Source organism: Flavipsychrobacter sp. (genome assembly GCA_041392855.1).
Taxonomy (GTDB): Bacteria; Bacteroidota; Bacteroidia; order Chitinophagales; family Chitinophagaceae; genus UBA5543.
This window is the reverse complement of record JAWKLD010000002.1, coordinates 57672-272383: the sequence shown is the minus strand read 5'-3', so window position 1 is coordinate 272383 and position 214712 is coordinate 57672. Positions and strand designations below refer to the sequence as shown.

Below are 214712 nucleotides of genomic sequence, written 5' to 3'. Positions count from 1 at the left end.
TGGTGTTGTTATTGCTATTGTAGCCTCTATTGAAACTTTGTTGTGTGTAGAAGCTACTGATAAACTTGATCCGCAGAAGAGATATACACCAACAAACAGAGAGTTGAAAGCTCAAGGTGTTGGTAATTTGGTAAGTGGACTTATTGGTGGGCTACCAATGACTTCAGTTATTGTGCGTTCGTCGGCCAATGTTAACGCGGGAGGGCGAACCAAGTTGTCCACTATTATACATGGGTTCTTATTACTGATATGTGTAGGTACTATTCCTGTAATTTTAAATTTAATTCCCAAGGCGTCTTTAGCAGCTATCCTTATCTATACTGGTTATAAGTTGTGTAAGCCATCGATGTTTGTGCGTATATGGAAGAATGGAGGGCTAACACAGTTTATCCCATTGGTAGTGACTACGTTGGCTGTTGTAGGGCTAGACCTGTTGAAAGGTGTGGGTATTGGTATGGCAATAGGTATCTTCTACATTTTAAGACAAAATGCAAGAATCCCATTCTTTTATAAAAGAAAAGTATCTCAGGACGGGGAAGTGATAACAATAACTTTAGCACAAGAGGTGTCTTTTCTGAATAAAGCGAGATTGAAACAAACATTAGAGAAGCTGCCAGCTAATACTAACGTTGTATTGGATGCTAGTAATACAGAGTATATTGACTTCGATGTTTTAGAGTTGATAAGAGAGTTCTATAAAACTCAAGCTGTAGATAGAAATATAAAGATGTCTCTTAATGGTTTTAAAGAAGCCTATAGAGTACCGAAAGCTAGCAGCAAGGAGCTGGATATAGCTGCGGCTGTTAACGATGATGGTACTGTTGTTTCATCAGGAGATTTTGATAGTCTGATGGATGAGCTAGACAAGGAAAAGTAAATAGAAATTATGCTGAAAAAGCGGCTTTAGCAATTGCTAAAGCCGCTTTTGTATCTAAAATAATGTTGGCATCTTTGTAGGAGATATAAGAGCTCAATAATGAAAACAAGTATTAAGAAAATTGGTGTCATGACTTCAGGTGGCGATAGCCCGGGCATGAATGCTGCGGTAAGGGCTGTAGTACGTACGGCCATATACAACAATATTGATGTATACGGCATACGCAGAGGCTATCAAGGAATGATAGAGGGAGATATCTATAAAATGGAGGCAACTAATGTTTCTAATATTATACAAAGAGGTGGTACGATATTGAAAACTGCCCGAAGTGAAGAGTTTAGAACAGAAGAAGGAATGCAGAAGGCCTATGAGCAATTACAGAAGAATGGCATAGAAGCCTTGGTGCTAATAGGAGGTGATGGAACATTTACAGGCGCGGTAAAATTCTTTGAAAAATATACAATACCTGCGGTGGGTATTCCTGGTACAATAGATAAGGATCTAGCAGGTACTGATTATACTATAGGGTATGACACCGCAGTAAATACAGCAGTAGAGGCTATTGATAAAATTAAAGACACCGCCGAAGCTCACGATAGGTTGTTTATCATAGAAGTGATGGGAAGAGATGCAGGATATATAGCACTCAACAGTGGTATAGCCTGTGGGGCAGAGGATATACTTATACCTGAAACAATAACGAATATTGATAATGTGCTGAATAGAATAGGTGAAGATGAACTGCGTAAAAAGACCGTGCATATACTAGTTGTAGCAGAAGGAGATGACTTTGGAGGGGCGGAAGAAGTATATGCAGAAGTTAAAAAACGTTTTCCTAAAAAAGATGCAAGAACATGTGTGCTAGGGCATATACAGCGCGGTGGGGCTCCTACATTTGCTGACAGGGTATTGGCTAGTAGATTGGGGTATGCATCGGTAAACGCACTAATAGCAGGTAAAACACAAGTGATGGCAGGTGTTATAAATGGTGAGGTAGTATATACACCATTGGCTAAAGTGGTTAAAGAAAATACAGCTATAAGAGAAGACATGTTGGAGATGATAAGGGTATTAGCAATATAGTTTTTATGAGTAGGAAAAGTATGAGGTATAGTTTGATATTATTGTCACTAACACTGTTCGTTGGTGGGAGTTGTAAGGCTCAAAAGAAAGAGGTTAAAAAGCCAAAGCAAGTAGCTGTTGCCTTTTACAATGTAGAAAACCTCTTTGATACTAAGGATGATCCTGTAAAGCTTGACGATGATTTTACGCCTTATGGGGCTTACAGGTATAGCGAAAAAATATACAGAGCCAAGTTGAGAAATATTGCAAGGGTATTAGAGAGTATGACTAGTAAGAAATATCCTAATGGACCGGCAATAATAGGATTGGCAGAAGTAGAGAATAAAACTGTTCTAAGAGATTTGACCAACCAGCCATCAATTAAAGATAGAGGCTATCAATACTTATGGTATGATAGTCCAGACCCAAGGGGTATTGATGTAGCTATGTTATATGATCCTAAACAGTTTAGAGTACTAAAGGCTACTGCTGTTCCTATAACTTATAGGGATGAGGGTAGGCTTGCAGCAAGTAGGGATATGCTTTTTGTTAGAGGTATATTGGAAGGGGATACGGTATTTATTATGGTTAACCATTGGCCTTCAAGAAAAGAAGGGCAAAAAGAATCAGAACCGAAAAGAATTGCGGCAGCTACAATTAATAAAGAAAACGTAGAAAAAATTTGGGGAAAGAATATTCATGCCAACATCATCATAATGGGAGACATGAATGATAACCCTAATGACAAAAGCATAGAAAAGACACTAGGTGCCTTTAGTAACAGATATATCAAAAGGCTGGGCTTTTTGTATAATCCTTGGGCAGAGAAACACCAGTCGGGCAAAGGAACTTCTGTTTATATGCGTCAATGGGATCATTTTGACCAGATAATTATATCTGACGGTTTGCTAGATAATAATGGCTGGAAGTATAGTAAGGCGATCATTTACGATAAGGAATTTCTAAAGGATACTTATAAGAATGCAAAGGGGTATCCATATAGATCGTTTAAGGGAACACATTGGATAAAGGGATATAGTGATCATTTTCCTATATTAATAGAATTAGAACAGGAAAAATAAGTCGACAGTAAGAACACTTAGTTTTATTATTTTCACTACCGAAATCTGATAAGATGAAGACAAACGAAGTGCCACAAGAGCCTCGAGATTTTAAAGAAGGTGATAAGGTGAAAAAGTTAATGTATGCTGTAGATGATAAGGGTAAGTATACTGGTGTCAATTCTGCAGGGTGGGAAGCAGAAAACTTTGCCACAAAGCAGGCTTGGGACGCTGTAGATGATTCGCTAGCTGAGACAAAGAAAAAGGTAGAAAACGGTGTGTTGAGTCCTATAGCATACTATATGGAAAAATGTTTGATGGATGTACCGTTACTGGCAAGATATGTTGGCAAATGGCAGTGGCAAGTGAAACGACATTTCAAACCGTCGGTATTCGGGAAAATGAAAGAAGGGTTAATAGCAAAATATGCAGAAGTGTTTGAGATAAGTGTGGATGAATTAAAGAATTTTGGTCAATAGGGTTAACAATGAGTATAATTGATTTTAAGCATTACCAGCACGCTCATTGTGAGAGTGGCGTAACATCAAATTTGTTGAAGTTTGAAGGTATAGATGTAAGTGAACCTATGGTATTTGGTATAGGTTCAGGTATTTTCTTTGCGCATCTGTCCTTTGTAAAAGTGAGTGGTACTCCGGGTTCTACATTTAGAACATTCCCGGGCACAATATTTAAGCAGATAACAAAACGCTTGAATATAGAGATGGAGAAACAGCGTTTTCGCACACCGGAAGCTGCTATGCAAGCTTTAGATGATGTTTTAGCGCAAGGTAAGCCTGTAGGTATGGGTAGTAGTGTCTATTATTTGCCGTATTTACCCGAGGCCTTTCGTTTTCATTTTAATGCGCATAATCTCGTAGTATATGGTAAAGAGGGAGATGAATATTTAGTGAGTGATCCGATACTAGAAGACGTATCAAGAATAAAGGCAGAAGACTTGGCAAAAGCTCGTTTTGCGAAAGGTTTCCCCGAGCCTAAGGGCTTGATGTATTACGTAAAGTCTGCTCCTAAAGAGATGGATTTTCCTAAAGCAATTAAAGCAGGTATTAAGCAAACCTGTTTCTTTATGTTATCTCCTCCATTGCCTTGGTTTGGTAATAAGGGTATATTTCATTTAGCTAATCAAATACAAAAATACCCTAAGAAACTAACTCCTAGAAAGTCAGCATTATACTTAGGAAATGTAATACGTATGCAGGAGGAAATAGGTACAGGAGGTGCAGGTTTTAGATTCTTGTATGCGGCATTTCTGCAAGAGGCAGGGGAAATGCTGCAAAGAGACGACTTAAAAGAACTATCTGAAGAATTGACAGTGATCGGTGATGATTGGCGGAATTTTGCCTATCATTCGGCACGACAAATGAAAAATAGGACATCGGACCTAGTGTCTTACGATGAGCTGGCAGATATGTTGCGTGTGTGCGGAACAAAAGAAAAAGACTTTTTTACGCGCTTGGGCAAGATCAAATGGTAGATTTGCATATGTATATGCTGTTTCCTTAAGGATTTTAGTGTATTTTTACACCCCTATTTTAATATAGTTGCTATCAAGAGTTAGAAATATCGTACTCACAGTTATTGATTTTTTTCATAAGCCTTTTGCAAAGTGGATCAATCAGCAAACTTTTCGTTACATAGCTTGCGGAGGTTCTAATACTGTGCTTGATATCCTCATTTATTTTGTAGCCTACAACTTTATATTAGGGAAGCAGCCAGTTCCTATTGGCAGTATTGCTATTACGCCACATATTGCGGCATTTATCATCTCCTTTAGTATCAGTTTCCCATTAGGTTTTGGTTTGGCCAAATACATAGTTTTTCCTGAGTCTAACCTGAAAGGGAGGGTACAGCTCTTCAGGTATGCATTATTGGTCTGCATGTGTATTTTACTCAACTATGTATTCCTCAAGTTGTTTGTAGAATACTTCCATTGGTACCCAACACCGTCTAAGATTGTCACTACAGCTATAGTAGCTGTGTTTAGCTATATTTCACAACGCAATTTCACCTTCAAAGTGAAAGAGGTAGCTGTGGAATCTTGACAACTTATTTCCACTAACAAATAATACGAAGGGCTTACCTTTACATAGATTATGACGCAGGAACAGCTGAAAGAGATGCGCGAAAAAGTGCAGCATTTATCTCGTTTTCTAAGAATTGATGAAAGGAATGATAAGATCCAAAATGATAGGCAGCTAACATTAGCACCTGGCTTTTGGGATGATAATGAGCGTGCTACAAGTATTCTTAAAGAAATTCAGCTGAATAAGTTTTGGGTAGACCTCTATGAGCAAGTAAGTACTTCAGTAGAAGATTTTGCGGTACTTTTTGAGTTTTGGAAGGCAGGAGAAACAGAGGAGGAAGAGGTTGCGGTAGCCTACAAAAAGGCGATTGCTGATATTGAAGATGCAGAGTTTCGCTCGACATTGAGTGAGCCTGAAGATGAGATGCCAGCGGTAATGGTAATTAACTCTGGCGCAGGAGGTACTGAAAGTCAGGATTGGGCAGAGATGTTGCTTCGTATGTACCGTATGTATGGTGAGAAGCAAGGCTGGAAAATATCAGAGCTTGATCTGCAGTACGGAGACGGTGCCGGTATAAAGCAAGCTACTATGGAGTTCGATGGAGCTTTTGCTTATGGTCTATTGAAGGCAGAAAGTGGCGTGCATAGATTAGTACGTATCTCTCCTTTCGATTCTAATGCCAGAAGACATACTTCTTTTGCCTCTGTATTCGTTTATCCTTTGGTAGATAGTAATATTGATATAGAGGTGAACCCCGCTGATATAGAGTGGGACTTTTTCCGTGCTGGTGGTAAAGGAGGACAGAATGTAAACAAGGTAGAAACCGCAGTTCGTTTAAAACACATACCTTCAGGAATAGTAGTAGAATGCCAACAGTCGCGTACGCAAGGAGAAAATAGAGAGAAGGCTATGACCATGTTAAAGAGCCAACTTTATGAAGAAGAATTGCGTAAAAGAGAGGAGTTAAAGAACGCGACCAACTCTACAAAGAAAAAAATAGAATGGGGGTCGCAAATCCGCTCTTATGTTTTCCACCCCTATAAAATGATAAAAGACCACAGGACAGATTATGAAGTAGGTAATGTAGGCCCTGTGATGGATGGAGAGATAGATGAATTTATCAAAGCGTATTTGATGACCATAAAAGAAGAACAAGACTAAAAGTGACTGAAGAGAAAAACAAAAAGAAGGTATTTAATTTGAAGGTCCTTTTAAGGATTCTCTCTTTTACGAAACCATATAAAAGTACATTGTACTTATCAATAACGCTGTCTATAGTACTGGCAGCACTAGCGCCATTACGTCCTTATTTGATACAGTTGTCTATAGACAAGTATATTAATAATAAACTGCTAGAGGGCTTGATATGGGTAAGTGTGATACAGCTTGGCGTTTTATTGATAGAGAGTTTGATCCGTTTTGTTTTTATGTACCGCATAAACTGGCTAGGACAAACAACCGTCAATGATATGCGTAAGACAGTATTTAAAAAAATACTGAATCAGAATATTGCATACTATGACCGCACTCCTATTGGTACGCTAACGACAAGAACTATTAATGATATAGAGGCTGTTAACGAAGTGTTTGGCCAAGGGGTTATTTCTATTATAGCAGATGTATTGACCATACTTGCCATAATAGGTGTCATGTTGGTGACCGATTGGAAATTAACTTTGATCTGCCTTGCTACTTTTCCTTTTATGATATTGGCTACTTACTACTTTAAAGAAAGTGTAAAGAAGTCTTTTCAAATGGTACGTAATGCCGTATCAGACCTAAACTCTTATGTGCAGGAACATATAGTAGGTATGTACATTGTACAAGCATTTGCTGCTGAGAAAAAAGAGCAAGAGAAGTTTCAAATGATCAATAAGAAACATCGCTCAGCTAATATTAGAGCTATTTTTGCCTATTCAGTTTTCTTTCCTGTTGTAGAAATAATTTTAGCGGTTTCTCTTGGTTTGTTAGTATGGTGGGGGGCAATAAGTATGTTGCATTATGATGTTACACCTGGTGTTGTTATTGCTTTCGTGATGTACCTCAATCTTTTATTTCGTCCTCTTCGCATGCTTGCTGATAAATTTAACGTACTGCAGATGGGGGTGGTGGCTGCTGAGCGTGTGTTTGCAGTATTGGATAGTGAAGAGCATTTAAAGAATGAAGGAGTTTACAAACCTCAACATATTGATGGTAAATTGTCTTTTAAAAATGTACACTTTAGCTATAAAGAAGGTATTCCTGTTCTAAAAGGTATATCGTTTGAATTGGGTGCGGGTAAGACAATGGCCGTGGTAGGACATACAGGTGCAGGTAAAACTTCTATTATAAACCTTATTAACCGCCAGTACGAAATACAAGACGGAAAAATATTAATAGACGGTACTGATATTAAGGAGTATGATATTGACACATTAAGAAGTCATATAGGTATTGTGTTGCAGGATGTCTTCTTATTCTCCGGTACTATTTACGATAATATTACATTGCGTAATTCTGATATCCCATTAGAAGAAGTACAACGCGTTACGCAAATGCTAGGCATTCACGAATTTATAATGACCTTGCCAGGTGGGTACGAATTTGATGTGATGGAAAGAGGTAATAGTTTGTCACAAGGGCAACGCCAGCTAGTTTCTTTTGCTAGAGCTTTATTGTATAACCCTTCAATACTCATATTAGATGAGGCTACCTCATCTGTAGATAGTGAAAGTGAACAGTTGATTCAGAATGCCATAGATACTTTGATAAAAGGCAGAACGTCTATTGTTATAGCGCATAGGCTATCTACAATACGTATGGCCGATAGCATATTGGTAATGGATAAAGGGCAAATAATAGAGCAGGGCAATCATGAAGAGCTTATCACTGCCAAAGGGGAGTATTACAAATTGTACACAGCAGTGGAGCGACAGAAACAAAAAGCAACTTTATAAAAAAAACTTATGCTTTATGAAATGATTTTTGATTTTATCCGTCTCTATATGAGATAGGATATCAGTATGAGATCATTTACTCCTCTTGTTTATCAAGTATACTCTTTTAACCAATATTGCCTCCTTTTCATAAGAGAGGGAGATGGACTATTTCAAATAGATTTTAAGAATTACGGCTATAGCTCCGGTAAAGCCATTTTTCTTTCGCCGGGTCAGTACTTTCAATTGCTATCTGGCCATTTTAGGATAGAAGTTTTAGACTTTCCAGCAAATAGTGTACAGCAAGTGGTAAATTCAAGGCTACTCTTTAAGCATTTAGTTAGTGTAGGGTATGTTAAGGTCAATGATTTTGAACAACTGGAAACAAAACAGTCTTCTGTAGTACTCTTATCAAATGCTATTAACAGATGGGTGGAACAGAATCCATTTTCTGCAACAATGAGTGAAGTAGAATTACTATTTGATTTAAAAGATGTTGTAGATGTGAAATTTAGAGAACCTATAACACTAAAAGATATTGCTGGTTTTCTTAACGAAGCTCCAAATCGCATACAATCATTGTCTAAAGAAAAGTTGTGTTATACAGTATTACAATTAAAGCAAAAAAAGATACTATTAGAAGCACAACGAAAGGTGGTGTTTACAGATATGAGCACTAAGGAAATAGCTTATGAGTTGGGGTTTAAAGATGCAGCATATTTCAATAAATTCTTTAAGCTACATACGAATATGGCACCTCATGAATTTAGATGTGTATATGAAGTGCATGGACGTGATAGTTTTATAACTGATGTGTTAACACTGATAGACAAGTACTATAAGGAAAAACATATGCTTTCGTTCTACGCTAATGAATTGTGCATGACACCAAGGTCGTTTTCCAAGAAGGTAAAGCAAAGAATAGGTGTGGGTATGCATGAGCTGATATCTAAAAAAATAATCCATGAATCCCAAAAAATGTTGCTGCAAGGGTTCAGTACTACTACTATAGCTTATGAATTAGGTTTTAAAGAGTCAAATCATTTCTCTTCATTTTTCAAAAAGCATGTTGGCATTACACCGATGCATTATCGCGCATCGAATTAAAAGTACAGTACTTAGCTACATTTTTGTAGTGATGGATGGTGTCTCTGCTTCTAGTTTTGTATCGTAAATCAAAAACGAATACAAGCTTATGACACAAGATTTAAACCAACTTTTAACGGAAAAAAATGATATGATTAAACAAGGGCTGATCGTTGCAGCTACTGACAAGTTTTTTGCAGATCATGCTACTACTCTTGATTTTGACGGCGCCAAAACAAGTAATAAAACTGAAATGTTGAAAAAGATGGAGGGCTTTGCTGGAGCGATAAAAAACGTTAATGAAATAACGCTCCATCACTCTTCTTTTAGCGAGAATGTATCTTTTGCTGAGTATACTTTTCATTTCGATATGAAGGATGGTAGCACTATACTTTGGCATGAGATCATCAGATCGGTATGGGAAGATAACAAGATCGTTAACGAACAATATTTTAAAAACTAAAAAGAAAAATACTATGAAAAATACATTGTTATTGATTGCAACAGTACTAATGACCACTACTGTATTTGCACAAAATTTAAAGTCGGCCAATAACGTTGACGATAGCAAAGTTGCTTTACAAGGCTATAGTCCTGTTTCTTACCTTGATCTCGGGATAGCACAAAAAGGATCAAAAGAATTTAAGTCTACTTATAATGATCTTGTCTACTATTTCACTAATATGGAACAGCAAAAGAAGTTTGAAGCAAACCCTGCCAGATACCAACCTCAGTACGGTGGTTATTGCGCCTTTGGAGTTTCTGTTGGTGCCAAGTTTAGGACAGATCCAAACAAATTTGTAGTGAAGGGTGGAAAGTACTTTTTGTTTCTTTATAATCTAGAAGTAGATGCACAGCAATTATGGTTAGATGGAGAGCATAATAAGTTAGTTTCAAAAGCGAATTCTAATTGGGTAAAACTCAGTAAGCAGCCCTAATACAAATAGTTTATGAATAAACAGGGTTGACTTATTAGGCCCTGTTTATTTCACGTTTTCGTCCAGCCAATCGGTTATATAATCCAAAACTACAGGTTCAAAGGTTGTTTCAATTTTACCATACTCTTGAGTATTGCAAGTATTACAGCTTTGAAATAGATGATTTAATCCTTTGAATTCTTTTACTTCATAGCTTTTAACCTTGCTCTTTTTTAAGGCCGATTCAATGCCAGCTAAATTTGACTTAGAGATTACCTGGATGTCATTATCTCCGTTTATCGCAAGGACTTTGCAGCGCAGTTTTTTTAGTGCAGGTGTTGGATCGTAGCTAATGAAGTATTTCAGCCATTTACTATCGTACAATTTTAAAAATTGATTGGCAAAAACTTTTTGCGTTGCCTCATCTGATATTCCTGTTGTTATAGCTACAGTTTGCTTGTCCGTTCTAGTTTTCCAGGAGTTGATAGTGTTGTTTATTTTTATCTCAGCAGACTTTTTATTTTCTGCAGTAGTAAGTATAGACATTATGTCTCGATACAGTGGGGTATATGCTTTTGCCATTTCATCGGTTATGCCCATCTTTAGTAATATCTCATAGTTCTGTTCACTCATTAGGTCAATGACAGGTATGCCAGGTCCTGCAGCTAATATGATGAAGTTGACATCCTTAGTTTTATTAGCAACCATTGGAGCGATAAGTCCACCTTCACTATGTCCATACAGGCCTATCTTTTTAGCGTCTATATCGTCTCTACTTTTTAAGTACTCTATTCCCGCTATTATATCTTCTGCAAAGTCAGCAGAAGTAGCATTGGTATTGCCAGTCGTCTCTCCTACACCTCGGTCATCTATTCTTAATACAGCATAGCCATTATTAGTAAGGTGGTTTGCTATTACTGCAAATGGTTTATGCCCTTCTATTTCTTCATCTCTATTTTGTGCTCCCGAACCGGTAATTAGGATTACAGCGGGGTGCTTTTTATCTATTGCAGGTACAGTAATGGTAGCACCATATTGTATAGACTTGTCTTTATTGTGATAGATGAGATTGGTACTGTTGTAACTAAAAGGAGGCTCAGGAGTTTGAGGACGTTTGAGCACGGTCTTTTGTGGTTTTTGCTTTGATAGCTCTACAGGGATATTCATTCCATTCTGTATCCAGTTGCCTTTTATTATTCCATTGTTTAGCGTGCCACTAAATCTGCTTTTGATAAGCTCAATATTTATAATGATCGTGTTCCCTTTTGCTATCACCTCATTGCACGGAATAGCTTTTGCTCCTTGTTTAGGAACGTCCAAAGTAGCTTTAAGTGCCTCGTTGTTTGAGATATGAAAGACGATCTGTAGTTCTTGCCCAACATTTAGACTGCCAAACCAGTCGCCAACAAATTGATCTTGTGCAAGCCCATTTACCGTTATTAGCGCAGCTATTAGTACTAACAAAGTCTTTTTCATACTAGATGTTTTTTGATTTAGACTCGCTCTTAAAAATTGAATAGGAGTAATATACGGCAGCAATACTGATAACCGTAATAATAATGAGCATTACTATACTGGCTACCTGAAATGGAGCTACAAGTGCTACTATCGTAATAGTTAAGCCACCTAGAAAAAATAATTTTCCTCCAAGCTGGTGCGTTTTTTTCCAATTGGTGTCGCTTTCTAATGTCCAAGGTACCCGTATGCCTACAAAGTGATTGGGCTTAATGGTGTACATATAGTTGCCTAAAAACATGAATAAGAAACCTATGCTAGGTAGTACTACCTTATTGGCTATAGAAGATTCTGGATTAGCACCATTAATGATAATAACAAGGTTTATTATTGAGGTGAAGAGTACAATACCACTAGCTATCTTATTGTAAGTATTTACCTGAACAGACTTTGCCCTTTTAGGATCTATTTTATGAATATTGGTCAATAGAATATAGGTTCCTATGCCTATTACTGTAAGCAACAGTGTTACAAAAACCAACTCTAAGCTACTTCCATAACGGTCTACTTCCCCTTTCATGTTATAGTGTATTGCTATTTTTTCAGGAAGGCTATTCCATATTGCTAATAGGTACCCAAAAGGAAGTATAGATATGAGCAGTATGGGAAAATGTTTAAGAAAGTTTTTTGATGCCATGGATATTATATTTTGAAGAAACCTCTGTTTTTTGAAGTTGGATGACCCATTTTAATATCTCGCCTACAACTGTTGTATTGAGTGAATAGTAGATATATTGTCCTTGTTTGTCAGAGGTGACAAGTTCTGCTTGTTTTAGTATGTCAAGGTGGTGAGATATACTAGGTTTAGATATATCGAACTGTTCCGCAATTTCTCCTGCAGTCATATCTTTTTCCTTCAACAATTCAAGGATTTCCCTTCTTGTTTGATCATTTAATGCTTTGAATAATGTATTCACGTTAATTAGGTATTTAGACAAATATCTAATTAACGGATTAGTTTTCCAAAAAAATAAGCCCCGTTAACAAAAACGGGGCTTAAAATATGATAATTAATAACTGTGTTAGTTGATCATTTCTACAGCCTTTTCTACCATGTTTTTAGAGCCTATAAAAATAGGTACACGTTGGTGAAGCTCTGTAGGTTCGATATCCAGTATTCTTTCTTTGCCTGTGGTAGCTACTCCGCCTGCAGCTTCCACTAAAAAGCTCATAGGGTTGCACTCGTATTGTAAGCGTAGTTTACCATTTGGGTTTTTAATGTCCGCTGGATACATAAATATGCCTCCTTTGATAAGCGTGCGGTGAAGGTCTGCAACCATAGACCCTATGTATCTATGAGAGTAAGGACGACCAGTCTCCTTATCTTCTTCCATACAATAGTCTAGATAAGCTTTCATCTTATTATCAAGCTTACAAGTGTTACCTTGGTTGATCGAATATATCTTTCCGTCCTCTTTACATTTTAGGTTTCTGTGAGATAAGCAGAATTCACCAATTGAAGGCTCCAGTGTAAAACCGTTGGCACCAAGTTTAGTAGCGTATACCAGCATAGTACTACTTCCATAGATCACATAACCGGCAGCCATTAGCTTGTTACCTGGTTGCAAAAAGTCCTCTGCAGTACATGGAGCCCCTAGAGGGCTCACACGCTTGTATATAGAGAAAATGGTACCTATAGAGGCATTAACATCAATATTAGAAGAGCCGTCTAATGGGTCGAAAAGAACAACATATTTGCTATTTATAGAATATGGGTCGTCGAATGCGATAAAGTCATCGTTTTCTTCCGAAGCAATACCTGCACAATCAGCACTACCTCTTAGTACATTTATTAATGCCTCATCAGAATAAACATCAAGTTTCATTTGCTCCTCACCTTGCACATTAGTAGAGCCTTGAGCGCCTAATATATCTACAAGACCTGCTTTTAGCACCTGTTGGTTGATGATTTTGCAAGCAATGCCGATATCTCGTAGTATAGCAGATAATTCACCTGTTGCATTAGGAAACTTTCTGGTTTCTTGGATAGTAAACTCATCCAAGGTCATTAATTTTCTTTCCGGATTCATAATATCTTATGTATAAATAATGCAGCAAAAGTAATAAACAGTAGGCTTTTTTACGATTATGTTATATAATGTGGCAAAAATCGAGAAAGGTTTCCATATTAACAGATACCTACTACCTTTGTAAAGCTCAAGATAGCATCAAGAATGGTACAATATTTCAAAAATATCAACCACCAAACATCGGAGATAGAGCATGCTGAAGGTGCTAATTGGATTAATGTCACGCCCCCTTTTCAGGAAAATGAGATTAACCAACTATCAGAAAATCTAAATATTCCTAGAGACCTGCTTACAGATACTCTGGATATAGAGGAGCGTGCACGTTATGAAGAAGAAGATGGGGTGAAGTTGGTGATTTTGAAAACACCTGTAGAAAACAAGTCGTTGAATGAAAGTGATGCGGATTATGTTACCATTCCTATCTCTATAATTAAAACAGAACGGAATCAGGTCATTACAGTTAACTCTTTTGAGAATGTAGCTATACGCAGGTTTCTTAACACCTTTGCCAAGCGCCACCCGGAGCGCCCTAATATGATGGTGCTTAAGATATTCGAGAAGGTAGTAATGGACTTTATGGAGGTGTTGAAAGACATCAATCACCGTCGTAATATTTTGGAGCAAAAACTTTATGATTCTAACAGGAATGAAGAGCTCCTCTACTTAATGCGTGTGCAAAAAAGCCTAGTGTATTTTGTGACTGCACTGCGTAGCAATGAGTTGCTGTTGATGAAGATGGAACGAACCAATTTTTTAAATTGTGACGAAGAAGAGTTAGAATTCTTAGGTGACTTGATCATTGAGTTTTCTCAAGCTTTGGAGATGGCCAACACATATACTAATATCTTGAGTAGTACAATGGATGCTTTTGCCAGCATCATCAATAACAATATGAACATGGTCATGAAACGTTTGACCAGTATTACAATTCTTATTTCTCTACCTACATTGATCGCCAGTTTCTATGGCATGAATGTAGATATCCCTTACGAGAAAGGCATGTACAGTTTTGCGATCCCTGTAGTGCTATCAATAATTGTGTCAGTTGTTATGACACTTTACTTTAACAAAAAACGCTGGTTCTAAACTTATGGCTTTACCCACCCGTTTCAATATAAGAGTGTACGGTATATGGGTACAAGACGGAAGAGTATTGGTGAGTGAAGAAACAATAAGAGGAAATAAATACCTGAAGTTCCCCGGAGGTGGTATGGAACTGGGAGAAGGTGCTATTGACGGTTTGAAGCGAGAATGGAAAGAAGAGCTGAACATAGAGATAGATGTTTTAGAGCATTTTTATACTACCGATTTCTTTCAGCCTTCAGCTTTTGATAGTTCTCAAGTGATCAGTATTTATTATTGGGTAAAAGCAAAAGAACAGGTTAGCTATATCGTCAACAATAATGAAAATGAATATAGTTACTGGTTGAAAATAGCAGACATAACAGAAGATACATTTAGTTTGCCAATAGATAAGATCGTGGCCAAACGTTTATACTCAACGTTTGTAGATAATTAGTATCTTTCTTTCCCCTTATGCAGAAAATTGAATTGAAACCAAGTTACGATGTAGTAGTAATAGGTGCCGGAGTTGGAGGCCTAACAACTGCAGCACTACTGAGTAAGGCGGGATTGTCAGTTTGTGTGCTTGAAAAAGAACCTCATGCAGGGGGGTACCTCGCAGGTTTTAGAAGAAAAGATTTTCGTTTCGATACTGCAATACATTGGTTGAATCAATACGGCCCTGATGGCTTGGTTACAAAAGTGTTTGCAGCTATTGGTAATGACTATCCGAAGGCGGTAGTTCAAAAAAGAATAAAGCTTTACAAAGGGGATAAACATGACTATATTTTAACCGATGATCCAGACCAATGGAGAGATCAGCTAATAGAAGAATATCCTAATAGTAAGGCCGGGATTATTAAGTTTTTTAAAGCTGCAAAGAAGATAGGAAAGTCGTTCAAGAACTTCGGAAATATATTCAGGTCAGAAGAAACAATGTCACCTCTAAAACGGTTGGCCAATAAATTCCGATTATTACAGTTTGCTTTGCCCTTCATTCCCTACATCACATATAAGGGTGACAAAGGGATGCAAAAAGGACTGGACAAGTTTTTCAAAGATGAAGGGTTGCAAAAAATATTTTCATCCGAGGCAGAACTATTAGGTTGTTTAGTGCCTATTGGTTGGGCATATTATAAAGACTTTCAAAGTCCTCCTGAGGGAGGCGGGCAAGCTATACCAGAGTGGTTACAACATGTAATAACTTATTTCGGTAATGATCTATTCTTCAAATGTGATGTAAAAGAAGTCTTGTTAGAAGATAAACAAGCTAAAGGTGTACGGTTTGAATGTAGGGGCAAGGAGTACACCGTATCCAGCAAATATGTAGTGGCAGCTTGCGATGTTGAAACGCTTTATGAAAAGATGTTACCTGCTGATGCGATCCCGCAGAAGTTAAAAGATAGACTGAAAGATGCAGAGCTATATGCTTCATCAGTAACAGTATCTATAGCGTTAGATTGCCCCCCAAGTGCTCTAGGGTTTGGTGAAGAAATGGTGCATATAAGTAGTGAAGCTACTACGAGAGACGATGATGGGGCAGGAGATCCTGAAAAAAGCGAAATTATCATATTGGCGCCTTCTCATAGAGATAAAACTCTTGCTCCCGAAGGTCAGGGAACACTTACCTTATTTATGCCTGCTTTAATGAGTCAGTATAATGAATGGGAGACGGAGAAAGACGAAAAAGGCAATTACATAAGGGGAGAAGCCTACAAGGCCAATAAGTTTAAAATAGCAGAAGCAATAATAAATAGAGTTTCCAAAGAAGTTGCATCTAACTTGAAGGAGCACATCTTGTTTTATGATGTAGCAACACCTGTTACACACTATAGATATACAAGTAATAGAGGTGGTACGATGATGGGGGCAAGGCCAGGTAAGAAAAATATGCAAAGTAAAGTAGCGCATTATAAAACACCTATAAAGCATTTATTGCTAGGTGGGCACTGGGCAGAGCTTGGAGGAGGAGTGCCTATAGCAACAAAAGCAGGAGCTAATGCCGCACTCTTAATCTTTAAAGAAGAAAATAAAGTAGCCTATAAAGCCCTCGGTGGATATATGGAAGGCAAAGTAACCTTAAAAGAAATACTTGATAGTAAAGCATTCAAGCCATACAATAATTCATGGGTAAGAAAACCTACACCTGCCGAAAAACTAGCTGCAAGAAAGGCTAATAGTATGGATAATGCGGGTTCCTCATAACTATAGAAATATCTTACTCGTGTATTGACATCAATATGTCAGAAGCTGTTACCTTTGCTTTTTGCTGATTAGATACCAATGAAATTACTGCTACAATATTTAAGTCGATATAAATGGTTAATTGTGCTTGCCCTTGTACTGGCAGCTATTAATCAAATTTTCTCTTTATTAGACCCTTATATTTTCGGTCAATACATTATTGATCCTTTTGCAAAGCAACCTGATAAGTACACAGAATCAGAGTTTATAAAAGGTGTGGCTTTGGGATTGTCTATGCTTATAGGTACGGCAATGGTGTCGCGTATTGCAAAAGCCTTTCAGGATTATACTGTTAATGTTGTTATTCAAAAGTTTGGGGCTAGGTTATATACAGATGGGTTACAACATGCATTACAGTTGCCATTCCAAGAGTTCGAAGATCAGAGAAGCGGTGAGACCCTTTCGATACTACAAAAGGTACGTTCTGATTGTGAAAGGTTTATTAGTGTATTCGTAAATGTATTGTTCACAACAATTGTAGGTATTGTTTTTGTGATGATCTATGCCTACTCGCTCAACTCATGGTTGGTGGCTATATATTTTGGGGGTGCAGTAGTGTTAAGCTTGTTGATAAATGTATTGAGTAAAAAAATAAAGACAATACAAAAGAGCATATTGTCTGAAACTAATGCGCTTGCCGGTTCTACCACAGAGTCGCTAAGAAATATAGAGTTAGTAAAGAGTTTAGGGTTGACAGGTCAGGAGGTGGAGCGACTAAATAACACAACCATAAAGATTTTAGGTTTAGAGCTTCGTAAAGTCAGAAGCATACGTACCATATCTTTCTTTCAAGGTACGTTCGTGAATTTCTTACGACAAACGATAATGTTTTTCCTTTTGTATTTCATCTTCCATAAGGAGTTGACACTTGGACAGATGGTGACGATGCAATTTTATACCTTCTTTATCTTTGGCCCGTTACAAGAAATAGGAAATGTAATACTCTCATACCGAGAAGCGCAAGCCTCACTAACTAATGTGAAAGAGCTTTTTGCAAAAGATGTAGAAGTAAAACCTGCGAATCCTGTTGTGTTGGGAGATATTAAGAAGCTACGTTTTGAAGGAGTAACTTTTAAGCATAATTCGGCGACAAAGCCTGCTTTGGACAATATTTCTTTCGAAGTGTCAAATGGGGAAACTATAGCCTTTGTAGGGCCGTCAGGCTCTGGTAAAACAACGCTTGTGAAACTATTGGTGGGCTTATATCATCCTAAGGAAGGTAGTGTTTATTATAATGATCATAAGTCTGTCAACATTGATTATGATGAACTGAGACAGCAACTTGGTTTCGTTACGCAAGACACGCAGCTGTTTTCTGGCACTATAAAGGAGAACTTGTTGTTTGTTAATCCGAACGCTTCTGTTGAGGAATTGAATAAAGTATTACACCAAGCAGCATGCGAAAACTTATTGGCAAGAGCTGAAGATGGTATAGATACAAAAATAGGAGAAGGGGGCTTGAAGCTTTCAGGTGGTGAGCGTCAACGTTTATCTATAGCTCGTGCATTATTGCGTAATCCCAAGCTGTTAGTTTTTGATGAAGCTACATCGGCACTAGACTCACTAACAGAAGAAGATATATCTAAAACGATAAGAACAATTTCTGAACAGAAGGAACATATTGCGGTTATGATAGCGCATAGGTTGTCTACTATCATGCATGCCGATAGAATTTATGTTCTGGAAAAAGGACATATCGTAGAAACTGGTACGCACGACTACTTGCTTAATGAAAAAGGCTTGTATTATGCGATGTGGCGCCAACAAATAGGGGAGCGTAAAGACGGTGTAGCTATGGTATAACTAGAGTATTATGTTTTGCAGTAGTTGGCTTTTCTCTGGATAGTCTGTGTTATAATGTAGTCCACGACTTTCTTTCCTGAACTGCGCACTTTTTACAATTAGATAGCCTACAGTAATAGCATTACGTAATTCACTTAGCTGTGGAGATACTGTAGTTGTTCTGTAAAGTTCTTCAGTTTCTTCATGAAGTAGATCCAGTCTGCTTAGTGCTCGCTCAAGACGAATGTTATTTCTTACAATACCCACATAGTCGCTCATTACTTGCTGTAGCTCTTTTATGCTTTGTGTGATCAAAATCATTTCTTTTGGTTCACTTGTGCCTAGGGCGTTCCAGTCTGGTATTGACTCTTGAAAAGATGTCGTATCTATCTTTTTAGCGGCATCTTCAGCGCATCTATGTGCAAAAACAATTGCTTCTAATAGAGAGTTTGAAGCGAGTCGATTGGCACCATGCAAACCGGTACTAGAACATTCGCCACAAGCATAAAGATGTTTTATTGAAGTGTTGCCATTCACATCTGTTTTTATACCGCCGCAACAATAGTGCGCGGCTGGTGCAACAGGTATTAATTGTTTAAAAACGTCAATGCCAATACTATTACACTTAGCTAATATGTTTGGGAAGTGTTGCTTGAACTTTTCCTTATCCATATGGCTACAGTCCAAGTATACATGCTCTGTACCATTCAGCTTCATTTCATTATCAATAGCACGAGCTACTATATCACGAGGCGCAAGATCTTTTCTAGGGTCATATCGTTCCATAAAAGCCTCGCCATGTTTATTCCTCAATATGCCTCCATCTCCGCGTACTGCTTCTGTAATTAGGAAGGAAGGACTGGCTCCCGGTTCGTGCAGTGCTGTAGGGTGGAATTGAATGAATTCCATATTTTCAATTCGCCCTTTAGCCCTGTAAAACATTGCTATGCCATCTCCTGTGGCTATGCGTGGGTTTGTAGTACTACGATACACTTGCCCTACGCCGCCTGCCGCCATCATAGTTATGCCAGCTAGTATTTTTTCTATCTCGTTTGTTTTTAGATTCAGTGCATATACACCATAACATTCAACATTGCTTGTTGACTTGGTAACCAAATGCCCTAAGTGGTGTTGTGTCAGTATATCAACAACAAACCAATGGTTGTGTATCTGTATGTTTTTGTATTGTTGCGCTTCAGCTATTAAAGCGCGTTCTATTTCATAGCCTGTAATGTCTTTGTGGTGCAGTATTCTGGATTCCGAATGTCCACCCTCTTTACCTAAAAGATAATCCCCTTCTTTATCTTTATCAAAATTAACACCCCAGTTAATTATTTCATCCAATCGTTGTGGTCCTTCTTTTATTACAAAGTCTACTACCTCCTTATTGCAAAGTCCATCACCCGATATGAGGGTGTCTTCAATATGCTTATCAAAGCTATCTTGTTCTTTATCATTTACAACTGCGATACCGCCTTGAGCATACTTTGTATTGGTCTCATCGGTATTAACTTTTGTTAGTATTGTGATAGTTTTATCAGGATGTTGTTTCGCAATTTTTACTGCAAAGGTTAACCCTGCGATTCCCGAACCAATGACAAGAAAATCTGTTTTAAGCATAGTTATTCATTAAGAAAAAAGGTTCTCTATACAGAGAACCTTAGCAATTTATAACTTTTAGTAAATACTCATTGTTAGAATGTAGAACTTACACCAAATTTAACACCACTGAATGCAGGCTCATATCTACATACACCACCTGTACAGTTAATACCCTCAACTTGTTTTACGTAAGAAAGTGTAAAACGGTGTGGCCCTGTTGTGTATGCGCCAAATATTTGGTAGTAGTGTTGACCAGGTTCTCCTACTTTTTTTGCCGCACCTTGATCTACAGCTATAGGTCCAGCACTTAGGTTATACATATCTGATATTGATATAGACCAGCGAGGAGCTATATTATATTCTATTAAACCAAAGATCCATGAACCAAAGTCCTGATCTGTCATTTGGTATTCCCACTCTGTACGTATCGATTTTGTCTTGCTGATCTTATAAGTCAACTCAAAAAACGGTGTTGTTGAGAATAGCAATGGAACACTTGGCTTTATTTGATAAAGCTCTTGGTTATATTCCATATACTGAGTACCCACCATTACTATAAAGTTATCCCAACCACGATACTCAGCATCGAAGTACACTTCTCTGTATAGTTTAACTTCGTCTAGTGTGTTAGAGTGCGCATAGTTTAATGTAATGCTTAAATCATCGTTAGGAGAGATAAGAACATCCACACCTCCCGATAACTCCGATAAGTTTTGAGATGGTGGTGAGTAACGCGCTAATAGTCTTTGTGGACGTAGACGAGCAACAATCGGTTGCCAGTTCATTAATCCACGTATAAGCACCTCGTTTGGTGAAGTACGCATCTCATAGTTTTCAGTACGCTTACCAGTTAAGTTTACAGCAAACCCTTTTTTGGCGTAGCTAAGTGTTGAGAACAATACATTACCATCCGTATCTTCCAAAAGCCCATTTTGGTTCACGATTGTCTCATGAGTTTTGTATGAACCTTCAACATACCAGTTGAAGTTCCCCACGCTAAGCGTGTTGTATGCAGTAAACGCATACATGTTATACATAGGAACAAAACGAGTAGCACTATCTTGGCTGTTGATGGTAGATACCACTTGATCCATTGATGTTTGGTCAAGTGTTCTATTTAAAGCACCAATACCTGGTACTATATATACCTGACCTTCTTTACCTAAGGCAAAATTTCCTTCAGCTGCAAAGCCTTTGATGACAGGTTTGTATTGATCGAACAAGAATTTTGATTGACCAGTGAATCCTTTAAGTTCGATATTGTCTGTTAGCTGATACTTTAAATGTAAACCAACAAGTGCGTTATCGATCAATAGACCACGATCTTCATAGGCACGGAACATAATACCACTACCAATTTGATCGTAGATATAACCAGCAGTGATGGTTAAGTCATTAAAGGTTTTACTAAGCTGCCATGCACCTAGTCCCCATCCGTTTAGTGCTTGGGTAGGGTTGTATCTATTTGAATTGTGAAATGCATCGGCTCTTAAAGTGGCAGTAAACCCTTTGTAAGAGTATCGCAACCCGAGCCAACTTTCACCTCCACTTAAGAAGTTGTCGTACAATGGGTTGTTAGCAGCATTAATGGCTGAATCTCTTTGAAAGAAGTTAACATTCATCATTAAGTCTCCAGAAAGCTGACCTTGAGCAAAGGCAAGAGTAGAAGAGATAGAAAATGTTAACAGTAGGATAATTTTTTTCATCAACTTACTGTTGTTTTAACATAAAATTTTCCGAATTTAGAACCTTTACTATAATTTGGCAAGGTTTTAGCCTCTTAATTTTAAAATAGGATTAAAAATTACATAGATATGAAACGGATTATTCTAGCGAGTTTAGCAGTATTATTAACTATCGGAGCATTTGCTCAGAAGAAGGAACTGCCGGATACAGAAATAAAAGACGTAAAAACTAATAAGAAAGTAGCTTTTAATGAAACTGTTACCTCTGGTAAGGTTACATTAGTGAATTTCTGGGCTACATGGTGTGTGCCTTGTAAGAAAGAGATCAAAAATGTACGTAAAATGTTGCCTGAATGGCAAAAAGAAGCGGATTTTGAATATATGACTGTTTCGATCGATGAGGCTAGGTCTGCCGGTTTAGTAAGAGGTTATGCAAAGTCTCAAGGGTGGGATTTTCCTTATTACATTGATACAAATTCTGATTTGAAGCGTTCATTAAACTTTCAAACAGTACCTTTTACTATTATTATCGATAAGAATGGTAAGATAGCATATTCACATCAGGGATATGAAGAGGGTGCAGAACACGAAGTGTTCAAGAAAATAAAAGAATTAAGTAAATAATTATTTATAAATAATAGACATTCAGCGCTCTTGCTTTGCAAGAGCGCTTTTTTTATTTCATTTATCTTGTTGTTTTCCTTATTTTAAGTATAAATACTACACTATGTTAGAAAAATCAATACAAGAAGCATTGAATAAACAAGTAGCTATGGAAGCCGAGTCTTCACAGGCTTATTTGGCAATGGCCTCTTGGGCAGAAATACAGCCAGGGCTAGATGGAGTTACGGAGTTTTTTTATCAACAGGCCGATGAAGAAAGAGTTCATATGTTGAAGCTTATAAGATATATTAACGAGCGTGGAGGTTTTGCAATAGTGCCTGCACTGGCGCAGCCGATCATCACGTTTAAATCACTTAATAATGTCTTTAAGGAGTTTTTAAATCATGAAGTGAAAGTGTCTGAAAGTATAAATGCTCTTGTGGGTCTTGCGTTAACTGAAAAGGATTTTGCTACCCATAATTTCCTACAATGGTATGTTTCAGAACAAATAGAAGAGGAACGCTTGGCTAGAACCTTGAATGATAAGTTGGAACTAGTAGGTGATGAGAAGAGTGGTATTTATTTGTTTGATAGAGATATCATGCAACATAGGTCTACTGTTAACAAAGGGGGCTAAGTTTAATAATGCTATAACAAGACATAAAAAAGCACTGATAATACTATCAGTGCTTTTTTGATTATAAAAGTGTTGTAATTATTTAGTTCAGAGACTTGCCACTCAATGATGGATAGAATGCTTTTTGCAAGTCGAAAATTACTGGAGATGCTTCTATAGAACCATCAATGTCGCGTGACCATTTAAGAGCACCTGAAGTATCAAATGCATACAAGGTTTTGTCAAAGCTTCCAATGTATACAGTACCCTCGTGTGCAAGAGGAGATGATTTGATCAGTCCATTAGTCTTGTAGCGCCATTTAACCTCACCATCTATTACGTTAAGCGCATAAAACGTATGGTCGAAACCTCCTACATATACTACGTTGCCATAGCCATAAGGAGATGATACTACACGCTCTGTAGTAGTGTATATCCAACGTTCTTTTTTAGCAGCACTATCGATACAGTATATTTTATTATCATCACTACCGAATATGATATTACCACCATAAACGATTGGGGAACTCTTGATCGGACCTGTAGTTGCATATTGCCATGCAAGGCTACCGTCTGTTACTTTCAATGTGTAAAGGTTACCATCATTGCTACCAATGTATAAATAAGGAAGTTCAATTGCAGGAGACGCAAAGAAAGTACCTCCGCCAGTTGGTAAAAACTCCCAGACTTTGGTGCCTGATGCTTGGTCTAATGAATAAACAGCATTACTAGACGCAACAAATACTTGACCGTTAGATATGGTAGGAGACGAGTTAACAGCACTTGTCGTGTTAAATGTCCATTTGATAGTATTATCATCAAGATTTACTGCTACTACCTTACTGTCATCTGTACCAATGTACACGATATTGCCTTCACCTGTAGGAGAAGATTGTGTAGATTTTACTTCTGCAATAGTGCTAATAGTGGTGCCTTTTTTAGCATCAATTATCATTAACCCTTTGTCAGTACCTAATATAAGCTTATCTCCAAGTACTAAAGGACTAGAGGTAAGGTTTGTACCTATGTTGATTTCCCATAGCTTATCGCCTGAATTTGGCTTTAAGGCATATAATACTTGATTTTGGCTACTGATGTAAAGAGACGCATAATAGGTTTTCTCCAACGGTTCATCCTTACTAAATTCCTTTTCTGTACATGCAGTAAGGAATACAGTCGCAGCTGTAAAGACAACAATGTTCTTTATCCAACGTTGCACCATGATTCGATAATTAGTCATTAGATATGCAAAATAGGCGTTTTAGGCTTTTATTGCAAGATGATTGAAAAATAAATCCGGCATTTATTATAAAAAGCCGGATTTGTTACATCTAAGATAATATTTTATGTTAAGCTAACATCTTTTCTTTCTGCTTTTTTATACGATTTACCATAGAGTCAAAAGCATGGTCAAAAGACTGTTCAAAGCCTTTAGACTGGTGTTTTACGAAAAAAGAATGCTTAGGTACGTATACTTTGATCTCGGCTACTTTGTCCTTAATGGTGTGGGCTACATTGTCAAGTTTTAAGTATACTTCTACTCCTATAATGTGATCATGGAACGTACTTAACTTTTCTATTTTCTTGTTCACATGTTCCAACAATTTAGAGTCAGCGTCGAAGTGCACGCTTTGGATTTGCACATTCATATTAAAACATTTTTATTGTTATCAATGAAGCGTCATCCCCTAGGATGACGCTCCTTATGTATTTCTTTTAATTTATCAATATTATTATGTGTATATACCTGAGTTGCAGCAAGACTGCTATGCCCAAGTAATTCTTTAATAGCTTGTATATTGGCTCCTTTATTTAATAAATGTGTAGCAAAAGTATGCCTCAGTATGTGAGGGCTCTTTTTAGAAAGCGTGGTTGACATACCTAAGTACTTTTGTACGATCTTGTACACATATCCTGCATATAGCGGCTTGCCACTGGTAAGCACTAATAGCTCTCCATTAGTATCACAGGTTATAGCTTTTTTATCTTCTATATAAAACCGTATAGATCTGCTTAGTTCTTCACTAATAGGGATTAAACGCTCTTTGTTCCCTTTACCTAGCACTCTTATTTGCTTGAGCGACCACTCTATATCCTGCTCTTTTAGGTGTATAAGCTCGCTTCTACGCATACCTGTCTGGTACAAAAGGTCACATATTAACCTATCTGTAGCACCTTTAAATCCTTCGTCAAATTGTATTTCATGTAATAGGAAGTCTGTTTCTTCCTCTTTCATATAGGATGGCAGGCGTTCCTCTTTACGCAAAGCGTGTAATAGTTTCACAGGATTCTGCTCTACTATTGATAAGCGTAGTAAATATTTGTAGAATGAGCTTAAGCTGGATATTTTTCGGTTTATGGTGCTAACCGTGTGTTTATCGTCTTTTAAACTGGCTAACCAGCTCCTTATATGGAAATGCTTAATGGCTTTTGGGTGAGTTATCTCAAACTCTCCGGCTATATATGCAGTAAATTGTTGTAAGTCTTTACTGTAAGCAGTAAGCGTATGAGCAGCGTAGCGCTTCTCAAATTTGAGATATTGTAAAAAGTCCGTTAGCCACTGTTCTATCATAAAAAACTGGTATTGTAAATATAACAATTTACAATACCAGTCACAATAGCTATGCTAGTACAACTATGTTAAAGTTGTGCTTATCTTTTTCTTTCTCTGATACCACACTCTATCTCTTGTAGATAGATAGCCTTTAAGACCTCGTGGCGTCTCTTAACTGATTTCTTTGTAAAGTGCTGACGTGCACGCAATTGATTAAGGGTACGAGATTTCTCATACTTCTTTTTGTACTTCTTCAGCGCCTTATCAATGTTTTCACAATCTTTTGAATCAATAATCAACATAATATTATACCCCCTTTTTGGTTTTTTGAGGACTGCAAAGTTATGCATAATTCATTATTTGTACAAACTTTTTATGTTTATATGTTTTATTCTAGATAATTTTGAGGAATATCTTACGTTAGTGTATTGTATTATAAAGCGATATGAGGAATTGTAAAGGAATAATATTGGTCTTTTTAGTCTTTCTGGCTGCTTGTAGCAAGTCGGATAATGAAGGACCCGATATATCGGATAAGCTGACTAACCCTTATTGTAACGATCCTGAGGCTATTAATTATAATTGGGGGTTCCCAGGTAGGCCTGATAATACTACCTGTTTTTACCCAAAAGATATATTTGTAGGCGTTTATTCATTTTCAGACTCCATTTATAACGCAAACCTTGAGTTGAAAAAGGTAAATGATATTACACTCACTATTTACGCTAACAGCAATAACATATTGAGAGTAACAGGTTTTTGTAGCAATACTGATTCTATTCGTTTGACAGCAGATAGGTTTTATAGATCGTATGCGGACTCTACCATTACAAATGATTCCGTTGTGTTAGATGGGCAAATTGTATGCCGTACAGTAGATACGCTTTCGGGCTATCTAATAAAAGATAAAAATGATAGCACAAAGCTATCGGTTAATATTACAGTAGCTAGTGACACTGGTCTTAATTTTCACTTAGGAACGGCGTATAAAAAATAATCTAAGCATGTTTACCGGCATAATAGAGAATGTAGGTGTAGTACAGGATATACAACCCAATGGTACTAATATAGACTTTTGGGTAAAGTCGTCTATTACTGGCGAACTGAAAATAGATCAGTCTGTAGCACATAATGGTGTATGTCTTACTGTAGTAGCTATTGACGGAGATGCTTATAAAGTGACAGCTGTTGCTGAAACATTGCAAAAAACAAGTCTAGGTGATTGGCAAATAGGTAATAGGTTAAACTTAGAAAGAGCGCTTAAAGTTGGTGATAGGCTAGATGGGCATTTTGTTCAGGGACATGTTGATACTGTAGCAATTTGTACTGAAAAGAAGGAGCTTGAGGGTAGCTGGTTGTTTAGCTTTTCTTTCCCTAAGGAGTTTGCAAAACTAACTATAGAGAAGGGGAGCATTTGTATCAATGGTGTTAGCCTTACGTTGTTTAATGTGGGACATGACACATTCACCGTCACAATAATTCCTTATACCTATGAGCACACCAATTTCTTTGCATTGGAACAAGGTCATAGAGTAAATTTAGAGTTTGATATTTTAGGTAAATATCTTTTACGAAACCAAGAACTAGATATCAACATTAGCCAAAGCGTATAATATTTACTACTTTTCTTGGCAATAGAACGATTATGCGTATTGCTTTCGACGCAAAAAGGGCGTTTCAAAATTTTACAGGTTTAGGGCACTACAGCCGCACATTACTTACTTCTATTTTTGAGGGGTTTGCTGAGCACGAGTATTATCTCATGGCACCTAAAAAAACAGATAGGTTTGATGCATCTCAATACAATAATGTACACATCATTGAGCCTTCAGGTATCTCAAGCAGTCTCCGTTCTATATGGCGTGCCAACTTGATGAAGACCGATCTAAAGAAATTGAAAATAGACCTATATCACGGGTTGAGTAATGAAATACCACTAGGGATACATAAAACGGGTATCAAAACAGTAGTTACTATACATGACCTTATTTTTGAACGCTATGCCCACCACGATGGTGCAATAGATACAGCTATATACAGAAGCAAGTTTAAATATGCATGCAAAAAAGCAGACAAGGTAATAGCTATAAGTAAACAGACACGTGATGATATTGTGGAGTTTTACAACATAGACCCGCAAAAGATCGAAGTATGTTATCAATCTTGCAATGCTATTTTCCAGCTGCTATTAAGAGAGGAAGAAAAAGAAGCGGTGAGAGCAAGGTATGGCCTGCCTAAGGAATACTTCTTGTATGTTGGCTCCGTAGTAGATAGGAAGAATTTGCTGACCATATGCAAAGCAATGAAGCTGCTCCAAAACAAATTGTCAATACCTTTAGTTGTTATCGGTAGCGGAGGGAGTTATTTTCAAAAAGTAAAACAATACATTACTGAAAACCGACTGGAGGAAAGCATTATCTTCTTATCAGAACAGGAGTATGCTGCAAACGAGCCTCGCTATAAAAACTCGCTCGATTTTCCTGCTATTTATCAAATGGCTACAGCCATGATATATCCATCCGTATATGAAGGGTTTGGTCTGCCTGTATTAGAGGCTTTATGGAGTGCTATACCCGTAATTACATCCGACCAGTCGAGCTTGGTAGAGGTAGGGGGAGATGCTGCCTGTTTAATTGATCCTATGGACGAGCAGCTTATGGCTAATGAAATGTATGATATAGCCACTAATGCAGAGCGTCGATCTACGATGATAGAGAAAGGACTACAACATGCACAAAACTTTACACCTGAGAGCTGTGCCGCTAAGGTGATGGAAGTGTATGAGTCTATTCTTTGATTTTTACATTGATATCTGGAGCATCAGTTATTTGTATGGTGCTTGCAGGTAAGAAAATGTCGTCAGCAGTTTTTACTTGCTCCAGAATACGACTATATATCTTGTCCTTTATACTTCTTCTTAGTTTAAAATCTACAACATACCTGAGCGTGAAAACAGCACCTCCATCTATTATCGCCAATGATACTTGTGGTTCTGTTTTTGCATTCTCTATTCTGTATTTTCTGAGCATAGCTTCCCATTCTTTGTTAGCCCCAACGGTGTATTCTCCAACTGCTTCTTTTGCTATAGCTAATAACATGGACCTTGCTTTGTCAAAATTGCTGCTAAACTGTACGGGAAGCTTAAGCTCATCCCAAAGAAATCCAAAATCTCCGGAGTAGTTGAAGACTGGTTCTTTGAAAACAAAACTATTAGCTACTAGTACAATTCTACCATTATATAGGTCACCATCTACCCATTCTCCTGTTTCCATAATGGTTGTACGCAATACTCCTATGTCTATTACATCGCCTTTAATACCTCCTAGTTGTACCCTGTCTCCTGTTTTGTAGAAGTTGCCAAATATAATGGCCATCCATCCCGCAACACTCACGATTACTTCTTGTAGTGCAAAGGCAATACCTGCACCCGCAACGCCTATGGCAACGGTAAGCCCGCCTAGTCTTTCGCTAAATACGATCGTGACGAGTAAAGCAGTAAGGAGAAAACCAATAAATGAAGTGAGTTTTCTGGTTTTATATCTGGCTTCATTGTTCTTGATTCTAGATGCAAGGTTCTTTTGCAACAGTTTTATGATACCCCAAATAATAGCTACACCAACAAAAACAGCCACACCCTTTTGTATCATTGGGTTATACAGGATTTCTCTAATAGCATCGTTTGATTCCATAATAGCAATATACTGAAAAGAAGTACATAGGCAATTGAGAATGGATACAAAAAAGCCTCGCATTTAATGCGAGGCTTAGTGATATTAACTTCAAAGATTACAGTTTCATGTCTGCATCGTTGTTGTCGTCTTGTTGCGGTTGCTCTGGTTTTTGTTCTTTGCTACCATTGTTCTCTGGTCTTGGTCTTTCACGGCGCTCGCCTCTACGGTCGTCACCGCCTCTGCGATTGTCACGACGGTCACCACCTCTTCTATCACCACCACCTCTACGGTCGCCTCTGCGGTCATCACCACCTCTGCGCTCGCGCTTTTCAGGCTCTACATACCCTTCCGGCTTCTCCATTAACACCTTGCGGCTAAGGCGAAGTTTGCCAGACTTAGGATCAGTACCTATTAGTTTGATCTTTACAGTATCACCTTCAGCCATAACACCCTCAAGTGTATCTAAACGAGACCAGCTAACCTCAGAAATGTGTAGTAGCCCTTCTTTACCAGGCATAAACTCAATAAATGCACCAAATGGAACTATTGATTTTACTTTACCCTCATAAGTTTCGCCAATTTCTGGCTCAGCTACGATACCTTTTATCCAAGTAAGTGCTTTGTCAATAGTCTCTTTATTAGAAGAGAATATCTTAACAACACCTTTGTTGTCTACTTCTTCAATATTTACAGTAGCACCTGTCTCACGTTGAATCTCTTGAATGATCTTACCGCCTGGTCCTATTACAGCACCGATAAATTCGCGATCGATGATCAATTGTTCAATTCTTGGAGTTTGTGGTTTAAATTCAGCACGAGGAGAAGGAATGGTCTCATACATAGCATCTAGTATGTGTAGGCGGCCTTCACGAGCTTGTGCTAATGCTTGACCTAATACTTCCATGCTTAAACCATCTACCTTAATATCCATCTGGATACCACAGATACCATCACGAGTACCAGTTACTTTAAAATCCATGTCACCCAAGTGATCTTCATCACCAAGTATATCCGTTAGTATCGCATATTTATCTCCTTCGGCGATCATACCCATTGCCACACCACTTACGTGTTTAGGGTAAGGGATACCTGCATCCATCATTGCTAATGAACCGGCACAAACTGTAGCCATAGAAGAAGAACCATTAGATTCTAATATGTCAGATACTATACGTATAGTGTATGGGAAGTCTTCGTCTTTAGGCAGCATTTGCGCTAGAGAACGTCTTGCCAAAGCACCATGACCTACCTCTCTACGCCCAGGACCACGCATTGGTCTTGTTTCTCCTGTAGAGAATGGAGGGAAGTTGTAGTGCAGTATGAATTTTTGGTAGTCAGATGTAGCTGCTGTTTCAACCAGTAGCTCATCTACACTTGTACCTAGTGTAACTGTTGTTAAAGATTGCGTTTCACCACGGGTAAATAATGCAGAGCCATGTGGTGACGGTAGTGGATCAACTTCAATGGTAAGTGGACGTACTTGGTTTAGCTCACGACCGTCAAGACGCTTGCGTGTATCAAGCACCATGTTACGGATTATTGTCTTCTCCGTTTTGCCAAAGTATTTGCTTACTAGAGCTTGATCTTCTTCGCTCATTTCTTCTTCTGCTATGCTAGCATCAAAGTCGTCACGAATAGCTTTTAAAGCATCGCTACGCTCATGTTTAGGGCTAGCAGCTTTTGCAGCTTCCAATATCCTAGCAGAGGCAAACTCTTCAATACGCTTCTTAAGTTCTTCGTTTTCGTATGGAACAGTCACTTCACGTCTTGAAGTAACACCTACTTTTGCTCTAAGCTCAAGCTGTGCTTTTATTTGCTCGCGTATAGCAGCGTGTGCTATTTCGATAGCTTTGATGACATCTTCTTCCTGACACTCTTTAGACTCGCCCTCTACCATCATGATGTTTTTCTCAGTAGCAGCAATGATGAAGTTCATGTCTGCGCCATCTATTTGAGAAGGCTTAGGGTTAATAACATATTCACCATCTATACGAGCTACTCTTACTTCAGAAATTACTTCTTCAATAGGCACTTCTGATACAGACATTGCTGCAGATGCAGCAAGGCAAGCTAGTGCGTCTGGAGCAACTTCAGGGTCAGATGATATAAGAGATATAAGTACTTGTACATCGCATCTATACTCATTAGGGAATAGAGGACGCAAAGCACGGTCTACAAGACGAGATACTAAAATTTCAGAATCGCTAATACGACCTTCACGTTTAAAGAACGACCCTGGTATACGACCAGCAGAAGCAAATTTTTCTTGATAATCTACACTTAGCGGGAAGAATGATTGTCCGGGTTTAGGTTCTTTTGCTGCAACAACAGTAGCGAGTAACATACAATTGCCCATGCGTACTACTACAGCACCATCGGCTTGGCGGGCCATTCTACCCGTCTCTATGCTAACTTCACGTCCGTCGCCCATTTTGAAGGATACGGAAATGGGGTTGGGAATCATAAGATATTTTTTAAATATGTTTATAAAAGACTATTCCCAACTAAGGAAGTTGGGAATAGCTATAAAAGTAAGTTGTTATTTACGTAATCCAAGCTTTTCAAGAAGCGCACGGTAAGATTCAAGGTTTGTGCGGCTTAGGTACTGTAGTAAGCGCTTACGACGGCCTACCATCTTCATCAACCCACGGTGAGTTGAATAGTCCTTTTTGTTCTGCTTCAAATGTTTAGAAATGTGATTGATACGCTCTGTAAGCATAGCAATTTGACCCTCGATAGAGCCAGTGTTGGTTTCAGAACCACCAAATGTTTTAAAGATATTTGCCTTCTTATCGGCAGCTAAATATGACATCTACATCAAATTTTTATATAACGACACTATTTTTCAGTTCGCAAAGATAGGAAAAAGACTTGAGGAACAATTTTTTTTCTTTAAATATTTCTTTTAACTATTATAACTATATCCTATTACCAGACAGGGGTTTTGTGTAACTTGCAGCTATGGGGCAATATAGCATAGGCGAAGCTATCAATTTATTAATGCAAAAATCGGGCTGGAAGCCCAAAGTAATAGAGTTACGCCTAAAACAGGAATGGGAGACGATAGTGGGGAAAACAATAGCTAAATATACACGTAATATGTATTACGATAATGGCATATTGACCATTTATACTGATGTGGCTCCCCTTAAACAAGAGTTACAGCTTGGTAAACAACAACTTATAAATAATATCAATGAATATCTGGAAGAGACAGCTATTCGCGATATTATAGTGAAATAGTTAGAAAATGGTCAATAGCTCTTTTAAAGAGGTGATCTCATAAGTAGGTTGACTATTATGCTCTATTTGGTGTGGGTTATAATAAACTTGATCCCAACCAGCATTGGCCGCACCTTTTACATCTACTTCAAGTGCGTCTCCTATCATAATACTGTCTTCTTCAGTAGCGCCAGTTGCATTTAGAGCAAATTCATAGATTTCAGGACGAGGTTTCATGCTATTGCTGCCTTCCGAGGATATTATTTCAGAAAAATAACTTGAAATGCCGGAATACTGCAACTTTAGCTTTTGAGTAGCGTGGAAGCCATTAGTGATAATATGTATTTGATATTTGTCTTTGCAATGGTCTAGAACTTCTTTGGCATAAGGCGTTAGCTCTTTTTGTACTGGCAGTATTTCCAAATAAGCAGAGCTCATTTCGTGAGCCAAAGCAGTATCTCCAATTTTGTAGTCTATAAGGGTCAGCCATAGGCGTTTCCATCTCAGCTCATCTCTTTTTATATGTCCTTTTCTAAACTTGTCCCAAAGTTTGTCGTTATGAGCATTGTATTTAGTGAAAAACTCTTCGAAGTCATATATTCCTCTTTGCTCCAGTTCATATTCCTGATATAGTTTTTCAAGCGTATATCTGGAGTTTTTGTCGAAGTCCCAAAGTGTATGGTCTAAATCAAAAAAGAGATGCTTGTATTGTTTCTTCATTATTACAAATATATGATTTCCAAAAGCTTAGGGCATTTTAAAGAGAAAAGCTGCTTCGAATTAACGAAACAGCTTTAATTTATCTTAATAAGAACGTATTATTTCTTACGGTGGTATATTTTATCATCCATAAATTCTGCAGTAGCCAAACGTGCAGGGTTAGCCATACGCTCATATATCTTAGATATCTCTATTTGCTCTTTGTTTTCGTGAATTTCTTCCAAGTTGTCAGCATGGATAGTGAATTCATCAAGCTTGCGGTGCAACTCTTCTTTCATATTCACTGCAATTTGATTTGAGCGTTTAGCTATGATAGCGATAGACTCATATAGGTTGCCAGTTTTTTCCTTAATGGCTGTTACGTCTTGCGTAATTGCCATTGGCTGTACTGCTGCAATTGCTTTCTTATTTGTGCTCATCACGTATTTTTTTTATGTAATTCTCAGCTTGAGTATTATACTCTTCAGCTTCGCGAAGGTATTGAGATTTTGGATATGTATCAACTAATTCTTTATAAGCTTCAATTGCAGTTGCAAAACGCTCTTCTTGTTTGCTCTTTACGCTGGCTTTTGCGTAGTTGAACCAAGACTTAACGATCATATACTGATAGTAGTCTATTTTAGTAGAGCTAAGATAGTTTCTGGTTACCATTTGGTAGGCAACGCCTGATGCTTTGTATTGACCAATGTTGTAATAAAGCTTTGCTGCAGCTGCATCCTTAGTCTCAAGTTTCGTCCTGCAATCAGAAATTATTTTGCTTGCCTCACTTACTTTTTTTGACTGCGGGTGAACATTGATGAACGATTGTAAGGCTTCAACAGCTTTTATTGTATAGGTTTGGTCTAGTGAAGATTTTGGAGACTCTTTATATAAACAGTAGCCATATAAGAATTCGCACTCTTCAGCATCTTTACTACTAGGGAAGAAGTCAAAAAAGTTCTTGAAGTGATAAGACGCTGATAAATAATCTTTTAGGTAGTAGAATGTGTAAGCGTATCTGTAATAAAGTGGCTCGTAGTTACGAGTCTGTTTCATTACGGGTATTAGGCTTTCGTACAATTGGTTGGCTTGTGAGTACTTCTTTTTTTCAAAGTATTCATTAGCTTTTTTAAGCTTATAGTTTACATCATTACTTTTAAGTACTCTCTCGTATCCTGTACAAGAGGCTAACAATAGTAAACTCATGAAAACAACCAAATAATTCTTCACGCGACCTTTATTATAAACAGAGCCCGCAAAGGTACATAAATACTTTATAAATAGATAAATAAGTGCTTAAAACTCTGTTAAACAGCGATATTAACAAGTTTTGCACAGAAATTCACATGATATAAACATGTGTAGTTTCTCATAAGTAGTAAAATCCCCTGTATTGTAATGCTGTATTGGTTTTTGGGGTTCATGTTCTTGTGGATAAATATGTAGGTGTCTTTTTGTGTAGAATTGTGGGAAAGTGTGTTATTTTGTGAGTGTATTGCCTTTCTGTTAAAGGCAGTGTTTCTGATATGAATCTACTAGGAGAATACGAAATAGCATTGGATACCAAAGGGCGCTTTTTGCTTCCTTCGGGTTTCCGTAAGCAGCTCTCGGAAGAGGCGGCTTCGCGTTTCGTTATTAATCGTGGATTTGAAAGTTGTTTAACGTTATATCCTCTTGAGAGTTGGAATAAGTTGGCTGAAAAAGTAAACAAGCTGAATGATTTTAATCCAAAGGTAAGAGAGTTTAAGCGTTTGTTTATGAACGGCGCCACATTTGTGGACGTGGATTCTGCGGGTAGGGTTTTGGTGCCAAAGTCATTACAGGAATATGCAGGTATAAAGAAAGAGATGGTGTTCTCTGCGCAAGGAAGCAAAGTGGAGTTGTGGGATAGAGCAACCTATCATAATTATATAAGTAGTAATGCGGCCAACTTTAGTGACCTGGCAGCAGAAGTGGCAGGTGGTGATTTTGTGAATCCTTTTGACGATTTGTAGTAATGAGTAATTCGGGGTTTTATCATACATCAGTTCTTCTTGAAGAGTCTGTAGATAGTTTGGCAATTAGGCCCGACGGTGTGTATGTGGATGCTACGTTTGGTGGTGGTGGTCATAGTAAGGAGATATTAAAAAGGTTGAATGCCAAAGGTCGCTTGATCGTTTTTGATCATGATGAGGATGCTTGGCAGAATATGCCTGATGATGAGCGTGTGATACAGGTGAGGGAGAATTTTAGATACATCAAGCGTTTTTTGAAGTTGCACGGGTATGAAGAGGTGGATGGGATACTCGCAGATCTTGGGGTGAGTTCTTATCAGTTTGATACGGCAGAGCGTGGTTTTTCGATCCGCTTTGATGGTCCTTTGGATATGAGGATGGACAAGCGATTGGAAATGACAGCGGCGGATATCTTGAAGACGTATAGCGAAGAGCAGTTGCATAAGCTTTTTGAGCGATATGGCGAGGTGAGAAATGCGAAGCAGTTGGCTAAAAGAATAGTAGAAGAAAGGGAAGTGGCAGGCTTGGATAGTACAGATTCTTTCAAGGCTATGATAGCACCTGTGGTACGAGGAAAAGAGAATAGGTATTTGGCGCAAGTGTTTCAGGCGTTAAGAATAGAGGTGAATGATGAAATGGGTGCATTGGAAGATTTTTTAGAGCAGTCGGCTAAGTGTTTGAAAGCGGGGGGTAGGTTGAGTGTTATTACATTTCATTCTATAGAAGACAGAATAGTGAAGTTGTTTATGAAAAGAGGAAGTTGGGAAGAAGAGGAGAAAGATGTGTTCGGGCGAGTGGTGTCGGAAAAATTGTTGAAGCCGCTTAGTAATAAATCTATAGAGTCGACAGAAGAGGAGTTGAAGAATAATTCAAGAGCGCGTAGTGCTCGACTTCGTATAGCAGAGCGTATATAAATGTGGAGGAAAAAGAAAATAGAAAAAGAGCAAGAAGAGTCGTCGTCCTTTAAAGACAAGCTGGATTGGAAAAGGATGATGGGCGGTGCTTATGATTTGATAGTGGATAATGTGCCTTATCTGGCTTTTGTGTCTTTGTTATGTGTGTTGTATATCAGTAATACGCATCGTGCGGTAGAAACAGAAAGAGCTTTAGTAGAGTATAATAAAGAGCTGAAAGAGTTGAGGTGGGAGTATATGGATGCGAAGTCGCAATTGATGAATGTGCAGATAGAGTCTGAAGTAATAAAGAGTGGTAACAAAATTGGCTTATCGCCTTTGAGTTTGCCAGCTTATAGTGTAAAGAAAAAATAGAACTACCAAATAGACGAACAATTGGACGTTAAAAAAGACATACGGTTTAGGGTGTATATCGCATTTACATGTGTATGTCTATTTGGTATCGCCATAATAGTAAAGGCTGCAATGGTTCAAGTGAAAGAGGGGCCTGAATTGATAAAGGCTGCCAAGAACATGCATATGAGAAATGCTACGCTTTTGGCAGAGCGTGGTAATATATATACAGAGCAAGGAGACTTGCTGTGTTCTACCATTCCAAAATTTGATGCCCATGTTGATTTTTCTGTAATAGATGAAGAGTTGTTTCAAGATGAAGTGAAGGGGTTGTCTGATAGCTTGGCAAAATTGTTTGGTGATAGGACATCTAGAGGTTACGAAAAACTGCTACGGTCGGCATACAAGAATAAAAGACAAAATAGATATTGGTTGCTTGCTAAGAGTATGCAGTATCATCAGTATCAGGAGTTGAGGAATTTCCCAATTTTTAATAAGGGGAAGAATAGAGGAGGTTTAATAGTAGAGTCTAAGAGTGTAAGGGTGAACCCTTATGGTATACTGGCATATAGAACTGTGGGTTTGTGGAGGGAGAATGCAAAAACAGTAGGTTTGGAAGCTACATTTGACAGTGTACTTAACGGGGTGTCAGGCAGAAGGTTAGAGCAAAAGATGACTGGTGGTTTGTGGATGCCTATTGAGGGTACGGAGATAGAGCCGGTCAATGGTAGGGATATTGTAACTACGATAGATGTAGGAATACAGGATATAGCAGAGAACTCGCTAAGGAGTATACTGGAAAAATATGAGTGTCTGTATGGTACTTGTGTGGTGATGGAAGTAGCTACAGGCAAGGTGAGAGCATTAGCCAATTTGGGAAGGCAAAAAGATGGTAGTTATTGGGAGGATTATAACTATGCCATGATGCCAACAGAGCCAGGGTCTACATTTAAGTTGATGACCTTGTTGGCATTATTAAATGATAAGCACATACAAATAGAGGATAAAGTAGATGCCGAAGGTGGGGCGATCCGGTTTGGTAATTTGACCATGAAGGATTCCCATCTTGGGCTCGGTTCTTTAACTATTAAAGATGCTTTTGCGCATTCTTCTAACGCGGCAATGGCAAAGTTGGCGCACCAGTACTACAGTAAAGACCCTGAACAATTTATTAGGCATGTGTGCAGTGTGGGTTTAGATAAACCTACAGGTATTGATGTATTAGGAGAAAAGAGAACACTTGTAAAAACACCTGATAGTAAATCTTGGAGTAAAACGACATTGCCTTGGATGGCTACGGGTTATGAAGTGCTGATAACACCTTTGCATACTTGTATGTTATACAATGCCGTGGCAAATAATGGTAAGATGATGAAGCCTTATTTGGTGAGCGAGGTGCGTGAATATGGAAAAACGATCGAGCGTTTCAGTCCAACTGTAGTTGTGCCCGCAATAGGTGATTCGAGTACAGTGGCGCAATTGCAAGCTTGTGTAGAGGAGGTTGGTTTGACGGGTACTGCTAAAGGAATGAAAAGTCCTTTTTATCAAATAGCTGGCAAGACCGGTACTGCTCAAGTGGCCGATAAAGGCATTAAATATAGCGATCGTGTTTATCAGGGATCGTTCGTAGGTTATTTCCCTGCAGATAATCCGAAGTATACTATTGCTGTAGTTGTAAGGACGAAACCTCATTCCAGAGCATATTACGGAGGTACTGTTGCTGCACCTGTGTTTAGGATGATAGCCGATAAGGTCTTTGCGGATAATAAAGATTGGTCGGCACCTGTAGATAGTATGGCGGAAGCTGCTGAAGAAAAAGAACTGATCGCTAAAAAGGCAGATGCTAAGGCGTATAAAGGATTAGTGAATGCTATTGGTTTGAAGGTGCCTGTAGTAGGTGATGGAGGTATGGCGCAATTGACAACGGATAGCAGCAAGGAGGTAAAGATGACAAAGATGGCAGTTGTAGAAAATGTAGTGCCTGATGTGGTGGGGATGAGTTTGAGAGATGCGATCTTTTTGCTAGAACAAAGCGGAATGAAGGTGCAGATAGATGGTAGTGGTGATGTTTTATCACAATCCATAGAAGCGGGAGAAAATATTATTCAAGGGAGAACAATTGTATTGAGATTAGGTTAATGCAAATATTAAAAAACATATTAGAGGATACAGAAGTGCTATCGCACAATGTGTCGTTGTCTGTAGCAGCAAGTGGGTTATGTATAGACTCTCGTGCTGTAAAGGCAGGCGATGTGTTTTTCGCTATCAATGGTGTAACCGTTGATGGTCATCAATATATAGGCAAAGCTATAGCTAGTGGTGCTGTTGCTATTGTGTGCGAGCAAATGCCGGAAGTGCTAGATGGGGATGTGGTTTATGTGTTGGTGAAAGATAGTGCAAAGGCAGCGGGTGAAGTGGCTAATGTTTTTTATGGTCGTCCTTCTTCGAAATTGAAGTTGGTTGGTATAACAGGAACAAATGGAAAAACTACTGTTGCAACTTTATTATATCAACTATTTAAAGGTTTAGAATATAAATGTGGTCTGCTCTCAACCGTTCAGAATTATATTGATGATGAGGTTGAAACGGCTACTCATACTACTCCCGATGCCATTTCCATTCACGCTTTATTAGCAAAAATGATAGCTGCTGGATGCTCGCATACTTTTATGGAAGTGAGTTCTCATGCAATACACCAGCAACGTATTGCAGGTTTAGTTTTCTCAGGAGGCGTTTTCACTAATATAACGCACGATCACTTAGATTATCACAAAACATTTGATGAGTACATCAACGTAAAGAAGAAGTTTTTTGACGACTTGCCTAAAACGGCTTTTGCATTAACTAATGCAGACGATAAAAGAGGCGGCGTGATGTTACAGAATACAAAAGCTAATAAACATGCTTATAGTTTGAGAGTGCCAGCAACTGTGAAGGGTAAAGTGTTGGAAAATAACTTGACAGGATTGGTGATGATGATAGATGGGTATGAGGCATATTTCAGAATGATCGGCTCATTTAACGCCTACAACTTAATGGCGGTGTATGGCGTGGCTATATTATTGGGTGAGGATAAGATGGAAGTATTGGCTAAACTAAGCACCCTGAACGGTGCTCCTGGTAGGTTTGAAACTTTGATGTCTCCAAACGATAAGGTATTGGGAATTATTGATTATGCGCATACACCTGATGCATTGTTGAATGTACTAGCTACAGTTAATCAATTGCGTGGTGGCATGCAGCAAATAATTACCGTAGTAGGGTGTGGAGGTGATAGGGATAAGGCAAAGCGCCCAATAATGGCAGAGGTGGCAACAGAGCATAGTGACAAAGCAATATTGACTTCTGATAATCCTAGAAGTGAAGATCCTGAAGTGATACTAAATGAAATGGAAGCTGGAGTGAGTATTACTAATAGAAGAAAGGTGTTGAGGATTGCTGATAGAAAAGAAGCAATAAAGACAGCATGTTCTTTGGCGCAACCGGAAGATATAGTATTAGTGGCAGGAAAGGGGCATGAGGCCTATCAAGAGATAAAAGGGGTGAGGCATCACTTTGACGATAAAGAAATATTAGAGGAGACATTTAAGATTTTAAATAAATAATAAAAACCAATAGCATAATGCTATACTATCTTTTTACCTATTTAAGAGAACATTTTGGTCTGTTTGGTGCAGGTGTGTTTTATTATATCACCTTCCGTGCTGCCATGGCTATCATTGTGTCTCTTATTATCACTATGATATTTGGTAAAGGACTTATTCGCTACCTGCATAAAAAACAAATAGGAGAAACGGTAAGAGATCTAGGGTTGGCTGGTGAAAAGCAAAAAATGGGAACACCTACAATGGGTGGTTTGATCATAATTGCTGCTATTGTAATCCCAACGCTTCTGTTCGCAAGAGTAAGCAATGTGTATGTTATTCTCTTGCTTGTGTCAACAGTTTGGTTGGGGCTTATTGGTTTCTTGGATGATTATATAAAAGTATTCAAAAAGAATAAGGAGGGTCTCGCTGGTAAGTTTAAAGTGTTAGGGCAAGTAGGGTTAGGGTTGATTGTAGGTTCTACAATGTACTTCAATGATAATGTTGTTACAACTAGAGAGGTAACTAATAGTGCTCCTATTGTTCATAATACAGCAGAGCAAGTTAAGTCGGATGTGTTTACAAGAAAAGATCGTGACGGGAACGAAAGGAAATATGTTCGTGTAAAGTCGGTAACTACTACAATCCCGTTTACTAAAACGCATGAGTTGAGCTATGCAAAAATTGCTTCAATTTTTGGCGAAGATCTAGTGAATGTGTTAACGCCTATCATCTATATATTGTTCGCCATTTTTATAGTTACTGCGGTTTCTAACGGAGCTAATATTACCGACGGTGTTGATGGATTAGCTACAGGTGTGTCGGCTATTATAGGTATATGCCTTGGAGTGTTCGCCTACGTATCGGGCAATTACATTTTTGCCGACTATCTAGGCATTATGCATATTCCGCATTTAGGAGAGTTGTCCATATTTATTGCTGCCTTTATAGGGGCTTGCATTGGTTTTTTATGGTACAATGCTTACCCGGCTCAAGTGTTTATGGGGGATACAGGTAGTCTTGCCTTGGGTGGTATAATAGGTACGCTTGCCTTGGTAATAAGAAAGGAATTGTTGATACCTATTATCTGCGGCATATTCTTAGTAGAAAATTTATCAGTGATAATCCAAGTGTACTATTTCAAATACACTAAAAAGAAACATGGTGAAGGTAGAAGAGTGTTTTTAATGGCACCGCTGCATCATCATTATCAAAAGTTGGGTTATCACGAAAGTAAAATAGTAACAAGGTTTTGGATAGTCGGCATTATGCTGGCAGTGATGAGTATCGTAACACTTAAAATGCAATAGTGAGTACAAACACACAAAAACGACTTGTAGTGCTAGGTGCCGGAGAAAGTGGCATAGGGGCAGCCTTGCTTGGTAAGCAAGAGGGGTGGGATGTGTTTGTAAGTGATGGTGGGCAGTTGAAGGAAAAATATAAAAAGGTATTAGATCAAGCTGCTATAGCTTACGAAGTTGGGGGGCATACTGAGGAGGAAATATTAAAGGCTGATTGTTTGGTGAAGAGCCCTGGTATAAGTGACAAGGTGGCAATAATGCAAAGGGTGAAAGCAAGAGGTATAGAGGTGTGTAGTGAAATTGAGTTTGGCTATAGATATAAGGGAGATAGCAAGGTGATAGCCATAACGGGGACTAATGGAAAAAGTACTGCTACAACATTGACACATCATCTATTGAAAGAGGCTGGTTACGATGCGGCACTTGTAGGTAATATAGGGAAGAGCTTTGCCAAGCAGATCGTAGAAAAGCCTTGTGAATGGTATGTGATGGAGGTGAGTAGTTTTCAGTTGGATGATATAAAATTTTTCCAACCAGATATAGCAGTGCTACTCAATATTACGCCCGACCATATGGAAAGGTATGATAACAAATTAGAAAACTATATAGCGTCAAAATTTAATATAACGAAGAATCAAACAAGGGATAATTACTTAATAACAAATAAGGACGACGAAACGATAACCAATTATTTAACAACCCATTCAATTCAATCACAACTAATCTATTTTTCGATGAGCGACCAAAACCAAATTAACGAGGGAGGATTTATAGAAAATGGAGACATGCACATCCGTGTAGGCAACGACTCTATGGATATGTCTATTCACGACCTATCGTTAAAAGGCAGGCATAATGTATATAATAGCATGGCAGCAGGAATATCAGCACGCGTAGCAGGAATACGCAAGGAGAAGATAAGAGAAAGCTTTTCCACCTTTAATGGTTTAGAGCATAGACTGGAGTTGGTAGCAACGGTAAGAGGTGTTGACTATATCAACGATAGTAAGGCTACGAATGTAAACTCGGTTTGGTATGCTTTAGAGAGTATGGAGAAACCAACGGTTTTGATATTAGGTGGTCAGGATAAAGGCAATGATTACAACGAGCTTATGGAGCTTGTAAGAGAAAAGGTAAAGGCTATAGTATGCATGGGTATAGATAATAGTCCTATCGTAAAAGCTTTTGATGGAGAGGTTGAAACGCTTGTTGAAACAAGTAGCGCAAGTGATGCAGTGAAAGCAGCATATGCATTAGCGGATAAGGGAGATGTGGTGTTGCTTTCACCAGCATGTGCCAGCTTCGATCTTTTTGAAAATTATGAAGATAGAGGAGAGCAATTCAAAGAGGCTGTTCGTAATCTTTAATGTAAATAATAGTAAGTAGTAATGAAACAGTTGATCAAACATGCTAAAGGTGATAAAGTGATATGGGCGGTAGTCCTATTGCTATCGCTAGTGAGTTTGTTAGCTGTTTACAGTTCTACAGGTTCTTTGGCATATAGAAAGGAGTTGAACTCAACTTATTACTTGGTAAAACAGGTATTAGTGCTGGGGTTAGGCTTAGTGATCATTTACTTGGTGCACAAGATTAACTATAAGAAGTTTGCTAAAATTGCTGTGCTCATGTATTTGTTGAGTATACCATTGTTGGCCTACACCTTGTTCTTTGGTACATCGCTTAATGAAGGCTCACGTTGGATAACTATACCTGTAGTCAATATTACGTTCCAAACATCAGCTTTTGCAAAGTTGGCTTTATTCATGTTTTTAGCAAGGGTGTTGAGCACAAAGCAGGCTAATATTAAAGACTTTAAAAAAGGGTTCTTGCCTGTATTGACACCAGTGATGATAACCTGCGCTTTGATTGCTCCGGCCAACTTGTCTACTGCGTTAATGTTAGGTGTTACCTGTTGCATCTTATTCTTTATAGGTAGAATACAAGTGAAACACATTTTAATGCTGGCAGTGGCAGGGCTGATAGGAGTGACAGTATTGTTTACAGTGTCTAAACTAACAGGATGGGGACGGGCTGGTACATGGGAACAAAGGATACAAGATTTTGTTGCAGATGATGAAGAAGGGAAAGAAGATGTATACCAAGTAAGGCAAGCAAAGATAGCTATAGCAAGCGGTGGACTTACAGGTGAGGGGCCTGGTAATAGTAAACAAAGAAACTTTTTGCCACACTCTTACTCAGACTTTATCTATGCTATAATCATAGAGGAGTATGGGTTGATAGGAGGAGCAGGTATGATATTTCTATATCTGTTATTCCTATGGAGGAGTATACTGATATTTAGAAGATGTCCTTATGCCTTTGGTGCATTTTTAGCTGTAGGTCTAAGTATAACATTGGTATTTCAGGCGATGTTGAATATGGCAGTAAATGTGCACTTAGTGCCAGTAACGGGATTGACGCTACCGCTGGTAAGTATGGGGGGTTCTTCTATATGGTTCACCAGTATTGCTATAGGTGTAATACTAAGTGTGAGTAGGTATGTGGATGAAAATGAAGGGAAGCTGAAAGCTTCGAAAGAAAAGAAACAACAAGTGACAGATATAGTTACAGGCGGAAACAAATTAATGCTTGCGTAGTATGAGTAAGCTAAAAGTGATCATAGCAGGTGGAGGAACAGGCGGGCATATATATCCTGCAGTAGCTATTGGGCATGCGTTGAAGCGATTGAATGAAGATACGGAGTTGTTGTTTGTAGGTGCTTTAGGGAAAATGGAAATGGAGAAAGTGCCACAAGAAGGTTTTGAAATTGTAGGGTTGGATATAGCAGGGTTTAATAGGAGTAATATGTTGAAAAATTTATTACTGCCAATCAAGATCATTAAGAGTTATATGAAAGCAAGAAGTATACTAAAATCTTTTCAGCCCGATGCGGTAGTGGGAGTAGGCGGTTATGCCAGCTTCCCTATGCTGAATGCTGCGCAAGGGAAAGGTATACCTACGCTGATACAAGAGCAAAACTCTTATGCGGGAAAGAGTAATAAAATACTATCCAAAAAAGCAGATGCAATATGTGTGGCTTATGATGGTATGGAAAGATTTTTTCCTAAAAGTAAAATTATAAAAACAGGTAATCCTGTAAGAGAAAAAATAACAGCATCTACGGTAAGTAGAGCTGAAGGAATTAAAAAGTTTGAACTAAAAGAAGATAAAAAGACAATACTTGTAGTAGGGGGTAGCTTGGGTGCAAAAGCTATTAATGAGGCAATAGACAGGGGGGTAGAAGGTTTGTTAAGTGATGATGTGCAAATAATATGGCAAACAGGTAAGTTTTATTATGAGCAGGCAAAACAAAGAGTTACAAATAGTAGTGAAAGAGTAAAGGTTTTTGAGTTTATAAAAGACATGGACCTTGCTTACGCAGCTGCAGATGTGGTTGTGTCGCGAGCAGGGGCATTGGCTATATCAGAGTTGTGTATAGTAGCAAAGCCTGTTGTGTTTGTGCCTTTCCCTTTTGCTGCAGAAGATCATCAAACTAGTAATGCAATGTCTTTGGTTGAAAAAGGTGCTGCACTAATGGTGAAAAATGATAAGGCAGAAGAGGAGCTAGTTGAAAGAGTAAAACAGCTTCTTGAAGATACAGAACTGCAAGAAAAAATGATAAAGAATTTAAACGCACTGGCAGTAAAGGATGCCGATGTGCGTATTGCTAACAAAGTGATTGAAATAACCAAGTAAGAATGAATGTTCACGAGTTGAAACGAGTTTATTTTATTGGTATCGGAGGAATCGGTATGAGTGCACTTGCACGCTTCTTCAACCATCATGGTGCGAAGGTGAGTGGTTATGATCGTACGTCAACTGACTTGACTAAGACTTTGGAGGCAGAGGGGATTGATATACACTATGTAGACGATATACAACAGATAGATAAGAATGCTGATCTAGTAGTATATACACCAGCTGTACCTACTTCTCATGACGAGATGAGTTGGTATAGGGATAACGGTTTTACTGTATTGAAACGTAGTGATGTGCTGCAGCTAATAACGGATAGTATGTATGCTGTAACGGTAGCAGGTACACATGGTAAAACTACCACGTCTACTATGGTAGCTTATTTGCTGACGGAAGCTGGTAGCGGTTGCAATGCTTTCTTGGGAGGAGTGTCTGTTAATTATGGTAAAAACTACTGGAGTAGTGATACACAAACAGCGGTAATTGAAGCAGATGAGTATGACAGAAGTTTTTTAAAACTGCATCCAGATGTTGCTATTCTTACTTCTATAGATGCAGACCATTTGGATATATATGGTACGGTCGAAGAAATGGAAAATGCATTCATTGCTTATACGCAGAATATAAAAGAGGGTGGTACGCTATTAGTGAAGCATGGCTTGAAAAGAAGCAGTGATATGAAAGCATCTAATGTGATGACCTATAGTTTGCAAAATGATGCTGCAGATGTGTACGCTACTAATATAATGCAGAAGGATGGAGGTTATTATTTTGATGTTAGCATCAAAGGAGAAAAGATAGAAGGCCTGCATTTAAATATTGGAGGCATGCACAATGTGGAGAATATGGTAGCTGCTATAGCGGTAGCTGATATGCTTGATGTGCCTCATGAAAAGATAAAAGCGATACTGTCAGGGTTTAAGGGCGTAAAGCGCAGATTTGAATATGTAGTGAAGACAGATGATGTTGTTTATATAGATGACTACGCGCATCACCCAGAGGAGTTGAGTTCTTTAATAAAAAGTGCAAAAGGCTTGTTCCCTAATAGGAAATGTGTTGTGGCTTTTCAACCACATTTATATAGTAGAACCAGAGATCTGGCAGAAGGGTTTGCGCAAAGTTTAGATCTGGCAGATGAGGTGATATTGTTAGATATATACCCAGCAAGAGAAGAACCCATAGAAGGAGTGACAAGTGAATTGATAAAAGGGAAAATGGGTAACCCTAATTGTACCATTTTACAAATGGATGGATTGGTCAAATATGCGGAAGCAGCTCCCGTGGAGTTGTTGATAACTGCAGGTGCAGGTGATATAGATAAACTAGTGAAGCCTATTAAAAAGGTGTTAGAAAAGAAGTGACGCAAAAACGCAAAATATCAGCAAGGAAAGTCTTGCAAGCCATAGCAACATTGTTGTTGTTGTGTGGATGTGCTACAGCGGTATTGAGCACAACTAGACTACAAGGCAATAGGGTGATAGCTGGTATTGATGTGACAGTAGTTAACAATGATTGTCGTTTTATAGATAAGAGAACTATAAAGGAAGAGTTGTTAGCTGATGAGCTAAAGATTAGAGCAACGAAATTGAAAGAATTGAATATACATAGAGTAGAGAATTTGCTAGTCAACAACCCATGGGTGGCAAGTGCTGAAGTGTATGTAGATAATGCAAGAGATATAAAGGTGGAAGTGGTGCAAAGAGTGCCAGTAGTAAGATTGTTCAATGTAGAAGGACAAAGCTACTATTTGGATAGTACAGCACATGAGATACCATTGTCTGATAATTATGTTCATTATGCTACAACAGTAATAAATGTACCTGTTTTTGATAACGATACTCAGGCGTTAATGATGAATAAAGATATAGTGAGGTTGAGTCAGTACATCGAACAGGATACTTTTTGGAAAGCGCAAGTGTCGCATGTGACGATAAATAAGGAGCATGAATTTGAGTTGACTCCTGTTTTAGGCAAGCATAAGATAAAGCTTGGGCAGGTGGAAAGACTAGAGGAGAAGTTCGATAATCTATTATCGTTTTATAAAAAGGTGTTGAATAAGGTAGGCTGGGATAAGTATGAAGTGCTTGATGTGAGGTATAAAGGACAGTTGGTAGGTTCTCCATCGGTAAGGTGGAATATCCCCGAAGATAAGGTGCGTAATAGCATTAACTGGATAAGCAGTATTACAGGAGAAGCACCAAGACCAATAGTGAGTGCGCCGTCTGTAGTAAGTGCGACCACGCCGAAAGCTGCTGACGTTACTGCGTCCAAGGAAGTTGCTGTGGAAGATGTAAAAGTAGAGAGTGTGAATGAAGTGGCAGCGGAAGGTGAAAAGAATAAAAGCGTAAATAAAACCTCGACCACTACAAAAGTGGAGGAAGAGAAAGTTAAAAAAGAAAAAAAAGAGCCAAAGTATATATACCAAGGCAATTAGTAATACTATATAAAAGAATAGTCATGAGCAAAAAACAACCGGTAATCGTTGGCTTAGACATAGGAACCACTAAAGTGGTAGCTATCGCTGGTAGAAAAAATGAATATGGCAAACTGGAGGTGCTTGGCTTTGGTAGAGCTGAGTCTGCTGGAGTTAGTCATGGTGTTGTTATGAATATCGAACAGTGCATTAAGTCGATACAGCAGGCTATAGAAAAATGTCTGGAGTCTAATCCGAATCTAGACATAAAAGAAGTATATGTTGGTATTGCCGGACAACATATAAAGAGTTTGCAAACTCGTGGCGATCGCGTTCGTACAAATACTGACGATGAGATCAACAAAGCGGATATTGATCTGTTGGTGCGCGACCAATACAAAACATATATACCTGCAGGAGATCAGATAATTGATATTATTCCTCAGGAATTTATGGTAGATAGCACGCCTAATGTTATTGATCCTGTAGGTATGAGTGGTGTGAAAATAGGAGCAAATTTTCACATCATAACAGGAGATAGAAATGCAATAAGAAATATAAAGCGGTGTGTAGATAAGTCAGAGTTGATTACTCGCGACCTAGTGTTGCAACCATTGGCTTCTGCAGCTGCAGTAATGAACGACGAAGATTTAGAGGCAGGTGTAGCTATTGTTGATATTGGTGGTGGTACTACGGATATGGCAGTGTTCTACGATGGTATTTTAAAACACACCGCAGTTATACCTTATGCTGGTGTGAATATTACTAATGATATCCGAAATGGCTTGGGTGTATTACGTGCACAAGCAGAGCAAATGAAAGTTCAGTTTGGTACTGCATTGGCAGACGAGGCTAATAAGAGTGCTTATATAACTATACCGGGTTTAAGAGGTTTGCCTCCTAAAGAGATATCTGTAAAAAACCTGGCACATATAATACAAGCGCGTACTCAAGAGATATTAGATTATGTAGTGTATCACTTGAAACAAATCAATCTGGACAATAAACTACATGGTGGTATTATATTAACAGGTGGTGGTGCTCAGTTAAAACATATCATACAGCTTACAGAGTATGTAACTGGTATGGGCGCGCGTATTGGTATGCCAAGTGAGCATTTGGCAGGTGGTCATGCAGAGTCATTGATCAATCCAATGTATTCTACTTGTATTGGTTTGATACTTCGTGGTTATCACGATTTCGAAAATGGGAAACTGCGTTTTGTAGGTGATGGTGGTAATTATGTAGCCTTGTCTGAAGAAGAAACGAAGCATGAAGAATTAGAAATAAATGAAGAAGAGATTGTGTCTGACGAGAAGAATACGAAACGTTCAGAAAATTTGAAAAAGCTATTTGACGGATTGAAAGGCAAGTTTATGAGCCTGTTTGAAGAAGTAGAGGACGAGGAAATATAATAAAAGATAAAACCCATTAATTAATAATAAAGAAGGACTATTAAGATTTACTAACCCCAGAAATTTAAGTCGTATGATACATTTTGAAATTCCCAAAAACCAATCTTCTATCATTAAGGTGATAGGTGTTGGTGGTGGCGGTAGTAATGCCGTAAACTACATGCACAGCCTAGGTATAGAAGGTGTTGACTTCGTAGTTTGTAATACAGACTCGCAAGCGTTGGCTTTAAGCCCGATACCTAACAAAATACAATTAGGCCCACATCTTACACAAGGTTTGGGAGCTGGTGCTAATCCTGAAATAGGTAAGCAAGCAGGTGAAGAGAGTATGGAAGATATTACCAAGATACTAAAGGTGAACACGCGCATGGCGTTTATTACTGCAGGTATGGGCGGTGGTACTGGTACGGGTGGCGCTCCTGTAGTTGCTAAAATTTGTAGAGAGTTAGGTATACTAACTGTAGGTATTGTTACTACCCCATTCTCTTACGAGGGGAAGAAACGTATGTCTCAAGCGCAAGCCGGGATTGATAGATTGAGAGAGCATGTAGATACGATACTGATCATCTCTAATGATAAACTACGTCAGCAATTTGGTAACCTGCCATTCACACAGGCATTTGCCAAAGCCGATGATGTGTTGGCAACAGCGGCTAAATGTATCACGGATGTAATAACTACGACAGGCCAAATAAATGTTGACTTTGCTGATGTTTGTACAGTAATGAAGAGCGGCGGTGTTGCTATATTAGGTAGTGCTACTGTAGCTGGTGAAAATCGTGCATTACATGCGGTAGAAGAGGCATTGAGTTCTCCATTGTTAAATGATAATGATATCAGAGGTGCAAAATGGATACTCTTAAATATCACTTCAGCAGCAGGTGATCATGAGCATACAATGGATGAAGCCGAAGCAATACAAGCTTTTGTACAGAAGCAAGCAGGCGAAGGTTGTGATGTAATACTAGGTATGGGACATGATCCTAACCTTGATGATAACATCGCAGTTACTGTTATTGCTACAGGTTTTAATCATAAAGAGATAAGTGGAGATGTGGAATTTCCTATGGAGAAGGAAGATAAGATAGTAATGACACTTGACGGAACTCCTCAAGAAGCAGTAGATAGTAAGCCAGAGGCGACAGAGCAGAGTGATAATGCTACGGTAACAAGTATGTCTCCAGTATTAGTAGAGGCAAAACAAGAGCGTAAACCTCTAGCTATCAATCCAACTCCTGCATTTCCTAAACGACAAGAAGAACACAATGAAGAGGAGCGCATCTCTTTAACATTAAATACTGAGTCTGATGAAGAGGTTGCTAATATCTCTTTACAGCAAAAGCAACAAGAGGAAGAGAAAGAAGAAAAAGATGTTATAGAGCCAGTTGCTGAAGAGAAAAGTAGTACGATAGAGTTATTTATAAAAAACGAAGAAGAGGAAAGACAGTCGGTAGCTAGTAATGAAAGTTACAGTGCAAGAAGAGAACTTACTGAGGCTGAACTAGAAGAAAAAAGAAACTTCGAGGCGCAAAAGAAAGCCTTGGAAGAAAGAGCGGAGCGCTTAAGACGAATGAGCTTTAATATTGATTCAGTAGAATCAAGTGATGATATAGAGGCAGTACCTGCATACGTAAGACGTAATGTAGAAATAGATAATACTGTGGCATCTTCAGAAACCTTTTTAAGTGGGTATAGTGTAAAGGCCGATGATGAGAACGGAAAGGATAAAGGTGATATCGGTACTATTAATACTTTCTTAGATGGTAAGCGACCTGATTAGACGTTTTTTATGCTTCATATTTATAGTTACCCCTGTTTCTACAGGGGTTTTTTGTTTTTATTAACAGAGTGGTCTTAAACCGACGAATGTATTTGTAGTCTTATATACAGAACTAAAATTATAAGATTATGAAGAAGTTAATAGCAGCGATATTACTATCAGGATTATTATTTGGTGCAAATGAAGTGTCAGCACATGGAAAGCATACTAAGCAAAGAGCGAGGACAATAAATCAAAAAGCGCGTATACACAATGGAGTTTGTACAGGGCAGCTGACAGCATACGAAGCAAGGCAGCTTAGAGGGCAGCAAAGAACTATAAAAGCTATGAAGATGGTGGCTAGAGCAGATGGTAGAGTGACTCAAAGAGAACGTATGGTGATTAACCGAGCACAAAGAAATGCTAGTAGAAATATTTACAGGATGAAGAATAATAGAAGAGTGCGATAAATGTTGTCGAGATGTATAGTGTTATGGCCTGCAGAGATGCAGGCTGTTTTTTTGTTACCTAAACGTTACTGTATAGTAAAGTATAGGTTACTTAATTGCTAAGAGTAAGTAACCATTTGGTTCTTGCCTTTTATAGAAATGGAGTTAGGTTTTTCTTTGCGGGAAATACACGTATATGAAAAAAGTTTTACTATTAGCATCTGGTTTTTTAGCTACAGTATTTGTAGCTAATGCGCAGACGCCAAGCGTTAGTTTTGGTACTAAAATGATGACTGCAACTGAAGGAGATAATGTTATTAAAATCCCTGTTATCATTAAAAATAAAAATGTAAATGAGCCGACTACGGTTTTCTTTCAACCATTAGGAGGGCGCAGTACTGCAGGGCAAGGTTTTGGTGCAGATGTACAGTTGACTACACAAAGTCTTACTTTTTTTAAAAATAGTTCTGATACTCTATATGCAGAGTTGTTGATCAATGATGACAATAGGTTGGAGATCACAGAGTATTTTATGCTGCAGATCAGCAATGTGTTAAAAGGTACAATTGGTGCTGACGATGCTGCAACAATATTTATAAAGGACAACGATTATAAAGGACCGATCGCACGAAAGAATTTAGAGCTAGAGTTGTTGAGTAGTTTTACTGTTGGTACTCCAGGTTCTTCAGCAGAGGTTATAGCATACGATACAGCAACTAATAGATTGTATGTTGTTAACTCAGAAAAAAATATTCTTCATATCCTTAACTTCAATAATCCTGCTTCTTTGTCTCAACTTACTCAGCTGGATATGTCTAGTTATGGAGGAGGTATACAATCTGTAGCGGCATATAATGGTCTGATAGCTGTTGCCGTACAAGCCAATTCAAAACAAGATAGTGGCAAGGTTGTTTTCTTTGCTGCAGACGGTAATAAGAAAAAAGAAGTGACAGTAGGTGCACTACCTGATATGGTAACGTACACGCCAAATGGAAGATACCTGTTGGTAGCTAATGAAGGTGAACCTAATAGTAAATATACCAATGACCCAGAAGGTTCAATAGCTATTATTGATCTAGATAATGGTGTTGCTAATGCAACGGTATCATTTGCTACATTTACAAAGTTCAACAGCCAAGCAGCGACATTAAAACAAGCAGGTGTTAGGATATTCGGTGCTAACAACCCAACAGTGGCTCAAGATATAGAGCCAGAATACATTGCTGTAAATGCAACTTCTGACACGGCTTGGGTTTCATTACAAGAAAATAATGCGATAGCTGTTGTATTAATAGCATCAGCTTCAGTTGAGGCGATATATCCATTAGGTACTATAGATCATAACCAACTAGGGAAAGGCTTAGATGCAAGTGATAAATCTGGAGAGCCTCTAATAGCAAACTGGCCAGTAAACGGTATGTTCATGCCAGATGGTATTGCTAGTTATACTGTTAACGGACAGAGTTATGTACTTACTGCAAACGAAGGTGATGCTAGAGAGTATGATCCATTAGAAGAAGAAGAAAAAGTTAGTAAGTTAAAGCTAGACCCTACAGTATTCCCTCATGCAAAAGTTATTCAAGAAGATGAAAACTTAGGCCGCCTAAAAGTGACTAAAACTATGGGTGATATTGATAATGATGGTGATTATGATAAGCTATACTCATTTGGTACTCGTAGCTTCTCTATTTTTAATGCTAACAATTTCAACTTGGTATATGATAGCGGTGATGATTTTGAAAATATCATTAATGCAGATCCTGAGTTGAGAAAGATATTCAATGCGAGTAACAGTAAAAATGATTTAAAAGACAGAAGTGATAATAAGGGACCAGAACCAGAAGCGGTAACGGTTGGTGTGATTAATGATTCAGCATATGCATTTGTAGTATTGGAAAGAATTGGCGGGGTTATGGCGTATGATATTACTAATCCTAATAAGCCTGTATTTGTTGACTATCTTAACACTAGAATAGTAGATAGCTTTGGTGGAGATAACGGTGCAGAGGTAGTGTTGTTTATTCATAGAGATAATAATCTTCATAAAAAACATCTATTGATCACGGCTAACGAGGTAAGTGGTACTGTTGCTGTTTTTGAAGTAAAAGCATATTTGCCACCAAGCACAGTTTCTATAAAGGATATTTATGCAGGCGAAAAGCTAACTGTTTATCCTAATCCTGCGGATAATATACTGAACTTTGGCAAGGCAATTACAGGAATCCTTTATGATAATACAGGGCGAATTGTTAAGAACTTTGTTGATACAAAGTCTTTAAATGTGCAGGATTTAACATCTGGCATGTACTTCTTGCAAGTAGAAGACTATCAAGTAGAGAAGGTAATTATTCAATAAGAGACATAGATTATATAAAAGAGCGCTATAGCAATCAAGCTGTAGTGCTCTTTTGTCATAAAAAAATCATTTATAAGGGATAAGCCCAACATAGGGGCTCAATAGGCCGTCTAAAAGGTTAAAATGGCAATAATAGTATTTGAAAATCTAAAAAAATCTATATATTGCTATTAAGAAAGCACAATAGATTGTGCCAACAAACGTTAATTAACAGTAAACGACTCGACTTATAGCAAAACTTCTACTTTAAAAAAGACTTATTGGATAAGGTTTAAACCTATACCTAGGTAGTAAAATTAGAAGTTATGCAAGCAATCCAACAATACAGCGACGCAGAGTTGATCAATGCCTTTAGAAATGGCAATCAAAGTGCTTTAGAGATCCTCATTAATAGATATAAGGACAAGATATATACAGCCATATTCATGCTGGTGAAGGATGAATTTACAGCTGATGATATATTTCAGGATGCATTTCTTAAAATGATCAAGACCATAAGAAAGGGCAAGTATGCAGAACAAGGTAAATTTCTGCCATGGGCTATGCGTGTCGCTCATAACTTATGTATGGATCATTTCCGAAAAGTAAAGCATAATGTATCTGTTGTTTTGCCTGATGGTACGGATATTACAGATATACTACCCGCGAGTACGTACGGAGCTTCTGATGCTATGGAAAGAAGAGAAGCGCATAGTAGTGTCAGGAAATTAGTAGAAAGCTTGCCGGAAGAACAGCGAGAAGTGGTTGTGCTTAGAATATATGCAGATTTAAGCTTCAAGGATATTTCTGAGCTCACAGGTGTTAGTATTAATACGGCTCTTGGTCGTATGCGTTACGGCTTGATCAATTTGCGTAAAATGATAGAAGAAAAAAACTTGGTATTGCGTTGATAGACCAAGTTTATTTATCTTGCCTTCATGGCAAAGGAATCCCTCTTTTTTCATGATGGCACCTTAGTAGAAGGTGCTGATGTACAACTGACAGATGCAACTAGCAGGCATGTGTTACAAGTGCTTCGTATGCAGGTTGGTGATGGTCTAGAATTAACCAACGGCGATGGCTTGCAAGCTTTTACAACAATAAAGGAGGCAAGTAAGAAAAAATGTATAGTGCATGTTGCTCAAGTGGTCACGCACGATCCCATAGAACCTAAGATTCATTTAGGTATTTCCTTTACCAAGAATACAAGTAGAAATGAATGGCTGTTGGAAAAAGCAACAGAGCTGGGCATTAAAAGCATAATCCCGATACAGAGTACAAGAACAGAACGGGTGAGGGTAAAAGAAGAGCGTTGGAAAGGTATTCTCTCGGCAGCTTTGATCCAGTCGCAACAGTTTTACCTGCCAGTGTTGCAAGAGATAGCTCTGTTTGAAGAAGTGATAGAGCAGTATAAACATGTGGAGCAAAAACTTATAGCACACTGCATGTCTGAGATAGAAAGAATGCCCTTGCAAGAAGCTGCAGAGGTAGGCAAAGAAACGTTAATACTTATAGGCCCGGAAGGGGACTTTACACAAGATGAAGTAGCTTTAAGCATAAAGCATGGCTTTCGATCTATATCTATGGGTAACCAAAGGTTAAGGACGGAAACTGCAGCAATAGCAGCTTGTAGCTTTTTTAATATTATAAACCATGTATAGAGTTTTAAGTACGCTCTTATTGTCTACAATAATTGCAGTTAGCGCTCCCGCTCAAACTATTAAGCTGGGGTTGCTGGTTTATAACGGTGGTGGCGACTGGTATGCTAATCCTACTGCTTTGAAAAACTTAGCACAATACTGTAATCAACAGTTACATACCAATTTTGATGCACAAGAAGCGCAAGTAAGAATAGGTGATGCAGAAATATTTAATTATCCGTTTTTGCACATGACAGGGCATGGTAGATGGGCCATGTCAGAAAGAGAAGCAGATAATTTGCGTAATTACTTAAAGTCGGGTGGTTTTCTACACATAGATGATAACTATGGTATGGATAAGTATGTGCGTCCTGCACTTAAGCAATTATTTCCTGATCTAGAGTTAGTAGAATTACCATTCTCACATCCTATATACCATCAAAAATTTCAGTTTCAGCAAGGCTTACCTAAAATACATGAGCATGATAAAAAGCCGCCTAAAGGTTATGGTTTAATATATGAAGGAAGGCTGGTGTGTTTTTATACAACGGAGACAGACTTGGGTGACGGATGGGAAGACCTAGAGGTACATAATGATACTCGAGAGCATCATGAGACGGCATTGCAAATGGGAGCTAATATAGTTCAGTACGCTTTAACTACTAGCGACTAGTGCTGTTAATTATGCCCAATACCTTTTTGGCAATATTGCCATTGTAGTAGGTTTCATAAAAGCTTTCAGGTGTACTTATATTTTGTGTAACTGCGGTATTAATAGCATCAGCGAAAGCTGCCCAATAATAGTCTTTAGTAATAGAAAGCTTATCTCCGCAAGCTTGTTGGGAAATACCTGCTGCTCCACTTTCTGTACTTATAACTGTATTGTTGTAAGCAAGGGCTTCAACAGCTTTGGTTTTTATGCCGCCGCCTTTTAAGACAGGATTGAGCATTATGTCACAAGCATGAAGAAACATATCAAGATCGTCAACAAAACCTAGGTAATGTATATTGTTATTCTTGCTGATGAGCTGCTGTAGTGCTTCGGGCAGTCCCTTACCTCCTATAAGGATCTGATAACCTTTTTCCTCTATTAAAGGAAGTACTTCGTTTATGATATAACCAACAGCTTCGCTATTAGGGGTGTAATCAAGTGCCCCTAAAAAATATAACCATGGAGAGTTGGGGTCAATGTTTAATTGCTTGCCTAATGTGGCTTTAGCCAGTAAGTTTTGCTTGGGCAAACTTTTTATGTTGGTCCCAAAGGGAATAGTATGGCATTTATCTTGGGCTATTTTAAAGTTGTCAATAGCCCATGTGGCATCTTCTTGAGTGATGAAAAAAATGCCATTTGATCTTTTCATGGCATATTGCTCATAGTGGCGAAGTAGCCACCACCATGGTTTACCTAATGCTCTGAAACGTTCAGACTCTATATTGTGACTTCTGATATACCAAGGTATGCCCATGCGCTTAGCTACATGCATGGCATTGATTGCCATGTAAGGGTGCTCACAAATAATATGTGTGATATTGTTTTCTTTAGCAAGTTTGGTTAACTGCCCAGCCTTATAATAAGGAATGTATTTCGTGGGACTGGATGCATAGATAGGATGTGTTGTAAATGAATAATTGTGTTCAGTATTACTTGTTGCTCCTGCAATATGGTCGGTGCAGAGCCCTCCAAGTGCATGATGTAGGCTAACAATAGCTGCTTGCCCCCCACTTTTTACAGGAATAATATTGTATGGAGCAATACACAGGATATTGCACTTTGATGTACTCATTTGCAAGTAAAAATACTAATTACTTATTTGTTACAGTTGTTAATTGTTAGTGGTATAATAGGGGGAGTGATTTTTACTATTTTTGTTGAGTTTAAATGCAAGGAGTAAGACTTGCACTGGAGTATATGTTAGTATCCATAGTCATTATTAATTACAATACCTTTCAGCTTACCTGCGACTGTATCGCTAGTGTGATAGCGTACACCAAAGAAGTGGACTATGAGATAATACTGGTAGATAATGCGTCAACAAAAGATGATCCTGATGACTTTCTCGTAAAATTCCCTTCCATTAACTTGGTGAAAAGTAAAGAGAACGGAGGTTTTGCTAAAGGGAATAATTTAGGAATTAGCCATGCTAAAGGAGATTTGATTTTACTCCTTAATAGCGATACCTATTTGACTGAAGACTGTATCAGTAAGGCAGCATATAAATATCAAGAAATAGCTCATTTGGGAGCCTTAAGTGTTAAGGTGGTGTATCCTGATGGTAGATATCAGAATATGGCTAGGAGGTTTAGAAGTATTAGGAATGAGCTACTGGATATTATGAGGCCATTATTGCTTTTACTGCCCTATCGTCAAAGAGCCATCTTGATGTTGAATCAATATTTTAAAGGAGATTTTAGTACAGGTTGCGATTGGGTAAGCGGAGCTTTTATGATGATGCCCAAGGATATGATCGGAAAGCTTGAAGGAGGAAGGCTAGATGAGCGTTTCTTCATGTATGGAGAAGATCATTTATGGTGTTATCAATTTACGGAGTTGGGATACACCAACTATTATTATGCTGATGCATTGGTATATCATATAGCCAATGCAAGTACAGAGCCTGCAAAGCAGCTAAAGCTACTCAAAACAATGATGAAGCACGAGCTGGAAATAATGGCTTATAGAAAAGGGAAGGGGGCATATTACATACTCTTCAAATGGATATTTTCTGCAAAAGAATACTTTAGATACTACGTAAAAGTGATGATGTGGAAGCTGCTGAAGCACAAGATGAGATAAGTCTATTCCGCGTTGATAAACACATCTAAAATAGATAGCTTTGTAAGTGTATAGTTTATTATGAAGATACTAATGGTATGCTTGGGCAATATTTGTCGTTCGCCGATAGCCGAAGGGGTAATGGGACAAAAAGCAAAAGCACATGGTTTAGATTGGGAAGTAGCCTCTGCTGGCACAGGTTCTTATCATATAGGTAGTGCTCCACATCAGCACTCGCAAGAAATATGTAAGCTACATGGGGTAGATATTGCAGGGCAAAGGGCACAACAATTCAGTAAGTCTGATCTGGTTACTTATGATAAGATATATGCAATGGATACTAGTGTGTACAGTGACTTAATGCATATAGCAAAGCACACACCTCATGCAGATAAGTTGATGCTTTTTCTTGATGAGCTAGGTGAAGCAAAAGAACAGTCTGTGCCAGACCCTTATTATGGAGGTAAAGAAGGATACACCCATGTATATGAGTTGATAGACCGTACCTGCGATAAAATAATTGATAAATACAATAAATAGAAAGATAGCTTTTATGGCTACAAAACCGTCAATACCACAAGGAACAAGAGATTTCTCACCAATTGTAGTGAGAAGGAGGCAGTATATATTAGGCACATTGAAAACAATATTTGAGCGTTATGGTTTCCAGCCTTTGGAGACACCTGCAATGGAAAATTTAACTACACTGACAGGTAAGTATGGAGAAGAGGGTGACCGTTTGATATTTAAAATATTGAATAATGGGTTGCATGAGAAGAAAGATAAGAAGAGAGAAGAGCTAGATGCAGAGTGGGCGAAAATGTTGGATAAGCCATACACAACACCTGTAGTAACAGAAAGGGCTTTGCGATATGACCTAACGATACCATTTGCTCGTTTTGTTGTAATGAACCAAAATGATTTGGCCTTTCCTTTTCGTAGATACCAGATGCAACCCGTTTGGCGTGCTGATCGTCCACAAAAGGGTAGGTACAGAGAGTTTTGGCAGTGTGATGCAGACGTTGTTGGTAGTACGTCTTTAATTAATGAAGCAGAATTGCTATGTATTTATCAAAGTGCTTTTCATCAATTACAATTACCGCAGATCAGTATAAAGATCAATAGCAGAAAGCTATTGGCAGGCCTGGCTGATATCTGTGGTATGCCCGACAAGATGATGGAGATAACCATTGCTCTTGATAAGCTAGATAAAATAGGCTGGGAAAAAGTAGCTGAGGAGTTAGCCGAAAGAGGTATTAGTGACAAGGGAATTGATACTGTTAAGGAAGTAATAGCAATTACCGGAGATAATGCCGAAAAACTCACAAAGCTAGAAGCATTTATGGCTGATAGTGACATGGGCAAGGAAGGAATACAAGAATTAAAAACCACATTGGAGTATTATAATACTATAAAAGATGAAGAGTGGGGAGGGGAAGTAGTAGTAGATATAAGCTTAGCTCGTGGGCTGAATTACTATACAGGTGTTATAGTAGAGGTTGCTTGCGATGCCGTGAAGATGGGCAGCATAGGTGGCGGTGGACGATATGATGACCTGACAGGACTGTTTGGGCTGAAAAATATGTCGGGAGTAGGTGTGTCTTTTGGTATCGATAGGATGTATGATGTGTTGGAAGAGCTCTCGTTATTCCCTGAAGAGTTAAGCTCTGGTATAGAGGTGATGTTGGTCAACTTTGGAGGAGCTAGCGAGCAGTATTCATTAAATATGCTGAAGCAAATAAGAAAGGCAGGAATCAATGCTGAACTTTATCCTGACGCAGTAAAGTTTGATAAACAAATGAAGTATGCCAATAAGCGTGGGGTGCCTTATGTGATCATAGCAGGAGAAGATGAAATAAAAGCCAATAAAATGAGCTTGAAAAACTTTGTGACGGGTGAACAAGAAGTTGTAGATATAAATAAAGCCATTGCAACTTTAAAAGGATAAGGACAAAATATATCTATATGAAAAAAGCGATTCAAGCTATGCTTGACCGCTTTTTATTATTCATTAAACCTTCTTTGTACTTATTATCTTGTTCTACCGCTTCTTAAGAAAGCAGGGCAGTGTGCTTGCCAGTATTCGTTGGCATTACCAAACGCTCTTAGGTAGATAGTAGCAGTGAATGTACCAAACCAATACCAGTCGTATTGTTTGCTGTCACCACGTTGGTATTTATAGTCAGGGTAGTTACCATCCCAAGTTTTATGTTCATCAGTACGGAATGCATAGTCAACTGCTTGACCGCCTCTGTAAGCCTTAAGAGTGTCAAAGTTTACATAAGATTTACTTACGTCATCAAGATAGTCAGTGTTTGTATAACGGAAACCTATCTCTGTGCTCAACATGAATGTTTCGCCAATGAATGCTTTGATACCACCACCAAATGGGAACGCTACATTCACTAAATTATATTCCTCACGGTCAGGGTATATTGGAATACCTTGTCCTTCTGTGCTAAGAGGTCTTAAGTAGATTTTCTCGTTTTGAGGTCCGTCAGTATATGGGTTGAATTGGAAAATGGCAACACCTCCAAATACATAAGGAGTAAACTTCATTCTATCCTTTTCGATAGGTAGTAAGTTTAATTCAAAACCTCCATGAACTTCAAATAGGTTAGTTGCAAAACGTAGGTTACGCTCTCGCTTTGCTTGAATATCCGAAAGGCTGTCAGCCGCTGTAAGGTTGGTATATGCAACACCAAAACGAACACCCACATGCGGATTCATAAAGTATTTATACATTATACCAGCTACAGGCTTCATTCCATAATCTGGAAACAGCTTATCCTGCAAATCTCCATAGTAGCTGCTTACACCTGCAGACAAACCTATCTCGTGGTGTGCCTGACCCATAGCGAAGATGGGCATCAATAGCGCTAATGATAGTATAATACGTTTCAAGACCTATTTAATTTTAATTGACAGTTGATAGCGAAAGATATAAACATTTTTCGAAAAACAAAAGATACTGTTAAAAGCAAAATTAGTACTCAACAACCTTTTAATCAGTTTTTTAGCTCAAATTCAAGCATTTTCAGCTTTATGCTAGGTAGGAAACCCATAAATCTTATTTTTGCCTCTTCTTGAACCACTTGATACAATGGACTTGATAAAAGATCTAAGAGAAAGAAATTTAGTACAGGATATAATGCCTGGTGTTGAGGAGCAACTACAAAAAGAAGTGACTGCCGGATATGTAGGATTCGACCCTACTGCAGATAGCTTACACGTGGGTAGTTTGCTACAAATAACGCTCTTGATGCGCTTGCAACGTGCTGGTCATAAGCCATTTGCGTTACTTGGCGGTGCTACAGGTATGATCGGAGATCCCTCGGGCAAATCTGCTGAACGCAATTTGCTAGATGCGGATACACTCGCTCATAACATTGCGGGTATACGAGCTCAGTTGGAGAAATTTCTAGATTTTGATGATGCTAAAGAAAATGCAGCGGTTTTAGTAAATAACTACGAGTGGTTGAAGGATTATAGTTTTCTTGAATTTATCAGAGATGTGGGTAAACATATAACAGTTGGTTATATGATGGCAAAGGATTCTGTGAAAAAACGTTTGGAAACTGGTCTTTCATTTACTGAATTCAGTTACCAATTGATACAAGCATACGACTTTTACTATCTGAATAAGCATAATAATGTAAAGCTTCAGTTTGGTGGTGCTGACCAATGGGGTAATATGACCACAGGTACAGAGCTTATCCGTCGTATGGGAGATAATGAGGCTTTTGCATTTACAAGTCCACTTATTACTAAGAGTGACGGTAGTAAATTCGGAAAAACGGAAAGTGGTAATATCTGGTTAGACCCTAAACGTACGTCTCCATATCAGTTCTACCAGTTCTGGTTGAAGCAGTCGGACGAAGAAGCCGAGAAGCTGTCTTATATATTCTCTTTCCGCCCGGTAGAGGAGTTGAAAGCGCTTATAGAACAACATAAGGAAGCACCACACCAACGTGCGTTGCAAAAAGCATTGGCGGAGGAATTAACTATAATGGTGCATAGCGAAGAAGATCTAGCATTTGCGCAGCAAGCCTCGGGTATATTATTCAGCAAAGGGAACGAGGCGGTAGAAATACTGAAGTCGTTCAATGAACAACAGCTATTGGAAGTAATGGATGGTGTGCCGCAAGCTACTGCAGCAAAAAATAGCTTGGAAGGTGAAGGACTTGATGTGGTAAGCTTTTTAGCAGATAGTGGTGTGTTTGCTTCGAAAGGTGAGGCTAAAAAGATGCTAAAGCAAGGTGGTGTAAGCATTAATAAAGAGAAGGTAGGTGATGATTTTATAGTACAAACATCACATTTGCTGAATGGTAAGTATGTGTTAGTGCAAAAAGGTAAATCGAACTATACACTAGCTATTTTCAGCTAGGCTTACTGCAGCTATTGTACTAAATTTGAAAGGCATGTATGCTCGAAGGATAAAAGCTGCCTTGATTGTATTAGTGTTAATAGCACTAACAGTTCCTGCATTTTATTGCAATACCCCAAGTAAACCTGTAGCTACTGGTGATGTACAGCATAGCTCTTCATGGAAGAATGTGTATGATACAAGTGCGCACTACGTAGGTATGGATAAATGTAAGGTTTGCCATGCTGAAGTATACGAGACATTTATGCAAACAGGTATGGGACAATCTTTTGACCGTGCTACAAGGCAGAAATCTGCTGCCGACTTCTCTCCTGCACATGCTTTGGTTTACGATAAGGAATTAGACTTTTATTACAAACCCTATTGGGATGAGGATAGTCTATATATCATGGAATATCGCCTTGAGGGTAAAGACACCATTCATAAAAGGGTACAACAAATACATTATATAGTAGGTTCAGGCCAGCACACAAATTCTCATATCTATAAAGAAAACGGATACTTGTACCAAGCGCCCATAACTTTCTATACCCAAAAGGGGAAATGGGATCTGGCGCCGGGTTTTGAAGATGGAGGTAGTAGTCGTTTTTCAAGAACGATACAGCTGGAGTGTATGAGCTGTCATAATGGATTGCCTGACTTTGTAACCAAGAGTGAGAATAAATATATAAACATCAAGCATGGCATAGATTGCGAACGTTGTCACGGACCGGGTAGTATACATATTGCACAAAAGATGGCCGGTAAAATAGTAGATACTTCAAAGGGGCCAGATTATACTATTGTAAACCCAAGAAGGTTATCAACGGAATTGCAAAACAATATATGCCAGCGATGTCATCTTCAAGGTATTGCAGTGCTTAATGATGGTAAAAGCTTTTTCGATTTTCGACCAGGGATGCATCTGTCAGAAGTGATGAATGTATTCATGCCGCAATATGAGGGCGCGCAAGATAAAATGATCATGGCGTCGCATGTAGAACGCATGAAGAAAAGTAACTGTTATATCAGTTCAGGGAAGATGAGTTGTATCACTTGTCATGACCCCCATGTGAGTGTAAAGTTTACACCGCAGTCACAATATATCAACGCTTGTAACAAATGCCATAGTAGTAAAGAAGATGTCTTATGCTCTGAAGCTCTTGATGTGCGCAACGCAAAAAATGGTAATGATTGTATCAAATGTCATATGCCTAAAAATGGTAGTATAGATATACCGCATGTTGCTGTTACAGATCATCAGATAAGGAAGCAACCACTAACAAAAGAAGAAGCTTCTGAAATAACAGCATTCTTAGGGCTGCAATGTTTTAACAATGATGACGTAGATGGTGTAACACAAGCAAGAGCATTTTTAGAGTTTTATGAACGCTATAACCCTAATAAGGGGTTGATAGACTCTGCCATAAGTTATCTGGATCAAGCAAAGGAGCTGGAAGCTCAAAAACAAAACAAAGATTACATAAGAGCTTATTATTTGTTGAATGATTTTAATAAGGTAATTGACTATGCTAAAAATAGTGACATCGCTAGAATCTCCGATGCATGGACTTGTTATAGAGTAGGAGAGTCTTATTACAAAACACAGCAAAAGCAACAAGCAGTACAATGGTATAAAAAGGCCGTAAGTATCTGGCCTTATGCCCTCGATTTTCAGAATAAATATGGCATAAGCTTGTTGGCTACACAAAATATTACAGAGGCAAAAAAGGTATTTGAATTTATTCTACAAGAGAATAAAAAATATGCACCAGCAAATACAAGCCTTGGTTATATCTACATGCAAGAGGGGAATATGGTCATGGCATATGATTACCTGAAAAAAGCAATAGCGATTGACCCTGATGATGAACAAACGCTTATTAATCTTGCAGTGGTATATCATTTTAAAGGTGAAGATGGCAATGCAAAAAAGAACCTGAAACAACTACTTAAAATAAACCCTGATAATACAAAAGCAAAAGCTATGCTGCTAGATTTGAAGTAGCATAAACTATTTGTTTATTCCCTCATTCTGTTTGATATTGCGACAAATTTTCAACAACTATTATATACCTATTATGAAAAAGACCCTTTTAGCACTACTACTTGTAGTAACAGCGCTTTCTAGCTTTGCGCAATATGGAAGAAGAGGAGGCAGCGAATGCCCCAAAGTATATCTTGGACTAAGTACCGGACTGAATAATACCAATGGCTTATTAGGCATCAACTTGGATGTGCCAATTTCTCCATCATTTTCCTTAGGAGCTGGGGGAGGTTTGAGTACTTGGGGCTGGAAAGCATTTTTTGAAGGACGATATTATTTTGGACAAGAATGTAATAGGGGCTGGGCAATAGGAACAGGCCTGACCTACAATACCGGTTTGAGTGGTTCTCTAGAAGTAGATCAAGATCCCGAAGGGCTTGGTATACCACCTGCACGTGTAACTATTGAGCCCGTGCCAGCTGCATTTCTTTCCATGTATCGTTTTTTCAATATAGGGCAGAGAGGCAATCGTTTTTACTTGCAATTGGGCTGGTCTCAGCGTTTTAACGATAAACCATATAGCTCAAGTCCTTTCCAACCATTGACTTCTGATGGCGAAACTGTGATGCGTATCCTTAGTCCTGGTGGCGTTATTTTTGGTGTAGGGTTTTCCTTTGGAATTGTTAGATAGTATACTATATATAGAATAAAAAAGGCGTCTAATATTTTAGACGCCTTTTTACATTTTTCAAGCTTTATTGAAATGCTTATAGTGCAGCTGCATAGCGTGCGGCTACTGCATCCCAGTTGATAACATTCCATATAGCGCCAAGATAATCAGGGCGTTTGTTTTGATACTTTAGGTAGTATGCGTGCTCCCACACGTCAACACCAAGTATTGGCGTGCCCTTTACCTCTGCGATGTCCATTAAAGGATTGTCTTGGTTAGGAGTAGAACAAACCTCTAGCTTGCCATCTTTAACAATTACCCATGCCCAGCCACTACCAAAACGTGTAGCACCAGCAGCATTTACTTTTTCTTTCATAGCATCTACTGATCCAAATGCGTCATTAATAGCTGCTAGTAGATCTCCTGATGGAGCACCACCGTTAGGTCCTAGTATTTCCCAAAATAGAGTGTGGTTGTAATGCCCGCCACCATTGTTGCGAACACCCGCACTATAGTTAGATATATTAGCCATTAGATCTTCAAGAGAAAGGTTTTCAGCATCGGTGCCTTCTATTGCTTTATTCAAATTAGTAACGTAAGCATTATGATGTCTGTCGTGATGGATTTCCATTGTTTGTGCATCGATATGAGGCTCTAGAGCGTTAAAATCATATCCTAATGCAGGAAGTGAATGTGCCATAATTATATAGTTTTTCGTTGTTTTTAAGTTAGTGCGAATTTACACTTTACCTAAGGCAATACGAAATGAGAACTCTTATATATGGATAAGTAAAAGTTAATATTGCAACTTTTGCACCCTATGTATACAGTACAAAAAAGAGACAACCTTATTGAGGTTGCCTCTTAGACGGGTGTATTGATATTTTTTTGTGCTTACTCTTTTATAAGTTTCGTGTTGGAAAAGCTATTGCCTGTATTGATATGAATGATATAGCTACCAATTGGGAGATCGCCAATATCAAAAGATAAATGCTGATGACCTGCAGCCATACTTTTTCCCTTATTTAATACTTTTAGTAGCCGACCATCTATAGTATAGAGCATAATGTCCACTTTATTAGGGCTGGGTAATCTGTAAGATAGAGTGACAGCATTGGTTGTAGGGTTAGGGTACAACATTGTTTTGATCGTTTGGTGATCCCTTATATTATTAGGAAAGTCGGTAGTATAACGAGCCAGTAAAAAATCAGCATTGTTACTGCCCGCTACAACAATTTTATTGTCTTGTTGCATGATCATCGACTCAATAGCTGAATAACTTTTATCTGCTTTTGTTTTCAGTACACCATTAGTGCCAAAAGTGCTGTTTACACTTCCGTCGCTATTATATCGAGCAATTGCAAATTGAAACAGGCCATTATCATTAATAACCCCACCTGCAAGTATTTTCCCATCAGGCTGCAACAGTACACTTGTTGCATAATTTTGCATAGTGCTATGTCCTATAGTTACAGCACCATTATTCCCAAAGTTGATGTCTGGTTGCCCATTAGCATTAAATCGAGCAACAAGAAAATTGGGAACTGCTGCTGTCGTGCTTCCTGCGGCTACTATTTTTCCATCGGGTTGTATCATTACATCATTAAAGATGCTATTTCCTGAAGTTGAATAGTTAGTTGTCACTATGCCATTTATACCAAATAAGGAGTCTGTATCGCCATTACTCTCTAGGCGAACAAGTGTGGCGTTAGGACCTGATACTCCTACAGCTATAATTTTCCCATTAGGTTGTAGCACTATTTTTCTTAAAAAATCCAAGGCCCCTAACCCTTGACCAGCCGCAATATCTATTATTGAGATGCCTCCATTACCAAAGGTTGCATCTAAACTTCCGTTTGAATTATATCTGGCTAAAATATAGGCATAGCCATCTGGAGGAGTATTTTGATAATGCCCTCCAACTATAATTTTCCCATCAGGTTGTAGTAGAATACTATTGGCTATTGCAGTACTATTTGGATTGTTAGTAAGCACCATTCCTCCATTGCCAAAATTGCCGTCTAAACTTCCATCGGTATTATACCGAGCAATTGCCATTCCTTCAGCATTGCCTGCTACAATTATTTTGCCATTGTCTTGTATCGCAATTGCATTTGCCAGGCTTGAGCCATTACCAGGAAAGGCGGTTGCTACAATCCCGTTATTCCCAAAGCTTTTGTCTATAGAACCGTCTACATTATATCGTATCGTACAAAACTCATTTTTGTTATTCTTTGTGGAATAACCTGTAGCTACAATTTTTCCATCGACCTGTAGCGCAATTGCTTTAGATGCATCGTTTAATTTATTTATATCTGTTGTTACTATCCCATCTCCATCAAAACTGGGGTCTAGTGCTATGGTTTGCGACCATGATGTGGTAATACCCAGCATTAAAAATCCCGATAGTAGAATGCGTAATTTCATAGTTATTAGTCTTTTATGCTTTTAAATCGTTTTGTTATGCCTATTTGATATGACGATTCGTATAACAGTTATGTTAGCACCGAAGGATATTTTTAAATCATGTATATGTGAAAAGAGGCTGAGGGGCTAAGAACAGATTGAAAAAATATTTTGTAAAAAGCGCTAAATGTGGGACTTTCGCGCCTGTTTTTTGGGAGTGGTATACTTTGAAGGTGTCCTCAGAGAGGTATACTGTTCTCCGCATATAGAGTTTTATTGTTTTAAGGGATATGGGGTTAAGGTTGAATTCAATATTCAAGGTGACGGTGTTGTACCTGATATTTGGTGTGCTGTGGATATTTTGCAGTGATAGATTGGTGGCTGCAATAGTATCAGATAATATAATTGCGCTTTCTAAATTTCAAACGTATAAAGGCTTATTTTTTATTGCACTCACTGCAGTGTTGCTCAATTTATTGATAAGATGGTATCATAAAGAATTGACAACTAAGGTGGCTATGCTTGAATTGAGTAAGGCCGCTTTGTCCAAATCGGAGGAGAACTACCGTTTGTTATTTGACTCAAATCCAACACCCATTCTTATTTACTTACCCGATACGGAACGTATTATAGAAGTAAATAAAGCGGCACTCGAATATTACCAATATACTGTGAGCGAGTTTTCTGAAATGTCAATACTGAAGATAGAAGATGATGAAGAGATAGATACTGAAGCTTTAGAAGAGAAGTTGAATATTTCTAAGAGAGAGGATATGTTGCATACAGAAGGTATACATAGACATAGGAGGAAGGACGGACGTCAAATGTTTGTGTATATGCATAGCGGTACCATTACATATAGGGGGCTTAAAGCACAAATTGTGATGATCAATGACATTACACACCAGCTGCAATATATTGACAAGGTGGAGGAGCAAAATAAAAAGCTTAATAAAATAGCATGGCTACAATCTCATGTAGTAAGAGCTCCACTTGCTAGTCTTATGGGACTGGTTAACCTGCTGAAAAATGATCTATGTAATAAAGATGAGATGCAGAAAGTACATGAGGAAATTATGGCATCTGCAAATGAATTGGATAGAATCATAAAAAACATATCAGCAAGTAGTACTATTCAAGGTGCAGAATAAATTGAGCTGAACAACACTTTATTATGTGTTGTTCAGCTCAGGTAGATATAGGTTAAGCTTTTACGCAGGTATCGGTTGGTTCCACACACCTGTAGCAGCAGTTTCCTTTACATAAGTGCTGAAGTCTTTAGGTTTTCTTCCAAGCACCTTTTCTATGTCATTGCTTCTTTCAGATATGCTAGTATCACTTAGTAGTTCTTCAAATAGATAGCCAATTAGCCATATAAAGTCTTTAGGTACACCCTGCTCCTTTAGCATACCTGTATATGCAGTTAGTGTAATTGGTGTGAAAGATATGGTTCGTCCTGTAGCAGCGTTTATCTCATCTACTACTTCTTTGAAGGTTAAAAGTCTTTCCCCTGTTAGTTGATATATCTTGCCGTTATGCTCATCATTCAATAATGCAGCAACAGCTACATCTGCAATGTCATCAGTATCCACATACGGTACTTTAGCTTCAGGTTTAGGAAGGGCAACGTGTCCTGCAAGAATTGGGTCTAGAAAAAAACTTTCGCTAAAGTTTTGGTTGAACCAACTGGCACGTACTATAGTGTAGTTTATACCAGAGTTGATGACAACTTGTTCGCATAGTTCCGCTTCACGTTCTCCTTTTCCTGAAAGAAGCACGAGCTTTTGCAGCCCGCTTTTCTTAGCCAATATGGTTAAAGCTTCTATTTTTTCTAATGCACCGGGAACGGCAAGGTCGGGTTGGAAGGTAATATAAGCTTTGTCCATACCTTCTAGAGCCGCAGGCCATGTGTTAGCATCTTCCCAGTCAAAAGCAGGACTCCCGTTTCTTGATCCTACTCTTACAATTTGGTTTTGTTCTGTCAGACGTGCAACAATTTTTCTTCCTGTTTTTCCATTGCCACCAATTACTAAGATCTTTTCTGTCATTAGTTTACTTTTTTAGATTTTATTGAAAGGTTAATTAATTACTGTTTGTATTTAGAAAGCATGTAAGCAAGCTCAAAGCGAAGGCTACTACAGAGAACACAGTTCTTGCCAAATGCAGTTGATTCCATTTATGCTCATAAGTAGTTCTTGTTTGGTGTAGTGCATTTTGAGTCATGTTGTTTAGGTCTATTTTGTCAAGAGCCTCGTTCATAGGTACGTTGCCCAACATAGTTATACCTATAGTGCCTACCAGATAGCAAACCATTGCTGCTGTTATTATTATAAATGCAGATTTGCTTCCTTCTTGATATTGAGTGTAGGTAGCTGCCAGTAGCAATAGAAAACTGCCAAAAAATATAAGTGCAAAAGCAGGGTTTTGTATTGCTCTGTTTATAGACTGCATAGTGTCTAGATAATTTTTATCAGAGATTAGCTTAGTACCTGGTATCACTGACACTTGCCATGCATAAAACAAGCCTGCCGATAAGCCCGTAAGTAATACGGCGGTATAGAGCGAAATGTTTTTAAATAATTCCATTATGATGCTATTTTATATTTTGAGTAAAAAGCCATGTTTTTAAAATGGCATATTCTTGTTGTGTAAGCGTTATGTCCTTCCCTTTAGGCATGCGTTTTTTGATAAATACTTGCCTGTTGATTTTTGGGGCAAGTGTATTCATGTTGTCTAAGGTGAATACCTTTTTCTTGTTTTGTTTCTTGTGACAAACATTGCATTTTGCACGTAGTACAGTAAGTGCCGCAAGCTTAGGACTGCCTGTAGTTTTGGCCACGTAGTCAGGTGGTGTTGTATACTGACTATTTTCAGTTGCCCTGAAACTGGAGAGTAGAAAAACGCATAGCGTTGCAAAAATTAATCCTTCAATAAATTTGTGTAAATGCCTCATCGTTTATTGTTTCAATAAGTTGATGACGCAAAGGTGCAGCGGCTATCGCCGAGCTCTTGGTTTGAAAAGGATTAAGATTTGTTCGAAAAGGATTATTGCTTTATTTCACTTGGCCTAAAGCCATATTTCTTTGCAAAAGCATTAGAAAAAGAGCTGAGGCTATCATAGCCAACATGCCACGCCGCTTCTTGTATGGTCATGTCTCCTGTTCTTATCAGGTCATGAGCTTTTGTAAGCCTTTCGTTTTGCAGATACTTGAAAACAGGTACACCAAAAAGTTCTTTAAAATTCTTTTTGAGTTTAAAGCTGTTAAGGCCTATTTGTTTGGAGAGCTCTGTAAGAGAAGGTGGCGTTTCCAGGTTGCTAAGTAGTATTTCTTTAGCTTGGTATAGTTTGTCGCGTTCTTCTTGTTTTACGACCTCTTCTTTCATGCCTGAGAGGTAGCCAAAGAAATGAGATAACAATATGGTCATCTGACTTCTAAAGAACATCATTTTTGTTTTGCCTTCATATTTGTTGTTGAACACTTGCTCCAATACAGCATGCATTTCCGGTGTCATAAAAAATAGAGGGCCTTCTACATAATGATCGGTAGGGTTCACGAGTTGATGTAACAGGCTGGCAAATATTTCACCTTCTTGGTTAGGGAGCTTTTCTAAGTTCCTTAATGTAGTGGCTATAACAATGCATTGTAAAGGTTTGTTGGCAGAGACAGTATGTTCAAAAGATACTTGCTCGTCTGCATAGAAGGAGAGTGCCATCCCTTTAGTGTGCTCAAAGTCTTTCTGCTTGTCTGCATACTTGACTGATAGATGTACATTGCCAGCTCCGTAAAAAGCTACTGCTATTACTGGCTCATCAAAAAAGCAAGCATCTACAGCTTCCTCAATGCTGTTTGCTTCTTCTACAAGTATTGTGAAGTCGTTGATGTCTATGATATCCCTGTTCACCTGCTTTGCCTTATGATAAGATAGTGGAAAAACCTGTCTGCCAGTGGCCAAATAATAAATGCTGCAATTGATGATATAGCTAAAAGAATAGCAGTGTTTTTTAGCGATATGTAAAAGTCGTTGCTAATTATTTTGCTAACAAAAGGTGGTAGAAATAGGAATAATACCCTACCAAAACGTGTAGATAGGAACTGTTTCATTATCACTAAGATAGAGAAAATATTATTCCTTGCTTTTAGCACGTGGTATTGCAAAGATAACCACTACTGATATTGCTAAAGAGATAGCTACATAGCGCATGTTAAGCTTAAAGTCGTTTATAATAAGCCATAAAGCAAGCTGTAGTAAAAATATCACAACTATTTCGCCAAGTTTCTTTAGCAGGTTGTTTTTCATGGAGTTGAAGGTACAAAAAAGCCCCGCGATACCGCGAGGCTTTCTATATAGTAATGCACAATGGTTAAATGTGCTTTTTGAAGTATTCTAGTGTTCTTTTCAACCCTTCACTACGGTCTACTTTTGGTTCCCATCCAAGTAGTTCTTTAGCCTTAGTAATGTTCGGTTGGCGTTGTTTAGGGTCGTCTTGTGGTAGCGGTTCGTAAATAATCTTAGATTTCGATCCTGTAAGTGCAATGACTTCTTCTGCAAAGTCTTTTAAACTGATCTCTACAGGATTACCCACATTGACAGGTAGGTGATAGTCAGATAATAATAAACGATAAATACCATCTACTAAGTCATCGCAATAGCAGAAAGAACGAGTTTGAGAACCGTCACCAAATACGGTTACATCTTCACCTCTTAATGCTTGGCTCATAAATGTTGGTAGTGCGCGTCCGTCATCCAGTCTCATTCTTGGCCCATAAGTATTGAAGATACGAACGATGCGTGTTTCTACCTGATGGTAGTTATGGTAAGCCATAGTGATACTTTCCATAAAGCGCTTTGCTTCGTCGTATACGCCACGTGGGCCTATTGGGTTTACATTTCCCCAGTATTCTTCTGTTTGTGGATGCACCAGAGGGTCTCCATATACTTCTGATGTAGAAGCTACAAGTATGCGGGCTCCTTTAGCTTTAGCCAAACCTAAAAGATTATGTGTGCCTAGGGCGCCTACTTTTAGAGTTTGTATTGGCATCTTCAAATAGTCTATAGGACTAGCCGGAGACGCAAAGTGCATGATATAATCGATATCGCCAGGTACGTGAACGAATTTGGTCACGTCGTGATGATAGAAAGTAAAATCTTCTCTAGGGAAAAGGTGCTCAATATTTTTTATGTTACCCGTAAGCAGGTTGTCCATGCCTATTACTTCACAACCTTCTTTTATAAAGCGGTCGCACAGGTGAGAACCTAAAAAGCCTGCTGCTCCAGTTACTAATACTCTTTTTTTCTTACTCATGTTTTATGTTTGGTGGGTATCAATAATTTTATGCTTGTACAGGTAGTTTCTTTCTTAGTCCTTCATGTATTGTTGCTCTACCCATGCTTTCGTAATAGAATCCCAGTTCCTGCATTTTGTCTAAAGAGAATACGTTACGCCCGTCGAAAATAAATGGCGTTTTTAACGCTTCGTCTATTCGTCCGAAGTTTGGATTGCGGAACTCGCTCCATTCTGTAGCGATTATTAGAGCGTCTGCGCCGCTAAGTGTATCGTATTGATCTTTAGCAAAGTAAACATCATCGCCAAAAATAGCTTTTACATTAGGCATAGCTTCAGGGTCAAAAGCTCTTACTGTAGCTCCTGCCTCTTTTAGTTCTTTTATTAGTTCTAAAGCCGGTGCTTCTCTGATGTCGTCAGTTTCAGGTTTAAACGCCAGACCCCAGACCGCAAAAGTTTTGCTGCTCAGGTCGTTGCCAAAAACCTCTTTTATTTTGCTTCCAAGAATCGTTTTTTGTCTGTCATTCACACTCATGGTAGTTTCTACGAGTTTGAAATCGTAATCGTATTCACGAGCGGTACGTGCCAATGCTTGAACATCTTTTGGGAAACAGCTACCGCCATAACCAACACCCGGGAAAAGGAATCGTTTGCCTATACGGCTATCGCTACCCATACCCACACGTACCATATCTACATCAGCTCCTGCACGTTCACATAGGTTGGCCATTTCGTTCATGAAAGAGATACGCATAGCTAGGTAAGAGTTAGCTGCATATTTTGTCATCTCAGAAGAACGCTCATTCATGAAATATATAGGGTTGCCCTGGCGCACAAAAGGTTGATATAGCTCATCCATTATTTTTCTTGCCTTCTCTGAAGAGGTTCCTATCACTACACGGTCGGGTTTTAAGAAATCATCTACTGCAACCCCTTCACGCAAAAACTCCGGGTTAGAAACTACATCAAATAGTTCACGATCCAAGTTTTGTGCTAATACTGCAGTAACCTTTTCTGCAGTACCTACAGGTACAGTGCTCTTATTTACTATAACAGTGTATTTGTCAATTATTTTGCTCAGGTCTTCTGCTACTTGAAGAACGTATTGTAGATCTGCAGCGCCATCTTTACCAGGAGGGGTAGGTAAGGCTAAGAAAATTACCTTGGCATCTTTAATGCCCTCATTAATATCTGTAGTAAAAGATATTCTATTTTCTTTGATGTTTCTTTCCAGTAATACGTCTAGTCCTGGTTCATAAATAGGTGTTTCTCCCTTACGTAATTTCTCTACTTTATTTTTATCAATGTCTATACACACTACATCGTTGCCTGTTTCAGCAAAACAAGTGCCTGTAACTAACCCAACGTAACCCGTGCCAATAATTGCTAATTGCATATAAATAAGGATAATTTTGCGCAAATGTAGTTATAAATTTTCGGTAGCACAGGTTGGTATGTTACTTCTTAGAAAAATATACGCGGTTTATATTATATTTATATCCGCATTAGTCCTTTAAAAAATATGTTTATGCTAAGTAGAAGTGCTTATCGTTTAGGTTTAGTAGTACTGTTGTCATGTATTACGGTTTTCTCGGCTTGTAAAAAAGATGATGATAATGATACAACCACCGAAAATACTGGTTATGCTGAAGACCTCGTATTGATACAACAGTCTTTTGATGATTTGGATGAAATTGTGATGAGAGCACAATATGGGGGTACAGGCTCATTGAAAGGTGGTGAAAACCCACTAGCTGCCTGCGCTACGATAATACATGACACAGCAACAACACCTAAGAGAATATTAATAGATTTTGGTAATACTGGTTGTATCTCTTACGATGGAAGAGTTAGAACAGGTAAGCTAAATGTTTTCTATGAAGGAGATTATAGAACTGCAAACTACTACCATAGGGTCGAGCCTCAGTTTTATACTGTTGACGGAAATAGAGTGTCTGGTATAAGAAAGATCACTGCCGTAGGTAGAAATATGCAAAACCAACTTTATTATACTGAAGAAGTAAAAGGGGAAGTTGTCCTTAAAAATGGAGGCGGAACACTTAAGGCAGATAGCAAACGTACACTTACTATGGTTGCAGGGGAACAAACCCTAGATGTGACTGATAATGTTTATTCTGTAGATGGGTTTGGCGAAATGACAAGAGCTAATGGTGAAGTGTTTACTACAGAAGTCGTAAAGCCTTTAAACGTTTCATTTAGCTGTAATTACATTAATAAAGGTGTAATTAGAGTTATCCCAGCGGGTTTCACACATAGGTTTGTAGACTATGGGGATGGAGCTTGTGATAATAAAGCAACCGTTACTGTAAATAATGTAGGTAGAGTTGTGACTCTTCCATAGAATAAAAGGTTAATAATAAGATAGTTAAAAAGGCTGCCATTGGCAGCCTTTTTATTGTTAATGGGAAATATGCAGAGAAATCATAGTAAAAGCTATTGTGCCTATTTAAGTAGGTAAGGAATATGTCTATTTTTCCATCTGTTCGTAGAATTTGCGCCATTCAGAGGTGTCGTATATTAGGTGAGACTCTTTTATGATGCCATTTTCAACTTTAAACCATTCTGATGCCGTATTTGATTCAAGCCCTTGAATGGAAGAATTAAAATTGTAAAATGTAGCTACCCAGTTGCCATTTTCAGCCATATTAATGATCTCTATACCAGTTATAACACTACCGATTTCTTTAGCTAGTGCTATAAATTCTGCTTTTGAATTTAACGATACTATTGGGTTCTTAAACTTATAATCCTCTGCGAGTAGATCTAAGGATATTTTTATTTGTTTAGGGTCATTAAATCCATTTAAAAATGTTCTAACCACTTCTTGATTTGTCATTTTATGTTTTTTTTCTTGTCCGTAAGAATTGAATGATAGTATAGCGAGCGCTATTATCAATAAATATTTCATTGTCTTCATTTTTAGATTAATAATGAAGCAAAAATCAGGATTGTTAGTCCTTTCTTTCTTGGTAAAAACCAAGATTTTATAGACTAATAGTATTGATTAATTTACTGAAATTGGTTTGGTCAATTCGTAAATAGGAGGCTATATCTTTTTGAGCAACCATATTGAGTAGATGTGGACTTCTTTTTATGAACTTTTTAAAACGAGTTTCAACATTAAATGCTAAAAGCTCATGATGTCTTTCTATTACGTTTAGTAAAAACTGTTCCATTATCTTTCTAAAAAGAGTTTCAAGCTCACGGTGCTTTTCTAATAGTTGCATATGTTTTGTGTACGAGATACGTAAGAATTTACTATCCGTAATAGTTTCAAGGTAGTATCTGGAAGGTGTTTGGGTAAAAAAGGACTCGACCACACCGCTAAATGACGGAGCGTAAGCAAAAAACATTACATGCTGCTTCCCATCATTTAGATAATATGATTTTTGAATTCCTTCTTTTACAAAATATAAATAACGTTCCTTTTTTTCTGGTTCTGATATAATTGTCTTCTTATTTACAGAATATTCTGACCAATGAGAAAGGTACTCTTCAAGAATTCTAACATCAATTCTATATATATCTAATAAGAATTGCTTCATAGTTAATTTGTAATTAGCAATAGCAATATAAGGAGTAAATAGAACTGCTTTAATAAAGTATTAATAATAAGATAGTTATAAAGACTGCCATTTACAGTCTTTATATTATGTTGATAACTAGTTAATTCATAATGAACAAGTTCTATATAGTAATAATGGATATTTTTATATTTTGATACCACAAAATCCAACTATTATGAAAAAATACATCGCCGAGCTGATCGGTACTTTCTCCTTAGTATTATTTGGTTGCGGCGCAGCCGTAGTAGCAGGCATCTCTTCTACAGGACCAAGCGGTTTAGGTTTACTTGGTATTTCGCTAGCTTTTGGTCTCGCTGTAGTAGTAATGGCTTATGCCATAGGACCAATATCTGGTTGTCATATCAATCCTGCGATTACTATTTCCATGCTAGTCGCTGGCAAAATTAGTGTGGCAGATACTGTAGGTTATATTGTAGGGCAAATGATAGGAGCTGTAATTGCAGCATGGGTGCTGTATACTATACAAACAGGTATGCCGGGTTTTACTATGGGCGAATGGGCTTTAGGGTCCAACGGATGGGGAGAAGGCTATCTGGGCGGTTATTCGCAAAGTGCAGCATTCCTTACTGAAGCAGTGATGACCTTCTTATTCCTATTTGTAATTTTTGCTACTACCTCTAAAATGGGTAATGCGAATATGGCGGGTTTAGCTATAGGTCTTACGCTCGTATTAATACATATGGTTGCTATTCCAATAACAGGCACATCAGTTAATCCTGCACGTAGTTTAGGTCCGGCAATATTTGCGGGGGGCAAAGCTATGTCGCAACTATGGCTGTTTGTTGTAGCGCCAATAGTAGGCGGTGTAGTAGCAGCTATAGTATGGAAGATGCTATACGGTAAAGAAGGTTAACTAAGAAGTAAATTGAAGCATGATACTATAAGCAGCTTGTGATGATCTCACAGGCTGTTTTTATTTCCTCGCGAGTAATAGTAAGTGGTGGTGCTATGCGGATACAATGGGGCGCAAAAAGAAACCAGTCGGTAAATAAGCCTTTTTTAAGGCACTGGTCAATACAGGCTAAAACAGCAGTGGGATTTTCTAACTCAACAGCCATTAGTAGTCCCTTACTTCTTACAGCGTTGATCTTATTGTGTTGTAGTAGTTGGTGAAATAATGCTTCTTTTTCGGGTATTTCCTCTAGTAGCTTATCTTCAATAATAATGTCCATAGCTGCAGCACCCGCAGCACAAGAAACGGGATGGCCACCAAATGTGGTAATATGACCTAGTACAGGGTTGTCAGTAAATGCCTGCATATTATTATAAGAGGATACAAATGCTCCAAGAGGCATGCCACCGCCTAGTGCTTTTCCTAATAATATAATATCAGGTATAATGTTAAAATGCTCAAATCCCCAAAAAGTACCTGTACGGCCAAAGCCGCATTGTATCTCATCTATTATCAGCAGAGTACCAGTAGCTTCACATTTTGCTGATAGTTGCTGCATCCATTCTATGGTAGGTATGCCTATACCAACTTCTGCCTGTATAGGTTCTATAATAACACAGGCTGTTTTTTCGTTTATGGCATCTATAAGTTCTTGACTATTATGATCATAATGCCAGATTCCTGGTAATAGAGGACGGTATGCATTACGCCAGTACTCATCCCCTATAATGCTAAGTGCTCCTTGTGTAGAACCGTGATAGCTATTATTACATGCTATGATCTCATGTCTTCCTGTCACTCTTTTGGCCAATTTCATGGCCCCTTCTGTAGCTTCGGCACCCGAATTGGTGAAATAAACACAATTGAGCGCTTCAGGTAGGTGGTTGGTTATTTTTTCTGCATAGCTTGTTTGCGGGCTTTGGATGAGCTCGCCATATACCATAATATGTAGGTAGTCATTAGCTTGTTTATTAATAGCGTCTAATACTTCTTTCCGCCCATGCCCAACATTGCACACGCTAATTCCACCTATTATGTCCAGATATTTCTTTCCCTCTCTGCTATATAAATAGTTACCCTTTGCTTTTACTATGTCTAATGCCATAGGGGCTGGGGAGGTTTGTGCTATATGTTGCTGAAATATGCTGCGCTGGTTCATTGAGGCAAAGGTAGGGCTGATTTAGGGTAAATAAAAGGCAGGTAGAGCTGGTTTTAATAGTCCAATATTTCAATTATAAAATAGCCGCCTTGTTAGTTAATATTAAATTAACATTGAGGTAACCTATCCGTAACATAAAGTCAACATCACGGTAACATTGGAGTATGACTTTTGCACTATTAAATAGGCTTTCATATGCGCATTTTTTCAATGTTAATCGCAATGCTACTAATAGGTAGTGTTTCGTTTGCTAAAAACAAAATCTCGGGTACTGTAAAAGACGCAGGAAACGGGGATCCCATTATCGGTGCAGTACTTAATGTAAAAGGTACTAGCATAGGCGGAGTTACTGATTACGATGGTAATTTTACATTATCGGTTGAGCCGGGTGTTTATGATGTAGAGGTTAGATATACTTCTTATAGTACATATACTATAGAGAAAGTAGATGCTACAAAAGGTGATGTAACCAGTATCGCTGTACAAATGAGTACTGACTCTAAAAAACTAGAGGAGCTTGTAGTAAAAGCTAAAGCTAACAGAGAGTCAGAAAAAGCACTTTTGATAGAACGTAGAAAATCTACTGAAGTAATTCAAAAAATAGGTTCGCAAGAAATGTCTAGAAAAGGCGTTAGTGATGCAGCTGAAGGTTTGAATAAAGTAGTAGGTGTATCTTCTAGCGATAATAGTACTAACAAAGTAACTATGGTTCGTGGTTTGGGTGATAGATATAATATGGTAACATTAAATGGTTTGCCAATACCTTCTAGCAACCCTAACCTAAAGGTAATGCCATTGGATATATTTCCTACAGGTGTTATTAAGAACGTTGCGGTATCAAAATCATACTCACCTCAATACTATGGTGATGTAGCTGGTGGTGCTATAGACATTACTACAAAAGACTATGCAGAAGATGGTTTTGTAACAGTAGGTGTAAGGCTAGGTGCTAATACGATCACTACAGGTAAAACTTTCCTTACTTCAGGAACAGGTTTGAGCACTACTACAGGTTTTGACAGAAGTAGAAGAGCAATGCCTGATGCTGTTGCTGCAACTAAGCAATACGATTCTAAAGCAGAAGGAGTTACTTCTTCTCCTTTTAATACTAAGTTTACTCCTAAGACAATATCTGCATCTCCAAACTATGGAATTAATGTTTCTACGGGTAACTTCTTTAAGATGGCAAAACAAGGAAGCGGTATAGGTTATTACGCTTCTCTAACACATAGAAACGCGTCACGTTATAGCCCTGGTATCCTAGCACTTTACAATGCACAACAAGATCCTATATATAACTATAATACGAACAACTACGAGTATACAGCTAATACTACTGGTTTGATAAACGTGTCTTATAGAATAAATAACAAAAATACTGTTGGTGTTACAGCATTGATGGTTAATGATGCAAATGATACTTGGATCGAGGCTAGAGGTACTGATAAAGACTTAGGTCCTATTCTTTCAAGAAGAAATAACTACGTACAAAACACACTTTGGACTACACAGTTGTTAGGTACGCATGATGTGTCTAAGAACGGTAAGTTCGTATGGGGATTATCATACAATACACTTAAAGGTAGCATGCCGGATCGTACACAAAACACTTTCCGTATTAGCCAAACACCAAATGGTGAAGTGTATACTTTCGCATTCGATGCTACTTCAAACAACCAACGCTTTTTCTCTAATCTAGATGATAAAGAATATGCAGGTAAAGCGGAGTACATCCAAAGATATAATGATAAAGAAAAAGGACTGATAGAAGTTAAGGGTGGTGTTAACGCAAGATATAAGAGCCGTGTATTCAATGCGAGAGCAATTGATATGAAGATATCTTCAGGTGCTGCAGTTGATTTGAATGATGTTGATGCTCAGTTCTCTAACGATAAGCTAGGTGACGGTACTAAGAGTACTTACAAGTATATAGAATCTTACTACGCTCCAAACGACTATGAAGCTACTTTACTATTAGGTGGTGCATATGCAAGTGCAGAGTTTAAATATGGTAAGGTGCGCATTATGCCAGGTTTACGTGCAGAATATTCTGATCAAGTGATCTACTTCAAAAAAGCTTCTGATACTTATAGCAGAGACTTTAGAGATACAAGCATATCTGGTGTGAATCTTATGCCTGCATTAACTGTTAAGTATGAAGTGAACAAGCGTTCTAACTTAATGTTTGCTGCTAGCCGTACTATTACTCGTCCTCAGTTTGTGGAAGTTGGTCCTTTCCGTTACAACCTTACATTTGGTACTCAAGAGGTTGAAGGTAATCCATTACTTAGAAATGGTACGAACTACAATGCAGACTTGAAATATGAGTTCTATCCTACAAAATCTGAGATCATCTCTGTTAACTTGTTAGGTAAGTATATGGTTGACCCAATTGAGATGGTAGTTGCTGCTTCGGTTGATCCACTATTAACTTATGTAAATACAGACAGAGCTTATGTAGCTGGTGTGGAATTGGAATACTTGAAAAACTTAGGTAACCTTTTCGGTAGCAAGTCTAAAGTGTTACAAAATTCAAACTTAGGATTTAATGCTTCTTACCTATATACACAAATACAAATAGATGATGAGAAAGCGCTTGATGCAAATATTCCTATTACGGTTACTAACAAGAGCCGTCCATTAATGGGTGCTTCTCCATATTTGATCAACTTCGATTATAACTACAAGCACTATTGGAATAAGGACAAGTCAACAAGTTCTCAGTTCACACTAGCTTACAACGTTTACGGACGTAAGGTGGTAGCTGCGGGTAGCCAAGGTGCAGGCGATATTTATCAAATGCCAGTGAATACTTTAGACTTCACAGTAATGAACAAGTTCAAAAATGGTCTTGGTGCTAACTTGAGTGTACGTAACCTACTTAACCCGAGCATTGTACAAAATCAATTGTTTGGTGAAGACAAGCTAGAGGTAGTAAGTTATAAGAGAGGTATTGATGTGAACTTAACGATCAACTACACAATAAAGTAATAAGAATAGATAAAGTACAGATAACCTTCGCATAACAATTAGGTAATCTACCACTAATACTTTTGTGTCAAAATAAATGAAAATGAAATCTCTGAAAAAACTTTTAATTCCTGCTCTTGCTGTAATGACATTGGCTACAGCATGTAACGACAAGAAAAGCAATCCAACTCCTACACCTACTCCAGGTACACTTGCAAACGGTTCAACGCTTGAAGGTGAAATTACAAGTAACACTACTTTGAGTGCTGGTAATACTTATACTCTTAAAGGTGGTGTCCATGTTAAGTCTGGTGCTACTTTAACTATCGAAAAAGGTGTTACAGTTAAGTCTGACGCTAACGAGCCTGCAACTGCTTACTTACTTATCGAGCCAGGTGCTAAAATAAACGCTGTTGGTACTGCTACAGAACCAATCGTATTTACTTCTGGTAAAGCAACTCCTGCAGTACAAGATTGGGGTGGTATTATCGTATGTGGTAAAGCTCCAATTAACGTTACTGGCGGTCAAAACGCTTCTGAAATGGGTGCTGGTGTAACTTACGGTGGTACTGATGCTGCTGATAACTCTGGTACTATCCAATATGTACGTGTTGAGTACACTGGTAAAAAACAAAACCAAACTAAAGAGCACAACGGTTTCACTTTCGAAGGTGTTGGTTCTGGTACTACAGTTGATCACATCGCAGTTTACAAAGGTGCTGATGATGGCATCGAATTCTTCGGTGGTACAGTAAACGTTAAATATTTCTTCGCTTACGGTGCACAAGATGATTGTATCGACTGGACTTACGGTTGGACTGGTAGCATGCAATACGCTGTAGCTGTTCAAGCTGACGACGTAGCTGATCGTGGTTTTGAAGGTGATAACAACGGTAGTAACAATACACTTACTCCATACTCTTCTCCTAAGATCGCTAACGTAACTCTAGTAGGTTCTCTAATAGCTGGTACTGATGATGGTAATGGTGGTTTAGCAACTGGTAAAACTCGCGCAATGAAATTACGTGAGGGTACTAAAGGTATGATCTACAACGTAGTTGCTTACAACTTCAGCAGCGGTATCGAGTGTCAACACGACCAATCTCTTGCTAACATGAACGACGGTTCATTAGTGATCAAAGGTCTTCACTTAGAAAATGCTAGCCATTTCAAATATGCTCCAAGCACAGGTTCTTACACTGGTGCTAAGCCTTTCGAAACTGAAGCTTCTAACGCTACTGCAGCAGCTGGTACTCCATCTTTCATCTCTGGTAAGTATGTAGGTACTACTGCAAGTACAGTAAACGCTTCTGCTATAGGTTTAGAAAGTGCACAATTCAAAGGTGCTACTGCTACAGCATGGGGTACTTGGACTCGTATGTAATCACACTGAGTTGTAAATAAATTATATAAAAGAAAAAGGCTACCAATTGGTAGCCTTTTTTTGTAATTGAATATAATTAGGAAATCGGTTTTAGACCTAATCCCTTAGCCTTTTCTAACATGAATTGGTAAGCAGACGCTCTATTGTTGTCAATATCACCATCGAGTATGGCTTCCCTTATCGCTGTCTTAATAAGGCCAACCTCTCTTGACGGTTGCAAGTTGAAGGTTTGCATTATCTCTTCGCCACTTATAGGTGGTTGCCAGTTTCTTATCTGATCAGCTGCTTCTACTTCTTTGAGCCTTTCTCTTACTGCTTCAAAGTTCTCTAAATAGCGTTTTACTTTTTGCTTGTTTTTAGATGTGATATCACTCTCGCAAAGTATCATCAAATCTTCCAGGTCATCACCGGCATCAAAAAGCAATCTGCGCATAGCAGAATCGGTTATTTCTGCTTTGGTTAAGCTAATGGGGCGCAGGTGCAATGCTACAAGCTTGGCAACATATTTCATCTTGTCATGTTGCGGAAGCTTTAGTTGCTTGAATATTTTAGCGGTCATACGTTCTCCCACCGCGTCATGTCCATGAAAGGTCCAGCCATGTTCTTTCTCAAAACGTTTGGTAGGAGGTTTGCCTATATCGTGTAAAATAGCTGCCCAACGTAACCAAAGATTATTGCTACGGTTGCAGACATTATCCAGCACCTGTAGGGTGTGGTAGAAGTTGTCTTTATGGCCCTTGCCATCAATATAGTCTACTCCTGCCAGCGCTACCATCTGTGGGAAGAACTGGTGTAGTAATCCTGTCTTGAACAGTATTTCAAAACCTACGGAAGGCTTATCTGCAAGTATTATTTTATTCAGCTCATCAGTGATGCGCTCTTTAGAAACTATCTTGATGCGCTCTTTATTACGAGCAATTGCATCATAGGTTTCATAGTGTATTTTATACCCCAGTTGTGTTGCAAAACGTATACCCCTCATCATGCGTAAAGGGTCATCTGAGAAGGTAATGTCTGGGTCAAGCGGTGTGCGCATAATGCCCTCCTTCATGTCGGTTAAGCCATTGAAGGGGTCAATAAGCTGCCCATAGTCGTCTTTATTGAGGCTAATGGCTAAGGCGTTGATGGTGAAGTCTCTTCTTTTTTGATCATCTTCTAGTGTGCCATTAGTAACTATAGGTTTTCGAGATTCCCTATTGTAAGACTCTTTTCTGGCACCTACAAATTCTACATCAAAATCTCCATGCCTGAAATGAGCAGTGCCAAAATTTTTAAAGAAACTAACCTTCGGCTGCTTTGGTAGCTTTTTAGCTACAGCATGTGCTAAGTCAATACCATTACCTACACATACTATATCAACATCTTTTGTAGTACGGTTTAGTAATTTATCCCTTACAAAGCCCCCCACTATATAGCTGGGCATACCTAGTTCTTCACCAGCGTCGGCTATAAGCTCAAAAAGTTTAGATTCAATATCGGTACAGGCAATATCCATATGGGTGCAAAACTAAAATAGTATTATAATTATTAGGCTCTTATTATTTTAATACTACCGTCGTGTTCATCTATTTGTATTATTTGTGATGGTGGGGCAGCATTGTCGTCATCTTGTCTATGTTTTACTACATAGTCTACACCGTTAATAATTTCAGATGCAACATCTTTAAAAATTTGGGGGCTTGGAGCTCCGCTAATGTTCGCAGATGTAGATACAATAGGTTTCTTTAGTCGCTTGATAAGTGCCTTGCAAAAAGGGTCTGTAGTTACTCTTATAGCAATTGTACCACTTTCATGCACCAGTGCTTCAGGCAAGTCTATAGCATTATTATAAATGACTGTAGTTGGCTGTTTGAAGTTTTCTACTATATCTATGATGTCAGGATGGGGGGTAGCAATATATTTTAAGATGTCTTTTGCCTCTGCCAACAGTACGATGAAGCTCTTGTTTTGCGGTCTTTTTTTGAGGTTATAGACCTTTTCAATGGCTTTTTCATTGGTTGCATCGCAGCCTATACCCCATATTGTATCTGTAGGGTATAATATGGTTCCCCCGTTTAATAACGTGTCAAAACAGTTTTTTACATCATTTTCAACGCTATTCATATGTTTATTATCAGGCATATAAATAAGAAAGTCTATTTTTTTAACAAAAATAAGATGATTAACAGTGGGTTAACAAACCTTTTATTTAGTAATAATGGTCTTTGGTGTTATATTTGTAGTATACATATTAAAAAGACTAAATGATGAAAAAGATTTTACTTTCTATAGGCTTTGTTACTCTTGTTAGTTCTTTTGCAATAGCTCAAGACAACCATGCAGGTCACAACCATGATCACTCTACAGTATCAGCAGCACCTCCAGTAAAAGCTGCGCCTAGTAATGCAGCACCTACACAAGGTACTGCTAATGCAACTATTAATACGAACATGAAACCAGAAGACATGATCTTCACTGAAGAAATTCATGACTTTGGTACCATACCAGAAGGCCCTAAGGCTGAGTATGAATTCAGCTTTTTGAATAACGGTTCTGAGCCAATTGTTATTCAGCAAGTACATGCATCTTGTGGTTGTACTACGCCTTCTTATTCTAAAGAGCCTGTAAAGCCAGGAAAGAAAGGTACTATTAAGGCAGTATATAATACTCAAGGTCGCCCTGCTCCATTTAACAAAACAATTACGGTTGTTTCTAATGCAGGTACAAAAGTATTGGTGATAAAAGGAACAGTTGAAAAAACTCCTGATAGCTCTGTACCAAAGAGCAACTCAATGATGAAGACATTTTAATTAAAGTAAACAGATAAATTATATATTAGACAGATATGAAACATTTAGTAACAACACTATTATTTGTAGTAGCAGGATTGATCAGCGTTCAAGCGCAGGATAAGAATAGTAAAGCACCTCGCTTTGAGTTTAAAGAAGAAACACATGATTTTGGTACGCTTCCTGAAGGTCCAAAAGCTACGCACGTGTTTGAATTTAAGAATGTAGGTAAGGAGCCATTGATCATCCAAAATGCATCAGCATCTTGCGGTTGTACTACACCAAACTGGCCAAAAGAGCCAATTCTACCAGGTAAAACAGGTAGCATTACAGTAGAGTATAATACTCAAGGTCGTGTTTCTCCTTTCAATAAGGATATCTACATTTTATCAAATGCTGAAGTTCCAGACGGGAAAGAACGTTTCGAACTACACATCAAGGGTACTGTAGTACATGCTGATGAGTATGAGAAAACGAAAAAATAAGAATAATAAAGATCTTATATAAAGAGGTTGAAGTAATTCAACCTCTTTTTTTATTAGCACTTTTTTGAAACCGATTATATAAATTTGCGCCATGCCAGTTATATCACATCGTGGGGCGTCTATGCCACCATCTCCGATAAGAAAATTAGTGCCATATGCAGAAGCTGCAAAGGCAAAAGGCGTTAAGGTGCACCACTTAAATATTGGTCAGCCCGATATAGAAACGCCTAGTGAGCTGCTAGAAGCAGTGAAAAATACCGACATGAAGGTGTTGGAATATAGCCATAGCGCAGGTTTTGAAAGTTATAGAAGAAAGCTGGTGAGCTATTACAAGAAACATAATGTTGATGTTACTCACGAACAGATAATAATAACTACAGGTGGTTCAGAAGCTATTTTGTTCGCCATTATGAGTTGTTTAGACCCTGGCGATGAGATCATTATACCTGAGCCGTTTTATGCGAACTATAATGGGTTTGCAACTAGTGCTGGTGTAAATATTGTACCTATTCCATCTACTATAGATGAGGGGTTTGCATTGCCTTCGGTTGCTGATTTTGAACAAGCGGTAACTACAAGAACAAAGGCTATAATGATATGTAACCCTAATAACCCAACAGGTTACTTATATAGCAGGGAAGAGTTGGAAATTATCAGAGATATCTGTTTGAAAAATAACCTATTCTTGTTTAGCGACGAGGCTTATAGAGAGTTCTGCTATGATGGTCGCGACCATATCTCCGCATTGTCAATTGACGGGTTGGAAGAGCATGCTGTATTGTTAGACACCATATCTAAAAGATATAGTGCTTGTGGCGCTAGAATAGGAGCTATGGTTACTAAAAACCAGCAGCTTATAGGTGCTGCTATGAAGTTTGCACAGGCAAGACTTAGCCCACCTTCTTTGGCTCAAATACTAGCAGAAGCCGCTATTGATCTTGATGATGATTATTTTGCTTCAGTGCATGCCGAGTACAATGCCAGAAGAGATCTACTGGTAGGAAGACTACAAGCAATGAAGGGGGTAAAATGCCCTATGCCTGGTGGCGCTTTCTATGCTATGGCAGAGCTCCCTGTAGACGATAGTGAAAGCTTTTGCCAGTGGTTGTTAGAAGAGTTCTCTTATAAAGGAGCAACACTAATGATGGCACCTGCAGCAGGTTTCTACTTCACTATTGGTCAGGGAAATAGGGAAGTCCGACTAGCATATGTGCTTAATAAAGATGACATCAATGAAGCGATGGATTGCCTGGAAGAAGCATTGAAAGTATACCCAAACAGGTTGGAGCTATCGATTTAGGCTTCTACCGAGGTAAATTCAAATTTACTACCATCAAACAGGCCAATGTCGCTCAGCTTTAATGCAGGTATGACGAGCAAGGCCATAAAAGATAAAGTCATAAAAGGGGCGTGTAACTGCGTCCCTAATTTTTTTGCCTTTTGGTCAATGTCACTATACTGTTTGGCTATAGTGTTGCCATCAACGTCGGTCATTAAGCCAGCTACAGGCAATGGTAGGGTATCTACATTTTCAGTATCCGTAGCTACAGATATTCCGCCCTTGGCAGCTATCAGGGCATTGACAGCGGCGCATATAGAGTCGTCGTCTACTCCTACCGCTATAATGTTATGGCAATCGTGTGCTACTGTAGAAGCAATGGCACCTTGTTTAAGGTTGAAGTTCTTGATAAAAGCTTTTGCTACAGGGGCATTTTTTTGATATCGGTTTACGACAACTATTTTTAAGATGTCGTTTTCTGTATCACTAATTATTTGACCTTCTTTAACCTTGCCGTCCATTAGCAAAGGGTTAGTAATTAGCTGTCCTTCTAAAGCCTCGATCACATTTATTTTTGTAGACTTTTTTTCAGTGTTTATTTTAAAGTCTTCAACGTTTTTGTAGGCACAGTCAAAGTTGTTTAAAGGATTTACAGTTACATCCTCTAAAAGAGATTTGCCTTCTTCGGCTACAAGTGCTCCCTTGATATAAGTACGTTTAGTATTGAGATCAGTTAAGTTGTCTACTACTATAAAGTCAGCATCATCACCTGTTCTTAAAAGTCCAACGGGTACTTTATAATGTTGCACGGGAGTAACACATGCAGCATTCAATACATCAAAAATATCGTAGCCTTTTGCTATTGATCTTTTTACCACATCGTTAATATGTCCTAACACTAATTCATCAGGATGTTTGTCGTCGCTACAGAACATCACTTTCTCTGGGTGTGACAGGAGTAGAGGGTGTAATGCTTCAAAATTTTTGGCAGCACTACCTTCTCTTATGATGATCTTCATGCCAGCATCTATTTTGTCCATCGCTTCTTCTAGGGTAAAGCATTCATGATCAGTTGTAATGCCTGCTGCAGCATAGGTGTGCGCTTGTTCCCCCCTTAATCCAGGTGCATGCCCATCTATTGGCTTGCCTAATACTTTAGCTGCATCAAGCTTCACCATTACTTCTTTGTCTTTATACAATACTCCGGGAAAGTTCATCATTTCGGCTAAGTACCATATGTCGGGGTTCTGTAATAAAGTTTTGATCCCTTCGGCATCGATAGTAGCACCCGCAGTTTCGAATGAGGTGGCAGGAACACAAGATGGTGCTCCAAAGAAAAATTGGAAAGGTGTTTTTCGACTATTGTCGATCATATATTGTACGCCTTCTATACCACATACATTTGCTATTTCGTGAGGGTCGGAGATGGTGGCAACAGTACCATGCTTTACTGCAATGGCTGCAAAAGCAGTAGGTACTAGCATAGAACTTTCAATATGTATATGGGCGTCTATAAAGCCGGGTAGTATATATTGGTCAGGAGCGTCATCAATAGGTGTAATTGATGCTATCTTTTTATCAATAACAGTTACTTCTGCTCCAAATATTATTCTATTAAATAGATCTACGTACTGACCGGATACTTTATAAGACATAACTCAAAAAAGGTTGTGCCGTAAAGTTATAAAATTGACTTTCCCGACCGAGCCATCTCTACTTTCATTTTTATTAAATGTACCATGTTGGATGCTCTGTTTTTGGCAAGGTCGGCAATTTCGCCTTCGTATAGTTTATCTACGGTAGAGGTCCATAAGTTTAGCCACTGACCGTAGTGCTCTTCTTTGAGGGGGATATTCTGGTCTAGCTTTATGTGCTTCTGTATAGGGTTGCCTGAGTAAGTGGCTTTACCTAATAAAACAGATTCCCAAAACTGATACATAATAGGCATATGATGCGACCAGTCATCTCCTATTGTCTCTTGAAAAATGTATCCGATAGTGTCATCTTGTTTTACATCATCATAAAATGTATTCACAAGTAACTCTATATCTTCTCTGTTTTGTATATCTAGCTTACTCATAATAGAGCAAATGTAGCCCTATTGTCATTGTTAAAACATGATTTTGAACAGTTTATGACTATGTATAGCTGTTTGGTAGGATGATATGCGACTTTCGTAGGATGAAAACGCACTTTCGTGAGATGTAGGGTGTAAAAACCCTCAAATAGGAGGAGCTTTACAAAAGAGTTAGCCCTTATACGTCCCTGTTTATTAGTTTTTATAAAAGCTAATAGTAATTAATATCAGCTAAATGTTGCTTGGAGCAGTATTTAGCTTTTATTTTTTTATCGGTTTACTAAAAAGCAAAATACCTCGCCCGGACCATGAACCCCCACTACTAGTGTTTTTTCAATATCTGCCGTACGGCTAGGCCCTGTGTTTAGGTTTATCATTGAAGGTATATTATCGCCATATTTTTTCTGGATATGGTTGATCGCGTCTTTAATATCGTTGACTACTTGGTCTGTATATGCTACAATAATATGTACAGGGTAGTAGATAGAGGAAGTACGGCCCATATTTTGTTTACTACTAAGTATCACAGACCCTGTACGCGCTACTACTGTCTCACAACCTGTAATGCAGGCATCCGCATGCTCTATTTCTACTTCAGATGATTCGGCAATGTTGAGCTGATTATTGTTCAGAAGCGTTAGTAGCTCCTTCTCTGAGCATAACATATGTTTCCATCCCAAGTTCTCATGTAGCTTCACTATATTATTCAAAAGAGCTGTCTCATCTTCACAAAACACGAATTTGCCACCTAGTTGATTGAAGTTCTCTGCAAATATTTCTTCCAGAGAGTTGCTGTCAGGAGCATATATCTCTTCTTTTGCTCTTTGCTCCACTTCAGGGTAAGGCATGTCTATCTGATCCTTGTTCAGCGACTTTCTTATTTTACTAAGAATATTCTCCTTCGACTTCGATGTTTTTAATGTAGACATTATGCTCGTGTTTCTAGCTGCAAAAATAAAAAAGCGATGGGAGAAACCCATCGCTTTGAAAATATAATTAAGTATTACTCTTCGGGGCTTGATATACTTGCCGTAGCAGGAGGGATACCTTCATTAGGTGTCATGTCCTCATTAGGACGTTTCCCTATCAAGCGCTCAAGGTCGTCTTTAAATAAGACTTCTTTTTTCAATAACTCTTCTGCAAGTACATTTAGTTGGTCTATATGCTCGGTAAGAAGCGCTTTTGCTCTACTGTACTCTGCTTGTATTAGTCTTCTTGCTTCCTCGTCTATGATCTTTGCGGTCTCCTCAGAGTATGGTTTGCCTGTAGGGTACTCTTGTTGAGAATCGTGGAAAGATACATTACCCACTTTGTCGCTCATACCATATAGGCTTATCATTGAGTAGGCCATTTTTGTAATACGCTCCAAGTCATTTTGTGCACCTGTAGATATCCTACCAAAGGTTAGCTCTTCCGCTGCTCTACCACCAAATAGTGCAACCATTTGGTCGTTCATTTGCTCAGTAGTATATAAGTATTGCTCTTTAGGCAGATATTGTGCATAGCCCAATGCCGCAACTCCACGTGGTACAATAGATACTTTTATCAATGGATTAGCATGCTCCAAGAACCAGCCACATATAGCGTGACCAGCTTCGTGATAGGCAATGATCTTCTTCTCTTCAGGAGAAATGATTTTGTTCTTCTTCTCCAAACCTCCTATCACACGGTCGATAGCATCGTTAAAGTCTTGCATATCTACCTCTTCCTTATTTTGCCTTGCGGCTATAAGTGCTGCTTCATTACAAATATTAGCGATGTCTGCACCAGCAAAACCAGGTGTTTGAGCAGCTAATTTTTTGATATCTAAATTGGCAGATACTTTTATTGGCTCTAAGTGCACTTCAAATATCTTAGCTCTACCTTTTACGTCTGGTATGTCAATGGATATTTGTCTATCAAAACGGCCAGGACGTAGAAGAGCAGTATCTAATACATCAGGTCTGTTGGTTGCTGCCAAAACAATGATTCCTGTATCACCACTGAAACCATCCATTTCTACCAATAGTTGGTTCAGTGTGTTTTCACGCTCATCGTTACTCATTACAGCATTCTTGCCTCTTGCACGTCCTATAGCATCTATCTCGTCAATGAAGACAATACAAGGCGCTTTTTCTCTAGCTTGTTTAAATAAGTCACGAACTCTACTAGCACCTACACCTACGAAAAGCTCCACAAAATCAGAACCCGACATAGAGAAGAAAGGTACTTGAGCTTCTCCTGCTACAGCTTTGGCTAAAAGTGTTTTACCTGTACCTGGAGGGCCTACAAGTAGTGCTCCTTTAGGTATTTTACCACCCAGTGCCGTATATTTTTTAGGGTTTTTCAAGAAGTCTACTATCTCCATTACCTCTACCTTCGCCTCATCAAGACCAGCAACGTCGTTGAAAGTAACAGTTACTTTTGTACCCTTCTCGAATAATTGTGCTTTTGATTTACCGATATTGAAGATACCTCCTGCGCCACCAGGTCCTGCACCTCCACCGCTCATCTTCCTCATGATGAAGAACCACATTGCGATCAATAATATTGCAGGTAGTAAGAAAGACTGTAGCATATCTGTCAACAGGCTACGGCGCTCTTCATAGAAGATAGGCACTCTCGCACTCTTATCTACATTCGCTTGAGCTTCCTTCATGTCTTCGGCAAACTGCTTGCCAGAGCCTATTCTGAATTTAAAGGCATGACTTTTTTCAGATGCAGTAGCAAATGGAGATTTTTTCTCTCCTTCTTTTGTTTCTTTTTCAGCACCTTCCTTTAGGAAAACCTCGACTTCTTTGTCATTGACCACAATTACCTTTTCTACTTTGCCAGCATCTAAGTATTCCAGTTGAAAGTCTAAGAAGCTCATTTCTTTAGCATTGTTACTAAAACTATTGCCAAAAAACTGTGCTCCTAGTAGTAAAACTAAGATGATACCGTATACCCAGTAAATATTAAATTTTGGTCCCTTCTTTTGATTTTTTCCATCGCCACCAGGTGTCATACCCGGTCTCTGTTTATTATCTTCCATTATTCGGTTACTACAGTTAAAATAATTTTTTAGTTGTCGTTATGCTCCATTTTCTCAGCATCAGCCCAAAGGCTTTCTAAGTCATAGAACTTTCGGTGTTCCTTTTGAAAAACATGAACAACAACGTTCACATAATCTACTAATGTCCATTCCTCTCCTTTCTCTATATGATAAGGTTTTTCGTTACAGTTTTCTCGTACAGCGTCTTCTATACTTTCGGCGATAGCTTTTACTTGAGTTTTGGATTGCCCTTCACAGAGAATGAAAAAATCTGAAACGGCTTCCGTAATATTCACCAAATCTAGTGAAACAATATTTTCTCCTTTTTTATCTTTGATAGCTTCAATGATAGTGGTAAATAACTCACTATCTCTTGTAAGCCTATTGTTAGTTTTTTTGCGTCCTTGAAGCGCGTTTATAATTTTATCCAAATTGCGATTAGTATGTTATATGTTTGGCAATATATTTATAAAATAGTCAAAATTAAATAATCTTTGGCAGTAAACTTACAAGCCATGTTAGATGCTCCAATAATTGAATTAGATACTATCGATAGTACCAATAACTATGCCATGAGGCTTATTGATGCCGATACGGCACTAAGCGGTATGACAATTATTGCCCGCTCTCAAGAGCAAGGCAAAGGGCAGCACGGAAAACATTGGTTTGATGAGCCAGGTTCTTGCCTCTTAATGAGCATTATTATAGCTCCTAATTGTAAATTAGATAGCCAATTTGCCTTTAATGCTGCAGTTGCGGTAGCAATTGCTGATGTTTTAACAGATATTTATGAGCATTGGAAGGTAAATATCAAATGGCCAAACGATATAATAATCGGTGACAAAAAGGCAGGGGGTGTTTTGATCGAAAACGTGGTAAGAGGCAGCAATTGGGCATACAGTGTCATAGGTATAGGATTGAATGTGCTACAGACAGAAATGCCTGCAGATGTACCACATGCTACATCTTTAAAAATAGCCTCAGGAAAGAACCTAAGTATCTTAGAGCTAAGAACTAGACTGAGAACAAAAATTATACAAAGATTATCAAGGCATATAGTTGCTGCTGATATAATGGAAGAGTATAATGGCTATCTCTATCAAAAGGAGGAACGTCAGCAATTTCTTGAAGAGGAACAGGTGTGGGAAGGAAAAATAAAAGGAGCAATAGATTCGGGTTTGTTAGCAGTAATGACTAGTGAGAAAAATATCCGATTTTTAAGGCATGGTGAAGCTACTTGGGTTTGGAAGTCTAGCTCCTCAAAAGCGCCGGTAAATGAATAAGACAACTCAGGATAAAAGAATAACGTTACTGCATATTGCGCTACTTATTATTGCGCCGATAATTGTTTATACAAAAGTCTTTGATGCTGGTTTCATGTCTTGGGACGACATGGATTATGTGTTCAACACTGCAGATATTCATGGCTATTCTTGGGCGCATTTTCAAAATTGGTGGACTGATTTTTATTTGGGTAATTATCAGCCATTACCCGTAATGACCTATGCTCTGGATTATGAACTTGGTGGTCAAGAGCCATTTGTCTGGCATCTGCAAAGTATTATTTGGCATATAGGCGCTACGCTCATGCTGTATGCATGTGTTAAAAGGTTGCAGGGCAATACATGGATAGCATTGTTTGTTGCTTTATTGTTTGCTGTACACCCTGTACAAACAGAAAGTGTGTCTTGGATAGCAGCAAGAAATAAAGTGATGTATGGTTTCTTGTTCTTCTGCGCTATTTATATTTACATCGGCTACCTTACGGACAATGATAAGCGCAAGCTGATATGGATATACTTAATTGCCATTGCTGCCTATCTCTGTAAGATATCGGCTATAACTCTACCTTTTACTTTATTTGCCATAGATATATGGATGCGCAGACCATTTAAAGGTAAAACCATATGGGTTGAGAAAATACCATTGATACTATTATCCGTTCCTATTGGTATCATTACGTTACAAGCTCAGGAAGAGGTAGACTTCCTAAGTTTGCATCCCGAGTTTACAACATTACATACTATTGTTTATGCAGGCTACGCTTATGTGCAATATCTTATCAATTTAATAGTGCCTGTTAAGTTATCTGTATTATATCCATACCCTACAGGTATAGGTGCCATACATATAGTATATACGGTATTAGCAGTAGCGATCGTTGTGTTGGGTATAGTGGCATTTCGTAAAAAATGGTACATGCTTGCGGGTGGTATTGTTTTCTTTACTATGAATATTGCTATCGTACTACAGTTTGTACAGTTTGGAGAGGTGCTAATGGCAGACAGATATCTTTATGTAGCCTGTGTAGGAGTATGGTTGCCTGTGGTACATTATTTATATTATTTCTTTACTCGACCAAGTGTTAGGTATTTGCCAGCAATAGTATGCACTCTACTTATAGCTGTGTTTTTCGCAAGTGCTTACAATAGGAATGATATTTGGCTGTCGGAGCTAAACTTTTGGAAATCTGTCATTAAAAAATTCCCTGAATCGTCGATAGCACAAAGTAGCTTAGGTGGTATCTTTTTAAACCAAGGGGTTAACTCAGAGGCTAAAAAGTATATAGATGAAGCAATTAGAATAGATGATAAGAACTATAAAGCATGGTACAATAGAGGTTCGCTCTTACTCCGAAAAAATAAACCTCAGGAGGCTTTAGCTGCATTAGATAAAGCGATCTCCATTAATGAATATCCTAAAGCGCTATTTACAAGAGCATTGATATACCAGCAGTTGGGTAGATGCAAATTTGCAGTACGTGATATAGATAAAGTGATAAAAAAAGAAAGTTGGAATGCAAAGGCCTATTACATAAAGGGAGATTGTAAGGAGCAGGAAAATAATTTGAAAGAGGCTATTTATTATTACAACAAGGCGATAGATTACGATGCAAGTGAACCTTTGTTCTTCATGAAAAGAGGTGTGGCCGCTGCTAGGATGGGTAATTTTAAACAAGCCATCACCGACTTGAGTTTGGCGATAGAGCTAAGGAATAACTATGCAGAAGCATGGTACTGGAGAGGTATTGTGAAAAGCCAAACGGGGGAGATGCCTTGTCATGATCTAAACCAGTCTAGAAACCTTGGTTTTGATTTGGCAGAGAAAGCACTAATAGAGCTATGCAATAGTTATTAGGAGCGCTAAAACTTCATCTTTGCCCAGTTCTCTAAGAGTTTTTTCCCAACGGTAGTTCCCACAGATTCGGGGTGGAACTGTATACCAATACATGGATAAGTATCATGTGTAATGGCCATTATTTGGTTGTCGTCGTTAGATGTAGCTATGGTTGATAATCCTGTTTGCTCCAAGTTGGTAATGGCTAGAGAATGGTATCTCATAGCCTCAAATGATGTAGCCACATGCTCAAAGAGTTGGTGCTTTGTATGAGTGAGTTTACTCGTTTTGCCATGCATTGGGTAGGGGATGTGTATTAGCTCCGCACCAAAGAACATGCCTATGGCTTGATGGCCTAAGCATACGCCCAGTATAGGAACGGTTTTGTGAAAATGTTGAATAACATCCATACAAATGCCTGCCTGCTTAGGTGTCTCCGGACCGGGAGATATGATGATACGTTTGGGCTTTAGCTCTTCTATTTGCTCAATAGTTATTTCGTCATTTCGGTACACAATACATTCGTTACCCGTTTGCAGCAGGTAGTGGTGCAGTATATGCGTGAACGAGTCGTAATTATCAAGGAGTATCCACATGTTCAGGTAGTATTTGGTTTACCTTGGAGAAGAATACTTCTAAATCGCCAAAGACATTTTTTATCATAGGTATTAGATAGCCTACTTTATCAGCTATCCAAGGTGCTATAGGGCGTATATAGGCATAGGTACTGGACTCACTGATGTGCTGCGGTGTGATGAAGTGGATCTCGGTGCCTAACCAGAGCAAGGCACTCCACACTACAGCTCCCATAGCGGCATACAATAAGCCACCAATGGTTTTGTTGAGCCAGCCAAGCATAGCAGCTTTTAAAGTAGCATCTAGCGCTTTAGCGATCATTCTTACTATGATGACAACGCCCACGAATAATATGATATAACTAACGATCTGGCTCCAACCACTAGTTACTATATCTTCTTCCAGCAGGTAAGTTGCCAAACGTTCAGACAGTCTTAATGCTGCAAGTGTACCTAGTATTAATGCTAAAACAGAAAACGCGGCTATAATGATTCCCTTCATATAGCCGCGTATGAAAAATGCAATAATTATTGTTATCGTGATGATATCCAATAACATTAAGCTAATAGTCTTTTTACCGTTTCCGATATTGCTTTACCGTCTGCTTTACCTGCAAGTTTTTTGGTAGCAGAGCCCATTACTTTACCCATATCAGCTGGTGAGCTGGCGCCTACTTCTGCTATTATTGCCTTTAGCTCTGCTTCAATTTCTTCAGCAGTAAGTGGCTTTGGTAAAAAACGTTCTATGATAGCAAGCTCTTCCCTTTCCTTTTCTGCCAAGTCCTCTCTGTTTTGTTGCTCGTAGATCTCTAAAGAGTCTTTACGTTGCTTGGCCAATTTTTGAAGCATTTTTAGTTCTTCTGCTTCTGTCATTTCATCTTTACCGCCAACAGCTGTTTTCTCTCTTAAAATGCCTGATTTTATATCACGTAATGTTCTTAAAGCAGCTTGGTCTTTAGCACGCATAGCTTGCTTTATCTCTTCCATTATTCTTTGCTCTAATGACATATCGTAGTGTTTTTGTTATAGATAACTATGTTTATTGATCCTGATTTTCACTGGCTGCAAGTGCATCGCTGGCCTTCTTCAAAAAGTCTTTTGCAAAAGCTCTTAACTCATTGGCTATTTCTTGGTTCTTCGTAGCACGGATATAGGTTTCTGCCATGCCATGAAGTGTTTGGTAGTAGAAATCGTTCATCTCATCTACCATCATCTTTTTTGTCCAAAGGTCAATACGCAAAGCCGATTTTTCGTTGCCATCCCACATGCCCAGTAGCATTCCTTTCGCTTGCTGCATACCTTCCACACCACCATCCGGAGCATTCCATTGAATGGTTTCCGGCATTTTGTCCTCATCCAACTCTATTTGGATATTGATATTTGATTTTATACTCATGTTATAAACTTATATAAGATGCAAAAGTAAGATTCATAAAATTAATTACCAGTCCATTTGTCCAATTGTTTAACACAAGCGGCTATATCCTTTGGTAGCGGTGCTTCGGCACTAATGGTAGTCCCATCTTCTTTTTGGAAACGTAGCTTTGAGGCGTGTAGTCCCAAACGCGCTAGTATTGGTTTCTCCTGTTCATATTTAGAAGAGAGTTTATACTTTTTTTTGATAGCAGACAAAAGAAAAGGTTTGCCATCGCCATAAAGCTCGTCGCACACCACAGCATGGCCTATCGACTGCATGTGTACCCTTATCTGGTGTGTACGGCCGGTGTATATGCGAATATATAAGAAGCTGTATAATGGCCATTTTTTTACTACTTCATATTCTGTAATAGACTCCTTACCCTTCTTGGCTACTATCATTTTCCCTTTCTTGGCAGGGTGTTCTGCTATAGGCTCTTCTATTCGGGCCGCATTTTGTATTACATGCCCGTTTACTAAACAGCTGTAGTATTTCTCCACCTTATGGTCCTGAAATAGTTTAGAGAGATATTTATGTGTAGCTTCATTTTTAGCAAAACAGATAGTCCCGCTTGTCTCTCTATCCAATCTATGTACTACCCAGATCTTTTCATTACGTTGAGCTTCTAATAGTTTGTTTAACGATGGTAAGTTATCATCGAACCTGTCAGGTATAACCAAAAGCCCCGCAGGTTTATTGACGATCAGCAGATCGTCGTCTTCAAAAAGTAATTCGATTTTCACTACTCAATTTTTAAAATATGCTTTGAGGCTATGATCTTCCATTTGCCTCATTTCTTTCTGGTCTTTTGCAGTTTTGTCCTTAAAACCACACAGGTGCAAGGCGCCATGAAAAATTACACGGTGCAATTCTTCCTGATAAGTGGTGCCATGGGTTTCTGCATTTTCAGCAATACGGTCGGTACTTATATAAAGTTCTCCTATTAGTTCGTCTTCTTGTTCTGTAAGGTCAAAAGTAACGATGTCTGTATAGGTGTCGTGGTTGAGAAACTGCTTGTTGATGGTGAGCAAATAGTCATCATTACAGAATATATAGGTGAGGTTTACTTGTTTTACCTCCAAGTGTTCTCTGATCAAATCATTTAAGTATGCAGACAGCTTTCTCCTTTGTTGGAGTTTTGCATTTACCTCTTGCTCATAATAGTGTATCGGCATCAAAAAAAGATTTGTGCAAAGGTCGTGAAAGTTTTTTTAGCTGTACCTTTGTATTTATATATTGTAGATAAATAGTATGAGTGCAGTTGAAGAATCGGTAATACGCCTGTCTGACTTGCCTAAGGGTAAAAAAGCAGTCATTAAGCATCACGAGCAAAGTGATTTTCAGCTTACGCTGATGGAAATGGGCTGTGTTCCCGGAGAGCCTGTATGGATAGAAATGGTAGCCCCAATGGGTGATCCGATGGCTATTAAAATAGCTGGCTATCATTTGAGCCTGCGTAAAAAAGATGCCGAAAGTATTTGGGTGGCTTTGGATCGATAGTAAATACTAACAAACAAATCATCTTACGACTTGCTCGTGTCGGTAGGTTTTAATTACATTTGTCCCCATGCACATCGGCTTATACTTCGGTAGTTTTAATCCCATACATATTGGTCATTTAATAGTTGCCAACCATATAGTTGAGAACACGGAAATTGATAAATTATGGTTTGTAGTATCTCCGCACAACCCGTTAAAAGATTCAAATTCACTGCTTAACGAGTATGACAGGCTACACCTAGTGCAATTGGCTATAGAGGATAACCCGAAGTTTAGAGCAAGTAATGTTGAGTTTCAACTACCTAAACCGTCTTACACAATTGATACCTTGACATATCTTTCCGAGAAGTTTCCATTAGAACGTTTTTCGGTAATTATGGGATCTGATAGTTTTCAAAATATCCATAGATGGAAAAACTTTGAGCAGTTGATAAATAACCATGATATTATTATCTACAAAAGGCCAGGTTATGAAATCGAAGATACCCATGGTGCAGATATAACTATTCTTGAAGCCCCCTTGCTGGAAATATCAGCCTCCTTTATCCGAAATCAAGTAAAAGAAGGTAAGTCTATCCGTTACCTTACTACAGAAAAAGTATGGCGGTATATTGATGAAAATAATTACTTCAAAAAATAAGAACTAGTCTTCTACAGGTTCGCCAACAAATTCTATTCTATATACCTTAATAAGTAGTAGTAGGTAAGAGATAAGTAAAGGGCCGAAGATGAACCCCATAAACCCAAATAAAGGCACACCTATAATGATGCCCAGCATAGTTGTGACAGGGTGAATGTCTCCCAGTTTTTTCAGAATTGTGAAGCGAAGCACATTATCAACACCCCCTGTTATTACGAAGGAATAAATGGCTAGCCAAATAGCAGCACTAGTATCGCCTATTGCAAAAAGATATATACAGATAGGCACCCACACTATCATGCACCCTAATAGCGGTACTATGGAGAATATGCCTGTTAGTACTCCCCAAAGGATATAAGCATCTACCCCAAATATCCAATAGCCTATAGCTGCAGCAATGGCTTGACTAGCTGCAAGCACTGGTATGCCAATGGCATTAGAACGTACCATAGTTCTTGTAGCATCCCAGATGTCATTTACATTACTCTCCTTAAGAGGGGTGTAAGCTTTGATGTGTTTTTCCATTTTAGCACCTTCCAGCAGCATAAAGTAGAGGATGAATAAGGCCAATACGCCGTTGGTCAAGATATTGGCTGTGGCGCCAAGCACGGCAGGTACTGATGCTGTTATGTCTTGTGCTATAGATAGTAATTGCTCTGATGTAATAGAAAATGGAAGTTCTAACTCTTGTATCTTTTGAGATACCATTTGTATGGTTTGTTCCAGTTCTTTCTTATTGCTAAGTACCTTATTGAGCTTAGGGAGTAATAGTTGTATCAATAAGATAACCGGTAAGGCAAATAAGAGAATGGAACCCAAAATAAACAAGGATGCTGTTAGCCATTTATTCCAACCTTTTTGTTGGGTGAGTTTCATATAGCGCTCGCGAACAAGGATGTATAAAGTAATGGCGCCCAACAGCCCTGGAAAGAATGCTGATAGCTGCCAGCTAATAGCAACACCAAGAAGGAGTATTAATACCAGTAGTATTAATCGTTTTACACTTTCGTTATTCATAAACAGCATTTCAAAAGTAAGTGGTAGGTATTGTAAAATATAGTTAAATAATTGTGTTTTATATTGATATTGGGAATTAATGTTTTATATAATATACCAGCTACACTAGCTTTGTATTAATATTAATTTTCTAAAAGATCATATTATGGCAAATACAGGAAAAACTATTGCAACACTATTGATAGGTGCTGCTGTTGGCGCAGCAGTAGGTTACGTAATAGCAATGGATGAGGATAAAAGACAAAAGAGCATTGATAAGATAAAGGATACATTCAACGACTTGAAAGATAAAATATCAGAAAAGTCGCAGGATATAGAAGAGGAAATTTATAACTCTTAAATCCTATTATTTGCATGTTTGATAATCTGCTAAAATATTTTGAAGTAAAACTAAATAGTGCCAAGCTATCACTTATTGAGCGGGTAGCTATTATCATGGGCTTTTGCATGTTCATGATGGTATGCATGTTCATCACGCTCATTATACTGATACAGTCTGGCTTGGGCTTAGGTAGTCTTATGGCTGAATGGATAGGCTCTGAAGCTGGTGGATATTTTCTTACTGCTGGTATCTATTTGTTGTTGTTAGTTGTAGCTATTCTGTTCAAGAAAAAGCTGTTACGGTTTTTTGTTAATGTCTTTGTTGGTCTACTTACTGACGGACAGGACGAAAAGGAAGAGGAGTAGGTTATGAGGTTGTATCATAAAAAGATAACTAATATAGAGCAGCTAAGGACAGAACGTAAAAAGCTGGATAAACAAGCTACAGAGTTGTTGCCTGATATTCCTTTATTCAAAAAAGAGGATAAGGAGGCAGCATCTTTTCTCAGTAATACTAAGCTTTTGTCTTTGGCATTGCCTTTATTAAAACAAGCTTTGAAAAACTATGATAATGCAACGCTAACCAAAATTACTGCCAAGTTTATAGGCAAGTATTTGAAATGGGAAATAAAAGCAACATTATTGAATGCTTTATTAGATCTTATTATCCCAAGTAAGAAAGCCAAAGAAAAAACAACCAGCTAAGCCTTATCATGTAAGGCTATAATAGGAATGTCTGCCTTTTTTACTACAGCGTTTGTATTGCTTTTATGAAATAGTTTCTCAAAAAAGCTATGGTTATGTGGTATCATGACCAACCAGTCTATTTGCTCTGCTTTTACGAAATCAAGTATCCCCTCATCTATATCCTCATTCACCACATTATGGTATTGAGGGTTTACTTCCTGCAACAATTCATGTAGTTGTTCCGATTGGTAAGGAGTATCTGTGTCAAAATTTTTATTTTCCTTATCTACGTTAAGAACATGTAGTTGACTATTGGTTTTATTCACTAATAGTTTTATCCTTTCTGCGGGTAGCTTTTCAGCTATATGTTTATAGTCGCAGGCGTAGCATACATTTTGTATAGTTTTGTAACTGAGCCCTTTGGGAATTGCTATTACAGGGCAGTGTATATGTTTTAAGGCATTTAGCAGATTGCTGCCTAGCCATGAGATATCGTCTTCTCGACTGCTATTACCTATAACAATAAGCCAAGGATGCTCTTCAGCAACATAAGACTTCAAATTGTCTGTAATATCGCCATAAGTAACAAAACCAGAAATTGCTACCCCTTCATATTGTAGTTTAAGTTCTGAAAGTAGTTTGTCTAGTTGCTCCTCCGCCAAGTTTTTGCCCTCTTCCAAAGGCATTATCGGCATCGGGTTGTCATTAAAAGCTACCGGTATAGCATAAGAGTGTATTACCACTACAGAAGCATTGGTGTCTTTAGCCATACTACAGGCATAATGCACTGCATTTTGCGCAATAGTTGAAAAGTCGGTGGCGGTTACGATTACAGACATAAGTATTCATTTTTTCGGCAATGAAAAATTACAGAAAAAATGAGTACTTATTGCTTATAAGCAATGATAAAATAGTTAAGATTTATTTCCCTTTCTTGGTGATGCCTTCAAAAGCTTTCACAAATACCTGAGCAAAGGTGTTAACGATTATACGTATATCCATCCATATACTTCTATTTTTCAAGTAGTATATATCCCATTGGATACGTTTACGAAGCTCACGTTCAATGGTGATTTCACCGATATAACCTTTTATTTGCGCCATGCCAGTCATGCCAGGTACCGACTCGTGACGAAGGTTATAATATGGAATAAATTGAGAATAGTATTCAGTATGATAAAGCATGTGCGGGCGCGGACCAACAATGCTCATGTCACCTAATAGTACATTGAAAAACTGTGCGGTTTCGTCAAGGTGTGTCAAACGTAAGAACTTACCTACAGAAGTAATACGTTTATCATCACTTGTTGCTTGCTTCTTATCTGCATCTGCATTTACATGCATGGTACGGAACTTAAAGCAGTCAAATTCCACTCCTTTGTAGCCTGTTCTCTTTTGAATGAAAAACACAGGCCCTTTTGAAGATAGCTTGATAAGTAAAGCCACGATCGGGTATACCCATGACATTACCAATAAGATAAATGTCATTGATATAATGATGTCCATCACACGCTTGATACTCGCATAATAGGCAGGTGGTTGATACACCATATACCTATTGTTGATCTCACGGAACATCTCACGGATTTCCGTAATATCAGACTGAGGTGTCGCCGAACGCGATGGCTGAACTTTGGGCAGTTTTACTACAAATGGCTGTTCCATCTACAAATAATCCTAATTTTTACACTGTTAATCCTTTTTACAGCAAAAACCGTGTCAAAAATCAATTTGAGCGCAAATTTCTATAAATATTTTTTAAAAGAGTAATTTAAAAAAGGGTATTATCTAATTATTAACCTTTTTAAGGACGATATTCCAATACAGAGAAGAGAAGAAACTGTAATATATAATGCCTGCTTGCGTTTGTAGGGCTGCTTCTTGCATGAAAAATAGGAGTGCTACGATATGGAAGATTAAAAAGGCATTAAGATTGTCTTTTTTGTTAATGTAAAAAAAGGGTAGTACCGCAATAAGTAACATTAATATAAGACCAGGTAGCCCTATCATCACAAAAGCCTGCATATACATATTGTGCAGGTTGGCATTATGGAAGGGCGAATACCATTTTTCAGGGTTCCTCATGTTGGGAATACCATAGTCCGCCATTCTCTCGTTTTGCAGATGTTGGGCATCTCCGTTTCCTGCTCCCGTCAGCCAAAGGTTATTTTCCGAAATGTTCTCATAGCCTAGCCTCCATAGAAAGAGCCTAAGGGTAAGGTTGCTGAATTGGCCTTCTTCTACACCATGGTAGTCTTGTCGCCATGCCAAACCTGTATCCATTTGTATAAGGTTTTGATAGCGTTGTTTTATAGGGTTATCTGTAACAAGTAAAGAGGTGCCAAGTAGAGCAAGCGCAATAGCTGTTACGGCAACCTTGACCTTAGAGAAGCTTTTAACTGCCTTCTTACCATAAAAAGGTATTAATACCAAGAAGAAAAGTAAAATGAGCATTCTTGACGATAGTAGTACAAAAAAGACTATCTGTAATATGGTGAAGGCTATCTTTAGGTATTTAAATTTTCCCTTCCAGTAGTACTCCCATTTGTGAAAAAGAAGTATTCCAAGAGAGAATATAGTATACCAAGCTTCGTAAACAGCATTGGCTTCAAGGCCATTGATAAGATCGTGATAAAAGAAAACATGTGTGCCAGCACCACTTTGCCAAAGATAAATGGCCTGCGATAAGCAACCTAGGCTGATGAGAGACATAGCAATTACAAAAGCCAGAAATATCTGCTCCAACTGTTTGGAGGTGATAGACATACCCGCACCAACGATTACGGGCAATATCAGTATACTAAGCTTCGACTGTAGGTCGAAGAGAGATTGGTCTTTATTTTCGCTATAGAAGTAGCTAATGGCATGTAGTAAGAAGAATCCGACCCATAGCCACAATATTTTTCGCTCTTTTAGGTTTGAAAAAGTAGTTTTGAACTGGAATTGTACCAGCCAGCTTACTATTAAAAAGATAGTTGCTATAGCCCCATACATGTATGGGAAGGGGATGGTAAATGCCAATAAGCACAAGCTGATTTGAGGAAGAGCCTTATACCAAGATGCTTTTGACATAACTGTAAAAGTAGCTGATTAAATAGTAATTTTACAACCTTTTTAGATTAAATAGACGTTACTAGTGAAGAATAACCTCCTTAAAAAAATATTCTCTTCAGGGCTACAGGCGGTATCTGTTCAGATACTTGGAGTGATATTTCTCTTCATAGTTTCGTTTTATCTATCAGAAAGTGAATTTGGTATCATTAGCTGGTACACGGCGGTCACTATCACCATCACGACATTACTTAGTTTTGGTATCGATCAAGTGGCGGTACGCAGAATAGCAGCTTCCGAAAGGTCGGATTGGGCGGCGGCGGCATATCTGTTTCATGCCTTTGTAGGTTCTGTGATAGCCTTCGTTATTCTTGTTACTATTACTGCTATATGGAGTAATAGTGATAATACATTAAGATTCTTGCCTTGGTTTTTCATAGCGCAGTCTTTGATGTATATAGGTACGCCTTTAAAGCAGTTTTTGAATGCGAAGCAGAAATTTGCCCCTTATGGAGTTATAGCTGTTATCAGTAATCTTACTAAAATAAGTTTAGCGTATTGGGGGATATATAGAGAGCTATTGTCTGTGGATCTGGTCTACGCTATATTAATTATATGTGCGCTTATAGAACTGGTGGGTTTGTTGATCTATATTTTAAAATATACCTCGTTTAGTTTCCGATTTAAGTTTGTGGCTTACAGAAAGCTGATAAAAGAATCAACAGCTCAGTATATAGCAATGGTTTTCGATACAGGCATTTCCCGTCTCGATTGGATATTGTTGGGTATCATTAGTACTAATGCCATTACTGGTGTTTATGCTTTTGCCTATAGGGCTTATGAGTTGACTAGATTGCCTATTACAGTTATAGCACCCGTAATACTCAATATCTTCTCCAAGCTGTTAGTAAGTGGTAAAAAACCTGATGAGGAGAAGCAAGCAGTAATACGTCAACTATTTACCGTTGGGGTTTTTGCTGCTATATTAATGCCACTGGTGTTGAATATACTTTGGGCGCCTACGCTAGATTGGCTATATAATGGTAAATATGGTAGTTCAAATGCTGTTGAGTTTTTATTATTAACCATCTGCATCCCTTTTCAGTTTACCATCAATCTACTGTGGACACTTACTTTTGCCAGTAAAAACTATACCAAGGTTACGAAGATCACGATCGTTACTGCAGTAACCAATCTGTTGTTGAATTTACTGCTCATTCCTTTTTATGGTGGTTTAGGGGCAGCAGTTGCCTACTTGATTACTAATCTGGTGCAGATGTCGGGTTACTACTTGGTAGTAAAAGGAAAAATTATGGCTTTCCCTCTTAGGTCATTATTGTTGTTTTTAATAATGGGGGCAATAGCATATAGTATAAGTACCTTTTTGACAGATAATCTTGTTTTACAGCTCGTAACCTCATTAGGTGTATATATAAGTTTAGCGATACTTACCAAGCAAGTGAGAAAAGACCAGATAGGTACACTAAAAATGTTACTCAAAAAATGAATATTCTATACTTGTGTGACGAATACCCTCCCGGTAGGCATGGAGGTATAGGTACTGTGGTACACATGCTGGCTCATACCATGGCTGACCTTGGCCATAAAGTAACAGTGGTAGGTTTTTACGATTGGGGGTATGGAGGCAAAGATGAGTTTGACGATGGTAAGGTAAAAGTGTACAGGTTTAGGAGGGGGATGGCCAGTAAGCTGTTTGAGGAGCAAGACTCACTTTTTGCCCGAGGATTATTTAAATTATGTAAGGTCTCGGGGCTTTTTCAAAGAGATATAAAAAAGAGTTTAGTTAGATATAAGGCTTTTGTAGAGTCGTTGATTGAACGTCATAACATAGATATCATTGAAATGCCTGATTATAATGACTATATCAGGTTTTGCAATAGCTACGTGCCTTTTCCCAAGTTTTCTGTGCCTACAGTAGTAAAGCTGCATGGTTCGCTTACCTACATAGGTCATAATAATAATACAGAAGTGCCTGCACATGTTGTTGCAATGGAGCGGCATATACTGGCACAAGCTGAAGGGGTATGTAGTGTGAGTAAGTATAGAGCGGATATGGCACAAGTGTATAAAGAATATGAGGGTGATATTGCCGTAATGTATAATGGTATTGAAACTGCTTCAATACAACCCTATGAAACTAAATATCATAATAGGGTAGTATTTACAGGTACGCTAAATGCGAACAAAGGAATATTTCAATTGGCTAAAGCTTGGAATAAAGTTGTAAGTAAATTGCCAGATGCAGAACTAGTGGTTTTTGGTAAAGGGCCTATAGAGAAAATAAAGGCTTTGCTGACCGAACAGGCAAAAGCTATGGTGTCCTTTAAAGGTCATGTGCCTCGTGCTGATCTGTTTCAATATTTAGGAGAGAGTGCTGTTGCTATTTTCCCCTCTTATGCTGAAAGCTTTGCATTGGCACCTATGGAAGCTATGGCTTGCAAGACGGCGGTGGTCTATACTAAACGAACATCCGGACCAGAGCTAATAGAGGATAATGTAAATGGTATGCTTGTTGATCCGGATGATGTAGAGGGTATTGCAGAAAAGCTGTTACAGTTACTTACCAACCCTGATTTAGCTCAACAACTAGGTGAAAGGGCTAGACAACATGTGCTGGACAACTTTAGCATGAGAGTAGTTGGACAGAAACATACAGGTTACTACCAGTCCATATTAGAGGCGAATAATAGCTTAAGAAAAACAAAATAATTGTACTATGTTAGCACGCATGGAGCAGAATAATAGCTTTAAAGTGCACCTATAAATAAATGAATACTTGAATAAAGAAAAGAAAAATATTGACTGGCTGTTGTTGGTGTTTTTGCTACTGTTTACCAATCAGGCAATGTTTTCATTGAAAATATTTGGGTTAGTTCTCATTTATATATTGCGCCCCAATTTTGATCTAGGCATAAAGAGAGGTAGGGTGCCCTTGTTCTTTCTGCTCATAATATTACTCGCCGGGGTCAATTTCTTGTTTTTTATAAGAGATTTCTCCAGTTCGTATATAACCGCATTTCTAGTTGGTAATGCCTTTTGGATATTCTCACTACTAAGTTTTCATCAGTTGAAGTTGAGTGTAGAGCGCTATGGTGCAAAAACGGCACATAATACACTCAAAGTATTCACGATACTGCATTTTGTGCTTAGTATATATCAGCTCGTCAATATTATGATATTGACAGGTAAGGTAAATCCGTATGAAGGTCTACCTTTCCCATATGGTATGTCTACTGGCGATAATATCTACGGCGCTTTATTTGGGTTCTCGTTGTATAACGTCACCATCAGCACCTTTCTGACCATATATTTCCTTTTTAAACGCCAAGCAGGGTATGCTATTTTGGCAAGTACAAGTGTAGTGCTTGTATTTAGCAACTTTGGCAGCTTGGTATATGCAGGTATACTATTAGGCTTGGCCTTTGTGGGAATGCTAAATTTGATAACTGACAGGAAATATAATCTGTTAAATAGGCTTTCGCCCCCGGGCAATTTTGGTTTATACATTCCCTTCTGTTTGCTCTTTATTGTCATCATGTATGTTACGGTATCGCCTAGTAATGCAGAATACATTGTGATGAAGGTAAAGGCTAAGATTTTTTCCATAGACGTGCAAGGGAAGAATAATTATAGAAGTATAATAGCAGATCAACAAGTAGATCCCAAGGCATATGAGCCTTATGCAGATGATGGTTATTTGGATGAAAAATTTGAGAGGTATGCTGATGAAAGTAAAGCGTACTTTAGTAATGTGAGTAATCAAAGCTCTGGTACAGCTGAAGATAGGATATCCATTAAAAGAGAAATGACTAAAGTGTATATCCACAATCTTCAGGGCAAAACTCTTGCAGTACTGGAGACAAAGGCATTCTTAAAGTCGTCACCTATTAACATGTTAATGGGGGCGGGTACTACACGTTTTTCATCTAATATAGCTCAGAAAATGGCAGGGTTCGACTCCAGTCGTTTATTCATGAATTATTTGCCCAGTTTCTCTTCTCCGCTATATGAGGAGAACCATAAATTGCTGATAGAAGAGCGGATAAAAAGTGAAGAGGCCTATTTCTCTACGGCTAATTTCCCTGATAGTTTTTATAATCAGATTTTTGGAGAGTATGGAGTTTTTGGAGTGTTGATCTTCTTGTTTTTCTATGTAGGCTATTTCTACAAAAGTTTTAATAAACTTTCGTATGGTATATGGTTGTTTTTAATTTTAGTGCCTTTTGCACACCTTAGTTATATATTCGATACGCTTTGTGTTATGCCATTCTTCGAGTGGTTAATGTTAATAGATATAGAAGAATAAAATTATGCTGCCAACGCAACCTTTAGTTACAGTATTAATGCCGTCATATAATGCAGGCGATTTTCTTCGTGAGGCAGTGGATAGTGTGTTGAACCAAACCTATAGCAATTTTGAGTTTCTTATCATCAACGATGGGTCTACAGATAATACTAAAGATATCTTAGCCGGCTATTCGGATGAACGTATAAAAGTGATCCATCAAGAGAATATGGGGCTGGTCGCTTCCCTCAATAAGGGCATAGATTTAGCTAAAGGGGAATATATCGCCCGTTTTGATGCTGACGATGTTTGCTACCCTCAAAGACTGATGCAACAAATGACCTTTTTGGAAAAGCATCCTGAATATGTATTGATTGGTGGTGAGGCTGATTATATGACCGAAGAAGGGGAGCATATATTCAAGTTTGAATTTAGTGCCTATACTGATGAAGAAATAAGAGCAGAACAGTTCAAAGACTGTCCGTTTATACATTCTACAGTGGTGTTTTTAAAACAGGCAGTGCAAGATGTTGGAGGATATGATCCTCGAGCCATTACATTCGAAGATCATCAGCTGTGGAAGAAAGTATCTGAAAAGGGTAAAATGATGAATATGCATGAAGCGCTTATAAAAGTGCGTTTTAATGCAGCATCGGCTACTATTGATGAAAAATGGAGAGGAGAAGAGTTTATAGCATTAAAGCAGCGCTCTATAAAAACTGGACTGGTGGCAGATGAAGACTATAAAAAACTACAACAGATACTCAGAGAGCAAGACGTAACAGCTTATAAGCAAGCAGCTTATCATAGTATGTTGGGTAAAAAATTCTTGTGGAATCAATACCAGCCATCAAAGGCTAGGAAGCATTTGGGGAAAGCTATTTCAATAATGCCTTCCAAAGCCGAGCCATACCTTTTATATTTGCTTTCGTTTTTACCAAAAAAGTGGATAGCCTCTATTTATAAGAAGGCTAAAAGCTAATACTTCTTACAAATGAAAGTAGCTTTTATCTCTAGAGCAACATTGTATAGTACGCCCGGTGGGGATACTAAGCAAGTGGATATGACAGCCAATTATCTAAGGGAATTGGGAGTTGAGGTGGACATCTGCCTTACCGACCAATCTATAGATTATAGTCAATACGACCTGTTGCATTTTTTCAATATCATCCGTCCTGCAGATATATTAAAGCATATAGAAAAAGCGAATAAGCCTTATGTAGTGTCTACCATATTCTTGGACTACGGCGAGTTTGAGAAAAAGACACGTGGCGGATTGATGAAGTGGATGAATAAGATATTCTCTGAAGATCAGATAGAGTATATCAAAGCTATAGCACGTAGGCTAAAGAATGGCGAGAAGATAGGGAGTAGCAAATACTTACTTTGGGGACATAGAAAGTCGATAAAGCATGTAGCAAAGCATTCAGGTATATTATTGCCTAATTCTGAAAACGAGTATAGGAGGTTTGAAAAGAAGTATGGATTATCTCATGCCTACCATGTGATACCCAATGGTATAGATACCAGCGTGGCAGAAAGAGTAAGCAAGCATAACCCCAAATATGAGAATGCAATATTGTGTGTAGCAAGAATAGAAGGACGTAAAAATCAACTTAATCTCATAAGAGCACTAAATAATACAGGTTATCACGTACAGATACATGGTAAGCCATCACCCAATAACATAGGCTACTTTGAGCAATGTAAAGCCGAGGCAGCAGATAACATCCATTTCTCCGATTGGCTGACGGAAGAAGAACTCTATGAAATGTATCACTCTGCTAAGGTGCATATACTTCCTAGTTATTTTGAAACAACTGGTTTGTCTTCTCTGGAGGCGGCAGTGATGGGTTGTAATATCGTGGTAACGGAAAAAGGGGATACCAGAGACTATTTTAAAGAAGATGCCTGGTATTGTGATCCTGATGATCTGGCATCAATAAAAAAAGCTGTGGATGATGCTTTTGCAGCACCATATAGCGAATCATTCAAAGAAAGAATCCTCAAAGAATATACTTGGCGCAGAGCCGCAGAAGAAACTTTGGTAGGGTATAAAAAAGTATTGAAAGATTAAGTTCCTTTGTAGTTCCGTTATTGCAAATGAAGAAACACATCAAAATAGGCATATTAGGCACGCGTGGCATCCCTAACAGATATGGTGGGTTTGAGCAATGTGCAGAGTATTTGGCAGCAGGCTTGGTGGCCAAAGGTCATAAGGTGTCTGTATACAATTCTCACAATCACGAGTATCAGCAAAAGGAGTGGAATGGTGTGGAGATCATCCATTGCTACGATGCAGAGGAGAAGCTAGGAACAGCGGGGCAGTTCATCTACGACCTGAACTGTATTCGCGATGCTCGAAAAAGAAATTTTGATGTGTTGCTACAACTGGGATATACAAGCAATAGTATATGGTACCCGATATGGCCCAAAAACTGCAAGAATGTAGTGAATATGGATGGGCTGGAATGGAAGCGAACTAAGTACAATAAATACATACAGAAGTTTTTAAAGAAGGCAGAATCTTGGGCAGCACTACATGCAGATGTTTTAGTAGCAGATTCTGTAGGTATTGAAAAATACATCAAAGAGGAATACAACAAGCCTTCACATTTTATAGCCTATGGAGCGCCTATATTCAAAGATCCTGTAGAGGCTATCATAAACAAATACAATGTAAAAGCGTTCGACTACAACATGCTTATAGCACGTATGGAGCCAGAGAACAATATCGAAATGATATTAAAGGCGCATGTGCTGAGCGGAACGAGCAGGCCTTTATTAGTGATAGGCAAAACAGAAAATGCCTACGGGCAGCATTTGGTAGAGCTATATGGAGATAAACCCGGTATCCAGTTTCTTGGTGGTATTTATGATACTGTTGTGATCGATAACCTGCGTTACTTCTCTCACCTATATTTTCATGGGCATTCAGTTGGTGGTACTAATCCTTCTTTGCTAGAAGCTATGGGCTGTAAGGCATTGATAGCGGCAAATGATAATTTATTCAATAGAGGTGTGTTGGCAGAAGATGCTTTTTACTTTGCCGACCATGAAGAGTTGATCGAGATCATAAGAACGGTGACTGCCAAAAGCCAACAGGAAAAACTGTTGCAGAATAACCTAAGAAAAATACGCGACCAATATAACTGGTCGCGCATTGTAGATGAATATGAACAAGTGTTAGTAGCCGCAGCCGAATAACATTATTTTGCTTTAAACTTATTGATCGCATTTCTGGTAAAGTCGCTTAGTACTAAACGACCACTAATTGCTGCGCGATCGGCTAGCAATTTATCCCAGTCTTCTGTTCCTTTCCAGAAGACTTGTTTTAGTTCTGCCATAGCTTCAGGGCTACTAGCCTTAAGCTTATTAGCAAGTGTAGTTATTGCTTCATCCATACCTGCAACATCATCATGCACACTAGCGTAAAGACCATGTTGTTCAGCCCATTGTGCACTACGCCACTCCGTAGCGTCTATTGATAGCATAGAAAAAGCAGATAAGCCCATTTTGCGTTCCACTGCAGGTCCTACCACAAATGGCCCTATACCTACAGCAAGCTCACTAAGCTTCACTGCCGCATGTTGCGTAGCAATAGCATAGTCTACTGATGATGCTAAGCCAACGCCTCCGCCTACAGCTTTGCCATGTATACGTCCTATTATAAACTTAGGGCACTTGCGCATGGCGTTGATCACTTTAGCAAAACCACTAAAGAACTCCAACCCACCGGCAGCATCCTCAATAGCAATTAGCTCATCGAAAGAAGCACCCGCACAAAATGCACGTTCGCCTGCACTTTTAAGAATGATAACTAAGGCATCTTTGTTGTTGCCTACTTCTGTTATGGTTTCTGCTAGTTTGTTTAAAATAGCACCGGGTAAAGAGTTGCTCGCAGGGTGGAAAAACTCAATGGTAGCTATACCGTCGTTAATACTACTTTTTACGTATGCTTCTGTACTCATTACGTTATCGTTATTCTGTTGTGTTTAGTCTTGGTTTAATTTTTTCACCATAGTAAGTATGGTAGCAATGGCCACAGTCTCTCCTGTATCGTCATATACATCTACCAGCCATCTTACTATTCCTTTGGCTATATCATCCTCACTACGCTTTTCTTGGTCGGTCTTTTGCTTACAAGTAAACTTAACACCTATAGTAGTACCAGGATAAACAGGCTTGGTGAAGCGACATTCGTCAATACCATAGTTTAATAATACTGGGCTCTTTTTAGCTTCTACAAATAGGCCTGCCGCTTTCGAAAGGATGTAATAGCCATGAGCTACGCGTCCTTCAAAAATGGTGCCTTCTAAAGATGTAGCATCAACGTGCGCGTAGAAGTTATCGCCACTTACATTGGCAAAGTTGGTAATGTCTGTTTCTGTAACAGTATGCTTCGCTGTTATCAATGTATCGCCAACTTCTAACTCTTCAAAGTGTTTGCGGAATGGATGGATGTCTGTTTCGTTTTGCTTAGCACCTTGTTGGTACACATTAGTGATCTTAGAAATTGTGGTTGGCGAACCTTGTATCGATGTACGTTGCATATAGTGTAGTACGCCTCGTTTACCACCCATCTCTTCACCGCCACCTGCACGTCCAGGACCGCCATGCGTTAGTAATGGCATTGGAGAACCATGTCCTGTGCTTTCTTTAGCACAGTCGGCATTCAATACTAAGATACGTCCATGCATACTGGCAGCGCCGAGTACAAATTCTTTAGCGATATCATCATCAGCAGTTACAATAGAACAAACCAAAGACCCTTTACCCATTTTAGCTAAGGTTATCGCATCATCTATGCTCTTGTATGGCATGATGGTAGATACAGGTCCGAATGCTTCTATATTGTGGCAATCAGTATTTTTGAATGGATCGTTATTTAAGAAAACAAGTGGTGGTAAGAATGCTCCTTTCTTTTTATCTGCACCTACCACTTCAAATTGTTCAATATCTCCTATTATTATTTCTTGAGACTTTGATAACTGCTGCACCTTTTCCAATACTTCCTCACGTTGCGACTGGCCAGCCAATGAGCCCATGCGTACACCTTCTACGCTAGGGTCGCCAATAGTAGAGCCTGCTAAACGTTTTCCTAAAGCTATTTGTACGTCTTCTACCATGTGTTCTGGTACCATTACACGACGAACCGCAGTACATTTTTGTCCTGCCTTTGTGGTTATCTCACGAGCTACTTCTTTAATGAAGATGTCAAACTCAGGCATGTCGGTAGTTACATCTGCTCCTAATATGCAAGAGTTTAAAGAGTCGGCTTCCAGATTAAAAGGAACGGCTTCTTCGATAAGTCTTGGGTGCGACTTAAGCTGACGTCCTGTACTTGCCGACCCTGTAAAGGTTACCACATCTTGGTTTTGCACTGTATCTAAGATGCCTCTTGCCGATCCACAGATTAGTTGTAATGAACCTTCAGGTAGAATATTTGATTTGATGATCTCTTCAAATACAGCCTCCGTAAGGTAAGAAGTAAGTGTTGCCGGCTTTACAATAGCAGGTACACCCGCCATTAGGTTAACGGCTATTTTTTCTAACATGCCCCATACAGGGAAGTTGAATGCATTAATATGTATTGCAACACCCTCTAGTGGCACCATAATATGGTGTCCCATAAATGTGCCGCCTTTTGATAAAGGCACTGCATCTCCATCTACATAAAAACGCTCGTCGGGAAACTGGCGACGAAGGCTGGCGTTGGCAAATAAGTTACCAATTCCTCCCTCAATGTCTACCCAGGAATCTGCTTTTGTAGCACCTGTATATTGGCTTATTTCATAGAAGTATTTCTTTTTCTCCAACAAATAAAGCGCTAATGCTTTCAGCATTAAACCTCTTTGTTGGAAAGTCAGCTTACGTAAGGCAGGACCGCCAGTTTTACGAGCATAGTCCATCATAGCGCCAAAGTCTAACCCCTCACTGCTCGCTGTGTAGATAACCTCACCGGTAATAGCGTTATATAATTCGCTGCCTCCTTTTGCTGAAGTTACCCATTTGCCCTCGGCATAATTCTTTAGTTGTCTTACAGACATATTTGTATTTTTTCTGATTAATGTAGTTGCTGTATTAGGTGTGCTAATACGGAATAGACTGCAATTTATAACATTTAGGGTGAAGGTTAAGGCGTAACTGCTATCTGCGTGCTAGTCCTCTTTCTGAATACCAAATTGGTTAAGGTGATGCCAGGCGTGTTTGTGTAACAGCTGTACCCACATCTCATAGTTGAGCTCCCCGAAGAAAGGGTTCATGATCTTTTTATTAGGATTGCTGTCAAATACCTCAAAGAAGTGATCTATCTCTTCTCTAAGCTCGGTAATAGCATCCGCGATATTGGCACGCTCATGAGGTACCGTGTCATCTCCTATTAGTACATTAGGTGTGTTTTCTCTAAAAGGCTTTTCGCTCATCAAGAAGGCCTGCATCTTGGGTAAATGCTCCTCAGGGGTAACACATTCATATAGATCTCTTCCATTTGCCTGACGCATAGAGTAGCTCATATGTTCTACCATCTGCTGTGCATCCATTTTACCCCATTTTCTTTCTGTATTGGGGTCAAGCGATGATAGTAGACTAGGGAATTCAGTTCTAAGAAAAGCCGCTTTGTTTGTTGTGCTCATTATAATAATTGCTTTATTAAAGATTCTTGCGCCATGCCTTCCGCTTCTGCTTTATAGTTGCGTACTATGCGGTGGTGTAGTACCGACTGGGCTACTGCTTGCACATCTTCTATGTCAGGAGAGTATTTACCTGTAAGTACGGCATGGCATTTAGCGCCAAGAATTAAATATTGAGATGCTCTTGGGCCTGCGCCGTATGCAATATATTGTTTAGCCACATCTGGTGCATTTGGATTGCTAGGTCTTGTTTTTTGTACCAAGCCTACAGCATATTCCAGTACATTATCTGGTACTGGTACACGTTTGATCAGCTGTTGGAAATAAGTGATCTCCTCAGCTGTGAGCACTGTTGGTAATTTTACTTCTTGATCCCCCGTTGTGTTACGCACTATGGTTACCTCTTCTGCAAAACTTGGATAATCTAATATGACCTGAAACATAAAACGGTCCAGCTGAGCTTCGGGCAAAGGATAAGTGCCTTCCTGCTCAATAGGGTTTTGCGTAGCCAAAACAAAGAAGGGTTGAGGTAGATTATATTGATGGCCTGCTGCAGTTACATTACGTTCCTGCATAGCTTCCAATAGCGCCGCTTGTGTTTTAGGCGGTGTACGGTTGATCTCATCAGCTAATATGATATTTGCGAATACAGGACCCTTAATAAATTTGAAATGCCTATTCTCATCCAATATCTCTGCCCCGATTATATCACTCGGCATTAGGTCGGGTGTGAATTGTATTCTTTTAAAAGAAAGGTCCAATACTTCCGAAATGGTTTTTACCAATAGGGTTTTGGCCAAGCCCGGTACACCTACTAGAAGGCTATGTCCGTTGCAAAGTATGGCTATGATTAGTTTGTCTACTACTTCTTCCTGCCCTACTATTACCTTGCCAATTGCTTGGCGCATGGTTGTGTATTTTTCTTTTAAGGCGTCTACAGCTTCTTTATCCGATGCGTATGTTTGCATTATAGTTTATTGTAAATAGTCTGATTGTAAATATTAAATATAGAAAGTAGAACGCAATACCTGGCAATAAATAGTTGAGGTATAAAGTTTTTTAACGTTTCTACTACAAAGAAGAAAGTTCCTTTATTTTGGTAGCATTAGCAAATTGAATATTATGGCTGAAATGACAATACAACAGGCACAAGGGCAGGTAGATGAATGGATAAAGACCATAGGTGTTCGCTATTTTAGTGAATTGACCAATTTGGGTATCCTAATGGAGGAGGTAGGGGAACTCTCGCGCATTATGGTGCGTAAGTATGGAGAGCAGTCGTTTAAAAAAGGAGAGCAGGATAAAGAGCTGGCAGATGAGTTGGGAGATGTGTTTTGGGTACTGCTTTGTTTAGCCAACCAAACAGGAGTTGACCTGACAGAGGCCTTGCAAAAAAACTTTGAAAAGAAAACCCTAAGGGATAAGGAACGTCATAAAAACAACGATAAGCTTTAACTGCTTGTTAATCAAGGGTTAGAGAAAGGGGGATTGTCATATAATATTGACCTTTTGCTGACACTTGGGCTATAAAAAAATTCATAACATGGAAAAGGTTTGTTAACTTTCCGTTCTCATTTTTATTTATAAATCAATAAAATATAAACTAGATGAAAAAAATCTACTCTTTAGCATTAATCATGTTGATCGCGATAGGTGCATCTGCACAGCGTAACATCAACATCGAAGCAAAAATTTCTAAGCCTACAGCAAGCACAGTTATCGAAAATGGTAAATCTTTCGATATACTAGTTGTAGTAAAGAACTTAGGACCAGATTCTTTGAAAATGTCTGATAGCTTATTGATGTTCTGGACACTTGATGGTCAGTCTCTTCCATTTGCTATTGGTGGACAAACTGGTGCTGCTTTCAACCTTTGGAACAGATCTATCAAAAGTGGTGATACTATCCAATTGAACTACCCTGGTAGAACGCTTAGCTATTCTCTAAGTGCAGACCAAAGCAGAACAATGTGTGTTAACATCTTCCCTCGTTTCTATGGTGGTGGTGCTGACTCGATCATCGATGCTTCTGCTACAAATAACAGAGATTGCGTAACAATGACATTTAAAGCTGGTAGCCCTGCTTCTATCGGTCAAACTGCAATTTTAGAAGGTTCACGTAACACTGCAAGCATGTATCCTAACCCTGCTACTGCTCAAACTAACCTAGCGGTTAAGATGAACAAAGGTGGTGAGGTGTCTATCAAGATCATTGATATCACTGGTCGTGTAGTAGCTAGCCAAAACTTGGGTTACCAAGCTACAGGTGAGCACAACCTACCTGTTGATATTTCTACTCTTGCTCCTGGTGCATACATGTACCAAGCACAATTGGGTGATAATATGACAAGCGGTAAACTTAGCGTTACTAAGTAATTCTAAGAATATAATATTTTAAAGGGGTGCGTTACTGCATCCCTTTTTTATTTGCTTATTTTTGATGCATATTTACTTTAATACATGATATTCTCCTCTAAGCTTATAGAAGATGCTGTACAGGCTTTTGCCAAACTGCCGGGTATTGGAAAAAAAACTGCCTTGCGTATGGTGCTACAGCTCATGAAGATGGAAAAAGAAGAAGTGGATGGCTTTACTGATGCGATAAGCAAAATGAGGCACGATATTCAATTCTGTGAGCAATGCCATAATGTATCAGACACACCGATATGTGAGATATGTAATAACCCCGGGCGTAATCAACGCCAAGTGTGTGTGGTAGAAAATCTTAGAGATGTAATCGCCATAGAAAGTACGCAGCAATATAGTGGTACTTATCATCTATTGGGCGGTATTTTGTCTCCGCTAGATGGTATTGGCCCTGAACAACTTAATATTGCCACCCTACAAAAAAGAGTTCAAGAAACGGAAGTAGAAGAGTTGATCATGGCACTAAGCCCTACAATAGAGGGAGATACTACCGTGTATTATATTGCACAACAGGTAAAAGATTTCCCCGTGTCTATTACCACTATTGCAAGAGGTATTGCCTTTGGTGGAGAGTTGGAATATGCAGATGAAATGACACTAGCACGCTCTATAGCCAAACGATTGCCTATAGAAAGCTATGTGAATATGAAAAAATAGTTTAGAAAGCTATATCCCCTTCATAAACAAAGGTAGCAGGTCCATTAAGAGTAATGTTGATAGCACTATCGGGGCTGTCCTTTTCTAGGCTAACCATTAAAGCTCCTCCGGGAGTAGCTATATTGATGCTGAATTGTCCTAGTTGTTGTTCTGTATGTGCTATTGCGGCAGCCGTCACGCCTGTACCACAGCTATAAGTTTCATCTTCTACGCCGCGCTCGTAAGTGCGTACTTTGATGCCATCAGCTACTTTCTCAGAGAAGTTAACATTAATACCTTCTGTTTTAAAGCGCTCATTGTTTCTAATGGCACTACCAGTTGCCTTTACGTCTATTGCTTCAACAGAGTTTACCGTAGTAACGTAGTGTGGAGAGCCTGTATCGATAACTGTATGATCATCGTGACGCTCTACTGATGCAACATCTTGCATGCTAAGGCTTACTGTGCCTTTTTCGTCAATATTTGCCGTATGTGGACCGTCTATGGCAATAAATGTTGCTGTATGGGTAATAACTCCTAGTCTTTTTGCAAAAGCTGCAATACATCTGCCACCATTGCCACACATGGTGCTTTCATTACCATCAGCATTATAGTACACCATTTTGAAATCGTAACCATCAGCATTTTCCAAAAGCATCAACCCGTCTGCACCAATACCAAAGCGCCTGTCACACAAAAAAGCAACCTGCTCTTTAGAAAGTGCAATGTCCCCTGCTCTGTTGTCTATTAAAACAAAGTCGTTGCCAGTGCCTTGATATTTGTAAAAGTGAATATTCATCGTCCGTTATTATCTTGGAAAAATTGTTCTGCTCGCGAATTTAGGTTTTTTGTGCTATTCCCGTTCGAGTAAAGCATCTGGCGCCATGCGGTATTTCTTATTTCGCCACGTACTGTAGAGTGTAGTAGCATATAGCCACCTACCATAAATGGGGGCTGGTAGAAAAGGAAAGATCCTGGCGCTCCTTGTTGTCCAGGTGCATTGTATTGCCATACCTCGTAAGGATAGGCAGAAGACTCGTTGGTTACAACTACCCGTTGGTCGGGCTCGCCATAGGTAAGAAATATACGTCCTCTATCAGTTTCGTACCCCGGCTTTATTCTAGAACCAAAATTCTTATTGACAAACCTTACCTTATCAGCATGTTCTTCCCAGGCTTTTTTGGGGTCAGAGGGGTTTCTGCCTTTCCAAAAGTTGTAGATAAAATATCTGATATAGGTCTCGTCAGGGTTTTTGATAAAGCTGTTGATATTATCGCGTTCGGTAACATTGCTTATAGGCAGGCACATTTTAAGAATAGCCTTGAGTTGAGGGTAGTTGTATTTAGATACAAATGTGTTTCCTAGATCAAGCATCTCCACCTCTTCAAAAATATTAGCAGCACTGGTATCGCTGGATGTGCTGGCGATTTTTACAGGGTCGGTATTGAGTAGCTGAAAGAAAAGTGTTTTAGTGGCTACTCTTTTACTCTTGCTATTGGTGAGTATTATATTCAGGTTGTAGTTGCCCGATGGTAGCATAGAAATGTCAAACTTGCCGAGTATGGGTGTTACTTGGTTGGGCTGTATCGTATCTGTGCTTTTTAGTTTGTATATAGGTGCATCGCTGTTCTTTTTAGATATGTATACATATTGCACTAACGGTAAGTCTTCTTGTTTTACCAATTGGCTCTCGTAGAGTTCTACATAGTAGTGTAGTCGGCTTCTATAATCGTCTAAGAAGTTAGAGGACAGAGGGAACTGTATTCTATTGTTTTTGAAAAAGATGTTCTTTGTTGCAGATGAAGCAAAAGAGGTATCTAGTAATTGCAGGTCACTATAGAAAGTAGGCGTTGTAGGTGTTGTTACCGTTATTTCTTTAGTATAAGTGTATTTATTAGTGGTGTCGTTAAGGTCTATAAGGTGTAGCGTAAATTTACTGGTGCCAATAGGTACTTTATACCTATGCAGGTCTAAGATGTTTTGCAGTTTGGCAGCGCGAATATCAGCTGCGGGTGTGGTCTCGAGTAGGTATTTGTCCTCTTTTATCGTTTTGTCATTGAATTCAAGAGTAATGTATGTGGCTATTTTGTCTAAATACACACTATCTCTGGTGATACTATAGTTCAGCGACTTAGCGTCTATTTGCCAGTAGATCTCTATATATGGTTCGGCTGTTTGCCCGCTATCACTTGCCGGTAAATAGAAAACCGAGTAATAAGGTACGGCATTAATAGCCTTTGCTTGAAAAGAAAACAACACACATACGAAAGATATCCAGCCCCAGAGTCTCATTATTTATTATTTTTCGCAAATTACTTAAATACCAGCGTTTTAAAGTATGCCTACAGTCATAAGTTCATATATTCCTTTTCCCAACATCTATTGGTGGTCGGTGATAGCAGCTGCTGATAAGGTTATTTTTGATGAAGCAGAGCATTTTGAGAAGATGACTTACCGTAATAAATACTTTATTACAGGTGCTAATGGTATCATACAGCTAAGCATCCCGCTACTACATGGGCGCAACCAGAGAGGGGCAATGAAAGATATTACCATTGCGAATACAGAGCAATGGCAACTGCAGCATTGGCGAGGAATAGCCTCCAGCTATAGGCGTACCCCTTATTTTGAACACTATGAGCCTGAATTAAGACAGTTTTTTGAGGTTTCGTATGATAGTTTGGCAGCCTTTAATCGGGCAAGCATTACTTGGTTGAAAAAACAATTGGGCTTGAACTATGAAGAAGAAATAGCTAGTGTGTACCGACCTAAATATGAAGATGCTGTAGCAGATCTTAGAAAAGGTATGAAACCTGTAATGGGCAAAACCTTAGAGGAAAGCATTTATTACCAGCCTTTTGACGAAAGGAATGGTTTTTTAACAAATTTAAGTATGCTGGATCTGTTGTTTTGTGAAGGGCCTAATGCAATTAACCTTCTAAAAAAGCAGGAAACAATAATTAGTGCTTGGAAAGGAACTTAGCTATTACGTTCATTCGCAAAAGACTTCATCTTCCACACACCATATATAGCTTCTTTGATGATGCCCTTAGACATTTTAGAAACGCCTTCTTTTCTGTCTACAAAGGTTATCGGAACCTCCTTTAGTTTGAAACCAAGTTTCCAAGCACGGTATTTCATTTCTACCTGAAAGGCATAGCCGATGAACTGTACTTTGTTGAGAGGTATGGTCTTTAGGACCTCTCTACGGTAGCAAACAAACCCAGCAGTAGGGTCGTTTACCGGCATCCAAGTGATGAATTTAGTATAAAATGCCCCTCCTTTGGAGATGAATATCCTATCCCAAGGCCAGTTGACCACCTTACCACCACGAACGTATCTTGAACCAATAGCAAGATCAGCTCCTGAAACACAGGCTTGATGCAGTCTTACCAGATCGTCGGGGTTGTGGGAGAAGTCTGCATCCATCTCAAAGATATATTGGTAGTCGCGTCTTAATGCCCATTTAAAACCAGCTATATATGCAGTACCAAGCCCTAATTTCCCAGTACGTTCCAGCAAATGTACTTGGTCGGGGTACATCTCTTGTAGTTTGCGGATGATATTGGCCGTCCCGTCAGGAGAGCCATCGTCCACTACAAGCACATGGTAGCTACCGGCAAGAGATAATACCTTTAGGATGATCCTTTCGATATTCTCTTTTTCATTATATGTTGGTATGATAACTAGTTTGTCCAAAACTGGGCAATTACTTTAATAAAGGAGGTGAAAATAAGAAATAATGAGCAACCACCGACGTTTTAAAAACTTAAAGTTTTAAACCTGAGTTTTTTAGCTTCATTCTGTTCAGAATTTCAGATATTTTTTGCTTGGTGTGTAATGAAAAATCGGCTTTCATCATCCAGTCGTAGTAGTTAGGCTCAGCAGTAAATACATCTTCTACTTTCTTGCCTTTATGCTTACCAAAATTGAATATTGGCTCTCCATTTTTCATCACAATACGGCGAGCATAGTCTACCAGCTGATTATTGTGGGTGAATTTATGCAGAAACTCAACATCGTTTTGCAGATTGTCGTACCTGTCTAGTTGCGCTTCTAATACATCTATCGTCGCGTTGATATCAGCTTCGGCACTATGGGCATTTTCCAACTCTTTTTGGCAATAAAACTTAAGTGCAGCACTTAAAGAGCGGCTTTCCATCTTAAAGAATATTTGTTGGGCATCCACCATCTTTCTATCCGTAAAATCTACATCAATACCTACACGAAGAAATTCTTCGGCTAAAAGAGGAATGTCGAACTTGCTGCTATTATAACCGCCAAGGTCACAGTTTTTCATCCAGTTGTATAGCTCGTGTGCTATTTGCTTGAACGGAGGACAGTCTTTTACATCCTCATCGCTAATGCCATGTATGGCGGTTGTATCAACAGGTATGGGTATGCCCGGGTTGATGCGTTTTACATATTTGTCTCGTGTGCCATCGGGCTTGATCTTTACAAATGCCAGTTCTACAATTTTATCTTTTGCTTGGTCGGTACCTGTTGTTTCCAAGTCAAAAAATATAATCGGTCTTTTTAACGCTAATTGTGCCATATATCTAGTTGCTGAACTGCGAACTTACACTATTCCAATCAATTCCATCAAAGGTGCCACTACTCATTAGTAATAAACAGGTAGGGCGTTCTTTGTTTTCGAGTAAGGTACTCACTTTGTTTTTAAGTATTTCTTTATCGTCTATAGCTTCAAGGTCTGCTCTGTTAAAATGAGCCTTTACCTGTTCTGTACTAATAGGCGGTAGCCCTTTTAATGCTATGGCATGGTGACTGAAAAAGACCAAAGCTTCATCGGCTGCATCCATACTATGAGCATACTCTTTTAAAAAAGCGTCGCTAAGGCTACTAAAGGTATGAAGCTCAAAGCAGGCAATAAGTTGATGGTTAGGGTAGGCTTCTCTTGTAGCGTTAAGGGTGGCTTTTAGTTTTGATGGTGCATGCGCAAAATCTCTAAAGGCAACCAACTCCTGTGTGTCTATTATCTTTTCAAGTCTTCTCGCGGCACCTTTAAAACTGGCTATCGCATTATAACTGTTGTCTTCATTAATACCTAACTCTGTGCATACAGCAATAGCGGCTTGCATATTGAGCAAGTTGTGCTTGCCAAAAACAGAAACTGAATACTCTTTCCCATTAGCGGTAACAATGGCCTTGCCGTTGTCATATTTATAGTTGGGGGTATTGTACGGAGTGTTGTTTAAATGCTTGGCAGAAGAGGCAATTACTTTTTGCACTTCTGTGTCTTCGTTATTATAAAAAACAGGCACATCTTTTTCTATGCCTTCCAAATATTGCTCAAACTGATTGAGGTAAATATCATAGGTAGGGAATACATTGATATGGTCCCAGGCTATGCCACTTAATACGCTGATGTGTGGATGATAGAAGAATACTTTTGGTCGTTTTTCTATCACGGATGCAGGGTATTCGTCACCTTCCAATATGATGATGGGCGCATCGGTCAACTTCACAGAAAGGTCAAACCCTTCAACTTTAGCACCAACCAAGTAGTCAAAATCCACCCCTTCATGACGCAGTATATGCATGATCATGGAAGTAATGGTTGTTTTACCATGGCTTCCAGCTATCACAATTCGTTTTTTGTCTTTACTTACTTCGTATACATATTGTGGGAAAGAGTAGATGTTCAAGCCTAATTCCTGAGCACGCTTTAGTTCCGGGTTGTCTCCTTTAGCATGCATGCCCAATACTATCGCATCTATATCACTATTGATGCGGTCTGTGTGCCAGCCCTCTTGGTCGGGCAATATGCCTTTTGCCTTCAGGTTAGTTTTGGCAGGGTCGTTTATTTCATCGTCACTACCAGTTATTTTGTGTCCTTTATTATGTAATGCTATGGCTAGCTGGTGCATAATAGCGCCCCCAATAGCTATGAAATGTATATACATCGTTTATTTTTATTTTATTAACTTCGTACAAATGTAATTGCGTTTTCAGTTTATTAAGTTAAAATACATTATGCAAAAGTTTTTTAAGACTCGTAATATTATCGCATTAGCAGCTATCATAGCATTAGCGTTTGCTACTTCTTGTAACTCTACTTCTAAGTATGGTTGCCCTAACAAGCTGCATGCGTCATCATCAGTAAATTAAAAAAGAAATTCTTACAAAGACATTTAATAGGTTGGTAGGTTAGTTCTGCCAACCTGTTGTGGTTTAGTGTTATAGGATATTAAGCATTTTAAGCTTACAAAAAAGCAGCTGTTGTATACAGCTGCTTTTTTAATATAATAAGGTTGTTGACTATAAGAAGGAATAACCAATATGTAGTTGGATAGTACGTTGTTTCCAAGATTCTGAAACAGAAGAGCTGTTCAGGTCAGAAAAACCAATGATATATCTGGCACCTACATTTAGCTTGGTCAATTTTACTTGCAAGCCAATAACACCTGAAACATCTCCAGTATTAATAACCGTTTTCACATCTTTAAAAATATTCTCCTTGTCATTAAGTCCAATGATGCTTGTATACTGAGGACCTACTTGTAACCAGATCGGACCTTTTACTTTTAGATTGAAAAGTATAGGAATTTGTAAATAACTAACGGCAACACTACCGTTTTTGTTAGAGTCTGCTTGGTTATTGAAAGTAGGGTTAAATCCCAGTGCATTTTTACCAGCATCATAAAGCACCTTAGTATTCATATCATACTTTACTTGGCTGAATAGTAATTCTATTTGTCCGCCAAGCTTGCTTGTGTGTACGCCTCCGTAAACACCACCAAGAAGACCCGCTTTAAGACCATTGTCCCAACCATTGCCGCTAAGGCTAGAAAAGTTGGCGCCTACTTTAATACCTAAGTCTACTTTAAGTGGAGAGCCAGGCTGTGCTGTTGCCAATAAAGGGAAGCAAAAGAGTACTGCTGCAACTAGTATTTTTATGTGTTTCATCGGTATAATTTTATGTGTATAACAAATGTATTTATAAACTGTTAGAAATAATAGGAACGTAACTTAATCTTCATCTTCAATGATCAGGAACTGCTCGTTGTATGGAAGTATACCTTCTTTAAGTTGATCTAAAAATTCGTCTCCGTAAGTAGGGTAGTAGTCAATGAAGTTGTCTATTCGCTCTTGCAATCCACCCTTAGGAAATAGTCCTTCCTTTAGTTGGTGTATGCGACCAATAGTTGTAGCTAGTTTTCGTTTTTCAGCACGTAGCATTTTCTTTTCCAAAACAGTAAGCTGTTTTGATATTTTAGCAAGCGCAGCTTCGGCAGATGCGCCAAGGGTAGTATCTATAGCAATGGCTTTTTGTTTGAGCTTGTTCAGTAATTCGTTGGCTTCTTTTTGCTCTTCTGCTGTTTGCCAGTTATGCACTGTGTTCTTTTGTACTTCTTCTTCCTCTAGTATAAGAGTGGGTTTAAAAAGATCTTCTATACTAAGTCCGAGTTTTTGGCGAAGTGCTTTGTATTTAGGCTTTATCCACATGGCCGATTGGCGCTGCAATATTACAGGGTAAAATACTTTGTAGTGGCTAAATACCTCCTTTAGTTGTAGCCAGTAAGCCACCTCGGCTCCACCGCCTATAAAAGCAACATTCGGTAGCATGGTTTCTTGTAACAGGCCTCTAAGTATTACATTAGGGCTAAGCCTTTTAGGATGTTTGTCCAGCTCTTCAAGCAGTTCTTTTTCTGAGAAACTGATGTTTGTATTTACAACTATCCATTTGTCCTCCTCTTTTTCTATCCGCTCTCTTATATCATCTTTCATATAAAAGAGGTTTATGTCACGCGGGTAGGCTTGAGACTTATAGCCTTTGTCGGTTATGTTTTTTACTTGTTGTTCAACCAGCTCCTTTGCAGTGTGTTGTAGCAGGTCGTCTTCAATAATAGAACTGATATTCTTTTTAAAAATAGCTACATCAGGGTCTATTACGACCAAACCATACCGCCCAAAAAGTTCGTGTACAATATATTGCGTTGCTTTGCCTATTGTAGGTTGTTTTAAGTAGGCATTTTGAAGTAGCTCTTTAAGTTCGTCAGTAGTTTTGCTTGGTGGCCCAAGTACACGAAAAAGATTGTCTAATAGAGGTTTCAGACTTTCCGTGTTCATTCTGCCTACAGCACCCGTTTGTCCGTTGCCATCCCATGTATATCGCTCTCCCTCATATCTGAAAACGCCCAGTTCTTCCAGATCGTTGTCCTCGCTACCCATATAGTACACAGGCACAAAATGTTTGTTGGGATGACTCTTGTTCAATTCCTCGGCCAGCTTAACGGCGTGTAGTATCTTATATATAAAATAGAGGTAGCCGGTTAATAAGTTGGGCTGATGTGCAGTGCATATAGTATAGGTATGCTCGTCGGCTAATGAAGCAATATTTTTTGTTACAGCTTCAATAGGCGTTAGGTCTTTATATTGTTGATGTAGTGTATCTACTAATGCGACTCTGTCTGTAGGGTATTTACTTCTTTCTTCTATCGCTTTAGCGATGCCTTCTTTGCTAGGAGAATATTGATAAAAAGGTTGTAGGTCAGGTATTTGGTTTTGGTAGTCGAGCACCAACTTTGAAAAAGAGTGAGTATCCTGATATGGTATATATATACAGTCGCTAGGCACAGTCGTAATCCTTTAATTATTTGACGAAAATACTAACAACCATTGCAAAACGAACAAAATATTGATAGAGAAAGCTAATGCCGCTATGTGTTTTAATCAATTGCATGGTGTAAATTGTTACCCTATATCTAAATAACCATGATTTGAGCACGTCGAAAAGTATTAAAAACTGGTCGGTAGATGAACGGCCAAGAGAGAAAATGCTACAAAAAGGTCCTGCAGCGTTAACTGATGCAGAATTATTAGCAATATTGATTTCCAGCGGAACAAAAGAGAAGTCGGCACTAGATCTAGCCCGAGAAGTACTGGCTTTGGCAGATAATAACCTACACGAACTAGGCAAAGTAACAGTAGTAGAGCTACAAAAAACCAAAGGCATTGGTGAAGCTCGAGCCATTACTATAGCTTCAGCTTTAGAATTGGGCAGGCGACGACAGTTAGGGCAGGCCTTAGACAGAGCTGTAGTAAAACAAAGTAAAGATGCTGCGGATATAGTTATTCCTTTAATAAAAGACCTGTCAAACGAAGCGCTTTGTGTCTTGTTCCTCAATCAGTCAAACAAGGTGATAAAACCTGAAATAATAAGTACTGGCGGGCTTACAGGTACGGTTGCTGACAATAGGGTTATTTTAAAGCAGGCCTTATTGTTGAGCGCCAATAAGATAATATTGGCTCATAATCACCCCTCTGGCAACCCTAAGCCAAGTAAAGCAGATGTGGACATGACCCTCAAACTAAAATCAGCGGCAGCAACAATGGATATTCAATTATTAGACCATATTATAGTATCTGGGACGGGCTACACTAGTATGGGTGATGAAGGGCTGATATAATGTTGTTTGTTTACTATATTGGACTGGTTTCTATTTAGCAGAGTAGCGGCGTAGTCGTTGGGGTGTTTCTTTTGCGGGCCTTTTCAGGCGTTACTCATTTCTGCCAAGCGATGTATAAGGGCAAGAGATACATAGAAGTAAAATGTATGTATTGTCTAATTAATTGATTTTGTTTTCAATAAGTTCATATACCATGATTTTTTAATCCCTTATTTTATTATTGCCTTCCTGTTAAAAAAAGTATAAAAAATAAATCCTTTTGTATAAATTAGCTCTTAATATGTGCTTCTCTGGCTTGTTGATTGTCAGGGAAGGGTCATATTGTACACCTCTATTTAAATATTTGATATTAAACGCGATTGCATGAAGTTTACTAAAAAACACCCATTACTATTATTTCTACTAGTAGTATTCTCAGCATTTTCGACAGTTGCCATAGCGCAGCCAACCATTACGATAGTTAATGGTACACCTACAGTTTGTAGTGGTACGACAAGTGCCGATATTACTTATAGTGGAACAACTGGTACGCCGGTTGACTATAGTATTGATTGGGACGCGACAGCTAACGGACAAGGATTTGTTGATGTGGTTAATGCGGCGTTGCCAGCTAGCCCTATCTCAACAGCCGTGCCGGCTGCACCTGCAGCAGGTACCTACAATGGTACATTAACAGTACGAGACGGTGGTGCTACCACCAGTATAGGTTATGCTGTTTCTGTTACGGTCAATGATGCACCTGTAGTTACAGACCATGGTGTAAACCGTACTATTTGTGAAAACACAAATACTACATTCTCTGTTACGGCAACAGGTAGCAACTTGACTTACCAGTGGGAGTCAAGTATTAATGGAGGTGCAACATATAATACGGTTTCAAACGGTGGTATCTACAGTGGTGCTACAACAGCTACATTAACATTAACCAATGTGCCTGCTGCTTCTAGTAGTACATTGTTCCGTTGTGTGGTAAGTAGTGCAAGCTGTCCTTCAGCAACTTCTGCAGCAAGATTATTGGTGGTTAACGCAGCACCAACTATAGCCTATCATGGTGTAAACCAAACTATATGCTCTGGCGATAATACAAATTTTACGATCGTAGCATCAGCTGCGGCTACTACTTACCAATGGGAAGCTAGTGTCAATGGAGGTGCAACTTATACTAATGTAACTAATGGTGGTATCTATAGTGGTGCTACTACTAATACGCTAACAATAACAGGTGCAACTACTGCAGTGAGCAGTACATTGTTCCGTTGTGTAGCTTCTGGTCCTTGTGGCTCTGCTACATCAGGTGCGAGATTGCTTGTTGTAAATGAATTGCCATCTGTATCTACACAACCTGTAGATAAAACAATATGTGCGGGTAGCAATACTACTTTTGATGTGATTGGTTCTGGTGCTAATGTTACCTACCAATGGCAGGTGAGTACTAATGGTGGTGCTACCTTTACTAATCTTACCAATGCAGGTATCTATAGCAACGTAACGACTCAAAGCTTAGGAATTACTGCGGCTACTACAGCTGAAAATAATAATCAATATCGTTGTGTCGTGAGTGGTACTTGCCCGCCAAGTGTAAATTCTACTGCAAGAACATTAACAGTAAATGGAGTTCCTACAATTACAGCGCAGCCGGCGGCGGCGGCTGTTTGTAACGGACAGAATGGTAGCTTCAGTGTAACAGCTACAGGTACAGCAATTACTTATCAGTGGCAAGAAAGTATCAATGGAGGTGCTACTTATTCTAACTTAAATAATGGAGGTATATATAGTGGTGTTACTACTACTACTTTAAACCTTACTGGTGTAAATACAGGACTTAATAATAACCTATACCGTTGTGTGGTAAGCGGTACTTGTACTCCTGCTGCAACTTCAAATGCTGTAGCGCTTACTATTAACGAATCTCCTGTAGTAACTGACCACGGTGTAAACCGTACAATATGTGATGGTGACAATACAACATTTGGTATAACTGCAACAGGTGCTGGACTTACTTACCAATGGGAGGCTAGTACCAATGGTGGTGCTACCTATGCTAATGTAACTAACGGCGGTATCTATAGTGGTGCCACTACAGCTACTTTAACTTTAACAGGTGTTCCTGCTGCATCAAGTAGTACATTATTCCGTTGTGTGGTAAGTGGTACTTGTACTCCTGCTGTCAATTCTGCAGCAAGACTATTAGTTGTAAACACGGTGCCTTCAATTGCAGTGCAAGCGGTAGACCGTACTATTTGTGCTGGTGGTAATACTACTTTCGAAGTAGTTGGTTCTGGTGCTGGCATTACTTACCAGTGGGAGCTAAGTACTAACGGTGGAGCTACTTGGGCGAATGTGACCAATGGTGGTATCTACAGTGGTGCTGCTACTAATATATTAACAATAACAGCTGCTACTGCAGCAGAAAATAATAATCAATACCGTTGTGTAGTAAGTGGTACTTGTACTCCTGCTGCAACTTCTACAGCAAGAACGCTTACAGTAAATGAGTCTCCTGTAGTAACAGTACAACCTGCAAATACTACAGTTTGTGAAAATGCAACAGCTAACTTTAGTGTAACTGCAACAGGTGCTGGTTTGACATACCAGTGGCAAGAAAGTACTAACGGAGGTGCAACCTTTACTAATATTGTAAACGGCGGTATCTACAGTGGTGCGACTACGGCTACTTTAGGGTTGTCATCTCCTCCAACATCTGCAAACAATAATCAATATCGTTGTGTAGTAAGTGGTACTTGTACCCCTGCTGTAAATTCAAATGCGGCTACACTAACTGTAGATGGTTTGCCTGTGGTAACAGATCATGGTGTGAATCGTACTATCTGTGATGGAGACAACACAACATTTGCTATTACTACAACAGGTGCAGGACTTACTTACCAATGGCAAGTAAGTTCTAATGGTGGTGCTACCTATGCTAATGTAACTAACGGTGGTATCTACAGCGGAGCTACTACAGCTACATTAACACTTACTGGTGCTACTACTGCAGTGAGTAGTACACTATATCGTTGTGTTGTGAGTGGTACTTGTACTCCTGGTACTACATCGGGTGCAAGATTGCTAACAGTAACAACATTACCATCGGTATCTGTACAGCCAATAGATAAAACTATTTGTTCTGGCGGTAATACTACATTTGATGTAGTTGGTTCTGGTGCTGGTATTACTTATCAATGGCAAGTAAGTACTAATGGAGGTGCAACCTTTACTAACCTTGCAAATGGCGGTATCTATAGTAATGTAACTACACAAACTTTAGGTATCACTGCGGCTACTGCAGCAGAGAATAATAACCAATATCGTTGTGTAGTAAGTGGTACATGTCCTCCTGCAGCTACTTCAAATGCGGCTACTTTAACAGTGAATGTTCCGCCGGTTGTGACAACACAACCTACTAACAGTGCTATATGCCCTGGTGGAAATACAAGCTTTACTGTAGTGTCAACAGGTGCCACACTTACTTACCAATGGCAAGTAAGTACCAATGGTGGTGCAACATTTACAAATTTGACCAACACTGGTATCTATAGTAATGTAACAACAGCAACATTAAACTTAACAGCAGCAACAGTTGCTGAAAATAATAATCAATATCGTTGCGTGATCAACGCGTCTTGTACGCCAAACACAACTTCTAATGCAGCTACATTAACATTTAATTCTGCTCCGGTTGTAACATCTGATGGTGTTAACAGCTCTATATGTGCAGGTGATAATACAAGTTTCACAATCACTGCTACAGGTACAGGCCTCACTTACCAGTGGGAAGCTAGTACCAATGGTGGTGTAACTTATGCTAATGTAACTAATGGAGGTATCTATAGCGGTGCTACTACTGCAACATTAACACTGACTGCAGTGCCTGCTTCTTCAAGCAGTACACTGTTCCGTTGTGTGGTAAGCGGTACTTGTACACCAAGTGCAACATCAGCAGCAAGGTTGCTTACAGTAACTACATTGCCAGGTATTGCCGTACAAGCAGTAGACAGAACAATATGTGAAGGTGGTAATACTACATTCGATGTAGTTGGTTCTGGAGCTGGTATTACTTACCAATGGCAAGTAAGTACCAACGGTGGTGCAACCTTTACTAACCTTGCAAATGGTGGTATCTATAGTAATGTAACTACTCAAAATTTAGGTATTACGGCTGCTACTGCTGCTGAGAATAATAATCAATACCGTTGTGTAGTGAGTGGTACTTGTCCTCCAAATGCAATATCTACACCAAGAACATTAACGGTAAATACCGCTCCTGTTGTTACAGTTCAGCCAGTTAGCACAGCTATCTGCCCTGGTGCAAATACAAGCTTTAGCGTAACTGCTACAGGTGCAGGATTGACTTACCAATGGCAAGTGAGCACTAACGGTGGTGCAACATTTACTAACCTGACCAATACAGGTATCTATAGTAATACTACAACAGCAACATTAAACTTAACTGCGGCTACTGCAGCAGAACATAATAATCAATATCGTTGTGTGATCAATGGTACTTGTACACCAAACACAACTTCAAATGCGGCAACGCTTACGATCAACACATTGCCTGCTATTACAGCACAGCCTGTAAATAGTACTATTTGTGAGGGTAGTAATACAAGCTTTAGCGTTACGGCAACTGGTACGGGTCTTACTTACCAATGGCAAGTAAGCACTAATGCTGGTGCTACTTGGACCAACCTGGCTAACGGTGGTATCTATAGTAATGCAACTACTGCAACGTTGAACTTAACTGCAGCAACTACAGCTGTAAATAATAATCAGTACCGTTGTGTAGTAGGTGGTACTTGTCCTCCAAGTGTTACTTCAAATGCGGCAACGCTTACGATCAACACATTGCCTGCTATTACAGCACAGCCTGTAAACAGCACTATATGTGAGGGTACTAACACATCATTCAGTGTGACGGCTACTGGTACAAGTATTACTTACCAATGGCAAGTAAGTACAAACGGTGGCGCTACTTGGACCAACCTAGCAAACGGTGGTATCTATAGTAATGCAACTACAGCAACATTGAACTTAACTGCGGCATCTGTTGCGGTTAATAATAACCAATATCGTTGTGTAGTTAGCGGTACTTGTACGCCTGCGGCTACATCTAATGCAGCAACACTTACCATCAATACTGCTCCTGTTGTAACGGTACAACCGGTAAACAGTACTATCTGTCCTGGTGCTAATACATCATTTAGTGTTACTGCTACAGGTACAGCATTAACTTACCAATGGCAAGTAAGTACTAACGGTGGTGCAACATTTACTAACCTGACCAACACTGGTATCTATAGTAATGTTACAACAGCAACATTAAACTTAACAGCAGCAACAGTTGCTGAAAACAATAACCAATATCGTTGTGTAGTAAGTGGTACTTGTACTCCTGCAGCTACTTCAAATGCGGCAACCCTTACATTCAATAGTACACCTGCCGTTACAGGGCAGCCTACAAACAGTACTATATGTGAGGGCACTAACACATCATTTAGTGTTACTGCTACAGGTTTAGGTATTACCTACCAATGGCAGGTAAGTACCAACAGTGGTGCTACTTGGACTAACCTTACTAACACAGGTATTTATAGTAATGTAACAACGGCAACGTTGAACTTAACAGCAGCAACAGTTGCTGTTAACAACAACCAATATCGTTGTGTAGTGAGTGGTACTTGTACGCCTCCTGCTACATCTAATGCGGCTACATTAACTATTAATACATCTCCTGTTATTACAGTACAACCTGTTAACAGTACTATTTGTGACGGTGCTAACACATCATTTAGTGTTACCGCTACAGGTACAGCATTGACCTACCAATGGCAAGTAAGTACTAACGGTGGTGCTACATTTACCAACTTGGCAAATGGTGGTATCTATAGTAATGTAACAACAGCAACATTAAACCTAACTGCGGCAACTACTGCAGAGAACAATAATTTATATCGTTGTGTAGTAAGCGGTACTTGTACACCTTCGGTTAACTCAACTGCAAGATTGTTGACAGTTAATAGTTTGCCTACGGTAACAGTACAACCTGTTAACAGCACTATCTGTGAGGGTAACAATACTGCATTCAGTATTACTGCTACAGGTACTGGTATTACTTACCAATGGCAAGTAAGCACTAATAGTGGTGCTACTTGGACTAACCTGACTAATACAGGTATCTACAGTAACGTAACTACAAATACACTTAATCTTACTGCGGCAACAATTGCAGAGAATAATAATCAATATCGTTGTGTAGTGAGTGGTACTTGTACGCCTGCTGCAAATTCAAATGCAGCAACACTTACGATCAATACTTCTCCTGCAATAGTTAACCATGGTGTTAACCGTACTATTTGTGAAGGAGATAACACAACATTTGATGTAACAGTAACAGGTGCTGGTTTGACCTATCAATGGCAATCAAGTATTAACGGTGGTGCTACTTATACTAATGTTGTAAACGGTGGTATCTACAGTAATGCTACAACTGCATCATTAACTATAACTAATGCTACGCCATCAGCAAGTAGTACTTTATTCCGTTGTGTAATAGGCGGAACATGTCCTCCGGGTGTTACTTCGGCAGCTCGCTTACTAGTTGTAAATGCAGTGCCTAAGGTGACATCGCAACCGGCTGATATGGCAGTATGTTTAGGTAATAGTGCATCATTTACCATAATAGGCTCAGGTGCTAATGTTACTTATCAGTGGCAAGAAAGTACTAACGGTGGTACTACTTGGAGTAATGTAGTGAACGGTGGTGCTTATAGTGGTGCTACTACACAAAGCTTAGGCATAGCTACTCCTGCGGTAACCTTCAGCGGAAACAGATATCGTTGTGTGGTAAGTGGTACTTGTGCTCCAAGTGCTACATCTAATGTTGCACAATTAACAGTAAATACATTGCCTGCAATTACAGGACAACCATCTAACACAGCAACTTGTCCTGGTGGTAATGCAAGCTTCACGGTAACGGCTACAGGTTCTGGTGCAGCATATCAATGGTATATCAGTACTAATGGTGGTGGTACTTGGGGTAGTATAGCTAATGGTGGTATCTACAGTGGTGCTACTACTGCAACACTAAACCTAACAGGCGCTGCTGTTTCTGACAATGGTAACCTATACCGTTGTGTGGTAAGTGGTGTTTGTTTACCAAGTGTAACCTCTAATACAGTTTCATTATCGATCAATACATTACCTGCGGTTACACTTAACCCGGTTAACAGTACTATATGTGAAGGAAGCAATACAAGCTTCACAGCAGCAGGTACTGGTACTGGTGTAGCTTACCAATGGCAAGTAAGTACCAATAGTGGTGCTACTTGGACGAACTTGACGAATACAGGTATCTATACAGGTGTTACTACAACTACCTTGAACTTGACTGCTGCAACAACAGCAGTACACAATAATCAATACCGTTGTATGGTAAGCGGTACTTGTACGCCATCTGTAGCAACAACAGCTGCTATGTTGACCATAGATACTAAGCCAGTAGTTACAGTTGCACCGGTTAACAGTACTATCTGTGAGGGTAATAACACATCATTCAGTGTAACTGCAACTGGTACAGCGTTGACGTACCAATGGCAAGTAAGTACAAATGGTGGTGCTACTTGGACAAACTTGACGAACACTGGTATCTATAGTAATGCTACAACAGCAACGTTGAACTTGACTGCGGCAACAACAGCAGTTAACAACAACCAATATCGTTGTATCGTAAGTGGTACATGTGCACCAAGTGCAACATCAGCTGCTGCTACATTAACGATCAATACAGCTCCTGTAGTGACCGTTAACCCTGTTAACAGTACTATCTGTCCAGGTACAAATACGAGTTTTGCGGCAGCAGGTATAGGTATAGGCATTACTTATCAATGGCAAGTAAGTACTAATGGTGGTGCTACCTGGACGAACTTGACCAATACAGGTATATACTCAGGTGTTACAACAACGACTTTAAGTCTTACAGCTGCAACAATTGCAGAAAATAATAACCAATACCGTTGCATAATTAGTGGTACTTGCGCTCCGGCTGCAACAACAACAGCAGCTATACTAATCTTTAATAGTACGCCAGCTGTTACCATGCACCCTATTAATAGTACCATATGCCAGAATAACAATGCCTCATTTACAATATCAGCAACAGGTTTAGGCATTTCTTACCAATGGCAAGAAAGTACTAATGGTGGTGCTACTTGGAGTAACGTGACGAATGGTGGCATGTATAGCAACGCTACTACATCTACCTTGAATTTGACCAATGTACCTCCAACGGCAAACAACTATCAATATCGTTGTGTTGTAACAGGTACATGTGCTCCTGCTGCTACATCTAATGCTGGAATATTGACCGTTAATGCTGCTCCTTTTGTAACAAATCATGGCGTCAATCGTACAATATGTGCGGGAGATAATACAACCTTTGATGTTACGGCTATAGGCTTAGGTGTAACCTACCAGTGGCAATTAAGTACTAATGGTGGTGCTACTTGGAGTAACGTAACGAATGGTGGTATCTACAGCAATGCTACTACTGCATCATTAACCATAACTAATGCAATGGCTACATCTAGTAGTACCTTGTTTCGTTGTGTACTGGGTGGCTCATGTCCTCCGGGTGTTACTTCTGCTCCTCGCTTACTAGTGGTTAATAGCCTGCCATCTATAAATGTACAGCCCGTAGATAAAGTAATATGTGATGGTGGTAGTACATCCTTTAGTATTACAGCATCAGGTACAAGCCTAACCTTCCAATGGCAAGTAAGTACTAACGGTGGTGGTACTTGGACGAACCTAACTAATACGGGTATCCACAGTAATACAACCACTCCATCACTTAGTGTTACTGCAGCAACAACATCGGCTAACAATAACCAATATCGTTGTATCGTAAGTGGTGTTTGTACGCCAAGCGTTACTTCTACAGCAAGAACATTAACAGTACATACTTTACCTGCTATCACAGCTAATCCTACTAACAAGAACGTTTGTGAAGGTGATAATACTACATTCGATGTAACGGCTACAGGAACAGGTATTAGTTATCAATGGCAAGTAAGCAGATGGTGGTGTGACATATAATAATGTTGTGAACGGAGGTATCTATAGCAATGCCACTACTGCATCATTAACCATAACTAATGCAATGGCTACATCTAGTAGTACGTTGTTCCGTTGTGTACTGGGTGGCTCATGTCCTCCGGGTGTTACTTCTGCTCCACGTTTACTAGTGGTAAATGTGAGACCTACTATTAACGTTCACCCTGTTGATAGAGTAATATGTGATGGTGGAAGTACTACGTTTGACGTAAATACATCAGGTACAAGCCTAACTTTCCAATGGCAAGTAAGTACTAACGGTGGTGGTACTTGGACCAACCTAACTAATACGGGTATCCACAGTAATACAACCACTCCATCACTTAGTGTTACTGCAGCAACAACAGCTGCTAACAATAACCAATATCGTTGTATCGTAAGTGGTGTTTGTACGCCAAGCGTTACTTCTACAGCAAGAACATTAACAGTACATACTTTACCAGCTATCACAGCTAATCCTACTAACAAGAACGTTTGTGATGGTAGTAACACTACATTCAGTGTCACTACTACAGGAACAGGTATTAGTTATCAATGGCAAGTAAGTACTAATAGTGGTACTACATGGACTAATGTGACCAACATAGGTATCTATAGTGGATCTAATACAGCTACTTTAGCATTAACAGGTGCTAGTTTGGCGATCAATGGTTACCAATACCGTTGTATGGTCAATAGTGTATGTGCGCCTTCAGTTACTTCTACAGCGGCTACACTTACTATGCTTACTCTACCAGGATTTACAGCACAGCCTGTTAACTCTGTAATATGTCTTGGAAGTAATGCTAGCTTTAGCGTATCAGCTACAGGTACTGCGGTTACTTACCAATGGCAAGTAAGCACTAATGGTGGTGGTACTTGGAGTAATGTATCTAATGGTGGTGTGTATAGCGGTGCTACTACAGCAACACTAAACTTAGCAGCTCCGGCAGCATCGTTCAACAACAACCAATATCGTTGTATCATAAGTGGTTCTTGTACACCTTCTGTTACTTCGAATGCAAGACTATTAACAGTTAACACGCCTCCTGCTATAACAGGTAACCCAAGCAATAATGCTATCTGTGATGGTAATAATGTAAGCTTCAGCTGTAGCGCTACAGGTACAGGTATTACTTATCAATGGCAGGCCAATACAGGAAGCGGATTTACTAATATCAGCAATGGTAGTAGTGGTACTGGTGGTTTCACTTACAATGGTGCTACCTCATCTACACTATCTATTACTAATGCTAACTTAGGATTGAACAATGCTCAATTCCGTTGCGTGGTAAGTGGTGCAAGTCCATGTACTCCTGCTACTACAAGCAGTGCAACATTGATCGTTCATCCGATCCTTACTCCTGCTCTAACAATAACAGCGAGTGATACAGACATATGTGTAAATACTTCAGTAACCTTTACTGTAGTATCTACAACTAACCCTGGTCCTAGTCCAAGCTTCCAATGGAAGAGAAATGGTACTAACGTAGGTAGTAACTCTACAAGTTATACCAGCTCAGGCTTAGCTAACGGAGATGTGATCACATGTGTGATGACCTCTAGTGTACCATGTCCTTCACCTGCATCAGTAACAAGTAATACTAAGACGATGATCGTTCATCCTCGTCCGGTACCATCTATTACGATCAGTGGACCTCCGGGTGATTCAGTATGTGATACAAGAGCGGCAACGTTTACAGTTACAAGTACGGTGAATGGCGGTGCGAACCCGATTTACCAATGGCAAGTAAATGGTGTGAACACTGGTGTGGCTGCAACAACCTTTACTACTAATACACTTGTAAATGGTGATGTGGTAAGCTGTCGTCTGACAAGTAGTGCACTATGTGCTACACCAATGGTGGTGAGCAGTGCAGGTATCAATATGAAAGTGACACCACTTACATTTGCTACTGGTAGAATACAAGCTACTCCAACAACTAATATTTGTGAAGGAGATACAGTTAACGTATTCTGTTACTATACTAATGGTGGACCAACGCCAACATTTGACTGGTACATAAATGGTAATAAAGTGGCTAACAATCCATTTGCATCATTACAGTCTAGTACGCTTAAGAACGGTGATACTGTTCAGTGTATCTTCACGAACAGCTTCTCTTGTCCAGAGCCTGTGATCACGAATAAGGAGATCTTCACAGTGAATAAAGTGGAAGCATCATCTGTATCTATCGTAGCTAACCCAAGTGTACTAGTACCGGGTATGCCTACAACGATAACTGCAGTTCCTGTAAATGGTGGTGCTAACCCAACTTACATCTGGCGTAGAAGTGGTCAGGTAGTAGCTGGTGTAACAGGTGATACTTACGTAGTAAATGATCTATTATACTTAGATAAGATCCAAGTGACAATGAAGCCAGACCATCCATGTAAAGTGAATGAGTTTGAGTCTAGTAATACCTTGGTTGTAAATCAACCTAACTCAGTACAGAATACTGTAAATGGTGCTGATGAGCTAGGATTGTATCCTAACCCGAATAATGGTGAGTTTACTATTGAGGGAACATTTGCAGGTGTTAATGGAGCTACAAACATCTCTATTTACAACAACCTTGGTCAGAAAGTACACACTGCTACTACAGATGTTGTAAATGGTAAATTGACCCATAAATTGAGCTTGAACGGCAAGATTGCACCAGGTTTATACACACTATCTATAGAAGTAGATGGTCAGGTATACACCAGACGTTTCAATATTGTAGAATAAGTACTCAGTTTTTAAATAAGAAAAAGCGGCTATGATAAATCATAGCCGCTTTTTTATGCTATGAACATACTTTGAATGGGAGTAAGAGCTGTCATATAGAAGTAATACTGTGGACAAATTGCCAACAGATACGCCCCTTAGCCATTAGATACTGCCTATTAATTGCTATATTGCGACTTCTGAAAAAAACTTATTACAGGTTATATTATATAGGCGAGTATGCTAAAAATTGGTGTTATTGGTGCAGGGCATCTTGGCAGGTTTCATATCCAACAATGGAAAGAAATAGACGGAATAGAATTAGTGGGCTTTTTTGACCCTAATGATGATCAGGCTGCAGCGATCATTGCCGAATACCAAGTCCCTCGTTTTGAGGATGTTGACCAGCTAATAGCAGCTACAGATGCATTGGATATAGTAGCGCCTACTACCTCACATTATGAGATAGCCAAAAAATGCTTGCTCAATAGCAAACATATATTTATAGAAAAGCCCTTAGCGCATACACTGGAAGAAGCTAATGAGCTGGTACAGTTGGTAAAAGAGGCGGATGTCAAATGCCAAGTAGGGCATGTAGAGCGTTACAACCCTGCGTATTTAGCATTGGGTGAAGAGGCTTTGCAGCCTATGTTTATTGAGGCACACAGGCTAGCACAGTTTAACCCCAGAGGTACTGATGTTTCTGTGATACTCGACCTGATGATACACGATATAGATATCGTAATGCATCTGGTAAAATCTCCGGTAAAGCGTATATCAGCGAGTGGTGTTTCTGTAATAAGCGAGACTGCAGATATTGCTAATGCCAGAATAGAGTTTGATAACGGTTGTGTTGCTAACCTAACTTCTAGTCGTATATCCCTCAAAAAGATGCGTAAAATGCGTCTTTTCCAAAGAGATGCGTATATCGGTATCGACTTCTTAGACAAGAAAACAGAGGTGATAAGGCTGAATGAAGATGAAGGACCAAAAGGAATGATGGACTTTCCGATAGATACAGGAAACGGAGAGAAAAAACGTATTTCTGTACAAATGCCTGAAGTAGAGCCCTCTAATGCAATAAGAGCCGAGTTAGCAGAATTTGCAACAGCGATATTGGAAAATAAACCTACTAGGGTAAGTGTATATGATGGTTATCAGGCCATGGATGTGGCACACCAGATATTGAAAAAAATGAGCCTGCATAACGAATTACACAACGCATAGCACAATACTTTACTTTAAAAGCCGTTATTAACGTATAGCGCCTCCATTTATTGTTAGAAATGAGAATAATATATAGCATAATATTGCTTTTTGTCGTTGGGGCTTTTGGCTCAGGTTGCGATATTATTAATCCTGCAGAGAAAACGCCTACCTATGTGCGTATTGATTCCTTTGCTTTTGAAGATGCCAACCCTTCTAAAACAGGAAGTATCTCTAATGATATCAGCGCAGTATGGGTGTATTTGGATAGTAAGCCTATAGGTGTTTTTGATGTGCCTTCTACCTTTCCTGTATTACTGGATAGAGACAGCAGGCTAAGTATAGCTCCTGGCGTTACCTACAGTGGGTTAAAGAACTATAAAGCCTTGTATCCGTTCTATGCATTCGATACCATGACCTTAAAAGTAGACCCGGGTAATGTGGTTACCTTCAATGCAAAGACAAAGTATGTAGATGGATTGAATTTTATTTTCAAAGAAGACTTTGAAGTTGGTAATAAATTTGACCGTTTGGTACCCGAAGAACCTTTGGATACTGCAATGGTGAGAACTGCAGATAAAGATAAGGTGTATGAAGGTGGAGGCTCAGGATATATTTATCTGGATAAAGCGCACACCTCTTCGCAAATGTTCAACAATACCGATATCAAAATACCTATAGGTGAGTCGTATTTAGAGTTAGATTTTAAAAGTTCCGTTCAATTCGAAATTGGGTTGTACGCTACCCTGAAATCAGGTTCGGCAGCATTCCAATATTTTCAAGGAGTTTATCCCAACTCTAATTGGACAAAATTATACGTGCCGTTGGAAGCTTATACCAATACTTTTCAAGGGGTGAGCTACCGACTATTAATAAAAGCAACGCTACCTGATGGACAAAAAGATGGATACGTCCTATTAGACAACCTAAAAATAGTTACCTACTAGTAGCTGAGCCTAATGAATCTAGAGCCTATAAAAAAACGTGCTATACGTCAGCTTGTATATATAGATTATATAGCTGCTGTTGTTGCATGGATTACATTCTGGGTTTATAGACATTCTTCTTTAGGGAAGGCTGACTGGTGGTCTGCTTGGGAGATCTTTCACCTGAAAGATTATGTCATGGGCTTGCTTTTTATACCGGGTGGTTGGTTTGTGTTGTACTTACTATCTGGTACTTACTTCGATTTATACAGAAAGTCAAGACTAAATGAAATTAACCGAACACTGATCTCATGTATACTGGGTAGTGTTATTATTTCTCTTTTCATTTTTGCTAATGATGCGGTCGACTATTCTTATTTCATAAGAATGACAGGACGCTATTTGTTGATCCATACTTCAATTACGCTTACACTAAGGATGGTGATTCTAAATCGCGCTAAAAGAAGATTGATAAGAGGTGAAGTAGGGTATAATACTTTGATAATAGGAGGCAATAGTAAAGCCATTGAGATATATAAGCAAGTAACAGAAAGCCCTAAGGTATTAGGCAATGTGTTCAAAGGGTTCATCTACTCCAACGAAGAGATGACCAACGGCATGAACAAATACCTACCACAGTTGGGAGACTTGTCGGAGCTAGAAGAAATAATAGAAACACATGGCATAGAAGAGGTTATTATTGCTATTGACTCTTCAGAACACCACCTGCTAGAAAATATATTGACCTCATTGAGCTATCATGCTGTAGTTATTAAGATACTACCAGACATGTACGATATAATTTCAGGGTCTGTAAAAACCAGTAACGTATATGACGCTATACTATTGTATGTGCACCCCGAGCTCATGCCCGACTGGCAAAGAGTATGTAAGCGTACTATAGATATTACGTCATCGCTATTAGCATTGATTATACTTTCTCCTGTTTTATTACTAGCTACAATCAGGGTGAAACTGTCTTCTTCAGGTCCTATTATATATAAGCAAGAAAGGATAGGTCTCTATGGGAAGCCCTTTATGATCTACAAGTTTCGCTCTATGTATACCAATGCAGAAGAGCAAGGGCCTGCACTGTCTAGTAAAGAAGATCCGCGTATTACACCTTGGGGTCGTTTTATGCGTAAATGGCGTATTGATGAATTACCTCAATTTGTCAATATCTTAAAAGGAGAGATGTCTCTTGTAGGGCCAAGACCCGAGCGCCAGCACTTTATTGATATTATATGTCAGGAGCGCCCACACTATAAATACTTGCATAAAGTAAAACCAGGGTTGACCTCTTGGGGTATGGTGCAGTATGGCTATGCTGAGAATGTGGCGCAAATGAAAGAACGCATGAAATACGATCTCTTGTATATAGAGAACTGTTCGCTAGCGCTTGATGTCAAGATCATGCTCTATACACTTAATGTACTTTTTCAGGGAAGAGGGAAATAACTATAGGTCACCCTCTGGTAAAAGATGTGCTAAAGCTTCTCCTACAACAAAAAAACTACCTGTTATTAATAAGGCATCATCATCCTGCATTGTAGACTTAATGTCTGTTAGGGCCTCTTCAATTGTGGTATAGGCCTTTCCCTGAAGGCCCAATTCTTTAGCTTTATTATGTAGCTCTTCTGCAGCTAAGGCTCTGGGTATTTGTGCAGCACAGAAGTAATAGTTCTGATCTTTAGGGAGTGCAGCAAGTGCGCCATTAATATCCTTGTCTTTCACAAAGCCTATAAGAATATGTTTATTGGTAGCCTCTATACCTGCCCATTGTTGCATGGCTCCTTCTATGCCTGCTTGGTTATGGGCGCTTTCTGCTATAATATAAGGGTTGTGTTGTAGTACATCCCAACGTCCTCTTAGGCCAGTGCTGCCCTTTACATTGCTAAGTGCATTAAAGATGGTGTCTTTATCTATCTCCAATAGCTTCATGGTATTGAGCACTTCTAGAACACCTAGTACGGTTTTTATGTTTTTAGACTGATAACTACCGGGCAAGTCCGAAGCTAGATCATGCATCTCTTGAGTTGCTCTATTGATCGCTTTGTAGTATTGTAAGCCCGGTGTGCTTTTGGTTTTTACCAAGTCCCACATGGTATCGGCATGGAAGAGTATAGCTTGTTTTTGTAAGGACTGCTCAAAGAATACTCTTTCAGTTTCCTCTTGTTGTTCCCCTATTATTACGGGTACGCCTTGTTTCATGATACCCGCTTTCTCTATAGCTATTTTCTCAAGGGTATCACCAAGCATGTCCATATGATCATAGCTAATATTGGTAATAATAGAAGCTATTGGGGTTATGATGTTTGTACTGTCTAGTCTACCGCCTAGGCCTGTTTCTATAACGGCCATGTCTACCTCTTGCTCTGCAAAATAGGTAAAGGCCATAGCTACAGTTATCTCAAAAAAGGAAGGTTCTATTTTTTCAATGATGTCCTTGTGCTTAGCTACAAAGTCAACCACCCATTCTTTGCTTACTGATTTTCCGTTGACGCGAATACGTTCTCTAAAGTCAATAAGATGAGGAGAGGTATATAAGCCTGTTTTTCTGCCCGACTTTTGTAGTACAGAGGTAAGCATGTGGCTAACGCTACCCTTACCATTTGTACCTGCTACGTGTATCGATTTGAATTTTTGGTGAGGATCGCCCAATGCTTCGCAAAGCTTTATGGTGTTGGTTAGGTCTTTTTTTATAGCTACAGCCCCTTGTCTTGAAAACATAGGCAACTGTTGGTATAAATAATCAAGCGTTTGTTGGTAAGCGGAAGCAATATCCATAGCGGCTATTAAGAGCGTGTTTTGAAAACAAAAGTTATTTCACCAAACTGTTCTTCAGGTACATTCTCACTTTTATTGAAGCGTATCTTCTTTACTTTTTCTAAGGCTATCTTTTTCAACCCCGCACTACTAGCCGATTTGATACGACTATTGGTAATGACACCTAGCTTATTCACTGTAACGTGTACTACTACTTTTCCTCCTTCTCTAAACTCAGCATCTCTGTCGGGGAAGGCTACTATAGAGCGACCGCCTAAGGTATGGCTAATACCACTGCCAGGCGTGCCTTCGTAATTACCAGCGCCCGGTGTGCCGCCCGGTACACCTCTGTCTCTATTACCTTTGGTGTCTCCTTCACTACTGCCGTCTGCATCTACGGGTGAGCCGTTGCCTCCAGTACCTTGACCACCATCATATACATATCTGGCTTTTTGTTGTGGTGTGGAGTTGTTATTGGTGGTAGTATTATTGTTGCGGTTATTATTGTTGTTATTGCGCCTTCTATTGTCGTTTCTGTTGGTGGTACTGTTGTTGTTTGTCTGATTTACAATTGGGGCATCAGGGTCGTCTGATTCCAGTATATTATCAGGTAGGCTACTGTTCGGGGTACTGCTACTCGTTGTAGCCACAGCGTTGCTTGGCGCAGGCTCTCCTGCCACTAATGGCTGCATAGTACCATAACCATCAGCGCTAGTGCCAATGTTTACTTCCATGCCCATCTCTACTACGGGTTGCGTAGCTGGTACATTGTAGCTAATGAAAAAGAATATCAGCAGGATAACCAAATGTATACCCACTGTCCAGCCAACAGCTTTTGGATCTACCGTGTTGTTCGATTCACTCATATAATAACTAGAGTAAATTTAATCAATCAATTGCAAGTATTTCGTTAATGTGCAAAATCGGTATCATAGCTACTCATTCGCTCAATAGAAGGATTGTAGTAGCCAAATTTTACGTTGGGGAACTCTTCATGTATCAGCTCCAGCATTTGCTTCATGCCAAGAGTTTCCCCTGTGTCCGTCACGTTGATCTTGCCTAAGTACCAGTCTGGGTCAATATTAAAGTTCCTCCATTGTATCATACTAAGATCGGTGTATTTGATCACTTCCCTTAGTGCTTCATACTCTGCCACACTATCTGTCATACCAGGGAAACAGAAATAGTTCATCGAAGCCCAGCCACCATATTTTCTCACTATGCGCATACTTTCTATGATATCCTCCATCTGGTAATTGTTGGGCAGATAATAAGGCGTATATATTTCTTTACGAACAGAGTTAGTACTTACACGTATGCTGTTCAACCCCACTTTCATTAGTTCTTCAACGGCGTCGGGTTTACTACCATTGGTATTGATATTGATGCTACCTTTTTTGGTATGCTTTCTTATTTCTATGATCGCCTCTTTAATGGTCTCCCACATGAGTAATGGTTCTCCTTCACATCCTTGCCCAAAGCTCACTATAGGGTAGGGGGCAGACTCTAAATGCGGCACAGTATATTCTACAATCTCTTCTGCCGTTGGTTTAAAAGTAAGGCGGTCTTGAGAAGAAAATATTTCCTCTGTTTCAGGTTGGAAAGAGATACAGCCGATACAGTTGGCATTACAAGCAGGTGATGCAGGTATTGGGCATTCCCAGCGCCCCATAAAGTAGTTGCGTGCAGCAGGGCAGTTGTAGGTCAATGCACAGTTTTCGGCTATATGCTTTACCAATCGGTTTTTAGGATATGCCGTCATCATCTCTGTCACACCCTGCTTTACTTTTTCGTCGTCAAATCCGGTAGCCTCTTGTCTTATATCTTGCTCTATGCGCACAGCAGGTACGTAGAATTTCTCATCGTGCCAGCCCGCTGCAGTATAGCAAAACAGTGGTAAGGTTTGTGCCTCTGGTAAAGCTTCATAAGCGGCCATATATAAGCCCGTATGTGCCGGTGGTATGAATGCTGCTACAGCCCATCCTTTCTCGCACAAGCGCATCTCTCCTGTTGCTACGTCTATACCTATGCCTCTACGGTCGGGCAGCTCATATAGTGTGCCTCCTTCCGGTAGTTCTATCCAATCTGCTTCATCTATGGGCATTGCATCCCATCCACTTCTGCCAACGGCATAAAGTGTTTTGTCCTCAAAAATATTCCCTTCTCCGTCGGAGTATAACAGGTATGGCGAAGATGTTAACATACGCTTTGTTTTATGTACACTACCAGTCGTCAGTCACACGGTCTTTTTCAGCCGCTTTTACTTGAGCAAAGCAAAAAGTATCGAACGCTTCTTGGTTAATGTCTGTTTTTTTAATAGTCCACTGGTATAGTCTGCCATCAACAGTGTTGATGGTAAGTGTGTTGTATTTGTAAATGACGTTTTCTATCTCCCGCCATTTTATCTTTCTTCTTTTAGAGTTGGCAGGAAGTTTTACTCCTTCATCAGCTATTTCAATAGCATTGCTAATGCTACTGTTGTTTTCCCAGAAAAGAGCAAAAAATAATGCGGCTGCAAGAATACCATAAATGGCGAAGGCTACATTGAACCCTAATACAAATGAATATGCTGCTGCGAAAATAATAATGACCAGTTCGGCTATTCTTACCTTTTTATTATTGCTGGGTTGTAATAGCCAGCTATGCTTAAAGCGGGTAATGTATAAAAGGAATATACCTACCAGTAAAAATACAATGCCTATATAGGCCTCGGGCGGGTAGGTCGATCCGCTTTCGCCAAAGCCGATGTTGACCTTGGATAAAACACCCCCTAAGAGATAATAGACCGCCATCATGAATGCACTTATGCCAATCAAAGCAAAGCCTACAATGAAATGCAATGTGGTTATTTGATGTGGTTTTACACGCTCTTCTCTTAGCGGCAGTTCAAAATTCATAATGCAAAATTAAGCTTAATAATAGAACCTAGCTATTGGTCTATATAAAATGTGTCTGCTTGGTGCTCTGCAATAGAGTTGAGCTCTAAAAAAGTACAATCGGTAATGGCGATAACCTCATGCCATTCCAGCGGGGCTATCTCTAATTGTACTGGAGCGTTTAGTTCTTTTGTGTGTAGCTCTTTATCGTCTACATGATACCAGTTGATTGTACAACTGCCGTTCAGCAAGATGAATATTTCAGGGTTTTTAGTAGCAGATAGCCCTTTGTGATAGTGCCTGCCACTCACACTGCCTGCTTTACGATGCACGATCAGTTGCTTCCCTTCACGTGCATGTATATACTCCGCGGTATAGCCACGTTCATCTTGTCCTTTTATATCAATAGGAGTAATGACCATTATGCCGTCTCTTCACTATCTGTGGTCGTTTCTTCTTCTGCTGGTATTTCCTCGCCTCCCGCCAACTTTACCGAAAAATCCGTCAATGTTTTATTGGTAGGGCCTTGTATGTCTAAGATGCCTTGCTCTGCCAATTGGCTAAGTCTCCAGCCCAGATGTGTATCGGCAGTAGGTATGTTTAGCTTGCTTAAAGCCTGCCTTACAATTTTGCTGGCTTTTTGATATTGTTGGGAGCAGAAGCTAATTAAAGATTTATCGTAATGAGTTTCTTCTTTGCTGCTTATTTTCTTACCACCTTCTAAAACCCTTACTCCAGTATTGGCAGCTACTATGTTTTCCCATTCTTCTCCATCTACTTCCAGCTCTGCAGGTGTTACCTCTCTAGCTAGTTTGCGAGCTTTTACCAATTCCTTCGGCGCAATTTCACTCAGGTTTTTAGGATAGTAGACCTTGCCTTCCTCATTTAAAAAAGGTAAGCCTGCAATATTAAGCAGGTATATTCTGCCCAAATGTTTCTTCAGGTGAGTGAGTGCCCAATAGTAGGCACAAACATCGGCAGGCCAGGGTGCCATCCATATCCATACGGTAGCTTCCTCATTGTTGCTCAATGCTGTAGATACTTCCATGAGGCGTTCCAGATCATCCACTTTTACAGGTTTATCCTTTTCGTTGAGGATGACTTCATTCCAATATGCAGTGCGTGCCTGACTAAAGAAGTCGTGCGTTCCTTTTTGTAAAGGCCCTATATGCAATAGGTCTTTAAGCGCCAAAACGTTACCCTCCATAGATTCCTCGAGGTTAATAGCTTCTTTTAGTGGCGCAGCAGCCATGTCTCCAACTACTATATGATAAATCATGCGCACAAAAATAGCAATTGACGGCTACTTCCTGTAAGAGATAGTCCTATTTTTTCTCTTCTGTTGAAAACTTAAGAAATTAAGATTTCATTAACATTTTTTGTAATTTGGAAGTCAATTCTCACCAGTAAACAAAATAGAAATAAGGTTAGCTCCACCTGTGGTTAACTGCTTTGTTTTATTAAAATCTAGGTATGAAAAAACTACTACTATTATTATCGGTACTCATTACGGCACAGCTGGCGTTGGCGCAAGCACAATTTAGTTGTGGATCCGATGATGCTCATCAGAGAATGTTATTGGCAGATAGCAACTATGCTAAAGCAATACAGGCTTCTAATACCCGTTATGCGCAAATGATGCAGTCCAGTTCCAATGGTTTGCTGGCAACTGTAAATGGAGGGACTAAATATCAAATACCATTGGTGGTGCATGTTGTTCATACCGGTGGTGCTGTAGGTAGTATTTATAACCCTACGGATTCGGCCATTATCTCTATGATCAATTACCTGAACCAGACCTATGCGGCAACATATGCTTCCTATCCTGATAGTAGTTCGGGTGGAACCTATTTCCCGGTAGAGTTTGTGCTGGCAAAAAGAAATACAGGTTGCGGTTACAGCAATGGTATTAATAGAGTGAATGGTAATGGTTTGGCTAATTATACTTTGAGAGGTGTAAATAGTAACAACACTACAGGGGCTGCGGAAGCTGACGTGAAAGCGTTGAGCCGTTGGAATAACCACGACTATTATAATATTTGGATCGTTAATAAGATAGATAGTAATGACGGTACTTTTGGTACTTATACGGCAGGTTATGCTTATTATCCGGGAGCTTCCCCGACAGTTGATGGTACGATAATGCTGGCAACAACTGTGTATGCAGGTAATATAACTCTGCCTCACGAAATTGGCCACGCGTTTAACTTGCGTCATACTTTTGAGGGTGATGGTACAGGTAGTACTTGCCCGCCTACAACCAACTGTACCACTACAGGTGATCTTGTATGTGATACAGAGCCTCATAAACGATCGGTCTTCAATTGCCCTACTGACCCCAACCCGTGTACAGGTAACTCTTATGCTAACGTGCAGAAGAATATCATGGACTACTCCAATTGTCAGGACAGGTTTACGCCCGGACAAAAAGTAAGGTGGCTGGATGCCTTATTGAATGAAAGGGCAGGTTTGGTAAGCTCCATAGGCTCGGTAGATACAGGTACTAATGTGGCGTCCAACTCTTGTTCCTTTACCACAGCTAATGTTAACAATGGCTACAATTTAGGTCCGGCTTTAGTAAATCTAAATGACCTGTCGGCAAGCTCTAATGGTGGTTATAGTCAGGATAATTTTGCAGTGTATTTAGACCGTAGTTGCCAGCAAAGGGCTAATATAATACAGGGGCAGAGTTATACTTTGTCAGTAAAAACAGAAGGGCCTAATGCGCAAAAAGTGGCTGTCTATATAGATTATGATAATAACGGAAGCTTTAGTGCAGGGGAGTTGGTCTATAGTCATACGGGTAATGTAGCCGGAGATGAAACACATACTACTACTTATAGTGTGCCAACTTCCGGTATCACTACTTGTACGCCATTGCGTATGCGGGTATTAGCAACACATATTAGTGGTTCAATACCTACGAACGGTTGTGGTAATTTCTCTCCTGGTGGACAGGCAGAGGATTACTCCGTACTGGTAAAGCCATCTTCTGCTAATATAACAGCTACCGTATCAGGTACTAATCCTTCATGTAATGGTTCTTCTGTGACCTTTACGGTTACACCGAGTACCACCCTGACCAGCCCTTCTTACCAGTGGTATCTTAATAACGCTGCTGTGGGGACAAATAGTGCTTCTTATACAGCGCCTACCACTTTGGCGAACGGAAGTACATTGTTTTGTAAAATAAATTATACGGGATCGTGCGGTAGCGATAGCGTACAATCCAATACTTTAAATATTGTAAGGAATAGTTCTACTGTTACTCCTTCTGTAGCTATAGGTGCTAATCCTGGTAATACCATATGTAATGGTACATCAGTAACCTTCACAGCAACACCTACTAATGGTGGAACCTCACCAACCTATCAATGGAAATTGAATGGTGGTAATGTAGGTGCTGGTGGAGTTACGTATACCAATGCTAGTTTGGCTAATAACGATAAAGTGACTTGTGTGATGACCAGTAATGCTACTTGTGCTAGCCCTACTACGGCTACTAGTAATGAGATCACAATGGTGGTTACTGGAACAGTAACGCCATCAGTGAGTATAGCTGCCAACCCGGGTACAACTATATGTAGTGGCACATCGGTAACCTTTACGGCAACACCTACCAATGGTGGTACGTCACCAACGTATCAATGGAAATTGAATGGTGGTAACGTAGGTACTGGAGGTACTACATATACTAATGCATCATTGAGTAATAATGATGTGGTGACTTGTGTGATGACCAGTAATGCGTCTTGTGCCAGTACGCCAACTGCTACCAGCAATGGTTTAACGATGACAGTAACCAGTACCGTTACTCCTTCAGTAAGTATTGCTGCTAATCCGGGCAATTCTATCTGTACAGGCACATCAGTAACCTTCACGGCAACGCCTACTAATGGCGGTACGTCACCGATGTATCAATGGAAGTTGAACGGTGGTAATGTAGGTACGGGAGGTACTACATATACTAATGCTTCATTGAGTAATAATGATGTGGTGTCTTGCGTGATGACCAGTAATGCAGCATGTGCAACACCTTCAACAGCAACAAGTAATAGTATTACCATGTCGGTAGGCAACGCACTTGTTCCGTCGGTTAGTATCGCTTCAAATGCTGGTACTACTATCTGTAGCGGAGCATCAGTAACCTTTACAGCAACGCCTACTAATGGAGGAACAAACCCTACCTATCAGTGGAAGTTGAATGGTACTAATGTGGGCACAAACAACCCGCAATTTAATATTACCAGCTTGGCCAATAATGATGTAGTGACCTGTGTGATGACCAGCAATGCTACATGCGCCACACCTACTACTGCTACTAGTAATAGTATTACCATGTCTGTAACGACATCACTTACACCTATCGTGACCATTAGTGCTAACCCTGGTAATGTAGTTTGTACAGGTACGTCTATAACGTTTACAGCCACACCTACGGGTGGCGGTACATCGCCAACGTATCAATGGAAATTAAATGGTGCTAACGTAGGTATGGGTGGTACTACATATACCAATGCTTCATTGAGTAATAATGATGTAGTAAGTTGTAACATGACCAGCAATGCCACTTGTGCTACACCGGCTACGGTGGCTAGTAATAATATGTTGATCACTATATCTCCACAGATAACCCCATCAGTAAGTATAGCTGCTAACCCAGGTACTACGGTTTGTGCGGGTGCTACTACGGCTACCTTTACTGCAACCCCAACAGGTGGCGGAACATCGCCAACCTATCAGTGGAAATTAAACGGTGCTAATGTAGGAACAGGTGGTGCTACATATACAAATACGACTATTTCTAATAATGATGTGATAAGTTGTGTAATGACCAGCAATCTAGGATGTGTGACAACACCTACCGCAACAAGTAATAGTCTTACAATGTCTGTGGTTACACCGGTAACGCCATCAGTGAGTATCGCTGCCAACCCTGGCAATACGATATGTACTGGAGCGTCAGTAACCTTTACTGCTACTCCTACTAATGGTGGAACATCACCTACCTACCAATGGAAAGTGAATGGAACTAATGTAGGAACAGGTGGTACTACCTATACAAGTACTACTTTAAGTAATAGTGATGTGGTGACCTGTGTGTTGACCAGTAGTGAACCTTGTGTTACCAGCGCTACCGCTACTAGTAATAGTATTACTATGACGGTGAATGCTATCGTAACACCTTCTATAACAATTACTCCAAACCCTAACGATACGGTTTGTGCAGGCACAGTTGTAGGTTTCTTTAGTAATCCTGTAAATGGTGGTGTGCCTTTCTATCAATGGCAAGTGAATGGCGTTGATGTGACGGGAGAAACTAATTCTACTTTCAATACATCAACATTAGTAACAGGGGATGTAGTTACAGTAGTGTTGACCAGTAACCTAGCTTGTCTTACTACTACTACGGCTACCAGCCCGGGTGTAACTATGACTGTGAATACACCAGTCACTCCTTCAGTGTCTATTGCAGTAGCGCCAAGCAATACTATATGCAGTGGCACATCAGTAACCTTTACCGCCACACCAACTAATGGTGGCACGTCACCAACGTATCAATGGAAAGTAAATGGTGTTAATGTAACAGGTTCTGGAGCTACTTATACTTCAAGTACTTTATCAAATAGCGATGCGGTGAGTTGTGTTATGACGACAAGTTTGTCTTGTGTTACCTCAACTACTGCTACTAGTAATACCATAAATATGGCGGTGACACCTAGTGTAACGCCAGCAGTTGTTATTGCACCAGCTCCTAATGATACGATCTGTGCAGGTACATCGGTAACTTTTACTGCAACACCTACCAATGGTGGAACATCGCCTACTTACCAGTGGAAGGTGAACGGTATAAATGTAGGCACAGGTGGTACTACTTATACAACGACTGCGTTGGCCAATGGTGATGTAGTAAGTTGTGTAATGACCAGTAATGCAGCTTGTGCTACTTCAGCAACAGCTACGAGCAATAGTATTACCATGACCGTGAATCCTAACTTGATACCATTAGTAACTACGTCGGTATCTCCAAACGATACGATATGTGTGGGTACTTCTGTAACCTTTAGTTCTTCTGTTATTAATGGAGGCGCAACTCCAAGTTATCAATGGAAGAAGAACGGGACGGATATATCAGGAGCTACATCGGCTACTTATACATCAAGTACTTTAGTTAATAATGATGTGATCACTGTTGTAATGACCAGTAGTGAAACTTGTCTTTTAACAGCAACAGCTACCAGCACAGGAATTACCATGACTGTAAATCAAAACCTAACACCTGATGTGTCCATATCTGTTAGTCCAAACGACACAATATGTGCGGGTACACAAGCTAACTTTATGGCAACGCCTGTCAATGGTGGTACTATGCCTACCTATCAGTGGACATTGAATGGCGCTAACGTAGGTACAAGTAGTTTGTTCTATGCCAGCAGCACCTTGACCTCAGGAGATGTAATAAGATGTATACTGACCAGTAGCGAAACCTGTGTTACTAAAACAACAGATACCAGTAATCTGATCAGCATGCATGTTAATCCACTAACTATTCCTACAGTAAGTATTAGTTCTAATATTGGCACTACTACTTGTGAGGGTGGTACGGTTGTGTTCTCCAGCAGTTATACCAATGGTGGTACTTCACGTACCTATCAGTGGAAGCGTAATGGTACAGCGATAAGCGGTGCTACTAGTAGCACTTACACTACAAATACATTGAGTAATAGTGATGTGATCACTTGCGACATGACGATAAGTGCAGTTTGCCCTGCACCAGCTACAGTAACTAGTAACGCATTGACCATGACAGTGCTTGTACCTTCTCTATCAATACAAGTGTCTCCTACAGATACAATATGTGCGGGTACAGCAGTTATGTTCTCTTTAAACAAAAATAATGTAGGACCTAACCCTCAATATCAGTGGTACTTGAATAATGTAACAATGATAGGGGTAACGGCAGATGTATTTACATTACCACTTCCTGCAGATGGTGATGAGATAACTACTATATTCACTGGTAGCGATATCTGTGTGAACGCGCCAAGAAATGCTGATACTGTGAAACTATCGGTAACGTCTATTACTACTCCTGTGGCTACTATCTATGTTACTCCTGATAGTAATGTTACTCCTGGTCAGTATGTTATTTTCAATGCAGTGACCAATGCTAAAAATCCAAGTTTCCAATGGAGGAAAAATGGCATAGACATCACAGGTGAAACTAATAGTACTTTTGTTACAGGATCTTTTGTTGACCAAGATACGATAAGCTGCTTGGTGACTACACCTGATAGCTGTGCTACGGCAAGTAGTGTATTAAGTAATAAGATCAAAATGTCTGTAGCACCTGTTAGCGTTAAGCAAATAGCCGCCAAACAATTGTTTGATGATATTACCTTGTCGCCCAACCCTAATGGTGGGGCCTTCTATATCACTGGTAAGTTGAGTAGCAGTAGTCATGATGAAGATATAAAGGTCGAAGTCATTAATACGCTGGGAGCTGTAGTTTATAGAGGAACAATAAGTGTAGACCGTGGTGAGTTTAAGCATTACATTGATCTAGGTGATATTGCCGATGGGGGATTGCATATGGCACGCCTGCATCTCAATGGTAGTGTACACTATATTAAGTTTGTTACTGCAAGGTAATTGAAGCACCGAACAGTAAAAAGGGAGCGCATTGCGCTCCCTTTTCTTTTAAATAAATAGCGTGTATCTACCCAGTATATTACGTGTTTCTACTGATGATGTTTTTAAGGCTTGCTGATACTTTTACGAGGTAAAAATTATATCACCTTTAAAAGTAAATTTATGAATGAAAAAATTTTGGCTCTATTAGAAAACAATGAGCTAGACATGAAAACATTCTTAGAAAAGTTAGAAGAAGTGTCAAGTGAGATTTCTGTATCGGGAGGCCCTAAAATTATAAAGAGAACCGTGTACAGTGAAACCAAGCTTAACGACAAGTGCAAATCAGGTGTGGCAAGCCGTCGTTGTGTAAAGCTGACTTATGATGATGGGCAAGAGCATGAAAACTGTTCTAGTCGATGGAGTTGTATGTAGTAAAAAAGGGGCTGAAATTCAGCCCCTTTTTTAATTAATAGTATTTGTATTTAGGCGGTATCTGCCCTGCCAAACGCATATATAAATTGGCTTTTGCTTTATGGTTGGTGAGGTGGTCGTGTACAAATTGCATCCCTTCCAAACGAGTCATTTTATTACCTGCAAAAGAAGTGACCTCTTCATTAAGTAATTCTTTATTACTCATGCTTGCCATAGTAGCGCGGGCTATTTCTAGTTTTTCTTTTATGTAAGATTTAATATCCGCCTTTGTCATATTGGCTGCATTGATCACTGGTACATTGTCAGGACGAGGTATGTCTTTCAAGAAGAGGTTTGTAATTATTTCTGATGATTGTCCGATGTGTATGAGTTGTTCTGCAAAACTGCGCATGCTATCGTGTGGACGGAAATTCATAAGTTCATCAGGCATAGCATCTGCAAGTTCCAGTACCTGTTCTATGGCCACATCCCATACTTCTATCTGCTCTTGAGCAATGGTGTAGCTAGGCGCCTTTTGTTCTTGCTGTTCTTTGCATTGAGTGAAAAGTAAACTTAAAGAAAGTAATAACAAAAGCGATTTTGCGTAGTTCATTGATGTAGTTTTGGTTAGTGCAAAATTATGGAATAATACTCAAGTGATGATCTGTGCTAGTTTATGGTTATTTCATTAACACCACTTTCTTTAGCAATATGACAACAGTCAGCAGCGATGACGAAAGGCTGGTCGATGACAGCTTTGCCGTTTATAATAGCTACAAATTGGAAAACATCACGTTGGTTCTCTAATTTTTTTCTATAGCTGTCATTAAGTACAATATAGCTGTCTTGAATGAAAAGAGAAGATGTTTGATGTCTTATTGTGTCTCCCGTGCTTTTTCTGATAGTATAGAAGTCGTCTAGTTTTACAGCATCTCCTTGCTTGTTAGTTACTTTTATAGCTATTGATCTAAACTCATAGGTGCAAACAACATCTTTACAAACATTAGTATTGTCAGTTACCTTTTTGCAGGAAAAGCAAGAGGTGATGGCTAGTGCTGTTGCTGATAGAAACAAAATGTATTTCTTCATAATTATAGTTTTAGTCTGTTTGTATATTTATGGAATAGTGATCGTGTCTGGTCCGGTTACTTTTTTTATATGGCAGCAATCTGCGGTAATGAAATATTCTTGGTCGATAACGGTTTTGCCATCTTTTATGCCAATAAAACGAAAATGGTCTGATCGGTTTTTAAAAACATTCATATAATAATCGCTAAGTACTGTGTAAGGACTAGTAAACGGCATGGCGCCATTATTTCTAGGTAGTCTTATGGTATCTCCTGTACTTTTTCTTATCGTATAAAAATCGAATAGAGACACCTCATTCCTATTAATGTCTTGCACATTTACTAGTACGGTGGCATATATGCCACTACAAACAACATCATTGCAAACATCCGCCCCGTTATTGGCTTTGTCGCAAGAGGTATAGATAAATATGCTGATAGTCAAAAGGATAGAGGAGAGGTGTTTCATGTTCAAATTTTTCTAACTAACGCAAATACTATACCACAAATTGTAGGAGCAAAGCAGAAAGACAACACCAATATAAAACTAAGGTAACATTGCAAAAGTAGTTTTGCAACTTAAAACACCCAACCTCATGTTTACCATCATTAATTGGATAATACTATTATTACTATTAGTTAAAGTAGTTTACGAGGTGGTGTTTTATAAGCGACAAATGAGAAAATATTACCACAGCAAACAGCAGTATTATTTAGGTGTAGGCTTGTGGGTAGCACTATTGCTGTTATGGATGGGGGTAATAATATTCGGTTGGTTTTAGCGAGCAGTAATAAGTCTAAGTCCACCCAAAAGCTGTGGCATAGTTCTGTAGGAGCTATACTTTTTATCCCATTCACCTGATGCTAGGTCTTCACCTAATCGTTGTACTATACGCTCCTCTTCTCCTGCTTGTAAAAAGCCCCATGCCGATTGTGATTTTCTTACCTCCTTATTGAGGAAAGCCTCTGGCCTACCATAGAAGGCTTCTTGAAAACCATCAACACAGTCGAGTGGTATGGGTAGCTCTTCTACCGTACAGTGCCCACCAAGCGCATTGGTAATGGAGGCAATAGAAGGGTAGCGTTGACGCTCAACGTTAATGAGGGCTTGCATGTATTCTTTGTTCCAAAAACGATCCAGCGCATCGGGGTCGAAGGTGAGGATGGCTACTGCACCTTTGGTAACGCGGCGCATCTCTTGTAGCCCTTTAGCCACATCGGGCCAGTGGTGTACGGTGATGGTAGCCATAGAGGCATCAAAGCTATTATCATCAAAAGGCAGCGCATCGGCTTTGGCATTGATAGCAGGTGTTCGGTTTTGTTCCAAGCGTTGTAGGCGCATGTTTAGAGACGGCTCTACCGCTACAATGTATTTATCCTCGGGCTCATAAGAGCCAGCCCCTGCTCCTACGTTGAGTATGGTATGGGCGTTGCTTAGTGCGTTATGGATATATGCCGCTATGCGCGGGTCGGTTTGGCGATGCGCGGCATAGTCTTGTGTTTGTGCATCGTAGTTGAAGGCAGGATTGGTTATATCACTCATGGTGCTGCAAGTTACAGCATCAAATATTTAAGTGCTGTTAAATAAGTGGCTGATACAAATCGTAGTTCTCGTTATCAAAGCACACAAATATCACTTCCTCTAGTTGTTCATTATTGGCTAAAAAGTTTTTCACCTCTGTTGTAGCTATTACCGCAGCTTTATCTTTTGGGAAGCGATAGATACCTGTGCTTATATTAGGAAAGGCAATGCGGCGAACATTGTTCTCTACGGCTAGTAGTAAACTATTACGATAAGCATTGGCTAATAGTTGTTCTTCTTTTTCTTTGCCATTCCACACAGGGCCTACAGTGTGTATCACAAAGGTGGCAGGTAGTTTTCCTGCTGTGGTGATAACCGCTTCTCCTACCTTGCATTTGCCTTGTCGCGCTCTTATGTCTTTACAGGCATCGAGTATGGCCTCACCTCCTGCACGGTGTATAGCACCATCTACACCGCCACCACCTAGCAGAGAGGTGTTAGCAGCATTCACAATAGCATCTACTTCTATTTTAGTAATGTCGCCTTGTATCAATGTGATTTTTGACATGCTGCAAGTTACGGCATCTGACATTAAGCGCTGAAAAAAACACTGTTTTAATATCTAAGAATTAATGACAACTTTGTTGTCTATGAACTTTCTAAGGCAAAGAGACTTTTTATTTTCTAATGCAGAGTTTTATAAGTACCTGCCTGCCGATAGGGCTAAGCTCATATCTGATACAGAGTTGCATATCACTAAAAGAAAGGGGAGGTATGCTATAGTTAAATACTTTAGGCTTTCTGTGTTAGTATTATTATACACTATTGTTTTAGGCTTCTTTTTTATTGTGTGGTACCTAGGTCTTCAGGAGCAATTAAAGCAACTTACCAGTCCTTTGGTAGTTGTAACCTTATTATTTACATGGAATTTGTACCGACAATTATATCCTTCACGTAATATTCATAATAGACTTACCAGAGTTATAAAAGGGGATGGCACTCTGGAAGTGAATGGCGTAACATTCGCTGTAGACAACTCTACAGGTGTGTATGCCGACTGGGAGTCTACAGGGAAACATACAGGTTATTTTGCCATTGGGCTGGTGCTACGTGAGCCGCATAGTATCAAGCGCTATCCCATTATGTCTTGCGAGCGTTACGAGCTGACTACTTATACCAAAGTGATTACCGACTTTACAGGGTTAGAATATGAAGAGAAAGCGCCGATGCCAACTAGCAGGACAATGGATTGGATGATGCGTAAAATATAATGTATATAAATCCTTTCTTTGCAATTACTAATGTCTACCGATAGAATACATATAATTTCTGAAAAAGAGCTTGAGATTAAGAATAGAGGTGATTGGGTGATGCTTGCCAAAGCATTTGTAGTTTTAGGGTTACCTTGTCTAGTTGGTTATCTTATTTACAATGGTACGGTAACATCTATTGTCGAAAAGAGAGGCTTCTTTTCTCTGTTTCTAGTTATGGCAGTATTGGCGTACATATGCTTTAAGGGTTTGATCAGTCCGCTCTTTCTAATAGATAAAAATTACAGATTGTTGAAAGACAGTGGAGTGTTGCTTGTTAATGGTGGGGTGTATACTATAGATGAGTCATCAGGTATCTATAGGCGTAAGGTAATAGTTAGTTTAGGAAATAAAAGAGGGGCAATAGTTTATTATGTAGTTGGTTTAAGGTTAAGAGAACCTAGTAAAGTAATTAATAAAGGATTAATGATTTGTAATGAATACGAAACAATGTCTTATGCTAAAGTATTAGCTAATTATACGGGTTTGGAGATAGAAGACGATATTTTAAACCCTCCTGACTATTATTAATGCCAGCCGATAGAATACATATTATATCTGATAGGGAGCTAGAAATTACCCCACGAAAAGGATGGTTTGTTTTTGCCAGACTTACCGCAGTTCCGTTACTTTTATTTGTTGCTATAGCACCAGTTTTTTTTGTCGACATGATATTGAAAAGTGCCGAATTGAAATTTGTATTCATTGGGTTGCTATTAGCACTAGTTTTCCTCGCTTTGACAGCGCTGATATTTTATAAAATTATTTACAAGCCATTTTATATTGTAAATACAAAAAAATATATCCTGAAAAAAGGTGAGCAATTACAGGTTGGTAGTAAACTTTATACACTAAATAGGGAAACCTCTGGTATCTATATGGGTTTTGAAGAAACACTAAGGTCTTCGGGCTACTATACCGTTGGTTTGCGTATCCGCGCGCCATATAAAATTAAACATTACCCTATACTTACTTGTAAGAGAGAAGAAATGGAAGCTTATGGGAAGGTCTTAGCAGATTTTGCAGGACTAGAACTAGAATACACTTTATTCGGGTAAATTTTACCCCAGCACTTCACTCAATTCCACTCCTAAGCCCTCACATATCTGTTTCATGTACAGGTAAGATGGATTGAAGTCTCCTTGTTCTAAGCGGGATATAGATTGCCTGTCTTTGCCAATAGCATGCGCCACATCTGTTTGTGATAAACCTTTCTCTTCGCGTATTGCTTTAAAACGCGCACCTAGTTTTTTCAACTCTTTTTTATCCGCCTTGCTCAATGGTTGTGGCATACTCAATAGTAAGCCTAGTCTTGAAAATTATTAGCATCCGTACGATTGCTAATTGAAATATTATTTCTAACTTTATCCTTCCAAATAAGATTACCATGAAACAGCAAATATTTAAAGGGTTCGACTATAGTGCTAAGGAGTTATCGGCTTATGCATTCAGTATAGACACTTTTATCATCTCCTTGAAAACGGATGAAATCATCCAGTTTGTCCCTGATGATGCTATTGCTTTTCGTAAGTGGTTGGACGTGCATGGTATTCGTGATGTAAACAACGGTGAGGTATTATTGAAGCATAAATAATATTGCTTTACCTTCAAAGAAGGGTATTGATAATACCCTTCTTTGATTTATATAATAGAACTAAGAGAATGAAATACATAAAACTTAGTGTGCTGTTGGTGAGCCTGCTATTCATTAATAGTGCTTTTGCACAGGAATATAAGCATCAAATTAATTGTTCACCAGTTACGCAGAATTTTCAAGGTTGGTCCGTAGATGTACAGTACAAGTTCATTCGTCCCAAATCAGTATTATACTTCGGGCCATCTATCCTGATCAACCCACCACACAAGGCTCGTAACTATAATGCTGTTTTTAAGAACAAAGCTTATGCCAGCAGTTTGTTACAACATATTATGTTAAAAGCAGGGTATGAATATAGCATCAAGTTTAAAGAAAATGGAGTTAGGCTATTCCCTTTTGCAGAGCTGCATTTTGCTAGGACAGATTTGAAATATGAATATTATCAAGGAATGATTGCTCCAGAAACTTATGATAATGATACTTCGATAAGTATTGTAGAATATAATCTAGTTGATCCTATTATGAAAAATGTATTATTCTTGAACGTCAATTTAGGTGTTGGTATTGAGATTCCACTTGCCAATCGAATTAGCTTACAAGAAAGAGTTGCGCTAACTCAAAATACTGCATACTTCGATGATAATATTAATGGGACGCAATCCTTTTTCTTCAGTTTTGGCTTTTTTCACTCATTGGGTTTGAATTACTCTTTTAAATAGTTGCGGTATTTTGAAAAAGATAATTATTGTATTGATAGCATTATTAAGTACGTTCTCTATCAAAGCGCAGAAAAAAGAAAGTCGTTCATCTTTTCTTATTAGTCCGTATGTGCTAGCCGATGTGGGTAGGAGTTACAATCTTGTTTATCAGTATTACATTAACGATAAATTTCGTGCTTATCTGGGGGTAAAGTATCATCAGAATTTTTTAACCGATGCAAAACTAGATAGTGAGGAACTACATCATCGTTTTCACGCAAACAGTGAGGCTCAAAAGATTGGCTTAAATGCAGGTGTGCAATATTTCATTAAATGGAAATATAGCATTGCCAAGCCTTATGTCTATTACGATTTGAGTTATTCGCGTATGGATACAAGAGCTTTTGTTTTGTCAGATAATGATACCACAATAAATCAAAATTCAAAAAGGCAATTACTTACTCCTGTTAAGTACTATAATGTAAGTGCATTTGAAAATAACATTGGGCTAGGTTTGTTAGCAAATATTGCTGGTGGTCTCTCTATTAATCTACGAGGAGGCGTTGGGGCAAACTTTATATTTAACCTTCCTGAGATAAAATATACAAGTGGCATGCATATTAATCCTAGCTTTCAGTTTGCTGTAGGGTTACAATATGCCATTCCTTCAAAGTAGAATACACGCATTATGTGAGACTGCTTCGTTCCTCGCAGTGACGTGTGTTGTTTAGACTGCATTGTTTATACACAGGAGATTTCTCGCGATGCTTGAAATGACAAGGGGTGAGCTTCATTTTTTTCGTCATTGCGAGGAGTGTAGCGACGTGGTCATCTCACAATAACAAGTACACGTATAACGTGAGACGGCTTCGTGCCTCGCAGTGACGAGGGATTATGTGCATTTTATTTTAACATATAAAAAGCGTATATTTGCTATAGTAAATTAGTCTAAGATCCCTATCATGAAAACCAATCCTACCCACACAGCTACACAGCAGAAACACCAAACATTCGTAACCCAATACCTGCTCACGGGCGATGCCGTGCAAGCCTATACGACAGCCTATCCCAATGCACATGGCGAGGCGGCAAGAGCCGCAGCATCGCGGTTACTAGCGCGCCCCGAAATAGCCACGCAAATAGCCCAGGCACAGCAGCAGGCACGCAGCACCGCGGTAGCTGCGCTGGAAGTCGTTACCAGCCAGCACTTACAACAGGAGTATGTCTCCATAGCAGAGAAGCGGGCGATACTCGCCAAGATGATAGGTGGCGACTGGAAACGAAAACGGTACATCAACCTGCGCCAGCGCGTAGAGCTGGTAGAAGAAGGCATTAGCAACCATGCCCTGCTGCGCGCCATAGAGCTGGATACCAAGCTCGCCATCATGCAAGAACAGCTGGTAGCCATAGAGGTAAAGGAGGAAGCAACAGAAGACATAGAAGAGGGCAGCGAAGAGCAGATAAAGCGCAGCATCCCCTTCCCCAAATATGGCGATAAAGAGGCCATGCGCTTCTGGTGCAATTATCATTACGGTGAGGGCTATTACGATAAAATAGCCACTGGCGATGGTACGCCCGCCAATCCGCTACGCCCCAATACAGCCGCCTCTGTTAACAAAACCTGACATTTTAACGTTATGGGCTGCATATAGTCGGCATCTCGAATTATATTTGCAGCAAATTTGAAAAAATACAGATATGAGTTTTATAGCTAACATTCATGCCCGTCAGATATTAGATAGTCGTGGCAACCCAACAGTAGAAGCAGATGTGATCACCAGCGATGGCTTTAGAGGCCGTGCAGCTGTGCCTTCGGGAGCCTCTACAGGAAAGCACGAGGCGGCAGAGCTTCGCGACAATGTGAAGAAAGAATATATGGGCAAGGGCGTGATGAAAGCAGTAGAATTTGTGAACTCTTCTATAGCTGATGAGCTATATGGTTTCGACATTACCGACCAAGTAGGTATCGACAAGGCTATGATAGCCCTAGACGGTACGCCTAATAAAAAGAAACTAGGTGCTAATGCGATACTTGCCGTGAGCTTGGCAGCAGCCAAAGCAGCAGCACAGGCATCGGGCCTTAGCCTATACCGCTACATAGGTGGTGCTAATGCAAGAACACTACCTGTGCCGATGATGAACATCTTGAACGGTGGTGCGCACGCGGATAACAAAATTGACTTCCAAGAGTTTATGGTAATGCCTGTGGGTGCTTCTTCTTTCAGCGAAGGGCTACGTTGGGGTGTGGAGATATTCCACCACCTAAAGGCGGTACTAAAGAGCAAAGGATATAGCACGAATGTAGGTGACGAAGGTGGTTTTGCACCGGATATCCAAAGCAATGAAGAAGCTATTGAAACTGTACTATTAGCCATCAAAAAAGCAGGCTACAAAGCAGGTACTGATGTAATGATAGCTATGGACGCTGCTATCAGTGAGCTATACGATGCTAAGAGCAAAAAATATGTATTCCACAAGAGCGATAATAGAAAAATGACCAGCGCACAAGTGGTAGACTACTGGGCAGATTGGTGTAAGAAATACCCAATCGCTTCTATAGAAGATGGTATGGATGAAGATGACTGGAAAGGATGGGCGAGCATTACAGAAAAGCTAGGTGCGAACACTCAATTGGTAGGTGACGATCTATTTGTTACTAATGTAAACCGTTTGAGCCAAGGTATAGAGCAAGGAGTAGGTAATGCACTACTAGTGAAAGTAAACCAGATAGGTACACTTACAGAAACTATTGAAGCGGTAACTATGGCACAGCGTGCGGGTTACAACACTGTAATGAGCCACCGTAGTGGTGAAACAGAAGATTCAACTATTGCTGACTTGGCAGTAGCGTTGAACTGCGGACAGATCAAAACAGGTTCTGCCTCTCGTAGCGATCGTATGGCGAAGTACAACCAACTATTAAGAATTGAAGAGGAGTTGGGAGAAAATGCCTATTATCCGGGAAAAGACCTTAAATTTGGTCTATAGTGAAAAAGGTATTCCGCATACTGCTCAATAAATACTTACTCACGGCTATAGCTTTTATAGCTTGGGTAGGATACTTCGATCAGAATGATTGGATCACCCAACAACGCAAAAAGAGCGAGCTACAAGAGTTGAAACAAAACGTTGTGTACCTCAAGGCCGAAACTGCAAAGATGAAAGCCGAAAAGGAAGCCATAGTTAACGACCCAAAGGCATTAGAAAAATTTGCCCGCGAGCGTTACCACATGAAAAGAGACAACGAAGATGTATATATATTCGAGTAGCATAACAAATCGTAACAATTTGTAACAAATCATAACAAAGCCGAAGCAAAATGCTTCGGCTTTGACCTTTATGAAGATTTTCTTCTTTGTAGTTCTTTATTTATTAAGCTGAGTTCTCGGCTGGTTTGTCCTGCTACTGAGGTGTTCTCCTGCGCGCGTCGCATCAAGTACGGCAGCACATCCTTCACAGGTCCGTATGGTAAGTATTTCGCCACGTTATATTTACTATGCCCCAAGTTGAAGGAGATATTATCACTCATGCCGTATAGCTGCGAGAACCACACGCGCTCATTATCAGCAGGGATATTGTGCTCGTGCATATATTTGGCAGCTTCATAGCAGCTCTTCTCATTATGTGTTCCGATGAATACGGCTAGTTTGTCTAGACGTTGTAAACAGAAAAGTACTGCCTCGTCGTAGTCTTTATCAGTGACGGCTTTTGTAGTTTGTATGGGATCTTCGTAGTTCATCTTTATACTACGTTCGCGCTCTTTCTCCATATATGCGCCACGTACCAATTTAGCGCCAAGAATATAGCCTTTGCTGCTAGAGTGTTCGAAAGATTCCTTTAGGTAAGGCAATGCAATAGTAGTATAAAGCTGGAAAGTATTAAAAACCCATGCTTGAGTTTTGTTGTAGCGTTCCATCATCAGGTTCGCTAATTGGTTGACAGGTTTTTGTATCCAAGTCTCTTCAGCATCTATTAATATCATAACACCTTCTGCAGCACCAGTTTGACAAATAGTGTCGATCCTATTATTTACTCTTTGCCACTCCTCTGTTTCGGCAGTAGATAAATGTTCGTTTTTATGGATTTTTTCTAATAATCCAAAACGAGCAAACCCTGTTACTTTAATCGAAATAAAAGGGATATTGTCTTTAGAGCCTGCATATTTAATTGCCTTAATAAATTCTGGAACAGCTTTATCAAATTCACTTTCACCATCTTTTCCTTCCACTCCATAATCTAGTATGACATTAACATTGAAGGGAGCAAGTACTTCTGATGTTTTAGCCGCAGCTTCCATAGTTTCCCCTCCACAAAATTGTTGAAAGATAGTTTTCTTTACAATGCCACTAATTGGTAAATGCCAGTTAATGGCCCAAGTAGTTAAGCTCATCCCTAGTTTGGTAATTGAAGGGGAGCCAATAGCTGCAAATAACAATTGAGCTGTTTTTAAAGCTTTGTTGGTACGATATTTGAAAGCTATTTCCGTGTTGTCAAATTCAGGAAGCATATTCTATTATATGAGCTGCAAAAGTACTTTGGAAGATTGAATGAAGGAAATTTATCCTCAATTTGTCATTGTACTGTATTAAATAGCCTGTTTTATACCTAAATGCCAACTAAATAAGTAAAATATTTTGTCTGATTGACTAGATAATTATTAACTTTACGATTCTATAATTTATTAAAAAACGTATCAAATGATGAAAAAATTACTTTTATCTATTTTGGGTGGTGCTGTTGCACTTGGCGCGTATGCACAACAAAATAGTACAGATGCATTGCCTTTTGTACAAAAAGCAAATGAGCAATATAGAGTTCCGGTTAAGCAGGACTTCTCTTTAGTTTCTGCAGGACCTAGTGATGCAGTGAGATTTAAATCTAACTCAGCTAATAAAACTACTGGTGCTGGTGGTAAAAGATGGTACAACCACTTTAGCCTTGTTGAGCAATTCTTCGCTACAACACTAGCAAATAACACTTTTGTACAGTCTATCTGGTTTGACTCTACAGTAAAACAAAGATTCAATACTGGTCTTGGTACAATTAACTTCTCTGCAGTGAGCCAAGTAATTGATCCATTTGATGCAAGTATGTTTAATGACCCATCATTTGCTTCTGATATTAGAATTCAAAGCTTTGATGCTTATACAGTTGACTCTGTAAGTATTAGAGGTGCGTATGTAAGAATGCCTGGTCAACCAGCTAACCAAGTTGATACTATGGTTTTATCTGTAATTCCTATGGATAACATCGCATGGTTCTTAACTAAATCTAACTACCCAAGCATTTCTAACTATATTACTGGTGATACTCTATATGGATATTCTCCAGTTAATGCTGATAGTGCAACTCGCTCTGCATTACCAGGTACAAACGTTGTAAACAACGTACCTAGATACTGGAAAGAGCCTTTGACTGCTGCTGACGGAGATACTCCAAACACTACAAACAACACTGTTACTGTAAGAACTTATGTATTTACTGTTCCTCGTGGTGGTTTAAGTGTAGGTGCTGGAGACCGTTTTGCTGTAACTGCAGCGTTCAAATCTGGTGGTACTTGGAATGCTAACGTTGACTCAGTAACTGCTCTTCACCGTTTCATGCCGATCGCTGGTGCGGTTGCTCCAAGTACTGCAATGCCTTACTATGCTAACTCTCCTACAAGCAGTAGAAGTATGGCTGGTTTGATGTTCTCTACTGGTGGACGTTTTGTTCCTTCTGTACACATCGAGGTATTTAACACTACAGCTTATGCTCAAGAGTTCTTCAACATTGGTGCTCACGTAACATGTGCTACTTGTGAAACTGTTGGTATCAACGATGTTAACACTTCTGTTATCAGCGCTTCTAAAGCATATCCAAACCCTGCACAAGGTCAATTATTCGTTCCATTTGCATTGAACGCTACAACTAATGCAACTGTAACTTTGACTAACACTGTAGGTCAAATCGTTAAAACTCAAAGCTTCAATAACGTAAACGAAGGTAGAGCTGAATTCTCTACTTCTGACTTAGCTAACGGCGTTTACTTCTACACTGTAGAAGCTCAAGGTCAACGTCAAACTGGTCGCGTTGTAGTAGCGAACTAAGTAGATATTTAAATCTATTATAATAGAAGAGGGTAACAGAAATGTTACCCTCTTTTCTTTTTTTTAAAACAATAGTTTATTATTGCACACGTCCGTGTTAATTTTTTGATCGGGTTAAATAAAAGAGTATATAAAAAGAAAACGAATAGAGAATGGCAACAAACCTGCTTATAGTGGAGTCTCCGGCAAAAGCAAAGACTATTGAGAAGATATTGGGCGAAGAGTTTCAGGTGAAATCTTGTTACGGGCATATACGTGATTTGAAGAAAGAGGATATGGGGATAGATGTTAAAAACAATTATCTGCCCTCTTATAAAATATCTGATGATAAAGAAAAGGTAGTAAAGGAGTTAAAGTCACTTGCCAAAAAATCGAAAGAAGTATGGTTGGCAACGGATGAGGACCGTGAAGGAGAGGCGATATCTTGGCACTTATGCGAAGTTTTGGGGTTAGACCCAAGTACAACTAAGCGTATTGTGTTTAGTGAGATAACTAAGAAAGCAATAAAAAAAGCTGTTGAGAATCCAAGAACTGTGAATATGGACTTGGTAAATGCTCAGCAGGCAAGAAGAATACTAGATAGGTTAGTAGGTTTTGAAATATCGCCGATCCTTTGGCGTAAGATAAGCATGCGCAACAATCTATCGGCAGGTAGGGTGCAGTCGGTTGCTGTAAAGTTGATAGTGGAAAGAGAACGTGCTATTAATCAGTTTCAACCTGTAAGTAGTTTTAAGGTTGAAGGTTTTTTCAACGCTCCTGACTTAAATAAAAAGAAGATCACTTTTAAAGCCGAAGGTGATAAGCTAAGCGATGTAACTAAAGCAAAGGATTATCTTGAACAATGTGTTGGTGCAAAGTATACAGTACAAGATATACAAGTTAAGCCTGCTAAAAAGTCACCAGCTGCTCCTTTTACAACATCTACACTACAACAAGAGGCCAGTAGAAAGTTAGGCTATTCTGTATCTAAGACCATGTTGCTAGCGCAAAAGTTGTATGAAAATGGACATATTACTTATATGCGTACCGACTCAGTAAACTTATCGGATACGGCACTAGAAGACACAAAGAAGAGTATAATAGAAATGTATGGTGAAGCATATCACCAACAACGAGCATATAAGACTAAAAGCGATTCGGCTCAAGAAGCGCACGAAGCTATCAGGCCTACTGATATGAGTAAAACATCAGTAACCAATGCTGACCAAAGTAGGCTGTACGACCTGATATGGAAGCGTACTATGGCTTGCCAAATGGCAGATGCGCAGTTAGAACGTACAACGGCAAAAATAGAAGTGTCTACCAATGGAGATCTGTTTACGGCTAAAGGTGAGGTGATGAAGTTCGAAGGTTTCTTAAAGGCATACGCAGAAGGTAAAGATGAGGAGGATGAAGAAGATGACAGCACAGAAGGTATGTTGCCACCACTAACTGTAGGTCAAGAGTTAGACTTGAAAGAGATGAGAGCTACAGAGCGTTTTACTCGTCCTCAAGCAAGGTTTACAGAAGCTTCTCTAGTGAAAAAGCTCGAAGAGTTAGGTATCGGTCGCCCGTCAACATATGCGCCTACTATTAGCACGGTACAGAATAGAGGTTATGTAGAGAAGAGAGAAAAAGAAGGAACCCCAAGAGAGTATGATGTACTAACGCTACAAAATGATAAAATTGAAGAGCGTAAGGATACTGAGAATGTAGGTGCGGAAAGAAATAAACTATTCCCTACCGATCTAGGAATGGTGGTAGTAGATTTTTTGAGTGAGCACTTTAAAAAAGTAATGGACTACGGCTTTACAGCCAAGATAGAAGGGGAGTTTGATACTATTGCAAAGGGGCAACTGGTATGGAATGAAATGTTGCACAACTTCTACACTCCTTTTCATGAGAATGTAGAACATACGCTGGAGCATGCAGACAGGGTAAGAGGAGAACACGCATTAGGTACTGACCCGGAAAGTGGTAAGCCTGTAATAGCTCGTTTGGGTCGTTTTGGCCCAATGGTACAAATAGGAGATAGTGAAGATGAGGAAAAGCCACGTTTTGCAAAACTACGCCAGCACCAGAGTATAGAAACGATCACCTTCGAAGAAGCGATGGAGTTATTCAAACTACCTAGAAAACTAGGTTTGTTTGAAGGGGAAGATGTCGTAGTAAATATTGGTCGTTTTGGCCCTTATGCACAACACATGGGTAAGTTCTACTCTTTGAAGAAAGAGATGGATCCTTACAAAGTAGAATTGGATGAAGTAGCACCACTAATTGTGGAGAAGCGTAAGGCACTAGCAGAGAAGACAATTAAGGTATTTGAAAAAGAGAAAATAAAGATATTCAAAGGGCCTTACGGTCCTTATATAAAGCAAGGTCTTCGCAATTTTAAAATTCCTAAGGAAAGACACGAGACAGCTGCTGATATAACACTGGAAGAGGCTCAGGCTATTATTGAAGAAATAAAAGCCAACCCACCTAAGAAAACTGCTAAGGGTAAAAAGAAGAAGTCGTAAAATAGTAGTAACTTAAGTGTAGAAGAATTAGTTCTGAATGCCAGAAAAGAAAGAAATATCAGCACTATTGCGGTTGATAGACGACCCTGATACGGAGGTGTTTGATACCGTTGCAGATAAAATACTCAACTATGGTACCGAGATCATAGGTGATCTGGAACAGCTTTGGGAGATAACTGTTGACCAAAATGTACAGGAGCGTATTGAGCATTTAATACATCGTGTTCATTTCCAAGATCTGGAAAAAGATTTTTTTGACTGGAGCAATCAGGAAGATCCCGAATTGATAACAGGAGCTATGTTGATCGCTAAGTATCAATTTCCTGAGCTTAATATAGATGTTGTATTAAAGCAGTTTGAAAAGATTCGTAGAAATATTTGGTTGGAGCTAAATAATTATCTCACACCATTGGAGAAGGTAAATGTACTGAACAGTATTCTTTACAACTACTATAAATTGGAAGGTCATGAGCTAACAGAGCGAGAGCCCAAGCACTTCTTTATCAATCAAGTACTGGAGAGTAAACAAGGTAATCCTTATGGTATAGGAGCATTGTATTTGGCTTTGTGCGAACAGTTGGACATACCTATCTTCTGTGTAGATATTCCTAAGCAGTTGGTGTTTGCTTATGTAGATACTTTACATCACTTCTACAATCCATACGATGAGGCTGTTCAGCAAATTCAGTTTTTCATAGATCCTATAGGTGGTATGGTATATACTCAAGCAGATGTAGATGCCTATTTGAAAAAGATAAATGCAAAGGATAGTGAAACTTATTTCACACCATTAACTAATAAGCAGGTTATCTTTAAGATGCTGGAGGAGCTAAGCCTTTGCTATAGATATAATAGAGATGACCAAAAGGCCGACGAGATACAGCATTTAATGCATATAGTAGTACGCGATAGTAGTGACGATGATGTAGCGCAAGATGAGGATCAGTTCTAATAGCTAGAAAAAGCAGATAATCCCTCTTTTATTTCCGTTAAAGATAATGGCTGAATATAAGCCTTACCAATACTATGCAGTAATACAAAGTCTATGGTATCGCCATTGCTTTTCTTATCCATGGTCAATGCTGCTAGTACTTTGTCTATATCTATTGTTCTGCTAGTAGGTAGTAAGTAGTTGGTTAATGTTCTGCTAATAGTTTCGTTAAGCGGGGCTGCATTTTTTTCTGATATGATACTGGCAACGAGCATACCCAATGCTACTGCTTGCCCATGAGGTAGCTGATAAATACTCTCTATAGCATGCCCTGCTGTATGGCCAAAATTGAGGAGTTTTCTTGTGCCCTTTTCTTGTTCATCTGCTTGAACGATCTTGTTTTTCCAGTCTACACATTTATTAATGATGTAGGAAAGGGCAGTTTTGTCTTGTTGATAGTAACTAAGGTTGTTAGTAGCTAACTCTTCAAAAAGAGGTTGGTCGAACAAGCAACCGTACTTAATGATTTCAGCGAATCCGTTACTCCATTCCTCTTGTGGTAGCGTGTCCAGAAATCTAGCGTCGTACAATAAAAACTGAGGTTGATTGATACAGCCTAGGAGGTTTTTATGAGTATGATAATTGATGCCATTTTTACCACCTACAGAGGCATCAACCATTGCAAGTAGGCTAGTGGGTGCAAACCCGAATGGGACGCCTCGCATATATATGGAGGCAATGAAGCCCGTGATGTCTGTAACAACACCGCCACCTACGCCCAGTAGAAAAGTCTTACGATGAGCTTTGTGCGCTATTAGTTGGTCGGTTATAGACGTAATGGTCGTTAGGTCTTTGCTTTGCTCGCCGGCAGGTATGGTTATAACCGCTTTGAAGGGTTGAAAAAGCGTATGATACTGCTCGTATACATTACTGTCTGTTATGATGATACATTGTTTAATGTCAATGAGCTCATTTACTGCCGCAAAGGAGCTATTGAAGTGGTATTGTACCGTTCCCGTAGGAAATGAAACAGAGTATTGCATACAGGTATAAAGGTAGTGGATATTATACTATCACACATGCTGATAGTAACGTATAGATTATTGATGTCAGTAAAAGGGTTTAGAACGAGGTAATTCGTAACTTTGCCCTTCTGAAAAAATACAAGCAATGAGTAGGAACGGAAAGGTTTTGGTAGCAATGAGTGGTGGTATTGATAGTACCATCAGTGCGTTAATGCTTCATAATCAAGGATATGAGGTGGTAGGTGTGACCATGAAGACATGGGACTACGCTACTGCCGGAGGCGGAAAGAAGGAGACTGGTTGTTGCAATTTGGATTCATTCAATGATGCTAGACAAGCGGCTGTAGAGCATGGTTTCCCCCACTATGTATTAGATATCAGAGAGGAGTTTGGAGATTTTGTTATCAATAATTTTGTTGAGGAATATATTGCAGGTCGTACACCCAATCCTTGTGTATTGTGTAATACCCATATAAAATGGGCTGCTCTGCTAAAGCGTGCTAATGCGTTGGATTGTGAATTTATAGCTACAGGGCATTATGTGAAAGTGAGGGAAGAAAATAACAGACATATTATTTCTCGTGCTAAGGACTTGACAAAAGACCAGAGCTATGTGTTGTGGGGGCTGGAGCAAGATTGCCTGAGTAGGAGTATCTATCCTTTAGGAGACTATTTGAAGACCGAAGTACGTCAAATAGCAGCTGATATGGGCTATGAAGAGCTCTCTAAAAAAGCAGAGAGTTATGAAATATGTTTTGTGCCAGATAACGATTATCGCGGCTTCTTAAAAAGAAATGACCCTAGCCTTGAGGAAAGAGTAGCTGGTGGGGATTTCTTGTCTGTTACAGGCGAAAAAATAGGTACGCATAAAGGTTATCCTTTCTACACCATTGGGCAACGTAAAGGGCTTGGAATGACCTTTGGCAAGCCAATGTTTGTTACTAAGATCAATCCTGAGGACAACACCGTAGTATTAGGCGAGGCAGAAGACTTAAAGCAATCTGACATGCTTGTAAGTGGATTGAACCTGATGAAGTACGATACGATACCTGACGGTATGGAAGCCGTCACCAAAATTCGCTATAATGATGCTGGTTCGGAAAGTAAGTTGTACATGCAAGGTAACGACCTAAAAGTGCATTTTGACCACTCTGTAAATAGCATAGCGCCGGGTCAGTCTGCTGTATTTTATGAGGGTGATGATGTGATCGGTGGTGGTATTATACGCGCCGGGTTTAACTGATAATCAATTAAATATCAGTTAATCGCCATATTATGGGCAAAATCCTTTGTTCTGCAGCAAGAAAATATTAACTTTTCGTTTCTTTAATTATATTTACAGAAACAACGTACATCGATATAGTATGAGTAAGAAGTCACTCTCTTTTATATTGTTTGCTGCATTACTAACACTAGTATATGTATCATGTAAGAAAGCAGACGAGGTACCAGCGCCATTAGGGCCTACTTCAAAGTATTATCCTTTAGAGAGGGGTAAATATGTTATCTATAACGTAGACTCGACAAAATGGGATGATACGTTTTGTGTAGCAATAAAGCGTGCTTACCAAATAATGCACACGGTTGCAGACACTTTTACTGATAATAAGGGTAGATTATCTTATAGAATAAATACACGTATTCGTAAAAAGGCTACAGATCCTTGGGAGGTTCAAGATGTGATCTACGTAACTAATACGGGTGCTACTTTGGAGATGGCATATGCCAACTTACGTTTCATTAAGCTTACTTTCCCTGTGAAGCAAGGTAATACTTGGAAGGGTAATTCTTTGATCCCTACCGCAGATCCTGACTTTGCTTATTTTGATGATTGGGATTATACTTATGACAGAGCAAATGTACCTTATAGTACAGGAGAGGTTCAATATGAGAATGCTGTAGAGGTTAGCCATGTAGACAGAGCGGTTAACAGCCCTGATGTATTCCCTAACGACCCTGCTTCACGTACATTTAGTAGAGAGGTATACGCGCCAAATGTAGGTATGGTGTATCGTGAATATGTTCGTTGGACTTACGACCCGCAAACTACTAAGTGCCGTAAAGGTACTGGTGTAATTATGCGTGCCGTAGACCATAATTAATATTGAAATTATTATGCGTTGGTGTTGGGTTTTGTGTTTTTTGACGGTAGTACTTTGTGGTGAGGCCACAGCACAAACACAATACGCATTTAGAATAAGTTTTACCGACAAAGTGGGTGCTCCTTCAACGAGTAACCCACTTGTTTTTTTATCACAACGTGCGCTGGATAGACGCACTGCTCAAGGTATAGCTGTAGATTCTATAGATAGGCCTGTCTCTCCCACATACATTGATAGTGTACTGAAACTAACCAGTGGTAAAAGACATGTGGTCTCTAAATGGTTGAATACTTTTGTTGTCTTATTGAACGATTCTTCAAAGATCCTCAACCTACAAGGAAAGACCTTTATTAAAGAGGTGAAATACATCGCCTTTTTTCCATCGGGCTTACATAAGCCTTCGGGTGATAACTCCAAGCATGAAGAGCAGGGTACTCTAAGTAAAGCAACAGGTACGGCTGCCTATTATGGTGCTACTTATGACCAAACAAAAGCATTGAATGGGGATTATTTGCATGATCTGGGGTATAAGGGCGAGGATATGCTTATAGCTGTGTTTGATGAAGGGTTTAGACATGTAGATACTGGGCCTGCTTTTGATAGTATGATGAAGTCGGGTAGATTGGTAGATCAGCACAATTTTGTATTAGATAACAATACTGTTTTTGACTATTCCACACACGGTACTTATTCTTTATCTGCTATTGCGGGAAACCTTCCGGGCATCTATGTAGGATCGGCACCACGAGCAAAATTTGCCATATACTGTACCGAGCATGGTAGTACCGAACAACCCATTGAGCTGGATAACCTTGTGGCAGCACTTGAGCGATCTGATAGTGTGGGGGCTGATGTGGTGAGTATCTCTTTAGGGTATAATGAGTTCTTTACTCCGGTGCCTTATACTATAGATTATGCTACAGAGCTGGATGGTAAAACTACCGTTGCTGCAAAGGGTGTAAATATTGCTACCTCGCGCGGCATGCTTATTGTGCCATCGGCAGGAAATGAGGGCAACAATTCATGGAAGTATATACTTACACCGGGTGATGCTGATAGCGCGCTTACTGTGGGTAATGTGAACATTAATAAACAACCTGCTTCTGCTAGTGGCTATGGCCCTAATGCTGCGGGAACAATAAAGCCTAACGTATGTGTAGTAGGGCAGCCTGCTGCATTAATGTTGAGCAATACAACGCCGGCATCTATTAGCGGTACTTCTTTTGCTACACCTCAACTGGCGGGGTGGGCAGCTTGTTTGATACAGTCTACTAAAGATCCAACACCTTATAAAATTAGAACGGCTATAGAAAAGAGTGCCCATATATATACAACGCCTGGTGCACAGTTGGGCTATGGCGTACCCGATTTTAGAAAGGCATTTAACTTCTTGCATGTAGACTCGCCTATTGCTGCATCTTCCGACTGGCTGCAAGTAGGGCCAAACCCTTTTACGAATACTTTAGATATTCGTTTGTTGCAGAGCTTCAATGGTCAGTTAGACATCTTGCTTACAGATGCTACAGGTAAGGTAGTGTATCAGCTTAATAGTAAGGCCTTTCAAGGGTCCCAGAAAATAACCTTAGATCTGCCCGAGCTATCTCGTGGGGTATACTTTTTAAAAGTGATCACCGATAGTGATGAACGTTCGGTAAAACTGGTGAAACGTTAGATCATTTTGTGAGTATGGCAATAAACATATTGTCTGCTCGGTTTTCAATACCTTTTATGATTTGCTGGTGTTCCAATTGCAGCCCTGTTTGTTTAGTTATTTCGGCTACAACATTTTCATTCTCTTCACGGAAAACAGAACAAGTAATATAATAGAGCTTCCCTCCTTCTTTTAAATAAGCGGCTGCATTTACTGCAATATTGGTCTGCCTTTTATTGAAGTCTTCCAATGTGTCTTGTTGGAAGAAATAATACTGCTCAGGCGTGCGTGCCCAAGTGCCCGAGCCTGTGCAGGGTACATCGCACAGTACATGGTCAAATAGGCTGTCTTCTAATTTGCTTTTTAGTTTATCAGCATTGGTTACGTCTACCTTATGCACGGTAGGTAGTATATGGCTATACTTTCTAAAACGTTCTTTTAGGTTTACCAATATAGTTCGGCGAGCGTCTGATACGGTAAGGTTGACTAAGGGCTCTATGTCTTTTACTAAAAGAGATTTGCCCCCTGCTCCTGAACAGGCGTCCCACCATTCTTCTTCGGGTTGTGGATTGAGAAAATCACCAACAGCTTGCGAAGAGGCATCCTGCACCACATACATATGTTCAGGCAGCATCTTGTCAATAGGGGTGCCATTGGGTAGGGCAATACAGGTGTCTGTTAGCTGCTCATACTCTACACCTTCCTTGTTGAAGAAGCTAAGCAACTTGTCCATGTCTTTACGTACACGTAAGAACAAGTCAGGCTGTTCCAGAAGGCTGTCTATCCATTCTTCTTTGGTAATGCCATCTGATAGGTCAATTTCATCTGGGAAGTTTTGATTAGGGTTGTAGGCGTCTTCATGTGTAGTTACATCACTTAATAACCATTCTATATGCTTGTTTTGTATGCCGCATACTACTAAGCAAGTGGCTACTTTTTCATTAATGGGTAACTCGGCAGGGAGTCCTTTAGCACAGCGATAATAGCTATAGACCATCTCGTTGAGTATACGCCTATCTCTACTGCCTAGTTTTTTATTGTTCTTATAGTATTCTTTTAAGAAGATAGGAAGCGGAGTAGCCCCGTCGAAAGAAGCTATTATAGCTGCTATATGTTGCCAGATGTAACGCATGAGGGGCAAAAGTACGAAAGCCCCGCTTATTGCGAGGCTTTTAAAATATTGCATTCTCTACTTTATCATCTTGTTGGTAATGACAGGGGTGTTATTTATGTACAATGAATATATATATAAGCCTTGAGGAAGGTGGCTTGTATTTATTTTTAATTGTCCATTCCCTGTATGAGTAATTGGATGTTTAGATATAACTTTTCCAATTTGGTTAAAAAGGATAATAATTGCATTTTCCTCGACTTTAGGTAAAGTATAAGAGATGGTCATTTGGTCATTTACTGGGTTAGGGTAGTGAGTAAGTGACGCTTTTTCACTATTTGTAGGGGCTATTGATACAGTAGTGTCTCCGGTACTGCAATCATAATTCGGGAAGTTGTCGGTATCTATAATTATATTATTCTGAAATTGAGTAGATATAGTACCTACTATATTTAGTCCTATTGGGTTGTTGGGATGTTTCTGACTTTGAGGAGCTGGCTCATTTCTTACTATCACCTTTAAGGTGTGCGTGCCTCCACTTAAAGAATATTTATGTATGGCACTATTTAGGTGGTAGGGAGTGTTATAAAAATAAGTATTGCCTTGGTTAGTTACAATTTGGTGATTGTCAATATATACCCCAATTAGAAAGTTGTCACATCTGATATCCATATCAATTAGAATAGAGTCAGATGCATCTGACTCTTCAGTGCATAATTTGAACTGACGTTCGAATACTACGTAATGACCCGCAGTATCTGGTTCAGTTGCTGCCCAATTATCGTCCATCAAGTTAGGTCCAATAGCTAGCCAATGTGTTTTGTTAGGGATAGTAACAGTATAAGGAGGGTAAGACACGTGCCATACTTTACTTGTGTAGGCTTTATAAGGAAGCGTAGCTCCGGAAGGTAATGTCAAGTAGTTATTGTTGCCAGTTAGTGATGTAGCAACCTTTGTAATCGTCCAATTTAAGTCTTGAGCACCAAGTGTTAACGTGTTTTTTGTTACATTATTGTAGCCTGTATTTATAGTTAATGTGTTGACTAGTTGTGCTGAAGTAGTTTGAATTCCAAAGGCGAATATTGCTAGCAGTAGTATGTTGGGTAACCTCATTTTATAGGGCTTTTAATGTATTGTAAATATACTGGTTTTTTATACAACACAATAAAGCCCCGCTTATTGCGAGGCTTTTGAAAAGTATATGATTTAAAACTTATAGTTCTAATAAAGTCTGTACAGGGTCTTTACCCATTAGCATTAGCTCAGGGTTTTCTAATAACTCCTTAACACGTACTAGGAAACCAACCGACTCACGACCGTCGATGATACGGTGGTCGTAACTCAATGCTAAGTACATCATTGGTCTTACTTCTATTTTGCCATCTATTACCATAGGGCGCTCTTGTATTTTGTGCATACCCAATATAGCACTCTGTGGTATATTGATAATAGGAGTAGACATCAACGAGCCGAATACTCCACCGTTGGTAATGGTAAATGTACCACCTGTCATTTCTTCAATGGTCAGTTTATTATCACGAGCTTTCAACGCTAGGTTTTTCACTTCTGCCTCTATCTCGTGCATGCCCATGCTCTCTGCATTGCGGATAACCGGTACTACCAATCCTTTTGGTGCAGATACAGCAATGGAAATATCGCAATACTCGTGGTATACTATTTGGTCACCATCGATGTATGCATTTACTGAAGGCCATTCTGTAAGTGCATAACAACATGCCTTAGTGAAGAAAGACATGAAGCCAAGGTTCACACCATGTAGCTCTTTGAATTTCTCTTTATACTGCGAACGGATCTTCATGATGTTGGTCATATCTACCTCGTTGAAGGTAGTCAACATCGCAGTTGTGTTTTTAGCTTCTACAAGGCGACGAGAAACCGTCTTACGAAGGTTGCTCATTTTCTTTCTGTCCTCGTTTCTGCTGGCTACACCACCACCTATACGTCCTGGATTTTCTAAAGCGGCAAGTACATCTTTCTTTAAGATGCGTCCGTTTTCTCCTGAGCCTTTCACATCTCCAGCAGATAGTTTTTTGTCTGCCATTATATTTTTAGCTACAGGCGTAGCATTTGCTTCTACTTTTGGAGCCGCTTCAGCAGCTTTGGGTGCTTCGGCTTTCTTTTCTTCTTTGGCAGGAGCTGCTTCTGCAGCAGGCTCACCAGCACCTTCAGGGCGCTCGGCTGTGTCATCTATCTGACAAGCTACGTCGCCAATATTTAAGTCTGTGCCCTCTTCAGCAACAACTTTAAGAATACCTGCTTTTTCAGCATTCAGCTCAAATGTTGCTTTTTCTGATTCTAGTTCGCAGAGTAGTTCATCTCTTTCTACCCAATCACCATCACTTTTCAACCAAGTTACCAAGGTTACTTCACTGATTGATTCGCCAACAGGAGGCACTTTAATTTCTATCATTGGAAAAATTATCGTTTGCGGCTGCTAAATTAGCAAACACCCTTTGATTAATCAAAAATACGAGGATAGATGGGATTTTTTTACTCTTGGGGGTAGATTATTTCATTAAATTCATGCCCCAACGGCATAGTAAAAGCCCAATAGCCACACTAGTGGCAATATATAGAATAGATGTTATCGTTCTTTGCTCATTGATAAGCGCATTGTTTTCTAACGCAAAAGTGGAAAAAGTGGTAAATGCTCCACAAAATCCTGTAGCCAGTATCAACCAGCCTTGATCTTCCATCCAACTGCTACGCTGCCCCAGCCCAAATAGTAATCCTATTAGGAAACACCCCAGAATGTTTACTATAAAGGTGGCATAGGGAAAAGGGTTAGTAATATACTTATTGATAATATGACTAATGCCATATCTGGCTATACTACCAAAGAATCCTCCAAGACCAACTAGCAAAAATGCGCGTATCATAATGATAAAAGTAAAAATTATCAGGAATAAATCATGGATACAAAAAAGCCAAGTGTACTATCACACTTGGCTTTATCAGGTTGCTATATAAAAGTCTTACTCTACCCAGTCTGCTATGAACATATTGGTTTCGCGAGTGCCACCATTGTTACGGTTGGAGCTGAATAATAAACGCTTACCGTCTGGAGAGAACATAGGGAAGGCGTCAAAACCCCCGTCATGAGAGATCTTCTCAAGACCTGTGCCATCCAGGTTAATGATATAAAGGTTGAAAGGGAAACCTCTTTCATACTCATGGTTCGATGCGAAAATGATACGTTTGCCATCAGGCATCCAGTTAGGTGCCCAGTTGGCCTGTCCAAGGTTGGTTATTTGTTGCACATCGCTACCGTCAGCATTAGCTACAAATACTTCCATGTTGGTTGGCTTTACTAAACCTTGAGCCAAAAGTTCTTTGTATTCTTTTACTTCTTCCTCAGTTTTAGGGCGAGATGCACGCCATACTATTTTGCTGCCATCAGGTGAGAACCATGCACCACCATCGTAACCCAATGTATTGGTGATCTGCTTTATACCTGTACCGTCAAGGTTCATAGTATATAGGTCTAAATCGCCATTACGTGTAGAAGTAAAAATCACTTTGTCTCCTTTAGGGGAAATAACAGGCTCTGCATCATATCCAGGCTCTTTAGTTACCTGCTTTGTGATGTTGCCTTCAAGGTCTGCAATGAATATGTCGTAGCTATCGTAGATTGGCCATACGTATTTGTTACCATGATCTTCTCTTTTAGGTACAGGAGGACAGTCTTTACTACCTAGGTGTGTAGAAGAGTACATCACATGTTTACCGTCAGGCATCATATAAGAACAAGTAGTTCTACCCGTACCTGTGCTTACCAACTTATATTCAAATTTGTCTTCTTGAGTATTAGGTAATACACCGTAAAATATGCGGTCGCATTCGATACCCTCTTCAGGGTTAGTACGTTGGAAAACCACAGATTTTCCATCGAAGCTGAAGTAAGCCTCTGCATTATCACCTCCAGTGGTTAACTGGATAACATTGCTAAAATGTTTCTCATCCGAGTAGGTAAGTGTGGTAGCATCTACCTCGCTTACCGGGGCACCATGCCCATGATGTGCATGAGCTTCTTGATCTCCCTGAGCACCTTCTTGTTCTGAATGCTCGCTACCGCCACAAGCTGCAAAAAGCAATGCAGCCAATACAATACTATATTTTTTCATTAATTCTAGATTTGCGCGCAAAGGTACTGACGCACCTATAAAGGATTTATTAAAAGCGGGAAAGATTTGTCATGTGATTGTCATAGCTTCTTCTCGTAAGCCAAAGTGTTTATATTGTAAGGTGCTATAAATAGGACGTTATGCTTAAAAATGTAAATAATTCACCTCATTATACTTGGGGTGATAATTGTGATGGCTGGCATTTGCTAGACTCTAGTGAATTAAGCGTTATTCAGGAACGCATGCCTCCTGGTACGGAAGAAGTACTGCACTATCACAAGAAGGCACAACAGCTTTTTTACGTTTTATCAGGTAAGGCTACTTTTTATATAGAAGAGGAACAAATAGTAGCAGAACAGGGAGATAGTATCTATATCAAGCCCAATATAAAACATTGTATCAAGAACGACACTGTTGATAAAGACCTAAACTTTTTGGTTATATCGCAACCTAAATCGCATGGAGATAGGGTTGTGTTATAAGCTACTCAAGTCAAAAGTTTCTTTCAGGCGTATTCTGCCTTTTTCATCGCGGTGTACGGTAGCACATTCATTTTTAGGGTCGTGCTCGAATACCAATACCCAATCGTTCTCAACAGCAAGTGTCAGCATTTTTTCTTTTTCTGCCAGTGTATCTAGCGGACGCATATCATAGCCCATTACCCATGGGAGTGATATATGTGCTACACTAGGTAGTAGGTCGGCACAGAAAAGTAGTGTTCTGCCTTTGTAGTCCATCTCTAAAAGCATCATCTGCTCAGTATGTCCATTGCAATAGCGGATGCGGATACCTTCTATCCATTCGGCACCATCTGTAGTATCTATATATTTCAATACGCCTGCTTCTTCAAGTGGTACAATGTTTTCTTTTAGAAAGCTAGCTTTCTCACGAGCGTTTGGGGTAATGGCCCAGTCCCAATGTGCTTTGTTGGTATAATATGTTGCATTAGGAAATGCAGGTATTAGTTTGTCACCTTCACGTTTTACTGAACCGCCACAATGGTCGAAGTGTAGATGAGTTAGGAATACATCGGTAATATCTTCTGGTTTATAGCCGTGCTTAGCAATAGACCTTTCAATTGTATCCTCACCATGGGGGTGGAAGTGACTAAAGAATTTTTCATCTTGCTTGGTCCCCATGCCATTATCTACCAATATCTTTCTATCGCCATGCTCTATAAGCAGGCAGCGCATAGCCCATGTACATAGATTATCATCATCGGCAGGGTTTACTTTTTGCCACATTACCTTAGGCACAACACCATGCATTGCACCACCATCTAGTTTAAAATATCCTGCGTTGACCGTATATATATTCATGTTCTTATGTTACTGATGTTTGTAAATGATCTCTTTTAGCTCTCTTGTAGGCTATATACAAAAGTACAGCGCCTATGGCGAAGAAACTAAATAGGGCTACTATAGAGTTGCGCATGCTACCCGTTAGCTCTTCTATATAGCCAAAGGAGAACATTCCTATTACAATAGCTAGTTTCTCAGTTACATCGTAGAAGCTAAAGAAAGAGGCTGTGTCTTTGGTTTCGGGCATGAGTTTAGCGTAAGTAGAACGACTAAGTGATTGTATGCCTCCCATAACCAAACCTACAAGTGTTGCTATGATATAAAATTGCATGGCTGTTTGCACAAAGTAAGCAAACACACATATGCCTATCCATATAAACACCACACCAAGTAATACTCTTAGGTTGCCAAAACGGTCGGACAGCTTTGCCATAAGGTATGCTCCTGCAATGGCTACCAGTTGTATGATAAGTATGGTAGTGATGAGTTGACTGGTTTCTAGTTGTAGCTCTTTACTGCCAAAGATGGTGGCTGCCAACATAACGGTCTGCACGCCCATACTATACATGAAGAATGCACCTAAATAGGTTTTGAGTATAGGCATGGTCTTTATCTTTTGCCATACCTTCTTTAGCTCATGGAAGCCATTGGTCAACACATTATGTTCAGGATGCTGCTCCAACGGTTGCCCTTTTGGTAAACCCCTTAACGATACTTGTGCAAAAACAAACCACCAAACACCTACCAGTAAAAAGGATAGTCTTGGAGGGAAGGTTGCGTCAGTAATACCAAATAGCTCTGGCTTCATCACAAATACAAAGCATATGATCTGTAGTAGTACACTACCTATGTATCCGTATGCAAATCCTTTAGCACTCAGTCGGTCTCTATCTTCCTCCACGGCAATCTCTGGTAGAAAGGCATTGTAGAATACCAAGCTGCCACAATAGCCAATGGCTGCTACAGCAAAGAGTATAATGCCAAGTTCTAAAGTGCTGCCATCAAAGAAATATAGCCCTGCGCATGCAGCTGCTCCTAAGTAGGCAAAGAACTGCATGAACTGTTTTTTATTGCCTTTATAGTCGGCAATAGAAGATAGTATAGGGGAGATGAGTGCGATGACCAAATAAGCAGCCGCTGCGGCATAATCAAACAAGGCTGTATTGGTAAAACTGATACCAAAAAAATCAACCTTATCGTTGATAATTACATCGTTCTCCTTCACAGATGTTACTGCGGCATAATATATGGGGAAGATGGTAGAGGTAATAACCAAGTTGTACGCAGAATTGGCCCAATCGTACATGGCCCAACTACGGTGTATCTTTTTAGTATTCGCTTGTGCCGTTGCCTTCATAGAACTAAAATAGTCCATTTACTAAAGGAAACATATTGTTTACGCAAACTTATTGTACTAGCCTACCATATAGTTGCAGAGCTTGTATAGTGCACGCGCCCCTACAATACTATCTATGGTGTCCATGCCATGATTGCCAGCCGATACTTCATTTAGGTCAAAACCTACAAGTTCCTTGCCCGATTGATGTATTTGCTTGATCAGGTAAAATACCTCTTGCAACTCAAAACCACCCGGTACCGGCGTGCCCGTGTTGGGACAAAGCTTAGGGTCTAAGCCGTCAATATCAAAACTGATATATACTTTCTGCGGAAGTTCGCTAACGATCTTCTTGCAAATTTGTTGCCATGTACTCCCTTCGTATTGTTGTTCTTTTATGTCCTTATCAAAGAAGGTTGCAATACGGTTAGGGTTTTGTTGAATAATGACCAATTCATCATCGCAATAGTCACGTATACCTACCTGTACAAGCTTATTTACCTGAGGCACTTCTTCCAGTACATTATACATTATAGAGGCGTGAGAATATTTAAAGCCTTCGTAGGCTACGCGCAAGTCGGCATGAGCATCTATTTGCAATACCCCAAAGTTTTCGTGCATCTCTCCAAGTGCTTTGATAAAGCCAAGAGGAGTGCTATGGTCGCCACCTATTAGCCCTACTTTTTTCCCTTTTTTAAGTTGTGCTAATGTTTGCTCTTTTACCCAGTCGCATAGCTCATAGCTAGCCTTGTTGATCTCTTCAAGCTTACAGTTGAGGTGCTCATTTTTAGTTACGTCACCGCCCTCTTCCAAATGAGAGATGATCAACTGTGCGCATTGGCGTAGATAGTCGCTTTCTTTGCGTACTTGTTTGTCTATAGGTAGCATACAAAAGCCTTTCTTCCAGGCATTGGTAGTGTCGGGGTCGTATAGGTCTATTTGTAAAGAGGCATCTAAAATATGTTCAGGCCCTCTGGCAGTACCGTCTCTATAAGATGTAGTTACCTCCCAAGGAACGGGTAGTAATATCAGTTCTGCATTCTCTTCGGTAAAAGGAAGTCCGAAAAGGTTGTCGTTCTTAACACCTACAGAGTTGGGGTCGAAATTAGAAAGGTCTGCCATAGCCATATTTTTTCTCGGGCGGCAAAGTTAGTGGTTATATAGCTGAAAAAGCATATTTCTGTATGATAATCTGTTCAGATCATAATTAACTCCTAATTATCAGTATATAAGCTATCATTAATAGGGAATATGGTCGTTTAGCCGTAAATTTGTGAACCCTTACCATAGTATCGTATTAGATCAATTAATTTAAGTATTCGGTAATGAAAAAGACGCACATTGTATTATTGCTTTTGGTAGTAGCAGCAGTAGCTGTAATAGTGAGCATGTTTGGAGACTTTAGCACTTATGAGACTTTTGCCTCAGCAGCTAAAGAACAGGGAAAGCAATATCATGTAATGGGAGAGTTGGTAAAGGATAAGGATATGGTATATGATCCGATCAAAGACCCTAACCATTTTGAGTTTTATGTTGTAGATAAGTCGGGAGCGGAGAATAAAGTAGTATTCAGCGGAGCAAAACCTACTGATATTGAAAAGTCGGAGCAGATAGTAATGACAGGATATATGAATGAGGGTACATTCCATTGTTCAAAAATTCAGATGAAATGCCCGTCTAAATATGAGAACGACCAAATAGCGGTGGCTAATAACTAGGATAGCCATTGTTTACTAACTAAGTATAAACAGTTAATCAATTGGATACTCAATACATCGGTGAACATCTTGGACCTGGGCAACTGGGTCATTTTTTTGTGATCACTTCATTTGTGGCAGCGTTGTTTAGTTCGTTTGCCTACTTCCGCTCTGCTCAGACCGAGCACGATGCGAGCAATAGTAAAATATGGTTGCTGCTGGGCAGAAATGCTTTCGTGATACATGCAGCTATGGTAGCTGGTATTTTCATTACGTTGTTTTATCTTATTACCAATCACTATTTTGAATACCACTATGTTTGGGATCACTCCGATCTAAGCCTCTCCCCCAAGTACCTCTTATCTTGTTTCTGGGAAGGGCAGCAGGGTAGTTTCTTATTATGGTCTATATGGCACTGTGTGCTGGGGCTGATAGTGATGGCCACAGCAAAAGGCTTAGAGAGTCGCACTATGAGTATTATAGCTTTGGTGCAGGTACTGCTGGCCACGATGCTATTGGGCTTCCATTTTTCTCCCGAGTTCAATATAGGTAGTTCTCCATTCATCTTGCTAAGAGATAAAATGCAAGGAGCGCCAATATTTGAAATGCCTAACTACTTGGAGCGCATTCAAGATGGTAATGGATTGAATATATTATTACAGAACTACTGGATGGTGATACATCCTCCGGTATTATTCTTAGGTTTTGCCTCTACACTTATTCCGTTTGCATATACCATTGCAGCCTTATGGAAAGGAGAGTATAACTCTTGGGTGAGAGAAACACGCATCTGGTCTTTATTTTCTGGTGCTATATTAGGTACAGGTATTATGATGGGTGGCGCTTGGGCTTACGAGTCGCTCACCTTTGGCGGCTATTGGGCATGGGACCCTGTAGAAAATGCCTCTCTAGTGCCTTGGCTTACATTGATAGCCGCCTTGCACACACTCATTATTTATAAAGCAACGGGTAGGTCGTTTATTCTAACTACCGTATTATTTGGTGTTACTTATTTATTGATATGGTATTCTACTTTCCTGACTCGTACAGGTGTACTGGGTGAGACTTCGGTACACGCATTTACAGGGGAAGGGCAGTCGCTTTATTGGCACTTGCTAATTGTGATAGGTGTTTTGTTAGCCATTACAGTTGGGCTGCTTATCAAACGCTGGAAAGGGCTGCCTAGAGTGAAGAATGAAGAGCAGCTAAGCTCGCGTGAGTTCTGGATGTTTGTAGGGTCTATTATTTTATTCTTGTCGGCTTTACACATTATATTGGCTACATCTATGCCTGTTTGGGCGCCGCTTTATGAAACATTTACGGGTAAAAAACCTGCGAACTTTTTAGATCCTGTACAATATTATAATAGTGTACAAGTGTGGGTGGCTATTATAATAGCAATACTATCGGCCACTACTTTATATCTTAAGTTCAAGAAAAGCGACGGTAAAAAGGCTTGGAAGAAAATAGGTATAACGGGTGTGATAGGTTTGTTGTTGGCTTTTGTCATTGGGTTCACGCAAAAGATAGACGCGCCACAATATGCTTTATTGTTATTTGCTACCAGTTTCTCATTAGTGGCCAACCTGTACTATGCTATAGCCATACAGAAAAGTAAGATAAAGAAACTAGGTGCGGCATTAACACACTTCGGCTTTGCGCTGTCTCTATTGGGGATACTATTGTCTTCTTATAATAAAGAGGTGATATCTCTGAATACATTAGGTGTTGTTTTCAACTTTGGTGGTACACAGGCGGAGAACATGGAAGAGAGTAGGGAGAATGTATTGCTCTACAAAGATGTGCCTGTTGTGATGGGCGACTATACGGTAACTTATCTAGGCGATTCGATCCCTGAAAATGATGCAAGAACCTTCTTTAAAGTAAACTATGTGAAGACGGACGATGCAGGTAAGGTAGTAGAAGAGTTCATGCTTTACCCGAATGCTTTTGTCAATGCCAAAGGTATGGATCAGGGCAGTCTTAGTGCCAACCCCGCGTCTAAGCACTATTTGTCTAAAGATATATTTACCTATGTGAACTCTTATTTGGCAGGCGATGCTGTAGCAGCAGACAAAGACTATAAGAGCCATATCATGAAGAAGGGAGATACAGTATATCTGAACAACGGGTATATGGTATTTGGAGGGTTTGACAGAAGAGTGAACAACCCTAACTATGTAGAAGAGAACGGAGATATAGCTGTAGAGGGCATCTTGAATGTGTATGACTTGGAAGGACAGATAGATACACTGTCTCCTGTGTTTATATTACGCAATCAGAAGTTCATCACTCATGTAGCCGATACGATGGAAAGTATGAAGCTGCATACTTATATAGCTAAAGTAATACCCGAGCAGGAAGCTGCTGAAGTAATGGTGCATGAAGACAAAGCTGCGAAGGAGTATATAGTACTCAAGGCATTGCTCTTCCCTTACATCAATGTGTTATGGGTAGGTATTATAGTTATGGTACTGGGTTTCTTGCTTAGTATGTGGAATAGAATGACGAAGAAAGAAAAGGTGAAGAAGTAACTGGAGTTTATAAACTGAATATAGTTAATGGTCTAATGGCAATCTGCTGTTAGACCATTTTAGTATTGATAAGAGATACTTTACGTCTATTGTCTTTTATTTCTTTGCTCGTCCAAAGAAATGCAAAGGACGCCAAAATTTTAAGCTCCGAAATTTTGGAAGTCGCTATACTCAACGACGGGAAGTCGGCGCTGCCAGCGCTTTATTTATTCTATTAGTGCTACGTGAAGAGAACTGTTATCATACAAAAAAGAGCCTGCATAAGCAGGCTCTAAATAAATATGGTTGGTTGTAATTATCTATTCCAGATAGATGGAACACCAGCGTTCACACCAAAGTCATTAACCTGACCTGTAACAGTATCACGAACAGTATATCTCAACGTTAGTTCACCATGCTTAGGATAGTAAGACTCCCATTTCAATACGCCTGTGCCTTCTACTTTAAAATGCTCTACAAATGTATTGATGAACATACTATCACCTCTTACTGTAGCTGCAACAGGTTGGCTTTTATCATTAAATCTGTTGTAGAAGTTTCTGATGTTTAATGTAGTTGGCGTAAGACCATAATCTATTGATAATGGGTACTCTGCCGGCATGGTTGAAGTTCCTTTCTCAAAAACGGTCCATGTACCTACATATTTGTCTCTAGTAACTATCTCACAATGTATACCCTCATATCCAGACGGACATGCGCAATCTCCATCTTTACATACACCTCCGTATGCGCAAGCGATTGCCTTACAAGGATCATCGTTACACGCTGTGAAGGTAACAGTAGTGAATGATGCAATAGCGCCAAGCGCTGCTAGTACTAAGGTTTTGAAGCGGCCTTTCATTAGCTCATTATTATTTTTAACGAAGCTTAAAGATAAATGAAACAATTAGAAAATGCAATAGGAGTAAGAAAAACTGAAAAACCCTTAAATAAACACGCTTTGGGCGCAGTTTCTATGAGATTAAAAAAGGATTAGAACTTATACTGAAACAGCTTAGTTGCCTTCTACTTCCTTTTTATACTCCCTTATACCTCTGAAGATGGCATCAACTATTTCGTTCTGCCCTTTTACGGAATTCATATAGGTCTCTTCCTCGGGGTTGTTTACAAACCCGATCTCTACCAATACACCTGGCATGGCACTACCAGCCAGTACTTCCAGTCCTTGTTGCTTCACACCATAATCGCCTCTTCCTTGTGCTATAAAGTTGTTTTGGATCTTGGTAGCTACAGAAACACTTCTGTTCAAAAAAGCTTGTGTGTATTGAGAGATGATAATTGCTGTTTGAGGATCGTCTGGGTTCAATAGTCCCGGCTCGTCTACCACATTGTCGCCATACTCGCCTATAGCATCTTCCTTTTGGGAGCTGCGATGTAGTCCTAATACAAGACACATAGTACCTGCAGCATTAGTATTCCTATTCCTATTATATACAGTCCTGTATCGTGGTCTTCTGTAGGTTTTGCCGTCTTTCCCTTTTATGGTTCTGTAGCCTGCTCTAACCCTTGTTTTAGTACCTGCAGTAGAGTTGATGTGTATGGATACAAAAAGGTCGGCGCCTGCTTTATTGGCAATTTCGTGGCGGGTAACCAATGAAGGGTATACATCGGTAGTACGGGTATAGATCACTTCAACATCTTTCATGTTTTCCGCGATCATCTTTCCCAGTTTCATCGTAACGGCCAAAGCAAGGTCTTTCTCGTTGGAGAAATTACCTCTGGCACCGCCGTCTTGACCTCCATGTCCCGCATCCAATACAATTTTAGTCACCTTTTTACCGTTAGCAAAAAGTAGTTGTGGAGAGATGCAACAGGAAAGTATTATAAGCAGCAGTTTTATTCGCATATTGGTCTTACTGTTAAACTTGAAATGTAAACATATTAAACGGTAGGTATCACAATAACAATTGCTATTTTTGTTCCCGCAAATGAGCCTACTCGGTATAATTTACTCAAAGGTACGAAGCATTCATGGCGTTTTCTTGTGCATGATAGTGTTTTTTGTGTTTATATTAACAGGTAATACACATGCACAATCGAAGGATAGTACCGCCATTACTAACATTGTTCGCAATGATAGTACCCGTTTGTTGGCTATAGATAGTAATGCTTTAGCGCTGGACAGCTTGGCGGCAGATACCACGGCAAAGGATACGCTAGCCAGTACTAATAAGATCCAGGCTTTGGAAAAGCGATTAGGTATCAAGCTATCTCCCGATGCACTACCTTCAGTAGTATCGTCAGAGGCGGCAGACTCTGCCGTGTTGGATATGGGTAATAATGAGTTTTATCTATATGGAAACGCCAAAGTAAAACACGAAGACCTAGAGCTCAACGCAGGTAAGATCATGTATAACCAGTCGGCCAATTTGGTGACTGCGGCCCCCTTGTCCGATACATCGGTAAAGATGAAAGACCGCCCGTCTTTTACGCAGGGCAGTGAGAAGTTTACATACGATTCGCTGAAGTATAATTTTAAAAGTAAAAAGGCAATTGTGCTCAATGCACGCTCACAGTACGGGCAAGGCTTTGTGGTGAGTGGGCAGGTGAAGCGTAACCCTGACCAGTCTATATATGGGTTAGGTAATATATATACAACATGCTCTTTGGATACCCCTCACTTTGGTATCAGAGCTAGAAAGATAAAAGTGATACCGAATAAGGTAGTGGCATCAGGAGCCGCTAATATCACGATCGAGCAAGTGCCTACACCATTCTATTTGCCCTTTGGCTTGTTCCCTATAGCGCAGGGGCAGCGTTCTGGCTTTATACTACCTACTTATACATTAGACGATAGGATAGGATTGGGGTTAATAGGTGGAGGTTATTATTTCAAGTTGAGTGATTATGCTGATTTGAAGTTGATGACCAACCTTTACTCTAAAGGTAGCTGGATGGTGAGTGGGTTAACAGGGTATCGAAAAAAGTATAAATACAATGGCTCGCTATTATTTTCTTATGCCATTAATAAAACGGGAGAGTCTTACGAGCCTACAGCTCAGCAAACCAAAGATTTTCAACTGCAATGGCAGCATGCGAGCGACCCTAAGTCGAGACCAGGGACTAGCTTTAACGCAGCAGTAAATGCAGGGTCTTCTACCTTCAACCAAAACAACTCTTACGATGCGAATCTAATATTACAGAATCAGTTCAACTCGAATATTACCTATTCCAAGCAGTTTATAGGTAAGCCTTATTCCTTAAGTGTAGGTGCAAGACATAGCCAAAATACAGGGTCTGGGTTGGTGCAGGTAACACTGCCAACAGTGGCGTTTTATGTCTCGCAGTTCAATCCTTTTCAGGGCAAGAATAGTGTAGGTACTAAATGGTATGAGAAGATAACAACAGAGTATCGCTTTACGGGCGAAAACCAACTCTCTTTTTATGACAGTACCTTTAGCTTCGACAATTTAGCGTTTGAAGACTTTAATAATGGAATGAAGCATGAGATACCTATCAATGCTACATACAACTTGTTCCGTTTTGTCAACCTGACAATGGGTACTAAGTATACAGAGTATTGGCTAACCAAACAAAGCTTCAGATATTATAATAATGCAGCGGAAGGAGTGGATACGATCAAGAACAATGGTTTTTTCACGGCAAGAGACTTTAATGCTTCCATAGGCGTTAATACACGTATCTATGGTATGAAGAAATTTAAGAAAGGATCATTAAGAGGTATAAGACATGTGTTGGTGCCAAGTGTTAACTATACTTACACTCCCGATTTTGCAAATGCTCCTTTCCGTTATGGCTACCAAACAATCATAAATCCTGCAGCTCCACCTACTTATTTATCTCCTTACGAAGGCTCGGTGGTTGGTACACCAGGGTTTAATCAGTTTGGTAAGTTTAGCAGTGCCATAAATTTTGGGTTGAACAATAACCTACAGATAAAAGTAAGGACAAAGGATAGTACAGGTACTAAGAATGTAACCTTGATAGATAATTTCACCATTAGCAGTAGTTATGATATCGCTAGAGATTCCTTCAACTGGAATAATATAGGTGTTGTCTTTTCTACCAACCTGTTGAACTTTATTAATATTAATGCCAACGCAATATTCGACCCATATGTATTTAGCTATGCAGAGGGTAGAAGGATAAATAAAACAATGGTAGGTAATGGTACAGGTATTGCGCGTTTTAGTAATGCGAGTGTTAGCTTATCTACACAGTTAAATGGTAAGCCTACGGAGAGTCGTAGCAATATGCCTGCGGCTAACTCGCCAGAATATCAGCGACTAATGGCTTATGGTGGGTATAACGATTATGCAGATTTTACCATTCCTTGGAACTTGTCTTTTAACTACTCGCTACAGTTGAGCAATACCTATCAAGCAGCATCAAAAAAGGATTCTATACAAATATCTACCCACTATTTGGGGGTAGCTGGTGAGATCACTGTTACGGAAAGGTGGAAGTTGATCGTATCAACAGGGTATAACTTTAATGATAAGAAGCTTCAGATGACAAATATTCGTATACTTAGAGATCTGCATTGCTGGCAGATGGAGTTAGCGACAGTGCCTTTTGGTCCAAGGAAGTTTTACAACTTTACTTTGGGGGTAAAAGCGCAGGTATTGCAAGACCTCAAGTTGCTCAGAAGGCGCAACTATAATGAGTTTGTCAATTGATTTAGCAGTATTTTTCTTGAGGGCATATTATTATTATGGTATACACGCTCATTTCACTATTTTTGTGTCACTTTATTTATTTATAATTAAACGCTTTTATGGCTATAGTTGATTTAGTTATGCCCAAGATGGGTGAAAGTATAATGGAAGCTACTGTGTTGAAATGGCACAAGCAACCAGGAGACAGTGTAAGCTTGGACGAGACTGTATTAGAAATTGCTACAGATAAAGTAGATAGTGAGGTGCCTTCTACTGCTGAGGGTACGATCACAGAGATATTATTTAATGAAGATGATGTTGTACCTGTAGGTACTGTCATTGCTAAAATAGATACTGCAGGGGATGCCGTGGCTACACCGCCACCTGCTGCCGAAGCACCAGCTCCACAGCCGGCCCCAGCACCTGCACCTACCCCTGCGCCACAACCTGCACCTGCTGCAGCTTCTGTTGCGACTGATGTAGCTGCTAGTACGGGTAATGTAAATCGTTTCTACTCACCACTTGTGCTGAATATTGCTGCTAAAGAAGGTATTAGCATGACAGAGTTGGAAAACATTCCTGGTACAGGTAATGAAGGTCGTGTAACCAAGAAAGATATTTTAGGCTATGTTGCTAATAGAGGGGCCGGCGCAAGCGCTGCTCCGCAACCTGCACCCGCAGCAGCACCTACCCCTGCTCCACAGCCAACACCAGCACCACAGCCTACAGCGGCTCCGGTAGCGAAAGCAGCAGCACCTACTCCTGCTCCAGCGCCATCTTCTTATGGTAATAATGTAGAGGTAATAGAGATGGATCGTATGCGTAAGCTGATCGCTAACCATATGGTGAACAGTAAGCACACATCTCCACACGTTACTAGCTTTACAGAGGCTGATGTGACCAATATTGTTGAGTGGAGAAATAAGGTGAAAGGGGAATTCAGTAAGAAGTATGGTGAGAAGATCACATTCACGCCTATATTTATTGAAGCTATTGTGAACTGTATTCGTCAGTTCCCTATGATAAATGCTAGCCTTGATGGTAATAATATCTTGGTGAAGAAAGATATTAATATAGGTATGGCAGCAGCATTGCCAAGTGGTAATTTGATCGTGCCTGTAATTAAAAATGCAGATAGTAAAAACTTATTAGGGTTGGCTAGAGACGTGAACCATTTAGCACATGCAGCTCGTGGTAACAAGTTGAAAGCTGACGATACGCAAGATGGTACATTTACGTTAACTAACGTAGGTACTTTTGGTAGCTTAATGGGCACGCCTATCATCAACCAACCTCAAGTAGCCATACTTGCAGTAGGTAGTATTAAGAAACGCCCTGTAGTGTTGGAGACAGAACATGGTGATGTAATAGCTATCCGTCATATGATGTACTTGAGTATGAGTTACGATCATAGAATCGTAGATGGTTCTCTAGGTGCTAGTTTCTTAACTGCCGTGGCTAATGAGCTAGAGGCATTCGACCCAAGTAGAGGTGTCTAAATAGTTAAACACAAATTGTTATAAATAAAAGCCCCGCATATGCAGGGCTTTTATTATTTGAAGATGTTATAAAGTAGTATTGATAGACTATTCCTCTTCTTCAACAACGGCAGCGTTTTTACATAATCTGTATATAAACAAGAATCCTGTAAGCCCAGCTACAAGAGAAGCTCCAAGGATGCCTACTTTAGCGATCACTTGTATTTCCGGCAGTTTGTAAGCCAGTGTAGCCATAAAGATAGACATGGTAAACCCTATACCTGCTATCATGCCCATGCCAATCAGTTGGTACCAGTTCATCCCTTTAGGTAGTGCGGCAATTTTGAACTTAACAGCCAGCCAGCTAAATAAGAAAATACCTATCGGCTTGCCCGCTACCAATCCTGTAAATACACCCCAATGAACTATAGACGCGTAGATAGGGGCAAAGTCTGAAGGGAATACAATAGTAGTATTGGCTAAGGCAAATAATGGAAGTATTATAAAGTTAACAGGGTCGTGTAGAGAGTGGATCAGGTCTTCAATTTTGTGTAGCGGAATAGTGAAGGCTAATAGTACCCCAGCTATAGTAGCATGTACACCCGAATTGAAGAAGAAATACCATAAGAAGATTCCGAAGATGAAGTAAATATAATAACGCTTCATCTTAAGGATATTGAGCAGGCTTAGAACAAACAGTAAACCTCCTGCCATGAATAGGTAAGTCCAGTTGATGGTCTCAGCATAGAAGATAGCGATGGTAACAATGCCTCCTAGATCGTCAATAATGGCCAGTGCCATTAAGAAAACCCTAAGTGAAAAAGGTGTTCGTTTGCCAAGCATTGATAGGACACCTAAAGAGAAAGCGATATCTGTAGCCATTGGTATACCCCAGCCTCTGCTGAGAGGGCTGCCCCACGTCCATGCTAAAAATATCAATGCAGGAATGGTCATACCACCAACAGCACCAATAACGGGTAGCGCCGATTTTTTTATACTGGCTAACTCTCCTACGAGGAGTTCTCTTTTTATTTCTAACCCAACCAGAAAAAAGAAGACGGCCATCAAAGCATCATTAATAATATGGATGATGCTATGCGGTAAATGTACGCGTGGAGATGTTGCATGTATTAGCTCTGAATTCCAGAAGCCGATATACTCTTCGCTCCATGGGCTATTGCTTAATATTAAAGAGATGATAGTACAAGCTATTAGTGTAATACCTACAGCTCTACTGTCGTGTATAAACTCCTTGATAGGAGAGACAATTCTATCCTTTATATAGGTAGCCGGAGAAGACATCTTTGCCATTCGTCAAAAATAAACAATAACTGGCAACATCTCTGAGTTAAAACGTTAACGTTCTTTTATAGTACAAAACCTGTTTTCTCTTTTTTTATAGTCTAATTTTAAGAAGCAGTTCTTAGAAGGAATGGCTTTAGGTTATAACGGATTTGTAAACTAATTGATATGGTTAAATTGGCAATAATATATCAATAGCAATTATTGCTTTTTTTAACTATTGTTGTCTTTGAAATGCTTGCGGGGATAGCAATGTATTGGTTTTCAATGGTTGACTTATTTGTCGAAAAAAATACAGGTAAAGGTGCTCGAAAAATAATTGTCCAATCTGTAATCGTTATCACATAAACAATAGGCTTTTGATTTTTTTTTTCAACCAATTGTTAGCAATTTCGTCTTCCTGCTAAAGTGAAAGTACAACAAACAAAATTTCGAAAAAAGTGCGGCAAGGTATTGCACTAACACAAGCATAAAAGGGTATAGTAGAATAAATGATAATACCTAAAAAATGAAGTTACTTTTTTAGGATAAAGAATTTGTTACCCTACGATTACCTAATTGTTAAAATAATGGTTTAACTTGAAGATTGAGTTGCCCGATATGGATAACAACATTTACAACGATTCTGACAATAACTTACAAAAAGATGCTGAAGCTGTTTGGAACAGCTGCCTAAGTGTAATAAAGGACAATGTCAATTGGAGAACATACCAAACATGGTTCGAGCCTATTACCGCAGCTGCATTGAATAGTAGTGTACTTACGTTACAAGTACCTAGCCAGTTTTTTTATGAGTGGTTAGAAGAGCACTACGTAGAGTTGTTAGGTAAGACGATAAAGAGAGTATTAGGAAAGGAAGGTCGTTTGGAGTATCGCATATTGATGGAAGGGAATAAGACAAAGAAAAACCCTGCGTCTATTAATATGCCAGGTAGCACCAGAAGGATGCCGCCAAAAGATAGCAACTATGTGGATATGCCATTGAAATGGGATGACCCTCATAATATAAAAACACCTTATGCTATTCCGGGTTTGAAGCGTATGCAGATAGACCCTCAGTTGAATAGCAACTACACCTTCGAAAATTATGTAGAAGGTGACTGTAATCGTGTTGCTCGTTCGGCAGGTTTACATGTTGCCCAGAAACCAGGCGCAACCGCATTCAATCCATTAGTAGTTTTTGGCGGTGTAGGTTGGGGTAAAACTCACTTGGTGCAAGCAATAGGTAATGAAGTAAGAAGACTGCATCCTACAAGAACTGTTTTGTATGTAAGTGCAGAGAAGTTCATTAATCAGTTTATAGATCACTCTAAGAATAATGAGGTCAACGATTTTATCAACTTCTACCAATTGATAGATGTTTTGATTGTTGACGATATTCATTTGTTTGTTCCGGCAACTAAGACACAAGATGTTTTCTTTGCCATCTTCAACCACCTACATCAAAGCGGTAAGCAGATTATTTTAACCAGTGATACGCCTCCAAAAGACTTGGAAGGAATGCAAGAACGTTTATTGAGTCGTTTCCGTTGGGGTTTGAATGCAGATATTCAACCACCAGAGTTTGAAACTCGCCAGCGTATTTTGGATATCAAGATGAGACGTGAAGGTTTGGAGATGCCGGAAGAAGTGGTGAAATATGTTGCTTATAATGTACAAAGCAATGTAAGAGAGTTGGAAGGTGCCATGATTGCATTGTTCGCACAGGCTACGCTGAACAAGAAAGAAATAGACTTGGAGTTGGCGAAGCGTATGATGAAGAATTTCGTGAAGACTTCGGCACGTGAGCTAACTATTGAGAATATTCAAAAAATGGTGTGCGAATACTTTAGCTTGCCTTATGATAAGCTATTGGTCAAAACTCGTAAGCGTGAAGTGGTACAAGCAAGACAGATCACTATGTACTTGGCGAAGAAATTCACTAAGAGTTCTTTAAAGAATATCGGAGAACACTTTGGCGGGTTTGACCACACAACAGTGATACACTCTTGTCAAACAGTGGAAAACTTAATGGATACTGATACCGAATACAAAGAGAATATACTAGAGCTACAGCAAAAAGTGCAGTTAGCGAGTATTTAAGATATTATTACGATAGTTACAAAAAGCCTCTGAATTTTCAGAGGCTTTTGTATTTGTAAGGAGCTTAAGGTATAATTGTAAGAGTATCATTGTTATTGTAACTTTGCCTAAAATTTATACTTATGAAATTTAGAATATTAGCATTTGGGCTATTAGTAGCTTTTGCATCATGTAATAACGAAGCATCTACTGAAAATGAAACAACTGCAACCGAAGAAGCGGTAACAGAGGAAACTTCTGCTGTGGCTGCAAATGTAGATCCTGTTTGTGGTATGACACATGATAGTTCTTGGGAAGAATATAGTGTTACTGATGGAGATACTACATGGTTTTGTAGCAGTACTTGCAAGGCTGCATTTGAAGGTAACCCTGCAAAATACCAAAAGCAAGAAGAGCATGATGGCCACGAAGGACATGAGGAGCATGACGAACATGCAGGTCATAACCACTAGATAACATCTATGATATTTATAAAAGCCCTAACATGAGTTAGGGCTTTTTATTTGTTAAAACCTTAAAACCTGATATATATCCTATTTTAAAATATTGGGTATGCCTAATTTGATAAGACACTAAAATGATATCGCAACATGAAAAAGTTAGAAAATAAAGCAGCTATAGTAACAGGTGCAGCTTCTGGTATAGGCGAAGCAATAGCAAAATTGTTTGCACAGGAAGGGGCAAAAGTCGTGGTCTCAGACATAGATATAGAAGGCGCACGACGCGTTGTAAATGAAATTGAAAACGATGGAGGAATAGCTACAGCAGTGCAGGCAAATGTAGCAAAGGAAGCTGATGTTAGTAATCTTATAGATGCAGCAGTGACTACCTATGGTACTTTGGATATATTAGTGAACAATGCAGGCATCATGGATAATTTTGTAACTGCGGCAGCGCTTACTGATGAGTATTGGGATAAGATAATGACAGTGAATGTGACTAGCGTAATGCGTACTACAAGGAAAGCATTATCTATATTCCTGCCTAAGGAAAAAGGCGTTATCGTAAACATTGCATCGGTAGGAGGTTTGTATGGCTCAAGAGCGGGAGCTGCTTATACCGCATCCAAGCATGCAGTAGTAGGTTTTACCAAGAATGTAGGTTATCAATACGCACCTAAAGGCATTAGGTGCAATGCTATTGCTCCCGGAGGAGTAGAAACAAATATTGGTGCCACTATTGATAATCCTGATGCTTTTGGTATGGAGCGATCTATGGCGGGCATGGCTATTAACCCTAGAATGGGGAAGCCTGAAGAATTGGCCAAAGTAGCATTATTCTTAGCTTCTGAAGATGCCTCTTTTGTAAATGGTACTGTTGTGACGGCTGACTCAGGTTGGACAGCTTATTAATAGAAATATTTTTTTCTTAAAAGCCTTGATCTATTATCAAGGCTTTTTTGTGAGGCCAAGTAGGTCTACTATTTTTGCGTGAAATTATCTATTGCTATGAAAAAGTATAAGTGTTTAGTAGTCTTGTTATTATTGGTGCAGTTAGGTAAAGCACAAGAAGGGAGCTTAGAGGTTGAAACAACGTCCCCATTTGTATTAGGTAAGACTATAGAAGTATACTCTAAGCAGCTAAAAGAGTATAGGAAACTGAATGTCTACTTCCCGAATGGCTATAGAGAAGATAGAGTAAGCAATTATCCGGTAATTTATTTGTTAGATGGTTCTGCAGAGGAGGATTTTATACATATAGCAGGCTTGTTGCAGTTTGCCAACTATCCATGGGTCAATTACGCGCCACAAGCAATATTAATAGGTATAGAGAATGTAGATAGAAAAAGAGATTTTACCTTCCCTACCAGAAATATTGAGGATAAAAAAGATTTTCCGACGACAGGAGGCTCTGTCTCTTTTATGAATTTTTTGGAATACGAGCTACAGCCATTTGTAAAAGAGCATTATTCACAGAACGATACCAGCATTATTATTGGGCAGTCTTTAGGCGGTCTGTTAGCCACGGAAATATTATTGAAGCGTCCTTTCTTGTTCAGTCATTATATTATTGTTAGCCCTAGCTTATGGTGGGATGATGAGTCCTTATTGAAGGGGAAACCGCAATCGCTTAAGGACGAAAAGAAGGTGTATATAGCAGTTGGAGAAGAAGGGGAGGTTATGGAACGTACTGCTAAGGAATTGGTAGAAAAGCTAGCCCATGATACGCAAAAATGTACAGTTAATATTGACCATATCGAACAGCATAACCATGCTAATATTTTACACTTAGCAGTATATAAAGGGTTTAGGAAAATGTTTTCTTCAAAGGATAAGTAGACATTGCTACTTCTTATCTATTGGCTTCAATATTTTACTATCTACATAAAAAGTACCGAAAGGTATAAAGCTGGCAAGCAGCACAAGCCATGTTGTTTTGAAGAACTTCCAGCTATGATCTCCCGCTACGCTAAAGGTCAGTAATACATAAAGTATAAATAGAATGCCGTGTATCGGTCCTATTACCTCAGAGCCAATGGGGTTGCCCCATACATACTTCATAGGTACAGTAATAAATAACAATACCAACAATGATATACCTTCAAAAAGAGCAACAACTCTAAGTCTGCCTGTATTTGTTTTTAAATGCATAATATCTCTTTTATGACACAAAAAAGCCCTGACGGATTGTCAAGGCTGTTTTTGTAAGTCGGGAAGACAGGATTCGAACCTGCGACCCCCTGGTCCCAAACCAGATGCGCTACCGGGCTGCGCTACTTCCCGATTATTAATAGCTGAACTAAATCAGCTGCCGGATTTTTAACGAGCGGTGAGGGCGGGATTCGAACCCGCGGTACACGATTAAGCGTACGTCAGTTTAGCAAACTAATGGTTTCGGCCACTCACCCACCTCACCAGTGGTATTGTTAAGAACTTTCCCCAGTAATTAAGGGATTGCAAAGATAAGGTTATTCGCAACATTTCAAAATAGATTTTGCAGCATTTCTCACATAATTTTTAGTCACAATTGTATTGCCCTCGATAGGTGGCATACTTATAGCGAAATAGTTGCATGTGAAACTGCAAGGTATAAGCCAATCAGAGACTTATACCACAACTGAAAGAGTGTATTATAGCCGAAATTTTATCCTGTATAACCCGTGCCTAGCTTCTTGAGCATATTTTTATGCTCCATGATAGCACGCATAAAAGTTGGCTGAACAGAGTATGGTATATTGTATTCCTTTGCTTTAGCCTTTACTATATCCGATAGGTCAGGGTAGTGAACATGGCATATTTGAGGGAATAAATGATGCTCTATCTGATAGTTAAGACCACCTACAAACCAAGTGACCAAAGGGCTACGTGGTGCAAAGTTAACAGTATTGATCACCTGATGAATTGCCCAGCTATTTTCCATTTTACGATCTACAGGCATCTCTGGGAATTCTGATTCTTCCATTACGTGTGCTACCTGGAAAATAACGGCTAGTAAAAAACCACCCATCAAGTGCATAGCCACAAAACCCAGTACTACATGATACCAAGCTATATCTAAGAGCATAAGCGGAAGTACCAGCGTATACCCAAAATAGATAACCTTATAAATGCTTAATTCTACAATAGCTCTGGTCAAAGATATTTTTTGCTTGCGCAATAGACCATTCTTATGATAACGGAAGATGGTCAGGAAGTCTTTAGCTACTACCCAGTATATATTCATGATACCATATAGCAACCATGCATATAGGTGTTGGTAACGGTGCATTGGTCTCCATTTGCTATGTGGCGACATTCTGATCAGGTCACCTGCCTCAATATCTTCATCCAGACCTTTAAGGTTAGTATAAGTATGGTGTAATATGTTGTGTTGAATGATCCAGTTACGAGCGTAGCCCCCTAGTATATTAAGCGATGCTCCCATAAAAGTGTTAAGACCTTTGTACGGAGAGTAAGAACCATGGTTAGAATCGTGCATTACTGAGCAACCAACGCCTGCTATGCCTATTCCCATTAGCACCCAAGATGCATAATAAAGTACCATGCTTGTAGAAGAAGCAACACCGCTAATTATCAAAGCATAAGGCACAAAATACATAGCCAGCATGGCTACTGTTTTTGTGTACATCTTCAGATTGCCATGTTTAGCAATATTTCTGTCGTTGAAATATGCTTCCACTTCTCTCTTTACAGCATCTATAAAACTTTCTTTCCCTTTAGGGGCAAACTTTACAATCTGTAATTTCTCTTCTTTTGCAATTGTACTTCCTGACATAGATGTGCAAAGATAATGTCAAATGCTCAAATAAGGTGTATCAATAACATTTGTATTAGTGATATTAACATTTGAATGATGTTGCAACATTTGAAATGATACTGCAGTTTTTACTCTTGATTCTATAATATTGTAGCTCAGCTCACCTACAATGAATAGATTAGACAGAATAACAGCCATACTCATACAGCTGCAATCTCGAAAAGTGGTAAAAGCGCAGGATATAGCTGAGCGTTTTGATATCAGTTTGCGTACTGTATATAGAGATGTTAAGTCGCTAGAGCAGGCAGGTATACCTATTATAGGAGAGGCCGGTGTGGGCTATAGTATCATGGATGGCTACCGATTGCCTCCTGTAATGTTTACTCATGAGGAGGCTGCTGCATTTCTTACAGCAGAAAAACTAGTAGATAAGCTTACCGATAAACGTACCGCATCTCAATATAAAGATGCATTGTATAAGATAAAGGCAGTATTGCGTAGTGACGAAAAGGGTTTATTGGAGAATATTGAGGATGTGATACATGTTTATAAAACACCGCAGGCTGATAGACCAAGCTATATGTTTGAGTTGTTGAAAAGTATCAGTGATAAAAAAGCAGTATCCATAGAGTATTATGCTAATTATTCCGAAGAAACATCAATAAGGGTAGTAGAGCCTGTAGGAATATATTTCATAGGTAGCTACTGGCATTTAGTAGCATGGTGCACTTTAAGAAACGATTACAGAGATTTTAGACTAGATAGGATACAGCATCTGCAAAATACAGATCAAAAATTCACACAAAAGAAGCTTTCTCTAACTCAGTACATCAATACCTATAGGAATGAAAACGAGTTGATAAAAGTAGTCGTGTCCTTTGATAAAAGAGTAGCCAAGTATATACAGGAACAAAAACTATACTTCGGCTTTGTGAGCGAAGAGAAGAAAGGAGATAAAGTAGAGGTTACCTTTTTAACGCCGTCATTACACTATTTTGCTAAATGGTTGATCAGCTTTATAAAGGAAGCTACTGTCATAAAACCCGCTGCACTTAAAGAAGAAGTAAAACGTCATATATCCTTACTTCAGGAACATTATAAATAATTTTCTACTGCTGTTGACATAGGGTTGTCACCACCTGCTTGTTGCTTTGCATTATAATCTTAAAACAACAAGTAATGGAAATCAAAATGCAACCTCCTGTAAAGGTGATGTACACAACTGTGAAAACAACGCTGCTAGATATGGAGCAGTATGTAGGCAAAACACCAATGGCACTTAAAGAAGAGTGTGAGCGACTTGGTTTAACAACAAATGGTCTTCAGCACTGGGTCTATTTTGGTGCAAGCGGAGATCCGCACAATGAGTTTGAATTGCAAATATGCCTTGAAGTGGAGGGAGAGGCTCCCTCTGATAAATATCAATTTCAAGAGCTGCCTGAATTTAAATGTGTAACAACAATGCATATTGGCTCTTGGGACAACTTTGCAGCCACTTACGAAAAGTTCGTTCCTCAAATTGGAGTTGAAGGACATACGCTAAGCAATGTTAGTAGAGAAGTATACTTAACTGTAGACTTTGATAACCCTGAAAATAATAGAACCGAAATTCAAGTTGGTGTTGTATAGTCCTCATGTCTACATGTAGAACCATATTATTAATTACTAAGGGAACTATGAAAGGAGTTTGTAAGGCCTTTCGTTGTTTGTCGAAACTTTCATCATAAGCCCCGTTAGGGGCTTATGTCACTCCATTGTCATATTCGTTTTGTGTTGAATTGTCACGCTTGTATTAGCGAAAGATTAAAAGTTATAATATCGAAAGTCCGAATAAACTTGTAGCTAAAATATAAGGGCTATCAGTCAATACTTTAGGCTGAATGACAATTAAATCCCCCATTACCTCCCCCCAACTTTTATTGAACACATTCCGTTCTTAGTGTTAAGAATTTTTAAGTTTTCAAATTTCCCTTATCTGATTGTTGGGTATGGGATGATCTTTTAATTATTAAAATACTAAGTATGAAAAAACTATTACTACCGGTTTTCTTATGTATGGGTATGTCTGCCATGGCACAAAACTCGTTGTTGAGCAGCCCCACTACAGGAACCATCATGTCGCTAACTATGAGTAAAATACACATGGTTTCCAATGGTACTGATGTTGTTTTATGTATTGGGGACAATACTGCGATCTATGCAGTGGATATTGTAGATAATGATGCTTCTAAAGCAGCAGCTAATACAATTACATCTATCCCCAATTTTGTAACGGATAAATTAAATCCACTTGTAGGGCAGAGCGTTAACGTCTTGGATATGGAAGTGAACCCGATCTCTAAATCAGTATACATATTGGGTCAAGGTGGTCCTGCAAAGTATATTTTTAAAGTAGAGAATAACGGAGCTAATGTTTCTATTGTTGACTTGAGCAATGCAACCTATAGTTTACTTTCATGGAAAGGTAGCCTTGCTGTAAACGATATCACATACGGTAACAATACCTTGTATGTTTCTTCTGGAGACTTTTCTTTGAATGGAGAGCTAGGTTGGATGGCTCCGCCATTTGCACACAATGGTACTTTTACAAAACGTGCTACAACTTTATTTAAGTCGAACTGGGGTGGACAATATCTTACAACAGCACCTTTAGAAACACTTACATTTGGTACTGTAGATGGTAAAAATCGTTTGATGGGCGTAACTACATGCGCTCCTGGTTTTTCAATAGATGCGGCTACGCTTTCAGGTTCAGGTGTATTAACAGTAACAGAAGACTTTAATGTTCACCAAGGGCAAACTAAAAAGGTAGCGTTCATGCACCATGATGGTAAAGACTGGTTGTTCGACCTTCATGATGATAAAGTTTACCGTATAGGTAAAAAATATCTGGACGGTAGCCAAGTAACTGCTAATAAGTATGATAACAATGCAACAATGCTAAGAGACAATACTGGTAAAGTAGCAGCCTCTTTGCCTGCTGATGATATGAAGGAGATGAGTACAGGTACCTATACTACTATGGCGCTTTGGGATAACTATCGCCTATTGTTGTTAGAGAAAGGTACTACAGGTGCATTGACATTATCTAAGATGTCTACTGAAACACCTCCTCCAACAAGTGTAACAACAGTTACTAATAATACTACAGTATCTATATACCCTAATCCTGCATCAAACAATGTAACGATCACATTGCCTCAAAATGAAGTGAATGCTACAGCTACTATTATTTCTATAGATGGTAAGGTTGTATCGTCTCAAAAAATAAGTGCACATAAAGCAACAATGAATGTTAGTACGCTTAATGCTGGTATATATACAGTCAATGTTACTTTATCTAGCGGTGCTGTTATTTCTAATAAATTGACGGTTAAATAAAGGATACCTCAAATGCGAAGCATAATACTTTGTTTCATGGTTATATTACTTCATCTGCAAACTTTTGCAGGTGAAGTAATAACTATTGATAACGACAATCCTCTTCGCCCTACTTTATCTGTAGTGCTAACTAAAATGCAACTGCTTAATATTAAAGCGCAAGGACTAGGTCATGGAAAAGAGTTGTTAGGCTTGTATATGATAGTTGATAAGGAGGCTGCTAAGGTAGCTGTAGCAGGTAGGTATAGCTTAAAAGATACTCGGTTGTATTATACCCCAATGTATGATCTAGGTTACGATATGCATTTTGTTGCAAAAGCTAAAACGGGTAATGAACAAGAAGTTGTCAAAAACTATCACACGCCTGAAAATCCGCGTTCTGTAAATAAAGCGGCAGTGGTAAGTGCCTATCCTATAGCAGATACAATACCGTATAATACACTTTATTTTCATGTGCGGTTTAGCCAGCCAATGTTGGAGGATAAACATGCTTATAAGTATATAAAAATGTATGACGAGCAAGGTGTAGAGCGTCCACGAGCATGGAGACAGAAATCCTTTTGGCTAGATGATGGTAAGTTGTTGGTATTGATGATTCATCCTGGTAGGGTAAAGAACGGCATCCATTATGAAAGTCCATTGTTTGATTCTGGTAAATACTATAGACTGGAGGTATTGCAAAATATTAAAGATGCAAATGGTAACAGGCTAAAGGAAGCCTATGAACAGCGATATTATGTAACAGGACAAGATAGGGAGATACCCAAAATGAATAAATACTTTATCAAGCAGCCATCTTCTAACACTAAAGAGCCTATAAAAATATACTTCTCAGAAGGTATGGATAATGCCTCTGTTGTAGATGGGGTAAAAGTATTGGACGGTGACGGCAATGTGGTAGAGTGTAAGGTAAGAGAAGGAAGTACAGACGACTATTTTACTGTTACGCCTATAAATACATGGGGAAAAGGTAGTTATACTTTGGAATTGAAAGGCTCTGTTTCTGATTATTCAGGGAATAGGATCAACAGACTTTTCGAAATAAAAAATGCCCGAGAAATAGAAAAAGATGCTCTAGTGAATAAATGGGAATTTGAGGTAAGGTAGTTCTAGATAATTTGCCTTCTGCTTACTTCATGCTTTAATTGGAGATATTCTTCTTCGATTCTTTCCACTTCACTTTTAAGTGTATTGTTCTTGCGTGTGTTTGCTTTGCTAATAAAAAGCGTGGCATTGATCGCACTATTGATCATTGCAATAGCGGTAGCACTATCGCCCAGCATTGGTTGATAAGTATTGTCAAACACCTCAAGGGCTGTTTTTAAAACATCGATACAGCTTTTGCTAATAGCTATTGGTGTGGTCGTTAGTTCTTTAGTGATCGTATTTTTCAGCATGTCAGTAACTGCATCTGCATCTTGTTGCATTAGCACTTCCAGTTGTGGGTAGTATTGTTGATTTAGTAGTTGTAGCGCTTTGTCTAGCTGAGGGTAGCTATCTGTGTAGTCTGTTTTTTTTAGGGTGATCTTGCATACAGATTGCAGAATGGATATACCCATTAGAGCAGAAAAAGCAGCAGCACATCCTGAACCCGGCATGCCTTTGCCTTGACTTAATCGTTGCAGAAATGCAGCTGTTGTTGTGTTATTATATTGTTCGCCCATTTGCTGACTAGTTTTAAAAAAACAATATTTTAATGACAAATATAGAAATGTTTATTTCGTTAAGTTTGTACAGAAGTAGGCTTTCTATAAAAAGACAATTTGTAAAAAGAATGAAAACGTTAATCACAGTAATAGCAATGTTTATTGCATCAATAAATTTTGCTTCAGCACAAACATCTATTGTTATTCCTTTTGACCTGAATAATGTGAATGTGGATGGCCAGATAAACGCCAGTGAGTGGCAAGATGCAGATAGTGTATTTATTGTAATGTCTAATAATGATAGTATTACAGTATACTATAAGCACGACATGCAAAATGTATATTTTGCTTTTGCAGGAAAGCTAGAGTCGCATTCCGTTAGTCAAATATTTCCTGAAGTATTACTAGATCCTCAAAATAAAAAAGGAAGCAATTGGGTAGCTGGTCAATGGTGGTTCCATGTTTCTGCACAAGATTGTGAGAATGATGGAGGATATGGTGTGTATAATAACTGTAATGTTTCACAGACTAGTTGGACAGGAGTACCCAACTTTACACCAGGACCTCCATACACAGATAGTGTAGAAATAAAAATTCCTTACAACAAACTAAACTTCAATGCCGTAACTCAAAGCGTTATGGGGCTAGCATTTGTGCTTACTAATACAAATAATATATACCAGATGTGGCCGTCGGCGGCAGATAGAAACGTGCCTTCAACATGGTCTACAGCTACTATTAACAAATTTCCGGTTGACGTAAAAACAATTACGAATGACCCTACTGTAAAGTGCTACCCTAATCCCGCTACGGATGTGTTGCATATAGAAGGGGTTCAACAAAATGATCCTATTCTTCTAATTAATGTATATGGTAGTATTGTTAGTAAAGGAGTAGCATCAGGTAATACTTATCAAATGGATATAGCACAGCTGCCTTCAGGTATTTATTATTTAAGTACTGGGCACGATAGCAATAGAGTTACACAAAAAGTTGTCGTGAATAAGTAGTCTATATTTTGTAGGTTGTAATAGTTATTTTTATTCAAAATTACACTAACGAATATTAAATGAATATGTACTTATTGAAGAGAAGTTTTTTTTGTGTGGCTATTGCTAGTGTTTTATTAGCCTCTTGCGCAAACGATAAGAAAGCAGAAGGTGATAATCAAGAAGAGCACCAGAATATAGATATGGGAGAGGTTATGGCTCCCCCTGTTTTACCTCAACCTGAAGAAGGTGTAGAAGGTGGTGCTCAAGTGAACATGTTGTCACCAGGGCAGTCTTTTGATGAAAAAGGTAATGTAGTAGATATGGATGGTAATATTGTGATGCCCGCGGAAGAAGCAAAAAAGAATAATATACAAGAACAACCGCATGAGAAAGCTACGGATGATGAGATCAAAATAGTGCAAGATATTTTTGATATCAATAATAAATATATCGCCACGGCAAAGCTTGCTGGAGAGAAGGCTACCCGTTCAGATATAATGGATGTTGCCGTACAACTGGAAGGAGAGCATACAATGCTTAATGATATTACCAGAAACTTCTTGGATATAACTCATGCTAAGGTTGAGGAAAAGAAGAATGTAAAAGCTGAAGTAGTGACAGGCGCCAAAGGGGAGGCATGGGATAAGGCTTGGGCGAATAAAATGTTAGATATCAATAAAGAGTTTATCTCCTACTTTAGAAGAAACGAAAATGTAGTAAAGCATCATGAATTGAAGAACATCATTCTGCAATATTCAGAGCATATTAGCAATGAACAACAAATGCTTAAGGATGTAATCGATCAATAGTACAGATGAATAATAATGGAAAGGGGTGGCATTGCTATCCCTTTTTTTATTGCTGTATATGAATATGGTCGTCGTGACGAACTGCTTGACAGCCATGAAAACGTATCTTGTTAATATGGCGGAGGTCTAGCCTTGTTTTTAAGTAAGGTTCTATAAAGATTTTACTAATTGTAGCCTCTTTTGATAATATTAGTAGAAACGCTCTTGTTCTTGCTTCGTCTAATATCAGGTTAGTGTTTTTCTTTCTTGGTAATATTTTTCCAAGTAAACCATATTGCCAATAGCCTGATGTCTCACACTTAATGGTTGTGTTTATTTCACCTTCTTCGGGTTCAGCATATACTCCATAGCCAAAATAAGATGGCGTACTGTTTGAAGGTTTCTTGTGTAAGGTGTCATAATATAAAAAGGCAAAGTCTAATTTCTTGCCGTCGTCATGACTAAGGTGGGGTATTAAGGGGAAGCCGTTTATAAATGGGAAGTTAGCATCTAGGTAATGAATGGTTTCTCCCTTGTGTTGGCCTTCCCATATTTTGCATGCTGTAGTGATTGTAGCGTGTAGGTCTTTGGTTACATAATGTCGGTTTAGCAGAAATGTGAATGGGTTTTGCGGCTTTAGATTCCCTTTGTTAAAGCCAAAGGGAAGGGGTACTCTCCCAAAGTGTTTCGCTATGGGCGGTATCAGCACAAAAGTGAAAGTGAAATAAATGAGAATGAATAGAAGTGTTTTAGCTCCAATAAAGTTTACTCTTTTATAGCGCTTGGCTATTATGCAGTGTAGTAATAAAGTTAAAACTAATAGAAGACCACCTACTTGTGTAAGTAGTGTTAAGATGATAAATACAATTAGGATAGTTAGTCTCTTAGCTATCATTATCGACTCGCTAAACTTAACATGTGTTTTGCGAAATCAGCAACCTCTTCTTCGGTGTTATCCCAAGAGCACATAAGGCGTACTTCATTATTATGTTCATCCCAAACATAGTAAGGGTATTTAGCCCACATGCTTTCATTCCAGCTTTCAGGGTGTGTGGCAAATACTCCATTTGCTTCTACAGGTTTAGTTATTTGTACGCCAGGTATATCTTTTATCGCTTGATGTAGCTCTTGTGCTATCTTATTAGCATGCTTCGCATAGGTACGCCAACGCTCATTGGTAACCATAGCTTCAAACTGCGCAGCAATGAATCTGTTTTTAGATGCCATTTGCATACTTTGCTTATGCTTGAAGGGTAGGTGCTCTGAAAGTTTCTTGTTGAAGACAACAACAGCTTCCCCAAACATCATACCTGCTTTAGTGCCACCAAAGGATAGGATATCTACACCTGCATTTTTGGTGATATCGGCTAGCGAACAGTTAAGGCTGGCTGCCGCATTGAAGAAGCGAGCACCATCTACATGAAAAAAGAGATCGTTGGCTTTGGCTAAGCTGCCTAAAGCTTTTAATTCTTCAGGAGTGTAGACAGTAGCATATTCAGTACTCTGTGTTACTGACAACATGCGTGTTTGTGGATAGTGAACATCGCCTTTCCTTATAAGTCTTTGCTGCACTGCTTCGGGAGTTATCTTACCAGTAGCTCCTGATGCAAGCGGGAAGAATCTACATCCTGTAAAAGTTTCCGGAGCAGCAGACTCATCACAATACATATGAGAGGTTTCGGCGCAAAGAATAGCGTTGTAGGATTGTGTGCCACTACTCATGCTGAGTACATTGGCACAAGTGCCATTGTATACAAAGTGAACATCTACGTCCGCCTCGAATATATCGCAAAAGAGTTTTTTGGTACGTTCGGTTATATTGTCAGCTCCATAGGCACGCGCATGTCCTATATTAGCATCGGCTAAGGCTTCCATTACTTCTGGCAATACACCAGAATAGTTGTCACTTGCAAATCCTTTCATGCTTGCAAGAAAAGTAATTTTTGGGACAATTAATCTATTCTAAACTTGATTTGAGTTAGTTGGTTATCAATACTAAGTTGTAACAGATATAGTCCACTTGTTGCTTGGTCTATTTTTATCTGGTGGTTTAGTGTGCCGTTATTGATTCTTGTTTCGGTGTTGTATACTATTTGCCCTAGCATGTTTATGATCTGTATTTTAGCAACGCCCTTGGTGTTGAGTTGACCACTTAGAGTAAACTGCCCATTGTTAGGGTTAGGAGCAAGAGTGAGTTGATTGTCTTCTTTTATTTCATTGATACCTGTTGCAATACGTACAACTATGCTGTTGCTTTTAGCAGCAGTAGGTTGTGGGCATTTATAGCTACTGATGAGTTCTACATGTATGGTGTCATTATCATTAAGATTATTAGCACTCCATATATTACTTGTAGCGCCAATAATGTCTTGCCCGTTTCTTTTCCATTGGTATTGAGGATTGTTGCCCGCATTTACAGGCGTAGCGGTAAACTGCACATAATCCCAAGGGATGATAATGCCAGTAGGATTGGCCGCAATGCTTACTGAAGGCGCCAGCCAAGGGAGTACATTCATTTTTATCTGATTGCTTTGGTCTGTAACTGGTGATGAGCATTGCGCATTGTCTGTCATCTCACAGAGAATAATATCGTTATTGTTGAGATTAGTAGTAGAGAAGGTTGACCCTGTAGCAGATTGAGGTTGTGCGTTGATCTTCCAAGTATACTGAAGGTTGCTGCTGGCATTGACAGGTATAGCCATATAGGTCACATTAGTGCCATCACAAACAGTATCGAAAGGAGTACTAATGACCACAAAAGGATTTGGTTTGATGTTGATGTTCAGAGAGCTAACAGGAGAGGTACAGTTGTTATAAGTGACAGTAGCGTAATAGTTGCCTGTGTCAGCCAACTGCACATTGGTCTTTGTAGGGTTCTTTATGGTGCTGTTGAAATTATTTGGCCCTGTCCAGCTATAAGATACCCCACTTACTAAGCTAGTGGCATTGAGATTAAGCTGTTCCCCAATACATAGTGGGTTGTTATAGGAGAGTGTTGGTGCTGATGGTGTTTGCGTCACCATCACATAGGTGCTATCGGAATAGGTACAACCATTAAGGTTTACAGTCATGCTATACCAACCTGTATTGGCAACACTGGCATTCGCAATTATAGTATCATTAGCAGAAGCACTAAAACTATTAGGTCCTGACCAGGCGTAAGTAACGTTACCTGTAGATGTGTCACTAAAAAGCTTCAAAGTGTCATCTGTACAAAGTGGGCTATTACTGCTGAGTGTGACAGTGTCGGGCACATCTTTTATGGTTACTGCGATGGTGTCGTATGTGCTACAGCCATTGAGTGTGGCAGCAACAGTATAAAACCCTCCAGCTGTTTGAGGTACGTTTACTCTTATTGGGTTTTGTGTGTTATTGGTATAGCTGTTTGGTCCTATCCAGCTATAGGTGACACCACTTGTAGTACTTGCTGCTGTGAGTGCTAGTGTGTCGTATTGGCAAACTGGTGTATTGCTGCTGGCTATCGGTTTGTTAGGTAATGGGTTTACTTGTACTTGTAATGTGTCTAGTATTTCACAGCCATAAAGATTACTAGTTAGGTAATAGCTTCCTGCGTTTGCAAGGAGTACACTTGATATATATGGTGATGGTAGGGAGGATGTATAGCCAATAGGCCCTGTCCAAGAGTAGGTTAAGTAATTAGGAGTACTTGTGTTAGTAAAGCTTAGAGCCTTGCCTACACAAACAGGACTATTGCTAGTTACTTGAACAGAAGTATTTGTACTGTCGAGGTTACCTATCTTTATTAGTTGGTTGCTAATTATGGTATCTTTTGGAGAGGATGATATTAGCCTTACTTTATATCCACTGCCAGTAATCACACTATTAGGAATATATCCTCTTATTGTTCCTGTTGTATCAGAGGTTAAGCTACCAATGGTGGTTGGGTTGATAAAGTTTCCTGTCGCATCGGATAGTTGCGCGGTGAAAATATTGTTAGTATTTAGTTTGAAGCTTGTATTAAAATTAATAATGAAACTATCATTTACACAAAAGTTTGTAAGATGATTAGAAATATTTATTTCCCATATTGGCTTTACAACAACAGAGTCAAAGTAGTAGTACGCCCATGCAAAACTTGCAACATTAGTTGTGTCTACGTTAATGAGGCTGTCAGGCAAAAAGCCTCCAATAGCTATGTTGTCGTATGTAGAATCTGCAGTAAAAGTGCTTGTAAGCCTTACCCAGTTTAAAGTGTCTGTAATAATACCGTAATTCTGAAAATGGACTTGTGGTTGTAACGTTTGCCAGTTGCTGGGGGTTATATTGCCAAGAGTATCAAAGAATAAAATTGTAATATTATCAGTAGCTCGACCACCTCTGCCTGATCTGCAAACAGAAAGAGAAACTTCGTATGTTACACCAATGGTTAAGGGTACGATTTTTCTTGTTACAATTTCTCTATAGTTAGCGCTATTAGGGATGTAAAAATATCCCCCAAAATATCCATTTCCGCTTGCTGGGTTTTGGAAGCCAAACCAATTAAGTGGTACCGAAACGTTATTAGAAGTTGCGCAGGTATGAAAGAAATCAGGTGTAGGTCCAGTTACAAAATTATCCCATCCAAGACAACTCGGAACTTGAGAGTAACCGATAGGGCAAACAGAATAATACTCAAAATCACCATTTGGGACATGGTTCTGAGCTTGGGTTATTGTAGCTATTAATAGGGATAATATAAGGGCGGTATACTTCATCTAACGGATATTGGGTATATTGAAATTAGTGAAATATTAACTGTTGGAGCTGTAGGGTAGTAGTTTTATGCTGAATTTAATGTGTGGTAGGGTATTATGACATTTTTATTAACTGAAAGTTGAAATTGCTACAACTGATATATTCTCAGTATCTTATAATAGCTATTGTTATGAAGAAAATACTACAAGCTTATTTTTCTTTTTCCCGTACAGAACGTTTAGGCGTATTGGGTTTGTTGTTACTTATTGTGCTTGGAATGGCTTTGCGCTATATATTGAGTTGATCTCGCCTGTAGCAGTATGGTTTTATCTACCAAGTAAGAATAGAAACAAGTTTTGAATTTTAAGTATAATAATGTGTAACCCTCGAATTAATACGGTTATAGGTTTGTTTAATGATTAGATAGTCTACAAAATTGATTAGCGACCAAAAAAGTCGTAAAATTGCGCCATAATACCCTTATATAAGAAACTATATGGATTTTAGTCAAACAGATACTCAATTACAGATCACGGACATGATCCGTGATTTTGCTAACAAAAATATTCGTCCTGATATGATGGAATGGGACGAAAACCAGATATTCCCTGTCGAGCTATTTCACAAATTGGGTGAGTTAGGTCTTATGGGTGTATTAGTACCTGAAGAATATGGTGGCTCAGGTTTGAGTTATTTCGAATATGTAACTGTTGTAAGCGAAATTGCAAAAGTATGTAGCTCTATTGGTCTATCAGTAGCAGCGCACAACTCACTTTGCACAGGACATATTTTATACTTCGGTAACGAGGAGCAGAAGAAAAAGTATTTGCCAAAACTAGCAAGTGGTGAGTGGATAGGTGCTTGGGGATTGACTGAGGCAAATACAGGTAGCGACGCTGGTAATATGCGTTGTGTAGCAGAGCGTGATGGAGATGACTGGGTGCTTAATGGAACCAAAAACTGGATCACTCATGGTAAGAGTGGTAACGTAGCAGTAGTCTTGGCACGTACTGGTGAGCCGAGAGCTAAGAGTAATGTTACAGCGTTTATAATTGAACGTGGTACGCCAGGCTTCTCAGCTGGTAAAAAAGAAAATAAATTAGGTATGCGAGCATCGGAAACCACAGAGTTGGTATTTGATAACTGTCGTATATCAGACGCACAGCGTATGGGTGAGGTAGGAGATGGTTTCCGCCAAGCTATGCAAGTGCTGGATGGTGGTCGTATTTCTATTGCTGCATTGTCTTTAGGTATTGCTAAGGGTGCCTATGAAGCTGCTTTGAAATATTCCAAAGAGCGTGAGCAGTTCGACCAACCAATATCTAACTTCCAAGCAATAG

200 protein-coding genes and 2 tRNA genes (1 of these 202 only partly in view) are annotated in these 214712 nt (G+C 39.3%); 111 read left to right on the top strand and 91 right to left on the bottom strand.

The features are described 5' to 3' along the window. The 11 genes from R2800_14925 to R2800_14875 form a co-directional block, all read left to right on the top strand. The coding region (locus R2800_14925; GenBank protein MEZ5018351.1) for a solute carrier family 23 protein at positions 1-877 on the top strand (877 nt) is incomplete at its 5' end. 99 nt (positions 878-976) lie between these two features. Next, positions 977-1960, top strand: a complete 984-nt coding sequence (gene pfkA, locus R2800_14920; GenBank protein MEZ5018350.1) for a 6-phosphofructokinase — start codon at positions 977-979, stop codon at positions 1958-1960. 5 nt (positions 1961-1965) lie between these two features. Beyond that, a complete protein-coding gene (locus tag R2800_14915) occupies positions 1966-3021 on the top strand; it encodes a hypothetical protein (GenBank protein ID MEZ5018349.1) in 1056 nt (351 codons plus the stop codon). A 53-nt stretch (positions 3022-3074) separates the two neighbouring features. Continuing rightward, positions 3075-3479, top strand: a complete 405-nt coding sequence (locus R2800_14910) for a hypothetical protein (protein ID MEZ5018348.1) — start codon at positions 3075-3077, stop codon at positions 3477-3479. An 8-nt stretch (positions 3480-3487) separates the two neighbouring features. Continuing rightward, positions 3488-4492 carry a BtrH N-terminal domain-containing protein gene (locus R2800_14905; protein ID MEZ5018347.1) on the top strand — a complete coding sequence of 335 codons (1005 nt, stop codon included), beginning with the start codon at positions 3488-3490 and terminating at the stop codon, positions 4490-4492. Positions 4493-4559: 67 nt separating this feature from the next. After that, positions 4560-5060, top strand: coding sequence for a GtrA family protein (locus R2800_14900; GenBank protein MEZ5018346.1), 501 nt, complete (start codon positions 4560-4562; stop codon positions 5058-5060). A 51-nt stretch (positions 5061-5111) separates the two neighbouring features. After that, positions 5112-6203: a peptide chain release factor 2 gene (prfB, locus tag R2800_14895; GenBank protein MEZ5018345.1), complete on the top strand. Its 1092-nt coding sequence runs from the start codon at positions 5112-5114 to the stop codon at positions 6201-6203. A gap of 89 nt (positions 6204-6292) precedes the next feature. After that, a complete protein-coding gene (locus tag R2800_14890; protein ID MEZ5018344.1) occupies positions 6293-7978 on the top strand; it encodes an ABC transporter ATP-binding protein in 1686 nt (561 codons plus the stop codon). A gap of 66 nt (positions 7979-8044) precedes the next feature. Next, positions 8045-9064, top strand: a complete 1020-nt coding sequence (locus R2800_14885; protein ID MEZ5018343.1) for a helix-turn-helix domain-containing protein — start codon at positions 8045-8047, stop codon at positions 9062-9064. 88 nt (positions 9065-9152) lie between these two features. Next, the gene (locus tag R2800_14880) at positions 9153-9506 is read left to right on the top strand and encodes a hypothetical protein (GenBank protein ID MEZ5018342.1); all 354 of its coding nucleotides are present in this window, start codon (positions 9153-9155) and stop codon (positions 9504-9506) included. A 13-nt stretch (positions 9507-9519) separates the two neighbouring features. Beyond that, positions 9520-9981 carry a YHS domain-containing (seleno)protein gene (locus tag R2800_14875; GenBank protein MEZ5018341.1) on the top strand — a complete coding sequence of 154 codons (462 nt, stop codon included), beginning with the start codon at positions 9520-9522 and terminating at the stop codon, positions 9979-9981. A 45-nt stretch (positions 9982-10026) separates the two neighbouring features. On the opposite strand, the gene R2800_14870 is transcribed toward R2800_14875, so the two are convergent. The 4 genes from R2800_14870 to fbp form a co-directional block, all read right to left on the bottom strand. Continuing rightward, positions 10027-11436, bottom strand: a complete 1410-nt coding sequence (locus tag R2800_14870) for an alpha/beta fold hydrolase (GenBank protein ID MEZ5018340.1) — start codon at positions 11434-11436, stop codon at positions 10027-10029. Between the two features lies 1 nt (position 11437). Then, positions 11438-12112: an SdpI family protein gene (locus R2800_14865; protein ID MEZ5018339.1), complete on the bottom strand. Its 675-nt coding sequence runs from the start codon at positions 12110-12112 to the stop codon at positions 11438-11440. Continuing rightward, positions 12090-12413 (bottom strand): autorepressor SdpR family transcription factor, encoded by a 324-nt coding sequence (locus R2800_14860; protein ID MEZ5018338.1) that lies wholly within the window; start codon positions 12411-12413, stop codon positions 12090-12092. Before R2800_14860 ends, R2800_14865 begins: the two co-directional genes overlap by 23 nt. Positions 12414-12497: 84 nt before the next feature. Continuing rightward, positions 12498-13505, bottom strand: a complete 1008-nt coding sequence (gene fbp, locus R2800_14855; protein ID MEZ5018337.1) for a class 1 fructose-bisphosphatase — start codon at positions 13503-13505, stop codon at positions 12498-12500. Positions 13506-13649: 144 nt separating this feature from the next. On the opposite strand from fbp, the gene R2800_14850 reads away from it, so the two are divergent. The 4 genes from R2800_14850 to R2800_14835 all read left to right on the top strand — a co-directional run bounded on the left by R2800_14850 (position 13650) and on the right by R2800_14835 (position 18614). Next, entirely contained in the window at positions 13650-14591 is a 942-nt protein-coding gene (locus tag R2800_14850; protein ID MEZ5018336.1) for a magnesium transporter CorA family protein, read from the top strand. Positions 14592-14595: 4 nt separating this feature from the next. Then, entirely contained in the window at positions 14596-15024 is a 429-nt protein-coding gene (locus R2800_14845; GenBank protein ID MEZ5018335.1) for an NUDIX domain-containing protein, read from the top strand. Positions 15025-15041: 17 nt separating this feature from the next. Beyond that, entirely contained in the window at positions 15042-16772 is a 1731-nt protein-coding gene (locus R2800_14840; GenBank protein ID MEZ5018334.1) for an NAD(P)/FAD-dependent oxidoreductase, read from the top strand. 78 nt (positions 16773-16850) lie between these two features. Continuing rightward, positions 16851-18614, top strand: coding sequence for an ABC transporter ATP-binding protein (locus R2800_14835; protein ID MEZ5018333.1), 1764 nt, complete (start codon positions 16851-16853; stop codon positions 18612-18614). Here the strand turns inward: R2800_14835 and nadB are convergent, their stop codons facing one another. Beyond that, positions 18615-20213 (bottom strand): L-aspartate oxidase, encoded by a 1599-nt coding sequence (gene nadB / locus R2800_14830; protein ID MEZ5018332.1) that lies wholly within the window; start codon positions 20211-20213, stop codon positions 18615-18617. Positions 20214-20287: 74 nt separating this feature from the next. Continuing rightward, complete coding sequence (locus R2800_14825; protein ID MEZ5018331.1) at positions 20288-21901, bottom strand: DUF6029 family protein; 1614 nt, start codon at positions 21899-21901, stop codon at positions 20288-20290. Between the two features lie 108 nt (positions 21902-22009). Between R2800_14825 and R2800_14820 the strand changes: the two genes are divergently transcribed. Together R2800_14820 and R2800_14815 are read left to right on the top strand one after the other, a co-directional pair. Then, positions 22010-22504: a redoxin family protein gene (locus R2800_14820; GenBank protein ID MEZ5018330.1), complete on the top strand. Its 495-nt coding sequence runs from the start codon at positions 22010-22012 to the stop codon at positions 22502-22504. Between the two features lie 103 nt (positions 22505-22607). Continuing rightward, complete coding sequence (locus R2800_14815) at positions 22608-23120, top strand: ferritin (GenBank protein ID MEZ5018329.1); 513 nt, start codon at positions 22608-22610, stop codon at positions 23118-23120. An 82-nt stretch (positions 23121-23202) separates the two neighbouring features. Here the strand turns inward: R2800_14815 and R2800_14810 are convergent, their stop codons facing one another. The 4 genes from R2800_14810 to rpsU form a co-directional block, all read right to left on the bottom strand. Then, positions 23203-24339, bottom strand: coding sequence for a PQQ-binding-like beta-propeller repeat protein (locus tag R2800_14810; GenBank protein MEZ5018328.1), 1137 nt, complete (start codon positions 24337-24339; stop codon positions 23203-23205). A 109-nt stretch (positions 24340-24448) separates the two neighbouring features. Further along, positions 24449-24748, bottom strand: coding sequence for an HPF/RaiA family ribosome-associated protein (locus tag R2800_14805; protein MEZ5018327.1), 300 nt, complete (start codon positions 24746-24748; stop codon positions 24449-24451). Between the two features lie 32 nt (positions 24749-24780). Next, complete coding sequence (locus R2800_14800; GenBank protein ID MEZ5018326.1) at positions 24781-25671, bottom strand: tyrosine-type recombinase/integrase; 891 nt, start codon at positions 25669-25671, stop codon at positions 24781-24783. An 80-nt stretch (positions 25672-25751) separates the two neighbouring features. Then, a complete protein-coding gene (gene rpsU / locus R2800_14795; protein ID MEZ5018325.1) occupies positions 25752-25955 on the bottom strand; it encodes a 30S ribosomal protein S21 in 204 nt (67 codons plus the stop codon). Between the two features lie 143 nt (positions 25956-26098). Here rpsU and R2800_14790 point away from each other — a divergent pair, with 143 nt between their 5' ends. The 3 genes from R2800_14790 to R2800_14780 are packed head-to-tail and all read left to right on the top strand — an operon-like array spanning position 26099 to position 28450. Next, on the top strand, positions 26099-26650 hold the full coding sequence (locus R2800_14790; GenBank protein ID MEZ5018324.1) for a hypothetical protein: 552 nt from the start codon (positions 26099-26101) through the stop codon (positions 26648-26650). Positions 26651-26657: 7 nt separating this feature from the next. Further along, positions 26658-27266 (top strand): riboflavin synthase, encoded by a 609-nt coding sequence (locus R2800_14785; protein MEZ5018323.1) that lies wholly within the window; start codon positions 26658-26660, stop codon positions 27264-27266. 32 nt (positions 27267-27298) lie between these two features. Then, on the top strand, positions 27299-28450 hold the full coding sequence (locus tag R2800_14780) for a glycosyltransferase family 1 protein (GenBank protein ID MEZ5018322.1): 1152 nt from the start codon (positions 27299-27301) through the stop codon (positions 28448-28450). Here the strand turns inward: R2800_14780 and R2800_14775 are convergent. The 3 genes from R2800_14775 to rpsO all read right to left on the bottom strand — a co-directional run bounded on the left by R2800_14775 (position 28440) and on the right by rpsO (position 32136). After that, entirely contained in the window at positions 28440-29342 is a 903-nt protein-coding gene (locus R2800_14775) for a mechanosensitive ion channel (GenBank protein ID MEZ5018321.1), read from the bottom strand. The two genes, R2800_14780 and R2800_14775, sit on opposite strands and share 11 nt — an antisense overlap. Before the next feature lie 97 nt (positions 29343-29439). After that, positions 29440-31788, bottom strand: a complete 2349-nt coding sequence (gene pnp, locus R2800_14770; protein MEZ5018320.1) for a polyribonucleotide nucleotidyltransferase — start codon at positions 31786-31788, stop codon at positions 29440-29442. Positions 31789-31863: 75 nt separating this feature from the next. Beyond that, on the bottom strand, positions 31864-32136 hold the full coding sequence (gene rpsO / locus R2800_14765) for a 30S ribosomal protein S15 (protein MEZ5018319.1): 273 nt from the start codon (positions 32134-32136) through the stop codon (positions 31864-31866). A 149-nt stretch (positions 32137-32285) separates the two neighbouring features. On the opposite strand from rpsO, the gene R2800_14760 reads away from it, so the two are divergent. Then, a complete protein-coding gene (locus tag R2800_14760; GenBank protein MEZ5018318.1) occupies positions 32286-32567 on the top strand; it encodes a DUF721 domain-containing protein in 282 nt (93 codons plus the stop codon). Here the strand turns inward: R2800_14760 and R2800_14755 are convergent, their stop codons facing one another. The 3 genes from R2800_14755 to bamD all read right to left on the bottom strand — a co-directional run bounded on the left by R2800_14755 (position 32568) and on the right by bamD (position 34475). Next, positions 32568-33266 (bottom strand): YjjG family noncanonical pyrimidine nucleotidase, encoded by a 699-nt coding sequence (locus R2800_14755; GenBank protein ID MEZ5018317.1) that lies wholly within the window; start codon positions 33264-33266, stop codon positions 32568-32570. Between the two features lie 98 nt (positions 33267-33364). Continuing rightward, on the bottom strand, positions 33365-33685 hold the full coding sequence (locus R2800_14750; GenBank protein MEZ5018316.1) for a DNA-directed RNA polymerase subunit omega: 321 nt from the start codon (positions 33683-33685) through the stop codon (positions 33365-33367). Then, complete coding sequence (gene bamD / locus R2800_14745; protein MEZ5018315.1) at positions 33672-34475, bottom strand: outer membrane protein assembly factor BamD; 804 nt, start codon at positions 34473-34475, stop codon at positions 33672-33674. Before bamD ends, R2800_14750 begins: the two co-directional genes overlap by 14 nt. A 296-nt stretch (positions 34476-34771) precedes the next feature. Here bamD and mraZ point away from each other — a divergent pair, with 296 nt between their 5' ends. From mraZ to R2800_14655, 18 genes are all read left to right on the top strand, one after another. Further along, entirely contained in the window at positions 34772-35239 is a 468-nt protein-coding gene (mraZ, locus tag R2800_14740) for a division/cell wall cluster transcriptional repressor MraZ (GenBank protein MEZ5018314.1), read from the top strand. 2 nt (positions 35240-35241) lie between these two features. Further along, positions 35242-36153: a 16S rRNA (cytosine(1402)-N(4))-methyltransferase RsmH gene (gene rsmH, locus R2800_14735; protein ID MEZ5018313.1), complete on the top strand. Its 912-nt coding sequence runs from the start codon at positions 35242-35244 to the stop codon at positions 36151-36153. Beyond that, the gene (locus R2800_14730) at positions 36154-36507 is read left to right on the top strand and encodes an FtsL-like putative cell division protein (protein ID MEZ5018312.1); all 354 of its coding nucleotides are present in this window, start codon (positions 36154-36156) and stop codon (positions 36505-36507) included. Between the two features lie 21 nt (positions 36508-36528). After that, positions 36529-38625 carry a penicillin-binding protein gene (locus tag R2800_14725; GenBank protein MEZ5018311.1) on the top strand — a complete coding sequence of 699 codons (2097 nt, stop codon included), beginning with the start codon at positions 36529-36531 and terminating at the stop codon, positions 38623-38625. After that, positions 38625-40091: a UDP-N-acetylmuramoyl-L-alanyl-D-glutamate--2,6-diaminopimelate ligase gene (locus R2800_14720; GenBank protein MEZ5018310.1), complete on the top strand. Its 1467-nt coding sequence runs from the start codon at positions 38625-38627 to the stop codon at positions 40089-40091. The genes R2800_14725 and R2800_14720 overlap by 1 nt, the downstream gene beginning before the upstream one ends. 17 nt (positions 40092-40108) lie before the next feature. Next, complete coding sequence (mraY, locus tag R2800_14715; protein MEZ5018309.1) at positions 40109-41380, top strand: phospho-N-acetylmuramoyl-pentapeptide-transferase; 1272 nt, start codon at positions 40109-40111, stop codon at positions 41378-41380. Beyond that, positions 41380-42738, top strand: coding sequence for a UDP-N-acetylmuramoyl-L-alanine--D-glutamate ligase (murD, locus tag R2800_14710; GenBank protein ID MEZ5018308.1), 1359 nt, complete (start codon positions 41380-41382; stop codon positions 42736-42738). Before mraY ends, murD begins: the two co-directional genes overlap by 1 nt. Before the next feature lie 21 nt (positions 42739-42759). Beyond that, the gene (locus tag R2800_14705) at positions 42760-43968 is read left to right on the top strand and encodes an FtsW/RodA/SpoVE family cell cycle protein (GenBank protein MEZ5018307.1); all 1209 of its coding nucleotides are present in this window, start codon (positions 42760-42762) and stop codon (positions 43966-43968) included. Between the two features lies 1 nt (position 43969). Beyond that, positions 43970-45067, top strand: coding sequence for an undecaprenyldiphospho-muramoylpentapeptide beta-N-acetylglucosaminyltransferase (murG, locus tag R2800_14700; GenBank protein ID MEZ5018306.1), 1098 nt, complete (start codon positions 43970-43972; stop codon positions 45065-45067). A 2-nt stretch (positions 45068-45069) separates the two neighbouring features. Further along, complete coding sequence (gene murC / locus R2800_14695) at positions 45070-46428, top strand: UDP-N-acetylmuramate--L-alanine ligase (protein MEZ5018305.1); 1359 nt, start codon at positions 45070-45072, stop codon at positions 46426-46428. A 32-nt stretch (positions 46429-46460) separates the two neighbouring features. Further along, positions 46461-47501: a hypothetical protein gene (locus R2800_14690; GenBank protein ID MEZ5018304.1), complete on the top strand. Its 1041-nt coding sequence runs from the start codon at positions 46461-46463 to the stop codon at positions 47499-47501. Positions 47502-47524: 23 nt separating this feature from the next. Continuing rightward, positions 47525-48895 carry a cell division protein FtsA gene (ftsA, locus tag R2800_14685; GenBank protein MEZ5018303.1) on the top strand — a complete coding sequence of 457 codons (1371 nt, stop codon included), beginning with the start codon at positions 47525-47527 and terminating at the stop codon, positions 48893-48895. Positions 48896-48968: 73 nt separating this feature from the next. Next, positions 48969-50675 (top strand): cell division protein FtsZ, encoded by a 1707-nt coding sequence (gene ftsZ / locus R2800_14680; protein MEZ5018302.1) that lies wholly within the window; start codon positions 48969-48971, stop codon positions 50673-50675. A 128-nt stretch (positions 50676-50803) separates the two neighbouring features. After that, positions 50804-51124, top strand: coding sequence for a hypothetical protein (locus R2800_14675; protein ID MEZ5018301.1), 321 nt, complete (start codon positions 50804-50806; stop codon positions 51122-51124). A gap of 175 nt (positions 51125-51299) precedes the next feature. After that, entirely contained in the window at positions 51300-53459 is a 2160-nt protein-coding gene (locus R2800_14670; GenBank protein ID MEZ5018300.1) for a choice-of-anchor I family protein, read from the top strand. A gap of 305 nt (positions 53460-53764) precedes the next feature. Continuing rightward, complete coding sequence (locus R2800_14665; protein MEZ5018299.1) at positions 53765-54349, top strand: sigma-70 family RNA polymerase sigma factor; 585 nt, start codon at positions 53765-53767, stop codon at positions 54347-54349. A 27-nt stretch (positions 54350-54376) separates the two neighbouring features. Further along, entirely contained in the window at positions 54377-55099 is a 723-nt protein-coding gene (locus R2800_14660; protein MEZ5018298.1) for an RsmE family RNA methyltransferase, read from the top strand. Next, on the top strand, positions 55092-55751 hold the full coding sequence (locus R2800_14655) for a DUF4159 domain-containing protein (GenBank protein MEZ5018297.1): 660 nt from the start codon (positions 55092-55094) through the stop codon (positions 55749-55751). The genes R2800_14660 and R2800_14655 overlap by 8 nt, the downstream gene beginning before the upstream one ends. On the opposite strand, the gene R2800_14650 is transcribed toward R2800_14655, so the two are convergent. Beyond that, a complete protein-coding gene (locus R2800_14650) occupies positions 55741-56862 on the bottom strand; it encodes a glycosyltransferase family 4 protein (GenBank protein MEZ5018296.1) in 1122 nt (373 codons plus the stop codon). The genes R2800_14655 and R2800_14650 overlap by 11 nt on opposite strands. Positions 56863-56957: 95 nt before the next feature. Here R2800_14650 and R2800_14645 point away from each other — a divergent pair, with 95 nt between their 5' ends. Genes R2800_14645 through hisS form a run of 3 tightly spaced genes read left to right on the top strand, consistent with a single transcriptional unit; the run spans position 56958 to position 59799 of the window. Continuing rightward, positions 56958-57872, top strand: a complete 915-nt coding sequence (locus R2800_14645; protein ID MEZ5018295.1) for a glycosyltransferase family 2 protein — start codon at positions 56958-56960, stop codon at positions 57870-57872. Between the two features lie 60 nt (positions 57873-57932). Beyond that, a complete protein-coding gene (locus R2800_14640) occupies positions 57933-58391 on the top strand; it encodes a low molecular weight protein-tyrosine-phosphatase (protein ID MEZ5018294.1) in 459 nt (152 codons plus the stop codon). Between the two features lie 13 nt (positions 58392-58404). Further along, a complete protein-coding gene (gene hisS / locus R2800_14635; protein MEZ5018293.1) occupies positions 58405-59799 on the top strand; it encodes a histidine--tRNA ligase in 1395 nt (464 codons plus the stop codon). A gap of 83 nt (positions 59800-59882) precedes the next feature. Here hisS and R2800_14630 read toward each other — a convergent pair whose 3' ends face one another. Then, on the bottom strand, positions 59883-60755 hold the full coding sequence (locus tag R2800_14630; protein MEZ5018292.1) for a DUF6089 family protein: 873 nt from the start codon (positions 60753-60755) through the stop codon (positions 59883-59885). Between the two features lie 199 nt (positions 60756-60954). Between R2800_14630 and tyrS the strand changes: the two genes are divergently transcribed. The 3 genes from tyrS (at position 60955) to R2800_14615 (ending at position 64895) form a co-directional block, all read left to right on the top strand. Then, positions 60955-62238 carry a tyrosine--tRNA ligase gene (gene tyrS / locus R2800_14625; protein MEZ5018291.1) on the top strand — a complete coding sequence of 428 codons (1284 nt, stop codon included), beginning with the start codon at positions 60955-60957 and terminating at the stop codon, positions 62236-62238. Between the two features lie 34 nt (positions 62239-62272). Next, a complete protein-coding gene (locus tag R2800_14620; protein MEZ5018290.1) occupies positions 62273-64225 on the top strand; it encodes a tetratricopeptide repeat protein in 1953 nt (650 codons plus the stop codon). A 73-nt stretch (positions 64226-64298) separates the two neighbouring features. Further along, entirely contained in the window at positions 64299-64895 is a 597-nt protein-coding gene (locus R2800_14615) for a hypothetical protein (GenBank protein ID MEZ5018289.1), read from the top strand. Between the two features lie 76 nt (positions 64896-64971). Here the strand turns inward: R2800_14615 and R2800_14610 are convergent, their stop codons facing one another. Next, entirely contained in the window at positions 64972-65574 is a 603-nt protein-coding gene (locus R2800_14610; GenBank protein ID MEZ5018288.1) for a superoxide dismutase, read from the bottom strand. 194 nt (positions 65575-65768) lie between these two features. After that, the gene (locus R2800_14605; GenBank protein ID MEZ5018287.1) at positions 65769-67301 is read right to left on the bottom strand and encodes a T9SS type A sorting domain-containing protein; all 1533 of its coding nucleotides are present in this window, start codon (positions 67299-67301) and stop codon (positions 65769-65771) included. 281 nt (positions 67302-67582) lie between these two features. Here R2800_14605 and R2800_14600 point away from each other — a divergent pair, with 281 nt between their 5' ends. Continuing rightward, complete coding sequence (locus R2800_14600; protein ID MEZ5018286.1) at positions 67583-68431, top strand: PAS domain S-box protein; 849 nt, start codon at positions 67583-67585, stop codon at positions 68429-68431. A gap of 60 nt (positions 68432-68491) precedes the next feature. Here R2800_14600 and R2800_14595 read toward each other — a convergent pair whose 3' ends face one another. The 7 genes from R2800_14595 to R2800_14565 all read right to left on the bottom strand — a co-directional run bounded on the left by R2800_14595 (position 68492) and on the right by R2800_14565 (position 73960). Then, a complete protein-coding gene (locus tag R2800_14595; protein ID MEZ5018285.1) occupies positions 68492-69328 on the bottom strand; it encodes an NmrA family NAD(P)-binding protein in 837 nt (278 codons plus the stop codon). A gap of 34 nt (positions 69329-69362) precedes the next feature. After that, the gene (locus R2800_14590; GenBank protein MEZ5018284.1) at positions 69363-69866 is read right to left on the bottom strand and encodes a DUF1772 domain-containing protein; all 504 of its coding nucleotides are present in this window, start codon (positions 69864-69866) and stop codon (positions 69363-69365) included. A gap of 7 nt (positions 69867-69873) precedes the next feature. Then, on the bottom strand, positions 69874-70233 hold the full coding sequence (locus tag R2800_14585) for a hypothetical protein (GenBank protein ID MEZ5018283.1): 360 nt from the start codon (positions 70231-70233) through the stop codon (positions 69874-69876). A gap of 92 nt (positions 70234-70325) precedes the next feature. Further along, positions 70326-71234: an AraC family transcriptional regulator gene (locus R2800_14580; GenBank protein ID MEZ5018282.1), complete on the bottom strand. Its 909-nt coding sequence runs from the start codon at positions 71232-71234 to the stop codon at positions 70326-70328. 171 nt (positions 71235-71405) lie between these two features. Then, entirely contained in the window at positions 71406-71579 is a 174-nt protein-coding gene (locus R2800_14575) for a hypothetical protein (GenBank protein MEZ5018281.1), read from the bottom strand. 64 nt (positions 71580-71643) lie between these two features. Beyond that, positions 71644-72585: a UDP-glucuronic acid decarboxylase family protein gene (locus tag R2800_14570; GenBank protein MEZ5018280.1), complete on the bottom strand. Its 942-nt coding sequence runs from the start codon at positions 72583-72585 to the stop codon at positions 71644-71646. 28 nt (positions 72586-72613) lie between these two features. Next, positions 72614-73960: a UDP-glucose/GDP-mannose dehydrogenase family protein gene (locus R2800_14565; GenBank protein ID MEZ5018279.1), complete on the bottom strand. Its 1347-nt coding sequence runs from the start codon at positions 73958-73960 to the stop codon at positions 72614-72616. A gap of 132 nt (positions 73961-74092) precedes the next feature. On the opposite strand from R2800_14565, the gene R2800_14560 reads away from it, so the two are divergent. Next, on the top strand, positions 74093-74926 hold the full coding sequence (locus tag R2800_14560; protein MEZ5018278.1) for a hypothetical protein: 834 nt from the start codon (positions 74093-74095) through the stop codon (positions 74924-74926). A 126-nt stretch (positions 74927-75052) separates the two neighbouring features. Here R2800_14560 and R2800_14555 read toward each other — a convergent pair whose 3' ends face one another. Beyond that, positions 75053-75493 (bottom strand): nuclear transport factor 2 family protein, encoded by a 441-nt coding sequence (locus tag R2800_14555; protein ID MEZ5018277.1) that lies wholly within the window; start codon positions 75491-75493, stop codon positions 75053-75055. A gap of 76 nt (positions 75494-75569) precedes the next feature. After that, on the bottom strand, positions 75570-76130 hold the full coding sequence (locus R2800_14550) for a cyclic nucleotide-binding domain-containing protein (GenBank protein ID MEZ5018276.1): 561 nt from the start codon (positions 76128-76130) through the stop codon (positions 75570-75572). Between the two features lie 196 nt (positions 76131-76326). Here R2800_14550 and aqpZ point away from each other — a divergent pair, with 196 nt between their 5' ends. Continuing rightward, complete coding sequence (gene aqpZ, locus R2800_14545; GenBank protein ID MEZ5018275.1) at positions 76327-77025, top strand: aquaporin Z; 699 nt, start codon at positions 76327-76329, stop codon at positions 77023-77025. Positions 77026-77050: 25 nt separating this feature from the next. On the opposite strand, the gene R2800_14540 is transcribed toward aqpZ, so the two are convergent. After that, positions 77051-78169, bottom strand: coding sequence for an aspartate aminotransferase family protein (locus R2800_14540; protein MEZ5018274.1), 1119 nt, complete (start codon positions 78167-78169; stop codon positions 77051-77053). A gap of 249 nt (positions 78170-78418) precedes the next feature. On the opposite strand from R2800_14540, the gene R2800_14535 reads away from it, so the two are divergent. Continuing rightward, entirely contained in the window at positions 78419-81214 is a 2796-nt protein-coding gene (locus R2800_14535) for an outer membrane beta-barrel protein (protein MEZ5018273.1), read from the top strand. Positions 81215-81296: 82 nt separating this feature from the next. Further along, on the top strand, positions 81297-82577 hold the full coding sequence (locus R2800_14530) for a hypothetical protein (GenBank protein MEZ5018272.1): 1281 nt from the start codon (positions 81297-81299) through the stop codon (positions 82575-82577). 76 nt (positions 82578-82653) lie between these two features. Here R2800_14530 and R2800_14525 read toward each other — a convergent pair whose 3' ends face one another. Continuing rightward, positions 82654-84072 carry an HD domain-containing protein gene (locus R2800_14525; GenBank protein ID MEZ5018271.1) on the bottom strand — a complete coding sequence of 473 codons (1419 nt, stop codon included), beginning with the start codon at positions 84070-84072 and terminating at the stop codon, positions 82654-82656. Between the two features lie 32 nt (positions 84073-84104). Then, positions 84105-84680, bottom strand: coding sequence for an L-threonylcarbamoyladenylate synthase (locus R2800_14520; GenBank protein MEZ5018270.1), 576 nt, complete (start codon positions 84678-84680; stop codon positions 84105-84107). Positions 84681-84820: 140 nt separating this feature from the next. Between R2800_14520 and R2800_14515 the strand changes: the two genes are divergently transcribed. From R2800_14515 to R2800_14505, 3 genes are all read left to right on the top strand, one after another. After that, positions 84821-85366, top strand: a complete 546-nt coding sequence (locus R2800_14515) for a DUF1573 domain-containing protein (GenBank protein MEZ5018269.1) — start codon at positions 84821-84823, stop codon at positions 85364-85366. Positions 85367-85401: 35 nt separating this feature from the next. Continuing rightward, positions 85402-85830 (top strand): DUF1573 domain-containing protein, encoded by a 429-nt coding sequence (locus R2800_14510; GenBank protein ID MEZ5018268.1) that lies wholly within the window; start codon positions 85402-85404, stop codon positions 85828-85830. 91 nt (positions 85831-85921) lie between these two features. Continuing rightward, the gene (locus R2800_14505; GenBank protein ID MEZ5018267.1) at positions 85922-87130 is read left to right on the top strand and encodes a pyridoxal phosphate-dependent aminotransferase; all 1209 of its coding nucleotides are present in this window, start codon (positions 85922-85924) and stop codon (positions 87128-87130) included. Here the strand turns inward: R2800_14505 and ade are convergent. The 5 genes from ade to rsfS form a co-directional block, all read right to left on the bottom strand. Continuing rightward, on the bottom strand, positions 87127-88764 hold the full coding sequence (gene ade, locus R2800_14500; protein ID MEZ5018266.1) for an adenine deaminase: 1638 nt from the start codon (positions 88762-88764) through the stop codon (positions 87127-87129). The two genes, R2800_14505 and ade, sit on opposite strands and share 4 nt — an antisense overlap. A 26-nt stretch (positions 88765-88790) precedes the next feature. After that, positions 88791-89189, bottom strand: a complete 399-nt coding sequence (locus R2800_14495; GenBank protein MEZ5018265.1) for a group III truncated hemoglobin — start codon at positions 89187-89189, stop codon at positions 88791-88793. Positions 89190-89455: 266 nt separating this feature from the next. After that, the gene (locus R2800_14490) at positions 89456-90115 is read right to left on the bottom strand and encodes an LUD domain-containing protein (GenBank protein MEZ5018264.1); all 660 of its coding nucleotides are present in this window, start codon (positions 90113-90115) and stop codon (positions 89456-89458) included. Between the two features lie 74 nt (positions 90116-90189). After that, positions 90190-92199, bottom strand: coding sequence for an ATP-dependent zinc metalloprotease FtsH (gene ftsH, locus R2800_14485; protein ID MEZ5018263.1), 2010 nt, complete (start codon positions 92197-92199; stop codon positions 90190-90192). Between the two features lie 29 nt (positions 92200-92228). Next, positions 92229-92630, bottom strand: a complete 402-nt coding sequence (gene rsfS / locus R2800_14480) for a ribosome silencing factor (protein ID MEZ5018262.1) — start codon at positions 92628-92630, stop codon at positions 92229-92231. 63 nt (positions 92631-92693) lie between these two features. On the opposite strand from rsfS, the gene R2800_14475 reads away from it, so the two are divergent. Continuing rightward, a complete protein-coding gene (locus R2800_14475; protein MEZ5018261.1) occupies positions 92694-93482 on the top strand; it encodes a biotin--[acetyl-CoA-carboxylase] ligase in 789 nt (262 codons plus the stop codon). After that, positions 93475-95337: a tetratricopeptide repeat protein gene (locus tag R2800_14470; protein ID MEZ5018260.1), complete on the top strand. Its 1863-nt coding sequence runs from the start codon at positions 93475-93477 to the stop codon at positions 95335-95337. Before R2800_14475 ends, R2800_14470 begins: the two co-directional genes overlap by 8 nt. 5 nt (positions 95338-95342) lie before the next feature. Here the strand turns inward: R2800_14470 and R2800_14465 are convergent, their stop codons facing one another. From R2800_14465 to ybeY, 6 genes are read right to left on the bottom strand one after another with little or no spacing between them, the layout of a single operon-like run. Next, positions 95343-95912, bottom strand: coding sequence for an aminodeoxychorismate/anthranilate synthase component II (locus R2800_14465; protein MEZ5018259.1), 570 nt, complete (start codon positions 95910-95912; stop codon positions 95343-95345). Further along, entirely contained in the window at positions 95896-96450 is a 555-nt protein-coding gene (locus R2800_14460; protein ID MEZ5018258.1) for a CvpA family protein, read from the bottom strand. The genes R2800_14465 and R2800_14460 overlap by 17 nt, the downstream gene beginning before the upstream one ends. Beyond that, a complete protein-coding gene (locus R2800_14455; GenBank protein MEZ5018257.1) occupies positions 96450-96899 on the bottom strand; it encodes a GatB/YqeY domain-containing protein in 450 nt (149 codons plus the stop codon). The genes R2800_14460 and R2800_14455 overlap by 1 nt, the downstream gene beginning before the upstream one ends. Positions 96900-96930: 31 nt before the next feature. Then, entirely contained in the window at positions 96931-97287 is a 357-nt protein-coding gene (gldC, locus tag R2800_14450) for a gliding motility protein GldC (protein MEZ5018256.1), read from the bottom strand. A gap of 41 nt (positions 97288-97328) precedes the next feature. Further along, positions 97329-98051 carry an RluA family pseudouridine synthase gene (locus R2800_14445; GenBank protein ID MEZ5018255.1) on the bottom strand — a complete coding sequence of 241 codons (723 nt, stop codon included), beginning with the start codon at positions 98049-98051 and terminating at the stop codon, positions 97329-97331. A 3-nt stretch (positions 98052-98054) separates the two neighbouring features. Beyond that, positions 98055-98483 (bottom strand): rRNA maturation RNase YbeY, encoded by a 429-nt coding sequence (gene ybeY / locus R2800_14440; protein ID MEZ5018254.1) that lies wholly within the window; start codon positions 98481-98483, stop codon positions 98055-98057. A gap of 76 nt (positions 98484-98559) precedes the next feature. Between ybeY and R2800_14435 the strand changes: the two genes are divergently transcribed. Continuing rightward, complete coding sequence (locus R2800_14435; GenBank protein ID MEZ5018253.1) at positions 98560-98808, top strand: FeoA family protein; 249 nt, start codon at positions 98560-98562, stop codon at positions 98806-98808. Positions 98809-98875: 67 nt separating this feature from the next. After that, a complete protein-coding gene (nadD, locus tag R2800_14430; GenBank protein ID MEZ5018252.1) occupies positions 98876-99448 on the top strand; it encodes a nicotinate (nicotinamide) nucleotide adenylyltransferase in 573 nt (190 codons plus the stop codon). Between the two features lie 3 nt (positions 99449-99451). On the opposite strand, the gene R2800_14425 is transcribed toward nadD, so the two are convergent. Then, the gene (locus R2800_14425; protein MEZ5018251.1) at positions 99452-100465 is read right to left on the bottom strand and encodes an AI-2E family transporter; all 1014 of its coding nucleotides are present in this window, start codon (positions 100463-100465) and stop codon (positions 99452-99454) included. Positions 100466-100610: 145 nt separating this feature from the next. On the opposite strand from R2800_14425, the gene R2800_14420 reads away from it, so the two are divergent. The 3 genes from R2800_14420 to R2800_14410 are packed head-to-tail and all read left to right on the top strand — an operon-like array spanning position 100611 to position 101491. Beyond that, the gene (locus R2800_14420; protein ID MEZ5018250.1) at positions 100611-100805 is read left to right on the top strand and encodes a YtxH domain-containing protein; all 195 of its coding nucleotides are present in this window, start codon (positions 100611-100613) and stop codon (positions 100803-100805) included. 14 nt (positions 100806-100819) lie between these two features. Continuing rightward, entirely contained in the window at positions 100820-101152 is a 333-nt protein-coding gene (locus R2800_14415) for a hypothetical protein (GenBank protein ID MEZ5018249.1), read from the top strand. A 3-nt stretch (positions 101153-101155) separates the two neighbouring features. After that, on the top strand, positions 101156-101491 hold the full coding sequence (locus tag R2800_14410; GenBank protein MEZ5018248.1) for a hypothetical protein: 336 nt from the start codon (positions 101156-101158) through the stop codon (positions 101489-101491). Here the strand turns inward: R2800_14410 and R2800_14405 are convergent. The 3 genes from R2800_14405 to R2800_14395 all read right to left on the bottom strand — a co-directional run bounded on the left by R2800_14405 (position 101488) and on the right by R2800_14395 (position 104545). Further along, the gene (locus tag R2800_14405) at positions 101488-102312 is read right to left on the bottom strand and encodes a universal stress protein (protein ID MEZ5018247.1); all 825 of its coding nucleotides are present in this window, start codon (positions 102310-102312) and stop codon (positions 101488-101490) included. The genes R2800_14410 and R2800_14405 overlap by 4 nt on opposite strands. Positions 102313-102394: 82 nt before the next feature. Further along, positions 102395-103138: a sugar transferase gene (locus R2800_14400; GenBank protein ID MEZ5018246.1), complete on the bottom strand. Its 744-nt coding sequence runs from the start codon at positions 103136-103138 to the stop codon at positions 102395-102397. A 123-nt stretch (positions 103139-103261) separates the two neighbouring features. Next, on the bottom strand, positions 103262-104545 hold the full coding sequence (locus R2800_14395; protein ID MEZ5018245.1) for an O-antigen ligase family protein: 1284 nt from the start codon (positions 104543-104545) through the stop codon (positions 103262-103264). Positions 104546-104609: 64 nt separating this feature from the next. Here R2800_14395 and R2800_14390 point away from each other — a divergent pair, with 64 nt between their 5' ends. The 6 genes from R2800_14390 (at position 104610) to R2800_14365 (ending at position 112037) form a co-directional block, all read left to right on the top strand. Beyond that, positions 104610-106031, top strand: a complete 1422-nt coding sequence (locus R2800_14390; GenBank protein ID MEZ5018244.1) for an oligosaccharide flippase family protein — start codon at positions 104610-104612, stop codon at positions 106029-106031. Next, positions 106028-107254: a glycosyltransferase family 4 protein gene (locus tag R2800_14385; GenBank protein MEZ5018243.1), complete on the top strand. Its 1227-nt coding sequence runs from the start codon at positions 106028-106030 to the stop codon at positions 107252-107254. The genes R2800_14390 and R2800_14385 overlap by 4 nt, the downstream gene beginning before the upstream one ends. 67 nt (positions 107255-107321) lie before the next feature. After that, on the top strand, positions 107322-108851 hold the full coding sequence (locus tag R2800_14380; GenBank protein ID MEZ5018242.1) for a hypothetical protein: 1530 nt from the start codon (positions 107322-107324) through the stop codon (positions 108849-108851). A gap of 4 nt (positions 108852-108855) precedes the next feature. After that, positions 108856-109812 (top strand): glycosyltransferase family 2 protein, encoded by a 957-nt coding sequence (locus R2800_14375; GenBank protein MEZ5018241.1) that lies wholly within the window; start codon positions 108856-108858, stop codon positions 109810-109812. A 12-nt stretch (positions 109813-109824) separates the two neighbouring features. Continuing rightward, positions 109825-110907 carry a glycosyltransferase family 4 protein gene (locus tag R2800_14370; protein ID MEZ5018240.1) on the top strand — a complete coding sequence of 361 codons (1083 nt, stop codon included), beginning with the start codon at positions 109825-109827 and terminating at the stop codon, positions 110905-110907. Between the two features lie 26 nt (positions 110908-110933). Then, positions 110934-112037, top strand: coding sequence for a DUF1972 domain-containing protein (locus R2800_14365; protein ID MEZ5018239.1), 1104 nt, complete (start codon positions 110934-110936; stop codon positions 112035-112037). A 2-nt stretch (positions 112038-112039) separates the two neighbouring features. Here the strand turns inward: R2800_14365 and R2800_14360 are convergent, their stop codons facing one another. The 4 genes from R2800_14360 to R2800_14345 form a co-directional block, all read right to left on the bottom strand. After that, positions 112040-112801 carry an enoyl-CoA hydratase/isomerase family protein gene (locus R2800_14360; GenBank protein ID MEZ5018238.1) on the bottom strand — a complete coding sequence of 254 codons (762 nt, stop codon included), beginning with the start codon at positions 112799-112801 and terminating at the stop codon, positions 112040-112042. A gap of 24 nt (positions 112802-112825) precedes the next feature. Beyond that, positions 112826-114880: a phenylacetic acid degradation bifunctional protein PaaZ gene (paaZ, locus tag R2800_14355; protein ID MEZ5018237.1), complete on the bottom strand. Its 2055-nt coding sequence runs from the start codon at positions 114878-114880 to the stop codon at positions 112826-112828. A gap of 111 nt (positions 114881-114991) precedes the next feature. Next, complete coding sequence (locus tag R2800_14350) at positions 114992-115465, bottom strand: hypothetical protein (protein ID MEZ5018236.1); 474 nt, start codon at positions 115463-115465, stop codon at positions 114992-114994. Next, positions 115465-116430: a MoxR family ATPase gene (locus R2800_14345; protein ID MEZ5018235.1), complete on the bottom strand. Its 966-nt coding sequence runs from the start codon at positions 116428-116430 to the stop codon at positions 115465-115467. The genes R2800_14350 and R2800_14345 overlap by 1 nt, the downstream gene beginning before the upstream one ends. 154 nt (positions 116431-116584) lie before the next feature. On the opposite strand from R2800_14345, the gene R2800_14340 reads away from it, so the two are divergent. From R2800_14340 to recR, 3 genes are all read left to right on the top strand, one after another. After that, on the top strand, positions 116585-116917 hold the full coding sequence (locus R2800_14340) for a nucleotide pyrophosphohydrolase (GenBank protein MEZ5018234.1): 333 nt from the start codon (positions 116585-116587) through the stop codon (positions 116915-116917). A gap of 152 nt (positions 116918-117069) precedes the next feature. Next, positions 117070-117837 carry a T9SS type A sorting domain-containing protein gene (locus tag R2800_14335; GenBank protein MEZ5018233.1) on the top strand — a complete coding sequence of 256 codons (768 nt, stop codon included), beginning with the start codon at positions 117070-117072 and terminating at the stop codon, positions 117835-117837. Between the two features lie 84 nt (positions 117838-117921). Then, a complete protein-coding gene (gene recR / locus R2800_14330; protein MEZ5018232.1) occupies positions 117922-118545 on the top strand; it encodes a recombination mediator RecR in 624 nt (207 codons plus the stop codon). Position 118546: 1 nt separating this feature from the next. Here the strand turns inward: recR and dapF are convergent, their stop codons facing one another. Further along, positions 118547-119323, bottom strand: coding sequence for a diaminopimelate epimerase (gene dapF, locus R2800_14325; protein ID MEZ5018231.1), 777 nt, complete (start codon positions 119321-119323; stop codon positions 118547-118549). Beyond that, positions 119320-120816, bottom strand: a complete 1497-nt coding sequence (locus tag R2800_14320) for a GWxTD domain-containing protein (protein MEZ5018230.1) — start codon at positions 120814-120816, stop codon at positions 119320-119322. Before R2800_14320 ends, dapF begins: the two co-directional genes overlap by 4 nt. Positions 120817-120862: 46 nt before the next feature. Here R2800_14320 and R2800_14315 point away from each other — a divergent pair, with 46 nt between their 5' ends. After that, entirely contained in the window at positions 120863-121507 is a 645-nt protein-coding gene (locus R2800_14315; protein ID MEZ5018229.1) for a WbqC family protein, read from the top strand. Here the strand turns inward: R2800_14315 and R2800_14310 are convergent. The 3 genes from R2800_14310 to R2800_14300 form a co-directional block, all read right to left on the bottom strand. Further along, positions 121504-122223: a polyprenol monophosphomannose synthase gene (locus R2800_14310; GenBank protein MEZ5018228.1), complete on the bottom strand. Its 720-nt coding sequence runs from the start codon at positions 122221-122223 to the stop codon at positions 121504-121506. The two genes, R2800_14315 and R2800_14310, sit on opposite strands and share 4 nt — an antisense overlap. Before the next feature lie 70 nt (positions 122224-122293). Then, the gene (locus R2800_14305; protein ID MEZ5018227.1) at positions 122294-123079 is read right to left on the bottom strand and encodes a 3'-5' exonuclease; all 786 of its coding nucleotides are present in this window, start codon (positions 123077-123079) and stop codon (positions 122294-122296) included. A 4-nt stretch (positions 123080-123083) separates the two neighbouring features. Then, positions 123084-124448 carry a Mur ligase family protein gene (locus R2800_14300; GenBank protein ID MEZ5018226.1) on the bottom strand — a complete coding sequence of 455 codons (1365 nt, stop codon included), beginning with the start codon at positions 124446-124448 and terminating at the stop codon, positions 123084-123086. Between the two features lie 70 nt (positions 124449-124518). Between R2800_14300 and R2800_14295 the strand changes: the two genes are divergently transcribed. Then, positions 124519-124653 carry a hypothetical protein gene (locus tag R2800_14295; protein ID MEZ5018225.1) on the top strand — a complete coding sequence of 45 codons (135 nt, stop codon included), beginning with the start codon at positions 124519-124521 and terminating at the stop codon, positions 124651-124653. A gap of 150 nt (positions 124654-124803) precedes the next feature. Here the strand turns inward: R2800_14295 and R2800_14290 are convergent, their stop codons facing one another. Next, positions 124804-125451: an outer membrane beta-barrel protein gene (locus R2800_14290; protein ID MEZ5018224.1), complete on the bottom strand. Its 648-nt coding sequence runs from the start codon at positions 125449-125451 to the stop codon at positions 124804-124806. Positions 125452-125514: 63 nt separating this feature from the next. Further along, positions 125515-127122, bottom strand: a complete 1608-nt coding sequence (gene bshC / locus R2800_14285; GenBank protein ID MEZ5018223.1) for a bacillithiol biosynthesis cysteine-adding enzyme BshC — start codon at positions 127120-127122, stop codon at positions 125515-125517. 143 nt (positions 127123-127265) lie between these two features. Between bshC and radC the strand changes: the two genes are divergently transcribed. The 6 genes from radC (at position 127266) to R2800_14255 (ending at position 143348) form a co-directional block, all read left to right on the top strand. Next, positions 127266-127955, top strand: coding sequence for a DNA repair protein RadC (gene radC / locus R2800_14280; GenBank protein MEZ5018222.1), 690 nt, complete (start codon positions 127266-127268; stop codon positions 127953-127955). A gap of 363 nt (positions 127956-128318) precedes the next feature. Then, complete coding sequence (locus tag R2800_14275) at positions 128319-137051, top strand: hypothetical protein (protein ID MEZ5018221.1); 8733 nt, start codon at positions 128319-128321, stop codon at positions 137049-137051. Further along, positions 137041-139779, top strand: a complete 2739-nt coding sequence (locus tag R2800_14270; protein ID MEZ5018220.1) for a T9SS type A sorting domain-containing protein — start codon at positions 137041-137043, stop codon at positions 139777-139779. Before R2800_14275 ends, R2800_14270 begins: the two co-directional genes overlap by 11 nt. A gap of 219 nt (positions 139780-139998) precedes the next feature. Further along, positions 139999-140985 (top strand): Gfo/Idh/MocA family oxidoreductase, encoded by a 987-nt coding sequence (locus R2800_14265; GenBank protein MEZ5018219.1) that lies wholly within the window; start codon positions 139999-140001, stop codon positions 140983-140985. Between the two features lie 59 nt (positions 140986-141044). After that, entirely contained in the window at positions 141045-141911 is an 867-nt protein-coding gene (locus R2800_14260; GenBank protein ID MEZ5018218.1) for a hypothetical protein, read from the top strand. Between the two features lie 12 nt (positions 141912-141923). Then, positions 141924-143348, top strand: coding sequence for a sugar transferase (locus R2800_14255; GenBank protein MEZ5018217.1), 1425 nt, complete (start codon positions 141924-141926; stop codon positions 143346-143348). Here R2800_14255 and R2800_14250 read toward each other — a convergent pair whose 3' ends face one another. From R2800_14250 to R2800_14225, 6 genes are read right to left on the bottom strand one after another with little or no spacing between them, the layout of a single operon-like run. Next, a complete protein-coding gene (locus R2800_14250; GenBank protein MEZ5018216.1) occupies positions 143349-144677 on the bottom strand; it encodes a folylpolyglutamate synthase/dihydrofolate synthase family protein in 1329 nt (442 codons plus the stop codon). 8 nt (positions 144678-144685) lie between these two features. Further along, positions 144686-145522: an energy transducer TonB gene (locus R2800_14245; protein ID MEZ5018215.1), complete on the bottom strand. Its 837-nt coding sequence runs from the start codon at positions 145520-145522 to the stop codon at positions 144686-144688. Positions 145523-145566: 44 nt separating this feature from the next. Continuing rightward, positions 145567-146859 carry a radical SAM protein gene (locus R2800_14240; GenBank protein MEZ5018214.1) on the bottom strand — a complete coding sequence of 431 codons (1293 nt, stop codon included), beginning with the start codon at positions 146857-146859 and terminating at the stop codon, positions 145567-145569. A 19-nt stretch (positions 146860-146878) separates the two neighbouring features. Then, the gene (locus R2800_14235; protein MEZ5018213.1) at positions 146879-147553 is read right to left on the bottom strand and encodes a hypothetical protein; all 675 of its coding nucleotides are present in this window, start codon (positions 147551-147553) and stop codon (positions 146879-146881) included. 32 nt (positions 147554-147585) lie between these two features. Further along, complete coding sequence (locus R2800_14230) at positions 147586-147954, bottom strand: hypothetical protein (GenBank protein ID MEZ5018212.1); 369 nt, start codon at positions 147952-147954, stop codon at positions 147586-147588. Beyond that, positions 147954-148811, bottom strand: coding sequence for a DUF3658 domain-containing protein (locus R2800_14225; GenBank protein MEZ5018211.1), 858 nt, complete (start codon positions 148809-148811; stop codon positions 147954-147956). The genes R2800_14230 and R2800_14225 overlap by 1 nt, the downstream gene beginning before the upstream one ends. A 194-nt stretch (positions 148812-149005) precedes the next feature. Here R2800_14225 and R2800_14220 point away from each other — a divergent pair, with 194 nt between their 5' ends. Both R2800_14220 and R2800_14215 read left to right on the top strand, forming a co-directional pair. Next, complete coding sequence (locus R2800_14220; protein ID MEZ5018210.1) at positions 149006-155185, top strand: M43 family zinc metalloprotease; 6180 nt, start codon at positions 149006-149008, stop codon at positions 155183-155185. 162 nt (positions 155186-155347) lie between these two features. Beyond that, positions 155348-155599 carry a hypothetical protein gene (locus R2800_14215; GenBank protein ID MEZ5018209.1) on the top strand — a complete coding sequence of 84 codons (252 nt, stop codon included), beginning with the start codon at positions 155348-155350 and terminating at the stop codon, positions 155597-155599. A gap of 34 nt (positions 155600-155633) precedes the next feature. On the opposite strand, the gene R2800_14210 is transcribed toward R2800_14215, so the two are convergent. Genes R2800_14210 through R2800_14200 form a run of 3 tightly spaced genes read right to left on the bottom strand, consistent with a single transcriptional unit; the run spans position 155634 to position 157114 of the window. Next, the gene (locus R2800_14210) at positions 155634-156191 is read right to left on the bottom strand and encodes a DinB family protein (protein ID MEZ5018208.1); all 558 of its coding nucleotides are present in this window, start codon (positions 156189-156191) and stop codon (positions 155634-155636) included. A gap of 56 nt (positions 156192-156247) precedes the next feature. Next, positions 156248-156667 carry a hypothetical protein gene (locus R2800_14205; GenBank protein ID MEZ5018207.1) on the bottom strand — a complete coding sequence of 140 codons (420 nt, stop codon included), beginning with the start codon at positions 156665-156667 and terminating at the stop codon, positions 156248-156250. Positions 156668-156694: 27 nt separating this feature from the next. Beyond that, a complete protein-coding gene (locus R2800_14200; protein ID MEZ5018206.1) occupies positions 156695-157114 on the bottom strand; it encodes a hypothetical protein in 420 nt (139 codons plus the stop codon). Between the two features lie 127 nt (positions 157115-157241). Here R2800_14200 and R2800_14195 point away from each other — a divergent pair, with 127 nt between their 5' ends. Next, positions 157242-157427 (top strand): hypothetical protein, encoded by a 186-nt coding sequence (locus tag R2800_14195; GenBank protein MEZ5018205.1) that lies wholly within the window; start codon positions 157242-157244, stop codon positions 157425-157427. Here the strand turns inward: R2800_14195 and R2800_14190 are convergent. Further along, entirely contained in the window at positions 157424-158188 is a 765-nt protein-coding gene (locus R2800_14190; GenBank protein ID MEZ5018204.1) for a class I SAM-dependent methyltransferase, read from the bottom strand. The genes R2800_14195 and R2800_14190 overlap by 4 nt on opposite strands. Before the next feature lie 37 nt (positions 158189-158225). Beyond that, entirely contained in the window at positions 158226-158735 is a 510-nt protein-coding gene (locus tag R2800_14185) for an O-acetyl-ADP-ribose deacetylase (protein ID MEZ5018203.1), read from the bottom strand. Between the two features lie 82 nt (positions 158736-158817). Between R2800_14185 and R2800_14180 the strand changes: the two genes are divergently transcribed. The 3 genes from R2800_14180 to R2800_14170 are packed head-to-tail and all read left to right on the top strand — an operon-like array spanning position 158818 to position 160535. Continuing rightward, positions 158818-159438 carry a hypothetical protein gene (locus R2800_14180; GenBank protein ID MEZ5018202.1) on the top strand — a complete coding sequence of 207 codons (621 nt, stop codon included), beginning with the start codon at positions 158818-158820 and terminating at the stop codon, positions 159436-159438. 30 nt (positions 159439-159468) lie between these two features. Further along, entirely contained in the window at positions 159469-160008 is a 540-nt protein-coding gene (locus R2800_14175) for a hypothetical protein (GenBank protein MEZ5018201.1), read from the top strand. Then, on the top strand, positions 160008-160535 hold the full coding sequence (locus tag R2800_14170) for a hypothetical protein (protein MEZ5018200.1): 528 nt from the start codon (positions 160008-160010) through the stop codon (positions 160533-160535). The genes R2800_14175 and R2800_14170 overlap by 1 nt, the downstream gene beginning before the upstream one ends. A gap of 3 nt (positions 160536-160538) precedes the next feature. Here R2800_14170 and R2800_14165 read toward each other — a convergent pair whose 3' ends face one another. After that, positions 160539-160769 (bottom strand): helix-turn-helix transcriptional regulator, encoded by a 231-nt coding sequence (locus R2800_14165; GenBank protein ID MEZ5018199.1) that lies wholly within the window; start codon positions 160767-160769, stop codon positions 160539-160541. Positions 160770-160864: 95 nt separating this feature from the next. On the opposite strand from R2800_14165, the gene R2800_14160 reads away from it, so the two are divergent. From R2800_14160 to R2800_14135, 6 genes are all read left to right on the top strand, one after another. Then, positions 160865-161071 carry a hypothetical protein gene (locus R2800_14160; protein ID MEZ5018198.1) on the top strand — a complete coding sequence of 69 codons (207 nt, stop codon included), beginning with the start codon at positions 160865-160867 and terminating at the stop codon, positions 161069-161071. 68 nt (positions 161072-161139) lie between these two features. Continuing rightward, positions 161140-161793, top strand: coding sequence for a hypothetical protein (locus tag R2800_14155; protein MEZ5018197.1), 654 nt, complete (start codon positions 161140-161142; stop codon positions 161791-161793). A 10-nt stretch (positions 161794-161803) separates the two neighbouring features. Further along, on the top strand, positions 161804-162448 hold the full coding sequence (locus R2800_14150) for a hypothetical protein (GenBank protein MEZ5018196.1): 645 nt from the start codon (positions 161804-161806) through the stop codon (positions 162446-162448). Positions 162449-162734: 286 nt separating this feature from the next. Continuing rightward, positions 162735-163397, top strand: coding sequence for a terminase small subunit (locus R2800_14145; GenBank protein MEZ5018195.1), 663 nt, complete (start codon positions 162735-162737; stop codon positions 163395-163397). Between the two features lie 73 nt (positions 163398-163470). Beyond that, positions 163471-164760 carry a phosphopyruvate hydratase gene (gene eno / locus R2800_14140; protein MEZ5018194.1) on the top strand — a complete coding sequence of 430 codons (1290 nt, stop codon included), beginning with the start codon at positions 163471-163473 and terminating at the stop codon, positions 164758-164760. Beyond that, on the top strand, positions 164760-165041 hold the full coding sequence (locus tag R2800_14135; protein ID MEZ5018193.1) for a septum formation initiator family protein: 282 nt from the start codon (positions 164760-164762) through the stop codon (positions 165039-165041). Before eno ends, R2800_14135 begins: the two co-directional genes overlap by 1 nt. 68 nt (positions 165042-165109) lie before the next feature. Here R2800_14135 and R2800_14130 read toward each other — a convergent pair whose 3' ends face one another. Beyond that, positions 165110-166279 carry a proline dehydrogenase family protein gene (locus tag R2800_14130; GenBank protein ID MEZ5018192.1) on the bottom strand — a complete coding sequence of 390 codons (1170 nt, stop codon included), beginning with the start codon at positions 166277-166279 and terminating at the stop codon, positions 165110-165112. Between the two features lie 190 nt (positions 166280-166469). Here R2800_14130 and R2800_14125 point away from each other — a divergent pair, with 190 nt between their 5' ends. The 3 genes from R2800_14125 (at position 166470) to R2800_14115 (ending at position 171311) form a co-directional block, all read left to right on the top strand. After that, positions 166470-167861: a T9SS type A sorting domain-containing protein gene (locus tag R2800_14125; GenBank protein MEZ5018191.1), complete on the top strand. Its 1392-nt coding sequence runs from the start codon at positions 166470-166472 to the stop codon at positions 167859-167861. 152 nt (positions 167862-168013) lie between these two features. Further along, positions 168014-170359 carry a type I DNA topoisomerase gene (gene topA, locus R2800_14120; protein ID MEZ5018190.1) on the top strand — a complete coding sequence of 782 codons (2346 nt, stop codon included), beginning with the start codon at positions 168014-168016 and terminating at the stop codon, positions 170357-170359. Between the two features lie 37 nt (positions 170360-170396). After that, entirely contained in the window at positions 170397-171311 is a 915-nt protein-coding gene (locus tag R2800_14115) for a transglutaminase family protein (GenBank protein MEZ5018189.1), read from the top strand. On the opposite strand, the gene aroB is transcribed toward R2800_14115, so the two are convergent. Further along, complete coding sequence (gene aroB / locus R2800_14110; protein MEZ5018188.1) at positions 171308-172333, bottom strand: 3-dehydroquinate synthase; 1026 nt, start codon at positions 172331-172333, stop codon at positions 171308-171310. The genes R2800_14115 and aroB overlap by 4 nt on opposite strands. 127 nt (positions 172334-172460) lie before the next feature. On the opposite strand from aroB, the gene mnmA reads away from it, so the two are divergent. The 3 genes from mnmA (at position 172461) to R2800_14095 (ending at position 176089) form a co-directional block, all read left to right on the top strand. Then, complete coding sequence (gene mnmA / locus R2800_14105) at positions 172461-173558, top strand: tRNA 2-thiouridine(34) synthase MnmA (protein MEZ5018187.1); 1098 nt, start codon at positions 172461-172463, stop codon at positions 173556-173558. A 121-nt stretch (positions 173559-173679) separates the two neighbouring features. Further along, complete coding sequence (locus R2800_14100; GenBank protein ID MEZ5018186.1) at positions 173680-174417, top strand: hypothetical protein; 738 nt, start codon at positions 173680-173682, stop codon at positions 174415-174417. Between the two features lie 13 nt (positions 174418-174430). Next, positions 174431-176089 (top strand): S8/S53 family peptidase, encoded by a 1659-nt coding sequence (locus R2800_14095; protein MEZ5018185.1) that lies wholly within the window; start codon positions 174431-174433, stop codon positions 176087-176089. A gap of 1 nt (position 176090) precedes the next feature. Here R2800_14095 and R2800_14090 read toward each other — a convergent pair whose 3' ends face one another. The 5 genes from R2800_14090 to R2800_14070 all read right to left on the bottom strand — a co-directional run bounded on the left by R2800_14090 (position 176091) and on the right by R2800_14070 (position 181324). Further along, positions 176091-177200, bottom strand: coding sequence for a hypothetical protein (locus R2800_14090; protein ID MEZ5018184.1), 1110 nt, complete (start codon positions 177198-177200; stop codon positions 176091-176093). A 57-nt stretch (positions 177201-177257) separates the two neighbouring features. Beyond that, positions 177258-178292, bottom strand: a complete 1035-nt coding sequence (locus R2800_14085; GenBank protein MEZ5018183.1) for a T9SS type A sorting domain-containing protein — start codon at positions 178290-178292, stop codon at positions 177258-177260. 100 nt (positions 178293-178392) lie between these two features. Next, complete coding sequence (gene odhB / locus R2800_14080) at positions 178393-179610, bottom strand: 2-oxoglutarate dehydrogenase complex dihydrolipoyllysine-residue succinyltransferase (GenBank protein MEZ5018182.1); 1218 nt, start codon at positions 179608-179610, stop codon at positions 178393-178395. A gap of 97 nt (positions 179611-179707) precedes the next feature. Next, positions 179708-180079, bottom strand: coding sequence for a fluoride efflux transporter CrcB (gene crcB, locus R2800_14075; protein MEZ5018181.1), 372 nt, complete (start codon positions 180077-180079; stop codon positions 179708-179710). A 96-nt stretch (positions 180080-180175) separates the two neighbouring features. Beyond that, a complete protein-coding gene (locus tag R2800_14070; GenBank protein ID MEZ5018180.1) occupies positions 180176-181324 on the bottom strand; it encodes a hypothetical protein in 1149 nt (382 codons plus the stop codon). Positions 181325-181464: 140 nt separating this feature from the next. Between R2800_14070 and R2800_14065 the strand changes: the two genes are divergently transcribed. Further along, positions 181465-181806: a cupin domain-containing protein gene (locus tag R2800_14065; GenBank protein ID MEZ5018179.1), complete on the top strand. Its 342-nt coding sequence runs from the start codon at positions 181465-181467 to the stop codon at positions 181804-181806. Here R2800_14065 and R2800_14060 read toward each other — a convergent pair. Genes R2800_14060 through R2800_14050 form a run of 3 tightly spaced genes read right to left on the bottom strand, consistent with a single transcriptional unit; the run spans position 181801 to position 185083 of the window. Then, positions 181801-182643 (bottom strand): MBL fold metallo-hydrolase, encoded by an 843-nt coding sequence (locus tag R2800_14060; protein ID MEZ5018178.1) that lies wholly within the window; start codon positions 182641-182643, stop codon positions 181801-181803. The genes R2800_14065 and R2800_14060 overlap by 6 nt on opposite strands. A 4-nt stretch (positions 182644-182647) precedes the next feature. Then, positions 182648-183982 carry an MFS transporter gene (locus R2800_14055; protein MEZ5018177.1) on the bottom strand — a complete coding sequence of 445 codons (1335 nt, stop codon included), beginning with the start codon at positions 183980-183982 and terminating at the stop codon, positions 182648-182650. Between the two features lie 57 nt (positions 183983-184039). Next, entirely contained in the window at positions 184040-185083 is a 1044-nt protein-coding gene (locus R2800_14050; GenBank protein MEZ5018176.1) for an agmatinase family protein, read from the bottom strand. Between the two features lie 203 nt (positions 185084-185286). Between R2800_14050 and R2800_14045 the strand changes: the two genes are divergently transcribed. Both R2800_14045 and ccsA read left to right on the top strand, forming a co-directional pair. After that, positions 185287-185679: a cytochrome c maturation protein CcmE gene (locus R2800_14045; GenBank protein MEZ5018175.1), complete on the top strand. Its 393-nt coding sequence runs from the start codon at positions 185287-185289 to the stop codon at positions 185677-185679. Positions 185680-185720: 41 nt separating this feature from the next. Then, positions 185721-188192: a cytochrome c biogenesis protein CcsA gene (gene ccsA, locus R2800_14040; GenBank protein ID MEZ5018174.1), complete on the top strand. Its 2472-nt coding sequence runs from the start codon at positions 185721-185723 to the stop codon at positions 188190-188192. A gap of 295 nt (positions 188193-188487) precedes the next feature. Here ccsA and R2800_14035 read toward each other — a convergent pair whose 3' ends face one another. After that, positions 188488-189033 (bottom strand): calcium-binding EGF-like domain-containing protein, encoded by a 546-nt coding sequence (locus R2800_14035; GenBank protein ID MEZ5018173.1) that lies wholly within the window; start codon positions 189031-189033, stop codon positions 188488-188490. A gap of 153 nt (positions 189034-189186) precedes the next feature. Beyond that, the gene (locus R2800_14030; GenBank protein MEZ5018172.1) at positions 189187-190038 is read right to left on the bottom strand and encodes an N-acetylmuramoyl-L-alanine amidase; all 852 of its coding nucleotides are present in this window, start codon (positions 190036-190038) and stop codon (positions 189187-189189) included. A gap of 157 nt (positions 190039-190195) precedes the next feature. On the opposite strand from R2800_14030, the gene R2800_14025 reads away from it, so the two are divergent. Both R2800_14025 and R2800_14020 read left to right on the top strand, forming a co-directional pair. After that, positions 190196-192832 (top strand): putative LPS assembly protein LptD, encoded by a 2637-nt coding sequence (locus R2800_14025; GenBank protein MEZ5018171.1) that lies wholly within the window; start codon positions 190196-190198, stop codon positions 192830-192832. A gap of 98 nt (positions 192833-192930) precedes the next feature. Next, positions 192931-194310: a dihydrolipoamide acetyltransferase family protein gene (locus R2800_14020; protein ID MEZ5018170.1), complete on the top strand. Its 1380-nt coding sequence runs from the start codon at positions 192931-192933 to the stop codon at positions 194308-194310. Positions 194311-194397: 87 nt separating this feature from the next. Here R2800_14020 and nhaA read toward each other — a convergent pair whose 3' ends face one another. Next, positions 194398-195600: a Na+/H+ antiporter NhaA gene (nhaA, locus tag R2800_14015; protein MEZ5018169.1), complete on the bottom strand. Its 1203-nt coding sequence runs from the start codon at positions 195598-195600 to the stop codon at positions 194398-194400. Between the two features lie 591 nt (positions 195601-196191). On the opposite strand from nhaA, the gene dnaA reads away from it, so the two are divergent. The 4 genes from dnaA to R2800_13995 all read left to right on the top strand — a co-directional run bounded on the left by dnaA (position 196192) and on the right by R2800_13995 (position 199952). Beyond that, complete coding sequence (gene dnaA, locus R2800_14010; protein MEZ5018168.1) at positions 196192-197673, top strand: chromosomal replication initiator protein DnaA; 1482 nt, start codon at positions 196192-196194, stop codon at positions 197671-197673. 122 nt (positions 197674-197795) lie between these two features. Next, the gene (locus R2800_14005) at positions 197796-198125 is read left to right on the top strand and encodes a YHS domain-containing protein (protein ID MEZ5018167.1); all 330 of its coding nucleotides are present in this window, start codon (positions 197796-197798) and stop codon (positions 198123-198125) included. A gap of 138 nt (positions 198126-198263) precedes the next feature. Next, on the top strand, positions 198264-199025 hold the full coding sequence (locus R2800_14000) for an SDR family oxidoreductase (protein MEZ5018166.1): 762 nt from the start codon (positions 198264-198266) through the stop codon (positions 199023-199025). 96 nt (positions 199026-199121) lie between these two features. After that, positions 199122-199952 carry an alpha/beta hydrolase-fold protein gene (locus R2800_13995; GenBank protein ID MEZ5018165.1) on the top strand — a complete coding sequence of 277 codons (831 nt, stop codon included), beginning with the start codon at positions 199122-199124 and terminating at the stop codon, positions 199950-199952. Between the two features lie 6 nt (positions 199953-199958). Here the strand turns inward: R2800_13995 and R2800_13990 are convergent, their stop codons facing one another. The 4 genes from R2800_13990 to R2800_13975 all read right to left on the bottom strand — a co-directional run bounded on the left by R2800_13990 (position 199959) and on the right by R2800_13975 (position 201888). Beyond that, positions 199959-200264 carry a DUF3817 domain-containing protein gene (locus R2800_13990; protein MEZ5018164.1) on the bottom strand — a complete coding sequence of 102 codons (306 nt, stop codon included), beginning with the start codon at positions 200262-200264 and terminating at the stop codon, positions 199959-199961. Positions 200265-200322: 58 nt separating this feature from the next. Then, positions 200323-200396, bottom strand: a tRNA-Pro gene (locus tag R2800_13985). Between the two features lie 44 nt (positions 200397-200440). After that, positions 200441-200529, bottom strand: a tRNA-Ser gene (locus R2800_13980). Positions 200530-200757: 228 nt separating this feature from the next. Then, complete coding sequence (locus R2800_13975) at positions 200758-201888, bottom strand: acyl-CoA desaturase (protein MEZ5018163.1); 1131 nt, start codon at positions 201886-201888, stop codon at positions 200758-200760. 151 nt (positions 201889-202039) lie between these two features. Here R2800_13975 and R2800_13970 point away from each other — a divergent pair, with 151 nt between their 5' ends. The 4 genes from R2800_13970 to R2800_13955 all read left to right on the top strand — a co-directional run bounded on the left by R2800_13970 (position 202040) and on the right by R2800_13955 (position 206358). Next, positions 202040-202975, top strand: a complete 936-nt coding sequence (locus tag R2800_13970) for a YafY family protein (protein MEZ5018162.1) — start codon at positions 202040-202042, stop codon at positions 202973-202975. A 74-nt stretch (positions 202976-203049) separates the two neighbouring features. Then, complete coding sequence (locus tag R2800_13965; protein ID MEZ5018161.1) at positions 203050-203499, top strand: GyrI-like domain-containing protein; 450 nt, start codon at positions 203050-203052, stop codon at positions 203497-203499. Positions 203500-203892: 393 nt separating this feature from the next. Next, positions 203893-205251, top strand: a complete 1359-nt coding sequence (locus R2800_13960) for a T9SS type A sorting domain-containing protein (protein ID MEZ5018160.1) — start codon at positions 203893-203895, stop codon at positions 205249-205251. A gap of 36 nt (positions 205252-205287) precedes the next feature. Then, the gene (locus tag R2800_13955) at positions 205288-206358 is read left to right on the top strand and encodes an Ig-like domain-containing protein (GenBank protein ID MEZ5018159.1); all 1071 of its coding nucleotides are present in this window, start codon (positions 205288-205290) and stop codon (positions 206356-206358) included. 2 nt (positions 206359-206360) lie between these two features. Here the strand turns inward: R2800_13955 and R2800_13950 are convergent, their stop codons facing one another. After that, entirely contained in the window at positions 206361-206915 is a 555-nt protein-coding gene (locus R2800_13950) for a cyclodeaminase/cyclohydrolase family protein (protein MEZ5018158.1), read from the bottom strand. Positions 206916-207025: 110 nt separating this feature from the next. On the opposite strand from R2800_13950, the gene R2800_13945 reads away from it, so the two are divergent. Further along, positions 207026-207907 carry a T9SS type A sorting domain-containing protein gene (locus R2800_13945; protein ID MEZ5018157.1) on the top strand — a complete coding sequence of 294 codons (882 nt, stop codon included), beginning with the start codon at positions 207026-207028 and terminating at the stop codon, positions 207905-207907. A 59-nt stretch (positions 207908-207966) separates the two neighbouring features. After that, a complete protein-coding gene (locus R2800_13940) occupies positions 207967-208698 on the top strand; it encodes a DUF4142 domain-containing protein (GenBank protein MEZ5018156.1) in 732 nt (243 codons plus the stop codon). 46 nt (positions 208699-208744) lie between these two features. On the opposite strand, the gene R2800_13935 is transcribed toward R2800_13940, so the two are convergent. Genes R2800_13935 through R2800_13925 form a run of 3 tightly spaced genes read right to left on the bottom strand, consistent with a single transcriptional unit; the run spans position 208745 to position 213392 of the window. Next, positions 208745-209572 (bottom strand): hypothetical protein, encoded by an 828-nt coding sequence (locus tag R2800_13935; GenBank protein ID MEZ5018155.1) that lies wholly within the window; start codon positions 209570-209572, stop codon positions 208745-208747. Continuing rightward, positions 209572-210600, bottom strand: a complete 1029-nt coding sequence (locus tag R2800_13930; protein ID MEZ5018154.1) for a low specificity L-threonine aldolase — start codon at positions 210598-210600, stop codon at positions 209572-209574. The genes R2800_13935 and R2800_13930 overlap by 1 nt, the downstream gene beginning before the upstream one ends. A 29-nt stretch (positions 210601-210629) precedes the next feature. Then, positions 210630-213392, bottom strand: coding sequence for a T9SS type A sorting domain-containing protein (locus R2800_13925; GenBank protein ID MEZ5018153.1), 2763 nt, complete (start codon positions 213390-213392; stop codon positions 210630-210632). Positions 213393-213868: 476 nt separating this feature from the next. Between R2800_13925 and R2800_13920 the strand changes: the two genes are divergently transcribed. After that, on the top strand, positions 213869-214712 hold the 5' portion of the coding sequence (locus R2800_13920; GenBank protein MEZ5018152.1) for an acyl-CoA dehydrogenase family protein. Its footprint extends 296 nt past the window's final position; 844 of the gene's 1140 nt are visible here — the first part of the coding sequence; its start codon is at positions 213869-213871; the stop codon falls past the right edge of the window.

Bases quoted from the DNA above. Each gene is read 5' to 3' on its own strand.
- R2800_14055 (MEZ5018177.1), bottom strand. From the start codon at position 183,982: ATGAAGGCAACGGCACAAGCGAATACTAAAAAGATACACCGTAGTTGG.
- R2800_14470 (MEZ5018260.1), top strand. From the start codon at position 93,475: ATGAATAAGACAACTCAGGATAAAAGAATAACGTTACTGCATATTGCG.
- R2800_14870 (MEZ5018340.1), bottom strand. From the start codon at position 11,436: ATGAAAAAGACTTTGTTAGTACTAATAGCTGCGCTAATAACGGTAAAT.
- paaZ (MEZ5018237.1), bottom strand. From the start codon at position 114,880: ATGTCTGTAAGACAACTAAAGAATTATGCCGAGGGCAAATGGGTAACT.
- R2800_14905 (MEZ5018347.1), top strand. From the start codon at position 3,488: ATGAGTATAATTGATTTTAAGCATTACCAGCACGCTCATTGTGAGAGT.
- R2800_14705 (MEZ5018307.1), top strand. From the start codon at position 42,760: ATGAAACAGTTGATCAAACATGCTAAAGGTGATAAAGTGATATGGGCG.
- R2800_14345 (MEZ5018235.1), bottom strand. From the start codon at position 116,430: ATGCAAACATACGCATCGGATAAAGAAGCTGTAGACGCCTTAAAAGAA.
- R2800_14160 (MEZ5018198.1), top strand. From the start codon at position 160,865: ATGAAACAGCAAATATTTAAAGGGTTCGACTATAGTGCTAAGGAGTTA.
- eno (MEZ5018194.1), top strand. From the start codon at position 163,471: ATGAGTTTTATAGCTAACATTCATGCCCGTCAGATATTAGATAGTCGT.
- R2800_14495 (MEZ5018265.1), bottom strand. From the start codon at position 89,189: ATGAGTAAGCTAGATATACAAAACAGAGAAGATATAGAGTTACTTGTG.
- R2800_14005 (MEZ5018167.1), top strand. From the start codon at position 197,796: ATGAAATTTAGAATATTAGCATTTGGGCTATTAGTAGCTTTTGCATCA.
- R2800_14785 (MEZ5018323.1), top strand. From the start codon at position 26,658: ATGTTTACCGGCATAATAGAGAATGTAGGTGTAGTACAGGATATACAA.
- nadD (MEZ5018252.1), top strand. From the start codon at position 98,876: ATGCACATCGGCTTATACTTCGGTAGTTTTAATCCCATACATATTGGT.
- R2800_13925 (MEZ5018153.1), bottom strand. From the start codon at position 213,392: ATGAAGTATACCGCCCTTATATTATCCCTATTAATAGCTACAATAACC.
- R2800_14650 (MEZ5018296.1), bottom strand. From the start codon at position 56,862: ATGAGTACATCAAAGTGCAATATCCTGTGTATTGCTCCATACAATATT.
- R2800_14130 (MEZ5018192.1), bottom strand. From the start codon at position 166,279: ATGCTTCCTGAATTTGACAACACGGAAATAGCTTTCAAATATCGTACC.
- rsmH (MEZ5018313.1), top strand. From the start codon at position 35,242: ATGAGTAATTCGGGGTTTTATCATACATCAGTTCTTCTTGAAGAGTCT.
- R2800_14645 (MEZ5018295.1), top strand. From the start codon at position 56,958: ATGCAAGGAGTAAGACTTGCACTGGAGTATATGTTAGTATCCATAGTC.
- R2800_14145 (MEZ5018195.1), top strand. From the start codon at position 162,735: ATGAAAACCAATCCTACCCACACAGCTACACAGCAGAAACACCAAACA.
- R2800_14415 (MEZ5018249.1), top strand. From the start codon at position 100,820: ATGTTTGATAATCTGCTAAAATATTTTGAAGTAAAACTAAATAGTGCC.
- R2800_14800 (MEZ5018326.1), bottom strand. From the start codon at position 25,671: ATGATAGAACAGTGGCTAACGGACTTTTTACAATATCTCAAATTTGAG.
- R2800_13950 (MEZ5018158.1), bottom strand. From the start codon at position 206,915: ATGGGCGAACAATATAATAACACAACAACAGCTGCATTTCTGCAACGA.
- R2800_14865 (MEZ5018339.1), bottom strand. From the start codon at position 12,112: ATGGCATCAAAAAACTTTCTTAAACATTTTCCCATACTGCTCATATCT.
- R2800_13955 (MEZ5018159.1), top strand. From the start codon at position 205,288: ATGGTTATATTACTTCATCTGCAAACTTTTGCAGGTGAAGTAATAACT.
- R2800_14825 (MEZ5018331.1), bottom strand. From the start codon at position 21,901: ATGAAAAAAATTATCCTACTGTTAACATTTTCTATCTCTTCTACTCTT.
- R2800_14585 (MEZ5018283.1), bottom strand. From the start codon at position 70,233: ATGAGGCATTTACACAAATTTATTGAAGGATTAATTTTTGCAACGCTA.
- R2800_14000 (MEZ5018166.1), top strand. From the start codon at position 198,264: ATGAAAAAGTTAGAAAATAAAGCAGCTATAGTAACAGGTGCAGCTTCT.
- R2800_14510 (MEZ5018268.1), top strand. From the start codon at position 85,402: ATGAAACATTTAGTAACAACACTATTATTTGTAGTAGCAGGATTGATC.
- R2800_14805 (MEZ5018327.1), bottom strand. From the start codon at position 24,748: ATGAATGTGCAAATCCAAAGCGTGCACTTCGACGCTGACTCTAAATTG.
- R2800_14245 (MEZ5018215.1), bottom strand. From the start codon at position 145,522: ATGAGTGAATCGAACAACACGGTAGATCCAAAAGCTGTTGGCTGGACA.
- R2800_14225 (MEZ5018211.1), bottom strand. From the start codon at position 148,811: ATGATTTATCATATAGTAGTTGGAGACATGGCTGCTGCGCCACTAAAA.
- R2800_14200 (MEZ5018206.1), bottom strand. From the start codon at position 157,114: ATGAAACACCTCTCCTCTATCCTTTTGACTATCAGCATATTTATCTAT.
- R2800_14550 (MEZ5018276.1), bottom strand. From the start codon at position 76,130: ATGAAGCAATTCTTATTAGATATATATAGAATTGATGTTAGAATTCTT.
- R2800_14425 (MEZ5018251.1), bottom strand. From the start codon at position 100,465: ATGAATAACGAAAGTGTAAAACGATTAATACTACTGGTATTAATACTC.
- R2800_14060 (MEZ5018178.1), bottom strand. From the start codon at position 182,643: ATGAATATATATACGGTCAACGCAGGATATTTTAAACTAGATGGTGGT.
- R2800_14720 (MEZ5018310.1), top strand. From the start codon at position 38,625: ATGCAAATATTAAAAAACATATTAGAGGATACAGAAGTGCTATCGCAC.
- ftsA (MEZ5018303.1), top strand. From the start codon at position 47,525: ATGAGCAAAAAACAACCGGTAATCGTTGGCTTAGACATAGGAACCACT.
- hisS (MEZ5018293.1), top strand. From the start codon at position 58,405: ATGGCTACAAAACCGTCAATACCACAAGGAACAAGAGATTTCTCACCA.
- R2800_14505 (MEZ5018267.1), top strand. From the start codon at position 85,922: ATGCCAGTTATATCACATCGTGGGGCGTCTATGCCACCATCTCCGATA.
- R2800_14410 (MEZ5018248.1), top strand. From the start codon at position 101,156: ATGAGGTTGTATCATAAAAAGATAACTAATATAGAGCAGCTAAGGACA.
- R2800_14065 (MEZ5018179.1), top strand. From the start codon at position 181,465: ATGCTTAAAAATGTAAATAATTCACCTCATTATACTTGGGGTGATAAT.
- R2800_14165 (MEZ5018199.1), bottom strand. From the start codon at position 160,769: ATGCCACAACCATTGAGCAAGGCGGATAAAAAAGAGTTGAAAAAACTA.
- recR (MEZ5018232.1), top strand. From the start codon at position 117,922: ATGATATTCTCCTCTAAGCTTATAGAAGATGCTGTACAGGCTTTTGCC.
- R2800_14295 (MEZ5018225.1), top strand. From the start codon at position 124,519: ATGCAAAAGTTTTTTAAGACTCGTAATATTATCGCATTAGCAGCTATC.
- R2800_14085 (MEZ5018183.1), bottom strand. From the start codon at position 178,292: ATGAGGTTACCCAACATACTACTGCTAGCAATATTCGCCTTTGGAATT.
- R2800_14205 (MEZ5018207.1), bottom strand. From the start codon at position 156,667: ATGAAGAAATACATTTTGTTTCTATCAGCAACAGCACTAGCCATCACC.
- R2800_14030 (MEZ5018172.1), bottom strand. From the start codon at position 190,038: ATGCGAATAAAACTGCTGCTTATAATACTTTCCTGTTGCATCTCTCCA.
- R2800_14210 (MEZ5018208.1), bottom strand. From the start codon at position 156,191: ATGAACTACGCAAAATCGCTTTTGTTATTACTTTCTTTAAGTTTACTT.
- R2800_14360 (MEZ5018238.1), bottom strand. From the start codon at position 112,801: ATGAGTACAGAAGCATACGTAAAAAGTAGTATTAACGACGGTATAGCT.
- R2800_14910 (MEZ5018348.1), top strand. From the start codon at position 3,075: ATGAAGACAAACGAAGTGCCACAAGAGCCTCGAGATTTTAAAGAAGGT.
- R2800_14460 (MEZ5018258.1), bottom strand. From the start codon at position 96,450: ATGTTATTGGATATCATCACGATAACAATAATTATTGCATTTTTCATA.
- R2800_14540 (MEZ5018274.1), bottom strand. From the start codon at position 78,169: ATGGCATTAGACATAGTAAAAGCAAAGGGTAACTATTTATATAGCAGA.
- R2800_14115 (MEZ5018189.1), top strand. From the start codon at position 170,397: ATGCCAGAAAAGAAAGAAATATCAGCACTATTGCGGTTGATAGACGAC.
- R2800_14515 (MEZ5018269.1), top strand. From the start codon at position 84,821: ATGATGAAAAAGATTTTACTTTCTATAGGCTTTGTTACTCTTGTTAGT.
- R2800_14395 (MEZ5018245.1), bottom strand. From the start codon at position 104,545: ATGTCAAAAGCATCTTGGTATAAGGCTCTTCCTCAAATCAGCTTGTGC.
- R2800_14350 (MEZ5018236.1), bottom strand. From the start codon at position 115,465: ATGAGCACAACAAACAAAGCGGCTTTTCTTAGAACTGAATTCCCTAGT.
- R2800_13970 (MEZ5018162.1), top strand. From the start codon at position 202,040: ATGAATAGATTAGACAGAATAACAGCCATACTCATACAGCTGCAATCT.
- R2800_14315 (MEZ5018229.1), top strand. From the start codon at position 120,863: ATGCCTACAGTCATAAGTTCATATATTCCTTTTCCCAACATCTATTGG.
- R2800_14260 (MEZ5018218.1), top strand. From the start codon at position 141,045: ATGAGAATAATATATAGCATAATATTGCTTTTTGTCGTTGGGGCTTTT.
- R2800_14195 (MEZ5018205.1), top strand. From the start codon at position 157,242: ATGTTTACCATCATTAATTGGATAATACTATTATTACTATTAGTTAAA.
- R2800_13935 (MEZ5018155.1), bottom strand. From the start codon at position 209,572: ATGATAGCTAAGAGACTAACTATCCTAATTGTATTTATCATCTTAACA.
- R2800_14775 (MEZ5018321.1), bottom strand. From the start codon at position 29,342: ATGGAATCAAACGATGCTATTAGAGAAATCCTGTATAACCCAATGATA.
- R2800_14020 (MEZ5018170.1), top strand. From the start codon at position 192,931: ATGGCTATAGTTGATTTAGTTATGCCCAAGATGGGTGAAAGTATAATG.
- R2800_14175 (MEZ5018201.1), top strand. From the start codon at position 159,469: ATGTCTACCGATAGAATACATATAATTTCTGAAAAAGAGCTTGAGATT.
- R2800_14590 (MEZ5018284.1), bottom strand. From the start codon at position 69,866: ATGGAATTATTTAAAAACATTTCGCTCTATACCGCCGTATTACTTACG.
- dapF (MEZ5018231.1), bottom strand. From the start codon at position 119,323: ATGAATATTCACTTTTACAAATATCAAGGCACTGGCAACGACTTTGTT.
- R2800_14810 (MEZ5018328.1), bottom strand. From the start codon at position 24,339: ATGACTAATTATCGAATCATGGTGCAACGTTGGATAAAGAACATTGTT.
- murC (MEZ5018305.1), top strand. From the start codon at position 45,070: ATGAATGTTCACGAGTTGAAACGAGTTTATTTTATTGGTATCGGAGGA.
- nhaA (MEZ5018169.1), bottom strand. From the start codon at position 195,600: ATGGCAAAGATGTCTTCTCCGGCTACCTATATAAAGGATAGAATTGTC.
- R2800_14125 (MEZ5018191.1), top strand. From the start codon at position 166,470: ATGATGAAAAAATTACTTTTATCTATTTTGGGTGGTGCTGTTGCACTT.
- R2800_14750 (MEZ5018316.1), bottom strand. From the start codon at position 33,685: ATGAGCACAAATAAGAAAGCAATTGCAGCAGTACAGCCAATGGCAATT.
- R2800_14850 (MEZ5018336.1), top strand. From the start codon at position 13,650: ATGGTACAATATTTCAAAAATATCAACCACCAAACATCGGAGATAGAG.
- ade (MEZ5018266.1), bottom strand. From the start codon at position 88,764: ATGTCTTATAAAGTATCCGGTCAGTACGTAGATCTATTTAATAGAATA.
- R2800_14840 (MEZ5018334.1), top strand. From the start codon at position 15,042: ATGCAGAAAATTGAATTGAAACCAAGTTACGATGTAGTAGTAATAGGT.
- R2800_14420 (MEZ5018250.1), top strand. From the start codon at position 100,611: ATGGCAAATACAGGAAAAACTATTGCAACACTATTGATAGGTGCTGCT.
- fbp (MEZ5018337.1), bottom strand. From the start codon at position 13,505: ATGAATCCGGAAAGAAAATTAATGACCTTGGATGAGTTTACTATCCAA.
- R2800_14230 (MEZ5018212.1), bottom strand. From the start codon at position 147,954: ATGGTCATTACTCCTATTGATATAAAAGGACAAGATGAACGTGGCTAT.
- mraY (MEZ5018309.1), top strand. From the start codon at position 40,109: ATGCTATACTATCTTTTTACCTATTTAAGAGAACATTTTGGTCTGTTT.
- R2800_14190 (MEZ5018204.1), bottom strand. From the start codon at position 158,188: ATGAGTGATATAACCAATCCTGCCTTCAACTACGATGCACAAACACAA.
- R2800_14405 (MEZ5018247.1), bottom strand. From the start codon at position 102,312: ATGTCTGTAATCGTAACCGCCACCGACTTTTCAACTATTGCGCAAAAT.
- odhB (MEZ5018182.1), bottom strand. From the start codon at position 179,610: ATGATAGAAATTAAAGTGCCTCCTGTTGGCGAATCAATCAGTGAAGTA.
- R2800_14170 (MEZ5018200.1), top strand. From the start codon at position 160,008: ATGCCAGCCGATAGAATACATATTATATCTGATAGGGAGCTAGAAATT.
- mnmA (MEZ5018187.1), top strand. From the start codon at position 172,461: ATGAGTAGGAACGGAAAGGTTTTGGTAGCAATGAGTGGTGGTATTGAT.
- R2800_14180 (MEZ5018202.1), top strand. From the start codon at position 158,818: ATGAACTTTCTAAGGCAAAGAGACTTTTTATTTTCTAATGCAGAGTTT.
- R2800_14300 (MEZ5018226.1), bottom strand. From the start codon at position 124,448: ATGTATATACATTTCATAGCTATTGGGGGCGCTATTATGCACCAGCTA.
- R2800_13990 (MEZ5018164.1), bottom strand. From the start codon at position 200,264: ATGCATTTAAAAACAAATACAGGCAGACTTAGAGTTGTTGCTCTTTTT.
- R2800_14915 (MEZ5018349.1), top strand. From the start codon at position 1,966: ATGAGTAGGAAAAGTATGAGGTATAGTTTGATATTATTGTCACTAACA.
- R2800_14340 (MEZ5018234.1), top strand. From the start codon at position 116,585: ATGGCTGAAATGACAATACAACAGGCACAAGGGCAGGTAGATGAATGG.
- R2800_14100 (MEZ5018186.1), top strand. From the start codon at position 173,680: ATGAGTAAGAAGTCACTCTCTTTTATATTGTTTGCTGCATTACTAACA.
- R2800_14615 (MEZ5018289.1), top strand. From the start codon at position 64,299: ATGAAAAAGACCCTTTTAGCACTACTACTTGTAGTAACAGCGCTTTCT.
- R2800_14835 (MEZ5018333.1), top strand. From the start codon at position 16,851: ATGAAATTACTGCTACAATATTTAAGTCGATATAAATGGTTAATTGTG.
- R2800_14220 (MEZ5018210.1), top strand. From the start codon at position 149,006: ATGAAAAAACTACTACTATTATTATCGGTACTCATTACGGCACAGCTG.
- R2800_13930 (MEZ5018154.1), bottom strand. From the start codon at position 210,600: ATGAAAGGATTTGCAAGTGACAACTATTCTGGTGTATTGCCAGAAGTA.
- R2800_14490 (MEZ5018264.1), bottom strand. From the start codon at position 90,115: ATGTCTACATTAAAAACATCGAAGTCGAAGGAGAATATTCTTAGTAAA.
- R2800_14320 (MEZ5018230.1), bottom strand. From the start codon at position 120,816: ATGAGACTCTGGGGCTGGATATCTTTCGTATGTGTGTTGTTTTCTTTT.
- R2800_14670 (MEZ5018300.1), top strand. From the start codon at position 51,300: ATGAAAAAAGTTTTACTATTAGCATCTGGTTTTTTAGCTACAGTATTT.
- ftsZ (MEZ5018302.1), top strand. From the start codon at position 48,969: ATGATACATTTTGAAATTCCCAAAAACCAATCTTCTATCATTAAGGTG.
- R2800_14275 (MEZ5018221.1), top strand. From the start codon at position 128,319: ATGAAGTTTACTAAAAAACACCCATTACTATTATTTCTACTAGTAGTA.
- R2800_14335 (MEZ5018233.1), top strand. From the start codon at position 117,070: ATGAAAAAAATCTACTCTTTAGCATTAATCATGTTGATCGCGATAGGT.
- R2800_14790 (MEZ5018324.1), top strand. From the start codon at position 26,099: ATGAGGAATTGTAAAGGAATAATATTGGTCTTTTTAGTCTTTCTGGCT.
- R2800_14760 (MEZ5018318.1), top strand. From the start codon at position 32,286: ATGGGGCAATATAGCATAGGCGAAGCTATCAATTTATTAATGCAAAAA.
- rpsO (MEZ5018319.1), bottom strand. From the start codon at position 32,136: ATGTCATATTTAGCTGCCGATAAGAAGGCAAATATCTTTAAAACATTT.
- R2800_14755 (MEZ5018317.1), bottom strand. From the start codon at position 33,266: ATGAAGAAACAATACAAGCATCTCTTTTTTGATTTAGACCATACACTT.
- pnp (MEZ5018320.1), bottom strand. From the start codon at position 31,788: ATGATTCCCAACCCCATTTCCGTATCCTTCAAAATGGGCGACGGACGT.
- R2800_13960 (MEZ5018160.1), top strand. From the start codon at position 203,893: ATGAAAAAACTATTACTACCGGTTTTCTTATGTATGGGTATGTCTGCC.
- R2800_14880 (MEZ5018342.1), top strand. From the start codon at position 9,153: ATGACACAAGATTTAAACCAACTTTTAACGGAAAAAAATGATATGATT.
- R2800_14525 (MEZ5018271.1), bottom strand. From the start codon at position 84,072: ATGGATATTGCCTGTACCGATATTGAATCTAAACTTTTTGAGCTTATA.
- R2800_14095 (MEZ5018185.1), top strand. From the start codon at position 174,431: ATGCGTTGGTGTTGGGTTTTGTGTTTTTTGACGGTAGTACTTTGTGGT.
- R2800_13965 (MEZ5018161.1), top strand. From the start codon at position 203,050: ATGGAAATCAAAATGCAACCTCCTGTAAAGGTGATGTACACAACTGTG.
- dnaA (MEZ5018168.1), top strand. From the start codon at position 196,192: ATGGATAACAACATTTACAACGATTCTGACAATAACTTACAAAAAGAT.
- R2800_14155 (MEZ5018197.1), top strand. From the start codon at position 161,140: ATGAAATACATAAAACTTAGTGTGCTGTTGGTGAGCCTGCTATTCATT.
- R2800_14555 (MEZ5018277.1), bottom strand. From the start codon at position 75,493: ATGAAATATTTATTGATAATAGCGCTCGCTATACTATCATTCAATTCT.
- R2800_14885 (MEZ5018343.1), top strand. From the start codon at position 8,045: ATGAGATCATTTACTCCTCTTGTTTATCAAGTATACTCTTTTAACCAA.
- gldC (MEZ5018256.1), bottom strand. From the start codon at position 97,287: ATGAGTATAAAATCAAATATCAATATCCAAATAGAGTTGGATGAGGAC.
- R2800_14845 (MEZ5018335.1), top strand. From the start codon at position 14,596: ATGGCTTTACCCACCCGTTTCAATATAAGAGTGTACGGTATATGGGTA.
- R2800_14610 (MEZ5018288.1), bottom strand. From the start codon at position 65,574: ATGGCACATTCACTTCCTGCATTAGGATATGATTTTAACGCTCTAGAG.
- rpsU (MEZ5018325.1), bottom strand. From the start codon at position 25,955: ATGTTGATTATTGATTCAAAAGATTGTGAAAACATTGATAAGGCGCTG.
- aroB (MEZ5018188.1), bottom strand. From the start codon at position 172,333: ATGCAATACTCTGTTTCATTTCCTACGGGAACGGTACAATACCACTTC.
- R2800_14455 (MEZ5018257.1), bottom strand. From the start codon at position 96,899: ATGTCATTAGAGCAAAGAATAATGGAAGAGATAAAGCAAGCTATGCGT.
- R2800_14820 (MEZ5018330.1), top strand. From the start codon at position 22,010: ATGAAACGGATTATTCTAGCGAGTTTAGCAGTATTATTAACTATCGGA.
- topA (MEZ5018190.1), top strand. From the start codon at position 168,014: ATGGCAACAAACCTGCTTATAGTGGAGTCTCCGGCAAAAGCAAAGACT.
- R2800_14520 (MEZ5018270.1), bottom strand. From the start codon at position 84,680: ATGAATAGCGTTGAAAATGATGTAAAAAACTGTTTTGACACGTTATTA.
- R2800_14815 (MEZ5018329.1), top strand. From the start codon at position 22,608: ATGTTAGAAAAATCAATACAAGAAGCATTGAATAAACAAGTAGCTATG.
- R2800_14290 (MEZ5018224.1), bottom strand. From the start codon at position 125,451: ATGAAACACATAAAAATACTAGTTGCAGCAGTACTCTTTTGCTTCCCT.
- R2800_13975 (MEZ5018163.1), bottom strand. From the start codon at position 201,888: ATGTCAGGAAGTACAATTGCAAAAGAAGAGAAATTACAGATTGTAAAG.
- R2800_14605 (MEZ5018287.1), bottom strand. From the start codon at position 67,301: ATGAAATTACGCATTCTACTATCGGGATTTTTAATGCTGGGTATTACC.
- R2800_14235 (MEZ5018213.1), bottom strand. From the start codon at position 147,553: ATGAATTTTGAACTGCCGCTAAGAGAAGAGCGTGTAAAACCACATCAA.
- R2800_14375 (MEZ5018241.1), top strand. From the start codon at position 108,856: ATGCTGCCAACGCAACCTTTAGTTACAGTATTAATGCCGTCATATAAT.
- R2800_14370 (MEZ5018240.1), top strand. From the start codon at position 109,825: ATGAAAGTAGCTTTTATCTCTAGAGCAACATTGTATAGTACGCCCGGT.
- R2800_14595 (MEZ5018285.1), bottom strand. From the start codon at position 69,328: ATGACAGAAAAGATCTTAGTAATTGGTGGCAATGGAAAAACAGGAAGA.
- R2800_14465 (MEZ5018259.1), bottom strand. From the start codon at position 95,912: ATGTGGATACTCCTTGATAATTACGACTCGTTCACGCATATACTGCAC.
- crcB (MEZ5018181.1), bottom strand. From the start codon at position 180,079: ATGATACGCGCATTTTTGCTAGTTGGTCTTGGAGGATTCTTTGGTAGT.
- R2800_14400 (MEZ5018246.1), bottom strand. From the start codon at position 103,138: ATGGAACAGCCATTTGTAGTAAAACTGCCCAAAGTTCAGCCATCGCGT.
- R2800_14250 (MEZ5018216.1), bottom strand. From the start codon at position 144,677: ATGGATATTGCTTCCGCTTACCAACAAACGCTTGATTATTTATACCAA.
- murG (MEZ5018306.1), top strand. From the start codon at position 43,970: ATGAGTAAGCTAAAAGTGATCATAGCAGGTGGAGGAACAGGCGGGCAT.
- ybeY (MEZ5018254.1), bottom strand. From the start codon at position 98,483: ATGCCGATACACTATTATGAGCAAGAGGTAAATGCAAAACTCCAACAA.
- aqpZ (MEZ5018275.1), top strand. From the start codon at position 76,327: ATGAAAAAATACATCGCCGAGCTGATCGGTACTTTCTCCTTAGTATTA.
- R2800_14215 (MEZ5018209.1), top strand. From the start codon at position 155,348: ATGAATGAAAAAATTTTGGCTCTATTAGAAAACAATGAGCTAGACATG.
- R2800_14365 (MEZ5018239.1), top strand. From the start codon at position 110,934: ATGAAGAAACACATCAAAATAGGCATATTAGGCACGCGTGGCATCCCT.
- tyrS (MEZ5018291.1), top strand. From the start codon at position 60,955: ATGGACTTGATAAAAGATCTAAGAGAAAGAAATTTAGTACAGGATATA.
- nadB (MEZ5018332.1), bottom strand. From the start codon at position 20,213: ATGCTTAAAACAGATTTTCTTGTCATTGGTTCGGGAATCGCAGGGTTA.
- R2800_14565 (MEZ5018279.1), bottom strand. From the start codon at position 73,960: ATGCAATTAGCAATTATTGGCACGGGTTACGTTGGGTTAGTTACAGGC.
- R2800_14050 (MEZ5018176.1), bottom strand. From the start codon at position 185,083: ATGGCAGACCTTTCTAATTTCGACCCCAACTCTGTAGGTGTTAAGAAC.
- R2800_14535 (MEZ5018273.1), top strand. From the start codon at position 78,419: ATGCGCATTTTTTCAATGTTAATCGCAATGCTACTAATAGGTAGTGTT.
- R2800_14570 (MEZ5018280.1), bottom strand. From the start codon at position 72,585: ATGAGTAAGAAAAAAAGAGTATTAGTAACTGGAGCAGCAGGCTTTTTA.
- R2800_14090 (MEZ5018184.1), bottom strand. From the start codon at position 177,200: ATGCGTTACATCTGGCAACATATAGCAGCTATAATAGCTTCTTTCGAC.
- R2800_13940 (MEZ5018156.1), top strand. From the start codon at position 207,967: ATGAATATGTACTTATTGAAGAGAAGTTTTTTTTGTGTGGCTATTGCT.
- R2800_14305 (MEZ5018227.1), bottom strand. From the start codon at position 123,079: ATGGCACAATTAGCGTTAAAAAGACCGATTATATTTTTTGACTTGGAA.
- R2800_13945 (MEZ5018157.1), top strand. From the start codon at position 207,026: ATGAAAACGTTAATCACAGTAATAGCAATGTTTATTGCATCAATAAAT.
- R2800_14070 (MEZ5018180.1), bottom strand. From the start codon at position 181,324: ATGAAAAAATATAGTATTGTATTGGCTGCATTGCTTTTTGCAGCTTGT.
- R2800_14255 (MEZ5018217.1), top strand. From the start codon at position 141,924: ATGAATCTAGAGCCTATAAAAAAACGTGCTATACGTCAGCTTGTATAT.
- R2800_14675 (MEZ5018301.1), top strand. From the start codon at position 50,804: ATGAAGAAGTTAATAGCAGCGATATTACTATCAGGATTATTATTTGGT.
- R2800_13995 (MEZ5018165.1), top strand. From the start codon at position 199,122: ATGAAAAAGTATAAGTGTTTAGTAGTCTTGTTATTATTGGTGCAGTTA.
- R2800_14435 (MEZ5018253.1), top strand. From the start codon at position 98,560: ATGAGTGCAGTTGAAGAATCGGTAATACGCCTGTCTGACTTGCCTAAG.
- R2800_14560 (MEZ5018278.1), top strand. From the start codon at position 74,093: ATGCTAAGTAGAAGTGCTTATCGTTTAGGTTTAGTAGTACTGTTGTCA.
- prfB (MEZ5018345.1), top strand. From the start codon at position 5,112: ATGACGCAGGAACAGCTGAAAGAGATGCGCGAAAAAGTGCAGCATTTA.
- R2800_14660 (MEZ5018298.1), top strand. From the start codon at position 54,377: ATGGCAAAGGAATCCCTCTTTTTTCATGATGGCACCTTAGTAGAAGGT.
- R2800_14875 (MEZ5018341.1), top strand. From the start codon at position 9,520: ATGAAAAATACATTGTTATTGATTGCAACAGTACTAATGACCACTACT.
- R2800_14035 (MEZ5018173.1), bottom strand. From the start codon at position 189,033: ATGAAAGGCCGCTTCAAAACCTTAGTACTAGCAGCGCTTGGCGCTATT.
- R2800_14265 (MEZ5018219.1), top strand. From the start codon at position 139,999: ATGCTAAAAATTGGTGTTATTGGTGCAGGGCATCTTGGCAGGTTTCAT.
- R2800_14385 (MEZ5018243.1), top strand. From the start codon at position 106,028: ATGAATATTCTATACTTGTGTGACGAATACCCTCCCGGTAGGCATGGA.
- R2800_14240 (MEZ5018214.1), bottom strand. From the start codon at position 146,859: ATGTTAACATCTTCGCCATACCTGTTATACTCCGACGGAGAAGGGAAT.
- ftsH (MEZ5018263.1), bottom strand. From the start codon at position 92,199: ATGGAAGATAATAAACAGAGACCGGGTATGACACCTGGTGGCGATGGA.
- R2800_14575 (MEZ5018281.1), bottom strand. From the start codon at position 71,579: ATGAAAAACAACCTGCTAAAGAAACTTGGCGAAATAGTTGTGATATTT.
- R2800_14730 (MEZ5018312.1), top strand. From the start codon at position 36,154: ATGTGGAGGAAAAAGAAAATAGAAAAAGAGCAAGAAGAGTCGTCGTCC.
- pfkA (MEZ5018350.1), top strand. From the start codon at position 977: ATGAAAACAAGTATTAAGAAAATTGGTGTCATGACTTCAGGTGGCGAT.
- R2800_14045 (MEZ5018175.1), top strand. From the start codon at position 185,287: ATGAAAAAGACGCACATTGTATTATTGCTTTTGGTAGTAGCAGCAGTA.
- R2800_14665 (MEZ5018299.1), top strand. From the start codon at position 53,765: ATGCAAGCAATCCAACAATACAGCGACGCAGAGTTGATCAATGCCTTT.
- R2800_14640 (MEZ5018294.1), top strand. From the start codon at position 57,933: ATGAAGATACTAATGGTATGCTTGGGCAATATTTGTCGTTCGCCGATA.
- R2800_14655 (MEZ5018297.1), top strand. From the start codon at position 55,092: ATGTATAGAGTTTTAAGTACGCTCTTATTGTCTACAATAATTGCAGTT.
- R2800_14530 (MEZ5018272.1), top strand. From the start codon at position 81,297: ATGAAATCTCTGAAAAAACTTTTAATTCCTGCTCTTGCTGTAATGACA.
- R2800_14620 (MEZ5018290.1), top strand. From the start codon at position 62,273: ATGTATGCTCGAAGGATAAAAGCTGCCTTGATTGTATTAGTGTTAATA.
- R2800_14185 (MEZ5018203.1), bottom strand. From the start codon at position 158,735: ATGTCAAAAATCACATTGATACAAGGCGACATTACTAAAATAGAAGTA.
- mraZ (MEZ5018314.1), top strand. From the start codon at position 34,772: ATGAATCTACTAGGAGAATACGAAATAGCATTGGATACCAAAGGGCGC.
- R2800_14780 (MEZ5018322.1), top strand. From the start codon at position 27,299: ATGCGTATTGCTTTCGACGCAAAAAGGGCGTTTCAAAATTTTACAGGT.